Source organism: Shewanella amazonensis SB2B (assembly GCF_000015245.1).
GTDB lineage: Bacteria > Pseudomonadota > Gammaproteobacteria > Enterobacterales > Shewanellaceae > Shewanella > Shewanella amazonensis.
In genome coordinates, this window is sequence record NC_008700.1 from 901,372 (window position 1) to 1,132,057 (window position 230,686).

Here is a 230,686-nt window from a genome sequence, read left to right on the forward strand (position 1 = left end):
CGGATTGCCAAAGAGAAAGGCAGTCTCACTCTGGCCTGGCAGCAGTTTCATCGCCGTAATCTTCAGGCTATCAATGACGTCAACCAGTTGTCCCATTGGAGCTCCCTTTACTTACTTCCTTTGCTGAACAGGTATGATGCCAAAGAACTGGCGTTATTCGCTGAATTTGGTGCTTTTTGTCAGGATTTTTATCCAAGCCTTCCCCAGTGGTCTGACGAAGAACTGCAGGAGTTCGCCAGCCTTTTGCATAATCTTTTTCAATCCGGTAACACCCGGGATATGCCCCATTATATGTACTGGCGGAAACCTCAATTACGCCCCGTATTGGCGCCTACGCTCGATTTGCTGATGGGGCCGAACAATGCCCATCAATGGCTCACCAGACAGCATATGTTAAGCAAAGGTTAGTGATTTGGCATGGCGTTCTGTTTTTAGCTGAACACTGGCTGAACGAAAGTCAGATACTCTTATGAATGCCATTTTTCTGGCAGTAATCCCTCTAATGCTTTGGTAAGCTCTGCGCAACAAATATAACAACGGGGGATACATTTCATGGCGAAACGTTCCAAGGTGCAGACTGAGCAGACCATTAACCAGATCATGGATGAGGCGCTCAAGCAAATCCTGAGTATTGGTTTCGACGCTATGTCATACACAACGCTGTCAGAAGCGACCGGGATCAGCCGGACTGGTATCAGCCACCACTTCCCGAAGAAAACGGATTTTCTGGTACGTCTGGATGCGCGTATTGGACGCCTGTTTATGGCAGCCCTGGACTTTTCCAGCGTTGAAGCGCTGGAGCGCAGCTGGATGCAGGCCATGCGCGAGTCCCACTATCGGGCCGTACTGAAACTCTTCTTCAGTCTTTGTGGTTCAGCTGAGCGTGATGTGACACAGTTTCGTGCCATCAGTGGCGCCCGCGAAAGCGCTATGCTGGAGCTGGGCACTCAGGGCGAACGTACCATCAATCAATTGCTGGGCCGTGCGGCTGTGATGCTGATTGCTGAGTCTGATATGGGTGTGGCAAGCCAGGCGGCTTGAAAGGTCGACGACCGATAGCAGTATAAGAAAAGGAGCCTCAGGGCTCCTTTTCGCTAATGGCGCAGTTGTATGTCCGGGGCGAAGTCGATATCCCCCCAGCTATTTATGGTTGCAAGTCTTTCATCCTGGCGGGTGATGGCCAAAGGCTGGCTCTGTTGCCCTCGAACAAAGAGTAACTGATAGCCAAGTTTCGCCAGCGTATAAAATGCAAACCTCTGTGCGGTGGTGAGTTTGTTCCAGTGATCCAGATTACTGGGACTACCCTGCCGCCGGTCAGCTTTCTCCCTGTGGCCTTCTTGGTGGGTGCTTTCATGGGTCATGTCACGCCTCCAACGTGTGCCGTTACTGCCTGAGCAGTACTTTAGTTATACGCCAACCCCGGATAATCACAATAGCCTGATTTTCCCATTTATGCATTTTGTGTGTCGGTAATGGGTATGGTTTGGCGTTGGATGCACAGGCGGTAAGCCGCCGGACTCTTGAATGGATTTTTTGACGTTGGCACTGGTCTACACTCGCCGCGGCGCGTATCCTTGGATTCTTTGCACCCCTCTTCATTAAATCGTTAATGAAATCCAAGGATTAGGAGTACCTTGATATGGATATTGAAAGTCAGAGCCCAGTGGCTGTTGCACCGGGCGTTCAGACCCACGCCGAAACCTCACGACACTCACTGCGACTGGACAATCAGGAGCTGGTGAAAACCAGTTTTTGGATAAGTCAGGTCTTTATGATTATCGCCACAGTGGCGGGTGTATATCTCGCTGCGAAAGAAGGTTTATCCCAGGCCATCGCTTTTGATTCGCTGATGAGCCAGCAAAATAACTATCACCTGCGCCACGCCCTCTATGATGAGCTGGCCGACAACGTGCAAATTCTGACGGCATATGCGGATAAGATAGAAAAAGAACGCCCCTTCGATATCAAACGGCACCACCCTGCAGTGGCTACCTTTGTGTGGGAAAACATGCGCTTTTCTCAAAGCACGCTGGAAACCCCGTCGGAAATTCTCTCTGCCTCCCGGCGCTTCCATAGCCAGTCGGCCGATATTATCGACAAGCTGGAGGCCAAGTTCTATGGGCCGACCTACGGCGTAAAAGAGCTGCGTCTGGTGATAGCGTCCATGGAACAGCAAACCTTACCGGCACTGAAACGTGATTATGAGGCGCTCGGTGAATCGCTGCGCCGGGCTGGGGTATTGGAGGACTCGAAATGAAAAAGCAATTAACCTGTCCCGGCTGCCAGCATCAGAGTTTCAGGGTGTTTGATTTTCACGGTGAGCAGGTGGATACCTGCGACAAGTGTGCCGGTCTCTGGTTTGAAAATGGTGAACTGGACCGGGCGCTGTCCTCGGCCGACAACGGCGATGATGCCGTAGTGCTTGAGCAGTCCATGGGGGCGCATCTGGGGTGCTCAGAACGTCGCTGTCACGACTGCGGCTCCTCTCTGGAGCGCTATCACCTGATGCAGGAGTTTGAAATCGAAATTGACGTATGCCCCTCTTGCCGCGGTGTCTGGCTCGACAAGCATGAGTGCGACAAGGTGGTGCAGTCTCCCCGGGTTCGTCAGGCATTGGCAGAGCTTGATGGCAAAATCAGTGTCAAAACCTGGCTGTTCCAGTTTTTGTCGCAAATGCCGGTGGAGTTCAATCTCAAACCCAAAACCAAACCCGTGGTGACCTGGTGGCTGCTGGGATTGAATTTGGTGATTTTTGGGATTTATGGTTTCGACTTGTCGATGATAGATCCCATCTTCGAGCAGTTTGCCCTCGTACCGAATCAGGTGATGCACGGCAGCCATGTGTGGACCCTGTTCAGTCATATGTTCCTCCACGGCGACATCATTCACCTCGCGGGCAACATGTACTTCCTCTACGTGGTGGGCGACAACCTGGAAGATGCCCTTGGTCGGGCGCGCTTTTTGGGACTGTATCTGGTGTGTGGTCTCGCGGCTGCGGCCGCACAAATCATCTCCGAGCCCGGCAGCGATATCTACATGGTGGGCGCCAGCGGTGCCATTGCCGGCTTGTTCGGCATGTACCTGCTGTGGTTCCGCTATGCCAGCCTGACCTTTATGTTCATCGTGTTTCAAAAGAAGGTGTCACCTCTGGTGTTCTTCGGCATTTGGCTCGCATTGAACATCTTCGGTTTGTATATGGCGGGTGAGGGCGTGGCTTACTGGGCCCATATAGGCGGTTTTGTGGCGGGGCTTATCATCGGCAAGCTGATGTATACCAGCGTGATGGCAGCCAACCCCATGCTGGCGCTGATGAACTCCCCTGAGGTCAGGGTCAGCCGTTAAGCTTAATGAGAAAGGCGCCACAGGCGCCTTTTTTGATGCTCATTTCGCCCTTTGGCCCTGCTGGAAGTTAAAAACGTCTCGGGTTAAGTTCCCAATATTCCCAGCTTTCGAGCCCCTGTGCTTTCGCCAGCGCCATTGCACGGCTGTGGAGGGCCTCGGCTTCTTTTATGGCGCCCATGGCTTTTTGGGCTTCGCTCATTTGTGCCAGCCAATCGGCGCTTTGCTGGCCTTCCTTTTCAGCGCGCATCAGCACGTTTACCGCATTCTTTGGTTGCTGATTTTTCAAATAGGCTTTGGCCATGGCAACGCACAGTTCTGTGTTGGATTCGGGGAAGCGTTTTTGTGCATCATCGAGGAAGGATTCTATTTTATCTTGCTGTTTGGTAATGAAAAAATATTTGGCAAGGTAGTAGGACTGTAACCACTCGAAGCGAAATCCGGCCCATTGGCTGCCTTTGGCTTCGAAATGGTTTAACACATCCTGGTAGTTGGCCATTGGCAGCAGCACGTCCAGGTCGGTGTAGTAGGCCGGGGCCAGATACGCCAGGGCATCCAAAAGCGCAGGCATGGCGGTGGTGTAGTGGGTTTCATCCGGGTAGTGCTTAAATACCACTCCGGAGTTTGGCATCGACGTTTCAATCAGCTTGAACAGCGGCTGCACGCCCATGCCCTCTTCGTTGGCGACCGATAAAAACAGCGGTGGCATTGTCCTGTGCTTTTTGATGTAAGCCGCCATGCGGTCGTTGATACCGTAATCGTCGTACCAGGCGCTGGGGCTCATGGCCAAAAAAGCGGAAAAGGGCGTGTCATCGGCCATCATGGCCTCGAGGGTAAAGAGGCCGCCCAGAGAATAGCCCGCGATGGCATTTTTGCCGCTGGTGCGAAACTTCCCGTCAATCAGGGGCAAGAGTTCATCTTTCAGGTAGGCCATCAGGGTGTCGGCGCCGCCAAACTCATCACCTTCCCGCTCGGAGGCCCAGGTGGTGGATTTGATATAGTCTGCCTGTCCCTGGGTTGCCACACCCACCACTATCATGGGGGGGATTTTGCCCATGCGACTGAGGTTATTCACTGCGGCTGAGACATGGCGAAACTGAAAGTCGCCATCGATGACATAAAGCACCGGATAGCGGCGTTCACCGGCGTGATAGCGCTCCGGCAGCGCTACCATGAAGCGTCTGTCTTCACCAAAATGACGGGAAGGGGCCTGATACGCAGTGCCGTAGCTCAGCGCAGTGGCGTTGGCGGCGATGGGAAGATTATCGGCGGCGGATGTCTCTGTCTGTGCACACACTATTGGGGCGGCAATCGCCAGCCACAGACCAAGGAGCAGGCTGCGAGGCCGACTTTGCTGAAAGCTTGTCTGAATTCCTGATGTCATCTGAGGTCCCTGTTATTTTTAGCATTGTTTTTCCCGTCTTTAACCCTGACAGAGTTGGCTGCAAAAGTGAAGAATGCAGGCTTTTTCGCCTTGTAATAGAGGCGCTCTGCCCCCATGTTTTGTGTCATCCTGCGTTTATTTTGGAGCCATTGTTATGATCCTTGCCTGCCCCCACTGCCACGGTCTGAACCGGGTGCCCGACACCAGACTCAGCGACGCCCCCAGCTGTGGTCGCTGTAAATCGCCCTTGTTTACCGGCGCGCCGATGGAGCTGACCGCCGAAAACTTCGATGCCCATGCCGTCAAATCCGAGTTGCCTCTGGTGGTGGACTTTTGGGCGGCCTGGTGTGGCCCTTGCCAAAGCTTTGCGCCCGTATTCAGTGCGGCTGCAGAGGAGATTGAACCCGGTTTTCGTTTTGGCAAGTTGGATACCGAAAGCCAGCAGGCTCTGGCGGCCCGCTTCGGCATTCGCTCCATTCCCACGCTGATGGTCATCAAGGGGGGCAAGATATTGGGGCAACAGGCCGGCGCTATGCCCAAACAGGCCTTTATCCAGTGGCTGAAACAGTTTTCCTGATAAATCAGCCGCTTTGACTTGCCATTACGCTCCGATAGCCGGAGGATAAACCCAGGTGGGTCGGGGGAGTTGAACTATGCTGGATGTACGCTGTGAGCAGCCGGGAGAAACCGTTCGGGTCTTTTCTGTTTACGGTTTTGCCAAGCTCGATGAGGCCATGCAGGAGCAGCTCAGGCAATCGCTCTTTTGCCTGGGATGCGGCGCGCGGGCCTATTTTCGCCGCGCCTCAAGCGATGGCAAGGCGGCCTGCTTTGGCTCCCTCTACCACAGTGATGAGTGCCCCGAATATCGCCCATCCAGCGCCAGCAAAGAACATGAGGCCGATATTGCGGCCGTGCGTCAGGCCATTAAACAGGAAGACGGCCTGAGTATTGATTTTGATGCGCCGGTGCGGCTTGGGCGCAGGAGTGCCGGTCAATCCACTGCCTCATCAGTCAGGGAGCCTAAGAGTTCCTATGAGGCTCATCCACAACACACATCCGATACCCGAGCTAAGGCTGCCGAGCAAGCAGAGGATGCGCTGCAGGCCCCAAAACTGGGGCTGAAAAAACTGCTTCTGAGTTTATTGCGGGGCAGTGAGCTTGCTGGCTCGGATCTTTGGGTCTACACCGATGAGATACATCGCTGGCGTGCGAAAAACCTGTTTGTGAATTTTGCCGATGCAATTCCAACGGAGAAAGGCGCGCCGCGCATGTATTGGGGAACCTTATCCCACGCGGATAAAGACATGCATTGGCTCAATCCAACAGACAGCCGTGAGGTGGGCATTGCCATCTCTGATGTCCGTGATGCTCTGCTTAAACGATTTGGGATTAAAGAGCGGGCTGATTTTGAGGGTGCGGGGATTATCCTGTTTGGCAAGTGCTTCTATACCAAGGATAAAAAGCGCAAAATCATCAAACCTTGGAGCCAGGATCCCAAATGGATCTATCTGCTACCTGCGGAAGATTAGCCAGCCCCTCTGTAGCAATCGGCATAAAGGCGAAATAAGTCAATGAGTCAGAGAGTTGCAAAGACCCAGCACAAGCAGGTTCCCATGAGTCATCTCGCCAGCCGGAGTCTGGGTAATGTCTGAAAAAGACCTTGGAGGCGGCAAAAAGGCGGGGTTTATCGCCCGTACATGGCGCGGATTCTGGCGCTGGAGCGCGCGGCTGCTGGTGGCATTTCTGATTCTATCGCTGGTGTTGGTGGCAACAGTGAGCGTAATCAATCCACCCACCTGGGCCTGGCGTATCGACAGGGCGCTGTTTCCTCCGAAAGAAGATATTCAGGTGCGCCACCAGTGGGTGCCATTGGACAAGATTGCGGCACATATGCAGCTTGCGGTTATCGCGGCCGAAGATCAGCGTTTTACCCTGCACAATGGGGTCGACTTCGCGGCCATCAAAACGGCCATTGCAGACAGAGATCCGGGAGAGCCCCTTCGCGGCGCCAGTACGCTCACCCAGCAAACGGCCAAGAATTTGTTTCTCTGGTCCTCACGCAGTTTTGTGCGTAAGGGGCTTGAGGCCTGGTTTGCTCTGCTGCTGGATACCTTAAGCGGCAAGCGTCGCACCCTGGAGCTGTATCTCAATATCGTGGAGTTTGGGCCGGGGATATATGGCGTAGAGGCCGCGTCACGTTATTACTTCAATAAGGGCGCGGGCAAGCTTAGCACCAGAGAAGCGGCATTGCTGGCCGCCTTACTTCCCAATCCCTGGTCATATCGCATCAATCCGCCCACGGCGTATATGAACCGGCGTGCCGACTGGATTGCGCGGCAAATGCGACAGCTGGGGATGGCAACCCTGAAAGACCTCGATTAGGTATGTGCTCTGGCAAAATCCTGGGCTTGGGCACATCCATGAATGTGCCCATAGCCTGATTCAGTGGCACTTATGGCTGCTGGAGCTGATACGGGTGACTTCGGGAGCGCCTGGGCTGCCATCTGGCCCGGGACGACGGTACTCAATTGACGCTTCATCGAAATGCAGAGTGATACTCTCAGTCATGCGCTCATAGCCACTGCCACCGGTTTGATAACTGGTTACCGTGACATTGCGCATGCGCATCTTGAAGTAGTCCTCAGTGCGCACGCTGCCGCTTTGGGTCATTGAAATTTCGGCATCGGGGTACTGGGTGCCCATCATCTGCCCCATCAAAATATCCACGGTGGCACTGTCGGTATATTTGACCAAAGCAACATCCATGATGCAGAGGCTACCCGAGCCATTCATGCTGCTGTTGGTGCCCCAGCTCCAGCTGAGAAGTTCGATTTCCTCCCGGTGAGCATCGTTTTGGCTTTCGCCCTTGATATCGCCAATTTTCAAATAACCAGCCCCCTGAGCCGAACCCACCGTCATTCCCAGTGCCAGGGCCGATAGCATACCAAGTCGCTTCCATTGACTGACTCTCATCAGAATCTCTCCTTATGATTGCAGAACTGTGCCGCCCATGCAGGCACAGGACTAAAGTGTAGGTCCCAGCGCTTATTCCTGCTTGGGTGACTAAATCTCATTCCAAGGATTGATGTGCAGCCAGAGGCGTTTCTTTAAGGTGTGCTGTGGCCCATTTTTGCGGTGCGCCATAACGTTAACGCCAATACAGGCACTGACATTTGCCCGAGTAAAAGGAACTTACCCATGAAACACCCTCTGATATTGATGCTGCTCCTTGGCACTTTGCTCCCCTTGGCTGTGAAAGCCTCGGAAGAACCCGAGCTATCCGCCGAATTATTCGAGCAGGGGCTGCAGCAGACGCTCCAAACCATGCGCGGTAACGGCGTGTTCAAAGCTGTGTCTGCCTGTGCCGGTATGAGTCAGGGTGCGCTGGAGCAGGCGGTGGTGAATAGGCTCAGAGATTGCCACAGCGAATACCGCCGCCAGCATGATTACGAGGCGCTGGATGTGTGCCTGTCCGCCACCATGGAAAAGGCATCAGGCAAGTCAGAGGCCGAATTGGAAGCCTGTATGATGAGTCGGTAACCTGGGTTTCCTCTGGCCGTTTCAGGGTGGCGTTTAAACGGCCAGTTCACTGGACAATGAGCCTGTGGTTGCCAACAATGGCAATATCCTCTGTTGAATCAACCCGGGTGAGTACTGGTATGGACAAAACCCAAATTGCCCGAGGCGCTTGCTTGTGCGGTGCCATTAATGTGGACATCGATTTGCCACCCAAGTGGGTCGCCCATTGCCACTGCACTCAGTGCCAACATGCCCACGGGGCGGCGTTTGTGACCTGGGTAGGGGTGAGTGAACCGGCTGCGCGCATCAGCGACCCTGAGCAGCAGCTGCAATGGTTTGCCTCCTCACAGGCGGCGCGGCGGGGATTTTGCCGCCGCTGCGGCAGCAGTTTGTTTTTTACTTCCAGCCGCTGGCCGGGTGAACTACACATAGTCCGTGCCTGTTTTCATGACCCCATAGCTCAGTTGCCCATGGCCCATGTGTTTTACGATACCCATGTGGATTGGTTTGAGGTGCGCGATAATCTGCCCAAAAAAAAAGCTGCCCAAGAGGTCGGTTGATTCGCTTTTTATGCTGCTTGCTGCAGCCATGAAGGGTTTAGTGCAAAGGCGCTGAAAAAAAGACCGATGGAGTTGCCATCGGTCTTTGGTTTTCACTTCGTTTGGGGGGAAGTGTGACCAGAAAAAGATCCTGGCCACCAAGGGGTTTTAATGGCGACGGCGCAGTGCTCCGGCTGCCATCAGCAGCAAGGCCATCCAACCCAGGCTGCCGCCTGAGCTGTTGTTGGCTGGAGTGGTTTCAGTGACGGGAGCTGCGGCCACCTTCACTATGACCTCTGCCTCGGCTTCATCCATACCGTCAGACACTGTCACGGTGAAACTGTGTTCACCCACTGACAGGCCGGTTACCTTAGTGACAGCAGCGCTGTCGTCACTGAAGGTGCCCGGGCCATCCCAGCTGAATGTCAGAGAGTCACCGTCCATATCTACTGAGCTGCTGGCATCCAGGGTAATGGTTTGACCCTCTGTGATGGCAATCTCAGCCTCGGCGGTTTTGGCAACCGGTGCATCCTGCTCCGGGGTGACTGTCAGCATAAAGCTGGTGCTGGCCTGATCGCTTGCATGCTCGTTGTCCTGAACCGTCACAGTCACCAGGGTTTCACCGAAGAAGTCGGCATCGGGCTTGAGGCTGAAGCTGCTGCCATCGACAGTGGCCGTCACATGGTCGCCACTCACCAGCAGGTGGTTGCCGACCTTGTTGGCGTCAAGATAGAAGACTTCGATGCCGCTCAATTCACCGTCTTCGGCCACTTGCATATCGGGCATGGCAGCGACTTTCAGATCGCTGTTGACCACAATAGTGCGGCTGGTGGTTTTTTCGGCCTGACCTTCTACGCTATGGGTCAGCAGGATTTCCAGCGTCTTACCCACGGCTTCAGGCTGGACAACCGCCTTCACCTTCATGTCGATGGCGCTCTGCTCGGGACCCTGGTAGTCGAAACACATCACCATATTGTCTTCGAGCACCTCATCCAGATTGTCAAAGCCAACCATGGTGTAGAGATAGCCATCTTTCGGACCCACGTTAGTAGAGTAAGGGCTGTCAAAGCCTTCGACAAAAATAGTACCCTTCGCCAGGTTTGCACCCAGGTTGTCGTAGGCAAAGATCATCTCGAAGCGATTATCACGGAAGTCCAGATTGGGGCGCAATATCACTTCATAGTCATATTCATCGCCGGTTTGCTTATCTGTGACGTTATCAAACTCCATAAACAGCAGATCGCCGAGATCAGGACGGTCTGCATCGTACTGAGCCGCAATGGTCAAACCCCAGGGATCTTCCCAGTGACGACGGTTCTTGGCTTCGAAGCTGCCGCGCCAGAAGGGGTTGATTGACTCGAACAGGAAGCCTGGACCACGCACGTAGTTCATCATCCAATAGGCACTGTTGAACTGCATGGCGCCCACGGCGTGCATACGGATAAAGCCACCGTTGTCCTGGTTATAGAGTTTGAATTGCTCCTGATCCATGCCCCAGAACAGCCAGTTCATAGGGACATCGTTATAGGCACGATGGTCTCCCACGTGCCAGACTTGGTCGGGCTGCATCCCGAACTCATGCAAGTCGATATAGCCACCGTCCGAGTACTCATCAATGATGGGAGTACGGCACTGGGCAGACGTCAGGCTGTTGGTCACCACATACTCCCGCTGGATATTGCGGGTGCTTGGCTGGTTACCACTGAGGCTGAAGCCCTTTTCATCCATTTCGAGATTGGTCAGGGCTTTGTCATTAACCGTCTTGAGGGTTTCAGGCGCCAAACGCATACCATCGGGCAGTGTCAGCTTGAAGCTGAAATCTCTGTCCTGAGTTTCCAGGTTGGGCAGCATAGACAGATCGATTTCGATCACATCCATATTGCGGGCCTTGTCCTGGCTGAGGTTAAAGGACACATTGTCCTTACCGCGTCTCAGGGTGAGGGAGGTAAAGCCCAGGGTGCCTTCTTCGCCAGGCATGTTACCCATGTCGAAACCACCGTAGAACACGTCGCCTTCCGCCGCTTCCGGCAGATCCCAATTCAGGGTCAGCTGGTAGTTGCCATTGCCATCGTGGGATGCCGGACCTTCAAGGTGGAAGTTGCCCGCTGCGCTGTCGTTACCTATCACGGCAACGGCGGTATTCACCTTATACTTCTGCTCGCCACTGCCAACGTTGATCAGAGCAATCCAATAGGTGCCGGGAGTCGGGTCCACTATGTCACAGTAGTTCTGCACCGCAGAGGATGATGACTGACACTTCATCTCGGAAAAAAACTCGTTCCTGAGGGCGTAGTAGTCGGCATCGATCTCCTCCTGGGAGGGGGTAAAACCATCGTTGCCATTGGCATCCAGACCCACGGTCAGCACGGGAGCTTGTTTGATATAGCGCGGGTTCTGATTGTTGTCATAGCCAATGACCTCGGCCGACTGTACCTCCACCATCAGGCGCTTTGTGCCTTCTGGCACCACCACCTTGCTGAGGCCCCACTTTTCCACGTTGGCCATATTGATGATAGGACTCACCAGACCCAACTCATGCTGTTCCACTTCGGGTTTAACCAGCCCATAGTATCTTGGGGTAAACTGGCTGTAGTTGTCGGTATTTACGATAAAAGTTTCTGAGCCCTGTTCACGGTTGAACTCGATTTGCTTGGCAAAAGGCAGTTGGTCGTAGTTGGACAGAGCCACCACAGGCATATGCAACTCAGGTGAGTTGCCGGTGCTCTCGGTCAGCATCAGCTTGCCATTAAAGAGGGCGTAGTTGGTATTGCTTTCCCATGGTGAATCACCGTCATCCGGATCGACCGCGTAGCGATTGATGCTCGGTACCGTCATTTTGACCATGATGGTTTGGGTTTCCCCGGCCTTCAGGCTGAATTGGTTCGGCGTAGCAACCAGGGTAGCACCGTCCTCCCGTACTTCAGTGCCGACTGACCAGCTGCCGTCTTTGGTGGCCTTGACTGTGCGCATCCAGGTGCATTCTTTCTCACAGTTCATGTCAACCATGGATGGCAGGTTCAGCCAGTTAACTATGCCACCGTTATTGGGGTTGGCAGCCATATAGCCATCAATGGTTTCATCCATGATAAGCCCAGTGGCGTCGGCCTTTGCCACATCAATGGCACCGGCACCTGCCATGAAGTGGTATGGCAGTTCAGCGGGTGTTGCGCCGGCATAAGGTTGGTATTTGACTTCGTTGGCGGTCAGCATCAATGCCGATTGGATCTCCGCCGGTGTCCAGTCAGGGTGCAACTGGGTCAGCAGCGTCATGGCGCCGGCCACATGGGGCGAGGCCATGGAAGTTCCGCTCATCATGGTCCAGTCGCTGGCCGATGGATAATTGGTAAAGGGTTGGTCATCGGCGTTGGCGGCATAGATATTTACGCCGGGCGCAGTGACATCCGGTACCAGGTTGTCGATATAGCGGCTTGGGCCCATGGAGCTGAAGTAGGCCAACAGATTGCCTTTTTCTTCGTCCAGCAGATAGTCGTTCACATGGGCTGTGATGGTGCCGCGGGCGGTGCCGTTACTGCGGTTTATCCAGTTTTTCAGGCTGTAACCCACGCTGGAAGACACGTTGATCCCGGGGATTACAAAACGGTCGGCCACCAGAGGGTCGTTATAGCTGACGTTTTGCAACACCAAACCACCGGCGCCGCCTGCCTGTACGTTGATTGCCTTATCTACGCGGGGAATATCGCCACGCTCACAGACGACAATTTGGTCAGCGGTGAAGGTGCCGGCCGGGAAAGGTGCATTACAGGTCTTGGCCGCATAGCCATCATTGGGGTTGGGGTCGGGATAGTTTTCAGCCAGCACAAACTGACCGGAAATTTCTTCGGTAAAGCCTTTGCCCACGATGTCATTTTTCGGAATGGTGTAGGCAGGCCCGGTGGATTCAAAGGCCGTGATACTGGTTTTACCCGCATCCAGGGTTCTGTCGTGGGTGGATGCCCCCACAGTGGTTACCCAGGGAGAGGTATGGTCAGCACTGTAGAAGTACGGGCCAGAGTTACCGGCAGCGGCGGCCACTGAGATACCGGCTTCGCGGGCAGACAGGAATGCCAGTTCCATTGGGTCTTCCCAGGGGAAGTTTTCGCCGCCACCAATGGAGAAGTTAATCACGTCCACGCCGTCGCGGATGGCATCTTCAAAGGCGGCGAGAATGGCTTCTTCGGGACAACCTGCGTATGGATCACCACCGCTCCCTGGCCAGCACACCTGGTAAGAAATAATGTGGGCGCGGGGCGCAACACCGGAGGTGTGATCGAAGTTGAATGGCAAGTTTACGCCGTCGCTGACCTTGTCGCCGTTGGCCGCTTGCAGCGGTGTATTTTCAATGCGGTTCCCTGCGGCGGTGCTGGCGGTGTGGGAGCCGTGGCCGTTGTAATCTTCACCGTTGCGGGGACGGATAAGCTTGCTCTGCCAGGAGTAATCCTGAAACTCGGGCGCGTTATAGACTTCAGTAATCACCTCGTAGGAGTAAACGCCAATCAGCTTATCGTTACAGAGGCTGGCATCGGTTTGACAGTCTCCCAGATACTGACCGCCCAATTTTTCATGGCTGGCAGTAAAGTCGGCATCTGAGGCAAACGCTGGATGGTCGGTATTCACACCTGTGTCGATAATCCCCACGACCATGCCTTCACCCTGGGCCTTCAGACCAGAGCTGGTATTGCCGTTCCAGGCTGAATCGGCATGAATAAACTCCGGACCACGGTCGGTACGCAACTTGAACACCCGGGTAGGGGTAATCTTTTTCACGCCGGGAACCTGCGCCATACGCGCGGCGTCTTCCTGGGTCATGCGAACCGTGGCGGCGTTGTTGGCCAGGGTAAACTGGTTCTTCAGTTCGAAGCGGGCGCCGTGGGCACTGGCCTGATTCAGGACACTCTGTTGTTTGCTCCTTAGCATGGACTGGTAGTGCACTACTTCAGCTGCCTGAGCCTGGCCTGGATTCAGTGCACCGGACTTTTGCATCATCAAAGGCTTGGTGGCCGCGTAGCCTGTCACACCACCATCGTAGGTAGCGACGGGCTTGTCATCGAACTGCACGATAAAGGTATGTTCGCCCTTGATGGAGTCGTCGAACTCAAACACTTGGTGCTGACGGCGATTCAGTACGTGATTCACTTTGCCGGGGACGAGGAAGAGGTCGCCGGTTTGATCTTCTTTACGCGACGCATTGAATGCCTTGATATCGTCGCTGGTAAAGGTGGGCACATAGAAGCCGCCCTTGTCGGCTTTCGCCATGCCAATCTCTGCAGCGGCGTAGCCCGACATCCCCAGGTACAGGACACCGAACACAGCAGCTGCGCTGGCTTTGATTGGATGTTTTACTGTCATTAATGACTCCGTTCTTGTCGTTATTATGTTTCCATCCACAATTGTCGGTGCCGCCATTCCCTGCCGGCTATCGAAAAGCACATATTCACTTTTCAATAATTTCAATGACTTATTTTTTTCCTGCTCGGGTCGGCAAAAACCACAAGTTGCGGATCTGATCGCAAATAAAGCGACCTGTTATAGCATTCTGAAGTAACGGAAACTGTACCGATTTGTAGCAGAGTTGTTGCTTTTTGGTGTTAATTGTGGGGTGTTTTAGCTGGGGTAAAGGCAGGGATATTGGCCGGGCTAAACGGGGCTGGTCGCAGAGAATTTATCGATACGATATAAAAAAAGGCACCGCAGATCCCCCGGTTATGTAAATGGGGGCGGTGCCTTGATGAAATTCAGCCAGTGAGTATCCGGGCCTTAGATATCAAATCTGTCCAGGTTCATTACCTTGGTCCAGGCGGCAATAAAGTCTTCCACAAAGCGGTCTTTACCGTCGTTGGCACCATAGACCTCGGCCACGGCGCGCAGCTCGGCGTGAGACCCAAAAATCAGATCCACCGGGGTGGCTGTCCACCTGAGCTTGCCGCTTTGACGGTCAAAGCCCTGGTAGAGGCCTGCCTCCCTGGGGGACTTTTCCCAACGGGTGGACATGTCCAGCAGATTGACGAAGAAATCATTGCTCAGGTTGCCAGGCTTGTCGGTAAAGACACCGTGCTTTGCCTTGTTGCTGTTGGCATCAAGCACCCGTAAGCCGCCCACCAGTGCGGTCATTTCAGGTACTGACAGGGTCAGCTGAGTGGCTTTTTCAACCAGGGCTTCGGCAGGTGGCAGATAGCTTTCTTCACTGAAGAAGTTACGGAAGGCATCGGCCTTGGGCTCAAGTACCGCAAAAGAGCTGACATCTGTCTGGGCGGTGGTGGCATCCATACGGCCCGGAGTGAAGGGCACTGTCACCGAGTAACCGGCAGACCTGGCGGCTTGTTCGATGGCGGTACCACCGGCGAGCACTATCACATCAGCCAGAGAGACTTTTTTGCCACCTTTGAGTGACTTGTTGAAATCCTTCTGGATTTTCTCAAGCTTTGGCAGCACCTTGGCCAGTTCTTCGGGGTTGTTGACCTCCCAGCTGCGCTGCGGTTCGAGGCGCAGACGGGCACCGTTGGCACCACCACGCATATCTGTGCCTCGGAAACTGGCCGCAGAGGCCCAGGCGGTACGTACCAGCTCGGGGACTGCAATGCCGGAAGCCAGAATGGCAGATTTCAGGGCAGCAATGTCATTGGTGTCGATAACAGCGTGGTCAAGTGCCGGAATGGGGTCTTGCCAAATCAGGGCTTCGGCAGGTACATCGCTGCCCAGATAGCGGGTTTTTGGTCCCATGTCTCTGTGGGTCAGCTTAAACCAGGCTTTGGCAAAGGCCAGTTCGAAGGCCTTGGGGTCTTTACGGAAGCGGCTGGTGATCTCCCGGTAGCTGGGATCTTCCTTGAGCGCGATATCCGTGGTGAACATGATGGGCGCATGGCGCTTTCCGGCCACATGGGCATCGGGTACCAGGTTGTCACCTGCACCGTTGGCGGGGATCCACTGGATGTGGCCAGCCGGACTCTTGGACTGCACCCACTCGAAACCGTAGAGGTTATCCAGGTACTGCATGGTCCACTGGGTCGGGCTGACAGACCAGGCACCTTCCAGGCCGCTGGTCACTGTGTCTTCAGAGTGGCCCTTGCCACACTTGTTCTTCCAGCCAAGTCCCTGGGCTTCGACACCGGCAGCGGCCGGGTCTGCGCCAACGCACTTGGCCGGATCGTGCGCACCGTGTGCCTTACCGAAGGTGTGGCCACCGGCAATGAGGGCAACGGTTTCTTCATCGTTCATGGCCATGCGGCCGAAGGTTTCACGGATATCCCGGGCCGCAGCCAGTGGGTCAGGCACGCCGTTGGGGCCTTCGGGATTGACGTAAATCAGGCCCATCTGGGTGGCGCCCAGTGGCTTGGCAAGTTCGCCTTTTTCGTTATGGCGCTTGTTGTCGAGCCATTTTTTCTCATGGCCCCAATCCACGCGCTCGGCTTCCCAGTCGTCAGTGCGGCCGCCGGCGAAGCCGAAGGTTTTAAAGCCCATGGACTCCAGCGACACGTTACCGGCCAGCACCATCAGATCGGCCCAGGAGATTTTGCTGCCATACTTTTGTTTGATGGGCCACAGCAGACGACGGGCCTTGTCGAGGTTGACGTTGTCGGGCCAACTGTTCAGAGGTTCAAAGCGTTGTTGGCCACCACTGGCACCGCCACGGCCATCAAAAATGCGATATACACCGGCGCTGTGCCAGGCCATGCGGATAAAGAAGGGGCCATAGTGACCGTAGTCGGCTGGCCACCAGTCCTGAGAGGTGGTGAGGACGGTTTTGATATCGGCCTTTACCGCCACAAGATCCAAGCTGCCAAACGCTTTTGCATAGTCGTAATCTGCACCGTAGGGGTTGGACTCGCTGCCATGTTGACGAAGTGGAGACAGATCCAGTTGTTCTGGCCACCAGTAGCTGTTTGTGGTGGTTTCGGCTGCCTGGGTTTGGCCAGCGGCCAGGGCCAGCGACATTGACAGCGCAAGGGCTGACAAGGTTGGGAGAGTGCGTTTCATCTGCGTATCCTGTCCTTGGGGCACAGTGTCAGTATTGACTGTGCCGGTTGTTATATGACACGGCATGGGCCATGTCAGGTGATGGGCCGGGGAGCACTATCGGGGGGGAGCTACCCCCCGGATCCTTGGAACGCTTTAGAAGGTAGTGGTAAAGTTTTGATCGTACTAAATGATTAATAGCGATTGTTTTAATCTGTAATTTAGATTTTTCGTTGAACTCACGCTAAATTGGAGCTGTTTCGCTTTTGGTTTACCCCGCTCTGATTGCTGGGGGAGGATGATGTATTCCTCTCCCCGGCATCGGTATTCTGGCGGTGTAGGCGGCGTGAGTTAAGGGCGTCATTTGCAACTGCAACTGAGGCGTGAGGTGTCTTATAATTCATTATTTTATATGGGATTTATTGGCAGGCTTGCTGCGTGCAGACGAGGTGGAAACAAGATGAACAATACCCAACAAAACCTGCCTCACCGCTGGAATAGCCGATTGTGGTTTTTGACCGCATTGACCATGTTGGCCTTTGCCGCCAACTCTTTGCTGTGCCGCGAGGCGCTGGCATCGGGCAGCATAGACGCCGCCAGTTTTACCCTGGTTCGTATGGTCAGTGGCGCTGTGGTGCTGGCGGTGTTGGCCCTGATGCAGGTTAAGGGGCAGGCTCTCGCAGGTAATTGGCGCTCCGCCACTGCCTTGTTGGGATATGCAGTCGCTTTCTCCTTTGCCTATCACAGCCTGAGCACAGCCACCGGCGCCCTGGTGCTCTTTGGTGCGGTGCAGGGTTCCATGATTGGTTTTGGCTTCTGGTCCGGGGAAAGATTGGGCCCGTTGCAAATGTTCGGTGTCGTACTTGCCATGGTGGGGCTGGGATGGTTTTTACTCCCGGGCGTTACCTCTCCGGACCCATTTGGTGCAGCGCTGATGCTGCTTGCCGGTGCTTGTTGGGGGGCCTATTCCCTGTTGGGACGAGGAGTAGCATCGCCTTTGGCAGCCACGGCGGGCAACTTTGTCCGCACCGTGCCACTGGCTCTGGTGCTCTATGGACTCTTCGCATTAACCGGTCTTTCCGATGGGGCTGGGCAGGGAATCAATCTCTCCGGCATGGGAGTGGTCTATGGCCTGGCCTCGGGGGCTTTGGCATCAGGGCTTGGTTACGCACTCTGGTACTCGGTGCTGCCACAGCTTGAAGCCACCACGGCCGCTACTGTGCAGCTCAGTGTGCCCATTATCGCGGCCTTCGGTGGCTGGTTGCTCCTTGGTGAGGCAATGAGTTTACGGCTCATTGTCAGCGCTTTTGCTGTGCTGGGTGGTATAGCTCTGGTGGTTAGGTTGAGGCGCTAACCAACAGAGAAGTAAAGAAAAAGTGAAAAGTAGTATGCAGCAGTACGCCCGAAGGTCTATCATTTAATCCACATGTTTTTTCGGCGCTTTTATTATTGCCTCATTGAACAGAGGAACGCATGCCAGGGACTCATTTATTACCGCCATCGTTATCACGTCAGTCTTTATTTTCACTCTGGGTACCTATTTTAATTCTGGTCTTGGGCTACGTGGTTGGTAGCCAGCTTGCTGAGCAACAGAAGCTTGAAAATAGGTATCGTGTTCAAGAGGTTATGCAGGAAAGGCTGGAGCAGATCACAACCGGTGTAACTGAGAAAGTCTCACTCTACCAATACGGCCTCAGGGGGGTGAGGGGCGCCATGCTCACCTATGGCGTCGATAACTTTGACTATTCCCGCATGCAGCTGTACACCCAAAGCCGCGATTACAGTCATGAGTTTCCGGGGGCGCGGGGGTTTGGTTTTATCCAATATGTGCCGGTTTCGGCATTGGATACCTTTCTTGATTCCAGCGCAATGGAGCGGCCAGATGGGCGCTTCGCACTTCGACAGCTGAATCCCCACGATGACGATCTCTTTGTTATCCGTTTTATAGAGCCCGAAGCCCGTAATAAACAGGCGGTTGGTCTGGACATAGGCTCTGAGAGCAACCGGCGTCAGGCTGCGCTGCGTTCGGCACGGGAAAACAGTGTAACCCTGACCGGCCCCATTACCCTGGTTCAGGCTAGTCAGAAAAGCTTGCAGGGTTTTTTGATTCTGATGCCTGTCTATCGGACTCCTGACTCTGAAACCAGCTCCACCACGGGCATGGCCAATCTGGTTGGTTGGAGTTATGCCCCCATCCTCATTGATGAAGTACTCAACACTATTTCGGGTCTGGAAGAACATTTGGTGTTGACCATTTATGATGTGACCGATGGAAGTGCGCAGCAATTTTTCCAGCGAGGCGCCCATGATGTCGCTCTGACTCAGCATCAGGTAGATGCCGATATTGGGCTGTTCGGGCGTGACTGGCGCTTGAGTTTGTCACCGGATCCCGCCTTCATCCAGCGTATGGCCTTGCCAGAGCCAAGCTCAACCTTGCTCGATGCCTGGCTCATCAGCCTCTTGATCGCCGTGTTGGTATACAGTGGCCAACTTATGTGGATGCGCCGTGCAGTGGTATTGCAACACCGCCGTGAATTGGCCAGCGCGGAAGAAAAAGCGCTGCTCAGCGCCAAGGCCAAGCTTGAGCAACTCGTACATGAGCGCACCTCCCAGCTTGAAAAAATGGGGGTTTTGCAACGCACCATTCTGGATGCGGCCTCCTACGCCATTATCGCGACAGACACCGAGGGCATTATCACAGTGTTTAACCCCTCGGCCGAGCGGCTTCTGGGCTTTACGGCTAAAGAGATGGTCGGGCTGCAGACTCCGGCCATTTTCCACCTTGAAGAAGAGGTGGTCCGCCGGGCGACGCAGCTCAGTGAAGAATTGGGCACCAAAATAGAACCCGGCTTCGATGCCTTTGTCGCCAAATCGAGGCGGGGCAAAGAAGATACCAATAACTGGACTTATGTGAGTAAGAGCGGTGCCCGAATCACGGTAAAACTCAGCGTCACGACCCTCTATGGTGAAGATAAGGACATCATGGGCTATTTGGGCATTGCCTATGACCTGACCGAACAGCTAAAGCGTGAGCAAGAGCTTGCCGATGCCCGCGAGCAGGCGCTGCAGGCAAGCCGTGCCAAGTCTGACTTTTTGGCCAACATGAGCCACGAAATTCGCACTCCCATGAATGCCGTACTCGGGCTTTTGCAAATGACATTGCAGACCGAACTGCCACCCCGCCCGAGGGATTATTTAGAAAAAACCCAGCAGGCCGCCAAATCTCTGCTGGCGCTGCTGAATGACATTCTGGACTTTTCCAAAATTGAAGCGGGCCGGATAGAACTTGAGCGGCAAGGCTTTTCGCTGCAACAACTGCTTGGGGATATGGGCAGCATTCTTTCATCCCAGGTACAGCAAAAAGACATTGAGCTGGTGTATCAAGTCGCACCGTCGGTGCCGGATCAGCTGATTGGCGACAGCCTGAGGCTCAGGCAAATCTTGCTGAATGTCCTGACCAACGCCATCAAGTTTACCGAAAAAGGTGACATTATCACCCGTATCGATGCCGATCTGGGAGACGATGGCACTTGTCATTTGCATATCGAAATCCAGGACTCGGGTATCGGCATGACGAATGAGCAGCAGGCAATTATATTCAAGGGCTTTTCACAGGCTGACTCCTCCATTTCCCGTCGCTATGGCGGCACAGGGCTTGGCCTGGCAATTACCCGCGAGCTGGTGCATCTGATGCAGGGGGAAATCCGCGTCACCAGTAGCCCCGGCGTCGGCAGTACCTTCACTATCGATGTGCAGCTGGGATTTGACGCCACTAAATATCGCCCGGGTGCCCGCTTCAGTGGCGTAAGGGTGTTGCTGGTGGAAGATAATCACACTTCCCGTTTGGTGTTCAGCGAGCTGCTGCGTGATCTGGGATGTGAGGTCACGGCGTTGAATAACGGTTTAACCGCTATGAAGACGATAGAGCGCATGGCACCTGACTCATTTGATGTGCTGCTGGCAGATTGGCAGCTCCCCGGATTGGACGGACTCGAACTCGCCTCATGGATACGTCATCTGGACTCACTGAGCAGACAGCCCGGTATTATTATTGTCACCGCTTTTAGTCAGGCCATGCTCGAAGCGCAGCTCAAGCACAGGGAAGAGGAGTTTGATGCCACCCTGATTAAACCCGTGACCCGAGAGATGGTTAGCCGTTGCCTGCAAAGTGTGTTGGAACGCCACAATAACGATGGCTTGGATATGTTATCTCATCTGCCGTTGGCTCCGAGTCTGGTAGGCAGGCGACTGCTGTTGGTGGAAGACAATGCCACCAATCGCCTGGTTGCCACCAGTTTACTGGGCCAGCTTGGCGCCGAGGTCATCGAGGCTGTTGATGGTTTTCAGGCACTGAAGCTCCTCTCCCGTCAGCAGTTTGATTTAGTGCTGATGGATATCCAGATGCCGGGGATGGATGGTTACCAAACCACCCGTAAAATCCGCAACGAGCTTATGCTCACCGACTTGCCTATCATTGCCATGACCGCCAACGCCATGCCGGAAGACAAGCAGGCATGCAGGGATGCTGGCATGAACTGCCATATTTCAAAGCCATTTGAAATAGACGAGGTGGCGACTAAGTTACTGCAGTACCTCAGTCCTCCCGAGCACCCGATGAGGTCCAGCGAAGCCTTGGCAGAGGACGAGTCCACCAGTGCTGGCTCCTTGACAGCGGCGCCCGAGGCGGCAGTAACCGAGATGCATAATCCCAAGGATGCACTGCCGCAGTCAGTCAGACAGTTTTCACAGGCCAATGGCCTTGATTTGGAGGAAGCCTGCAATCGCTTGGGTGACCGTGAGCTCTTTACCAGGGTCATCGATCAGTTTTTGCTGGATATAAGCCAGGCACAGCGCTGTCTGTCGGTACCTGAGATAGCAATGAAAGACGCACGAATTCAGTACCACAGTCTTAAAAGTGGCGCCGCCAGCTGCGGCTTTACCGCACTCGCCCTGGTTCTGCGAAATGCCGAGGCCAATTGTCGCCCCGAGGCCGAGCTGCGTGTGGCGCCCGATGAAGCGGTCTTGAGGGCATTGCCAGAGGCTATCTCGCAGCTTGAGCAGTTACAGCCATTGTTGTCGCCTCAGGTCCAAAGTGGAGCGGCAGCCTCACAGAATCTGTTGCCTCAGGCTGAACTGTCGGCACAGTTAATTACGCTGCAACAGCTCCTTAGCCAGTCGGATATGGCAGCGCTGGATTTGCTGGCAAACCTGCGGGAACCTTTGGCAGAGCTGGATGCAGCGCTGACCGGGAAGTTAGTGGATGCAGCAAATAACTTGGATTTTAATCAATCACTTGTTCTACTATCGGCTTTTGAGGGATTGGAGAGGATAGGATGATAAATCAGGAGCAGCCATTTAAAGGCTCAGATGATGGACCGCCCAAGGTGCTGATAGTTGACGATAAGCCATCCAACATTCAGATAGTCCATCACATCATCAAAGACCAGTACCAGGTGTTGATGGCCACCTCAGGGAAACGTGCCATTGAAATATGCCTGGAGATGTTGCCTGACTTGGTGTTGATGGATGTCATCATGCCCGAGCTCAGTGGCCTCGATACCTGCAAGCTGATGAAGCAGCATCCCGAACTGGTTAATATCCCGGTTATTTTTATTACTGGCCTGCAAGGTCAACATGATGAAAACGCCTGCTGGGATGCCGGTGGGGTGGATTTTATTTCTAAGCCCTTTAACGCTACCACCCTTAAAAATCGCATCAAGGCCCAGGTGACCCTGAAACGCCAGAGTGACTTATTGCGTCGGCTGGCGTTTTTGGATGGCCTGACCGGGGTGAAAAATCGTCATTTCTTCGATCAATATCTCGAGACTCAGCTGATGTTGGCAAGGCGCCAGTCTCAGGCTATCTGTGTGCTGATGGTGGATATCGACTATTTCAAGCAGTACAACGACAGTTTTGGTCATCAGATGGGGGATGAGGCCTTGCGCTCTGTGGCACAGGCGCTGGGGGAAAGCTGCAGGCGCCCGGCGGATTTGGTGGCACGCTATGGCGGTGAAGAGTTTGTGGTCGTACTGCCCAACACCCCAAAAAACGGGGTAGAGCGGGTTATTGAACGTATTCAGGGGGCAATCGCCGAGCTGGATATCCACCACCCGGCATCGGCAACCGGCATTCTGACGGTGAGCATGGGTGGCATGATTTGGCTTGCCGACTACCAAAGCACAGAGGCCCTGCTCGGTGAGGCCGATAAACTATTGTATCGTGCCAAAAGTCTGGGGCGAAACCGGGCATGTATTGATGCCAATATCCCTTGAACACCAATAAAAACGGCAGAATTGGATTCTGCCGTTTGTTTACCACCAAGACCCGTCATCCGGGGGAGTGGATGAGGTGCTTATTGAGCCTGACTCTCATCAAACCGGGCCTTGGCCGCCTCGACTTTGGCAAAATCCAGCCCCAGCTCTTCCACGGCTTCTTTAATCAGCCCGGGATTTTGCATCACCAGCATCATCATGCCCTGAAGTTTGTCAGGGGCAATACCAAGCTGACCCAGCACACCCATGGCCATCAATGGGTTCTCGGTCAGGGTCTGGAACAGGCTCTTTACCTGCTCATCACTCACATTGTGCTCTTTGAGCAGCGCAATAATGGGGTTCATCGCGTTTCCTTCAACATCAGCCAAACATCAAGATGGGCGGATTCTAGCAGACTTGGCTGCAGAAGTTGATGCCCTCACAGTGTGCTTGCTGCGCAAGCAATATGGGTGGCATGCAGCCCGGTCTTGATACTGACCGGGCATTTCTCGGGGAAGGCTTATCTGCGGCGAATAAAGGACTCTGTGTAGGCCGGTGTGCGGGCATTGAGTATGGGGTCGGCAGAAGGGGTAATGCCCTTTGGCAATAGCACGGGATTAAAAATGCCGTCACCACATTGGCTGACCTCAGGGACACTGTCCCTTTTCCCATCAATTACCAGTTTGCCTGCCAATAACCTGGTTCGGGAATCCGGCCAACTGACGGTGGGGTCATTGATAATATCGCCTTGCTCTGCCAGCTGAATGTAGAGCGCCCATTGGGCCGGTTGTGTCTCAATACGGCTGAGCAACTCGGCTTTGAGGAAGTTGTCATCCATCTTGGCGAGCTCATCTTTACTGAGTGCTGCGGTGCCGGCCAGTGGTTCAAAAATCCACTTCCCGGCAATGGGCTCTGCTGTCTTGTCCGATGATTGCTGACGGAAATAAAAGCTGTTTACACCAAAGTAGCGACTGCTTGCGAAACTGGGGCTCGGTGGCAGCTGCGCCACATAATCAAGAAAGCGTTTGGCATCGGGCTTGTTGTCCAACAGCCATTGCTTGCCTTGGGGGCCCTCTTTGATTTTGGTTTGGAAGCTGTAAAAGTCCTCCAGATTACTGGCAAAGAAGATGGGCACATTGGTGGTGACAAAGTTAAGGCTCTCTTTTTCGCCATCGATTTTGAGCGACATAAAGCGCCCCGGGGTTTTGTCGGATAAGTTCGCATTGGTGCCCCCTAAAGAAAACCGTGCCGTGACCTTAATCGGTCCCTGATTGAGAAACGGAATATCCAGGTGCTGTTGCAACTCAGGTGCGGGGATAAAATTGCCGGAAGTACAAAAACCTTTGGCGTGGTTCCTGAGTTTGACCTGTTTACCCGCCTCACGGCTGGCGTCATCCAGGGTGCCATTAACGGCGTCCACTAATTCGGCGATGCTTTTTTCACTGGCTAAACTGGCGGATGAAATAAGGCTGAGGCTGGTGATAAAGCAGGCCTTGGCGAGGGATGCGTATTTGACCATGTTCACGGCAACTCCATTTGATGGTTAGCGAAAGGGTTTGTGGGTTTATTACTAATGGACACGGCGGTCGGTATAAATCTTTCAGCAAAAGCTAAAAATTAAGTGAGGCGTTCCCGGTGTTCGCCAGCCCCAGTACTCCAGGCAAGGTCAAGTCTAGTCGTCTTTGACGGCGGCAAAGTCCGGCCAATTCATCCGCCTTGGCCCGGCAAAAAAATGGCCATGTCGGTGTCTCCTGTCCGGGAAAAAAATATTTTTTTATCGTGTGCTCCGGTGCTGGATTCTTGGGTGTATCTCTCGTATAAAGTCGGCATCACAGCCAGGATATTGTGCTGTGGAGTCTCCCGCCTGAATCAGGTCTGCCCTCGCTGTGAGCCACTATGCCCCCAATCCAGGAACAAGTTGTAACCCGTGCGCTGCTCATCTCCATCCATACCCCCAACATAGGTGCCAAGGAGGTTGAACGTTCCCTTGCGGAGCTGGCCCGACTGGTGAGCACCCTGGGCTTTGCCGTGTATGCCACCGAGACTCAGAGGCAGCAATCTACCAAGCGCCTGTCGGTGCTTGGCACAGGCAAGCTGGAGCAGCTGGCCCGGATGACAGGCGCCTTGGATGAAGCGGAGGACTCGCTCGTCAACATAGATGAGGCAGGGTTGGAGTCTTTTCTGGCGGGCAACCAGCGCCAGCATGCCAATGTGGTGGTATTCGACTGTGACTTAAGCCCAATGCAGCTTAGAAATCTGGAAGATGCACTTGGGGTTGAGGTGTTCGACCGAAGCGGCATCATCATCGAGATTTTCAGTCGCCATGCCAGCAGTAAAACCGCGCGCTTGCAGGTGGAGCTGGCCCGGCTGAATTATTTAACTCCCCGGGTTCGCCGTGAGCACGCGGGGGACCGTCAGCGCACCGGCGGACGCAGCGTGGGGGAGAGTGCCATCGAGCTTGAGCGCCGCGCCATTCGTGACAAGCAGGCGGAGCTGAGACGCGAGCTCAAAAAGGTACAGGAGGTAATGCAGGAGCAAAAAAGCAGTCGCATGGATACGCCATCGGCTGCGCTGGTGGGGTATACCAACGCCGGTAAGTCCTCCCTGATGCGAGCGCTGACCGGCTCAGAGGTGCTGGTGGAAAACAAACTCTTTGCCACCCTGGATACCACGGTCAGGGCGCTCTCGCCCCAGACCCAGCCGCGGATTTTGATTTCGGACACCGTAGGTTTTATCAATAAGCTGCCCCATGATTTGGTGCCGGCGTTTCACTCTACGCTGGAAGAAGCCAAAGACGCCAGTTTGCTGCTGTATGTGGTGGACGCCAGTGATGCGGATTTTCGCGCACAGCTTGAGGTGGTGCGCAATGTGCTTGGGCAAAGCAAGCTGGCTGGAAAAGATAAGTTACTGCTTTTGAATAAGGTTGACTGCTTAAGCGACGAGGCGCGCTCGGCATTGGCGCAGGAGTTCCCCGATGCGCTTCAAATCAGTGCCTTGAGTCAAGAGGATGTGGCCAGGGTCCATCAGGCTATAGTGGATGCCATCGCCAATCAGCTGCTCAGTGCCTGTTTTAACATTCCCTACGCCGCCAGTGCCCTGATGGGCGAGGTACATGGCAGGATGCAGATCATCGACGAGGCATACCATGAGTCGGGTCTGCGCATCACGGTGCGCGGCCGCAGCGCCGATCTGGACAGGCTGAACAAGCGCTTGCAGACCGGCGGTTGATACCATGCGAAGCGTTGTTTGATGAGCAGGAGTGGTGTCTCTGCCATTAAAGTGCAAGGGACGCATCCCAACGAAAAGGGCAGCCTGAGCTGCCCTTTACATTGCCTGCTTACTTCATCAGCCAGGCTCGGTAAGACTTGCCCTTAATGCGGCCGGAGGTGATTTTACCCAGCGCCTTTTTAGCCACCTTGCGATCAACGGCTACGTAAGCACGGTAGTCTGTCACCAGAATCTTACCCACCTGGGCACCTTCAATACCCTTGTCACCGGTGAGGGCGCCAAGAATATCGCCGGGGCGCAGCTTATCCTTTTTGCCGCCGTCGATTTGCAGGGTGATCATGGCAGGCGCCAAAGGCATGCTGCCAAGGAGGCTTGCTGACGGCAGTGGCTCACTTTGAATGTCGCGCTCCAGGTACTCTTCCAGCAAGGCTATCTTGTAGCCGTCTTTGTCGTTGAAGAAGGTATAGGCGGCCCCTTTGCTGCCCGCACGGCCGGTGCGGCCAATGCGGTGAATGTGTACCTCGGTATCGTGGGCCACGTGGTAGTTGAATACTGCATCGAGGGCGTCGATATCCAAACCTCGGGCGGCCACGTCGGTGGCGACCAGCACGCAGGCGCTCTTGTTGGCAAATTGCAGCAGGGTTTCGTCTCTGTCGCGTTGCTCCAGGTCGCCATGGAGCGCCAGTACGCTGAAACCTGCAGCAGTAAGGTCATCGGCCACCTTCTGGGTTTCGCGCTTGGTGTTACAGAACACCACCGCGCTCTCGGGCTTGTGCTCGAGCAGCAACAATTGCAGCGCCTGCATCCGCGCGCCGTCGTCTTCCAAATGGTAGAAGTGCTGGGCTATGGTGCTCTTTTCGTGGGTTGTGGCTACTTTCACCATCACAGGGTTGTACATCACCTGCTGGGCAATGGTTTGAATCTGCTCGGGGAAGGTGGCGCTGAACAGCAGGGTCTGACGCTCCCTCGGGCTTCTGGCAATAATGGCATCGAGCTGCGGCTGAAAGCCCATTTCCAGCATGCGGTCGGCTTCATCGAGCACCAGCATATTGAGGTTGCTCAAATCGAGGCGGTCACGCTCAAGGTGATCGACAATCCGCCCCGGCGTACCAACGATAATGTGGGCGCCATGCTCCAGCGAGCCCACCTGTGGTCCCATGGGTACGCCGCCGCAGAGGGTCAGTACTTTTACATTGTGGATACCGCGGGCGAGGGTGCGGATTTCCTGCGCCACCTGGTCGGCCAGTTCCCGGGTAGGGCACAGCACCAGGGTTTGAATGCGAAAACGCTTCACATCCAGCTTATTCAGTAACCCCAGACCAAAGGCCGCGGTTTTACCCGAGCCGGTTTTGCCCTGACCAATCACATCCTCACCCGCCAGAATGGCTGGCAAGCTCTGTGCCTGAATGGGCGTCATCTCGTGGTAGCCCATGGAGGACAGGTTCTCAAGCAGTTCGGTTTTAAGCTTAAGGGTGGAAAAAGCCAGTGAAGGCTGGGTATCTGAAGTGCTCAAGGAAGTATCCTGTGGTGGCTAACCGGGCGTTTGCCGGGTCACTGAAATGGCGTTGTGTACTGGTTATAACTATCGGAGTGGGACTGAGTGTGGTTCTTTTGGGCGACATCTTTGTGCCAACCCCTTCCTCATCTAATCTCAAAGCGTGGCTATTGTAGCAACAAAGCGGTGCATTTACCTCAAGACTGAATAGCGGGGTAAAAACTGCAGTGGGCAGAGTGCATAACCAATGCTTTTTCAATGTGGTTCCGATGTGGCTTGCTCTGCCAGTGACTGAAACCTTGTCCATGGGTGAGGGAGCTGAGTGTCAAGCCTGATTGTCTTAACATGTTTAGGGATGTTTTATCGATAAGTCCATTTTTCGGCAAAAATTGAGAAAGCTGCAACTTACGCTTATTGGCTTGATTTGTGCAGGGTTTTAGGAAATTTGCCCCATGGCCAAAGTTTTGGCTATGGGGCCAACGACTGGAATGGCTCAACTCTGACAAGGAGGTTTAGACCATGGCGCTTGCACAACCCTATGATCCTTCCCGCGACGAGATTTTCTGGCGAACCGCTGTTGCCAACATTCGTACGGGGCTTGAAAACTTCAACATGCTCACGCCAAAGTTCAACATTGAACCTCACCATCGGATTTCATCGGCGGGTTCCTGTTTTGCTCAGCATATAGGTAACTGGTTGACGCAAAATGATTACTCTTATAATAGGAGCCAATTAAACTCCGATGAAGTCTCCAGCTTTGCCTTTGGCAATATCTACACCCCTCGTTCGTTACTTCAGTGGTTTGTATGTTCCGATGATGAATTATCGGAGCACAGTGTGTACTTCGAGGCACAGTCCAGCCGTTACTTCGACTTGTTATTACCAAAAGTTGCTGACGCGGGCTATCCGTCACTGGATGAATTACTGGCGTTCAGGACGCTGGTGATGGAGGAAACCCGAGCTCAGTTGGCACAAAGTGAATGTTTTATTTTTACACTTGGACTGATTGAGACCTGGGTCGATCGCAACGGCATTTGTTATCCAAGTTGCCCCGGGGTGAAGTTTGGTGAGTATGATCCGGAGAAATACCAACTTAAGGTGTTTAATTATCAGGAAATATTTTCCGACCTCAGTGAGCTTTTCAAGCAAATCAAGGTTGTAAACCCTGACATACGTTTTGTGCTGACTGTATCTCCCGTCCCTTTGACGGCTACAGCCACAGATGACCACGTATTGGTGGCTAATGGCTATTCAAAATCGGTCCTGCGCGCAGTTGCGGGGGCATTCTGCCAAGGGCGGGATGATGTCAGCTACTTTCCATCATTTGAACTTATCACCACCCCCTTACCGGGGGATTTTCGCTATCTGGAAAATCGGCGCACTGTATCTGAGAAAGGCGTTGGCTATGTGATGCGGCATTGGGCCACGTCGCTAAATGGTAAGCAAACACCAGATGCAAGCCACATCGAAGCTGCCTGCGATGATGAAATGCTGGATGCCATTAAGAAGGACACATCAAGTGAACTGGGCACACCGCTAACCCTCATTGGTGATAGCCATTTTGGCAAGTTGGCCAAGTCTTTTGAGCGGCTTGGACAGTCCTGCTGTGGTGGCATGGTGATGAATGGTTCCGGATTCGCTGAGCATAAATTTACCCTGACCAAGGATGCGGACATCATGGTGCCGCTCGAAAGCGCAGAGTCCCGACGCCTGTGGCAGCCCATAATTAACAACCTCGACAGCTTATGCAGGGCTCAACGACTGTCGGAGTCCTGGGTATTGACCAATATTGGGCTGCAAACCCACAAGACAGTACCTGAGTTTATTCAATGGATGAGAGCTGAGCGTCCAGAGCGGTTGAATCAGATAGATATTGAGGACTATTTGGAGTTCTTTGACGCCAACATGCGGGATCAAATGACCATAGTATTTCGCCTCAAGGAACAGGGGCACAGGGTTATGGTGATTTCAGACACCCCATTCTGGCAGTACTTTGAAGACTCCAAGGGCATGGCCCCCTTCGTGATGGCCTACATGGATGCGATGGAATATGCGTGGCAGCAGATGGGGGTTGAGTTTTTTCATGCAGCGCGCGTTTTTAACGAAGAGGTAAACGACCCAATGCCTTACGCCTCAACTTTCATTTCTGCAGACGGCAGTCGGGATTACTTCCATGGTGGGGATTCTTATTACGATTGGCTCGCCGGGAAATTATTGCCATTACTGAAAGCCTGCCGTATCTGGTGATTTCTCATAATAGGCACTGTCGTCCTTTATTTTTTATCAACCTAAACAGATAGGTAAGAATTTAAGATGTCACAGTATGAGGAACGGATAGAGCGGCGGGCAAGGCCGCTCCTTCGTTTCTGCTTTCCATGGGGAGGTCACAGAGCATCCCATGTGCCAACGACACCGCCGTATCGACGGTTAACATTCCTCGCTTGGCGAATACTGACGTCAAAAATGTGTCAGGCTTCGTTAGTCAGGGGGCTGCATCCGGCAACTGGTGCAGCCAAACTGAAAGGGAATGCCAGTGCCTCAGACTGAGGCACTGCCGGATGTTGTCTTACCCTCTGCCGCGCTGCCTGGCTTGGCAGCCTTGGCGTTTAGCTCGTCCACTTCAATGCCCAGCGAGGCAGCGAGGCTTGACAGTGCGTCGGCGCGGCTGTGGAAGATGGGCAGGTCGCTGTGGTGGTCAACAAAGTTAGCTTCCCAACTGTATTTGCGCGGCACCACCAGATACACATTGCAGCCACAGTCTTTGGCGTCCAGCAGTACGTTTTCGATGGCAAGGCCGGTGGTGGAGTCCATGTAGGGTACCCGGCACAGATCCAGCACCAGGGTCTGGGCAGATTTCACCGCAATGGACTCCCGCTGCAAAGTCTTGGCAACGCCGAAAATCATCGGGCCGCTCAGGCTCAAAAGCAGGGTGTTGGATTTCTCGTTGATAGCATCCAGCAGGCGCTTTTCATTGGGACGCATGTCGGATGCTTCGCCCGAGTCGTTGATGGCGTTGATATTGCGCTCCTGCAGCTGCGACAGGCGGTCGATGGTGATGAGGTTGGCGATGAACATGCCCACGCCCACGGCCACAATTAAATCCACAAACACGGTGAGCACCATGACCACGTACATGGTCATGGCTGCAGAGCGCGACAGCTGGTGGGCGCGCTTCACAAAGGCCCAGTCGAGAATATTCAGACCCACCTTGAAGGCAATGGCGGCCAGCACCGCCATGGGGATGTACTGGACTATGCCGGCAGCGAGGGAAAACACGATAAGCAGTGTCAGTACCCGCACCACGCCTGAAAAGGCGCTGCTGGCACCCGCCTGAATGTTGACCACAGTGCCCATGGTGGAGCCTGCACCCGGCAGACCACCGCACAGACCCGAGGCGATATTGCCAAGGCCCTGACCAATCAGCTCTTTGTTGGAGTCATGCTCGACCCGGGTAAGGCGATCGGCAATGACTGCGGTAATGAGCGAGTCGATACAGCCGAGCGCACCCAGCATCACGGCGCTGACAAGCATGTGGGTCAGCTCGCCGTACGTAAAAGTAGGGATAATCAGCGATGGCAGGCCGATGTTTATCTCACCGATGCGGCGCACATCCTCTATATCCAGCAGCAATACCGAGGCCAGGGTACAACACACCAGCGCCAGTAGCTGGGGTGGCAAGCGCATTTTGATGAGTTTGGGCACAATTTGCATCAGTGCCAGTGCCGAGAGCGCCAGCGCCAGTTCCTGCCATTTGATACTGCTGACCAATGTGGGCAGGGCTTCAATGACTCCTACTGCGCCGCCGGTGATGCCGCCAACCCCCACCAGGTTGGGCAGCTGCAGAATAATCAGCAGCACGCCGATACCCGACATAAAGCCGGAGATCACGCTATAGGGCATCAGCGTTATGTAGCGGCCGAACTTGAGCGCGCCGAGGATAATCTGTACCAGACCCGCCAGCATCACCACGGTAAAGGCCATGGCCAGCCCCTTATCGGGATGGGTAGCGGTGAAGCTGGCAATCACCGCCGTGGTGACCACAGTCATGGGGCCCGTGGGTTCAGAAATCAGGGTACGGGTGCCGCCAAAGAGGGCGGCAAACAGGCCCACCAGGAGAGCACCGTAAATACCGGCCTGTGCACCGGCGCCGGAGGCCACACCAAAGGCCAGTGCCAGTGGCAGCGATACAATGGCGGCGGTCACCCCACCCATGAGGTCGCTGGTGCGGGATTTGCTGTCAAAGGCGTTGAATATCGGCACGCTGGCTGTCCTTCAAAATGCGGCTGTGATCTTGGTCACGGAGTTTATAGGGATAGTGGGGCTTAGCCAACCCGCAATCTTGCTGGTCGTACTAGGTTGAAAGAACAATCAAATCGCTCAGTCGAACACTCGATTGCCCGCTAAAAAAACGGCCCCGCAATGCGGGGCCGTTGGCTGGGATTATCAGCGTGCGCCAGGTTCAGCGAAGCGGGTCATCCAGTCTTTAACCTCGTTGTACCAATAAATGGAGTTATTGGGCTTTAAGATCCAGTGGTTCTCGTCGGGGAAGTAAATCATCCTTGATTCTATCCCCTTGGTTTGCAGGGTGCGGAACAGCTCAAAGCCCTGACCCACAGGCACGCGGTAGTCCAGTTGACCGTGGATCACCAAAGTTGGGGTTTTGAACTTATCGGCGTGATAGTGGGGTGAGATGGTTTTATAGATCTCTGGATTTTCCCAAAAGCCACCGAAGCGAGTGCTGTGCACGGCAAAGTCGGCCGCCATTTGCGAGTACATGTTGTACACGGCTGCATGAATGAGCAGCGCCTTGAACGGATGCTCTGTGCCCAAGAGGACCGAGGTCAGGTAACCGCCGTAGCTCGCACCACCGGCCACCATGCGCTCGGTGTCAATCCAGGGCTGGGCCTCAAAGTATTGGGTTGCGGCCTGAATATCTGCCAGCGGTTTGGTACGCCAGTCGGGGTTAATGGCATCCGCAAACTCCTGTCCAAAACCGCTGGAGCCGTGGAAGTTTGGCCAGGCGGTTACATAACCCCATGAGGAGAAGGTCTGGGCGTTCCAGCGGTAGCTGAAAGAGTCGCCAATGGCATTGTGCGGCCCGCCATGAATAAGCAGGAACAGTGGGTATTTCTTGCTCTTGTCAAAGCCCGGAGGGTAATGAATCCACATCTGGATGTCTTTGCCGTCTGCACCTTTGTAAGTCACGGACTCGTAATGGCCAAGGTCGGTTTGACTCAGCAGGTCGTCGTTAAACTTATCCAGACGGGTGGTTTTGCCGCTCTTTACATCCACAGTCACAAGGCGTGATGGATAAAGGAAGCTGTCGTTGGTGGCAACCAGGGTGCTTTTGTCGGCAACGGCCGGGGCGCCAAAGCTGGTGGCCTTGGTGATGGCCCTTGGCTTGCCGGTTTTGGCATCGATTTGATACAGGCGCTGGGTGGCGGCGTCATCGATATTGCTGAACAGGCTCTTGCCATCCTTGCTCCAGACGAAACTGCCCAGCGAGCGATCCCAGCCATCGGTCAGGGATTGAAGCTTTTTACTGTCCATGTCATACAGCATCAGTCGCGCCGTATCGGCATAAAAGCCCTGAATATGCTGGCGGCTGAAGGCGAGGGTATCGCCATCGGGGCTGAAGCTTGGGCTGTCATCCGGCGCCTTGTTGTCCGGCGTCAGGTTGTCGGCCTGATTACCGCCGATGCGGGCGAGGAAGAGGTCGATGTTGGGGTCAACCTGATTGTCCCAGCCGTTGGAGGTGAATGCGATGTACTGCTCGTTGGCATCGATATCGTAGTCAGCTGAACTTTGGCTGGAGCGCGGCAGCTCGCGGCCAAGGGGTTGGGTGATCGCTTCGACAGCGCCGCCGCTGGCGGCAATGCGGAACACATGGGCCTGACGGTCTTCGTCCAACCAATGATCGAACTGGGAATAGGGCAGAGCATTCCACTGACGGGCAGACAGCTTCTTGTCTTTGTCGGCCTTGATTTGCTCGGCCATCTCATCCCAGCTCTTTTGCGGCCACACATTGGCAATAAAGTAGAGGTGCTTGCCGACCCATTTAATGCCATACACACCTGTGGGTACCTCGGTCAGGCGCTGGGCTTCGCCCGGACCTGTCATCGGCAGCAGGTAAATCTGACCGGCGTCGTCCTTATCGCGCTTACTGACAAAAGCGAGGGTGCTGCTGTCGGGGGAGAATACAGGCTCACTGGCACCCAGACCTTCGGCGGTGATGGGGCGCTGCTTTTTGCCGTCGCGGTCAAACAGCCACAGACGGGTGTAACCCTTGTCTTCTTTGACATCGAAGCGGGTGACAGGCGCTATGATGTACTGGCCATTTGGCGACACCACGGGTGAGCCGACTCGCTCAAGCTGCCACAGGCGCTCGACGCTGAGCAGCCGCTCTGAGGTGCTTGCAGCTGTGTTGGTTGCAGTTGTGCTTGTGTCGTCAGCCGCGTGTGACAGCAGCGGCAACAGACAGAGCGCTGTTATTAAATGGATCTTGTTCATGCAAAGGGCTCCAGGATTGCGCTATCCACAGTCGTTGGGAATTCACTTCTTGCCAAGGTGTTCCTCTCAATGCCCGCTGTGGCGATATTCTTTGGTGGCCACAGAAAGGCATACCTCTTTTATTGGATACCGGTTTAAGCCGGATAAGAATCAAGGCGATATCAGCTTACGACACCAACCTTTAGCTTTCATTAATCTGACTGACGCGAGCCGCCACCGGGGCTTAATGTTTGAGGGGGGGGCGGTCATGTCTTTTCCTGTGGGGCAGAACATAAGTGAACACGCTGCTACTGACGTTCTGCCTGATGTTGAGTGGCCCGCGTTATGACTTAGGGGGTCTTGTTCCATTCTGCGCGGCGACCGCTGGGGGTATTGAGCAGCTGGATGATCTGCTGCTGATTGCTTATTACGGTTTCCAGCATGCCTTTTTGTTCATCGAGCTTTGCGTGGATACGATCTATCTCATTGTTAAGCAATTCAAGCTCATATTTAATGTCACTGTCGTGGTCTGAAAGCTGTGAAAGATGGCCTGAAAGCACGGTATTGACGTGGTTTAACCCATCCCATGTTCCCTCAATTTCGGCAGAGTCCACACCGCTGTCACAGAACTCGAAGTGTTCTACTACCCCTTCGGCAGCACCCACCACCAGCTCGGCTGCAAACAGCACCACGTCAGCAGGAATACATGCAAGGGAGGTGTTGCCACCGGCCCCGGCAACGACAGCGGTTTGATTGCACGCTCTTGAGAGTCCCGACCAGATGACTTTCGCCGATTCCAGAGCAATTCGTGCGGCCTGAATCGCATCGACCGCAATTTGCAACGCCAGTGCATCTGAACGTTCCGGGCTATAGGGACAGTAGTCAGCGTTGGGATAATTGAGATCGTCCGGAAAAGCACCGACTACTGCAGGTTTTGCCTGTGCATCCATCTGGGGCGAGGCTTGAAAGGCAGCCCGGTTATCCATGTACTTTTGAACCGACAGATTGCTGTTCAGGCTATCAACCACATTCACCGCCTGCTGAATATCTTTGAGCGTCGATATCATGTCGTCGAGTGTTTGCTGTTGATAGATACGCTCCAGATCCTGATCAGACAGGGCGCGGATGGATGCACTGATTTGCTCTGCTTCAGTTTGTCTGCCCTGAGCCGCAAGGAGCTCGGAGATGGTTTGCCAACTCTGTCTCAGCTCATAAGCATTTTGTGCCATTGCATTGGATAGAGGAGCCAACGCCAACAGCATAAACAACATTAAGGCACGCGTGAGAATTACAGCTCCGTGTTTCAACATAACAACCTCCTGTTTACTACAACCACTGCCCATGGCTTGTCCATTTACCTGAGAAAAGCCAGGGGCTCACTTAGATGGACGTTGGCCATTCATCTTTATTCAAAGGATTGGTCTCTCGCGACGCGGGTAGTTAACAGCGTTAAATGGCCGTGTTTAAGTGTAGTCCCGCAGCTCATTAGTCACATTTTTTGTGTGGTTAATTGAGGTTTTCCTTGGTGTCCCTGAGTCTTGACAACATGGTTAGATTTGCCCCGCATCCATACCGGCTTTTTGATGGAGTGAACCAGCATTTATTATTTGAATTTGTTGACTATTCATCTTTGGTGACACACATCAGTCAGACCTTGACCGGCATTCGCCCAGCACAAAGCCCCTCCTGCGACGGCGGGAATTAGATGGTAGAAGGGCGAAAAAGAGAGGGTATCTAACAACTGGCGACGGGCAGTGGTCATGGCAAGCCTCAACTGGTTCAAAGGAGATACGTCGAAGCCTGGTCGAGGGTAGGCAGAACCTTAAAAAGATATGGCTGTCCTGTTTTTCGTGTTCAGCCATTTCAGGAAGGCGACCCTTCACAGCTGACGCTGCCTCCCGATAAGAGCGTCAAGTGGAGCGAGACGGTGAAGGGTTTTGAACAGACGATGGCGCTTGTGAAGAAGTATGATCTCAACATTGCCTACGGTACGGATTTCCTGTTCGATCCGGCTTCGAACGGCGCTCAGGCGTCGCAGTTGGTGCGTTTTGGCAAATGGTTGAGCAATGCCAAGATGCTGTAGATGATAACCTCTGAGAGCGCCCGGATGTTGGAAATGAGTGGTGAGCGTCACCCGTATCGCAAAGGTCCACTCGGCGTGATCCGAGAGGGCGCTTATGCTGACATTCTGTTGGTTGAGGGGAACCCCCTTGATGACGTTTCGATACTTGGCGATAACGGTAAGAATTTCCCCCTCATTATGAAGGACGGAGTAATCTACAAGAACACGGTGTGAGGTGATGACTAAATCATCTGACAATAATCATTAGTTGGATTCGATAACGTTTATAAAGATGTTCGGCCCTAAAATAGGTTGCCACTTTTTTTAAGATAAAAACGCCTGATGAATTTCATCCGGCGTTTTGTATTTCAGGGCCATGTTTGGCCACTGTTCGTTGAAGCACTTTCCTGAGTCATCCACCATCGTTCTCGCTTGCCCAGACAAAAGAGTCAGGACATACAGAATACGGTGTCTTAAATTAGCACCAAGCTCTGGCCATTCCCAATCGTGACCGTCGGCCTCAGACCGACCTGACACCGGGTGGGCGTATGGCTTCCCCTGATTACTCAGGATCGTAATCCAAAATCGGTGCCAGCCACTTCTCCGTTTCAGCAACCGTCATCCCCTTACGACGGGCGTAGTCTTCCACCTGATCCCTGCCGATATTAGTCACGCCAAAGTAGCGTGCCTCGGGGTGGGCGAAGTACCAGCCGCTGACGGCCGCTGTGGGGTACATGGCAAAGCTTTCGGTGATATTAAGGTCAATGCACTCGTTGGGCTTGAGCAAATCCCACAAGAGCCCCTTCTCGGTGTGATCCGGGCAGGCGGGGTAGCCGGGGGCGGGGCGGATGCCGCGGTATTTCTCGCGGATAAGCGCCTCGTTGTCGAGGTTTTCATCGCTTGCGTAACCCCAGAACTCTTTACGTACCCGCTCATGCATGCGCTCGGCGAAGGCCTCGGCCAGACGGTCGGCCAGTACCTTGAGCATGATGGCGTTGTAGTCGTCGTGGTTGGCTTCGAAGCGTGCCAGATGCTCATCGATGCCGTGGCCTGCGCACACCGCAAAGCCGCCTGTGTAGTCGACCACACCACTGTCTTTGGGGGCAACAAAGTCCGACAGACAGAAGTTATCGTTGCCCACCCGCTCGATTTGCATCCGCAAATGATGGGTGGTCATCAGTACTTGGGAGCGGCTCTCGTCAGTGTAAAGCTCGATATCGTCATGGTTTACGGTATTGGCCGGGAACAGGCCAATCACGCCTTTGGCGGTGAGCCACTTTTCATCGATGATGGTTTGCAGCATGGCCTTGGCATCGGCAAAGAGTTTACGGGCTTCTTCGCCTACCACTTCGTCTTCGAGAATGCGCGGGAAGTGGCCGTGCAGTTCCCAGGCGCGGAAAAACGGTGTCCAGTCGATGCGATCGACCAAATCATCCAGCGGGTAGTCTTCAAACACCTGAATACCCAGCTTATTCGGCACCTTGGGCTGGTAGTTGGCCCAGTCGAGCTGGCAGCGGTTTTCACGCGCCGCCTCGATGGAGATTATCTCTTTGCGCTTGGCCTGTGACAGGCGTTTTTCGCGCATCACATCGTATTCATCGTAGGTGGCCTTGATGGTAGCGGCGCGGGTCTCTTCGTTGATAAGCTTGCTCACCATGGGCACGGCGCGGGACGCATCGGGAATATAAATCGCGCCGTGGGGGTAGTGGGGCGCAATCTTGACCGCGGTATGGATTTTCGAGCAGGTGGCGCCGCCGATAATGGCGGGCAAGGTCAGGCCTTCACGCTCGAAGGTTTTGACGTTATGCACCATTTCATCGAGGCTTGGGGTAATGAGCCCCGACATGCCGATAATGTCGACCTGCTCTTTTTTGGCGACTTCGACGATTTTCTCCACCGGCACCATAACGCCCAGGTCAATCACCTCATAGCCGTTACAGGCGAGCACCACGCCAACAATGTTTTTGCCGATGTCGTGCACGTCGCCTTTTACCGTGACCATCAGCACCTTGCCGTTGCTCTGGCCGGCGACCTTTTCGGCCTCGATAAAGGGGTTTAAGTAGGCCACGGCCTTTTTCATCACCCGGGCGGATTTAACCACCTGGGGCAGGAACATCTTGCCCTCGCCAAAGAGATCGCCCACCACGTTCATGCCGTCCATCAGCGGGCCTTCAATCACATCCAGCGGACGGGTGGCCTGCTGACGGGCCTCTTCGGTGTCGGCGTCGATAAATTCGGTAATGCCTTTTACCAGCGCATGCTCAAGGCGCTTGTTCACCGGCAGGCTGCGCCACTGCAAATCTTCTTTTTTACCGGCGCCGCTGCCACCTCCGCCGCGATACTTTTCAGCAATCTCAAGCAGTTGCTCTGTGTTGGTAGAGTCTTCCACCGGGCAGGGCAGGTTAAGCACCACGGCCTCGACCCGCTCTTTAAGCTCGGCCGGAATGTCATCGTAAATCGCCAGTTGCCCCGCATTCACAATGCCCATGTCCATGCCTTCTTTGATGGCATGGTAGAGGAACACGGCGTGGATGGCCTCGCGCACCGGGTTGTTGCCACGGAACGAGAAGGACACGTTGGACACGCCGCCGGAAATCATCGCATGGGGCAGGGTGGCCTTGATGTCGCGCACCGCCTCGATAAAGTCCACCGCGTAGTTGTCGTGCTCTTCGATGCCGGTAGCCACGGCAAAAATGTTGGGGTCGAAGATAATGTCTTCCGGCGGGAAGCCGACTTTATCGACCAGAATGCGGTAGGCGCGGGTACAGATTTCAATTTTACGGGCGCGGGTGTCGGCCTGGCCGGTTTCATCGAAGGCCATGATGATGGCGGCGGCGCCGTAGCGCTTCACAAGGGTGGCCTGCTCGATAAACTTGGCTTCACCTTCTTTGAGGGAGATGGAGTTAACGATGCACTTGCCCTGCACGCACTTAAGGCCTGCCTCGATGACTTCCCACTTGGAGGAGTCAATCATGATGGGCACCTTGCTGATTTCAGGCTCGGAGGCGACCAGATTCAAAAAGGTGGTCATCACCTCTTCGCCGTCCAGCATGCCCTCATCCATGTTGATGTCGATGATTTGGGCGCCGTTTTCCACCTGATCCCGGGCCACATCCAGCGCGGTCTCGTATTGGCCTTCTTTAATCAGCTTCAGGAATTTGGCTGAGCCAGTGACGTTGGTGCGCTCACCCACGTTTACAAAGAGACTGTCGGCACTGATGGTGAGCGGTTCAAGCCCAGCCAGACGGCAGGCCACCGGCAGCTCAGGCAGCTTGCGCGGCGCGTGCTTTTCAACGGCTTCGCGGATAACCCGGATATGGTCCGGGGTGGTGCCGCAGCAGCCGCCGACTATGTTGAGCATGCCTTCGATGGCCCACTGCACTATGATGTCGGCCATTTCTTTTGGCGTTTCATCGTAGCCACCGAACTCGTTCGGCAGACCGGCGTTGGGGTGGGCCGACACATAGCATTCGCTGATGCGCGAGAGTTCTTCCACGTAGGGGCGCAGTTCTTTTGGCCCCAGGGCACAGTTAAGGCCCATGCTGATGGGCTTGATATGGCGCAGCGAATTGTAAAAGGCTTCGGTGGTCTGGCCGGTCAGGGTGCGGCCGGAGGCATCGGTAATGGTGCCGGAAATCATCACCGGCAGGCGCAGACCAACCTCATCGAAGATGGATTCGATGGCAAACAGCGCCGCCTTGGCGTTCAGGGTATCGAAAATGGTTTCCACCATGATGATATCGGCGCCGCCTTCAATCAGGGCTGCGGTGGACTCGCGGTAGGCGGTTACCAGATCATCGAAGTGGATATTGCGGTAGCCCGGGTCATTCACATCCGGGCTGATGGAGCAGGTGCGGTTGGTGGGGCCAAGTACCCCGGCCACATAGCGGGGGATGCCGGTTTGGGCCTCCACTTCATCGGCCACTTCACGGGCGATGCGGGCACCAACAAGGTTTATCTCGGCCGAGAGCGACTGCATGTCGTAGTCGGCCATGGCCACAGTGGTGGCGTTAAAGGTGTTGGTTTCGATGATATCGGCACCGGCCAGCAGATACTCGCGGTGGATGCCCTTGATTATCTCTGGCTGGGTGAGTACCAGGAGGTCGTTATTGCCTTTAACGTCGCAGTGCCAGTCGGCAAAGCGGCTGCCGCGGTAGTGTTCTTCCTCCAGTTTGTGGCCCTGGATCATGGTTCCCATGGCGCCGTCGAGGATAAGAATGCGGGTGGAGAGATCCTCGTTCAGTCGCTGTTGACGGCTCTGGGCAAGCGCCTTGGTCGCCTGGGATAACACTGGAGTTGCCATAAAAACACCTGCAAAGTACAAAAAGTGACTGTCCTGTGTAGCCTAAGCCGGGTTGATGCCGCTGGAAAGGTAAAACCGGAACGGCGCCCGCTTAATTTGATTTGGACATTTATACGTATAGACGTCCATAATACGCGAAACTTGGCTTTCGGGGCAAGCGAGCGGTTCAGTGACAAGTGAGTGGCTCAGGTACAAGCGAGGCGCTGATGCCAGTACTCGGTCGGGGTATGGCCAGAAAGAGGCCGCTACAGGACGCAGATGTAAACTCGGGGTGGAGCAAGATGCACAGGCAAGATACGGATGCTGTGGTAGCTGCGGAAAAGGACAACGCCAAAGTTCACGGTGATGCACGTGACGACAACAGCCATGTGGAGATGCCGTCCCGGGACATTATTTTCTGGCGCCATGGTCAGTGTGAAGATGGCGCCGTGCTGCGGGGCCGAAGCGATGCCCTGCCCAGTGAAAGTGCCCTCAGCGCCATTGCCAATAAGGCCCGTGACATGGCGGTACCTGCCAGAATCATCTCATCGCCCTTGCAGCGCTGCGCGCGGCTTGCACAAGCCTTGCGGACAGAAATACAGGCCGCCCATCCCGAGGCTAATCCACCAGACATACTTATCGAGCCGCAACTGACCGAAATGGATTTTGGTGTCTGGGATGGTCAGCCCATAGCACAGCTCTGGCAGACGGCTCCCATGGAAGCCTGGTGGCAAGACCCCTGGGCGATAACGCCCGAGGGCGGCGAACCCATGCTTGCCTTTGAGGCCAGGGTGGCCGATGCCCTGCAAGGGCTGCTGGCACAGGCGCCGCTTAATGATGCCAGTCCGCTGTGGGTGGTGACCCATGGCGGCGTTATCCGCTCCTTGATGGCCGCTATTTTGGGGGCAGAGCGGGCAGCGGGTTTTTATCGGGCGCTGGAGCTGGATTACGGCGCCCGGGTGCACACCCGCTGGTATTGGACCGACAGCGGCTGGCAGGGGCGTTTACTCTGGGGCGGCTGAGGGTATTGCGCTTAACCAAGTCTTTTGGCCCTTTACCAGGTCGGTGAAAGGTTTGATAATCTGCGGGCCGGAGTTATTGCTCCGGTCATTCACGCCAGGGGTGTCGGGGGCCAAGCCAACCCGACATGAAAAGGGAACCGGGGACATACCATAAGGTATCAGCCCGGACTGTGCCCGCAACTGTGAGGGGGAATACCCCGAGTCAGGATACCTGCCCCTGTGCCTCTTTTATTTTCCCTGTCCGGGCGGGTTACCCGGTGGAGTGATATGAGCCACATTGCCATGCCCGTTCCCCAGTGGGAACCCGGGCACTTGTTGTATGGGGTCACACCATGACCCCGGCCATCGAAGTCAGCAACCTCTGCTGGCGGGTAGCTGAGCGGCCGCTGCTGGACGGCGTGAGCTTTGCCCTGTCCGGAAACGGCATGTACGGGGTGATTGGCCCCAATGGTGCCGGAAAGTCATCCTTGCTGCGTTGTCTGTACCGGTTTATTCGCCCGGACAGCGGCACCATACTGCTCAATGGTCAGGATATTCATCTCTATTCCCGGCGCAGCTTTGCCCGCGCTGTTGCCGTGGTGCCTCAGGAATTGCCTGCGCTGTTTGATCTCTCAACCGAGGCCGTGGTTGCCATGGGGCTTATCCCCCACAAGGGCTGGCTTGCTGCCGACAGCGCCGCCGATAAGGTGAATATTGCGGCCGCGCTGGCGGAAGTCGGGCTCGAAGGATACGGCCGCCAACCCTTTGGCAAGCTGTCCGGTGGTGAAAAACAGCGGGCGCTCATTGCCCGGGCGCTGGTGCAAAAACCGCAGTTTCTTATCCTGGATGAACCCACGAGCCACCTGGATGTGCGTTTTCAAATCGAAGTGCTGGAACTTCTCAAGCGCCTGGATATCTGTGTGATTTGCACCATTCACGACCTGAACCTGGCCAGTGCCCTGTGCGATGAACTGCTGCTGATGTCCCGTGGCCGCCTTGAGGCTTCGGGCTCGCCTGCTGAGGTGCTTACCGAGACCATGCTTGCTTCGGTATTTGGGGTGTGCACTACAGTTAAGCCTCATCCCCAGCATGGTCGCCCGCTCATCCATTACTACTATGGCTATAACGGCCGCACCGCCTCCCAAGAAAAAGAAGAGGTGAGCCTGTGACCGCCCTAAAAGCCATGTTAACCCCCCTTGGTCGCCGGGAGCTGATGGTGCTGGCGCTTATTCTGGCCTGTCTGTTATCGCCTGTGCTGGCCAGTATTTTTGGTGCCGTGGATATCAGCTTTCGTGAGGCCATGTCGGTCTACCTGCATAGTCTCATTGGCGAGCGTCCCACCGATGTGGCCTACCTCGACAGCCGTATCCTGCTGGAGCTGAGGTTGCCGCGCATACTCCTGGCCTTTGTGTGCGGCGCCGGATTGGCGCTGTCTGGCTGGGCGCTGCAACTGGTGACCCGAAATCCGCTGGCAGACCCTTATCTTTTTGGGATCAGTGCCGGTGCCAGCCTGGGGGCAATTGTGGTACTCAGCCTTGGAATTACCCATGGGGTACTGCTCGCCATCGGTCTGCCGCTGGGGGCCTTTATCGGTGCTAGTGCCTCGGTATTGGTGGTGCTTACCCTCAGTGGCTTTGGGCTGCAAAGCCAGGTTGAGCGAATGCTGCTTTCCGGGGTCGCCACCTCCTTTTTATTCGGCGCCCTTGGCAGTTTGCTTCTATATTTTTCAAGCCCCCAGGTAACTGCGTCGGTGATATTCTGGAGTCTGGGCAGCTTTGCCCGTGCAGCATGGGATCTGCTCTGGTTACCCTGGTTGGTGTTTGGCGGATTTGTGGCCTTTTTGCTGCTGGTCAGGCGCCAGCTTTTTGCACTCAGCGCCGGTGATGAAACCGCCCACGCCCTGGGCGTTTCAGTGGCTAAGCTTCGCATTATCAGTTTGCTGATGTGCTCATTGATGACCGCCGTGCTGGTAGCCAGCTGTGGCGGCATTGGTTTTGTGGGACTGATGATCCCCCACATCGCCAGATTGCTGTTTCCGGGCAGCCAGTCGCTGCTGATTGTGGCCATGCTGGGTGGGCTTTTTATGGTGTGGGTTGATGTGATGACCCGCAGTTTACTGCCGCCGCAGGAGTTGCCTGTGGGGGTGATTACTGCCGTGGTTGGCAGTGTGTTTTTCCTGATGCTGCTCTTTGGCCGCAGGAGTGAATAAGGATATTGGATGTTTGATATAGCTCCCGTCAGCCGCGAACGGGATGAGCAAATCCAGGCGTGCATCGACGATAAAACCAAGCCAAGAGGTGCACTTGGGGCGCTGGAGCCTCTGGCGGCGCACCTGGCAAGGCTTTTGGGTGAGGCGCCGGAAATTGGCCGGCCTGCCATGTTGGTATTTGCCGCCGACCACGGTATTGCCAGTGCCGGTGTATCCATTGCACCGCCGGAGGTAACCGGCCAGATGGTGGCCAACTTTGCCGCCGGGGGCGCCGCCATCAATGTGTTTTGCCGCCAGCTCGGTTGGCAGCTTGAAATCATCGACGCCGGTATGCTCAGCGCACCGCCAAGGGAAATGGGCGTGACAGATTGTCGCCTCGGCGCAGGCACGGGCCCCATTCACAAGCGCGCCGCCATGACCCTTGGACAGGTTGAGCATGGCTTGGCCTTTGGCCGTGAAAGGGTGCGCTCGCACCACGCCGAAGGCACCAATCTCATCGGACTGGGGGAAATGGGAATAGGCAATACCTCGAGCGCCGCAGCAGTGATGGCAGCCTTGATGGGGCTTGAAGCCAAAGACTGTGTTGGCCGCGGTACCGGCGTGGACGCGGCCACACTTAAGCGCAAGCAGATGCTGGTGGAGCAGGCGCTCTTGTTGCACCTGGATATGCTCACCAGCCCGGAGTCTGTCCTTGCCTGTGTGGGCGGCTTTGAAATAGTCGAGATGACCGGCGCCATCCTCGGAGCGGCTGAGCTGGGGATCCCCGTGTTGGTGGACGGCTTTATTGCCACCACGGCCGCACTCGCAGCGGTGAAGATGTTCCCCCAAAGCCGTGAATATCTTATCTTTGCTCATCGCTCGGCAGAGCGTGCCCATGGGCTGATGCTGGCGCATATGGAGGCTGAGCCGTTACTGAGCCTGGATATGCGTCTCGGTGAAGGTACAGGGGCGGCATTGGCCTTGCCACTGGTGCAGGCAGCGGCCAATTTTTATCGTGAGATGGCGAGCTTCAGCGACGCCGGAATTACAGATGTAACGCCTTAGGGCGGGAGCAGTTATGTCGACCTTTAAGCGTGAACTTGAGTTGTTTTTGTTGGCGCTCACCTTTTTTACCCGCATTCCTGTGCCGGTAAAACTCGATTACAGCGGCGAAGGGTTAAACCGTGCCAGTCGTTACTTTGGCCTGGTGGGCACTCTGGTGGGGTTGATTGCTGCCCTGGTGTTTTACCTGACCCAGTTTATCTTTCCTGCCTCGGTGGCCGTGGTGCTGGCCATGATTGCCACCGTCTTGCTCACCGGCGGTTTCCATGAAGATGGCCTTGCCGATACCGCAGACGGATTTGGCGGTGCCTTCGAGCGGGAACGTAAGCTCGAAATCATGAAAGACAGCCGGGTCGGTTCCTATGGTTCACTGGCGCTGATGTTGGCGTTGCTGCTGAAGTTTCAGCTGTTAAGCGAACTGGCACTCTATTCAGTTTCAAGTGTTGCCGGTGGCCTGGTGTTGGGGCATACCTTAAGCCGTGCCTTCGCCGCCAGTATCATTTTCAACCATACCTATGTGCGAGAAGATGCAGAGAGCAAAGCCAAGCCGCTGGCTCAGTCGATGCACTGGGATGAAGTGCTGTTTTTAGTGCTCAGCGCCGGGGTGATTTGCCTGCTGCTCACCGGTGTGGGCGCAACCCTGGTGATACTCGTTACCCTCTTTGTGGCCCGCAGCCTGCTTGCCCGTTGGCAGTCACGCCATATCGGCGGCTATACGGGCGACACGCTTGGTGCCTGTCAGCAGATTCTCGAACTGGTGGTCTATCTGGTGCTCTTACTGCTCTGGAGCCAGTCATGATCCATCTGGTTCTCGGTGGTGCCCGCAGTGGCAAGAGTCGTTTTGCCGAGACCCAGATTGCCCGGGCTTCACTTCAGGGCATTTATCTTGCCACGGCCACGGCGGGGGATGATGAGATGTCGGCCCGTATCGCCCGTCATCAAAGAGACAGGGCAGAGGCATCATGCCAGTGGCAACTTATCGAAGCCCCGCTGGACTTGGCTTCGCAGCTCAATGCCCTGTCCGGGGAGACGCGCCCGGTATTGATAGACTGCCTGACTTTATGGCTGACCAATCACCTGATGGCAGATCCTCAGAAGATGGCCGAGGCCCGCCATGAGCTGCTGACAGCCGTTGCGGATTTTCGTGGCCAGCTGTGGCTGGTCAGTAACGAAGTGGGCTCAGGCATAGTGCCCCTGGGTGAACTCAGTCGCCAGTTTGTGGACGAATCGGGTTGGCTCAATCAGGCCATTGCCGCTATCGCAGACAGGGTGACTCTGGTGGTGGCCGGGCTGCCACTGGCGCTGAAAGGCATAGCCGTCAACGCTGAAGTGGGAGCATAACCTATGGGCTTTTCTACGCTGATGATCCAGGGCACGGCCTCGGATGCCGGTAAAACCACGCTGGTCGCCGGGTTGTGTCGCCTGCTCGCCAGACAAGGCCTGAAGGTCGCACCGTTCAAACCGCAGAATATGGCCCTCAACAGTGCAGTGACCGAAGACGGTGGCGAGATAGGCCGCGCTCAGGCGTTGCAGGCGGCCGCCTGTGGGCTGAAACCCCATACCGATTTTAATCCCATATTGCTCAAGCCGGGCTCAGACACCCGGGCGCAGGTTATCGTACACGGCAAGGCGCTCACGTCCCTCGAAGCATCGGCTTTTTTCGGTCCCGAGGGTAAGGGATACAAGGCCATTGCCATCGAGGCGGTGCTGGAATCTTACAATCGCCTCAAGCAGTCTTTCGATTATCTTCTTGTGGAGGGCGCCGGCAGCCCTGCCGAAATCAACCTGCGGGAAAACGACATCGCCAACATGGGCTTTGCCGAAGCGGTGGACTGCCCGGTGATTTTGGTGGCCGATATCGACAAGGGCGGTGTATTTGCCCAGCTGGTTGGGACCCTGGCGCTCTTGTCTGAATCTGAGCAGGCGCGTATCAAGGGCTTTGTGATTAACCGTTTTCGCGGTGATATCAACCTGCTGCAACCTGGGCTGGATTGGCTTGAGGCCCATACCGGCAAACCCGTGCTGGGTGTGGTGCCCTATTTACATAATCTGTTGCTGGACGCCGAAGATGCCTTGGTGCCCTACCAGCAGGCCGGTGCCGATTCCGGGGCCCGGTTTCGGGTGAGGGTGTTGGTGTATCCGCGTACCAGCAATCACACCGACTTTGACCCGCTGCGACTGCATCCGGGGGTGGATTTTGATTACCTTGATATTCAGCACGCCAGCCCAGATGCGCTGCAGGGAGCCGACCTTGTGATACTCCCCGGAAGCAAGAATGTGCGTGCCGATCTTGAATGCCTCAAGACAAAAGGCTTTGACTGTGCCCTGCGAAAGCATGTGAGATACGGTGGCAAGCTGGTGGGCATTTGCGGCGGTTATCAGATGTTGGGGATAGAAATTGATGATCCCGACGGTGTAGAAGATACGCCCGGCAGTAGTGACGCGCTGGAATTCTTGCCCCTGATTACCGAGCTTGAAGGCAGCAAGGTGCTGGCCAATGTCTCGGGTGAGCTTAGCCTTGGCGAGGAGGCTGTAGCGGTTAAAGGCTATGAAATTCACTGTGGCCGTACCACAGTGCTTGGCCAGCTTTCCAGGCCCTTATTTTTGGTGGACGACACTGGTAATCCTGCCAGTGACCGGGGCTGCATCAGCGACGACGGCGCCATCTTTGGCTGTTATCTTCACGGCATTTTCGATACCCCAGCGGCGCTGGATGCCGTGCTTGCCTGGGCTGGTTATCGCGGTGCGGCCCGGGGCACTTCGCTGGAAGAGCACAGAGAACAGCAGCTCGAACGGCTGGCCGATACCCTGGCTGAGCATCTGGATATGGCCCGGCTCAATTCTCTCTTTTAATGACGCTATCAGGATATTTTGATGACTGAAATCAAGGCTGAGCGCCACAAGGCAAGGCAGCAAAAGGTCAAGGAAGCTGTGGATGCCAAGGTGGCTGCCGCAACGATTGAGCGGGGCGTGCTCATGGTGATCACAGGCAATGGCAAGGGTAAGAGTACTGCCGGTTTCGGCACTGTCACCCGCGCCGTTGGCCACGGTAAAAAGACCGCCGTGGTACAGTTTATCAAGGGCGGTTGGGACTGCGGTGAGCGCAACCTGCTTGAACGTGTGGGCGTGCCTTTTGAAGTCATGGCCACAGGTTTTACCTGGGAGACCCAAAACCGTGAAACCGATACCGCGGCCGCCGAAAAAGCCTGGGGCGTGGCCGAGACCTGGCTCAGGGATGAAAGTCTGGACCTTATCCTGCTGGATGAACTCACCTATATGCTGAGCTACCACTATCTGGATTTGGAGCGTGTGTTAACTGCCCTGAAAAATCGACCGCGTCATCAACACGTGATTGTTACCGGGCGTAACTGCCACCGGCAGCTGCTGGAGCTTGCCGATACCGTGAGTGAGATTGAGTGTGTGAAGCATGCGTTTGAATCAGGCGTAAAAGCCCAACCTGGCTTTGACTATTGATTTCAGCTGCGTGATTGGCGTTTTGGCGGTATTGCCGTCACAGCGCCATTCCATCACGTAGCGCTGCTACGCTCAGGTCTGTCGCCGCTCGGCGGCTTTGCCATAAACACCAATCACTGTGCTGACGTTTTCCCGTGGACGACGAGTGTGTCGGAATTGTCTGCAAGATTTCACCCCGTCAGGTACTGAACGTACGCTCAGGGGCTGAAATCTTTTGACCGCTTTGCCACAGCCGAGATCACGTTGAAATCAGCTGCCTGCTGTCGGGGCTAACGTCATTGCCATCACTGTGCCATCCCATCCGCAGCGCTACTACAGCTCAGGGCTGTCGCTGTTTGGTAGCTTTACCAAAAACACCAATCACTGAGCCGAATGTTTCCCCATGGCTCCCGGCCATGACGGCGTTGTCCGTCACGCACTCAGCTTACAGAATGCGTTGATTTTCCGTTGAGTCCCCTGAAAGCTGATGCCAGCGTAGTGACTGTCGTTTTGGTGTCATAACCGTCGGCGACTTCATCTCTGTGTGCTACATTTTTCAGAAAGCATCCTTCCCCGCGAAGGCGACGCCTTAGGGGCTTAGCCGGATGCAGGGGGCAGCAAGCAGAGGAAGAAGTGTATGCGTCTCAACGAGTTGACCATCAGAACCAAGTTTTCTATCCCCTTGATAATCATCGTTGTCATGACGGTTGCCATTGCCGTAGTCAGTATTCTAAATGCCAAGCGGTTATCGTCCGATGCGCAGGAGCTGGCAACGACCTTTCTGTCAGCGGTGGACGCGGGGTTGAATGCCGACCGGGATCTCTATCAGGCGCTCACAGCCAGCCAAAGTTATGTGCAGCACCGCTTGCTGGGGCAGTCCGGTGGGGATAAATACCGTCAGGATTTTGATGAAAATGCCCAGCAGGCGCTGGACAGGATGGCGTTGGTGCTGAGCCTGCTGAAGGATTACCCTGAGCTGCAGAGCAACAAAGCCCAGTTTCAGCGCGAATACGACGCCTGGCTGAACGCGGCCACTCAGGTGTTCACCATGGTCGACAGCCAAAGCCCGGTCGCAGCAGCCAGTTATAACGACGAGGTTGTAATGCCACTGTTCAAGGCATTGCGCGGACACTACGACAAAACCGGCGAGTGGGTAAAAAACAAAGCCGATGAAGTCACCAGTGAGGCACTGATTGCCAGCCAGCGCGGCATCAACTTGCTGTTTGGCATAATTATTTTGGTGATACTGGCCAGTATTGTGAGTGTGGTTTATGGCCCAAGGCTGGTAACTTCCCGGGTGGAACAGCTCGATACCATGATAGCCGCCATCAGTGATGGGGAAGGGGATCTGCGTGGCAGACTCGATGACAGTGGTCGTGACGAGTTGTCACTGCTCGCCAGAACATTCAATGGCCTGATGATGAAGCTGCAACAACTGATAGGAACCATCAAAAGCGATGCGGTTTCACTGGATGCCAGGGTGACCGGACTGAATCATTCAGCCAAAGAAAGCGAAAAAATCTCCACCGAACAAAATGCCAATCTGGAGCAAATCGCCACGGCGGTGCATCAATTGAGTCATGCGGTGCATGAAGTGGCGTCAAGCTCGCAAAATGCCCTCAGCGATACCGAGCACGCCAATAATCTTATCAAAGAGTCCAATGCCGTGGTGGGCCAATCCGTTGAGCGGGTACAGCAACTGGCCGGTGTGGTGTCCCATGCCAGCGAGGTGATTCAGAACCTCGCCTCCGAATCCAAGCAAATCGTTACTGTGCTGGATGTGATCCGCGGCATTGCCGAGCAGACCAATCTGCTGGCGCTAAATGCCGCCATCGAAGCGGCCAGGGCCGGTGAGCAGGGCCGTGGCTTTGCCGTGGTGGCAGACGAAGTGCGAACTCTGGCGAGTCGTACCCAGCAATCCACAGAGGATATTCAGCGAATGGTTGCCGGGCTCGAGTCGGGGGTGAGCGAAGCCGTGTCGGCGATAGACTCAGGAACCCGTCAGGTGGATTCAGTGGTTGACGCCTCGGGTAGCATTACCAAAGCCCTGGCAGAGGTGGATGAGGCAGTGTCCCGCACCAAAGATCTGATTTATCTGATTGCCACCGCTACCGAGCAGCAGAGCAAGGTGGTGGATGAGGTCAATCAGAACATCAGCTCACTGAATCTGCTTTCTCAAGAGAGTATCGGTGTTGTCAGGCGTACCCGGGAGGCGGCCGACGAAATTGCCCAGATTGGTACAGGGCTGTCGGGTAATGTGGGGCGCTTTTTGGTGTAACTCTTGCGTAAGGCAGTTGTCAGAAAAGGGCCCTCCTGAGAGGGCCTTTCTTGTTATTGACGTCCAGTGACCGCAGCCGAGGGCGCCACGGGGGCAAGTGCCGTTGGTATCGCTTTAGCGGCGTCCTTTTCTGCGTCACTCAGGCTCTGATTCAGTGATCCTGCGCCTTGTGCAAAGGGTTCCAGGGCGGTCGGCCAAACGGGCATCTGAGAAACCAATGTGCCCTGAACGGCCTGCTGCAGTGGCTCGGCGAAGACCTGGGTCACATCCCCCTTAATCAGCATTACTGCCATCTGGTTGGTATCGCTGTTCCACACAAACCCGGCTTTTTCGGCCATCTCGGGCACAGGCGTGTAGCGGGATACCAGATAAAACAGTGGTCCTTCCTGTTGCAGCTCATCTGCGGTTTGGAGCAGGCTCACGGCAGTGCCGTAATGCTCGCCAAGGAGGGGCTCAAGTCGGCTTTTTATCATGGGCTGCTGCAGCAGGTTGACCTCATTGGGATCGAGCCCCACCAGGGGTTTCATGAGTGCCCACAGCAGTTGGCTTTGGGGGGACAGCAGCAACATGGGGGCAACGCAGGCCTGCAAAAACAGTGTGCACAACAGGGCTGTGGCCCACGGGCGAAACGAGTGAGACAACATGGGATAAGGATTCCGATAGGGGTTGGGGGCTTGGGGCTACGCACCTTGGGTGAACTTTGGGTGGCAAACCGGCGAGCATTCTAGCCTTGCGCGACAGGCCCTGCCATGGGGCCGGGCGGCGAAATTTTTTTGTGCTGAGGGTCAAGGCCACTGACCGAGCCAAGCTCGCCTTTGGGGGGAGGCGAAGGTACAATAGCCGCTGATTTTTCAATTCTTTTGGGTATGGTTTCCGTACCTGAATTGGCAGGAGCCTATGCACGTACACATTCTCGGGATTTGCGGCACCTTTATGGGTGGTCTGGCGCTGCTGGCGCGGGCCATGGGACACAAGGTCACAGGATCGGATGCCAACGTGTATCCGCCCATGAGCACTCAGCTCGAAGAGCAGGGTATTGAACTCATTCAGGGTTTTGACCCTGTGCAGCTTGAAAGCGAACCGGATTTGGTGGTGATTGGCAATGCCATGAGCCGGGGCAATCCCTGCGTGGAAGCCGTGCTCAACAAGGGCATGGCCTACACCTCCGGGCCACAATTTCTGCGCGATCACATACTGCCCGGTCGCTGGGTGCTGGCGGTGGCCGGTACCCACGGTAAAACCTCCACCTCCAGCATGTTGGCGTGGGTATTGGAGCACTGCGGCTATGAGCCGGGGTTCCTGATTGGTGGCGTACCACAAAACTTCGGCGTATCAGCCCGTTTGGGGAATTCCCCCTTCTTTGTGGTTGAGGCCGACGAGTACGATAGCGCCTTTTTCGATAAGCGTTCCAAGTTTGTTCACTATCAACCAAAAACCCTGGTTATCAATAACCTCGAGTTTGACCACGCCGATATTTTCGACTCGCTTGCCGACATTCAACGCCAGTTTAGCCATGTCATCCGCACCGTGCCCGGCTGTGGCAAGGTGATTTGGCCCAAAGGCAGCAAAGCGGTGGCCGAGGTTATCGAAAAGGGGCTGTGGAGCGAGCAGGAAACCTTTAGCCATCAGGCGGACGCCGATTGGTCGGTGCGGCCGCTGGCAGCCGATGGCCATAAATTTGAAGTGTTGTTTGGCGGCGAAGTTCAGGGCGTGCTCGACTGGCAGCTTATCGGCAACCACAACATGGAAAACGCGGTCATGGCCATTGCTGCGGCGCGCCACGTGGGGGTCGCCCCTGCGGCGGCTATTGAGGCCCTCAGCGGTTTTATGCCGCCCAAACGCAGGCTGGAGCTGATTGGTGAGGTAGGCGGTGTCAGCCTGTACGATGACTTTGCTCACCATCCAACGGCCATTGAAACCACTCTCAAGGGGCTCAGGGCCAAGGTGGGCAATGCCCGTATTTTTGTGGTGCTCGAGCCCCGCTCAAACACCATGAAACGCGGTGTTCACAAGGACACCCTGGCCTTGTCTATGGCGCTGGCCGACGAGGCCTTCCTCTATCAGGCCGACAATATCGGCTGGGATATCCGTGATGCCATGGCCCAGGCCCCGCTGCCGGTAGATGTGGACTATGATATCGACAGCATAGTCGCCAAGGTGACCGCCAAAGTTCAGCGCGGTGACCAGCTGGTGGTGATGAGCAACGGCGGCTTCGGGGGGATCCATGGCAAGCTGAAGGCGGCCATTGCCGCCAGATTTGCCGAGTCTGTCTGAGCTGCTAAAGAGACGTGAATCAAGATGAATGAACACCAGCCCCTGATGCCAAAGGTAAACAGCATCAGCCTCGCCTGGACGGGCGCCTCCGGCGCGCCCTACGGTCTTAAGCTGCTAAAGTGCTTGCTTGAAGCCGATTACCGGGTGTTTTTAATGATTTCCAGTGCCGCCCGGGTGGTGTTTGCCACCGAAGAGGGCCTTAAGCTGTCGGCCGATGGCACCAAGGCCGAAGCCCAAATCCGCAGCTTTCTCGGTTGTGACGCCGGTGAGCTGGTGGTGTTGGGTAAAGATGAATGGTTTTCGCCGCCGGCCTCCGGCTCGGCAGCGCCAAAGCAGATGGTCATTTGCCCCTGTTCCACCGGTACCCTGGCAGCGGTGGCCACCGGCATGAGCAACAATCTGCTGGAGCGCGCCGCCGATGTGGTGCTCAAGGAGCGCGGCCAGCTGATTCTGGTGCCAAGGGAAACCCCTTTCAACGCCATTCACCTGGAACATATGCTCAAGGTGACTCAGCTTGGTGCGGTGATTCTGCCTGCTGCGCCGGGCTTTTATCACCATCCCAAATCGGTACAGGATCTGGTAGACTTCCTGGTCGCACGAATTCTTGACCATTTGGGCGTAGCCCACAGCCTGACCAAGCGCTGGGGTTATGGTGGCGAAGGCGCCACACAAGCTTCTGATAATTGAGAGTATTATGAAACACACCATCGAAGAGATGATCTCGGCCGCCGAGATTGACCAGAAACTCAATGAACTGGCCGAGCGTATCAACGCCCACTATGAAAACAGCGAACGACTGCTGATGGTAGGCTTGCTCAAGGGATCCGCGGTCTTTATGGCTGACCTGTGTCGCCGTATCAAAGGCCATGTGGAAATCGACTTTATGTGCGTTTCCAGCTATGGCAATGCCATGTCCAGTTCCCGCGATGTGAAGATCCTCAAAGACGTGCAGTCAGATATCGCCGATCGTGATGTGCTTATCGTTGAAGATCTTATTGATTCGGGCAACACCCTGTCCAAGGTGCGCGAACTGCTGCTGGTGCGTGAGCCAAAGAGCCTGGCCCTGTGCACCCTGCTGGATAAGCCGGAGCGCCGTGAAGTAAATGTGCATGTGGACTTTGTCGGCTTTACCATTCCAGACGAGTTCATCGTTGGCTACGGTATCGACTATGCCGAGAAGTACCGTAACCTGCCTTATATCGCCAAGGTGATCCCGCAGGAATAAGCGGGCCTGGGGTGAAGTCGGGGGCTGTGGCCCCCGCTTTTGTTTAAGGTATCAAATCAATTGAGTTTTAAATTCAGGTTCAGCGAGGGGAAGCAATGACAGTGGCTGCAACTGGGGTGGCACTCAGAATCGAAGGGCTTAAGAAAACCTACAAAGGTGGTGTTGAGGCGGTTAAGGGCATCAGCCTGGAAGTGGCAAAGGGGGACTTTTTTGCCCTGCTGGGCCCCAATGGCGCCGGTAAGTCTACCACCATAGGCATTATCAGTTCGCTGGTGCAAAAGAGTAGCGGTAAGGTAGAAGTCTTTGGCCACGATATCGACAGGCAGCTGGAAGCAGCCAAGTTGTGTATCGGTCTGGTGCCGCAGGAATTCAACTTCAACCAGTTTGAAACCGTATTGCAAATTGTGGTCAACCAGGCAGGCTACTACGGCGTGCCCCGTCCCGAAGCCTTGCTTCGGGCCGAAAAATACCTCAGCGCGCTGGATCTGTGGGACAAACGTAACAGCCCTTCACGTCAGTTGTCCGGCGGCATGAAACGCCGTTTGATGATTGCCCGCGCCCTGATGCACGAACCCAAGCTGCTCATTCTGGATGAGCCCACGGCCGGGGTGGACATTGAGCTGCGCCGCTCCATGTGGAGCTTTTTAACCGAGCTGAACCGCCAGGGCGTCACCATTATTCTCACTACCCACTATCTCGAAGAAGCCGAAATGCTGTGTCGCAATATCGGCATTATCGACAAAGGGGAACTGGTGGAGTGCACCAGCATGAAGAAGCTGCTGGCCAAGCTGAATATGGAAACCTTTATCCTGGATCTGAAGCAGGATGTCGACGCGCTGCCAGCTCTGGATGGGATCCAGTGTCGCCTGATAGACAATCACACCCTCGAGGTGGATATCGCCAAAGAGCACAGCCTCAATCAACTTTTTGCCCAGCTGTCAGAGCAGGGGATAGAGGTGCTGTCGATGCGCAATAAAGCCAACCGGCTGGAAGAGCTGTTTGTGGCGCTGGTGGAAGGGGCCAAACAGGCCAAAGCAACGGGGAGCCACAACTGAAATGAAGGCCTTGTACCTGACTGCATTCAAAAGCATTCTGATTAAAGAAATCACCCGTTTCACCCGTATCTGGGTGCAAACCCTGGTGCCCCCTGCCATCACCATGACCTTGTATTTTATGATTTTTGGTAATCTGGTGGGCGGCCGTATCGGCCAAATGGGCGGCGTTAGCTATATGGAGTTTATTGCCCCCGGTCTCATCATGATGTCGGTCATCACCAACTCCTACTCCAACGTGGCGTCCAGCTTTTTCAGTGCCAAGTTTCAGCGCAATCTCGAAGAGCTTATCGTGGCGCCCGTGCCCCATTACGTGATGATTGCCGGTTACGTGGGCGGCGGCGTTGCCCGTGGTCTCTGTGTGGGCCTGATAGTGACCCTGGTGGCACTGAGCTTTGTGGATCTCAGCATCCATCATCTGGGGCTGGTAGCCGTGACCGTGTTTATCACCTCTGTGCTCTTTTCACTGGGCGGACTTATCAATGCGGTGTTTGCCAAGAGCTTCGATGACATCAGCATTATCCCCACCTTCGTGCTGACGCCACTGACCTATCTGGGCGGGGTATTCTATTCGCTCTCTTTGCTGCCGGACTTCTGGCATGCGGTCTCTACCTTAAACCCCGTGGTTTACATGATAAACCTGTTCCGCTACGGCTTTCTCGGGGTGGCAGATTTGAGCCTGGGCGTGTCCTTTGCGGTGATGCTGAGCCTTTGTGCGGGGCTGTGGTACCTGGCGTATTACCTGATTTCACGGGGTATTGGGCTTCGCAGTTGATAGCGGCGGGCTTAAGTTTTAAGGACTCTTTTACCTTACCGAGCTGACTACTGGGCATCGGCGGTGGCAACTGTGTCCCGCCGTGCCTTGAGGGACGAAATGGAGGCGTCGTTGGCGCCTTTCATTTCGTCGAATCTTTGGTTCATCGCCGCCACTTCTTTTAGATATTCCGGATCCGTTTCCGGGGCACCTCGCCAAAAGCGTTTGCGATCCAGCTTCTTCCTCTCGCTGGCCCGGAGCACCTCTATGTAGCTGTTTTCCTGATTCAGTCGATAGATTTCACTGTCGATAAGCGTCAGCATCTTCTCGCTGGTAATGGTTTTCCCGTTCAGCAGCTCGGTCAGCGGGTCATTGGGATCCTTGGGTTTGTCCGAGTCCACTTCATGGGTCAGGCCAAACTCAAACGCCATCTCGCGCTGTTGGTATTCGTCGGGGCAATTGGTCTGGGAGTACACCACCCTGTCATCCTTGATGCATTTATAAATGGTGTCGGCGCCGCTCGCCATGGGCGGCAACAGACATAGCAGCAAGGGAGCAAGGGCTCGCATGGGTGGCACATCCTTTTGATTCTGTGTGAAAACCTACTTCCCAAAACCTTGTCGGCCTTGGGAGGTTGCTGCCAATAATATGGCGCACGTCAACAAAAAACACCAGTTAAAATATGTACTTGGTGATGAGTTTACCGTCTTGTTGACAATAAAAAAGGGAGCCTTGGCTCCCTTCGTATGTGTGTTTAACCTTAGCGGCTGAACACCAGATTATCAATCAGGCGGGCCTTGCCAAGGTAGGCGGCGGCGAGTACCACCAGTTCCTTGTCGGCATCCGTGGGCAGAGCCAGGGTGGTGGCGCTGCGCACTTCCAGATAGTCCGGGCGGAAACCGGCTGTCACCAGGGCCGCATTGGCTTCAGTGATGGCGGCATCAATAGCAGTGCCAGCGCCGATTTGCATCGCAAGGGCATCCAGAGCGGCCTTGAGGGCGGCGGCGCGGGCCTTTTCATCGGCGGTCAGGTAACCATTGCGGGAGCTCATGGCAAGGCCGCTGGCTTCACGCACGGTTTCAACACCCACGATTTCCAGCGGCAATGACAGGTCTTCCACCATGGTACGAATGACCAAAAGCTGCTGGTAATCCTTGCGGCCAAACAGGGCTACGTCGGGCTGCACTATGTTAAAGAGCTTCAGCACTATGGTGGCCACGCCACGGAAATGGCCCGGACGGCTGGCACCGCAGAGCTCATCTGAAATGCCCGGCACTTCCACAAAGGTCTGGGCATCCAGTCCCTTGGGATAAATGATGTCAGGCGTTGGGGTAAACAGCAGCTCACAACCGGCGGCCGTCAGCGCAGCCTGATCTTCTGCCAGAGTACGAGGATAGGCGTCCAAATCCTCATTTTTACCAAACTGCATGGGGTTGACGAAAATCGAGGCCACCACGTGGTCGGCACGTTGTTTGGCTTCTTTTATCAGGGTGATATGCCCGGCATGGAGGTTACCCATGGTGGGGACAAAGGCCACGGTTTCGCCACTGGCGCGCCACTGACGCACCTGTTGTCTGATTTCATCGATTACAGCGGTTGTGTACATCTGTGTCTCAATTAAAGGTATGTTCTGGGCCAGGGAAGCTGCCATCGGCCACTTCGTCAATAAAGGCGCGTACCGCAGCGCGGATCTCACCGGTCTGCTTGAGGTAATTCTTGGAGAAGCGCGGAATATAGCCGCTGGAGATGCCAAGCACATCGTGCATTACCAAAATCTGGCCATCGGTGTCTTTGCCGGCACCAATACCAATCACAGGAATGCTCAGGGCCTCGGTAATGGCCTTTGCCAGCGACGCCGGAATACATTCAATTACCAGCAGCTGGGCGCCTGCGGCTTCCAGTGCCTTGGCTTCATTCAAGATACGCTGGGCGTTGTCGGCATCGCGGCCCTGTACCTTAAAGCCACCAAACACGTGCACAGACTGAGGCGTCAGGCCGATGTGGGCACACACGGGCACGCCACGCTCGGTGAGCTTTTTCACGCTTTCCAGCAGCCATTCACCGCCTTCCAGTTTCACCATGTTGGCACCGGCCTGCATCAGGGCGGTGGCCGTGGTCATGGTCTGCTCCACGGTGGCGTAACTCATAAAGGGCAGATCGGCTATCAGCAGTGCGCGGGAAATACCGCGACGCACACAGCGGGTGTGATAGGCAATGTCTTGCACAGTAACCGGCAAGGTATCCTCGTGCCCCTGCAGTACCATGCCCAGTGAGTCGCCCACCAGCAGGACATCAACGCCCTCACTGTCAAAAGCGGCGGCAAAACTGGCATCATAAGCGGTCAGCGCGGTGAACTTTTTCCCTTCCTGTTTAAACTTCATCAGGGTTGAGGTGGTGACTTTGGACATAATGCGTTTCTCTACCAGCGAGTGTGAAGTGGAGTTATAAGCCAACTGAGGTCTGACTTCAATCGCAGGGTGTCAGTTGGTGAAGCTCGTCCCGCATTGCCTGGGTGATAAGGCTCTGGACTGGGGTGCCACAGGGCAACATCAGCCCGGGTGCCAGGCTTTCCAGCGGAATAAGTACAAAACTGCGGTCTGTCATGCCGTAGTGGGGCACTGTGAGTCTGTCACTGCAAATCACTTGATTGCCATACAGCAACAAATCCAAATCCAGGGTGCGGGGACCCCAGCGCACCACACGCTCACGGCCCTGGTCAAGTTCAATGGCCTGCAGGGCATCCAGCAGCGTCAGCGGTTCAAGCTCTGTGTCAAAGCAGGCGACGGCATTGACGTAATCGGGCTGTGCTACCTCGCCCATAGGGCGACTGCCATAGTAAGGCGATACCCTGAAACTGCCTGGGGCTGCCAAGGACAACAGGGCCTCGCAGGCCCTGTTCAGTTGGCTGATGGGCTCGGCGAGATTGGCGCCGAGAGCCACATAAACCTGGGTCATATTCAGCTGTCGCTGCCGGTGTTTGCCTTGGCTCCTTCGCCACTGCCACCTTCACTGCGGGGGCGACGGCGAACGCGGCGTTTGCGGTTGCGGGGAGCATCACTCTTGGCACCGCCGCGGGCGATATTGCCACGTTCTTCTTCCGGCGCTTCTACAAACGACTGCCACCAGCTGGCGGTCTTTTGCAGATTGCCACCCTCTATTTCGGCGCGCATCAACAGCAAATCATAACCGGCGCGGAACTTGGGGCTTTCCATCAGTTTAAAGGCGCGGGTACCCTGGCTGCGCTCAAATCTGAGCTGCATCTGCCAGATATCCCGAGCCGGAACACTGAAGCGCTTGGGCAGCGAAATGGTCTGGCATTGCTGCTCGAGCACATCGCCCATGGCGGCAAAATAGGCATCGTACAGACTGAGGCCACTCTCGTTGGCAATTTCTTCGGCGCGGCTTTTCAGCGGATACCACAGCAGGGCCGCATAGAAGAAGGCCGGTGTGACTGGCTTGTCTTCCATGACCCGGATATCGGTATTGCGCATCACCAGGTTCACCATACGGGCACAGTGGCCCTTTGGTGAGTCGGCAATGGTGTCGGCCAGCAGCGGGAAAATCGGCGCAAATAGCTGATATTCCTGCATCATCTGATAGTTTGCCTGACCCTTGCCCGCAAAAAACAGCTTGAGCACTTCTTCGTACATGCGGGCGGCCGGAATATCGCGCAGCAGCGGTGCCAGTTTGCGGATTGGCGCGGCTGTTACCTCTTCGATGCGCATGCCCAGCTTGGTGGCAAAGCGCACGGCGCGGATCATCCGCACCGGGTCTTCGCGGTAGCGGGTCTCAGGATCGCCAATCAGGCGCAATACACCGTCGTTGAGATCTTCCATACCGCCGCCGTAGCTGCGGATAGAGTAATCGCTGATGTCGTAGTAGAGGGCGTTTACGGTAAAGTCGCGGCGTTCGGCGTCTTCATCGATGCTGCCGTACACGTTGTCCCGCAGCAGGCGTCCCTCGGCGTTGGCCTTGGAAATCTTGTCGCCATCCTCATTGCCGTGATGACCACGGAAGGTCGCTACTTCAATCACGTCACGGCCAAATACGATGTGGGCCAAACGGAAACGGCGACCCACCAGGCGGCAGTTGCGGAACAACTTTTTGATGTCTTCGGGGGTGGCGTTGGTCACCACGTCAAAGTCTTTCGGCTCCAGGCCCAGCAGCAGATCGCGTACACCGCCACCCACCAAAAAGGCCTCGTAACCGGCCTTGTTCAGGCGATAAAGCACCTTGAGCGCATTTTCACTGATGTTTTTGCGCGAGATGGTGTGGGCATTTCGGGGCGTGATGCTCAGACTCAGGCCCTGTGCATTGTCGGCACCCTGCTGAATCGATTCTGTCGTTGGATGCTGCTCGCCCTCGGCGAACAGTTGCTTACAGAACTGAGTGATACGGCGAAAAATGGTACACCTCTTGAGCTTAACTAGGGGTTAAAAATCTGGCGGGTATGATAACCCCAAATGGGGTTAATTGACAGTGTGCAGGCGCCTTAGCCACCACCGTCAATGAGGATTTCCCGCCGCCGTGGAATGGAGGCCACAGAAAAGTCCGCCACTGCCTGTGCCAGCAGGCTTTCGACGCTGTGGGCATCGGGTATTGGCTGACCCAAAAATGCCAGCGCAGCCTTGAGAGCCGGCAGGGGATTGGCCTTGTCTACTGGTGTGGCATGGTTTTGTTTCGACAGCTTGAATCCTGCCTCGGCGCACGCCAGCGGCAGGTGCATCCAGGCAGGTGCCTGATAGCCAAATTGGTTGAACAGGCTCAGCTGACGGCAACTGGCTTCAATCAGGTCAGCGCCGCGCACCACCTCGGTAATGCCGGTTTTGGCATCGTCCATCACCACCGCAAGCTGGTAGGCGTAAAGGCCATCGCTGCGCTTGATGATAAAGTCTTCGGCGGCAAAACTGTCTGGCACTGCTACCTCGCCCATCAGGCCATCGTGAAAATGATTCACCCGGGCACGATTAACGATACGTATGGCACCGCTTTGATGGCCAAGTTGGCGGCAGCGACCATCGTAAACCCCACCTATGGCCTGAATTTGCTTGCGAGTGCATTGGCAAAAATAGGCCTCGCCGCTTGCCAGCAGCACATCGATTTTGGCCTGATAGGCCTCGGTGCGCTGACTTTGGTACATCAGTTTGCCATCCCAGTGCAATCCAAAGGCGTCCAGAGTGCGGAGGATGTCGTCGGCGGCGCCGGGCACTTCCCGCGGCGGGTCTATGTCTTCGATGCGCACCAGCCACTGTCCACCCTGACTGCGGGCGCGCAGGAAGCTGCCCAGGGCGGCAATCAGCGAGCCAAAATGCAGTGAGCCAGAGGGGGAGGGGGCAAAACGGCCAATGTAGGGGGAATAAGACATGGCGCTGTTAACAGGTTCCTGAAATGCCAAGCGGGGCCTGAGCCCCGCTTTTGAATTGCAGTGGATGGGGATTAACCAGCCATCTGCCTTTCTTTGATCTCTGCCAGCGTTTTACAGTCGATGCAGAGATCGGCTGTTGGGCGGGCTTCGAGACGGCGAATGCCGATTTCCACGCCGCAAGAGTCGCAGAAACCAAAGTCATCATCTTCGATTCTCTGCAGCGTCTTTTCAATCTTCTTGATCAGTTTACGTTCTCTGTCGCGGGCACGAAGCTCCAGACTGAACTCCTCTTCCTGAGCGGCTCTGTCGACTGGATCGGGGAAATTGGCGGCTTCGTCTTGCATGTGCGAAAGGGTGCGGTCGACTTCTTCACGCAGCTGGTTGCGCCAGGCTTCAAGGATCTTCTTGAAATGGCCCAACTGCTGGTCGTTCATATACTCCTCACCAGGTTGCTCCTGGTAAGGCGCTACACCTGCGATAGCGAGTACGCCAAGTTTTTTAGTGCCTTCAGGCATAACGCATCTCCTGTATTCTTTGCGTTGTTCGGGCGTCACTTAGAACGGCCGCTATCTATATCAAAATAAAACAAGTGAGGCAAACATTTTACATGAGCGGCTGTTAATTCTTTGATGATGTCCGCTAATCGGCCGATTTTCAAATTTTCAGCGCCGATTTACCCCGCATCAGGGTGGAAAGGTATCGGGATGTTTAACTGCAAGCCTTTGTTATTCATCATACATCCATAGGCCAGCACTTCAACACCGGCCGCAATGGCCTCCCTCAGCAGCGCCGCATATTTGGGATCTATAGCCTCGGCAGGCGCTACTCTGTGGATCCCCTGATGTTGCACCACAAACAGCAGCACCGCCCGGTAGCCCTGGCGTTTCATCTCCATCAGCTCCCGCAGGTGCTTTTGTCCACGGGTGGATACTGCGTCGGGAAACAGTCCCCAGTCATGGTCCAACAGAGTGCAACTTTTGACTTCTATATAGCAGTCTGGGGCTTGCCCCTCACTCAGCAGTAAATCGATGCGGCTGTTCTCATTGCCATACTTCACTTCGCGGCGGATTTGGTTGTAGCCCTGAAGCTCGGATATCTGCCCCAGCCCAATGGCTTCTTCGGCAAGTTGATTGGCCCGCGCCGTGTTAATGCCAATCAGGTTGCCCCGGTCATCCTCGGCCAGCTCCCAGGTGTGGGCGTACTTGCGCTTGGGGTTGTCCGAGGTCGAAAACCACACCCGTTTACCGGGATACAGGCAGTTTTTCATCGAGCCGGTATTGGGGCAGTGCAGGGTTGTCTGACTGCCGTCCTCCAGGGTGACATCGGCTAAAAATCGTTTATAGCGGGTAATGAGCACAGCGCTGGACAGGGGGGCTGGGTATTCCATGGCATCTCCTTTGGCCGGGCTGCCCTTCGGCTGCCGTCACAGGTGCCACTGCCTCTGGCGACACTGTCACAGGCACCGATTGGGGCGCAAAAGCTGGCAGTGTACTGTAAATCCGCGGTTCTGTCCCTGTATCAGCGTGTGCGTCCCTGGCAGCGTTTTTACAGCCCGCCATTTCGAAACCGTGGCGCCACTTTAAGCGCCTTGGCCTTCTGGGGTACACTCGTGGCATATCGCCAGCTTCAAGCGCAATGCTTCGGGCACAGTGTTTCGAGCCGGCGCCAATAAACAGAAAAGGAAGCAAGATGACACAAGCCATGCGTGTAACCCTCACCCAGGAAGCCCCGGCAGCCCATTGGGGCAAGGCCGACATCACATTCGAAGGCAATCTGGCCCGTATCCATCTGCAGGGCTCCGATGCCTTGCGTCAAATTCAGATGGCCGCTCGCAAACTGCGCAGTCAGGGCATTGCCAGCGCCGCGCTGGAAGGCGAGGGCTGGGATCTTAATCGCCAGTGGGTGTTTGCCCAGGGCTTTGTCACCGCCAAGGCTGGTTGGGACATCAGCTGGACCGGCGATGAGGCCACCCTGCGCGAACTGGCCTCTCGTATGGAAGCCGCTCGCTTTGTGCGCCAGCTCACTAATGAGACCCCGGAAAACCTGTCACCGGTGAAACTGGCCACTCAGGCCGGTCACTGGATTAAAGAGCTCGGGGGCGACAAGGTGAGCTTTCGTATCATCGAAGGTGAGCAGCTACTGGAGGAGCAGTGGATTGGTATCCACGCCGTTGGCCGTGGCAGCGAGCGTCCACCTGCGATGCTGGAGCTGGACTACAACCCGCTGGGCGCCGATGCCCCTGTGTCAGTGGCGCTGGTAGGTAAGGGTATTACTTTCGATTCGGGCGGCTACAGCCTCAAAGCCAGTGAAGGCATGCTCAATATGAAGTGTGACATGGGCGGCGCCGCTACTATCACGGGTGCCCTGGGACTGGCCATTAAAAACGGTCTTAACAAGCGGGTGAAGCTGTTTTTGTGCTGCGCCGAAAACCTGGTCAGCGGCCGCGCCTATAAGCTTGGCGATATCCTCACTTACAAAAACGGCGTCACCGTGGAAGTGGTCAACACTGACGCCGAAGGCCGTCTGGTGCTGGCCGACGGCCTGCAGGCCGCCTCTGCCACAGGCGCACCGCTGATTATTGACGCCGCGACCCTCACGGGCGCCGCCGTGATGGCGGTGGGCGGTAACTACAACGCTATCTTCTCCCCCGACGAAGCCGTGATTGAGCTGACCCGTGAAAAGGCCCGCAGCGTGGCCGAGCGGGTGTGGCCACTGCCGCTGGACCCCTGGCACAAAGACATGTGCCCATCGGCCTATGCCGATACCGCCAACAGCCGTCCGGTAAAAGGCGGCGGCGCCGGTGGTGCCTCCAATGCCGCGGGTTTCCTGTGGCGCTTTGTACGGGACGATGCCAAGTGGCTGCACATGGACCTTGCTGGCTCCTTTGAAGACAGCGCAGGCGCGCTATGGGCTGCTGGCGCTACCACCCACGGTGTGCTTACCCTGGCCGAGCTGATTAAAGACGCCGACTAACGGCGGATTTGACGGTTAAACGTCCGCAAAAAAGGCCGCATTGCGGCCTTTTTCTTTGGGTGACTCCGTGTGACAGGGGGCTCTCAAGCCGGTTTCAGCGCCGCAGCCGCCACTTATCCTGCTTCCTGTGGCGTTGTCGCCACGGATGGGTTGGCAGAGTAGCACTGCACCTGATTGCGGCCCTGCTTTTTGGCGCTGTACATGGCCTTGTCTGCCTGGGCCATCAGCTTGTCGAGGGAATAGCCCGCCCGAGCGTTGTCGGTTACCCCAAAGCTGGCGGTCAGCTCAAATTTATGCCCCGAGGCCGAGGTATCTGCGCCTCTGAGAGCCTGACACATGGCATTGGCCAGGTCGGTGGCATGCTTAAGTTCGCACTCAGGCAGCAGCAGGCAAAACTCTTCCCCGCCGATTCGGCCAAAAATCTCATATTCCCGCACCTGCTCTTTGCAAATCCGCGCCACTTCTTTCAGTGCCCAGTCGCCGGTGGCATGGCCCAGACGGTCGTTAATCTGTTTGAATTTGTCTACATCCAGCAGGATACAGCTGATGGGGGCATTGAGGGTTTTGGCGTATTCCACCGCGCTTAGGGATACCTGGGTAAAGTGGCCACGGCTGAACAGCCCTGTGAGGCTGTCGAATTCGGCCAGCTGCTTGAGGCGTCTTTGGCTCTGCCAGGAATGCCAGCCCCAAGTACCCAGGCCCAGAGTGATGCAAAAGAGCACCGCAATCAGCAGGCGGCTATTATAGGCCTGTGCCTGATCCAACTGCTGCTGCACTTTCAGGAGTTTATTCTGCTCATCCAGCAGGCTAATTTTGTTTTGCTGCTCCAGACTCTGGTGCTCGGCCAACTGAAACGCCAGAGTCTTGGTTTTCACCTCGTCCAGATAGGCCTTGTCGGCCTCGGCGTACTTGATATAGGCCTCCAGCGCCGCCTCACTGTTGCCGCGGCTGCTGTGATAGTCAAACAGCACCTTGTTGGCACGCATTGCAGCCTCGGCGTTGGTTGCACTTGAAGTGTACTTTAACGCTGTAGTGGCATACTCGGCTGCAACAGCTTTTTTGTTTTGCAACAGGTTGGCTTCAGCTAAAAGAGTATAGAAACTGGCTATGATTGGTGGATAACCAGTGTTGTTTACTCGCTCCAAATATTGGTCTAATAGTTGGCTGGCTTCCGACGCTTGGCTGTCCTTTAGTAATAATTCTGCTTTGTAGGAAACGATAGCGGACGCAACCACCAACTCACCAATTGTTTCGCAATGTTGCAATGCGATTTGGAACAGTTCGTCACCGATACCAATCGTACCTAAACCTGTATCTGCTTGTAATCTAAGCTGGAGTGCAAAACACAGGCTTCTTTGATTCGAGGTTGACTCGGCTAATTGTAAGGCGAATTCTTTTGCTAAAGCATGTTGCTCCAGGTAGTTGTAAAACACTGCTGCAACGGCAAGCCCATGCTCTTTAAGTTGAATGTTCTCGACAGTTGGTAGGATTTCGATAGTCTGTCTTAAATTTTCCAGGCCGAGCGTCCATTCTCTTCGAATGGCATTTGTATTGACCATGGAAGTTAAGGCTCGAAATCTAAATTCATCGAATTGGCTTTTTTGGGCCAATTCTTGATACATGAGATATGCGTCGTTCAGCTGTCCAGAAAATGACAAATTATAGGCGCGTAGGTAAGCCAGGTATTCTGATTCGTAGTTATTCAATGCACCCGCTTGCTTTTCTATCTCTTTTAGTTTGTCCTGAAACTCTATGGGACTACTTGAGCGAAGAGAATCTGCCTCTCTTAAAAGCGCTAAGGTGCCATCAGCGGCGTTAACCGCTGTGGCAATAACCGAGAGTAATGCGAAGACAACTAAAAAATTACGCATTAACGGCTTTCGGAGCTTCATCCTCTTCCTCATTTTCTTGCTGTTCTTTTTCAGGTTCATCCTCAGCAGGAAAGAAAACACAGAATACATCAGGTGTCACATCCAGCTCAGCCTTCAGGGCTTGAATGTCTTTAGCTTCTATCATGGCGGCGATGTGAGCAGGCAGGGCATCGAGGGAAACGGCAGTATTGCTGCCAAGTTTTGCCAGAATTTCAACAGCTTGATTCATCTTATCTTCCTTATGGTGAGTTCGCTTTTTTGCGTGAAAAGGGCAGTACAGTGGCGCCCTGTGGGGTTCCTTGCGTTTGTGTGTCTGCCAGCGCTTGCAGCCGGGCACGCATCTGGCTGTTGGGCGTGAGCGGCTGGCTTGGGGGCAGCACCAGGGTGGTGTGCAGCTCAAGCCTGGCCTGGGGCAGGGCGCTTAATGGCAGGCGCTCGATACGGGTACTGTGCAGCGCCGTGGTGGCGGCCTCATAGAGGATGCACTCGTGATTAAGCGGGTAGTCCTGACTTAAGAGTTCCACCAACAGCTCACGCTCGGCGCTGCCGGTGGGGCGAATGCCCAGGGTCAGATCACCGGCCAGTGCCGGTTGCCACAGCACCAGGAGTGCGCTTGGGTCGATTCGGCGCTGATACAGCATCAACTGGGTGGTTTCAAAGTGTTGGCAGCCGGTTTTACCGGGGTCCAGCCCCAAATCCGCATAGAGGCAATCTTCGGCGGAAATGCCGGGGATCATCCGCGCCTCAAAGCCTTCGGCGCGGGCTGTGGCAATAGCCTCGTGGGGCGCCTTGGCGAAAATGCCGGGATGACCATAAAAGGCGCCCACCACCTTTTTACCCAGACGCACCTCACAGAGCATGGCATCCACCATCTCGTTGTAGGTGAGGTTACGGGATTTGCCGTCGGCGTAGTGCTGTTGCAGGCTGCGGACATCTTTGGCGAGCCCTTCAATCCAGAGTTCGGTAAAACCATCTGACATGCCGCTGAATACCACATCGGCCTGTTCAATCAGGTTTTGGGCGAGGGGACTTAGGTGTCCGCCCAGCAAGATGCCGGTGCCAACACAGACGAGATTTCCAGCCATGCATCATGTGAGTTCGGTGTACTTAGCGGGCTAAGTTAACAGGATGTGTCCGAATTGGAAACACCTGATTTACCGAGTTTTGCGTCTGGTGCACTCAAGATAACCGGGAAAATCAGCCGAGGGTTGTGGTGTGCTGAAGTGGGTTTTGCGGGTAATACGCAAGGATGCCTGATGTTCGGCCTGAAACTTTGCGTATATGCCTTTGATTTCGTCACACTCCAGAGCATCGGCGCAGACGAGCTCCATGGCTTCGGGGATGTATCCCTTGCCGTAAAATGCTGGCAGGCTGAGGGCACCGATTTCCAGCCATCCCAGATATTCCCCTTTCATGCGGGTCAGGGATATCACCCCCACCGTGGTCGCCTGTGCCGCCGTGGTGATTTTCCAGCAGTACATTTTTGGCGGCTGTGCCTGAGTTTGTCGCAGTATGATATCGAATATCCTGTTGGCCGCCTCCACAGACTGGGGCTTGGCGACAAAGGTCATTACCTGTGCATCAGTATTGAGCGCCACCACAAGCGCTCTGTCGCTGGTGTCTATTGGAATGAGAGTTAGTCTTTCACTCATCAGTTGTTTCATGGCATTGCTTTACTTTGGTTAATGGGGTTTTGGTTAAGAGGGCTTTGGCTAACAGGGCCTTGGCTAAGAGGGGGGTGGGGAATAAAACGGACAATGCCCTGCTCACCAAGGTCGCGGCGAAACACCACCCGATAGGGATTAAACAGCGGCAAGCCGAGTATGCTCTGGGCGGGCCAGTGGGGCAGTTGTCCCATGAGTTTAAACACCGCCTTTCCATAGTCTGGCGCATTCACTTGCCAGTAGTGGTGGGCATCCACACCAAGGCAGACGTTTTCACCATTTGCCCCTTCAAATACAAATTCAAGCCTTGGCCAGTCATCGAGGTTGAGCAGGCTGCTGTCGATGCCCTGTTTTTGCGCTGCCATAATCTGGCTGATATCGCCCATAAAAGGCGAAGTCAGCTGCTTGCTGTCTGGTAATCGTGCCCACAGCCGCTGCATCAGTGGCGTAAAGGCCACCGCAGGCAGACAAATCAGCGAAGCCCCCGAGTCGACAATGGCGTTGCTGGAGCCCCGGCAGAGGTGGGCGGCCTGTGCTGTGGGCAGCGCAATGTCCGTATCGTTTTGCCAGCGCACCGCCTTTAAGTTGACGTTGTAATAGCGGTCGTGCACTACCTTGAGATCGACCGCGCAGCCATGGTTGGGCGCGGCATCTGCTGCATGGCTGCCCAAAATCAGCAGTCCCTGATTGAGGGGATCGGCAGCGAGGGTATTGGCGCAGGCATTTGGTGCTGTGACGTGGATACTGGAGCGGCGGGTTATCAGGGTAAAGCGGTTGGCGCACAGGCCGCGCTCTTCCATCAGGGTAAAGCAGGTGGCCACATCTTCTTCGGGCAGTTGAGGGAGCAGTGCCTTAAAGTCATCCAGTTGCTGTTTAACCAATGGATGGGCCTCATCGGGAAAGGGCCAGGGGAAGGTGCTGGCCGGGTCTATGCCGTGGCTTGTGAGGTAGGTGGTCAGATCATAGCCGCGATTGAGGGGATGATAGGCCATGCCCCAGATACCGTCGGCGTCTAAAAAGGTGTGCTCGGCCTCGGCATGCACCAGTGCCAGCGGGGTGTCGGCCATGGCAAGCTCCCCGGCATGTATGCTGGTGTGCACCACGGCGCCAAGCCAGCCGCCGAGACCGTAATTCACTTCCTGCGCCAGGGTGGTGGGTTTGAGTTCTTTATCGTTGCCTGCTTTATAGCCACTCTCGTGTACCACCAGGGTGGAGCTGCCGGTGTCTATGATAAGGTTGACGGACTGGGCCTCGCTACCAAGCCTCAGGCAGGCGGTGTAGCCGCCCTCGGCCAGCAGATTAGTGAGTTTAAGCTCGATTATTCGCTTTGACATTCAAGGCTTTGATTGCAGGTAATTAGCAAAAGTGTGCCCTTTGCACCCTGTCCCGGTCAAGCGGACTGGGCCGTGACATCACCGGGGCTTAAAAGCTGTGGCGGGCGCGAAAGTGCCGCTCGCCCGGCGCCATATCGTTTTGAATGGCCTCCAGAATTCGTGGGCTTATCTGGCCGCTGTCGGGGTCCAGGGTGGTGCAAAGCTTAAGGGTTTTGCGGATATCCACCTGATGCCCAAGATACTCGAACACCACCCGGGTGCAGCTGGGGATACGCTCACCGCTGGCCGACGCGCCAAGGCGCAGACCGCTTAAGCGGCCAACCCGGCTCTTGAAGGTGGGGATAAGGATAGTCTGCGTGAGCTGGTTGCCGGTAAGCGACTCATAATCCATTAAAAAGATACGGTCTGCCAACAAGTGCGCCATACCGAAATACTTACTGTGATACACCTTTTCACCGGGTGCCTGCTGCAGGCGCTCGGTGCGCTGGTAGTACACCTTGCCACCCTGTTTCTCAAGGCACACCAGATTGCGCAAAATTTTGCCCGGGAACGCCATCGACAGGTGGTATTCGAAGTAATAGCCAAGGTACTTATCGAGCCCCTGACTTAAGCTTTGCAGCCTGGCCAGATGCTCCAGCTCAGGGGCCTCACTCACAGGCTCACTGGGGCGTGGCCGCACCTGAATAAGCAGCTGAAACTGGCTGTGGGGCATGAGAATTTCATGCTCTTCCACCCCAAAGAAGTCACACAGGCGCCTCAGGCTATGTGCCGAGGGGCGATACTTGCCGCTTAAATAGCGGTTGAACTGAGGCCGGTTGATATCGAGGCGACGACAGACTTCGGCCACCGAGCGGTAGTAGCTGCAAAGGAGGCGAAGATTTTTGGCAAATTCCTGATGCATGGCAGACCTGTGATTATTCCCGGCGACGATGGGTGTCCTCACCGGGGGAAACTATCCACTCAGTGTACCTAAAAGCAGCAAAGTGCGACAGACTGCGTCAGATGCTGTTTGTAGCTAAAACTGCGCCAGTCAGCGCCAATTTGCATCAATGCGTCAACTCCCTTAATGCAGTGCAGGCTGCTGTAATAGCGCGAGTTTATCGGGCTTGGTCATAGAAAAAGCCCAGCTCACACAGCGTCCGGGAGCGCACCATAAAGATGGATACACGTATTGAACACGACCTGCTGGGGGATGCCCCGGTTCCTGCCCAAGCCTGGTATGGCATTCAAACCCAGAGAGCGCTGGAAAACTTCAGCCTGAGCGGTACCCCAATCAATGCTTTCCCTGAGCTTATCAGGGCGCTGGCCAAGGTTAAGGCCGCTGCCGCCCGCGCCAACCAGAGTCTCGGGCAGCTGTCTGACATCAAAGCCAACGCCATTGCCGCCGCCTGCGACGATATTGTTCAGGGCGCACTGCACGACCAGTTTGTGGTGGATCTCATTCAGGGGGGCGCTGGCACCTCCACCAACATGAACGCCAACGAAGTGATTGCCAACCTGGCGCTTGCCAAGCTTGGCCATGGCAAGGGAGAGTACCGCCATCTGCACCCCAACAATGATGTGAACTGCTCACAGTCCACCAACGATGCCTACCCGACGGCGGCGCGTCTGGCCATGGTGGAGGCGACAGCCCCACTCAAGGTGGCTATCGAGGCCATTTGCTTAAGCCTTGAGGTCAAGGGCCGGGAGTTTAGCCATATCCTCAAGATGGGCCGCACCCAGCTGCAGGATGCGGTGCCCATGACCCTGGGGCAAGAGTTCGATGCTTTTGCCTCCAGCCTTAAATCGGACATAGGCCGCATCGATGATGCCTGCAAGGAGCTTTGCGTGGTGAACCTTGGCGGCACCGCCATTGGCACCGGTATTAACACCCATCCGGCCTATGGCGTGTTGGCAGTAAAGGCCCTTGCCGACATTACTGGACTGCCGGTGACTCAGGCTGACAATCTAATCGATGCCACCACCGATATGGGCGCCTTTGTGACGCTGTCATCTGTGCTTAAGCGCCTGGCGGTGAAGCTGTCCAAGCTCAGTAATGACCTGCGGTTGCTCTCCAGCGGTCCACGCACCGGTCTTGGGGAAATTCGTTTGCCTGCGATGCAGCCGGGATCCTCCATCATGCCGGGCAAGGTGAATCCGGTTATCCCTGAGGCGGTGAATCAGGTGGCGTTTCAGGTGATTGGCACCGACATGACCATCACCATGGCCGCCGAGGCGGCGCAGCTGCAACTGAATGCCATGGAACCGGTGATTGTTTATAACCTTTTGAATAACTGCGCCTTGCTGACCCGTGCCATTGCCATGCTCGACAGCCGCTGTATTCAGGGCATCGAAGCCAACGAAGCCAAATGCGAGCAGCATGTGAGCAGCAGTATCGGCATAGTCACGGCGTTGGTGCCCCACATCGGCTACGAGAACGCCACCCGTATCGCGGGTGAAGCGCTGCTGAGTGGCGCCGGTGTGGCCGAGCTTGTGCGCCGCGATGGGCTGCTTAGCGATGATGCCTTAAGCCAAATCTTAAGTCCGGCCGCCATGGTGACGCCGGTGGAGCTGACTGGTGCCGCCAAGGCGCATTGATTCAGCGTTTTTTAAAATATAACGCGATAAAAAAGCAGCCACCCGGCTGCTTTTTTGTGTGTGCTTGAGTCTCACAAAGTCAGAAACTTAACTTGTATGCCGTCTCAGGCTTCAAGTTTCGCAAGCTCGGCTTTCTGCTCGGTCAGTTTGTCCATGTCGCGCTTGATGTCGGCGGCCTTGGCGCGCTCTTTCTCAATCACTTCAGCCGGGGCCTTGGCCACAAAGCCTTGGTTGGACAGCTTGCCTTCGATGCGGGCCACTTCGCCAGTCAGCTTCTCCAGCTGCTTGTCGATACGGGCCATCTCGGCGGCAACGTCAATCAGGCCTGCCATAGGAATAAGCAGTTCCATTTCACCAATCAGCTGAGTGGTGGCCATGGGGGCGGCTTCGCCTTCGGCGAGAATGGTCATGCTCTCAAGCTTGGCAAGCGTGCCGAAGAAGGCCTGGTTGGCTTCGATGCGGGCCTTGTCTTCATCGCTTACACCGCGCAGCAGGGCTGACAACGGCTTGCTTGGCGCGATGTTGAGCTCGGCGCGAATGTTACGCACGGCCACAATCACCTGCTTGACCCATTCGAGATCGGCCATGGCCTTGGCATCTACCTTGGCGGCATCGAACTCGGGGAAGGACATCAGCATCAGGGTGTCACCCTCAACACCTGCCAAGGGCTTCACGCGATCCCAGATGGTCTCGGTGATGTACGGCATCATGGGGTGCATCAGGCGCAGCAGCTGCTCAAGTACAGTCACCAGGGTATGACGGGTGCCGCGCTGCTCGGCTTCAGAGCCGTTTTGCAGTACTGGCTTGGTCAGCTCCAGATACCAGTCACAGAACTGGTTCCAGGTGAACTCGTACAGGGTGTTGGCGGCCAGGTCAAAACGATAGGCATTGATGTGCTCGTCGAAGGCTTTGACGGTTTCCTGGAACTTGCCGATGACCCAGCGGTCGGCCAGCGACAGCTTCATATCACCACCGCCTTGGCCACAATCCTGCTCTTCGGTGTTCATCAGCACGTAGCGAGAGGCGTTCCACAGCTTGTTACAGAAGCTGCGGTAACCGTCGAGGCGCTTCATGTCCCAGTTGATGTCACGGCCGGTAGAGGCCATGGCCGCCAGGGTAAAGCGCAGCGCGTCTGTGCCGTGTGGCTCGATGCCGTTTTCGAACTCCTTGCGGGTGCTCTTTTCTATCTTGGCGGCAAGCTGTGGTTGCATCATGTTGCCGGTACGCTTCTGAACCAGAGATTCAAGGTCGATACCGTCAATCATATCCAGCGGGTCGAGGACGTTACCCTTGGACTTGGACATCTTGTTGCCAGCTTCGTCGCGGATAAGACCGGTGACGTAAACCGTCTTGAATGGTACCTGCGGCTTGCCGTCTTCGTCTTTGATGAAGTACATGGTCATCATGATCATCCGGGCAACCCAGAAGAAGATGATATCAAAACCTGTCACCAGTACGTCGGTGGGGTGGAAGGTCTTGAGCTCTGGGGTTTGTTCCGGCCAGCCCAGGGTTGAGAAAGTCCACAGGGCAGAGGAGAACCAGGTGTCCAGTACATCGTCATCCTGACGCAGTTTCACATCGCTGCCGAGGTTATGGTTCTGGCGCACTTCATCTTCGCTGCGGCCAACGTACACCTTACCGGCTTCGTCGTACCACGCAGGAATGCGGTGACCCCACCACAGCTGACGGGAGATACACCAGTCCTGAATGTCACGCATCCAGGAGAAGTACATGTTTTCGTATTGCTGAGGCACAAACTTGATGTCGCCGTTTTCCACCGCTTCGATGGCAGGCTGAGCGAGTTTCTGCACCGCAACGTACCACTGATCAGTAAGCAGCGGCTCAATCACGACGCCGGAGCGATCGCCATAAGGCACCTTGAGGGCGTGTGGCTCGATTTTTTCCAAGAGACCCAGAGTCTCAAACTCGGCCACGATGGCGTCACGGGCCTTGAAGCGGTCGAGGCCGGCATAGCGCTCAGGCAGGCTGGCATCCAGCTCGCTGTTGTGGCTGCCGTCGGTGTTCAGTACCTCGGCCAGGGCACGGATGGTGGCATCCTGAGTGAGGATGTTGAACATCGGCAGGCTGTGGCGCTTGCCCACTTCGTAGTCGTTGAAGTCGTGGGCCGGGGTGATTTTCACGCAGCCGGTACCGAAGTCTTTATCCACGTATTCATCGGCGATGATGGGGATGCGGCGGTTCACGATAGGCAGAATGATTTCTTTGCCAATCAGTGACGCATAACGCTCATCTTCGGGGTGTACCGCAACCGCGCTGTCGCCCAGCATGGTTTCAGGGCGGGTAGTGGCTACTACCAGATAGTCTTTGCCATCGGCGGTCAGCTCGGTGCCGGCCAGTGGATAGCGGAAGTGCCACATGTGGCCCGCTTTTTCTTTGTTTTCCACTTCCAGATCGGAAATGGCAGTGTGCAGCTTGGGATCCCAGTTTACGAGGCGCTTGCCGCGGTAAATCAGTTTGTCGTCGTACAGGCGCACGAACACTTCCTGCACGGCGTTGGACAGGCCTTCATCCATGGTGAAGCGCTCACGGTCCCAATCCACGGAGGCGCCCATGCGGCGCAGCTGGCTGGTGATGGTACCGCCGGACTGGGCTTTCCACTCCCAAACCTTTTCCATAAAGGCGTCGCGGCCGAGATCGTGGCGGCTCTTGCCCTGTTCGGCTTCCAGCTTACGCTCAACCAGCATCTGGGTGGCGATACCAGCATGGTCGGTACCTACTTGCCACAGGGTGTTTTTGCCCTTCATGCGCTGATAGCGGATGAGGGTATCCATGATGGTGTCCTGGAAGGCGTGACCCATGTGCAGGCTGCCGGTGACGTTCGGCGGTGGGATCATGATGCAGTAGTTGCCCTGGCTGGCATCACCGTGTGGCTTGAAGTAACCCTTTTCTTCCCAAACGCGGTAGAGGGCCTGTTCGATGGACTGTGGATTGTATGTCTTTTCCATGGGGATCAGATTTTCTCAAACTAGATTAAGGGGTTGTGTCGCCAAATCCTGAGTGGATGGCTCGATGCCAAGGCCGCGAAGCTCGCGAAAGCGCAGCCGTGCCAGTGCCTTGGTGGCCTCGTCACCGGCGACAAAGTCGATAAAGTGGCCAAAGTGTACCGCAAAAGGCGGTACTTTTTCTGCAAGATTTATCAGAATGCCGCGGTTTTTTGACGGCCCGAGGCGATCGTGACCGATTTCCACCGGCGCGCCCCCCAGAGGCCCTTCACCCTTGAGGTTGTGGGGCACAAAATCGTTGGGGTCAAACTGCCAAAGTTGCTCGTCGATGGCAAAGCTTTGGGATTCATCGTTGCAGTGAATATAGACCCAGGCGCCGCGGCGGTAATGAAACGCCGCCAGACGGCAGGCCAGCAGCTCGGCAGCATCCCTCATTTGGGACGGCGGAAGTACGTAAAAGAGTGCCTGGGTCATGGTGGGCCTGTGCGTAAACAACCTGTGCGTAAACAATAAGTCCGGATTCTAACTTAGTTGGGCGCCCGACATAAAGCCGGGCGGACAAATTGGCGCGCTGCGCCGACGTTAATGGCTGCTTGCTGGCTGATTAGTTGCGGCCGCTTAAGTATTTGAACTCAAAAAAGGCGGCGATATCGGCACCAAGGCGCTCAAGCTCACCCTTGGGAAGGGGTTCGCACAGCTGCATCAGCGACGGCCAAAAACACACGCCCTTAATCATGCCGTGCAGCGTACATTCCACTTCATCCACATCCAGATTGGGCAGGGCGCCTGATTTAATGCCTTCAGACAGCCAGCGGCGCAGCGCCGACTCGTGGGTGACCCGGCTTTCCAGCTCACATTTAAGCGCACCGGGATGAAACATAAAGTGGCCAATGGCGACCCGCACCAGTTCGAGATAATCCGGGTTGGTCATGATGGCGATTTCGGCGTTAAGTACCTCAAGGAGCTGAGGATGCACGGGGTGGTCTTTGACAAAACATACCTTGATATCGGCATTGGCCGATTGCCACAGTTCGGCAACCAGCTCCAGTACCAGCGCCTCTTTGCTGGCGAAGTGGTTATACACGGTGCGCTTGGAAACCTCAGCCACCCGCGCCAGCTCATCCATGCTGGTGCCCTGTACGCCCTGGGTCTGAAACAGTTCCTTGGCGGCGAGCATTATGGCTTCACGCTTGATTTCGCTGCGATTTCGTTTTGGTGTTTGCACCTTGTCGTGTCCACTCAAGATATCAGATGGCTGAATTTTACACTGAGCAGTTTACTTTTCCAAATTCATAAGTAAACTGCACAGTGTAGTTTACTTGTTGATGTCCAGTATCGTCTATCCAGTCAGGAGTCTGTAGCATGTCCCAGCAAACCGGTGAAGCCTCGAAAATCAAAGGCCGCTTTCGTAATAGCCACAAGGTCTATGGCGCAGGTCTTGGGGATTTGGTGGGCATCATCAAGGCGTATCTGGGCGCCAAACGCAGTGCTCCCAGCCCGAAAAGCGCCGTGCCATTGCAGCCCATCACCCCCGCTGAGCTTGCCCGGCCTCAGGCGCGGTTATATCGACTGGGCCATTCCACTGTGCTGATGTATCTGGATGGCAAATGGCTGCTGACCGATCCTGTATTCAGTGAGCGAGCCTCACCGTTTCAGTGGGCCGGCCCCAAGCGGTTCCACCAAAGTCCCATCGCCATTGAGGCGCTGCCGGACATCGATGGGCTGATTTTGAGCCACGATCATTACGACCATCTGGACACCGCCGCCATTAAGGCACTCGCAGCGCGGGTAAAACACTTTTATATGCCTTTGGGCGTGGGTAAACGCCTTATCCGCCTCGGCATTGATAAGGCCAGGATAACTGAACTGGATTGGTGGCAGTCGGTACAACTTGGAACCATAGAGCTGACCGCGACCCCGGCGCAGCATTTCTCTGGCCGTGGGCTGTTTGACAGAGACGCCACCCTGTGGGCCGGTTGGGCCATCCACGGTGAGCAGGCGCGGGTATTTTTCAGCGGTGACTCGGGCTATTTTCCGGGTTTTGCCGAAATCGGTGAGCGACTAGGCCCCTTCGATGTGACCCTGATGGAAACCGGCGCCTACAACGAGCTGTGGCGAGATATTCACATGATGCCCGAGGAGAGTTTGCAGGCACATCTGGATGTTAAAGGGCAGCTGATGGTGCCCATTCATAACGGCACCTTTGATTTGGCGCTGCACGACTGGTTTGAACCCCTTGAGCGCATTCGCGCGCTGGCGTGGGACCGGTCGGTGAAGATTGCCACCCCGATTTTTGGTGAAGCCCTGAGTTTAACCCTGCCAGGAAGCGGCAGTGATTGGTGGGCACAGGAGTCGGCTATTTCGACAGGTGTGGATGCCCGTGAGAAGGGAAGAGCCCCGGCTGCTGAAAGCTCGATGGTCGGTATTGCTGAAAGCTAACACAAGTCTTTGAAACTTGGCATTTGGCCGCTTCTGCTCGTTCTGATTTCAGGCTTTTTCCTGGCTATACCGTTTGGTGTTGTAAATAATAAGTTTTCATCTGTTTGACATATTGAACGCCTTTGGGCATGCTGATGCTGTGATTGCCGTCCTGAAAAGGACGTAGCAGGTACGGGTTTTGGGCATGTCCTGAGCCGTTTAAACCAACGCATCATCCTGATAAGCGTATGGTTTTAACCATGCCAGGCTATGCCCAAAGCGCGAACTCAACGCGTTTGAAAATCAGGTGATCTATGCCCTTACAACAAGAATCAGCAAGACAAGAACGAAAACCGGTCATTTTAATGTCCATGGGTCAGCAAGACAGAAATGGCCACGCCTATCAGGTCATGACCCACAAATATATGCAGCCAGTGGTAGACATTTCCGACTGCATTCCGCTACTTATCCCTACCTGCTTCGGTGTGGCAGATATTGAACAATATCTGGACATGGCCGACGGCGTATACCTTTCCGGTGCCGCCTCCAATATCGACCCCAGTCTCTATGGTCAGGAAAACCTCACGCCCGAAAAAAAGCAGGATTTGGCACGGGATCTGGTGGATATTGCGCTTATCAAGGGTGCCGTTAAACGGGGCTTGCCGATACTGGGCATCTGCCGTGGCATGCAGGAGATGAATATCGCCTTTGGCGGCGATCTTTATCAGAAGGTGCATGATGAGGACCATCTGAACGATCACCGTGAAGACCCGGACACACCGCCCGACGTGCAGTATGGCGCCAGTCACAGCATCAGCATGGTGAAAGGCTCCTGGCTGCATAAGCTGCTCGGGGACACCATAGAGGTTAACTCCCTCCACGGTCAGGGCATTAAAACCCTGGGTAAGGGGTTGGAAGCGCTGGCGTTGGCCGAAGATGGTCTGGTGGAGGCGCTGCACGCTCCTTATCTGCCGCAGTTCACCCTTGGGGTACAGTGGCATCCCGAGTGGAAGGCGCTTGAAAACCCTGACTCCATCAAGATTTTCAAGGCCTTTGGTGAGGCTTGCCGTCGCCGTGCTGGCAGCGCCCTGGATCTGAGAATCGACAAGGCGTCCTGAAAATAACGGATTACGGGCAACAAAAAAGCGAACCCGGGGCTTCGCTTTTTTTATGTGCTTAACACAGCTGTTTGGCTTATTCGCCCTGTTCTACACCGGCGCGGTTTATCAGGAACTGAGTCAACAGAGGAACCGGACGACCGGTAGAGCCCTTGTTGGCACCGCTGTTCCAGGCAGTACCTGCTACGTCAAGGTGTGCCCAGTTGTATTTCTTGGCAAAGCGCGACAGGAAACAGGCGGCGGTGATGGAGCCCGCCGGACGGCCACCGAGGTTGGTCATGTCGGCAAACGGACTGTCCAGCATGTCCTGATACTCATCCCACAGTGGCATGCGCCAGGCGCGGTCACCACTTTGCTCACCGGCGCTCAGCAGCTCGTGTGCCAGCGGATTGTGGGAAGAGAAGAGGCCAGAGGCATGCTTACCAAGCGCGATCACACAGGCACCGGTCAGGGTGGCGGTATCGACCACCAGTTCAGGGTCGAAACGCTCAACGTAGGTCAGCACATCGCACAGAACCAGACGGCCTTCGGCGTCAGTGTTCAGCACTTCCACGGTTTGACCGCTCATGGTAGTGAGGATGTCGCCTGGACGGTATGCATTGCCGGAAGGCATGTTTTCACAGCCAGCCAGAATACCCACTACGTTCAGCGGCAGCTTCATTTCGCAGATAGCCTTCATGGTACCGATAACGCCAGCGGCGCCGCCCATGTCGTACTTCATCTCGTCCATGGCTTCGCCTGGCTTGAGAGAGATACCGCCGGAATCGAAAGTCAGGCCTTTACCTACCAGCACGATTGGCTTGGCGGTGCTGTCCACGGCGCCCTTGTACTCCATCACAGTCATGATGGACTCATTGGCACTGCCGCGGCCCACGGCGAGGTAAGAGTTCATGCCCAGTTTGGCCATTTGCTCTTCACCCACAGTAGATACCTGCAGGTTTTCGTGTACTTCGGCCAGCTGACGGGCCTGAGAGGCGAGGTAAGCCGGATTACAGATGTTAGGCGGCATGTTGGCCACGTCGCGGCACAGGTGCATACCCGAGGCTACGGCAACACCGTGCTCGATGGCGCGCTCGCCAACGGTCAGTTCACGGCGTGTAGGCACGTTGAACACCAGTTTGCGAAGTGGACGACGGGTCTCGCCTTTACGGCTTTTCAGGGTATCGAAGCTGTAGAGGCTGTTTTGCGTGGTTTCTACGGCCTGACGCACTTTCCAATAGGTATCGCGACCTTTAACGTGCAGCTCGGTCAGAAAACACACGGCTTCCATGGAACCAGTTTCGTTAAGGGTGTTGATGGTCTTGGCGATGATTTGCTTGTATTGACGCTCGTCCAGCTCGCGCTCTTTACCACAACCAACCAAGAGAACACGCTCACTGAGCACGTTGGGGACGTGGTGCAGAAGCAGCATCTGGCCTGGCTTGCCTTCCAGATCACCACGACGCAACAGATTGCTGATATAACCTTCGCTGATTTTGTCCAGTTGCTCTGCGATGCCGGACAAACGGCGGGGTTCGTATACACCCACAACAATGCACGCTGAGCGTTGTTTTTCCGGGCTGCCGCTCTTTACGCTAAACTCCATGAGCACTCCTAGATTCTTAAAGACAAATTTTTATATTTATTGGATAATGCCTGCTTGTGCCCGAAATCGGGCCTAAGTTTCTGCGCCAAGGCCTGTTACTCAGCGCGTAAAGCCGTGGCGCCTTGTGATGGTGTTGGTCAGAAAACTATCAAAAGTAGACAGTTTACATGAATGTTAGGCTGATACCAGCAAAATGATAAGTTTTGATACCGGATCCTGCCTGTGATTGTATTTAGATATCTTTTCAAAGAAGTTTTCAAGGCACAAATCGCGGTACTTTTGGTGCTGTTGACTGTTTTTATCAGCCAGCATTTTGTCCGTGTACTTGCCGACGCGTCGGACGGTGAGTTTCCCGCCTCTTTAGTCGTTACCCTGCTTGGGTTGAATCTCCCCTATCTGGCTGTGCTTGTGCTGCCCCTGAGCTTGTTTCTTGGCATTTTGATGGCCCATGGGCGTATGTACGCCGAAAACGAGATGGTAGTGTTCCACGGGGTCGGGGTCAGTGAATGGTATGTCACCAGGGTCACCCTCTTGCTCGCTGTGCTTAATATGCTGTTTACCGGCTACTTGTCTCTGTTTGTGACCCCTTGGGCGGAAGAGCGCCAAAATCAGGTACTGGAAAAGGCCCAGTCTGAGGCCGGTCTGGCAGCTCTGGTGCAGGGCCGTTTTCAAACCAGCCCCGATGGCCGCGCCGTACTCTTTGTGGAAAAAATTGGCAAAGACAACGAGCTGGAAAAAGTGTTTGTGGCCCAGTTGCCTGACCCCGACGACGAACATGGCCAGATAAATCTGGTATCTGCCGCCGGAGGCAAGGTGGTGGAAGATGCCAGTGGCGCTCAGCAGCTTAAGTTGAACGACGGCGTGCGCTACCAGGGTTCGCCCAAGAGCCTGGATTATCAGGTGCTTGAATTTGGCGGCTATGGCATGCAAATCAAGGAGCAGGAGGTCGACGAGCGCAGACGCAAGATGTCGGCATTGCCGCTTAACCAGTTGCTGGATCAGAATACCCCCGAAGCAGTGGCGGAACTCCACTGGCGTATCGCTATCCCCCTTGCCATCCCTTTGATGACCCTGATTGCTGTGCCCATGGCAAGGGTCAATGTGCGTCAGGGCAAGTTTGCCAAGATGCTGCCGGCAATCCTCTTGTATCTCGGTTACTTCGGCCTGATGGTAGCCGGGCGCAAGGCGCTGGAAGATGAAGTGGTTCCTGCGTTTATGGGTATGTGGTGGATACACCTGTCGGCCCTCGTCATGGGCATAATGCTGCTGGGTAAAGAGCGGCCGCTGGGGGCGAAACTCAGTGGCAGGTTCAAGCGGAGGGCCGCAGCATGAGTATCCTGGACTGGTATATTGCCCGGGTGCTTATCAGTACCTCGTCCCTGTGTTTGCTGGTGCTGACCGGTTTGTCCGGCATTATCAAATGGGTGGATCAGCTGCGTCTGGTGGGCCGTGGCAGCTACACCATGATGGATGCCGGTGTATATGTGCTGTTTCTTATCCCCCGCGATATCGAGATGTTTTTCCCCATGGCGGTGCTCTTGGGTGCCCTGATTGGCCTTGGCATGATGGCCGCCAATTCCGAGTTGGTGGTGATGCAGGCCTCGGGTCAGTCGCGGCTGCAAATTACCGTATCGGCCATGAAAACTGCGGTACCTTTGATGCTGCTGGTGATGGCCCTTGGTGAATGGGTAGCGCCTGCCGCAGAACAGCGCGCCAACGAGCTCAAGGCCACCATGATTTCCGGTGGCAGCCTGATCAAATCCCATCGGGGTATCTGGGCCAAAGATGGCGACCTCTTTGTGAACATAGGTGAAGTCTCAGATATCAATACTCTTGGCAATATCACCCTGTATGAGTTCGACCAGCAAGAGCGCCTCAATCATGTGGTCAATGCGCGCCGGGCCACCTTCGATGGCAAGGCATGGCAAATGCAGGGTGTGAGTAAAACCCATATCACCGAAGAAGCCATCGTCAGGGAAGATATCGACAGCGAGCTGTGGCAGTCGAGCCTGACACCGGACAAACTCAGTGTGGTGTCGGTGAAACCCGAATCTCTGTCTATCCAGGGGTTGATGGGCTATTTGGATTATTTGCGTATCAACAGCCAGGACCCAAGTCGTTACGAGTTGGCGCTTTGGCGGAAGTTGATGCAGCCGGTGACGGTGGCCGTCATGATGTTGGTTGCTCTGTCTTTTGTGTTCGGCCCGCTTCGTAGCGTGACCATGGGCGCCAGAGTATTGCTGGGTGTTGTGGCTGGTTTCAGCTTTTATATTTGCAACGAAATCTTTGGCCCCATGACCATGGTCTATCAACTGCCGGCCTTTATTGGTGCGGGAGCGCCAGCGCTCTTATTTGCCGGCGCGGCTGTGTTTTATATCCGCCGCTGATAAGTGGCAACGACGCACACACCAATCAGCTAAACAAAAAGGGCACCCCGTGGTGCCCTTTTTGTTTAGCTGCTGTTTTACGCCTTCATGAGGCCTGTGGATGCAGCACATAACACCTGCAATCCATAACACCTGCAATCCATAATAAGCGTAAAAGGGTTACTGCATACCGTGCCAGTTTTTCATCTGGTTGGCTTCCACTGACAATACCACGACCTCGGAGCGGGTCATCTTATCCTGCAGCGCCAGCTTATCGGGGTTGATGAGGATAAACAGATTACCCAGTCCGAACAGCGACCATACCAGACGGGCGGCTGCGGCGATAAAGCTGAGGTTTTGGCCGTTGGGGTGCTGCACCTTCAAACGCCAGGCACGCATGCCGAGGGTTTGGCCGCCGCGGCTCCAAAACACCACATAAAACATCGCCACACACAGCAGTATCCAGGCAAAATTTAAATTGCGATACAGGGGATTGGCATTCATCACATCGATGACATGCTCATGGCCACCGCGGTCAATAAGGCCTGAATTCACCAGCACGGCAAACAGGGCAAAGCTTACCACGCCCGCGAGGATCCACACCGCAGCTGCCAACATAAGGTCGTACACCATGGCCCCGAGACGGCGGAAAAAGCCGGCGCGGGGAAAATTGGCATGTTCTTGATTTATCATAATTCAGACCTGTTCATCGTCCCGCAACATGCGAATGTCTTTAAAACCCATGCGGGCAAACTCGTTCAAACGGTAGCTTTTGAGGGCGCCCTTGCCTTTGGCAGTCATGGCAACCTGTTGTTCCATGGCCAGAAAACGGGTGAGATCCACCCCTTCGGCGGCGGCTGCGGCCTCGTACATATCGTGGTACTTGTCGTAGGCAAAGTTAATCACTTTTGCCTGGCCTTTATAGGTGTATGCAACCTGACGTGCCATGGTAAAACCCTTTCGTTGTTTTTAGCTGAATTCGCTGCGGAAAATAAAGTACACCGCCCCAAGAATACACAGGCCAGCCCAGAGATAGTCGAGTTTCAATGGCTCTTTGAGATAGAAATAGGCAAAGGGCACAAACAGACTCAGAGTGATCACTTCCTGCAAAATTTTAAGCTGGCCCACATTCATTACCGTGTAGCCAATGCGATTGGCAGGTACCTGCAACAGGTACTCGAACAGGGCTATGCCCCAGCTGACCAGCGCCGCAATTATCCATGGTTTATGGTTGAGCGACTTGAGATGTCCATACCAGGCGAATGTCATAAAGATATTCGACAGACAGAGCAGGGCAACAGTGGTCAATGCCGGGTGCATAATTGGCTCACAGGGGCAGTATCATATAGCTGGCATCGTCACTGTAGCTGCCAAGACATTTGAGGCTTTGGCTGTCGGCAAAGCCCTGACGGCGCCAGTAGCTGTCGGCGCCCTGAACTGCCACCAGAGACAGGGAGTTCAGTGACCAGCGTTCGGCCAATTGCTTAAGCTTGGACAGGGCCTTGCCGCCGGCACCCAGGCCCTGCGCACGGGCGGAAATGGCCATGTCATGCAGATAAAGGGTATTGGGTGCGGGCAGTTCAGTCAGGGCGTGATACAGAGGTGGCGGAGTGGTTTCCACCCAGGGATGCGCCAAGCAGTAGCCCAGCACCTGACCATCTTTTTCCATTACAAAACAAGAGTCTGGTGAGACTTCCCACTTGCTTTTAAGCACGTGTAGCGGCTCTGGATCCACTGCGTTGTAGCATTCGTCCTGAATATTGAGAATTGCTTGCCAATCGTTGGCCTGAATCGCCCTGAGTTGCATGGTACGCCCTTTGCTTACTGCCTGTTCAAATCACAAAGGGCGCAATTATACCCGAGACTGGGTTATTCGCCCAGATAGCGTTGACGCAGGTGCTGCTCAAGATAGTGGAAGTTGAGTGATTCACCGGTGGCAGCCTTAATCAGGCTGTCGGTATCCATGAGTGAACCCAGTGACCAGATATGTTGCTCAAGCCAGGCAAAAACCTCGGCGAGGCGCCCCTGGCCAATGGTTTGCTCCAGTGGCCCCAGAGTTTTTTCCATGGCAAAGCGCAGCTGTGCGGCATACATGGCCCCCAGGGTGTAGCTCGGGAAATACCCGAGTTCACCCAGAGTCCAGTGTATGTCCTGCATGCAGCCATTTCGGTAGTCGCCATCGGTATTAATCCCCAGCAGTTCCTGCATGCCCGCTGACCAGAAGTCGGGCAAGTCGGCCACCGTAAGTGAGCCGTCCATCAATGCCTTTTCGGCGTCGAATCGAAGCAGGATATGGCAAGGGTAGGTGACTTCGTCGGCATCAACCCGGATGAGACCCGGCTTAACCCGGGTATAGAGGTTAACCAGAGCATCGGCGCTGAAATCCCGCCCAAGATTACGGTTTATGATGGGGGTGATGAGCTCGATAAAAGGTTTGCTGGCAGCCAGCTGCATTTCAAAAAACAGACTCTGGCTCTCATGGATACCCATGGAGCGAGCAAGCCCGGCCGGTTGGCCCCGAAGCGCCAATGGCAGGCCCTGTTCATAGCGGGCATGGCCGGTTTCGTGGATGATGCCAAGCAGGGCGCCGGTAAAGTCATCTTCCCTGTAGCGGGTGGTGAGTCGCACGTCGCCCGGCACTCCACCGCAGAAGGGGTGGCTGGACACATCCAGACGCCCCTGATTGAAGTCAAACCCCAGCAGTGTCATGAGTTCACGGCCAATCTTCTCCTGGGCGCCTATGTCGAAAGTCCCGTCGAGTTGGATAACCGGTTCGCTGGCCTGTTTGTTGAGGATCTGCTGGATAAGACTGGGAAGCGTGCTGCGAAGACCGGCGAAGGTGGTTTCAAGTGTGGCGGCTCTCATGCCGGGTTCAAATTTATCCAGCAAGGTATCGTAGGGTGAGAGCCCAGTGAGCGCTGCGCGGTGACCGGCTTCTTCCCGTACCAGCGCCATCACGTTTTCGAGATTGGGTTTAAAGCCTGACCAGTCATTGTTTTTACGCTGCTCGCGCCAGGCATTTTCGCACTGATAGGCGGCCTTGGTCTTGGCTTCGACCAACGCCTGGGGTACGGCGATTGACTGCTGGCACTGGTATTTCATCTCCCGCAGGTTGGCGCGCTCCCGAGCTGTGAGGGGCTCAGACTCGGCATTATTGATTTCGTCCAGCAACCAGGGGGCAGTGCGAAGCCCATGGATATGACCTGCCAGTGTTGCCATGGCATCGCTGCGGCCTTCGCTGCCGCCCATGGGCATCATGGTGGCCTGATCCCAGTCGCCCAGAGCGCTGAAATGTTCAAAGTGGGAAATCTGGGCAAAATGGCCCTTGAGCTTTAGGTAACTTGTGGTCATGGGATGGGGAGCTTAGTGGGTTTGCGCCTATCTTAGCGGATAAGCCCCGAAAGCGGGTAAAAATGCTTGGCAAAGACTCACGCTTTGATATGCTCGGATTTCTTGCACCAAAAGTCGCAGCCACGGAATAGCATTCTGTACAAGGAGTTGATAATGCTTGGCTTTTTATTTGCTGATGCAAACTTTCCATTCAGTATCGTATTAACTGTCATTCTGCTGCTGGGGATCATCGAAGCCCTGGCACTGGTCACAGGCTTAAGCCTGATGGGGCTGCTCAAGGACTGGGATCTGGCCGACGTCGATATGGACGCAGATATCGCCGGCGGTGGTCTAACCGGTTTAATTGGCTGGCTGTGTCTGAATCGCTTGCCCCTGCTGATTTGGCTGGTTCTGGCCATGACCTGTTTTGTGATTGCGGGCTACAGCCTCAATTTCCTTTTTATAACCTTACTCGGTCAGCCGCTGGTGCAGTGGATGTCTGTGCCTTTGGCCATTGTGGGCGCGGCGCTGGGTTGTCGTTTCCTCGGCACGCCGCTGGCCGACATGCTGCCCAAAAATGAAAGCAGCGCCCTGTCCATAGATGAACTCAGCGGCTGCGTGGCAACCATTACCCTTGGCCGGGCGGTAAAAGGCAACCCGTCAGAGGCGCTGGTAAAAGACCAGTTTCAACAAAAACACTATGTACTGGTGGAACCCGAAACGGCCGGGGATGAATTCATTCAGGGCACTCAGGTAGTGCTTATTCGCAGGGTGGGCCGGGTATGGTCCGCCAGTCAATTTACTCAATAAACTGTTGTAGATAACAAGGAAGCTAGATGGACAACTCACAGATTTTTACCGACAGCGGCACCTTTATGCTGATGATAGCCGGCGTGGCGGTATTGGGACTTTTGGTAATTGGGCTTATCTTCGCCAAGCTCTATCGCCGTGCCACCAAAGAAACCGCTTTCGTGCGGACCGGTTTTGGCGGTGAAAAGGTGGTAAAGGATGGCGGCGCCATTGTGCTGCCGGTACTGCATGAAACCATTCATGTGAATATGAATACCCTGCGTATTGAGGTGGAAAAGACTCAGAAAGATGCGCTTATCACCAAAGACCGCATGCGGGTGGATGTGAAAGCCGACTTCTACCTGCGGGTTGCGCCCCACGCCGAGGGTATCTCCATGGCGGCGCAGACGTTGGGTACCCGTACCACCCGGGTGGAAGAGCTGAAAAAGCTGATGGAATCCAAGTTTGTTGACGTGCTGCGTGCCGTGGCCGCCGAAATGACCATGACCGAAATGCACGAGCAGCGCGCCGATTTTGTGCAGCGTGTGCAAAACAATGTGGCCAACGACCTTGAGAAAAACGGTTTGGAGCTGGAGTCTGTGTCTCTGACCGGCTTTGACCAGACTGAGCTTGATTTTTTCAATGAAAATAACGCGTTCGATGCTGAAGGTCGTGCTCGTCTCGCCAAAATCATTGAAGAAAAGCGCAAGGAAACCAACGATATTCAGCAGGAAAACCGTATCAAGATCGAGATGCGTAACCTCGAGGCGGAAAAAGAGTCGCTGGAAATCAAGAAGTCGGAAGAAGAAGCCAAGCTGGTGCAGCAGCAGGCGCTGGAATTTAAGCGCGCCGAGCAGAAGGCGGAAATCATCAAACAGCGGGAGCAAAAGGCCCGAGAAGAACGTGAAGCGGAAATCGCCAAAGAGCGTGCGGTAGAAGCGGCCGAGATTGAAAAGACCCGGGAAATCGAAACCCGCGAAATTGAAAAGCGCAAAACCATTGAGCAGGCCCGTATTCAACAGCAGCGCGACATTGAAGTTTCCGAGCAGGAAAAACAAATCGCAGTAGCCGCCAAATCGGAAGAAGAGTCCGCCGCCCGTGCCCGCGCCGCCGAAGCTGAAAAGCTGAAAGTGGAAAAAGAAGAAGCGGTTATCACAGTGCGTCAGGTGGCCGAAGCCAATCGTCGTAAAGAGATTGAAGTGATTGACGCCCGCAAAGAAGCTGAGCGTGAGGCCGTGGGCGTGACAGTGCAGGCCGAAGCAGAAAAGCGTGCAGCAGAAGACCGGTCGTCAGCCATTCTCACTGAAGCCCGCGCTGCCGCCGATGCCAAGAAGCTTAAGGCCGAGGCCGATGAGAAGGTGTACGCGGTGGAAGCGGCCGGTAAGCAGGCGCTGTACGAGGCCGAAAACGTGCTCCGTGACGAACAGATCGAGCTGCAAAAATCCCTCGCCATCCTGCGTGCCCTGCCGGAAATTGTGGCCAATGCGGTTAAACCTCTGGAAAACATTGAAGGCATCAAGATTTTGCAGGGCTATGGTGCAAATGGTGCCACACTGGCGACCGGCGAAGGCGCCGCCAATGGCGGCATTGCCGAGCAAGTGACTCAGGCAGCACTCAACTACCGCGCCAACGCGCCGGTGGTGGATGCCATGCTCCGTGAACTCGGGCTGGTGGACAAAGATAAAGGCGGCCTGAATGATTTGCTCACTGGCAACAATGCCCTTACTACCCAGGCTATGCAGGTGGTGGAGCAGGCGAATGTGAAACTGAATGGTTATAGCCTTGGGGAGCAGAAGGCCGACTGACAGGCTTGCTGAACTCCTGATAAAAAAGCGCCTGCGGGCGCTTTTTTATTAGAGACGTTTTCAGAAAACCCGGAAGCGATGCTGGGCATGCACTTACCGGCACTCACCTTCACGGGGTGGCTTCAAGGGCGTGGGTATATTTGTTTATCAGGGCATCTATGGTGCCGTCGGCTTTTAAGGTGGCAATGGCGCTATTGATAGCTGGCAACAAGGCAGCGCGCTCTTTGCGTAGTCGGAATACCAAATCGCCCGACGAGTGTTTGGCGGCGAGGGCAATGGGCAAGTCCAGCTTGGATGACCAATAAAGGGCTGTGTAATCGCCGCTGATGGCGGCACCTATCCGCTGTCGATGCAGGGCCTTAATCAGCTCCTGTTCTGACTTAAAATCGGCACGGATGAACTCATTGTCGTCATGGTACAGATACCCCATTACGGTTCCGATTTCCTTGCCTTTGATACTGCTGATGTCGGCCCATCTTTCCTGATTTTGTGGCAGGGTGATGATGTGTTCCGTGATTTGCATTATGGGGTCGGATTTCACAAACAGGGGGCCAAAATCGCCGTGCTCAAACCAGCTGGGGCTGACAATGTCAAAATCCAGGGTGCCTTTTTCCAGCGCCTGGTTGGTGCGATTGGGGGGCAAGGGCACGTTCTGCCCTTTTACACCTGCGCGATCCAGCAGCAGTGGCAGCAGCTCAGAGATAAGACCGGGCGCCTGTGGGCTGTCGGGGATGTAATAGGGGTACCAACTGCTGGACCCCGTGATGCAATACTTGAGTGTCGGAGGATTAGGCGTGCTGTCTGCCGCGGCGACCATTGAAAACAACATCAGCGCATAGAGGGCAACACGTAGCATCATCGGGGCTCCATCTGTGGGTTCCCGTTCACTCTACGCTGTTGTTAATGAAATGTCAGCAGCGCCAATGAGGGCAGCTGGTTTTTGGGAAACAATTTATAGCTCTTGTGATGCTTGATAAGTGACGATTTTTTATCGCCTTGTGTGAGCATGAGTCCGTGGCTGAATGCCAGTTTGGCCAGGAACTTTTCGTCAGCACGAACAAACAGGCTGATGGGCTTGATGAGCTCGCCATCCCGAATGTGCTGCTGGTATTCGTCGGCGCACACAATAATGGATGACTGGCCATCGGCATCCAGCTTGAGTTTGGTTTTAACAGGGGTGTCGGTGTAGACAATGACATCCTGCTGCCGGGCGTCTTCCAGCATCTTAGCAAGGGCATTGCCCAGCCCCATAGTGTGCTCTGCAAGCGTGGAATACTGATGACGTATGGTTTGCAGCAATCGCTTGAGCTGTGCCGAGGAGCCCATACTGCGTCCCTGCCTTACCCACAAAGTAAGCTCTCCGGCGATGGCTTTATCGAAGCTTTTGTCTTTTAACGCCTGTGCCATCCAGTTACAGAGGAAGTGGCTTTGCTGTGCTTCGGTGGCGTGGGCAGCGCCTGCATGGGATGAGTCCAGCGCGTTCAGAGCGGCGGTGGCCATGGCCAGCAAGGAAGCGTTGTAATTCGGCGTCGACATAAGCATATCCATCATTGAAAGGCCGCTTATTGTAAAGACGCCGAATTGGCGCTGTAAAGCGGCTTTATCCCTGCTGGCGGGCAAGCTCTGCCGCTGTCAGGATAAGTTTTGGTGCCGGTCTGACCCGAAAGTTGGGGTTCACATATTGGAAGTGAATAAGGCCTTGGGTATCCGTGATGTACACAGCGGGAACCGGCAACACCAAACGCTCATCGCCTTCAGGGGTTTTGAACAATGGGTTTTCAAGCTTCATTCGGCTCAGGTAGGTTTGGGTGGTCTTCTCGCTGGTGAAAAATGCCAGGCCAAATGCCTTGGCCGCTTCCATGTTCGCATCGGACAGGAGCAAATAATCAAGCTTACGTTCACCTGCTGCGGCAGCGAGTTTTTCAGGGCTGTCTGGGCTTATTCCGACCAGCTGATAGCCAAGTTCAATGAGCTTGGGTTCGATTTCTTTAAGTTGCCCCAACTGGTTATTGCAAAAGGGGCACCAGCCGCCACGGTAGAAAAAGAACACTGTGGGTTTTTCAGTGCTAAGCGCCTTGAGGCTGACCGATTTGCCCTTGCTGTCGGTGAGCTGGATATCGGGAATGGTTTCGCCATTCATCAGTGGTGCCACTGATACTTCATCGGTGGCGATGGGATTTGCCATGGCGGGCTGGATAAGCACCGCAGACAGAAGACAGGTCAGCAAACTCAGTGTAAGTCGGGTAGATAACAGGTAACGAAACAATGCGGGTATGGATTTCATAACGATCCCTTGGCAACTAGAGGTATGTCCAAAGACCGGTGACAGGAGCAATGTCTTTCAGGTGAATGTGCAGCAGAAAAAATAAAAGCGGCATAGAGGCCGCTTTTATGTTGAATCAATCGCAGTACGTGCTTATTTGATTTTTTTGGTGTTGCCGGTTGAACCGACTTTCACCTTAACGCGGCGTCCGGCCATGCTCTTTTCGGCGGCAACCTGAGCAATGGCGTCACTTTCGACCCGGGTCTTTTTCGCAAAGCTGCGACGCTTTTGCAACTGCTTGAGCAAGAGGTCACGGTTGGACACTTCATAGCCCGGCATCACGATGCGCTTGAGACGCTGGCCAATGAGTTTTTCAATGTCGGCCAGGGTGCGCTCTTCTTCGCGGCTGACAAAACTGATGGCAACGCCACTCTTTCCAGCACGGCCTGTGCGGCCAACCCTGTGCACATAGTCTTCTGGCAGGAAGGGCAGGTCGAAGTTCACCACATATTCAAGGTCCGGGATATCCAGACCGCGGGCAGCCACTTCAGTGGATACCAGCACCCGAATTTTGCCTTCGGTAAAGTCTTTCAGGGCTCTTCTGCGGGTGCCCTGGGCTTTTTCGCTGTGGATCACCGCGCTTGGGATGCCGTCGAGGTTCAGTTCTTCGGTAAGTTTTTCACAGTCTTCACGGGTCGCCGAGAATACCAGCACCCGTTGCCAGTTTTTACGGCCAATGAGTTCAGACAAGAGTTCGCGTTTGCGGCGCTGCTCCACCGGGTACACTACCTGGCTCACGGTTGTAGCGGCAGTGTTGTGTCTGTCGGCGGTCAGTACTGTGTGCTTTTTCATGATCTCATCGGCAAGCTTGCGCACTCCACCGGAGAAGGTGGCCGAGAACATCAGGGTCTGGCGCTCTTTATTACAGGCCTGGATGAGCTTTTGGATATCGGCGATAAAGCCCATGTCCAGCATACGGTCGGCTTCATCCAACACCAAAAATTCAACGGCTGCCAACGACAGGTTACCCGCCAGCAAGTGTTCGAGTAAGCGCCCCGGCGTGGCCACTATGATATCTGTGCCTTTACGCAGCTTTTGCGCCTGAACATCGGTTTTTCCGCCACCGAATACCGTGGTAACGGCCAGTTCAAGATGTTTGGCATAGGCTTTGATATTGTTGGCAATCTGCTCTGTCAGCTCGCGGGTTGGAGCAAGAATAAGCGCGCGGGCTTTGGTCGCTTCTCTGGCCTTGGGCGTGTCCAGCAGCTTTTGCAGGATTGGCAATGCGAAAGCCGCAGTTTTCCCGGTTCCCGTTTGGGCAGAAGCCAATACGTCCTGGCCGCGACGGACAGGGGGAATGGCCAGCCGTTGAATGGGGGTCATGGTTTCATAACCGCATTCGGCAAGGGCTTGCAGTATTTCGGGGGCAAAACTGTAGGATTCGAATTTCATGATGATTCCTGGCGTAAATAGACGATTCACAAGGGCTTTTTGTAAGTGAGGCACCTTGGTCGGAATATGCCTTTTCACAAAGGGGCGCGAAGTATAGCAGATTTTTTGCCCGTAGCCTCCACTTTTGTCTAACGCCACGGGTTTGACTTGGGTCGACGCTGAACTAGGCTTGGAAAATAACGTGGACATCAGGGACGTTACCTGAAACCGAATGTCCATCATGGGTTTCACGGATGAAACTGATTTTTTCGTGGCCCGGTACCCAGACTGTCCGGAGTCATATTATGCCGTTGAATGTGCTCATCATCGACGATTCACTCAGTTACTGCCAGCTGTTATCCAAATATTTCAGTGAACTGAATGTGACCAGCGTGGACTACTGCCATGATGGTTCAGAGGCGTTGCAGCGCCTTCGGGAGCGCAGGGACAGATACCAGATTTTGGTGGTGGATTTACATATGCCGGGGATGGACGGCATTGAACTTTTATCAAAGCTGTCGGGCCTTGAATACCGGGGCGGCGTCATTATCGCTTCGGGGATGGAGAGCCGCATCATAGAAGCCGCCTCTCAGATTGTGCTTGGGGCCCATTTGCGGCTGCTGGGCGCCTTGATGAAGCCGGTATGTAAAACACAGCTGAACATCTGCATAGAGCGCCTGTTGATGATGGTGCCGGAGCTGAACACGTCCAAACCGGCCATGACCTTACAATCGCTTCGGGAATCCATTAAGCAAAATAAAGTGGTGCCTTACTACCAGCCCCAGGTGGAAGTGGGGACCGGACGCATCGAAGGGTTTGAGGTGCTTTGCCGCATGCAGCTGGGGGCGCAATTGCAGTTGATGACCCCGGATCGTTTTATGGCGCTGGCCGAGCGCTACAACCTGCTCAATGCGGTGTCTGAACAGCTGATAGGGACAGCATTGAAGGAGTGGGCCGAAATTGGCCTTCAGCCCGAATGCCGTCACGCCCGCTTGTCTATCAACCTCACACCCTCCCAGCTTGGCCAGAGTTATTGGCCCCGCCGACTGCTGAGTTTTTGCCACAAATGGCAGGTGGATATCAGCAGGGTGACGGTGGAAATTACAGAAAATCAGGCGCTGGATAAGCAGTCGCAACATTCGGGGATTTCCCGGCTGCGCCTGCACAATTTTGGCGTTGCCATTGATGATTTCGGGACAGGCTACACCAACTTAACTCAGCTGTGCCGTCTGCCAATCAGTGAGCTTAAGCTGGACATAAGTCTGGTGCGCGGAATTCACATGGACCCATTGGCACAGACCATTCTGAAGTCGTTGCTGGACATCGGGCGCCAATTGGGTGTGTCTGTGGTGGCCGAAGGCGTGGAAGACCCAAGAGACTATCGATACCTTGAGTCTGTTCCGGGCCTGATAGTTCAGGGCTTTTTGGTATGCAGGCCCAAGCCCCTGGGTGAATTGGTTCGTTGGTTGAAGGCCCGACAGCGGGTCGCCGTTGACACTAAGGGGCTCGAGGCAGGCTCGAGTGCGACATACCGTCATTGAGGGCAATATAAGGCGCCCAAATGACGTGCACGCCTGTGCCTTCCAGTGTGTCCGCAAAGGCTGAGGTCAAGCAGTTCCTGTCCATGGCAATAATGCTTTTTAAGCGGCTTTTGGGCGGGAGCTGGATAGTGCCGGGGCCATTTAATACATCCTTGCGGCCTGACTCAACCATAAACTGGACCGTCGATGGCGCTAATCGCGTTAATCCCGCGTGTTTCTGTGATCTCTTTTGCCTCCAGTCACGTATCTTGAAACAGTAATTGCAATACCATCAATACATTCGGGAGACGCACCATGCACAAATTCAACCCTGACCGGATACAGATAGGGATCAGCGCTTGCTTGCTGGGAGAACAAGTGCGCTTTGATGGCGGGCACAAGAACTCTGCCTACTGTCAGCAGGAGTTGAAGCCTCATTTCGATTTTGTCCCTGTCTGCCCGGAAATGGCGATTGGCCTGGGCGCCCCTCGCAAAAGTATCCGTCAGGTTCGCATCGAGGGTGAAATCCGGGTGCGAAGTGCCGATGGCAGCATAGATGTGACTGAGCAGCTGCAGTCTTTTTGCAATAACAAAGCCGATGGACTGGGGTTTCTCGGTGGTTATCTCTTCTGCAGTAAGTCTCCTACCTGTGGGATGGAGCGGGTGCCTGTTTACAAGGCTGACGGCAGCGGTGGCTTTAAGGAAGGAGTGGGTGTGTTTGCTGCGGCCCTGATGAAGCGTTTCCCCCATTTGCCTGTTGAAGAGGAAGGTCGACTGCATGACCTTGTCATAAGGGAAAACTTTTTTACCCGGGTTTATGCCTATCACGATTGGCACTGTATGCGTTTAAAGGGGCTGACCCGAAAGGCGCTGACCGACTTCCACGCCCGTTACAAGTATCTGTTGTTATCCCACAGCCCGGCGATTTACCGCACCCTCGGCCCCTTGTTGGCGGGTGATGGGGAGCTTGAGGCCGTGGCCGACTCATACTTCGATGGCTTTATGACGGCCCTGAGGCATAAGGCGAGCCGCCGTAACCACACCAGTGCCCTGCAGCACATTCAGGGCTACTTTAAAAAGTTTCTGTCTGGCAGCCAAAAGGCAGAGCTCAGTGATGCCATTCTTGCCTATCGTCAGGGAGTACAACCGCTGCTGGTGCCCATTACCCTTATTCGCCATTACCTGCGGGAACATCCAAACGACTACATCGCCGCTCAGGTGTATCTGAATCCCCACCCGGATTCGCTGCGTTTGCGATATGCTTACTGACAAGATACTGAAAAGCGGAATAAAAATATGAATACACTTGTCTGGTTCAGGCAGGATCTTCGCACCATAGATAACCAGGCGCTGACCCGGGCGTGTGAAGATGCCAACGCCCGTGGTGGCAAGGTGCATGCGCTCTTTATCGCCAGTCCGGGCCAGTGGCAACGGCATGACATGGGTGTGCGTCAGCAGCGATTTTTACTGGCTAATCTCAATGCGTTGGGTGAAGAGCTTGCCAGTATGGGGATTCCGCTGTCGTTGCTGAAGGTGGATTTTTTTTATCAAACCGCAGCGGCCCTCAAGGCGTTTTGTAAAGAACACGGTATCTCCAGCATCTTCGCCGGGGCGCAAATCGAGATTGATGAGCGCAGGCGCGATCAGGCACTTCTGGATAAAGGCTTCCCGCTGCAACTGACCGATGAGCACTGCATGCTGCCCCCCGGCAGTGTGGTCACTCAGGGACAGCGGGATCAGGGAGGCGCCATGTACCGGGTATTTACCCCATTTGCCCGTCGCTGGCGTGAAATAGCCGCTTCCCGCTCGCTTTGGCCTATTCCTGCGCCCGCGTCTGTGGCAACGCCGGTGGTATTCACCCCCTTCGCGTTTTGGGGAGATATTAACGATGATCCTGCGCTTGATAAATGGCCTGTTGGGCAGGATGCGGCATTGGAAAAACTATCGCGTTTTCGAGAGCTTGGCATGGGCCGCTACGGCGAGAATCGCGACTTCCCGGCCATTGACGGCACCAGCAGTCTGTCGCCCTATCTGGCGCTCGGGGTGATATCTCCCCGACAGTGTCTGGCGGCGCTGCTGGAAGACTTTCCCGACGTCTTTGTGAATGAATCCTCACCGGCCCGTCCTTGGCTGAATGAGTTGGTGTGGCGCGAATTTTACCGGCATCTGCTGGTGGCTTTCCCGGGTCTGAGCATGGCAAAGAACTTTAACCCCCTCGGTGACGGCATTCGCTGGCGCAATGATGAAACAGAATTTGAGGCCTGGAAACACGGCCGTACCGGCTATCCGCTGGTGGATGCTGCAATGCGACAACTTAATCAAACCGGCTGGATGCACAACCGGCTCAGGATGGTGGTTGCCAGCTTTCTAACCAAGCATCTGCTTATCGACTGGCGCTGGGGTGAGCGATATTTTCGCGAGCAGCTCATCGATGGTTGCCTTGCGGCTAACAACGGTGGTTGGCAGTGGGCCGCCGGCACAGGTTGTGATGCCCAGCCTTACTTTCGGATCTTTAACCCTATGAGTCAGTCGGAAAAATTTGATCCCGAAGGACGCTTTATCCGTAAGTACCTACCAGAATTAGCGCAGTGGCCGACCAGGTCATTGCACCAGGCAAGTGGGCCGGGGCTGTTTGATTCCAGCGGCTATCCGTCTCCGATTGTTGAGCACACCCAAGCCCGAGTCAGGGCGCTGGATGTGATGGCCGTGATGAAGAAGGGTTAGGGAATGAATGCAGGTGTGCACAGTCCAGTGGAACATCATCCCCTCGGACAAGGTGAGATGGGACATAACCCATTTATTGTTGCAGCGTCGGCGCCCATTGAAAAATTGATGGCGCTGTATCAGCAGCTGGGTGCCCACAATCTTTCGCTGCTCGATGAGGTATATGCTGACACTGTGGTGTTTTGCGACCCCATGCACCGCATTGAAGGCCTTGGGCCACTTAAGGACTATTTTGCCAATCTGTACCAAAACGTGAGCAGCATAGACTTCGTGTTTCATCGGGTGATGGATGATGGCAAGCAGGCCATGTTGGTATGGACCATGACCTTTGCCCATCCCAAACTTGCCGGTGGAAAGCCCATCAGCGTGGATGGCGTCAGCCAGATTGGCTACGGCGACAAGGTGGATTTCCACAGAGACTACTTCGATGTGGGGGCCATGCTGTATGAGCATATTCCCGGCCTTGGCGCTCTGGTGCGGCTGGTGAAAAACAGGGCGGGCAAGTAATGACCATGCTGAGCGGACGGGTACTTATCACAGGCGCCAGCTCTGGCATAGGGCAGGCGCTGGCACTGGAATACCTAAAATCAGGTTGGCAGGTGGTGGCCTGTGGCCGTGATAGAGCACGCCTCGATGCCTTATTGGACGCCCATCCGCGCTTTGCCTGCCAACTCTCCACGCTAACGTTTAACGTGTGTGACAGGCTGGCCTGCCTCGAGGCTGCGTCGTCACTGGATGGTGAGCTTGACCTTATCATCCTTAACGCAGGCAGCTGCGAGTACATAGATAATCCCAAGGCCTTCGATGGGAAGCTGTTCGCCCGGGTCATTGAAACCAACCTGATTTCTGTGGGTTATTGCCTGGAGGCCTTCTTGCCTGCATTGGCTGCAGGTGGTCGGCTGGCGTTGATGGGCTCCAGCGCAGCGCTCTTGCCGCTGCCCCGAGCCGAAGCGTACGGCGCCTCTAAGGCCGCATTGGCATATCTGGCAAGTACCTTGCGATTGCATCTGGCGCCCGCAGACATTGGCGTATCCCTGATAGAACCGGGTTTTGTGCGCACCCCACTGACGGACAAAAACGATTTCCCCATGCCGGGACGGATAGAAGTTGAAGATGCGGCGCGGCGTATTGTTGATGCTCTTGCCAGGGAAAAAGACCGTATTCAATTCCCTCGCAGGCTGCTGTGGCCCATGCGGCTGCTTGCGCTGCTGCCGGGCGCCGTATGGGGCCTGATAGCCCGAAGCAATGTCAGTCGCCAGTCGGCCTGATATGAAGCTGGCTGAATGATTCAACCTGTGTCCATTTGAGCTTTTTACATATCACCATTGGAAGATGAGATGAAAAAAATCGCCGTTATCGGCTCGGGAATTTCCGGCCTCACCACTGCCCATTTACTCTCAGGTCAGCACGAGGTGAGTCTGTTTGAGGCCAATGACTATCTCGGCGGACACACGGCCACCGTGGACGTGACGGTCGATGGCAAAGACTATGCGATAGATACAGGATTTATCGTATTCAACGACCGTACCTATCCCAATTTTCAGAAACTGCTGTCGCGGCTGTCGGTGACCAGTATTCCCACTGAAATGAGCTTTTCGGTGCACAACCTCGACAGCGGTCTGGAGTACAACGGCCACACTCTGGCGACCCTGTTTGCCCAAAAGCGCAACCTCTTCAGTCCCAAGTTTTGGGGGTTCCTTAACGAAATCATTAGGTTTAATAAGCTTGGCAAGGCCTGTATTGAGTCCGGACATTACCCCTGCAACACCTTGGGTGAATTATTGGCCAAAGAGCAATTTTCAGACTTTTTTGCACGGCATTACATATTGCCCATGGGGGCGGCCATCTGGTCTTCGAGCCTGGATGATATGGCGGCCTTTGAGCTTAAGTTTTTCCTGCGCTTTTTCCACAATCATGGCCTGCTGAATGTCAGCGACCGCCCACAGTGGTACGTGCTCAAAGGTGGCTCACGCAGCTACATTCCGGCGCTGGTGGCACCTTTTGCAGAGCGTATTCATCTTTCGACTCCGGTTAGTGCGGTGAAGCGACATGGCCAGGGGGTGTCTATTCAGACAAATGGTCAGGATTGGCATGAATTTGATGAACTGGTACTGGCCTGTCACAGCGATCAGGCCCTGAAGCTGCTCACCGATGCCTCAGATGCTGAGCGGGACGTTCTTGGCGCCTTGCCTTATCGGCGCAATGACGTGGTGCTGCACACAGACACAGCGCTGCTGCCAAAACGCAAAGCCGCGTGGGCCAGCTGGAACTACCGTCTGGACGAAGACAACCAGCGTCCGGCTGCGGTGACTTACCATATGAACACATTGCAGCGGCTGCCAGCGGGCTCTCCCGACTTTATGGTGACCCTCAATCAGACCGATGCCATCGCCAAAGACAAAATTCTACGTCAGTTCAGTTATGCCCACCCGGTGTTTTCCTCGGCGGCCATGGCGGCACAGGCCCGCAGGATGGAGATTTGCGGCCAGCAGCACACTCACTTTGCTGGCGCCTACTGGTACAACGGCTTCCATGAAGACGGCGTCAGAAGCGCCCTGGATGTGTGCCAGCGCTTTGGTGTCAGTCTGGAGAGCGCATGAACAGCGGCATCTTTTTTGGTCATGTGAGTCATCAGCGGCTGGGGGCGGTGCGCCACAGCTTCAGTTACCCCATGGCCATGCTGGTGATGGATCTGGACGAGCTGCCCAGGCTTGCCCACCTCAGTGCTGTGTTTGGTCTGTCGTGGTTTCGGCCGCTGCGATTTCGTGCAGGTGATTATCTGATTGCAAATAGCCCCGCTGATAAAACATATGGCAAAGGTGACACACCGGAAAATGCTGTGCAGGCGTTAAAAGCACGGGTGCTTGCCAAAGCACGGGACCTTGGCGCCGACGGAGAGTTTAACCGGGTGGTGTTTGCCGGTCAGGTGCGCCATTTTGGCTTTTATTTCAGCCCGGTGAACTTCTTCTTTTTATGTGATGGCGATATGCAGCGTTACCTGCTGGCAGAGGTGAGTAACACGCCCTGGAATGAGCGCCATTGCTATCTGGTTGATATCGCACAGGCCCACGACAGAGGACAGGCTGTGAACGACAAGGTGTTTCACGTTTCGCCCTTTATGACTCTGGATATGCGTTACCGCTGGCAGATTGAGGCGAATAACGAACGTTTCCACCTTCAAATCGATAACGAGCGTGAAGGTGGCGAGCGGCTGTTTCGTGCCGGTTTGCAGCTGCGTGGTCAGGCCTTTGATAAGGCAGGGTTGAATCAATTTTTTAAACGTTTTCCTATGCTTACAGCATATATCCTGTATGGCATTTATCGGCAGGCCCTGAGCCTGTTTCGAAAAGGTGTGACTTTTGTGGCCCACCCCGGGCCGGTGGAGAAATAACCATGGACAATACTGCAATTGCCAATAAGAGCACTTCATCGACGCTGGAATCTTTGGCCCAACGTATTTTGTTGACCGCACTCAAAGGGCTTTCTTACGGTGGCCTGAGGATGATTTGTGATGGCGAGACTTTGGTGTTTGGCAGCCATCAGGGCCCTCAGGCGGTGATCCATGTGAAGTCGCCAAGGTTTTTTCGTGAGGTGCTTCTGGCGGGCTCCGTTGGGGCGGGTGAGTCTTTTATCGACGGTCACTGGGACAGTCCGAACCTGACCGAGGTCGTGCGCCTCTTCGCCGCTAACCTGCCGTTATTGGACAGGTTGGAGAAGCGCTTTGCGTTTCTTTCGGGAGTTACCAACCGTATCAGTCATCTGCTCAGTCGTAACAGCATTGAAGGCTCAAAGCGTAATATTCTGGCCCACTACGATTTGGGTAATGCGCTGTACGAGTGTTTCCTCGACAAATCGATGCTCTATTCCTCTGCAATCTATCCGGATGTCAATGCAACCCTGGAGGTAGCCCAGCAACACAAGCTCGCCACCATCTGCGAGCGCCTGAAGCTGGCGCCTGGCATGGAACTTCTGGAGATAGGTACCGGCTGGGGAGCGCTCGCCATTTATGCGGCAACCCATTACGGGGTCAAGGTGACGACGACCACCATCTCGGATGCGCAGCACGACTATGCCAAGGCACGAATTCGTGAGGCTGGGCTCGAAGGCCAAATCACCCTGCTCAAAAAGGACTATCGTCTGCTTGAAGGTAAGTACGACCGTCTGGTTTCCATTGAAATGATTGAAGCCGTTGGACACGAATACCTGCCCGGATTTTTCAGCAAACTCGAAAGTCTGCTCAAGGACGATGGTTTAATGCTGTTGCAGGCCATCACTATTGCCGACCAGAGATATGAGAGCTACAGAAAAGGTTGTGATTTTATTCAAAAATACATATTCCCCGGTGGCTGTTTGCCGTCAGTGAGCCGGATGGCAAACCTGCTTGCCCAGCGTACCGACATGGTGATGCTGAGCCTGGATGATATTGGGGAAGATTACGCCCGCACCTTGAAGCACTGGCATGAGAACGTCGACCGAGAACAGCCGCAAATTCGCAGTCTGGGATACGACGAGCGCTTTATCCGCCTGTGGAAGTTTTATCTGAGCTACTGCGAGGGTGGCTTCTGGGAGCGCACCACCAGTGCTGTGCATTTGGTTGCCGCAAGACCGGGCTGGCGCCCTTAGACATTCCGGAGCCCCTATGTCCCAGCGATGGTTTTTGCTTGTCAGCGCCGCTGTGTACACTGCCGCCTGGTGGCTTGCAGTGCTTTGGCAAGGCGAGGGACTGATTTGGCTGTGTCTGCTACTGCTGGTGCATTTTGCCTTAAGTCCAACGCGGCTTAAGGATTTCCGGCTGCTGCCACTGGCACTTATCGGCATGACCATGGACACCCTGCTCATGTACGCAGGGGTGTATGAGTTCAGCGCCATGCCAGTGTGGCTTATGTTGCTGTGGCTGCATTTTTTACTCGCCATGGGCCATTGCATCGCCTGGCTTGGCAAGCAACCCATCTGGGTGCAGGTATTTACCGGTGTGTTCGGCGGTGCAGGCAGCTACATTGCCGGGGCAGAGCTTGGTGCCGTGGCGATGCCCCTTGGCAATCTGCTCACCTTCCTGCTTATCGCGCCCCTCTGGGGGACGATTATTCCCGGCTTCTTTTGGCTGCAGCAAAGGCTGCCAGGCAACGGAGACTACCTATCATGGCGATAACATCAGCAAGCAAAGCATTGAAAAGGCTGTCAGGTGCGCTACTGCTGGTTGCACTCGGTTCCTTTACGGGAGCCGCCATCAGTGCGGATAACCCACTCGATGGCATGCACCGTGTGGGCAAAGGCAAAATGAATTGGCTGTGGCTTGAGCTTTACCATGCCAGCCTTTTTACGGTCGATGGTCAATACCAGCACGGGCGCTATCCTCAGGCACTGGAAATTCAGTACTCGCGGGATATCGAAGCCAAAGACTTGCTGGATGCCACTGGCAGCGAATGGCAAAAGCAGGGTTTGAATGAGGCCCAGGTGAAAGCGTTTTTGGCTAAACTCGCCCCCCTGTGGGTGGATGTGCAGCGGGGCGATACCCTGCTGCTGGTGGCAAGCGATGAAAGCCATGGCGAATTTTTCCATAACGGCCAATCCCTTGGCAAAGTGAATGATACAGGTTTGATGCAAGCCTTTTTGGGAATTTGGCTTAGAGACGACACCAGTGAACCCACCCTCAGGGCACAGCTTTTGGGAGAAACCTCATGCGACTGCTAGCGTTACTACTTTGTGCAACACTGCTTTGGGGCTGCGAGAGTGCCGATATTGACGATTATCGCGGCGCAAGTAACGAACTGAAGCTGGATACATTTTTCGTGGGTGAGCTGGATGCCCATGGTATGGTGCAGGACATGAGTGGCAAGGTCACCCGACGCTTTGTGGTGACTATGCAGGGGCGCCTTGAAGGCAATCAGATTATCCTCGAAGAAGACTTTTTATTTGACGATGGCGAAAAGCAGCGCCGGGTCTGGCGGCTCGAACCCCTGGGCGCTGGCCGCTGGCTTGGCCGAGCCGATGATATTCTGGGTGTTGCCGAGGGGCAGCTTGAAGGCTTTGCCCTGCGCTGGCGTTACGATATGCGTCTCACCGTAGATGGCAGTGAGGTTGATGTTGCCTTCGATGACTGGCTCTATCTGATTGATGAAAACACCCTGCTTAACAAGAGCGATATCAATAAGTTTGGCCTCACAGTTGGCCAGGTGACGCTGGTGATCCGCAAGCGCTGAGCAGATTAATAGGTGAGGGTGGGCCGAAACGGCCAAGGCAAGCCCTGGACCGCTTCAGCGCCGGGAAGACGATACTGCAAAAGTGAAGCTTAACGAAGGATCACATCACCTTGAATATTGGCAGTATTTACGCTGCCTGAGCCATCAGAGTGGATAATCAGGCCACCGGCATTTGTCACATTGATATTGCCCGAGCCATCGTTGATTTCGACTTTGCCCTTGGTTTGGTCCACGAAGATATTGCCAGAACCGTCCTGGATTTTGGCATTGCCCATGACCCCCGTTACCCTGATGTCACCGGAACCATCCTGAATGTCGGCATTGCCAAAAATGTCGGACACTGTGATATTGCCAGAACCATCGTTGATATCTACATCACCCGTGCTCTTGGTCAGGGTCATATCCCCTGAACCGTCATTGATGGACACCTGATTGCCACCTTCGATAAGGAGGCTGCCAGAGCCATCGTTAACCCGGATATCACTCGTGAGGCCGCGGATTTCGATGTCGCCCGAACCATCCGCCAGATCCAACATCAGGGATTGCGGCATAGTCACAGTGACATTGATGTAGGGCGACTTGCCTGAAAATGAATAGGACTCGGGGAATTTAGCCACCAAATAGGCATTACTGCCCCGAACTTCCAGCGTGAACTCGGGCTTCTCACCTTTCGGGTGGTAGATATCAGCCTCGACCTGTATCTGGTTGGTATCACTGCCGGTGAGTCTGAAACTGCCGGCGCCCGCTTCGACATTCAGGCCTTGTAATCCATTGGCTGATACCGACAGTTGTTGGCTTTCGTTTGCCATTGCGGTGGCACAGGCGCATACCAAAGACAAAGCAGCGAGAGATGCGGTGATTTTCATGTGAATTCCTTGTTCTTTTATCTAAAGTGGGCTGAGCGTTATTGTGGTATTAGCAGGTAGCGTGCCAGTTTTTAATTTGTTGATATAAAGGAAATTTTATATTTCGCCCTTGGATATTTGTCCGGCCGGACACTATCAGTTGGTCGAATTCACCACTTTCGGACACCTTGGGTGTCCGCTGATGACGAAGTGTCCGTTATTTGCTGTGGTACACTCAGCCTTTATTGATTAATTGCGAAAGACGAGTCTTTATGTCTGAACTCCAAATAGAAGATGTGATTGAGGGCGAGGGTAAGGCGGCGGTAAAGGGCGCCCTTATTACTACGCACTACCGTGGTTGGCTCGCCGATGGCACCCAGTTTGATTCCTCCCATGACAGGGGCCAGGCATTTCAGTGCGTGATAGGCACAGGTCGGGTTATCAAGGGATGGGATCAGGGCATTATCGGCATGAAGGTCGGTGGTAAGCGTCGTTTGCAGGTGCCTGCGCATCTGGCCTATGGTGAGCGCCAGATTGGCAATATGATCCCGCCAAACTCGGATTTGACCTTCGAGATTGAACTGCTGGAAGTCTTAACCCGGGATGACTGAACCATCCCACGCAAAAAAGCCCATGTTCCCATGGGCTTTTTTGTATCTGCGAATGTCGCGGTAAGTCACCGGTCCTTGGCGTACACTGATATAACCGCCGTGATTTGTTATCAGCTTGGCAACACAGTTCGCTGGCCATGTCTGGAGCCTGCCCGCCAGGCAACAGGCACAAACCATACGCAAACAGGACGTTATTATGGATAGCCGGATTGAAACAGACAGCATGGGTGAGGTATTGGTGCCCGCCGAGGCACTCTATGGCGCGCAAACTCAGCGGGCGCTGAACAACTTTGCCATTGGCGGCCAGCCGATGCCAAGGGCATTTATTGAGACGCTGTTGCTGATAAAGGCCGCAGCAGCCCGTGCCAACAGCCAACTGGGCGTGCTGGCAAGTGATTGCGGCCAGGCTATCACCGAGGCGGCTTTATCCTTACGCCAGGATAAGGCACTGATGCAACACTTCCCCGTGGATGTGTTTCAAACCGGCTCTGGCACCAGCAGCAACATGAATGCCAATGAAGTCTTGGCTCGGCTCACCTCAGAGAGTCTTGGTCGGGCTGTCAGTGCCAATGATGAGGTGAATCTTGGACAAAGCAGCAACGATGTTATTCCAAGTTGTATTCAAATAGCTTCGGCAGGCGTGTTGACCAAGACCCTGCTGCCAGCCCTTACGCATCTTAAGTCCTGCATCAGAACCAAGGCGGCGAGCGTGAAGGGAGTCGTAAAAACCGGTCGAACCCATTTGATGGATGCCATGCCGGTGCGCTTGAGTCAGAGTTTGGAAACCTGGGCCAGCCAGTTGGATGCCAGAGAGCTGCAATTACAGTCGCAGCTCATATCCCTGTGGCAGTTACCCCAGGGAGGCACTGCTGTGGGAACCGGCGTTAATGCTGCGCCGGGATTCCCACAGGCGTTTTGCCATGAGCTGAATTTGCTTACGGGCCTCGCATTTCAGCCCGCCCCACATCTGTTTACCGGCATTGCCAGCCAGGATACCGCAGTGGCTTTGTCCGGTGAACTCAAGGCACTGGCCGTTACCTTAATGAAAATTGCCAACGATTTGCGCTGGATGAACTCGGGGCCACTGGCAGGTTTGGGGGAAATCCGCTTGCCTGCGCTGCAGCCTGGTTCCTCGATTATGCCCGGTAAGGTCAATCCGGTAATCCCTGAAGCGGTTGCCATGGCCTGCGCCCAGGTGATAGGCAATGATGCCTGCATCACTGTGGCTGGACAGTCGGGTAATTTTGAGCTGAATGTGATGCTGCCAGTGATAGCAGATAACTTACTCTCATCACTCAGGCTTTTGACCAATGCCATGATGGCGTTGGCTGATAAGGCCATAGACGGGTTTGAGGTATGTGAAGGACGTATGGCCAAAGAGCTTAGCCGCAATCCGATTTTAGTGACAGCACTGAATCCGATTGTGGGTTACGCGAAAGCTGCCGACATTGCCAAGAGAGCGTACGCTGAAGGGCGGCCAGTATTGGAGGTGGCGCTGGAGATGACCGACATAGACGCCGAAGAGTTGGCGAGGCTGCTTGACCCGGTTCGTTTGACGGGGCAGACATAACGTGATGCGCTGAAAACAAAAACGCCTGCAACAGCAGGCGTTTTTGTTTGAATTTGGTGGCCCCTCACGGACTTGAACCGTGGACCTAACGATTATGAGTCGTGTGCTCTAACCAACTGAGCTAAGGGGCCGGATATTGCCGGGTGGAACCCAAGGCGGCTTGCAGTATACGAACTTTGTCTTGCCTTGTCACGGGGCAAATGGCGCAAAATTCCAGCTTCGCGTTCAATTGGTTATTGGGTAATCAAATCGGTTGCCGGGTTAAAAATACCGAGAAAAAACAAAGCCACCCGAGGGTGGCTTTGTGGTGTCAGTCAGGATTAATCATCCAGGAATGACTTGAGGATTTCCGAGCGGCTTGGGTGGCGCAGTTTGCGCAGTGCCTTGGCCTCAATCTGACGGATACGCTCACGGGTAACATCGAACTGCTTGCCCACTTCCTCGAGGGTGTGGTCGGTGTTCATGTCGATACCAAAGCGCATGCGCAGTACCTTGGCCTCACGGGCAGTCAAACCGGCAAGCACTTCGTGGGTAGCCTGCTTGAGGCTCTCGCTGGTGGCGCTGTCCAGTGGCAGCTCGAGGGTGGTGTCCTCGATGAAATCCCCCAGATGCGAATCTTCATCGTCACCGATTGGGGTTTCCATGGAGATAGGCTCTTTGGCAATTTTCAGTACCTTACGGATCTTGTCCTCGGGCATGGCCATGCGCTCAGCCAGTTCTTCAGGTGAGGGTTCGCGACCCATTTCCTGCAGCATCTGGCGGCTGATACGGTTGAGTTTGTTAATGGTCTCAATCATATGCACCGGAATACGGATGGTACGGGCCTGATCCGCGATAGAGCGGGTGATGGCCTGACGGATCCACCAGGTCGCGTAGGTCGAGAACTTGTAACCGCGACGGTATTCAAACTTGTCCACCGCCTTCATCAGGCCGATATTACCTTCCTGGATGAGATCCAGGAATTGCAGGCCGCGGTTGGTGTATTTCTTGGCGATAGAAATTACCAGACGCAAGTTGGCCTCAACCATTTCTTTTTTGGCACGGCGAGCCTTGGCTTCACCGATGCTCATGCGGCGGTTAATATCCTTGATGGATTCAATGGACAAACCGGTTTCCACTTCAATGGCTTCAAGCTTGGCGCGGCAACGCTGAACGTCTTCGTCCACCAACTTGAGATCGGCAGAGTAGGGGCGTCCGGCTTCAATTTCTTTGTTGAACCAGGTCAGATCGGTTTCATTACCGGTGAAAAGCTTGACGAAGTTTTTCTTCGGCATCTTGGCCTGTTCAACGCACAGTTTCATGATCAGACGTTCCTGAACACGAACCTTGTCCATCATCTCGCGCATGCTCTTGACCAGACGGTCAAACTGCTTGGGCACCAGACGGAATTCTTTGAAGATTTCACCGAGTTCAAACAGGGCGCGGGTAGACTCGGGATGAGCACGACCTTTGACTTCAATGACTTTCAGTGCATTGTCATAGGCGGCGCGCAGTGCGGCAAAGCGTTCACGGGCGACTTCCGGATCCGGGCCCTTGGCGCCGTCGTCATCGCTGCTGTCGCCGTCTTCGTCTTCCTCTTCGTCTTCGTCCATATCGTCTTCGTCCTCGAGCTCTTCTTCTGAAAGCTCGGAACCAATATGGGTCGCGGTGGGGCCAACGTCTTCTTCGTTGGGGTCCACAAAGCCGGAAATGATATCAGACAGACGAATGGCGTCTGCTTCGAACTGGTCGAATTGCTCCAGGATCATGGAGATAGCTTGTGGATATTCAGCCACAGAGCTTTGAACAGTGTTGATGCCTTCTTCGATACGCTTGGCGATAACGATTTCGCCTTCACGGGTGAGCAGCTCAACAGTACCCATTTCACGCATGTACATGCGTACCGGGTCAGTGGTGCGGCCAAGTTCGCTTTCTACTGTGGCCAGCGCAGCCGCTGCTTCTTCGGCGGCATCTTCGTCCGTGTTGTCTTCGGACATCATCATTTCATCGGCATCGGGCGCTTCTTCATAAACGCGGATACCCATGTCATTGATCATCTGGATAATATCTTCGATCTGGTCAGAGTCGACCATATCTGCAGGCAAGTGATCGTTCACTTCTGCATAGGTTAAGTAACCTTGCTCTTTACCTTTGGCGAGCAACATCTTTAGTTGCGACTGCGGAGTATGATCCATAGATATCATCCAATTTGGGTAAGTGTTACAACGAGCGCACCCGTGGCCGGACCACAAAGTCGCGCAAATCGTCAATTATAGCCATCTGCCTATGGCTGTGCCAGAGGGAAAGGGCGGTTTTTTGCCCTACTTCATGCCCTTCATCACAACGATAAGCTTTTGGAGTTGCAGCTTTTCTTCCCGGGTTAAGTCGGGTTTAATGCTGAGCTCCTGGTAGCGCTGCTCTATGTATTGATTATTAAGCCATACCAGCGCTTTGCGAAATTCCTGGGCCACATTATCTTCGGCAATCTGGTGTTCCCACTGGGCCAGTTTAGTTAACGGCCCCCAATGCTCGCTGTCACGATAGGACTCGAGCAGTTGGGCTGTGGAGAGCACCTGTTCCCGGGTGAGCTCCAACAGTTGGATGAGCAGCTCAATACCCGTCATGCGAATGTGGCTCAATGCCGGCTGAACCGGCAGTTTGTGTCCCAGTTCGGGGTGTTGCACCAGCAGTGAAATGGCCAGTCGCAGCGGTGTACCCCGTCCTTTGAGTCCTTTTTTCGCCATCGCCTTGGCACCAGTGGACATACTGGTTAGACCGAGTTTTTTCCTGAGATCTTCACTGGAGTTCATCCCAAGTTTATGGGCAAGGTTTTCCAGCAGCAGATTGGCAAGAACCGTGTCTTTAATTTTTTCAATCAGAGCAATGGCCTGCTTAGCCAGGTTGCCTTTATCTGTGCCGTATTTCTGCGACAAGGTGTCGAACAAATAATCGGCCAGTGGCAGCGCATTATCGATGCGCATTTCAAAGGCTTCTTTGCCTTCTTTGCGGACTTGCGAGTCCGGATCTTCTCCCTGAGGGAGGAACAAAAATGTCACTTTGTCGCCGGGTTTGAGCAGCGGCAGGGCGGTTTCCATTGCCCGCCAGGCAGCCTCATAACCGGCTTTGTCACCGTCATAACAACAGATGACTTCTTTGGCACTGCGCAGCAGCAACTGAAATTGCTCTGCGGTTGTCGAGGTGCCCAGAGAGGCCACCGCGTAGTCGATGCCAAATTGTGCCAACGCCACCACGTCCATGTAGCCTTCCACAATCATGACCCGCTCTGGATCGCGATGCTTTTGCTTCAGCTCATAGAGACCGTAGAGTTCCTGTCCCTTATGAAATATGGGCGTTTCCGGCGAATTCAAATATTTTGGTGTGCCATCACCCAGCACCCGGCCACCGAAACCTATGACCCGACCGCGCCTGTCGCGAATAGGAAACATCAAACGATCGCGGAAGCGGTCGTATCGCTTGCCACCATCGTTTTCAATCAACATGCCGCCGGTCAGCAGCTTGTCCTGGGCATCCGGGTTGGTACGATAGCGACCCAACAGACCATCCCAGCCATCGGGGGCAAAACCGATACCAAAGTCTTCAACGACTTCTTTGCTCAGCCCACGCAGTGCCAGATACTCGTCGACTTTTTGTTTGTCGGCGTGCTGACGCAGTTGTGTCTGATAATGCCTCGCGGCCTCTTCCATCAGCTGATACAGATCCCGGGCGAGTCCCTCGTCGCGGCGAGGACCAGTGCCTTGCTCCCGCGGGACTTCCAACCCCAGCTGTCCTGCCAGGTCTTCAATGGCGTCGACAAAGTTAAGCCGGTCGTACTCCATCACGAAGTCGATGGCATTACCATGGGCGCCACAACCGAAACAGTGATAAAACTGCTTGTCTCTGCTGACGGTAAATGAAGGTGATTTTTCGCTGTGGAAGGGACAACAGGCAGAATAGTTCTTACCTGCTTTTTTGAGCGGCACTTTACGGTCGATAAGCTCGACTATGTCCGTTCTGGCTATCAGATCATTGATGAAATCACGAGGTATTGCCACGTTGCTTACTTCAATTTCCTAAAAGCTCAGTTAAACAAACAAGCCGCGCAATTGCACGGCTTGTTCATACACAAAAGTCGATTATTGCAGTTTGGCGCGGATCTGTTGGCCAATGGCACCCAGATCTGCACGGCCCTGAACTTTCGGCTTCAGTGCTCCCATTACTTTACCCATGTCCGCAATGGAGGCAGCACCTACTTCAGCAATGGTGGCCTCAATGAGAGCAGCGATTTCAGCTTCGCTCAGTGGGGCTGGCAGGAAAGTTTCGATAACCGAAATTTCCGCCGCTTCTGCGTCAGCAAGTTCGTTACGACCGGCAGCCTCATATTGGCTAATCGAATCGCGACGTTGCTTCACCATTTTGGTCAGGACAGCAAGCACTTGCTCATCATTCAGCGTTTCGCGTGTGTCCACTTCGATCTGCTTGATGGCGGCCAGAGCCAGACGGATAGTTCCGAGGCGAACCTTGTCTTTAGCGACAAGGGCCTTTTTCATTTCGTCTTTAAGCTGTTCTGTCAGGTTCATAAGGGATTAGTATAAACGTACGCGACGTGCGTTTTCGCGAGAAAGCTTCTTGGCCAGACGCTTAACCGCAGCGGCCTTGGCGCGCTTACGGGCAGTAGTTGGCTTCTCGTAGAATTCACGAGCACGCACATCGGCCAGGATACCTGCTTTTTCGCAAGAGCGCTTGAAACGACGCAGAGCTACGTCGAATGGTTCATTTTCACGTACTTTAACGATTGGCATACGCCATCACCCCTTAGGTGTAGATTGTATTGGTTCAGATATGACCCCGCGGCCACACCCTTACCAAGAAGGATTAAAAATGGTGCGGAATTTTAAACCGAACCCGCAATTAATGTAAAGCCCCAGTCCCGTTAAAAAGGATCGCCTGAGGATCTGAGACGCGGCTTTACTGGAGTAATACTAGCTTAACGGGTAGAATTGGCCGCCCTTTTAAGCGGAGAAACGACACAAAATGCGGGTTTTGGGAATCGAGACGTCCTGTGATGAAACAGGCATCGCCATCTACGACGAAGAGAAAGGCCTGATGGCCCACACTCTGTACAGCCAGGTCAAACTGCACGCCGATTACGGTGGGGTTGTGCCTGAGCTGGCTTCCCGTGACCATGTGCGTAAGATTATTCCGCTTATTCGCGAAGCCCTGAAAAATGCCGATACCCGTATCGAAGATCTGGATGGGATCTGCTACACCAAGGGCCCCGGTCTGATTGGTGCGCTGCTGGTTGGCGCCTGTGTAGGCCGCTCGTTGGCGTTTTCCTGGAATCTGCCCGCCGTGGGTGTGCACCATATGGAAGGCCATTTGCTGGCACCGATGCTCGAAGACGAGGTGCCTGAGTTCCCCTTTGTGGCGCTGCTGGTTTCCGGTGGTCATTCTATGCTGGTGAAAGTAGATGGTATAGGCCAGTACGAGGTGCTTGGTGAGTCCATCGATGATGCCGCCGGAGAGGCCTTCGATAAAACGGCCAAGCTGATGGGGCTTGATTATCCGGGCGGTCCGCGTCTTGCCAAGCTCGCGGCCTCGGGTCAGCCAGCCAACTACAAGTTTCCGCGCCCAATGACCGACAGACCCGGGCTGGACTTCAGTTTCTCCGGGCTTAAAACCTTCGTAGCCAATACTATCGCTGCCGAACCGGATGATGAGCAGACCCGCGCCAATATCGCCCGTGCTTTCGAAGAGGCGGTGGTGGATACCCTGTCTATCAAGTGTCGCCGAGCACTGGAGCAAACCGGTTACAAACGCCTTGTTATTGCCGGTGGTGTGAGTGCCAACGTGCGCCTGCGCGCAGGTCTTGCAGAGCTGATGGAAAAACTGGGTGGCAAGGTGTACTACCCCCGAGGGGAATTCTGTACCGACAATGGTGCCATGATTGCCTATGCCGGTTTGCAGAGGCTGAAAGCGGGACAGCTTGAAGATTTGGCAGTAAAAGGTCAGCCTCGATGGCCACTGGATACCTTGCTACCGGTGTGAACAAGGTGAAGCGTGTTGAGCACCACGCATTACCCATACACTCTTCATCTATTAAAGCTTCACCCATAAACACGTTATCCAAAAAAATGGCGCCCTGGGCGCCATTTTTTATGGGGTTAACGGTATCAGTCCTGAGGCTGCTGGCGCCGTTTACGCGACACCTTGGACTCCTCGCCCTTCAGCAGTCTCTTTATGTTGTCTTTATGCCGAATAAGGATAAGGGTAGAGAGCATGGCGACCGGAATGGTGAATCTGTCATCCAGCCACCAGGTGTAGACTGGGGCTAGCAGGGCAGTGGCCAACGCCGCCACCGATGAATAGCGGGTGATAAGCAGGGTCACAATCCAGGTGACAATCAACAGCAGAGTCAGATAGCCATCGATGGGAGCGATGGCGCCATAGGCAGTGGCGACTCCCTTGCCGCCTTTAAAACCAAAGAATACGGGGAAAATATGGCCAAGACAGGCGGCGATGGCAATCACCCCCAGCCATACGGCGTCGATACCCAGTTTAAAGCCGATATAGGCAGGGATGGCGCCCTTAAGCATATCGAACAGGAGTACCATGGCCGCGGCACTGGCACCACCTATACGCAGCACATTGGTGGCGCCCGGATTACCCGAGCCCTGAGTGCGTGGGTCCGGCAAGCCCCGTAGCTTGCACACAAGCACAGCACTGGACACTGAGCCTGCCAGATAGGCGCAGAGGATCATTACCGCCGTCAGTGCTATTTCGCTGGTCAACTTGGTTTCCTTTCACTTCTTAAGGTATTATCGCCGCCATTCCCGTGACGGCATTTGTCGCCCATCGTGGGACTCGATTCATTTTTGGGCACGCTGGCCGGTAAATATTGATTCTTAAGGTGTTATCCTAACGCCCTTGGCGCCAATGAGAAAGCGCAATCCATCGATTGTCGCTATCGGCGAGCGGATTATACCGACAAAGCGAGCCAAAGCTTGTCAGACCTCAGGAACTGCCATGGATAAAGTACTGATCCGTGCCCTGCGTATCGACACCGTTATCGGTGTGTACGACTGGGAAAAAGCCATTCAGCAATCGCTGTTTCTCGATTTGGACATGGCGTGGGATATTAAACCCGCCGCTGGAACCGATGATTACAGCCATGCCCTGTGCTACGAGACTGTCTCAAATCGTCTGACAGCCCTTATCACTGAAAAACCCATTGAGCTGATTGAAACCGTCGCCGAAATGACTGCCCGCTGCGTGCTGGATGAATTCAGGGTGTCCTGGGTTCGGGTCCGGGTAATGAAACCCGGCGCGGTGAAAACGGCCGAGGCCGTGGGCGTTGAAATTGAGCGCAGTGCCGGGGATTGCTGAGCATGACCCGGATCTATATCAGTGTAGGCAGTAATATTGAGCCGGAAAAATACCTGAGAAACGCCGCAGTTGCCCTGAGAGCGCATCTGGGTGAGCTGCAACTGTCACCCGTGTATCAATCCGAAGCAGTGGGGTTTGAAGGGGAGCACTTCCTCAACATGGTGATAGGCGCCGATACCTCTTTGGGCATCAGTGACCTTGTCGCGTTACTGAAACAGATTGAGCTGGACAATGGCCGCAAACCCGGCGCCAAAAAATTCAGCGCCAGAACCCTGGATTTGGATTTACTGCTCTTTGGCGATGTTGTTTGCCATGAGCCCATCGAACTGCCCAGGGCGGAAATTCGCTATAACGCCTTTGTGCTCTGGCCTCTGGCAGACATAGCCCCGGAATGGGTACATCCGTTGGCGGGACAAACTTATGCAGAGCTTTGGCAGCAATTCGATAAACAAAGCCAGCGCCTTTGGCCGGTGGCATTTTCCTGGAACGACGCTTCCCTCATTTAATAAAGGAATATTATGGATACCTTGCAGGTCATTATCCTTGCCCTTATTCAGGGCCTGACCGAATTTTTGCCCATTTCCAGCTCGGCCCACCTGATTTTACCGGCCCAGCTGTTTGGCTGGGAAGACCAGGGCTTGTCCTTCGACGTGGCCGTGCACATTGGCTCGCTGGCGGCCGTGGTGATTTATTTTCGCAACGAAATCCTGGCCATGTTGAAGGCTTGGCTTGCCAGCATTTTCAGGGGGCAACAGAGCGACGACAGCAAGCTCGCCTGGTGGATTATTCTGGCGACTATTCCCGCCATTGGCGTGGGTTTTACGGCAAAAGATATGGTGGAAACCCACTTGCGTGGCCCTGGCGTAATTGCCATTACCACAGTTATCTTTGGCTTGCTGCTGTGGTTTGCTGACCGTATCGCCAAAGATGAAATGACCGAGTACCAAACCGGCTGGCGCAAGGCGCTGCTGATTGGTGTTGCACAGGCGCTGGCGCTCATTCCCGGAACGTCTCGCAGTGGCATTACTATCACAGCTGCGCTGATGCTGGGGCTGAAACGGGAAGCGGCGGCCCGCTTCTCATTTTTGATGTCCATCCCCGTGATTTTGGGCGCTGCATTGCTGATGACCAAAGACATCATCACAGAAAATCACGTGGTTGACTGGCATGCACTGGCACTGGGGTCGATACTGTCCTTTATTGCGGCTTATGCCTGTATTTATTTCTTCCTCAAGATTATCAGTCGCATGGGAATGACCCCCTTTGTGATTTACCGCATCGCGCTGGGTGTATTCCTCTGCGGCTTTATTTATTTGTAATAGTTGCGTAATTCAGATTGACCAAAGGGGCGGCATTGGCCGCCTCTTTGATTTAAGGAGTTTTCATGGAGTTTCAGTGTCCACTTTGTCGCCAACGGCTGCACTTTCACGAAGAGTCCCGTGGATGGCATTGCGATGGCAAACATCACTTCGACAAGAAAGAAATCGGCTATTGGGATTTCTACAAGGGCAACAAACCCCGTAATGCCGAAAGCCGTCAGGAGCTGCGTGCCAGACAGTTTCTGGTGACCTCTGGCCTGTTTCAGCCAGCAGTAGAGGCCATGGTGAAGGTGCTGCAAACCCAGGACTGCGGAAGCGAGCGCAACTGCGTTAACCTGGGGCCAGGACATGCCTGGATTGGAAAGTTATTGGCGCAAGCGCTGTCTGAACATGAGTTGCCACTTAAGGTATTCAGTCCATTGGAGTCAGAAAACGAAGCTTTTGCTGCAGCCAAATCAGGAATGGAGGCCGTTTGTCTGACACCGCTCAAATCGCTGCCCTTTGCCGATGCATCAGCCGATATGGTGTGGCTTCTGGATATTCCAGCCAAAGGAAAGGAATGGCAGCGAATACTGAAACCGGGCGGATTGTTATTGATGTTGGCAGCCGGACCAAGACACCTTTGGCAAATTAAAGAATTTGTCTATGAAGGATTAACTGAAAAGCCATTTGTGTTGGAGCTTTCCGGCCAATTTGACTTGATAAGTCAAACCCCGGTTTCATGGACTCATGCCCTCAGTGTGGCTGATGCCAAGGTATTAATGGGTATGGCTCCCTGGGCCTGGCGGGTAAAAGAAGCCAGTTTAAAGGCGATGGAAAAGGGAGATTTTTCCGGATTGGAAATGGATTATCGGATCATTCTTGCCAAAAAGCGGGTATAACTGGCAAGAAAGCGAAAATATCGCGAAAAACAGGTAAAAAAATACCGGCAACGCCCGAAAGCATTGCCGGTACCAACACAGCATTACTTCTTGTAAGAAGAAGCTACGTTGTCCAGACGGTCGTTAGCACGCTTGGCTTCAGCTTGAGCGTCCATAGCGGCAGCTTTGGCAGCCTTGGCGTCAGCAGCGATCTGGCCTTGCTCAGACTTCAGAGCACTTACGTCAGCAGACAGTTGGTCTACTTTGTTGCTCAGGTTGGCAACGCTTTCTTCCAGAGCGGTAGTGTTGGCACAGCCACCCAGCAGAGCAGTCATGGCAACACCGGCGATCAGCAGTACTTTTTTCATGAAAACATCCCTTAACATAGGTTGGATTTGACATTTCAGCTGCCAGGCAACTGAAGCCGGCTAATTATGTCATAGCCAAAAAAATTTGCTACGAATATCCATCAATTCGCTTGATAACCATATCTAAAATTCAGTGAATTGCAAGTTTCAAGTAGAGAATCCACAAGTTTTAAGCAGAAATTTCACGCTTCTAGGTCAGATTTTTTCACCGATGAAGCTTTTGATTGATTTTGGACAGAGTTTTTTATCAATCCTATTTCCGAAAGCCGACGTTTCGCCAATTCATGTTTGATTTCACCCCCGGAAAAACCCGCGTCAATTATTTCCCGAACGTCAATTTTTTGGGTCGCTTTATAACAGTCCAATAAATATTTTTTCTGAGGATAGGGGTTATTTTCGAATCCGGTTCGCCCTTTAATGTCGGCCTCGCAGGCATCCAATACCAGAGGCAATCGTTCAGGCTTGCGCCAGAGATCCAATTTATCAAACAGTCTTAGAATAGTGTCGGCCCTGAGCTCAAACGCATTGTGAATATTCTGATGTTCGTCGCTCACCCAAAGCGCCAGCTCTTTATAGTCCGAGGGCACTCTAAATCTGTCACAGAGTGCTTTGATGAGGGGTAATCCCTTTTGACCGTGGCCATGGTGTTTGGGCCAAAGTGCCTTTGGGGTGACGCCCTTGCCAAGATCATGTACCAGGGCAGCAAACCTGACTTGCTTATTGGGTGTGAGTTTGGCTGCCTGCTCCAGCACCATCATGGTGTGCACCCCGGTATCAATTTCAGGATGCCATTGTTCAGGCTGAGGCACACCGAATAAAGCATGGATTTCCGGAAACAGCACCTCAAGCGCACCACATTGGTTTAGCACGTCAAAAAAGACCTGGGGACTGTCACAGCCCAATACCTTCTCCAGCTCCTGCCAGACACGCTCTGCGGTCAGGTACAAAAGCTCACCACTCTCAGTCAGCTGGCGCATTAGTGCCAGGGTGTCAGGGGCGACGGTAAATCCCTGAGGCGCGAAACGGGCGGCAAAGCGGGCAACGCGAAGCACCCTGAGGGGGTCTTCCACAAAAGCCTCGCAGACATGCCGTAACAACCTTGCTTCAAGGTCGGCTACGCCGCCCCAGGGGTCATGCAGACTGCCATCCTCAGCCATGGCGATTGCGTTGATGGTCAGATCCCGGCGCTTGAGGTCTTCTTCGAGGGTGACATCGGGGCTCGCATGACAGACAAAGCCGCCGTAACCTGTGCCGCTCTTTCGCTCGGTGCGGGCAAGGGCATATTCTTCCTGGGTTTTGGGGTGCAAAAATACCGGAAAGTCTTTACCAACCTGGCGGTACCCGGCCGCCAGCATTTCCTCTACGGTTGCGCCAACCACCATATAATCTCTGTCTTTGACGTCAAGACCGAGGAGTGAATCCCGAACTGCGCCGCCTACCAGATAAGTTTTCAATGTGTTATCCATCCAACTGTCATACAGTTAGCTTAACACGAGCACCGGAATAACAGTGACAGCCTGTGGGCGATACTCAGACTTGGTTTTTGGTGGTAATAAGCTGATGGGTAATAAAACACCGGCCCATGCCTCATGGCCGGGGAGACTTTTTGACATTGACCGCCACTGGCATTACCTTGGCTCCACTCGCTGTATTCAGGTAGCCAGGGCTGCTGGCACTGGGCGGTTTCCAAGAAGGATAGATAAGGCATGTACAAGGCGTTTTATGGGTTAAAGGACAACCCATTTTCCATTGCACCCAATCCAACGTATCTGTTCCTCAGTGACAGGCACCGAGAGGCACTTGCACACCTGACCTATGGGCTTGGTGAAACCGGCGGTTTTGTGCTGCTCACCGGCGAAGTTGGCACCGGCAAAACCACGGTCTCCCGCTGCTTATTGCGTCAATTGCCCGATACAACTGATACCGCATTTATCCTGAACCCGGCCCTGACCGAACTTGAGCTGCTGGCAACCCTTTGTGATGAACTCAAGATCCCCTATGGTGAATCCCCCAGTCTTAAGCGGCTGACTGACCTCATCAGTGGCTTTTTACTTAAGAACCACAACGCCGGTCGTAATACAGTACTGATTATTGATGAAGCACAGCACCTCAAAGCGGAGGTGCTCGAGCAGCTCAGGCTGCTGACCAACCTCGAAACCGATACCAAAAAGCTGCTGCAGGTGATCTTGATTGGCCAACCTGAGCTGCAACAACTCCTCAAGCGTCAGGAGCTCAGACAGCTCGCTCAGCGCATTACAGCCCGTTATCATCTATTACCCCTTACCGCAGAAGAAGTCGGCCTGTACGTGCAGCACAGGCTGCAGGTGGCTGGGAGGTTTGAACCCCTGTTCAACGCAGGTGCCATAAAGGCGTTGCACAAGGCCAGTGGCGGTATTCCCCGGATCATTAATCTGCTGTGCGAGAGGGCTCTAATGGCGGGCTTTGCCCAGAGTCGGGTGCCCATCAATAAGCAGATGGTGCGTCAGGCTGCAGTTGAAGTTCTGGGGCTCGAACCCCAAAGACCATCCTGGTACGAGCGCCCACTTCCTATGACGCTGGCCACGGCCCTGACATTTGGCGTGGCGCTGTATGGCTTTAATTACCTTAATCAGCCCGTGACGGCGGCCACATCGCTCGCGTTGCCCATTGCGGACTCACCTGTGCAGGGGGCCCCTGTGCAGGCAGCGCCTGAGTCGCTGCAGCCTGAGTTGCAGCCGACTGCAACAGTTAATCAAAGCACGATCGAGCCCTTGCAACCGGATTCGTCTGGGGTAACCTCAGGCGCACAATCTGAAACGGCGATGGAGAATTTGGCAGATATTGCCACGGATAGCACGCTACAAAACCAGGTCTTGGCACAGAGCTCGCCCATCAGCCGCATCACGGATGCCGGGGCAGAGCTTGCCGAGCTTGAAGCCCGTCAGGCAAAAGTGCGCGAACGGGTGCTGACGGACGCTGTGGCACAAAGCCGCAGTTTGGATACGGCCTATGCTGCTCTCTTCGGCGCCTGGGGCCTGGCGCCGATAAAAGATCTCAGTCCCTGTGAGTCGGCCCGTGAGCAAGGGCTGTCCTGTTTTCAGCAACAGGGGACCTGGTTTAATTTGGTTAAGCTTAACTATCCGGCGGTGGCCTACATGATGGATGACGCCGGTGGCGAGTTCTTCGTCACCGTGATTGAGCGGGATGGAGACGAGCTGCTGGTGCAGCTTGCCGAGCAGCAGCTTTGGGTTAACCGGGACTGGTTCAATCGCCACTTCACCGGCACCTTTGAACTCTTTTGGCAGGCGCCTGTCTACAGCCCTCGGGAAATCGGGATTGCGTCACCACAGCCAGAGGTGCAATGGCTGGAAAATGGTTTGGCCAAGGTCGACAAAATCACCCCAAGATTGGTCAATGAATTTGATACGGAGCTTGAAAATCGCCTCAAGTTGTTCCAGCGTCAGCATGGCCTCAAGGCCGATGGTATCGCCGGCAGTCAAACTCTGCAGCAACTCAACCTGTACCTGAGCAATGAAGGTCCACGCCTGGTGCAGGGAGGGCTGTACTGATGTCTATCCTGCTTGACGCAGTAACGCGAAGTAAACAACAGGAGAACGGCTTCGACCCTGTCTCCAGTCCGCGCCCACAGTATCGACCCGAAAAGGCGCCCATCCGGCCGGGAAAACTGCTGTTGCTGCCTGCGGCGCTGTCGCTGGCTGTAGCCGCGGCCTGGGGAGTTAACTCCTGGATTTTGCAGCCTGCGCCTCAAAGCAGCTTGCCGTTGGTAAGTCAGGCTGGGGAAGCGCGTACCGGTAATGGCCCCTCAGGCTCAGCTAAAGCTGTCACGTCTCATTCTAATCCAGCCTCTACCCAGACCTTGTCGGTGCGCCCCCCTGTAACACAAGCCGCTTCTGAGCCGGTGATTTCCGCCAGCAGTGACACGGGTAACGGTGTGCGTCTTGCGGGCAAGGCGGCGCTGCCAGCTCCGGTAAACCTCAACACCGACTACGGCATGGTCAACCAAGCCCCGCTTGCTGTCGACCCCAATGCAGATCTGAGCTATGAAGTGGCTGAAGAAACCGCTGAGGCAAGGGCTGCACGATTGGAGGCCTTGATGGCAGCGGGAGTCACAGATGACCAGCGCCGGGCCTTCGATGAAGTGATGCAAATTGAGGAGTCGCGCCCAAGACAGGTGTTAACGCAAAGCCAGAATGTCAGGGCTCCCCGTGATCAGGGGATGGCCGCCCTGCAAGCCGAAGTGGACAAAGCGGCTGCGGAATTTGGCCTGCAACGCACTGAACCCAAGCCTGCCTCTCGCGATGACAGCAATACGCTAAGTGGTGATGCGCTGGTGCAGGCCTTTGAAGCCGCGCTCAAAGAGGTGGAGTTTACCGAGTCGGCAAACCGGGAAGTCACGCCAGCGCCCGTATCAACCATACCGCAAACGTCCGATTATCCCAGATACGGTGATTTGCCCGCGGGACTGCAGTTGCAGGTGCCTGAATTCAATATCATGGCCCATGTGTACTCCAATGATCCCAGTCAGCGTTGGCTGAATGTGGATGGCACTGAGCTACAGGAGGGGGATAACATCAAGGGCTCGCTGAGCATTGTGGAAATTCGCCCACGGGATGTGGTGCTCTCCATCGATGGCACGGCGTTTAAAGTGCCGGCTATCTGATGCCAGCGAGCTTGGTGTGAGTCGCATCCAATAAAAAAGGCGCCTTGGGCGCCTTTTTTATATCTGCTTACCGACAGCCATCAGCCATAAAACTGATAGGCAATCAGCAGTGTCAGACCATAGCCGACCACGTAAGACAGCATTAAAGAAGGTACGTACTTGAGGTAGGTGACGAAAGTCAGTTCCTTCACCTTGCTCATGGCGATGATACCGGCCGCAGAGCCAATCACCAGCAGTGAACCACCCACGCCCACGGCGTAGGTCAGACCCAGCCATTCGGGCGTCGACAGCACAGGTTCTGCCTTCAAAAGCGCTGCGGTCAGAGGTACGTTGTCCAGAATCGCCGAGCCCATACCGGTGACGAAGTTGGAGATATTGGGGTCATGCATGGCGTAGACCTGGGTCAGCAGCTCCAGGGTGCCGATTTCTTTAAGCATACCAACCAGCAGCAGGATCCCGAGGAAGAACAGCAGGGTGTCGTATTCAACCTGGCGGATATATTCGAGGATCTTGATTTCTTCCTTGTCGGTGCGAATGGTATGGCCCACGAGGAACATCACCGACAGACCGGTCAGGAAGGTCAGCACTGGAGGAATGCCAAAGAGGACGTTCAGCGCCATGGTCATGATGATGGTGATAAAGAAAATCGCAGCAATGGCGATGTCCACCGGCTGATAAGCCCGCTTGATGGGGGTAGTGCTCACTTCGCCCTTGGCATTCATGGAGAACAGGATGGCCAACAGGAACACGCTCACCGCAGCAGGGATAAAGAGGATAAGCAGTTCAGAGATGTGTACGTGGCCGGAGAGGAAGATCATCAGGGTGGTTACGTCACCGGTGATAAGGGCCACACCGCCTGAGTTCACCGCGAAGATAATGAGCACCGCCATGCGGCGACGCATTTGCTTATCCAGCTTGAAGGTGGTCAACAGACCCAGAGATACCAGGGTCGCCGTTACGTTGTCACAGAAGGCCGACAGGATAAGGGCGAACAGCGCCACCTGAATCATCAGCATCCGCACCGATACCCGCTGTGGGAATATCTTCTGCACCATTATCTGGATCATGCCCTTGGCGTTGAGGTAGGCCACAAAGGTCATGGTCGACATCAAAAACAGCCAGAGGGTGGCAATTTCAAGCAGGTTTTCATTGAGTTCATGGGCGACCAGCTCAGTATGCTCACCACCGCCGGAGGCGATAAACAGGGTTACCCAGGAAATACAGCCAAGAAACAGGGTCGTTTTGGCTTTGTTGAGGTGAGTCACTTCTTCAAAGATGATACTGAGCAAGGCCAGTATCGCCAGAATGATCAGAAAGGTATGGAGCATAAAGGCACGTCCTACTGCTGATTCGGGGTCCGTATCGCCTGTGTAAACAGGCCTGAATAACGAGCTGAATCAAGGATTGATTAAGCCGGTTATGTTATCGCCGCCAGGGGCGTGCGGATCAGACCATAACCGCCATGAGAACGCAACTGTTAACCACTAGACAATTTGTCTAAGAATCGTGGGCTCTGTCACGGGAAATTGGCGGTTAACCAGAGTTTATTCCTGGGTCTTTGTGAGTGACTGGTTGTTTGTGCTGTATCCTGCGACGCCTTGACTCGAAGCATGGACAGATATACTGCTTATTCGCGAGTTTGATTTGCCAAATGTTATTTCGTTGTAACGGATGAGGTTGTGGCAGATACGGAGGAACGTACCTTATAAACCGCAGGCAATTTTTACTTCTGCTGCACTTTCAAGTGATTGCAAATTGATGCTGTCAGATATTTGATTGTTTGATTTTTAAGCTGTACCTTGCGCGCCCATAGAGAGATTGAGGTCATTGATTGGGAGTCGCTGAAAATGCAATTTCTGCTGAAGAGCATATTGCTGCTGGGATCGCTGGCATGGCTGGTGGTCAGCGGCAAGACCTTGCTGGGCCTCGGGGTGATGGAAAATCCTTCGATAATGAAGGAACACCTGTTTGTGGTGGCGCAGGTCGTGTTGGCACTCTTGATACTGCGCAGTGTGGCTGGCAAACGCAGCTAGCCTATTGCTTCGAACACATTGCCCCGCTGTTTGCTTCGAGCCTGTCTGGTTTGCTGTGATTCGAATCTAATGAAAAAGGACGCCGATAGCGTCCTTTCGTTTTGCAGTGCCGCGATAACGGCGAGCATCCGGGCGTTGCAGTTACTTCATGCGGGCCAGTACGCGATCAGCGGCGGCCAGGGTTTCTTCGATTTCCTTGTCACCGTGGGCCATGGACAGGAAGCCAGCCTCATAAGCGCTTGGGGCCAGATACACACCCTCGTCCAGCATGCCGTGGTAGAAGGCGCGGAAGTGGTCCATGTTACAGCGGGTCACCTGGTCGAAACGGGTGATATGCTGCTCATCGGTGAAGAAGAAGCCGAACATGCCGCCAACATAGTTGATGGCCATCGGGATACCATGCTTGTCGGCAGCGGCCTTGAAGCCTTCGGCGATGCGCTTGGTCTTGGCGGCAAGTTCTTCATACAGGCCATCGGCACAAAGGGCGTCGAGCTGCGCCAGACCGGCTGTCATGGCAATGGGATTACCCGAAAGAGTACCTGCCTGATACACAGGGCCGGCAGGAGCCAGATACTGCATCACGTCTTTTTTGCCGCCAAAGGCGCCAACGGGCATGCCGCCGCCAATCACCTTACCCAGGGTGGTGAGGTCCGGGGTCACGCCATAGTGGCCCTGAGCACCGCTTCTGGATACACGGAAGCCCGTCATTACTTCATCGATGATAAAGAGCGCACCGTACTTGTCACAGAGGGCGCGCAGGCCTTCCAGAAATCCGGGAACCGGCGGAATACAGTTCATGTTGCCGGCAACCGGCTCGATGATGATACAGGCGATGTCTTCAGGATACTGGTCGAAGAAAGACTGTACAGACTCAAGGTCGTTATACACGGCAGTGAGAGTGTGCTTGGCGAAATCTTCCGGGATACCGGGTGAGCTTGGCTGACCCAGAGTCAGGGCGCCAGAGCCGGCTTTTACCAGCAGACAGTCGGCGTGGCCATGGTAGCAACCTTCAAACTTAAGGATTTTGTCGCGCTTGGTGTAACCACGGGCCAGACGGATGGCGCTCATGGTGGCTTCGGTGCCTGAACTCACCATACGCACCTGATCCATGGAAGGCACCATTTCGATTACCTTCTCGGCCATGATGACTTCAAGCTCGGTGGGGGCACCGAAAGACAAACCATTGTGAACGGCTTTAAGCACGGCTTCGCGAATGGATGGGTGGTTGTGGCCAAGAATCATTGGGCCCCAGGAGCCCACATAATCGATATAGGCCTTGCCGTCGGCGTCATAGATATATGCGCCATCGGCCTTTTCTATAAAACGAGGGGTACCGCCCACGCCATTGAAGGCGCGCACCGGTGAGTTAACGCCACCGGGAATGGTTTTTTTAGCCTGTTCAAACAAGGTTTCGGAACGGGTCATTTATCAATCCTTTAAGTCAGTAGCCGACCTTAGAAGTCAGCCTTGCGTGAATACCAGTTAACCGGACACTCGTACTTTTCCAGCTGTGAGTCCACGCCCAATGTCAGGGCAAACAGCGCCATGCGAATGAGCAGCCCGTTATCGGCCTGGCGGAATATGGCCAGGTTAGGATGGCTGTTCAAATCATTGTCCAGCTCGTTGGCCTGGGCACGTGAGTCCCGGGGGAGCGGATGCATGATCACCGTATTGGACTTACAGTGCTGGGTGTAAATGCTGCGGTTGAGACGGAACTTGCCGCGATACTTGTTGGCTTCATCCTGTGACGGGAAGCGCTCTTCCTGAATTCGGGTCAGGTACAGGATGTCGGCCTTGTCCAGATTGCCTTCCAGCTGATCGGTTATTGTGACCTTATGGCCGGCATTTTCAATGTCGGCTATCACATAATCGGGCATTGCCAGCTCTTTGGGAGAAATCAGGGTAAAGCTGACGTTTTTGTACAGACACAGCAGGCGTGACAGTGAGTGTACTGTGCGGCCAAATTTAAGGTCGCCCACCATGGCGATGTGCATGCCGTCAATACTCATACCGGCGTGGCTGAGCTCCTTCTGGATGGTGAACAAATCCAGCAGGGCCTGAGTCGGATGTTCGTTGGGGCCGTCGCCACCGTTGATCACCGGCACCCGGCTGCCCTCAGCGAATTCGCGCACCGAGTAGGCATCGGGATGACGCATGGCAATCACATCTGAGTATGTCGACAGCACACGGGCTGTGTCGTACAGCGATTCACCCTTGGACAAGGAAGATGAGGCCATGCCCACGGTTTCCGCCACGCGGCCGCCCAGCAGGTTAAAGGCACAGCCAAAGCTCACCCGGGTACGGGTGCTGGGTTCAAAGAACAGATTCCCCAATATGGCACCATCCAACACCCGGGTACGTTTTTCCCGTAACGCATAGGGCGCCATACGCTCGGCAACATTGAAAATAGTGTGAATGGAGTCCAGATTGAACTGGTTTACGGAGAGGATGTGAGATCCTTTGAACTGAGTCATCAGCCGGCTTTCCAATTGCTGTGGGAGGGAGTGGCGACAAGGCCTTTCCGCCCCTGGTTTATGTAGGGTTTGGCTGAGGCGCAACTATAGCAGAAGGGGCAGCGCTTTGAAATGGCAGCAGCTAAATTACCTGCTGCCCATCACACCTGACCGGAACGAATTTCCTGTTGTAGTTTGGTCCAGCCGATAACGCCCACTAGATTATCTTTATCTCCTTGATAAATATAAACTTCGCCAGTCCGTTTCGGTGAGAGGATCTCATAGGCTTCGTTTAAGGTGGCGGTATCGGGCAAGCCCTGCATCGGTTGGCGAGATAGTGTGGTGTTGTCTTCAAAGGATTGCATTTCCAGGCGCAGCATCTGGATTTCTCCCTCAGCGCTTCGCACCATCACAGGACGACCCTCGGCACGCTTCATCACTTCAAGCAGCAGCTCGTCATCGTTTTTCACCACCACAAAGCGCCGGTCCATCAGGGCACGGACGCCGGTTTTTTGCAGCCCCTGATTCACCGGTGGCACCTTGTAACCCAGGCCCATGATGTCCAACTGGCGGAAAAACACCGACTCGGTTTGAAACCACTGATAAGCCACCAGGAAGGCGGGAATGGTCACGAACATGGCAGGCAAAATAATGGAGGCATCGTTGGTAAGTTCCAGCAGCGCCACCAGGGCCGCCAGCGGCGCGCTCAGGCACACTCCCATCATGGCCGTCATGCCAATTACGGTGTAGAGCCCCACGTAGGGTGCAATGGAAGGGAACAACATGGCGCTGATAAGCGCGAGAATACCGCCCAGCAAAGCACCAATGCCGTACAGCGGGCCGATAAGTCCGCCGGGGATGCCAAGACCAATGGCGGCAATAGTGGCAATCATTTTGCCAATGAGCACGGCGATGAGCAGCAAGAGTCCCGGGTTTTCGGCAATCACTGCATTGATGGCCAAATCCCCGGAACCCAGGGCTTGGGGCAGGGCGATACCGACAACCGTAGTGATACTGCCAGCCAACAGCAGCCGCACTATTAAGGGCCAGTGCTGGCCGGTGGCGGTTACCTTGAGCAGGGTCCAGTTAAAGGCGGCAGCTGCGCATCCCAGTCCCACCCCGCCCAAGGCCAGCAAGGGGTAGTGATCCAGCGGGATATGAAACACCTGAATGGCATCGTATTCGTGCACGTTGCCGAATACCAGTTGGCTTGAGAGCGCGCCGCAGATGGCCGAAATCATGATAGGAAAGAAGTAATGGATTTTGTATTCCCGCACCACCACTTCAAATACAAATACCACCGCCGCCAGCGGGGCGTTAAAGGTGGCCGCAATCCCGGCGGCTATGCCACTGGCACACATGATGCGCACGCTATTATCGGGCAGTTTGAATTTTTCGGCTAGCACACTGGCGCTCACGGCGCCAAGGTGAATGGCCGGACCTTCACGGCCGACAGAGAAGTTAGTGGCAAGTGCAATCAGCGCCTGAAAAAACTGACCGGGAGCCGATTGCAGCGGAATTTTTCCGTAGTGCAGTTTAAAGCGGTGCAGCACATAGGCGATACCCATCCGGCGGTAACGTTTTGAGCCCAGGGTTGCAACCAGCCAAATCAGCAGAGCCCCCAAGAGCGGCAACAGCGCCCGCCAGTCATACACCATGGCCTCCATGTCCATACGTTCGATGCCGGAGTAGTGGTTGGCGCCTTCCAGCAGTAAGCGGAACAAAATAATGACCAGTGAGGCAATGAGCGCGAAACACAATGCCAAACCACAGAGTTGCAGACTGATCCGCGCCTGTGACAGCTTGTCTCTGAGTTCTGTGTGAAAATATCTGAGGGCGAGTCGACGCATCGCCTCGAGCCGGGTCTTTATCTTCATGCCTGCCCTGTGCATAGGCCCCGGGGTGCTGGCCTTTGCCATGCTTATGCTGTTATTCTGCCCCGTCGACGGTCCGGCGGACCGAAAGTTACTAAGAGGCTGTTATTCAATGGCGAATTATCAACGTTGGCTCGATAGGCTGCAAGTGATGGAGCGCAAATTCCGCCCTTCGAGCTGGTATTTGTTTTTGTTGATGCTGGTCGCGTTTTTACTGGGTGCCCTTAGCTACCATTTGACCCTGTCCATGGAGCAACCCGTGTTGAATCTTGGTGGCGGCAGGGCCAAGCAACTGGCCGAGGAGCTGAAAACCCAGAATCAACTGCTGGCGAGTCGCAATCTGGAGCTGGCCGTGGAGAAGGAAGCCAATGTCCAGATGCAGGCCATGTTCACCGAACAGGCCGCCAAACAGCGTGAGCTTGAGCGGGAGCTGGCGTTTTACCGCGCTGTGATGGCGCCCAATGAAAATGCCGAAGGTGTTACCATCCACGGAATGGAGCTCACGGCGTCCCCGGTTGAGGGGCAACAAAGGCTCAAGGTGGTGTTAACCCAACTGCAAAAGCGGCGGCAAAACATCAAGGGAAGCCTGGAGTTAACCCTGGTGGGGTTGGTGGACAACAAGCTGACCAGCCTGCAGCTGAAAGACGTGGGAGCCAAGCTTGATAATTTCGACTTCCGTTACTTCCAGGTGCTTGAAACTCCTGTGACATTCCCGGCAGAGTTTCAACTGACGACCATCAAGGCCAAGATACGTGTCTCCAAGGGGCGTTATAATCAGGCCGCGCTGGCAGAGCAGGAATTCAGCCTGCCGATGCTGACGGGAGAGACAAAAGAGCCCGGTATAATACTTGAACAAAATAGTCAGGTAACGGATAATTCCGGGCAGCAATCTGAAGTTCGAGGTAGTAATGACTGAACAAACTGACGTAGCCATGCCCATCTCTTTCACCGATGCAGCGGCTGCCAAAGTTAAGGCTCTGCTCGATGAAGAGCAGAATGATGCACTCAAGCTGCGCGTCTATGTTACCGGCGGTGGCTGTTCTGGGTTCCAGTACGGTTTCACCTTCGATGAAAAGGTGAACGACGGCGATTTCACCGTGGAAAAGCAGGGTGTTCAGCTGGTGGTCGACCCCATGAGTCTGCAATACCTGATGGGCGGTGAAGTGGATTACACTTCAGGCTTGGAAGGCTCACGCTTCTTTGTGAAGAACCCCAACGCCACCACCACCTGTGGCTGTGGCGCCAGCTTCTCTGTGTAAGCTGTTTTGCCCATAAATAAAAAAGCCGCCCCAGGGCGGCTTTTTTATTTGGCTATTCGGTAGCTTAACCTTTCGCAGGCTGGTACCTCAGCTCATCAGGTTGAAGTTTTGAGCCCGATTGAAAAACTTGCCTACCTTGGGCGTAAATACCAGCCAAACCTGCACCATGCACAACCCAATCAGGACGGCAAAAATGGCATAGTCCGATGCCTCGAAGGGCATTCCGGCAAGGTTCAGGGTGTTGGGGCCTGTGGCCACATCATCCCCTTGGTCCAGAATGAAAGGCAGCAGGCTGACCATGGCAAGTTGCAGCACGGTGTAACCCCTCAGAAACCACAAGCCAGCGCGTTGGCGGGCAAACACCGCCACCACCATCAGCAAGGTCAACAGGCAAAAGATCACGCCCTGTTTGGCAACAATGCCACTCACTGCCGCAGCAGTATAGAGCAACATCAATGCTATCAGTCGCTTGGGCATGGGCGTTGCCTTGGGTATGCTCTGCTCTGTCATGGTTTCCCCTTAATCAGTGGCGGGTCTTGGGCTGCAGGCGGCTCTCAAGCTCCCAGGGGGGCACCACTACGCCCAAATCATCCTGAACCGGGAATACCGCCACCTGAAGATCGTCGTCCTGCATACCCACTACCCAGCGTTCCAGCCACTCATTGAGTGGGATGGACAGGGGTTCGCAGTCCTGCCACTCGTCCACTGCCCACAGTGCTGCAGCCTCTTCTGAGGGCCACATTGGGATGCAGTCATCGTCATCTGTGGTCAGCATTACGCAACCATCCTGATCCTGCAACGTCCAGATTTCCTTATGTTCTTTAACTTCGGTAACCAGATAGTCGTAGCGGGCTTCGGGTGTCATGGCGGTGATTTGCGCCAGTGTTTTCTTGGTCATGGATAGCACTCTCTCGGTGGGGCAAATAGCGTGCAAAAGGCACGGCCCGATTGTGGCCGCATGGTAACATTTGTTCACCCGGGGAAAAAGAGTGCTGTGGTTTGCCATTCCCCGGGAATCATCCTGACCGGGCCCAATCTACAGGGGCTGAGCTGCCGCAGCGGCCGTCGTTTCTTTGGGTGACAGATGGCTTCGAAGCCAGGCTTCCTGTTCCCACAGGACATGCAACTGGGACTCCCGCGCGCGATAGCTGTGGCCCTCAAAGGGCAGGGTCACCAAACGGGCCTGACCGCCAAGGGTGGACACTGCATCAAACAGGCGGCTTGACTGCATGGGGTAGGTGCCGGAGTTGGCATCCGCTTCACCGTGGATAAGCAGCAGCGGCTCGTTTATCTTGTCGGCCACGTTAAAGGGTGACATCTGCTGATACAGCGCCTGGGCCTCCCAGTAATTGCGCCGCTCGTTTTGGAACCCAAAAGGCGTGAGGCTGCGATTATAGGCGCCGCTTCGGGCGATACCGGTTGCAAAAAGGTCGGTGTGTGCCAGCAGGTTGGCCACCATAAAGGCGCCGTAGGAGTGGCCGCCAACGGCGATGCGACCGGGTTCGGCTATGCCTCTGTCAGTCAGCACTTTGACGGCAGCCTCGGCATTGGCCACCAGTTGCGCGAGAAAAGTATCATTGGGCTTGTTTTTACCAACACCGATAATCGGCATCGACACCCTGTCGAACACCGCGAATCCCGCAGCTACCATGGCTGGAGCACTGAGCGGACTCAGTCTGGGGTAAGAGAGTGGATTAAAGTCGACCTGAGCGGCCACCTCGGCATTCTTATACTCCCTCGGATACGCCCAAATCAGCACAGGCAGCGGACCATCGCCGTGGCGGTAATTGGCCGGAAGATAGAGGGTGCCGGACAAGGGTTGGCCGTCGGCGCGGCTGAACTGAATATGCTCCTTCTGTATGCCTTCGAGGGCGGGTTGGCGTTTTGCCAGTGGTATCAAGGGTTCGCGTTTACCACTTTCAGGCCAAACCCGGTAGAGCCGGGGTGGTTGCAATGGTGTTTCCTGGCTCACGAGCAACTGAAGCGGTGAGAGAGACTCCAGTGCCACCACCCGCTCGAACGCCGATGGCGCACTTTGCCACAGAAGGCTGCGGGCTTCTCCTGCCTTACTGGTGGCCAAAAAAGGGCGCATACCGTCATCTGAGTGACCATCGCCATAGTGATACATGGCACCGTTTCGGGTCGCCACCAGATGGGTCACAGGGTCACGTACCAGCGTGCCCGGATCCTGATATTTATCTTTGCTGCTTATCTGGTACCAGTCCTGCCAGGCGGTTGCGGTATTGGCAGTGGCGGGGCTTAGCAGGCTCACTTTGATAAGTTGCTTGCTGCGACGGATTTGGCTTATCAAGGCCTTGCCATCATCGCGCCAATTGATGGCGCTGATGGGCCACTGGGTTTGCCCCAGTACTTTAGCGGACACAGTAAAAGGCGGACTCAGGGTATAGAGGGTATCCCTGAAGCTGGCTTCAGCTTTTTGCGCGTCGCTGCTCTCATGTACTGCTGCGTCGTTTGCCGGTGCGTCAGTTTCTTGCGTCTTTGAACGTTTTGCCTCGCTGCGATGTCCCTCGACCCACACCAGGTTGGCCTCGCCCTGCCAGTGGAACAGCCTTGGCGCAGGGCCGGGCATATCAGCATCATCCCGCTCAGCATCGCTGCCGGGTACCCGGACACGGTAAAGGGCATCACCGCTTGTCAGACTCATAACCTCGAAGCGTTTGGCAAAACCGCGGTAGGGGACTCTGTTTGAGAAGGGTTCGGTCAGCTGCTCAACCAATATAAAGCGGCCGTCGGGCGAAGCGTCGGCATCCAGCAAAAAAACGGGGCTTCCCAGTGGACGAAGTTCACCTTCTGTAGAGAGTAAAGCCAACTGACTTAACACCTGCTGTGCAAAGGCCTGGTGATCGGCTGGGTTTTTCAGCAAATTTCTGTGGGTACGTTTGGCCACCTGATTGGGTTGACTCTCTTTGATGGCGGGCATGCCAGGGATGGCGCTTTGCGAACTGGGCGCCTGACCATGCTCACCGACAACAAGGGGCAGAAGCAAGGCGCTGCTGTCTGGCAGCCAGCGATAATTTACCCCCAAACTGAAATTGAGCCTTAAGTCCTGTTCCTGCACCTTACCCGATGCCAGCTCAATCAGTTGTAATCTCGGCTGGTCGGTGGCGAGGCTTATCAAGGCCAGGGTTTTACCGTCGGGGGAGAATTTGGGCGCCATAACCGGCATTAATGCGCTCAGTCCCGGGATGGATTGACGCTGCATGTCACTGGCGCGCCTCAGACTCAGCTCGTCGTACAAGGTGGGTAATTTGCCCGGCAGATGACCATGGCTGTCGATTTCCGTTCCTCCCAAACGCATCATGGGCTGAGCGAGTTGCTTGACGGTGGGGGCGCCCTGTGGGCTTAAACTTAACAACCAAAAGCCATCCGGTGACAAGAGCACCTTGTTCTGTTTGGCCTGTTCAACCAAGGCTGCGAGAGGCGAGCTCGGTATCTGATAGCCCGCCACTTGTTCACCGGCCAGGGCAAGGTTGGCCAGGCTGAGTGGGAATGAGAGCAGACTGCTTATTATGAGGGCTGGTATCGGGGGGCAGAGTTTCATGGAAGATCCCACAGACGGATTGATTACCGGGTTGTAAAAAATGTTGACGGATGCAGCAATCAAAGGCGCCTCGATTATTGCTTGTTTCTATCTCTATTTTTTATCTATTTAATTTAAATACAATCAGTTGGATAAAATTGTCTGAGGTGTTTTCACTTGTCATGCACTCGGGGCACTTTTAATATGGAGCACACCCCAATAAGACCCTGATGGCCTGTGATGCTTGAGACCAAACAGAGCGTATTTTACCTCGGCAGCTGCCGTATCGATGCGAGCGACAACAGCCTGCAGTTTCCCGCCTCTGCCGACTGTGTGCAGGAGCGCATCACCCTGCAGCCCAAGTTTGTTGAAGTGCTCGCTTATCTTGCTCATCACTATCCCAGGGTGGTGACGAGGGATGCGCTGATCACTGACATCTGGGAAGGGAATACCTACGTGGGCGAGAAGGCGCTCACCAACGCAGTGTGGCACCTGAGGCAGCAACTCGGACCGCTTGGCGCGGGAGAGGTCATAGAAACAGTCCGTAAAACCGGGTACCGGCTTTGTATCGAACCCAGATTCGAGCTACCTGCCGAAGATGGACAATTGCGCCTTGAGCGTAAGAGTCGGCTCCTTGGCCGGGCTCTAATCGGGTGCTCAGTGACGCTTGCATTGGTATTGGCCGTGGCAGGCCACCATTGGTACCGGGACACGCTGCACCGCCCCTTTGGGGTCGACAGGCTCACCAGCGATGGCGGCTCAGAGCGTTTCCCCAGTGTGTCCCCCGATGGGCGCTTTTTGGTGTATGGCGGCCAGCAGCCCGGTAAAAACGGCAGCTTGTTTCAGCTGGATTTGGAGCATCCCGATGCCAGTCCAAGACAGCTCACCCCCGACAGTTCCGATGAGCTGCGCGCCGTCTGGTCTAACGACGGCAAGTCGTTGTATTTCCCCAGTGCTTCTGCCGGGGAGTGCAAAATAACCCGGCTGGATCTGAAAGATGGTCAGCTCACTCCCCTTGCCGACTGCACCAGCGTCACTACGGCCATCGACCTTACCGTTGATGGCACTGGCCTGGCGTTTATCACCACCAATGCCCCACAAAAGAATGCAGGCATATACCTGCTGGATTTGACCGAGAAAGAGGCTGAGCCGGTGCGCCTGTCCTGTGACACAGAGTGCCCCTACCGCGACAGAGATTTTGCCTTCAGTCCCGATGGACAAACTCTGGCCATCGCCAGGCGTTTTGGCGATATATCGGAAGACATTTTTTTACGCCAGCTTGCCGACGGCAGTGAGCGGCGACTGACTCAGGGGATTGAAGATATACGCGGTCTGTCCTGGCACAGAGACGGGCGGCGTCTGGTATACAGCACCGAAGAGGCGGGTAACCGTGGCGGCTATCTTATCGATACCGAAACCGGCGAAATCACGGCACTGGATCAGGATGGTTTAAGCTACCCCCGCTTTGTGCCCGATTCCGACGAGCTGGTGTTCTATCACTACAATAATCATCGCCAGCTGGTGTCGATGCATCCATTTGCCGAGGTGCCCCAGGCTCCGTTTCCGATGATTTACGGCAACTTCAGCCAACGTTATGCGGATTATTCACCCGAGGCCCGGCGCTTGGTGTTTGTGTCCAATGAGTCAGAGCACAATGAAATCTGGACATCGGACGTGGACGGGCAGCGGCGGCAAATGCACACCTCGCTGAAACGTCAGGCCACTTCGCCCGCCTGGTCACACGACGGCAGTCGTATCGCCTTTGTGGCCGCGGATACCAATCACGAGGGTAACAAGCTGCATATTCTGGATATTCGCGACAACAGCATCCGGGTTGTGGCGTCGCCTTATATCAACCATGGCCGTCCCGAGTGGAGTGGTGACGACAGCTTTTTGCTGGCCAGCACTGTGGATGGTTTGACCCGCTTCCATCTGGACAACAAACCTCCAACTCTGGTGTCTCCCATTATGGTGCGGCGTCTTCAGGTGTTGGGGGATTGGCTCTACTTCAGCTACAGCACCGGGCCACGTGGTCTTTGGCGCATGCCATGGCAAGGCGGAAAGCCGGAGCAGGTGCTGGGGGCGAAGTTGATGAGTGATGGCTATAACTGGACAGTAGCGGATGACGGTGTCTTCTTCCGCCAGCGCCATTCGGGCTCGGCATTGCTCAGCTATTTTGACTTCGCCAGGGCAGAGGTCAGGCCGCTGATTGAGTTGCCCCCCAACAGCATCAGCCGTCAGGAGAACATGGTGTGGGTAGAAAAAGAGCAAAAGCTGGTACTGGTGTCGTGGAACTATCCGAGGCGTGACGTGATGCGATTGAGGCATCCTGCGCTGCAATGACGGATATTGCCAGATAAATAAAAAACGGCCGATTGGCCGTTTTTTATTGGGATTATCAAGCCGCCGGGAAGCGGGCGCCGAGTATGGCTTCGCGTCTTGCCCCTGTCACGGCGGGCAGGTTGGCCGGCAGTCCCTGATGGTGGCGCAGGGCAAGCCAGGCAAAGGCGATGGCCTCAACCCATTTCGGGTCAACTCCAAGCACCGAAGTGGTAGTCAGTGTAAACCCGGGTAACAGGGCCTGCAGGCGGTTCATCAGCTCAATATTGAGGGCGCCACCGCCGCATACAAACAACTCGCCACTGTTTGACAGCTTGAGAATATCCGCCGCGATACTGTGGCAGGTTAAGTCCAGCAGGGTTGACTGAATATCGGCCTCGTCGAGGTGGCCAAACTTTTCCAGTTGCTGTTCCAGCCAAGCGTTATTGAAAAGCTCACGACCGGTGCTCTTGGGGTATGGCTGCATAAAATACGGATGCGACAGCAACTGGGCCAAGAGCGTATTGTCGGTTTTACCACTGGCGGCAAAGGCGCCGTCCCGATCGAAAGCCTGTTGTTTTACCTGCTGTATCCAGCCATCTATCAGGGTGTTGCCCGGCCCGGTATCAAATCCAAGTACAGCCTCTGCATTGCCCGGCAACCAGGTGATATTGGCGATACCACCTATGTTGAGGATCACCCGGCGTTTATCTGCTTTAGCAAAAATCTGCTGGTGGAATGCCGGGACCAGCGGTGCTCCCTGGCCGCCAAGTGCAATATCTTTGCGGCGAAAATCAGCAATGACATCGATACCTGTTTCGGCGGCAATGGTGTTGGGATCGCCGATTTGCACAGTGAACCCCACCTCGAGGTTGGGCATGTGCCTAACGGTTTGACCATGGCTGCCAATGGCCACGACCTGGGACTTATCTATGCCACTGCTGGCAAGCAGGTTGTTGACGGCTTTGGCAAAGAGACTGCCAACGCTGCGGTCGAGTCGTCCAAGCCGATTTACTTCATCCTGTCCGGGCTGACATAAACGCTGCAGCCCTTTGAACAGGTGTTCCGGAATGGCTTCTGTGTGGGTGGCAATGAGTTTGGGGGATGGAGTGTCGAAATCCACCAGGACAGCGTCCACACCGTCCATACTGGTGCCGGACATGAGTCCGATAAACAAAGATTGGCTCATGGAGTTTGTTTGCCCTCTGGCGCCAGCGCCAGTTGCTGTTGCTTGTTAAAGGAAATTTTAGCCATCAAATCCTTGCTGATGCGGCTGAATTTCGCCAATTCTTTCTTGCCAATGGACTCTGCCTTGGGCAGGTCAATCGTACGGGGGTTTCTGTGTACGCCATTGACGATAAATTCATAATGCAGGTGAGCCCCGGTCACCCGGCCGGTTTTGCCGAGTGTTCCGATAATTTGGCCTTGTTTAACCGAGTCACCCTTTTTCACCCTGCGTTTGTTCAGGTGCAGATACTTGGTGGTGTAAGTGCCGTTATGGCGAATAAACACGTAGTTGCCATTGTACTGATTGTAACCGGCCTCTATCACCTTGCCCGCGCCTGCGGCTTTAATCGGTGTGCCAATGGCGGCTACATAGTCAACGCCCCTGTGGGCCTTGACCTGGCCTGTTACCGGATGCAGGCGCTTGGGGTTGAAATTGGAACTGACGTAATTGAAGTCAACCGGCGATCGCAAAAAGGCTTTGCGCATGCTCTGGCCACTTTCGGAATAGTAGTTACCGTCTTCGTAGCGCACCGCAGTGTAGCGTTTGCCATCGTTGATAAACTCAGCCGCCAGAATGGCACCATTTCGCACGAACTCGCCGTCGGCATAGTGTTTTTCATAGAGCAGGGCGAAAGTATCGCCTTTTTGCAGATCCTGGGCAAAGTCGATGTCCCAGCCAAACACGGTGGCCAAATCCATGATCTGGCCGCTGTTAAGGCCAGCATCCACGGCGGCTGTCCAAAAATTGCTGAAAATCTTACCCTGGGCAAAATCGGTTCGCGTGGTCAGCTGCTTTACATCGATTCGCTCGCTGTACCCGGATTCGGTGCGCTGTACCGTGAGAGTCGACACGCCGTCGATACGGTAACTGAGCTCGGCAAACTCACCCTTGTCATCTTTCATGATGACAATTTCTTCCCCAGGCATGATTTTCAGCAGGTTGTTTTTGGCCTCCGGCAGCCGGGTGATTTCGTAAACATCGCGGCTGGAGAGTCCGGCACGCTGAAACAGTGCCGCCAATGTGTCGCCCCTGGATACTTCAAAATGCTCTACCTCGCGGTTTGAGGGCGTTGCGCTGGCTTTTGCACTTGGCATGGCTTCCTGCACGCTCTCACCATTGGGGGCGGCTATGTCTATGTCTGCGGCCTGGCCCATCGGCGGCGTGGGGGTGCGCTGCGACAAGGGCAGGGTAAAATCGATATTGTCGTTTGCTGTTGGGGTTTGCCGTGAGGCTTCGGCATCCTCAGAGGGGAAAAACAGGGTGACTGTGGTTAACAATAAAAGAATGCTCAGAATGACCTGATGCTTTTTGGGGAGCAGCTTGAGAAGCGTAATAACCTTTGTCATTTGACCCGGGTACCAAATCCCTATTTCCTGTCGATTGGGCCTAGTGTACACACTTTCATTTGCCCAGGCTAACAAGTAACATAGGTCTCTTTGATTGAAATCGGATAACCACAGAGGTAGCTGCCAACATGGCTGATTTGGACCAGGTATTAGCAGAAATTAAACGGGGCACAGACGAGATCCTGCTCGAAGCAGATCTGATTGAGAAACTGAAAGAGGGCCGTCCACTGCGGGTGAAGCTGGGTGCCGATCCTACCGCTCCCGATATCCATCTGGGCCACACGGTTATTCTGAACAAACTGCGTCTGTTTCAGGAGCTGGGGCACGAAGTTATCTTCCTTATCGGTGACTTCACCGGCATGGTAGGTGACCCAAGTGGTAAAAACAGTACCCGTCCGCCACTGACCCGTGAGCAGGTTCTGGCCAACGCTGAAACCTACAAGGAACAGGTGTACAAAATTCTCGATCCGGCCAAGACGCGCATCGAATTCAACTCCAGCTGGCTTGAGCAGCTTGGTGCTGCCGGCATGATCCGCCTGGCTTCCCATCAAACCGTGGCCCGCATGCTGGAACGTGATGATTTTAAAAAGCGTTATGGCAGCGGTCAGCCCATCGCCATCCATGAGTTTATGTACCCGCTGCTGCAGGGTTGGGACTCGGTTGCGCTGAAGGCAGACATTGAACTGGGTGGTACCGATCAGAAGTTCAACCTGCTGATGGGCCGGGAGCTGCAAAAGGCCGAAGGTCAGAAGCCGCAGACAGTGATTATGATGCCGCTGCTGGAAGGTCTCGATGGCGTCAAGAAGATGTCCAAGTCTGCCCACAACTATATAGGTGTGAGCGAAGCGCCGGATGAAATGTTCGGTAAGCTGATGTCTATTTCAGACGAGCTGATGTGGCGCTACTTCGATCTGTTGTCGTTCCGCCCATTGGCAGAAGTACAGCAGTTCAAGGCCGATGTGGAAGCCGGAGCCAACCCAAGAGACATCAAGATCGCGCTCGCCAAGGAAATCATTGCCCGTTTCCACGACCAGGCCGCCGCCGATGCTGCTCATCAGAACTTTATCGACCGTTTCCAGAAGGGGGCTATCCCCGATGATATCGAAGAAGTAACCCTGAGCGCAGGTGCTGAAGGTATGGCAGTGGCCAACCTGCTCAAAGAAGCTGGTCTCGTGGGTTCGACCTCCGATGCCATGCGAATGATTAAGCAGGGAGCGGTGAAAATGGACGGTGAAAAGCTGGAAGATGCCAAGCAGGTATTCAGTGCCGGTCTGAGCGCCGTATTCCAGGTTGGCAAGCGCAAGTTTGCCAAGGTGACTCTGAGCTAATACTGCTCTTTCACCTCATAAAACAAAACGGGCGCCTGAGGCGCCCGTTTTGTTTTTTAAGATTCTGTTGGCAGACAATCTTTTGAACAGATGGCGTTTATTGCATGGATAACTGGTCGGCCATGGTCTGATAGTCGATAAGGTCGGTGTGTTCGGTCACCCTGTGATTGCGCATATCCAATCTCAGGGTTGTAACTGCTGGAACAGCTACGTCAATGATTTTACCCGGCTTGCCGAATTGCTCTCCCGGCCCCTTGAAACGGTAGTTGCCTATCATGACCACCAGAGAGCCTGAGTTGTACATGTGCTCAATGCTGAAGTTGTATTCCAGTACACCGGCGTGGGCGCGCTCGAAAAATTCGATAATAAAACGCCCACCCTTGTATTTGCGTCCGGCGGTTCTGTCCTGAAAAACACTGTCGCGATTGTAGTATCTGGCGAGGGCGCTGTAGTCATGCTCTGTCAGCGCCTGAATATAGTTTACTGCCATTTGCTGTTCTTCAGGCATCTCACCGCTGCTGGCGGTCGCCCAGGAAGTCAGAAAATAAAGCAGTAACACCAGATATCGCAAAAGTCAGTCTCTCCGGGTTTTCAGGTCGAAGGCCGGCAATGAAAGGTGCCAGCGAATGGCCGCAAGCCTCAAGATCAGCGCACTGAGCATCGACAGCCAAAGAGCGGTTTGGCTGTTCATGCCTAATTGCAGGCTGAGGGTATAGGCAATGCCACCCAGAATGGAGGCGGTTGCGTAGATTTCGGTTCTGAGCACCATGGGAATTTGGCGACAGAGTACATCCCGGATAATGCCGCCACCCACGCCGGTAATCAAGCCCATGATCACAGCAGACATGCCATTAAGGCCGAGGCTGAGCGCTTTTTGGGCGCCTATCACGGTAAATAGTGCCAATCCCAGCGCATCGGCGATGGGCAGGGTGTATTGGGGCACCTTACGGGGGCGCCGGATAAACACCAGGGTAAAACCCACGGTTGCCAGGATGACAATCAGGTAATTGGGGTCGCGCAGCCAAAACACCGGGGTGGCACCGATAATGGCATCCCGAATCGTACCGCCACCCACGGCCGTAACGGCGGCCAGCACTGTCACGCCAAAGGGGTCCATTCTGTGTCTGCCTGCCGCGAGGGCTCCGGTGAGCGCAAACACGGCTGTGCCGCAAAGGTCAAAAAAGTAAAACCAGCTCATTCGCTCATCTCTTTCAGGTGGATATTGAGCGCATCGACCGAGATGCGAATTTCAACAACCGAGAGGATCAGCGAGTACAGCAGGAGCAGCAGGCTGGCACCGAAGATGAGTGAGCCGGTTTTATTCATGCCAATGTAGATAAAAATCATGCACAGCACGCACAGGGCAAAGCTGCTGACGCCCGCTTCCTGCATGCGTCTGATAATCACAATTCGCTTTTTCAGATTGGTGATTTGGTTCTGATGCACGGGTTCTTTGCCACTGGAGAGGCTTCGTATCAGTGCGGCCAGTGAAAAGAACCTATTGGTATAAGCCAGCAGCAGTAATGAAATGGCCGGAAAAAGCAGCGCCGGTGTTGTCAGCGAGATATGCAGTTGTTCTAACACGTTGAGTGCCCGTTATGGAAAGTGGAGAGATTCCCCTGAGGCGAGCCATTATAGTGCGTTGGCTACCAAATTACAGCGTCTGGCTGTATCTGAGCAGGGTCCATGCAAGGGGTAAAAACAGCAGAAAGGCCAACCAGCTGAAACAGGCACGGTTGGACAATTTTATGGCTTCACCGATTTTGGCGGTATCGGGCAAGGGGCCTTTGCCGACCTTATCTACGGCAACCCGGTTGCCTCGGTATTTGTGTGGTCCGCCAAGCTCTGTGTTCAGCACTGTCGCGGCAACATATGCCGCCCGCATGGGATTGGACAGGGGCTGCCAGCGTCTGGGGGTTAGCAGGGCCTTAAAACCGCTGGGGCCGCCAACAATGGCCAGTGTCAGGCTCCATAGCCAGGCAGGAATGTAAAGCAGTGCCGAGACCAGTAGATTAACCGGCGCGACAAAGGCACGGAAATCCGGTGACATGGGGGGCCACACCAACTCCAGCTGTTTGAGCATTCGCACCAGCAGCACCATGGGCGCACCGGCCAGGGCATAGAAAAACACCACCCCTGCTGTGCCGTAGATGGGGGCCGTGACCAGCTTTTCGATGGTGGCCTTGGCAAGCCCTGCCTCGGATAGCTCAGCGGTATCCCGTGACAGGTACTGTCTCAGCAGCTTTCTGGCCCTGTCTTTATCGCCATGGCCCAGTGCCCGCTGCACCTCTTCGGCGACCTGGGCAAAACTGGCATCCGACAGGCAGAGGTAGAGAATTAAAAACTCGAAAAACCAGGGAAAGGCTGCCAAGTCCAGCAAAAAGGCGATGATAAGCCAAAAGGGCAGTACCAGCAGTATTGTCGCCATAATACCGGCAATAAGCTGTTGGCGCGGTCCCCGCGATGGGTGATTCACTTTGCGGGCAAGCTCTCTTGCCAGCACGCCAAACCACACCAGTGGCTGCATTTCCCTCGGCAAAGGAGCCAGTCGTGCCAGTGGCAGCGCGCACAGGATGATAAGGAAGCCTTCAAACAGGGCTCCATCCAGGGCAATCAGCTGGCTGACAAACTGGCTTTCGGTCATTTACAGGCCTTCAATCAGCGCCATGACCATCAGAGCAGAGTGATGACCGGCTTTCACCAGATAAGACTCAAAGTCGACCGGGCTGTCGTTGTTGGCATTATCCGACAGAGAGCGGATCACCACAAATGGGGTGGCGAACTGATGGCACACCTGACCGATGGCGGCACCTTCCATTTCACAGGCGGCCATGGTGGGGAAATCTGCCTGCATTTTTGCAGTACGGACCGGGTCGCAAATAAAGCTGTCACCGGTACAGATAAGGCCTGCTACGGTTTTTACCTCACCCAGTTTCGCCACGGCATTTTTAGCGGCTTCTACCAGGTGGGCATCACACACAAAGGCGGCCGGCTGCTGCGCCATCTGGCCGATTTCATAGCCAAAAGCCGTCACGTCCACATCGTGGTAACGCACCTCACTGCCAATCACCACATCACCAATGGTCAGGCTGTCCACAAAGCCACCGGCTGAGCCGGTATTAATCACGTAATCGGGAGCAAACTTATCGATAAGCAGGGTGGTGGCGAGCGCTGCTGCGACCTTGCCTATACCGGAGCGGGTCACTATGACCTGCTTGCCATTGAGTTCACCCTGGGTGAATTCGATGCCGGCTATTTGGCTTACAACTGGGTTTTCCAGAGAAGCAATAAGGTGAGCAACTTCGGGCTCCATGGCGCCGATAATACCAATTTTCATAAACTTGCCTTTGAACTGCTTTAGAGAATGGCAGCCAATATACCACAGTCGACTGACCGGCACACAGGCAAGCTGCAGAGATAAAAAAGCGCATCCTCAGGCGAACCTTTGGATGCGCAAGACACAAGCAACTTGTTGTTGGGATCAGGCTTTGGCCGATTCCAGATAGTTGAGGATCCCGAGCGCGGCTTCGCGGCCTTCGGCGATGGCAGTGACCACCAGGTCTGAGCCCCGGACCATGTCGCCACCGGCAAACACCTTGGGATTGCTGGTTTGGAATGGATTGTCATCGGCTTTGCTGGCCTTGACCCGGCCCTTGTCATCCAGGGCGATATCGAAATCGGCAAACCAGGGGGCAGGACTTGGCTGGAAGCCAAAGGCGATGATGATGGCATCGGCTTCGAGGAGCTGTTCGCTGCCGGGAACGGGCTCGGCAGAGCGGCGGCCATTGGCATCGGGTTCACCCATGCGGGTCTCGATGCACTCGATACCCACCACGGCGCCGTTTTCGGTCTTGATGGCAACAGGCTGACGGTTGAACAGGAAGTTCACCCCTTCTTCGCGGGCGTTTTGCACCTCGCGGCGGGAGCCGGGCATGTTGGCTTCATCGCGGCGGTAAGCACAGGTCACTTCGCGCGCGCCCTGGCGCACTGCGGTACGCACGCAGTCCATGGCGGTGTCACCGCCACCCAGTACCACGACTTTTTTACCTGCCAGGTCGATATAGGGGTTCTGTTCACTTTGCTGACCGAGCAGCGACATGGTGTTGCCAATCAGATAGGGCAATGCCTGTAGCACACCGTCGGCGTCTTCACCGGGCAGCCCCGCCTTCATGGCGCTGTAGGTGCCCATGCCGAGGAATACGGCGTCATAGTCTTTAAGCAGGTCGGCGAAGGCGATGTCCTTGCCCACGGTAACGCCCAGACGAAACTCGATGCCCATACCCTCCAGCACGGTTCGGCGGGTCTGCATCACCGACTTATCCAGTTTGAATGAAGGAATACCGTAGGTCAGCAGGCCGCCGATTTGTGGATATTTGTCGAACACCACTGCCTTGATGCCGTTGCGGGCCAGGATATCGGCGCAGCCAAGGCCCGCCGGGCCAGCACCGACGATCGCCACCCGCTCTTTGCGGGGCGTGACCTTACTCATATCAGGGCGCCAACCCTGGGCGAGGGCAGTATCTGTGATGTATTTCTCGACGTTACCTATGGTTACGGCGCCAAAATCATCATTCAGGGTACAGGCGCCTTCACAGAGCCTGTCCTGGGGGCAAACCCGGCCGCAGATTTCCGGCAGGGTGTTGGTCTCGTGGACCAGATCTGCCGCTTCCATGATGCGCCCCTGTTTGGCGAGCTTCAGCCAGTTGGGAATGTAATTGTGCAGCGGGCACTTCCATTCACAGTAAGGGTTACCGCAGTCCAGGCAGCGGTCTGCCTGCTCGTTGACCTGTGGTTGAGTAAAAGGCTGATAAATTTCAATAAACTGTGTTGCACGCAGCTTAATGGGCTGCTTGGTCGGATCTTTGCGGCCTACCTGAATAAACTGAAAGTCGTTACTCATCTTGCTGTTACCCCGCCTTTACTGCCAGTTCAGGGCTTGGCTGCTCGAGTTTGAGCAGATCGGCCACCGCTACATTCTTCGGCTTGACCAGCACGAAGCAGTCGAGCCAGTTATCAAAGTCACTCAAAATCGCCCGGGCATGTTCGCTGCCGGTCTCTTTGACGTGGGCCTCTATCAGGCCTTTGAGGTGTTTCTGGTGAATGGCTGACTCCACCTTTTGGGTGTCGACCATTTCGGTGTTTACCCTGCGGCCAAAGCGGCCGAACTGGTCGAACACGTAGGCAAAGCCACCTGTCATACCGGCGCCAAAGTTCACCCCGGTTTTACCCAATACCACCACAATGCCGCCGGTCATATATTCGCAGCCGTTGTCGCCAAGGCCTTCTACCACCGCCACGGCGCCTGAGTTGCGCACACCGAAGCGTTCACCCGCCTGGCCCGCAGCAAAGAACTGGCCGCCGGTTGCGCCATAGAGGCAGGTATTGCCCACGATGGCGGTGCGCTCGCTCTGGAAGGCACTGCCAAGTGGCGGGTAGATGGACAGCTTGCCGCCGGACATCCCCTTGCCCACATAGTCGTTGGCATCACCGCACAGGCTCATTTCCAGTCCGGGGGCGTTCCACACACCAAAACTTTGGCCGGCGGTGCCGTTAAATGACAGGCTGACCGGCGCCTTGGTGCCCTTGAGACCACAGCAGGCAGCGATGTGGCCACTGAGGGCGGCGCCCACTGAGCGATCTGTGTTGTTGATGCTGTAGGCGGCGCTGAAACCTTCGCCGCGGCTGATGGCATCGGCGGCATCTTTCAGCAGACGCTGGTTCAGCTCACCGGTATCCGTCGGTGGGTTTATCTCTTTCCAGGTTCTGGATGACCCAGCGCGTACCTGTGGCTGATACAGGATGGGGGACAGATCCAGACCATGTTGCTTCTCGGTTTGTCCCGCCAGTGCGTACAACCAGTCGCTGCGACCTACCAGATCTTCAAACTTTGCAACACCCAGCCTGGCCATCCACTCACGGACTTCTTCGGCAACAAATTCGAAGTAAGTCATCACCCGCTCAGGCAAGCCGTGGAAGTGTTTATCGCGCAGATTTTTATCCTGGGTTGCCACGCCGGTGGCGCAGTTGTTCAGGTGGCAGATTCTCAGATATTTACAGCCCAGCGCAATCATAGGCACTGTGCCGAAGCCAAAACTCTCGGCGCCAAGCAATGCGGCCTTGATAACGTCGGTACCTGTTTTGAGGCCGCCGTCCACCTGCAGGCGGATTTTGTGGCGCAGGCCGTTGTCCACCAGAGCCTGATGCACCTCTGCCAGACCCAGCTCCCAAGGCGAGCCGGCATACTTGACCGAGGTGAGGGGGCTTGCCCCGGTGCCACCGTCATAGCCGGACACGGTAATCATGTCGGCATAGGCCTTGGCAACACCCGTGGCGATGGTGCCAATGCCCGGCTCTGATACCAGTTTTACGCTGATAAGGGCCTTGGGGTTGATTTGCTTCAAATCGAAAATCAGCTGCGCCAAATCTTCAATGGAATAGATGTCGTGGTGCGGCGGTGGCGAAATCAGGGTCACGCCCGGACGGGCATAACGCAGACCGGCAATTTCCACGCTCACCTTGTGGCCGGGCAGCTGACCGCCTTCGCCGGGTTTAGCCCCCTGAGCCACTTTAATCTGCAGCACTTCGGCATTGATAAGGTAATGGGCGGTGACACCAAAACGGCCAGAGGCAATTTGCTTGATGGCGGAGTTCTTCTCGGTACCGAAACGGCGCGGGTCTTCGCCGCCTTCCCCTGAGTTGGAACGGCCGCCGAGGCGGTTCATGGCAATGGCCAGCGCTTCGTGGGCTTCGGGGCTTAAGGCACCGATACTCATGGCGGCGCTGTCGAAGCGGGGATACAGGTTGGCTGCGGCTTCTACCGTGTCGGCGGGAATGGCATCGAGGGTGCCTTTTACGCCCAACAGATCCCGGAGCATTGCCACCGGACGCTCATCGACGTGCTTGGCAAAGGCCTTGTACTTGCTGTAGTCGCGACTGATGAGTGAAGCCTGCAGCGTATTGACCACATCAGGGTTGAAGGCATGGTACTCACCGCCTTCGACGTACTTGAGCAAACCGCCCTGTTGCAAGGAAACGTGGGGGCGGAAGGCGGCCTGATGCAGCTTATGCTGGTCCTTGGCAAGGTGATCAAAGCTCACCCCTTCGATGCGACTCACCACGCCTTTAAAGCAGAGTTCAATGACATCGCGGGCCAGACCTATGGCCTCGAACTGCTGGCTGCAGCGGTATGAAGCCACTGTGCTGATACCCATCTTGGACATGATCTTGCGCAGTCCTTTCTCGATGCCGTAACGGAAGTTCAGCATCAAGGCCACCATGTCGTCGGCGCTGTCATTGCGCTTGGCCAGGTCGGCAATGGATTCATACACCAGGTAGGGATAGATGGCGGTGGCACCAAAGCCCAGCAACACCGCAAAGTGGTGTGGATCGCGGGCAGAGGCGGTTTCCACGATAATGTTGGTGTCGCAGCGCAGGCTCTTGGATACCAGCATCTGCTGCACGGCGCCCACAGCCATGGCGGCCGGGATCACCTGACGGTTTTTGGCCACGGCGCGGTCAGACAGCACCAGCAGCGTAGTGCCGGTGCGGGCCAGACGCTCGGCATCATCTGTGATGCGGCGAATGGCGCCTTCAAGCCCTTCTGCCGGGTCGTAGTTGAGGTCAACGATATTGGCGCGGTAATAGGCTTTATCGAGGGACATCAACTGATTGAAATCGCTGAACAGCAAAACAGGCGAGTTGAACATCACCCGGTAGGCGTGGCCTGTGGTTTCATTGAAGAGGTTCTGCTCACGGCCCACACAGGTGGCCAGCGACATCACGTGTTTTTCACGCAGTGGGTCGATGGGCGGGTTTGTCACCTGGGCGAATTTCTGGCGGAAGTAGTCGTAAAGTGAGCGCTGTTTGTTGGACAGCACCGCCATGGGGGTATCGTCGCCCATGGAGCCCACGGCCTCTTCACCCTGGCTTGCCAGTACCCAAATAACCTGTTCGAGTTCTTCACGGCTGTAGCCAAACAGCTTTTGGTACTGTAGCAGGGTATCACGACTGAATTCGCTGGCGCCGTGCTGCTCGCTACTCATCTCTTCCGCACTCTTGAGGGTGCGGCTGTTCTTCGCCATCCATTCTTTATAGGGATGACGGCGTTTGAGGTCGTTATCAATCTCGAATGACTGATACAGGCGACCGTTTAGGGTATCGAGCACCAAAAGCTCACCCGGACCAACGCGCCCCTTTTCCACCACCTCGTCGGGCTGGTAATCCCAGATACCCACTTCAGAGGCCAGGGTCAGTATGCGGTCCTTGGTAATCACATAACGGGATGGACGCAGGCCGTTACGGTCCACCGCGCAGGCGGCGTGGCGGCCGTTGGTCATGACTATACCCGCCGGTCCATCCCAGGGTTCCATATGCATGGAGTTAAAGTCGTAGAAGGCTTTGAGCTCTTCGTCCATTTCAGGGTTACTTTGCCATGCGGGCGGAATCAGCAAACGCATGGCACGGTACAGGTCCATTCCGCCGGAGAGCAGCATTTCCAGCATGTTATCCAAAGAGGATGAGTCAGAGCCGGTTTCGTTTACAAAGGGGGCGGCTTGCTGCAAATCGGGCAACAGCGGCGAATTGAACTTGTACGCGCGGGCGCGGGCCCACTGGCGGTTGCCGGTAATGGTGTTGATTTCACCGTTGTGCGCCAGATAGCGGAAAGGCTGAGCCAGTGGCCACTTGGGAGAAGTATTGGTTGAAAAGCGCTGGTGGAACAAACAGATAGCACTTTCCAGACGCAAATCGGCCAGATCGGGATAAAAGGCGGGCAGGTCCGCTGGCATCATCAGGCCTTTATAAACAATCACCTGACCAGAAAGACTGGCCACATAGAAGTCGGGATCGGCAGTCATTTGCTGCTCGAGGCGGCGACGGGCCATATAGAGGCGACGTTCGAGGTCTTTTTCACGCCAGCCAATGGGCGCATTAATCAGTACCTGAACGATACGTGGCAGGCTGGCCTTACCTATTTCACCCAGCACATCGGGATTAACAGGCACCTCACGCCAACCGGCGATGCAGAGGGTTTCTTTTTCAAGCTCGCGCTCAAGCACAAAGCGTGCGGCAGCGACTTTTTCTTCGTCCTGACTTAAAAAGAACATGCCGACGGCAAACTTGCGCGACAGGTGCCAGTCATTTTCGGCGGCAATCGACTCGAAAAACTTGATGGGCAATTGCATCAGGAGGCCGCAACCATCACCCGTGCGACCATCTGCGGCAATGCCGCCGCGGTGCTTCATGCGATCCAGTCCGGTAATGGCGGTACGCACAATACGGTGACTGGCTTCGCCGTCCATCTGGGCAATCAGACCAAATCCACAATTGTCCCGCTCAAAACTGGGATGATACAAGCTCATACTAATTCCCCACCTGAAAACCTGTGACTGATACTGCTCGGGGAATCACGCAAATGACAATGATAGATATGCACCCGAATCTCCCAAATTATCCTGAGAATTTACAAAGGTCAAACTTAAAGATTGCATAAAACATGGGTAAAAAATCATGTTTCATACAGTTTTGATAATTGGGTTACGTTAACGTCAACTGGTGAAAGTGTTGTATAACATTATGAATTATAGCAATTTTAAAATTGTGTTATTTTTTGATTTACGATTGTGTAACAGGGGTGGCGATTGTTTGGCGTTTGCAAATAGTGATTTTTTTTGCAGGCACAGTAGCTTGTTTTTAAATAAATGCCATTGATTAACTATTCAAAAACTGTGACTAACATCCTGTTTTGTTCGCCATAAAGATGACTGGCGCAGCAAAAATGGGAAAAAGGCAGTCCCTTTGACCTGGATCCGGGTGTTACCGAGTCCACGGGTCCATACTGGCGCTTTCTTTCTAATGGAGGGGCCTGTGTCTCAACCGGTTAGCGTAACGCCCACATTGGATGCGCTGGTAAACACCTTCGGCAATGACTGCCGTCTTCGGTTTGGCAAGCGGGTACGCAAGTTGACCCTGGATGCGCATTTTACCTGCCCAAACCGCGATGGCAGTCTCGGCATTGGTGGCTGCACTTTTTGCCATGTGCCTTCTTTCAACGCCGACGATGGCCAGCAGTTTGATATCCCATCGCAGCTTAAGCGGCAGATGGCCGGGCGAACTGATGCGCTGTATTTCATTTATTTTCAGGCTTACACCAGTACCTACGATGAGGTTGCCGTACTTAAGCGCAGATACGATGAGGCGCTGTCGATTGGGAATGTGGCGGGACTCTTTGTGGGAACACGCCCTGACTGTGTTCCTGATGCGGTGCTGCATTTGTTGGCCGACTATCAACAGCAGGGGATCGATGTGTGGCTGGATTTGGGGCTGCAGACCGCCCGGGATGACACCCTGAAAAGAATCAATCGGGGCCATGATTTTGCCATATATGCTGATGCCGTGACCCGGGCCAGAAGGCTGGGCATCAAGGTGTGTACCCATCTTATCCTGGGATTGCCCGGAGAGACGTCAGAGGATTTCGTCGAATCACACCGGCAGGTGCTGGCACTTGGAGTCGATGGCCTCAAGCTGCATCCACTGCATATAGTGGAAGGCAGCATCATGGCGAGGCAGTGGCGGGCAGGAAGGCTCGATACCTTGAGTTTGGATGATTACGTGAACGCCGCGGTGCGTCTTATTCAACGCACTCCGGCAGACATTATTTTACACCGGGTTACGGCCCACGCCAGGCCGCCTTTGTTATTGGCACCCGATTGGTGTGGTCATAAATGGTTGGGGATGGGGGCCATTTGCAGCAGTCTGGCACGAACGGGTGGCCAGGGCTGTTTGACTGAATATCCTTACCTCAATGATAAAAATACGTAAGTTTCTTAAGCCTCTCCAACGGCAACAAGAGGTTAATTATTTGTTGAAATTAGAAAATATCCACATGGCTGAAACGCCATACGGTTGCACCGTGGGGCAGAGAAGGTATTATGTGCGATAGTATTGTCGGCAATTGACTGCCGATGTGGACCATTTTATGACTGTTAAGGGGGCCTTGATGGCAACTGCTGCACTGGACGAGATTTTGGATTTGAACACTCTTGAACAATATTGCAGTGCGATTGGGGCCGGAACCTTGCTCAAGAGTGTGGTGCTGTTTGAGCAGCTGATGCCCGAATATGTGGGCAACCTGGTCAAGGCAAAAGAAGCCGGCGATAAGGACACCCTTTGCTCTGAGGCTCACAAGTTTAAAGGTGCGGCTGGCAGTGTTGGCCTGAAGCGCATCCAGCAATATGCTCAATTGCTGCAGCACGGCAATGACGATGGCTGGGAAGCCGGCCATGTCGAGTGGCTGGATGTGATTGCCACCCATGCCTTTGACGATCTCGCTGCACTGAAAGCCTTCCTGCAGGCAAAAGCCTGATAGGAGCTGCCACCGGCGTCAGGCATACTTGGTCTGCGCCGGTAATCTTTCCTCTATGTTCTCTTTCCTGTCTTGCACTCGTTTTTCCGCGTTCCCCCTTTGGATTATCACTTTATCTATCTGATCCCGCTTTGCTGATTAAGGCCTTTTGTCTTTCGTGAGACTGCGTTCCCCGATGCGGGTGAACCCGCATTTAGTCAACGGAAACTCAGCTTTTACCGTGCTCCCCGCTTCTGCTGCATGGCCTTGGGGTATAGCGACACCCTGTGAGTGCCTCACTTGTGCAGATATTGCTCACATATCCGCGTGTGGACCTTATGAACTCAGGTAAAGCCTGTGTTAAAGTGCAAAGTGTCCTATCAATCCATCCAAGCGGCGGTAATCGGTAAAATGAAACATCTTCCCAGCCTTAAAAATCTCTATTATCTGGTGAATCTCTATCAGGAACAGAATTTTAATCGCGCCGCCAAGGTATGTAATGTCAGTCAGTCGACCCTCTCCAGTGGTATTCAAAATCTTGAGGAGCAACTGGGACATCAATTGATTGAACGCGATCATAAGTCATTTATGTTTACGGCCATCGGTGAAGAAGTGGTTGGCCGCTGCCGCAAAATTCTGACCGATGTGGATGATTTGGTGGAGTTGGTGCGCAATCAGGGCGAACCCATGACCGGGGAAATCCGTTTGGGCTGTATCCCCACCATAGCCCCTTTTCTACTGAGCCGGGTGGTGCGTCACTGTCAGCAGCACTATCCCAACATGGTATTACTGCTGAAAGAAGACACCACCGAGCGCCTGCTCGATGCCCTTGGTAAAGGTGAACTGGATTTACTGTTGTTGGCCTTGCCTGTGGATACTTCAGGATTTCACAGCATGAAAGTTGGTGTGGACCCGTTCAAGATGGTGATGCACAAAGACTTGTCCCATGAAGTGCATCAGCCGGTGGACTATCAGGCGTTACCGGACGAAAGTATTTTTCTGCTGCAGAATGAACACTGTATTACGGGTCATGCCATCAGTGCCTGTCAGTTGGGCGACTCCAACAAGATTAATCCCTTTGCTGCAACCAGTCTGCACACCCTGGTGCAAATGGTAAACAGTAAGCTGGGCACCACCTTCCTGCCACAAATGGCCATTGATGCGGGTATCCTCAAAGACACTGAACTCGCGGTGATGGACCCACCGGGCAGTGCACCCTATCGCGATATAGGGTTGGTGTGGCGTCAAACGACCAGCCGCATCCGAACGTTCAGAACACTGGGGTTGGAAATCGAAAAGTTGCTCGGTGGCGAATCCAGGCAGGGCTGAGCACGCAACCAGAATGAAGGGGCGAGACGTTAGTCGCCCCGCTTTGGTGTTACGCCAAAGACTTCAATGGAGTGTTGTTTACCTTTGAGCTTTACCGGTCCGAGGGAGCTCAGCTGGTAATCACTGTCATCATTATCGAGCCGCGCCGCAAGCGCACCGGAAATCAGCATTCTCTGCCCCAGTGGATTGCACTGATCCTGGAGTCTGGCGAGGGTATTGAGTACATCACTGAAGAAGCTGATTTCCTGCTTTTGCACTCCGACAACGGCCGCTACGACCTGACCACAATGTGCCGCCGCCTTGAACTTGGGCACAAAGCCATAATGCTCTTCAAAATACTGCCGCTGCCAATTCAGTTGCTGACTGAACTCCCAATAGATGTTCATGCAGCGGTCTTTCTGTATCCCTTCATTCAGCGGCCAGTGGATCAGCACAGCATCGCCCATATAGCGGTAAATCTCGGCTTCGTTATTGGCCACTGTGTCTGACAGCAGGCTGAAGCTGTCCTGAATAAGGCGACTGAAGCGATAATCCCCGAGGGATTCTGCGTGGGTGGTGCTGGCGACCATGTCCAGATAGAGGAATAGCCGCTGCTCGTATCTGGGCTTGTGGTATTTGCCAAGGCCGATATTGAACAGCACTCTGGGACCAACCAGCAGTGCCATCTGCTCAATAAAGGCAAGCCCCATCCGCACCACCACCAGATAGACAATCAGTGCCTGAAAGGATGGGCTGTAAAGTACATGAACAGTCAGCATCTGCCTGAGCGTCGTCATGTGGTTTTCGATGGCCCACATATTCAGAAATTGGGTGATATAGGCGAGGGTCGTGGCGCCAAGGAGCAGGAAAAGTCCCTTGAACAGCACAGAAAACAGATACGGCAGGCGATTAATGGCACTGAAATCGGCAATGAGATTAGACATCCAATGCAGACTGCCGAAGATGATCCCCATGTAGATGGCCAGAGTCGCGAGATCGGCGGAGCCAACCGCCCATTGGGGCAGGTCTTGCGTTTGCGCATAACGAAAGAAGACAAAGGCGGCCATGGCGATGCCCCAGGCCAGGATGGCAAACAACAGCTTTTTTGCCTGACGAATCGCTCTCACTGCAGCTTCAAAACCCGAAAAATTAGCCTTTACGAAGAAGGAGCTAGTGTATAGAAAACCTATGCCTCATTACCAGCCCTTAACGTGATCTGAATCAATTCAGGTGTCGATTCGATGACGGCTAGTAGTCAAAAGCCTGGCGCAGTATGGCTTGAGTGAAGGGGATCTTCAGATAAAAGCCTCGGGGATTGGTCAGTCCGACGGTGCCGTCTTCCATAATGCACTCGGTTTTGGCAGCAGCATTGGCCGCTTTGGGACGAAGCTGTAACACCTCACCGTGTCTTGCGCTGAGGCGATGCACCTTACCCAGGGCGATGAACTCCATGATTTCTTCCCAGTCCTGGCGAAGCGATGCACTCTGTTGTGGCGTGGGTTGCCACAAAATAGCGGTGCCTATGCGCCTGTCGGCAACCGGAATGTCTCGTTCGCCTTCCACCGGAACCCAAAGTACCCGCTCGAGTTTGTGCTTTACCAGACTTTGCTCCCAACGCAGCCCATGGGTATCCATTAAGGGAGCAACACACACATAGGTGGTTTCCAACGGCTTACCGCTGCGATCGATGGGAATGGTTTTGAGCTCCACCCCCAGATGCAGAAAGTCCTGTTCGGGTCTTGAGCCTGCGGTGGCGCCCAGCTCTTGCTCTATCAGCTGGCCTATCCAGCCCTTATCCCGCTTCAGGTTTGCGGGGACTGGCCAGCCCAGCCCTGCTGCGAGTTGCCCAAGGGAAAGGCCTGCCATCATTTTGGCCCGGCGCAGCAATTCATCGAGACTTTGAGGGGGGAGGGGAGTGTTCATGGAGCGGATTCTACCCACTTTGGGGATAAGATCAATATTGCTGCATTTTTGACCTCATCTTCGACTTGGATAAGTTTTTTGATAGTTGTATCTACTAACTTGTTGTATTGATTTTATTTTTCAAAAATGAATTTAGACAGCTCGCAATTACTTGAAAGTTACTCGCGTATTTCCCCATTATTCCCCACACATTTATCCACAGATTTATGGGATAACTGTCAAGCAGCACCGCCAATACTGGAGAAAACCCCCTGAGTCAACGGAAAAAATCGTCACATTTCCCGATTATTTTCCATCACCCATGTGCAGGGATGTGCATAAAACTGAGCGTTAAGACCAGACAAAGTCTGTTGTCTGCCACTTGGTTCATTTTTGTGCGATCCTGTGTGCTTAGTCATGCGCTCTTCGGTTTTTGATTTATTAATTTAATAAAAACAAATAGATAAAATAGTTGTGGTGAATGATTGATCTACATCGATCTGAACTAATATTGAACATTTCCAATGATTCCCGTTACTTGCCTACAGACATATCCACAGATTTTGTGGATAGAATCGGATTTGCAATACATGCTCTGTTGATAAGAGTGCTTACTACAGAGAATTATCCAAAGAAGTCCAGCAAATAGGGGTTTGCTGCCAGCTTGGCTTTGTGAAACAATCCTTCTATTACGATTTATGTACTTTGGAGTCCATGTGATTGATAGCGACGGCTTTCGCGCAAATGTGGGCATCATCATCTGTAACGCTTATGGCCAAGTCATGTGGGCCAGACGATTTGGACAACATTCATGGCAATTTCCCCAAGGGGGCCTGGATGACGGCGAAACTGCCGAAGATGCCATGTACCGTGAATTATACGAGGAAGTGGGCCTGAGGCCCGAACATGTACAAATCCTCACTTCAACACGATCCTGGCTCAGGTATCGTTTGCCCAAACGTTTGGTACGGCAAGACAGTAGACCTGTCTGTATCGGGCAAAAACAGAAATGGTTTTTGTTGATGCTCAAGAGTCAGGAAAGCGCCATTAATCTGAATTCTTCCGGTCATCCTGAATTTGATGACTGGCGTTGGGTCAGTTATTGGTATCCTGTTCGGCAAGTCGTGTCGTTCAAGCGTGATGTTTACCGAAAGGTGATGAAAGAGTTTGCCCCTGTGGCACTGGCGCTGCAGGCAAGGGAAATTCCACGGGGTAAGCGAAACAGAGGGCGGTAATCTTAACGGCGTGTCTGAAAATCGGGGGAGATAAAGGCAGTGCTCAATACGCTCAGGGATATCACACAATCGGTGGCGTCGGCCCATACCCTCGAGTTGGCACTCGAGTCCCTGGTGGGCCAGACCAAGGCCGCCATGGAAACAGAGTGTTGTTCCATCTATATCCTCGAACAACAACAATTGGTGTTGTCTGCCACCGATGGGCTTGAAAAATCCGCCGTGGGCCGGGTCAAGATGCCGCTCAGCGAAGGGCTTGTTGGCCTGGTCGCCCAGCGTGAAGAAGCCATTAACCTCGCCGACGCCCATCTGCATCCCAGATTCAAGCTGTTCCCTGAGGCCAACGAAGACGAATACCGCGCTTTTTTGGCCGCCCCCATCATTTATCAAAAACAGTTACTTGGCGTTATTGTGGTGCAGCAGGCAAAGGCACGTCAGTTTAATGAGGGTGAAGAAGCCTTCCTGATGACGCTCGCCGCGCAGCTTGCCATGGCCATTCGGGGCCTGAAACGGCGCGCAGAAGTGCATTCACTGGATCATCAGGTGCTGTTCACTGGCACCAGTGCCTCCACGGGTGTTGCCATTGCCCATGCCCTGGTCATCGGCGGCGAAATCTCCCTGGAACAACCCGAAGCCTGTGCGACCGATGTGGACGCAGAGGTGAATCGGTTACGCCTGGCCATGGGACGCAGTCGTGATGCCTTAACGGCTTTGGCGCAAAAGTTTGAAAATGACCATGATGATGAGCTGAGCTCCATCTTCACGTCGCTGCAGTCCTTACTGGAAGACGCAAGCCTTGGTGGTGAATATCAGCGAGAAGTGCTGGCTGGTTGGAGCGCTGAAACCGCGGTGAGCAGGGTGTCGCTGCGCTACGTGGCTCAGTTTGAAACCATGGAAGATGCTTATCTTCGTGAACGGGCGAGCGATATCCGGGATTTGGGGCAGAGAGTACTGCGCCAACTGATTGAGCCCGGCCGCATGATGCTCGATCCCGATAAGCCCGTTATCCTGGTGACCCGTGAAGCCGACACCAGCATGCTGGCCGAGTTTCCGAGGCAAAAGCTGGCCGGGATAGTGACAGAAGCCGGTGGGGTTAACTCCCATGCGGCCATCCTGGCCAGAGCGTTGGGCGTACCTGCCATCATGGGGGTCGAGCAGGTGTTGCAGGCCAATCTGGATAAGCAACTTCTGGTACTCAACGCCAGTCGCGGTATCTTAATGGTTTCGCCGTCGCCGACCGTGGTGGACGAGTATCGCAATCTTATCAGTGCCCAAAAGGCCCTCGATCGTCAGTACGCCGAGGAGCTGAAAGAGCCCGCCTTGACCCTGGACGGTCATCGTATACATCTGTATCTCAATGCGGGACTCATGAGCGGCGTGTCGAGCGAAATTGCCGATGGCGCAGATGGTGTTGGGCTATACCGCACCGAAATCCCCTTTATGTTGCAGCAGCGTTTCCCCAGTGAGTCCGAGCAGATAAAGGTGTATCGCAGCGTGTTGCAGTCGGCCGCCGGTCGGCCCGTGGTGATGCGAACTCTGGATGTGGGGGGGGATAAGCCGCTGCCCTATTTTCCAATCTCCGAAGAAAATCCTTTCCTGGGCTGGCGGGGTATTCGTCTGTCGCTGGATCATCCCGAACTGTTCCTGGTGCAACTAAGAGCCATGCTGCAGGCGGCTGGCGACACCGACAACCTGAAAATTTTGCTGCCTATGGTGAGCAGTCTCGATGAGATAGATGAGGCGCTGCTGTACCTGGACCAGGCGTTCAGTGAACTTAGGGCAGACGTTAACCCATCACTGGCACGCCCTCCCGTTGGGGTGATGCTGGAAGTCCCGGCGCTGCTGTACCAGCTCAGAGAAGTTGCCCAACGGGTCGAGTTTGTCTCTGTGGGCAGCAACGACCTGACCCAATATTTGTTGGCGGTTGACAGAAACAACCCCCGCGTCAGTAGCCTGTATGATTCATATCACCCTGGCGTTTTGCGGGCGTTGCAGCTGGCGTTGCAGGAATGTCGCCAGCATAAGTTGGATGTGAGTGTGTGCGGTGAGCTTGCCGGTGAGCCCATGGGCGCGCTGCTGCTGGTGGCCATGGGCTATGACGAACTGTCCATGAACCAGGGGAGTCTTGCCAAAATAAATTACCTGCTGCGACGCGTTGAGCGCAGCGAGCTGGAGCAGTTGCTTGCACTGGTGATGCAAATGTCCAATGGGCAGGATGTGCGTGAACTGGTGCGTGAATATCTCGATACGCGGGAACTGAGCTCCATCCTGGGATAATTTAGCATCCCGGACGCGAATGTTTTAAGCTATCGGCCCATCATGGAAATCGGCAAGGTTTAAGTGTGGAACAAATACTTTGGGTGATTGGTTGTTGTGTGGCGCTGGGGGCCTTTGTTGGCTTTATGGCGGGGCTGCTGGGCATAGGCGGTGGACTCATGATAGTGCCGGCACTGCTTTACTTGCTGCCAGGCGTTGGATTTTCTGCCGATTATTTGCCACATGTTGCTATTGCGACTTCCCTGTCGGCCATCATTTTAACTTCCATCTCCTCGGCCCGGGCACACCACGGCCGAGGTAATATTGATTTTCAACTGCTTAAGATATTGGCCCCCGCCGTTTTACTGGGTGCGTTGGTTTCGGGGTTTGTTGCTGAACAAATTCCGGCGGAACAGCTCAGGCAAGCTTTCGCCATCTTCGTGATCCTGATGGCTGTGCAAATGGCTTTTCCCTTCAATGCCGCTGCGGCCAAACCCATGCCAAATGGGGGGCTGATATTTATCGCCGTGTTTTTTGTCGCCTTACTGGCCGGGTTGATGGGCATTGGTGGTGGGGTGCTGCTGGTGCCCCTGATGATGTATTTTGGCGTGGCCATGCGCACTGCAGTGGGCGTGTCGGCGGCAACAGGCCTGCTTATTGCGGTGTCCGGCAGTGTCAGTTATGTGCTGGCCGGTTGGAACACCCAGGGAATGCCTGACTTTACCCTGGGGTACGTGTATCTGCCTGCCTTGCTAGGCATAGTGTCTACCTCGATGCTGACCGCTCCTTTGGGGGCCAAAGCCGCCAGCACCTGGCCAACAGCCGTGCTCAAGAAAATTTTTGCCGTGCTGTTAACCCTGATTGGTCTGCGTCTGGTGATGGGGTGAACTTTTTCAGCCTACTCAACTCGGTTACCCCGGAACTGACATGCCATTGAATTTTCCCGATATAGATCCAGTCATTGCCAAGTTTGGGCCCTTTGAGCTGTTCGGCCAGAGCTTTGAACCGGCTTTGCGCTGGTATGGGCTTATGTACCTCGTTGGCTTTTTGGCGGCCCTGTGGCTGTTAAATCGCAAAGCAGATCAATCGAACGGCGTTTGGAGCCGCGAGCAGGTATCAGACTTACTATTTTATGGCTTTCTCGGTGTAGTGCTGGGGGGGCGTTTGGGTTATGTGCTCTTTTATCATTTCGACCTCTTGCTTGCAGATCCTGTGTACCTGTTTCGGATCTCAGAAGGGGGCATGTCATTCCATGGCGGCCTTATCGGGGTGATAACCGCCATGGTTTATATCGCCTGGCGTCAGGGGCGACAATTTTTCGCAGTAGCCGATATGGTGGCACCTGTGGTGCCCATTGGCCTTGGGGCCGGTCGCATAGGTAATTTTATCAACGGCGAGCTGTGGGGCCGGGTATCTGATGTGCCCTGGGCCATGGTATTTCCCACCGGTGGCCCCGAGCCCAGGCATCCATCACAGCTGTATCAATTCGCGTTGGAAGGGGTCGCCCTGTATATGCTTCTGTGGTGGTTTGCCAAACGAACCAACAAGGTAGGCGCCGTATCAGGCATGTTCCTTTTGGGCTATGGTGTCTTTCGAATAGTCGTTGAAACCGTACGCCAGCCTGACGCACACTTGGGCTTTTACCTCGGTTTTATTACCATGGGCCAAATTCTTTCTCTGCCGATGATCCTCTTCGGTCTTTATTTGATTTTGCGTAAACAGGAAACCCGCTGATGAAGCAGTATCTCGACTTAATGAAGCACATCCTCGATAAGGGGACAGATAAAAGTGACAGAACCGGTACAGGCACCCGTTCGGTTTTCGGTTATCAGATGCGCTTTGACCTCAATGAGGGGTTTCCGCTGGTTACCACCAAGAAGTGCCACCTGCGCTCCATCATTCATGAACTGCTGTGGTTCCTGAAAGGTGAAACCAATGTGGATTATCTGCACGAAAACAAGGTGTCGATTTGGGACGAGTGGGCCGATGAAAAGGGCAATCTGGGACCTGTCTATGGCGCCCAATGGCGCAGCTGGCCAACCCCTGATGGCCGCCATATTGATCAGATTTCTCAAGTTATTGAGCAGATTAAAGCCACGCCGGACTCTCGCCGGTTAATCGTATCAGCCTGGAACGTGGGAGAGCTGGATAAAATGGCGCTGGCACCCTGCCATGCGTTTTTCCAATTTTACGTGGCCGATGGCAAACTGAGCTGCCAGCTCTATCAGCGTTCCTGTGATGTGTTCCTGGGCCTGCCGTTTAATATTGCCAGTTATGCGCTGCTGACCATGATGGTGGCGCAGCAGTGTAATCTTGGCTTGGGCGATTTCGTTTGGACCGGTGGGGATACCCACCTCTACAGCAACCACATGGAGCAGACTCAATTGCAGCTCTCACGGGAGCCTCGTCCTCTGCCCACCATGAAGATCCTCCGCCATCCAGAGTCGATTTTTGATTACCGTTTCGAAGACTTTGAACTCAGTGGTTACGACCCCCATCCCCACATCAAGGCGCCCGTTGCTATCTAAAATGGGTGAACTTTCGCCTGATACCTCGGAAATTTCGAGGTTTCAGGCAGAAACTTACGATTATTTTTGATAGTCTTAATTCGCTACACTCAATGCATTCGCTTTATTTGGGGGTAACGAAATGGAAAAAGCTATTCGTAATTTTTTGAGCCAGGAGTCTGCCGGTGGCATTTTGCTGCTGGTGGCTGTTGCACTGGCCATGTTGCTCGCCAACTCACCGCTTTCCGGCTTGTATCAAGGGTTTCTCAATACCGAAATGCAGGTTCGTTTTGGGGCGCTGGACATCAACAAACCTCTGCTGCTGTGGATTAACGACGGCCTGATGGCTCTGTTCTTCCTGCTGATTGGTTTGGAAGTTAAACGTGAGTTGCTGGAAGGGGCCTTGTCGAGCCCATCCAAAGCATCCCTGCCTACCTTTGCCGCCATCGGCGGTATGTTGGTTCCTGCAGCCATCTACTTGTTTTTCAATTTTGACGATCCTGTTACCAAGGTCGGCTGGGCCATTCCCGCTGCCACGGATATTGCCTTTGCCCTGGGTATTATGGCGCTTCTGGGTAACCGGGTGCCGGTGGCGCTGAAAGTATTCCTGCTGGCGCTCGCCATCATCGATGACCTGGGTGTGATTGTGATTATCGCGCTCTTCTACAGCACCGACTTATCTATGCTGAGCCTGGTGATTGCGGCGATTGCTGTTACTGGGTTGGTGGCACTTAATCGTAAGGGCGTTACGTCCCTCGCGCCTTATGGGGTACTCGGCATCATATTGTGGATAGCCGTGCTCAAGTCCGGCGTGCACGCCACCCTCGCCGGTGTGGTCATTGCCTTCTGTATTCCGCTCAGGGCTAAAGACGGCAGTTCACCTTCTGAGCACCTTGAGCACAGCCTGCACCCCTGGAGTAACTTCCTCATTCTACCGGTGTTTGCCTTTGCCAATGCCGGGGTGCCGCTGGGCAACGTTGGATTTGACAGCATACTGTCGCCCGTACCGGTTGGTATTGCCCTGGGTCTGCTGCTGGGTAAACCCATAGGTGTGCTGCTGTTCAGTTATGCAGCGGTGAAGCTGCGACTGGCCGAGCTGCCCAAGGGGATTGGCTGGCACCAGATAGCGCCGGTGGCCGTCATGTGTGGTATCGGTTTCACCATGTCGATGTTTATTGCTTCTCTGGCCTTTGAGCATGGCGGAGAACTCTATGGCGATTTGGCCCGTATTGGCATCTTGCTGGGTTCACTGTTTGCTGCGGTAATTGGCTATTTTTGGTTGTCCAAAGTGTTGCCTAAAGCAGGAGAAAGAATATGAGACTCACTATTGTATCTGCCCTCGGATTATCCTTGTTGCCGCTATTTTCCTCGGCATCCGCGCTCGACACCTGTTCGGAAGACAGTCGCTCTCCAGGTTGCCTGCTGTATCTCGAAGGCGTGGTCGATGGGGCTCTGATGTACAAAACCAGTGCACTGGGTGCCAGACCAGAATCCGATGGATTTGAGAGCAGGGCGCTCAAATATCGGGGTGGCAGTCGTTTCCAGGATGCCAATCGCCGCTATTGCGTGGACAGAATCCCCGATCGTAACGTGTTGGTGGAAGGGCTGACCGAAGCTGTGAGCTCTGGCGAAGTGAAGGATCAGGAAGGCCTGGCCCAGGCCATGTACAGCCTGCTCGATTGTCAGCGTCTTAAGTAATGCAGCATCTGAATTACAACCATCTTTATTATTTCTGGATGGTACAGAGCAAGGGCTCGGTGGTAAAAGCTGCCGAGGCCCTGTGCCTCACACCACAAACCGTTACCGGGCAGATCCGTGCGCTGGAAGACAGGCTCGGTGGTGCGCTGTTCAAACGGGTTGGGCGACAACTTGAACCCACGGACTTGGGGGAGCTGGTTTTTCGATACGCCGACAAGATGTTCAACTTAAGCTATGAGCTTTTGGACATATTGAACTACCGCAAAGACGCTGCCATGTTGTTTGAGGTGGGCATTGCAGATGCTCTGTCCAAGGCGCTGTCGAGCCGGGTACTCCTGTCTGTGTTGCCTACAGACGGTAGTATGCGTCTGGCCTGTTATGAAGCTACCCACGAGAGCCTGATGGCACGATTGCGGGAGCATAAATTGGACATGATCCTGTCTGATTGTGCCGGTGAGTCCCTCAAATATCCGGAAATCCTGTCCAAAAAGTTGGGAGAGTGCGGCGTCAGTTTCTTCTCTTCTAAAACCTACACCAAGCCTTTCCCCGCCTGCCTTGAGGAAGACAAGCTGCTCATCCCGGGAAAGCGCACCAGCCTTGGGCAGCAGCTGCATCGCTGGTTTGCTGAAAAGAACCTCGAAGTGCGTATTCTCGGGGAATTCGACGATGCGGCCATGATGAAAGCCTTCGGCTTTTTCGGACAAGGGATTTTTGTCGCCCCGTCGATTTACAAGCAGGATATTTTAGGCCACGGCATGCAAGTGATAGGCGAAACTCGGGACGTTCGGGAGGAATATCATGTGATGTTCGCCGAGCGCATGATCCAGCATCCAGCGGTTCAACGATTGCTTGAGACACGTTTTGATGACCTGTTTTCAGGGCTCGACAGTCAGGTTCAGAGCTTTTAATTGCGTGTCAGCTATCTTCCGAGGTCCCAAGGTGCCCCCTTGCCAATTTCCTGCTAAACTTGGCGCCAAATTTTCAGAGGCTTAAGGAAGCAATAAGTGACTGAGTTGATGAGTACTGCCCGCGTTCGCTGGGCCTGCCGCCGTGGCATGCTGGAGCTGGACGTGTTGTTCCAGCCGTTTGTTGAAAACCACTACGAGGCACTTAGCGACGAGCAAAAGGCTGTGTTTGTAAGACTGCTGGCCTGCGAAGATCCCGAGCTCTTTGCCTGGTTTATGGGGCATGAGCAATGCCCGGACTCTGAACTTGCTGACATGGTAGTCACGGTTCGTGGACGTCCGGCGCCATAATTTTTCTGTCTCGTCTTCAAAGGATCAGTACTTTGCCGTGGTGATCCTTTGGACGCTTTTCCTTACTTCCTTTCTTGCCTGGCCCACCAATTTATTCCTCCCGTTTTTTGCACTGCAGTTATTGATGGCAGCGGCGGTGAGCGGTTTTTTTATTCACACTCTGTGGCGGCTCAAGACCTGGTGTTGGCAATTTGGATTGTTCGACAACGGCGATTTGGATGACAGCGAAGGGCGCCACAGGGTGCAGCGGGCATGGGTGTTGCCGCTTGTTTGTATCTTGCTGATAAAAAAAGAAAGCGGCCAGGGCCGCCTTCGATTTGTATTTGCCGATATGCTCGATGACGGGCCTTATCGGGATTTGTGCCGCTTGCTGCTGTTCATTAACGCTCGGGCGTTAAAATCGTAGGGCCCGAGACGTCGAGTTTTTCAGGATGGTCGAGGTTACAGTGCAGGCCGCGGCTTTCTTTACGCGCCATGGCACAGCGAATGATAAGTTCGGCCACCTGCACCAGATTACGCAGCTCCAGCAGGTTATTGCTGACCCGGAAGTTGGAGTAATACTCCTGGATTTCCTGTTGCAGCATGGTTACCCGCCTGAGCGCCCGCTCGAGGCGTTTATCGGTGCGAACTATGCCTACGTAGTCCCACATAAAGAGGCGCAGTTCATGCCAGTTGTGGGCAATGACCACTTCTTCGTCTGAGTTACTCACCCGGCTTTCATCCCAGGCTGGCAGCTGACCCGGCATGGCAATCTTGCCCATCAAACTCTCAATGTCCTGTGCGGCGGCGCGGGCAAACACCAGACATTCCAGCAGAGAGTTGCTGGCCAGACGGTTGGCTCCATGAAGACCCGTATAGGCCACTTCGCCTATGGCATAAAGACCGTTGAGATCCGTCTGACCGTGCAAATCTGTCATCACACCGCCGCAGGTATAGTGGGCGGCGGGAACTATGGGGATGGGCTCTTTGGTAATGTCCAGACCCAATTCCAGGCAACGGCTGTGTATGGTCGGGAAGTGCTTGATAATAAAGTCCGCCGGTTTGTGGCTGATGTCCAGATACATGCAGTCCACACCCAGGCGTTTCATCTCATAGTCGATGGCGCGGGCGACAATATCGCGGGGCGCGAGTTCGGCGCGCTCATCGAAGTCCGGCATAAAGCGGCTGCCATCGGGTCGGCGCAGATACGCGCCTTCGCCGCGCAGGGCTTCGGTCAGCAGGAAGTTACGGGCTTCTGCATGGTACAGGCAGGTTGGGTGGAATTGGTTAAACTCCATGTTGGCCACCCGGCACCCGGCACGCCAGGCCATGGCAATGCCATCGCCGCTGGCCACGTCCGGATTGGATGTGTACTGATACACCTTGGAGCTGCCGCCGGTGGCGAGCGCCACGAAACGTGCCTTCACGGTCTCAACCTGCTCCTGACTGCGATTCCACACATAGGCGCCCAGCACCCGATTGCCGGTGCGGCCCAGTTTGCGGGTGGTAATAAGGTCGATGGCGTTGTAGCGCTCCAGCACCTGAATATTAGGGTGGTTGGCTGCCAGCTCCTGCAGGGTGGTCTGAACCGCTTTGCCGGTGGCGTCTGCGGCATGCAGAATGCGTCTGTGGCTGTGGCCACCTTCCCGGGTCAGGTGGTAAGGCTGGGCTTCGTTGGTGATGTGCTCTTCTTTATCAAAGGGCACGCCGCAGCTGATGAGCCACTGCATGGCTGCCTTGGCGTTGGCGGCGGTATAGGTGACCACAGTCTCATCACAGATACCCGCACCGGCCACCAGAGTGTCCTCGACGTGGGACTCAATGGTGTCGCCCTCGTCGAACACTGAGGCAATGCCTCCCTGGGCGTACAGGGTGGACCCTTCACTGAGCGGCCCTTTGGAAATCAGAATTACCTTTGCTTTTTCAGCAAGATGGAGTGCCAAAGTCAGGCCAGCAGCACCGCTGCCGATGACCAGAATGTCTGACTGGTGTTCAACTGCTTGTTTCATCGGGTATCATGACGGATTCAAATGTCCCGCTATGATAAACCTTGTTGGGAATTTAGGGTACTTGCCCCGGTCGGGGTTTTTTTAATAAAAATCGCAGAACTTTTTCAATATACGCTGGTCTACATAGGTAGTTATGATTCGAGCGACTGAAAAATCAGTGTGTTAGATTTGGGAGAAGTCGGCTCGAATGAGTGGACAAAAAAGCGATCAAGAGCTCGTAGAGCTGGTGCAGCAGGGAGATAAAAACGCATTCAACCTTCTGGTGCTCCGTTACCAGAGCAGGGTGATTAACCTGATTTCCCGTTATGTGCGCAATCAGGCCGATGTGGCCGATGTAGCACAGGAAGCCTTTATCAAGGCTTATCGGGCGCTGGCTAATTTCCGCGGCGAGAGTGCGTTTTACACCTGGCTGTACCGCATCGCGGTCAACACGGCAAAAAATTATCTGGTATCCCAGGGCCGCAGAGCGCCGGCCAACGATGTCGATGCCGATGATGCCGAGTACTATGACGGCAGTGATGCATTAAAAGAGTTTGCCTCGCCGGAGCGACTGATGTTGTCTGACGAAATCAAACGTGTGGTGTTTGAGACGTTGGAAGAGTTGCCCGAAGAGCTAAAGATGGCCATTTCCCTGCGTGAGCTCGATGGTATGAGCTACGAAGATATCGCCAACGTGATGGAATGCCCTGTGGGCACTGTGCGTTCGCGGATTTTCAGAGCACGGGAAGTGATAGACAGGAAGCTGCAGCCGCTGCTGGAGTCCTGAGAAACCTCAGGGTACGTCAGCCATGTTTTTGCACCCTTAAGAGAGACTTGAGTAATGGAAAAGACCGGACAGGAATGGGTATCTGCGAGTGTTGATGGCGAAACCGATCGTCAGACCCTTGCCGAGCTTGCAGCAGATACGGATTCTCATGCCAAGTGGCAGCGTTATCACCTGATGGGTGATGCCATGCGCGATGAATTGCCTCAGGCAATGCCACTCGATTTGTCTGCCCGCATTGCGGCCGCACTCGAGGATGAGCCTACTATTCTGGCACCCAAGGTTGAGCGCGAAGCAACTCAGGCGCCTTCCCGTGCTGTGGTTGTTCCCTTTATGCGCCAGCTCGGTCAGTACGGTATAGCCGCCGCTGTGGCACTGATGGCGGTTGTTGGGGTGCAGAATTATCAGAGCACCCAGGATGATGCGCCGCTGCCAGTACTTAACACCCGTCCTCTGGTCGGCACTGCGACGCCCGTGAGCCTGCAAACCGGACCCGTTGCGAACCAGAATCAGGGCAATGCCAACGATCAGTTGCTCGAACAGCGTCGCCGTATTAACGCCTACCTGCAAGATCATATGTTGCAGCAGAGATTGAACACCGGGGCGGTTGTGGACGACAATAGCGAGGTAACCCCAATTCCAGTCAATCGCTGAAGGAGTTAGCTTGCGATCCATTCTTCTGGCCCTCGTGGCCATGGTCCTGCCGGTATCTGCCCAGGACCTGTCTGCCAAGGCCTGGCTTGAGGAAATGAGCCGGGCCCTCAATCAAGAACAGTTCAAAATGTCGGTCATTCATCTTCAGGCCGATCATATACGTCCTCTGGTGTATCTCCATGGCAAGGTTAATGGTCAGGAAGTGGCCTTCCTTGAGCATCTCAACGGGCCGATAAAAAATGCGGTTCGCATCGATAACCGGGTGACCTTTATCGAGCACGACCAGCCGGCTTTTACAGTAAATGCCGACAGAATTCAGGGGTTGTGGCCAGCGGTATTCGCCAATGACCCTGCTGGTATCGAGGCGGGCTACCAGTTTGTGCTCGGTGGCCGTAGCCGTATTGCCGGGCGACCCGGGCAGTTGGTTCGTTTTATTCCCAATGATCCTCACCGTTATCCGCTACAGGTTTGGGTGGATATGGAAACCTATCTGCCACTGCGCTATGAGTTGCTGACCGACGAAAAAGAGTTGCTGGAGCAGATCATGGTGGTAGAACTATTGGTGCTCGAAGAGCCTGCGCCGCTTTTGGTGGAGGCAGCCAAACAGGACTGGCCTCCTGTGATTAATCAACTGGACAGGCACGATGGTCAAAACTGGACCTTCACCTGGTTGCCGGAAGGTTTCAAGGTGGTGGCGCGGGATCATCACAGATTGATGGGCTCACAGGAGCCTGTGGAGTATGTCGCGATCACTGACGGCATCGCCAATATCTCTGTGTATGTTGGCCGTGCCGGTAATGTGCCCATGCCTGATGAGCTTCTGACCCGCAATGGTCTCGGGCTTGTCAGCGAAAAAGTGGGTAATGCCGAGGTGGTCGCGGTAGGGCGAGTACCCATGGCGACTTTGAGCCGCATTATCCGCAGTTTGGCACTGGACAAGTCATCATGATGGAAGAGCTGGCCCGTGTCGTGCGGGTCGAAACCTCTGGCTGGGTGACGGTCGAAGTGGAAGTCAAAACGGCCTGTGGACACTGCGCTGCCAGTGAAAACTGTGGCACGGGTGCCATCGCCAGCGCGTTTGCCGGTAAAACCCAGCAGTTCTCAATCAAAAGCGCCGAGACTTTTGAGAACGGTGAGCTTATTCGCCTCGGGCTGCCTGAATCAGCGCTGCTCAAAGCGGCGGCGCTGGTGTATCTGCTCCCACTTGTCGGTTTACTGCTGGGGGCCTTGGGCGGCAAGATGGCAGGCTCAGTGTTAAGCTTTGGCAGTGAAACTGCCAGTCTGGTGTTTTCGCTGCTGGGGGCCATAGTGGCCTGGCTCTGGGGTAAGCGGCTTGCCAAAAATCTTGAGCGTCAAACTCAACCTGTCATCCTCGCCCGCCTGGGCAAAGCGCTGGAACCCTCTTGCCTGACTAAAGCAGTCTGACTTTCCTGCGGATCAGATTGGTATTGCCCCCGTAATCGGGTACAATTTCGCACCTTTGATTTTGTCTTCCATTTTTAGTTTGGTCATTACCGAAGAATGAAACACATTAGAAACTTCTCCATCATTGCCCACATCGACCACGGCAAGTCCACTCTGTCTGATCGCCTTATTCAGGTGTGTGGTGGTCTGACGGACCGTGAGATGGCCGAACAGGTCCTGGATTCCATGGATCTTGAGCGTGAGCGTGGCATTACCATTAAAGCCCAGAGTGTGACCCTGGACTACACTGCTAAAAATGGTGAGACCTATCAGCTGAACTTCATTGATACCCCCGGCCACGTGGACTTCTCCTATGAAGTATCCCGTTCTCTTGCTGCCTGTGAAGGCGCGCTCTTGGTGGTGGATGCCGGTCAGGGCGTAGAAGCCCAGACACTGGCCAACTGTTACACGGCACTGGAAATGGATCTGGAAGTGGTGCCGGTATTGAACAAAATCGACCTGCCCCAGGCCGAGCCTGAGCGTGTGGCCGCCGAGATTGAAGACATAGTCGGTATCGAAGCCACAGATGCGGTGCGCTGCTCTGCCAAGACAGGTGTCGGTATCGGTGAAGTACTCGAGACCATAGTGGCGCAGATCCCGTCGCCGGAAGGCGACCCTGAGGCGCCACTGCAGGCGCTTATCATCGACTCCTGGTTCGACAGCTACCTTGGCGTTGTGTCGTTGGTGCGTATCAAGAACGGTGTGCTCAAGAAGGGCGACAAGTTCAAGGTGATGAGTACAGGCCAGGCGTACAACGCGGATCGCGTCGGTATCTTCACACCGAAGATGAAAGACCAGGCTGAACTTAAAACCGGTCAGGTTGGTTATGTTATCGCTGGCATCAAAGAAATTCACGGCGCGCCCGTGGGTGATACCCTGACCCTGGCCAAGCACGGTGCCGACAAACCGCTGCCGGGCTTTAAGAAGGCGAAGCCTCAGGTATACGCCGGTGTGTTTACCATCTCCACCGACGACTACGAAAGCTTCCGTGATGCGCTCAACAAGCTCAGCCTCAACGATGCTTCTTTGCAGTTTGAGCCAGAAACCTCTTCGGCTCTGGGCTTTGGTTTCCGTATCGGTTACCTGGGTCTGCTGCACATGGAAATCATTCAGGAACGTCTGGAGCGTGAATACGATCTGGACCTCATCACCACGGCCCCTACCGTGGAATACGAAGTGCTGCTCACCAACGGCGAAACCCTGTACGTGGATAACCCGTCGGATCTGCCGGCCACCAATTACATCGAAGAGATGCGTGAGCCTATCGTTCAGGCCAACATTCTGGTGCCGAAAGAGTATCTGGGTAACGTGATCACCCTGTGTATCGAGAAGCGCGGCGTACAGAAGAACATGGTTTACCACGGTAACCAGGTGGCCCTGACTTACGATATCCCAGCCGCTGAAGTGGTGATGGACTTCTTCGACCGACTCAAGTCGACCAGCCGTGGTTATGCCTCGCTGGAATATAACTTTATCCGCTTCGAGCCCGCCGACATGGTGCGTCTGGACGTGCTGATCAACGGCGACCGCGTGGACGCGCTGGCGATGATCATTCACCGCTCCAACATCCGCCACAAGGGTATTGCCCTGGTGGACAAGATGAAAGAGCTGATCCCAAGGCAGATGTTTGATATCGCCATTCAGGCGGCCGTTGGTAACCAGGTTGTCGCCCGCTCCACCGTGAAGGCCTTGCGTAAAGACGTAACCGCCAAGTGTTACGGTGGTGACGTGTCCCGTAAGAAGAAACTGTTGCAGAAGCAGAAAGAAGGTAAGAAGCGGATGAAGCAACTGGGTAACGTGGAAGTACCTCAGGAAGCCTTCCTCGCGGTGCTCAAGCTTAACGAATGATCACACTCTTTTACTTGCTTCCCTAAGCCCTGCTTAGGTAAAACAACGATAAAGGCGCCGCAGTATGCGGCGCTTTGGTTAGCAGATCTTTTGGGTGTGCTCACCAAAGCGACTGGCTCTGAGTCAAATTCGTTTGCCGCAGAGTTAAGCCAATCACTTTTAATGCCAAGGAGTTAACCCGTTAATGGCTGCGTATTTTTCACAAATTCTGGTGATAGTCACCCTGGTGTCAGGGTTGATTTGGCTGTTTGATGTGTTGTTTCAGGCCCCTAAGCGCAAGGCCGCATTGGCTGTGGCTCAGTCCGGCGATGCCAACCTGTCAGAAGACGCTGTCGAAGCCATCACCAAGGAACCCTACATAGTCGAAACCGCACACTCTGTGTTCCCGGTCATCGCCTTTGTATTGGTGCTGCGTTCGTTCCTGTATGAACCTTTTCAAATTCCGTCCGGCTCCATGATGCCAACCCTGTTGGTGGGGGACTTTATTCTGGTGGAAAAATTCAGCTACGGCATCAAAGAGCCTATGTGGCGCAAAGAGGTTATCGCCACAGGTAAGCCGGAGCGCGGTGATGTGGTGGTCTTCAAATACCCTGAAGATCCCAGAATTGACTATATTAAGCGTGTGGTAGGCCTGCCGGGAGACCGCGTGTTTTATCAAAACAAAGAGCTCTACATTCAGCGAGCCTGTGTTGAAGGCGAGATCTGCCAGAGCGTCCCAGCCAAGGTTGACCGTATTGCCCTTGGCGACAGCGAGTTTGTGCAGGATGGCGTGCGTCTTAAGCATTACAAAGAGCAGCTTGGCGACGTTGAGCACGAAATTTTGATTAATCCAGCCCGCCCCGACATGCGCGGCATGTTCTACCGCAAAGGCAGTGTGCCAGCGGGTGAATTTGTGGTGCCGGAAGGCCAATACTTTGTGATGGGTGATAACCGCGACAACAGTACCGACAGCCGTTTTTGGGGCTTTGTGCCCGAAGAGAACCTTGTGGGTAAGGCCGTGGCCATTTGGATTAGCTTTGAGTTTGACCGCAAGCCATCTGACACCCTGCCAACCTGGGTGCCCACAGGTGTGCGTTTTGAGCGCGTAGGCGGTATCCAGTGAGCATGATGGAGCCGATTAAAAATCTGCCGCGACTGTGCCGGACTCTGGGCTATGAGTTCAGCGATATCCGTCTGCTTGAGCAGGCACTGACTCACAGAAGTGCCTCAAACCAGCATAACGAACGGCTGGAGTTTTTGGGTGATTCCATTCTCTCCATCGTGATATCCGATGCGCTGTTTCATCAGTTCCCCAAGGCCACGGAAGGTGACCTGAGCCGTATGCGCGCCACCCTAGTGCGGGGCGATACCCTGGCGGTGATTGCCAAGGAATTCAAGCTGGGGGATTACCTCAATCTGGGCCCGGGAGAGCTCAAGAGCGGTGGTTTCCGCCGGGAGTCTATCCTGGCGGATGCGGTGGAAGCCATCATAGGTGCCGTCTATTTGGATGCGGACCTTGAAACCTGCCGCAGTTTATTGCTGGGCTGGTACGAAACCAGGCTTGCCGACATCAAGCCCGGGGTTGGCCAAAAGGATGCCAAGACCCTGCTTCAGGAGTATCTGCAGGGAATGAAAAAGCCCCTGCCTGAATATCAGGTGACCCAGGTAGAAGGTGAGGCGCACGATCAGACCTTTACCGTGGAATGCCGGGTGACCGACCTTGCCGATGCCGTCGTGGGTGTTGGCAGTTCTCGCCGTAAAGCCGAACAAATGGCGGCGGCACAAGTTTTGGAATTATTGAATCAATGAGCAAGAAACCCGCACCAGGCGTACCGGAAAACGAACCAAGCCTGGAAGATTTGCTGGCACAGATGAACAGCCAGAATCAACCCGAAGAGCACTACGATGTGACCTATTGTGGCATGGTAGCCATCGTTGGTCGTCCCAACGTAGGTAAATCCACCTTGCTCAACAAGTTGCTGAAGCAAAAAATCAGTATTACTTCCCGTAAGCCCCAGACCACCCGTCACCGCATTATGGGTATTCATACCGAAGGACCGAATCAAATCGTCTTTATTGATACCCCTGGTCTGCACATTGAAGAAAAGCGTGCCATCAACCGCCTGATGAACCGTGCTGCTGCCAGCTCCCTGGCCGATGTGTCCATGGTCATCTTTGTCGTGGACGGCATGGAATGGACTGCCGACGATGAAATGGTGCTGAACAAGCTGCGCCGCGGCGGTGAGCATCGCAAGACAGTGCTGGCCATCAACAAGGTTGATGGCATCAAGGAAAAAGAAGATCTGTTCCCATACCTTATCGAAGTATCCAAGAAATACCCCTTCGATGACATAGTGCCAGTGTCGGCCAAACAGGGCTCTAATGTAGAGCGGCTGCTGGATTTGGCCCGTGAATCGCTGCCCGAGTCTGTGTTCTTCTTCCCCGAAGACTATGTTACCGACCGCAGCCAGCGCTTTATGGCCTCTGAGATTGTCCGTGAAAAGCTGATGCGCTTCCTCGGCGATGAACTGCCTTACGATGCCACGGTGGAAATCGAACAGTTCAAGATGATGGAAAACGGTGTTTACCAAATCAATGCCCTGGTACTGGTTGAGCGCGATGGCCAGAAACGTATGGTCATTGGTAAAAAAGGCGAGCGTATTCGCACCATTGCCACCGAGGCCCGCAAAGACATGGAGCGCCTGTTCGATAACAAGGTATTCCTTGAGGTTTGGGTGAAGGTGAAATCCGGCTGGGCCGACGACGAGCGGGCCCTTCGCAGTCTGGGTTACGGCGAAGATTAATCCCGGGGCCGCGATGGAAAGGGGTTACCTGCTGCATTCGCGTCCCTATCGGGAAAACAGCGCCATCGTAAACCTCTTGGTGGATGGCGCAGGTCGGGTCGATGCCATTGCGCGGCTCGGCAGCGGCAAGCGCTCCAGTCGGGCGCTGCTGCAACCCTTCCAGCCTTTACTGTTTTCACTGTCGGGCAAGGGAGAACTCAGAACCCTTATTCAGCCCGAAGCCTATGCCCCGGCGATTCCGCTGCAGGGCGACGCTCTCTATGCCGCTATGTACCTCAATGAACTCCTGATGCGCTGCCTCAGCCACAGTCATGCGGGCGAGGGGCTGTTTTTCAGCTACCACCAGACACTGATGTCCATGGCCAAGGGGTTTTGCCAAAGTCAGCTGAGATACTTTGAGCTGTCACTGCTTGAAGAGCTTGGCGCCTGTCCATCGCTCTCGGATGATACCCTTGGCACGGCCATCAGTGCCGAATGTGCCTACAGGCCCTGCCCCGAGGGAGGCCTTGCCCCAAGTACACTGGAAAAAGCCATTTCCGGTCGGGCGATTCTTGCTTTGGCCGAGAAGAATCTCTCCGAGGCCGATTTTGCCGCAGCAAGGCAGTTGCTCAGGTTTCTATTGGCCCCCTTTGTTGGCAATAAGCCCTTGGTCAGCCGGCAGCTCTTCGCCAATCGAAACAAAAGCTGAGTTCACACAAGCGTTTGCTGCCAGAGGCAAATACATAGCTGCCTATATCAAGGCTCGGAGTGATTCAGTACAATGCAGTCAATATTGCCAAGACAATTCTGAAGGAGTACCCGATGAGCCGCATTCTTCTGGGCGTGAACATCGACCACATCGCCACCCTGCGCCAGGCTCGTGGCACCAACTACCCGGACCCAGTACACGCTGCTGCCGTGGCTGAGCATGCCGGCGCCGATGGCATCACCATTCACCTGCGTGAAGACAGGCGCCATATCATTGACCGCGATGTGTACCTGTTGGCCAAAACCCTTAAAACAAGGATGAATTTCGAGTGTGCTGTTACCGAGGAGATGCTCAATATCGCCTGTGAGGTTAAACCCACCTATGTGTGTTTGGTGCCTGAGAAGCGTGAAGAGCTGACTACTGAAGGCGGTCTGGATGTAGCTGGGCAGAAGGATAAAATCCGCGCTGCTGTTGAGCGTTTGACAGCCCAGGGTATTCTGGTGTCGCTCTTTATCGATGCCGACAAGACCCAAATCGATGCGGCGCACGAAGTGGGGGCACCCTATATCGAAATCCACACCGGCCGTTATGCCGATGCCCACACCGAGGCCGAAGCCGAAATAGAGCTTGAGCGCATCGCATCCATGGCCAAATACGCCCATGGTTTGGGGATTACCGTGAATGCCGGTCACGGTTTGCACTACCACAACGTCAAGCCCATCGCCGCCATTCCTGAGCTGTATGAGCTCAATATTGGCCACGCCATTGTCGCCCGCAGTGCAATCGATGGCCTGGAGAAGGCCGTGCGCGACATGAAGCAGCTGATGCTTGAAGGTCGTCGGGGCGAATAATGTCAGTGCTCGGGCTGGGGACAGACATAGTTGAGATTGAACGTATCCGCAGCCAACTTGAGCGCGGTGGCGACAGGCTCGCCAAGCGGATACTGACGGAATCCGAACTGGCGATTTTTGTCGGCAGCGGTCAGCGCGAGTTGTATCTTGCCAAGCGCTTTGCCGCCAAGGAAGCGGTGGCCAAGGCGCTGGGTACAGGCATAGGTCGTGGCGTGTCGTTTCAACATATCGAGACCTACAGCGATGAGTTTGGTGCCCCCTGTGTACGCCTGAGTGACGGCGCCCTTGAGCGGATGCAGCAGCTGGGCGGCAGCCAAATCCGCCTGTCCATCGCCGATGAGCGGCATTATGCGGTGGCAACCGCCATACTCTGTTGAGTGCGTAAGTTTAAGGGAGCCTGGCTCCCTTTTTTTGTGGCTGGTGAAAGGTGGCTTGTTAATGAAGGCTTTCTTTGCTTTACTGGTACATCCGTACCAAATAGTGTGTTTGGTCCGCTATTGGTCAGTAAAACCACAATAAGAATCCATGCCAGTGAGAGCCTTATGAAGACAGCAGCAGAGCAACTGGCACGCTATAAGAGTGTGCACCTGAACCCCAACAACATTAAAACCCACTTTGTTGGTATTCCCCTTATCATCTGGTCGGCCTTTGTCTGGCTTGGGCTGATCCGCTTTGAGCTTGGCGGCTTTGGCGAGGCCAGCGCGGCAATGGTGTTTACTTTGGTCGTGCTGGCTTACTACCTTAAACTGCACCTGCGCCTTGCCGTTGGCATGCTGATGTTTATCCTGCCGGTGCTTTACACCTCAGACATGATGGCGACAGTCCCCCACGCCGCCTGGATTGCCGCTGTCGTGTTTGTGATTGGCTGGGTGTTCCAACTGATTGGTCACAAGTACGAAAAGGCCAAGCCGGCGTTTGTGGATGATATGAATCAGCTGTTGATTGGACCTTTCTTTTTGATGGCTGAGGTGTATTTTGCATTGGGATTTGAAAAAGCGCTCGAGCGTGAGATTACGCCACAGGCCATAGCGCTGCGAAGAGTGCTTGAAGCGAGCCGCAAGACCGCTTGATTGAAAGAGACATGATAAGAAAAAAGACGCTCATGGCGTCTTTTTTGCGTTATCGGGGGCCTGATACAGATCCGGCATCACCCTCACGGTTTTCACCATATTTTCGGCCACTTCCATCACCTCAATGGGGTAGCCTTCGAGGCGTAAACTGGTATTGGGGGAGGGGATGTCTTCCAGGTATTCGAGGATAAGGCCGTTCAGCGTTTTCGGGCCGTCAGTGGGCAGTTCCCACTTCATTTCTTTATTCAGCTCGCGGATGTTGATACTCGCATCGATAAGCAGGCTGCCATCTTCCTGAGGATGGATCTCTTCACTGGCAGTCGGCACCATAGAGGTGGTGAAATCACCCACAATCTCTTCAAGAATGTCTTCCAGTGTGACCAGACCCTGAATATCACCGTATTCATCGACCACCAGACCAATACGTTCCTTGTTATGCTGGAAGTTGGCCAGTTGCACGTTAAGGGGGGTGCCCTCGGGGATAAAGTAGAGTTCTTTTACAGCTCTGAGCAGAGTGGCTTTGCTGAACTCTTCCTTGGACTGCAGGCGTAAGGCGTCTCTCAGGTGAATAAAGCCTACGGCGTCGTCTATGGTGTCGCGGTATACCAGTACCCGGGTATGGGGGCTGGTGACCACCTGACGGTTAATCTGTTTGAAGTCATCGTTGACGTTGATGGCATAAATTTCGGCGCGGGGGATCATGATGTCTTCCACCGTCACCTTCTCGAGGTCGAGTATTGACAGCAGCATGTCCTGGTGACGCTGGGGGATAAGGGCGCCGGCCTCGTGTACCACAGTGCGCAGTTCTTCCTGGCTGAGGGCATCATTGGTCGCCACGTTGCGAATACCAATAAGCCGCAAAATGCCGGAGGTGATGATATTCATCACCTTCACCAGGGGCTGCAATATCACCAGCAGCCATTTAAGCAGCAGGCTCGAGGGGTAAGCGATGCGCTCAGGATGCAGCGCGGCCACTGTCTTTGGGGTGACTTCGGCAAATACCAGCACTACCACGGTCAGCAAACCTGTGGCGATGGCCACACCCACGTCGCCCCATATCCGCATACCAATAATGGTCGCTATGGCGGAGGCGAGGATGTTCACCAGGTTGTTACCAATCAGGATAAGGCCAATCAGGCGGTCGGGGCGGTCCAGCAGCTTGGATGCGCGTTTGGCGCCCTTGTGTCCGTTGCTGGCCAAATGTCTGAGCCGATAGCGGTTCAAAGACATCATGGCCGTTTCAGAGCCAGAGAAATAGGCAGAAATGAGGATTAACACTAAAAGCGACAGCAGGAGTGTTCCGGTCGATATCGCGTCCAAGCAAAGGCTCCACTATGGCCAGGAGATGTAAGTAAATACTGGCATTTTAAAGGGGTGTCAAGTTAGCCAAGGGGCTAAGCCCCCGGACGGGGACTTAACTGAGAATGAGTTCCTTGACGATGCGGGCGCCAAAATAGGCCAGCGACAACAGGGTGGCGCCGGTCAGGGTGTAGGCGATGGCGGTACGGATACGGCAACCCACTGAGTATTGCTGCCACAGCATGGCGATGTACACAAACCAGGCCATGATGGAGAGAATGGCCTTATGACCTTTACCCTCGGCAAACATGTCGTCGAGGAAGATAAAGCCGGTCGCCAGACCCAGGCTGAGCAGGATCACGCCAATGATCACCAAATGGTACAGCTGCTTTTCCACTGTCATCAGTGGCGGCATGGCCGGGCTTAATATCAGCTGCTTTTTCTTGAGCTTGTTTTGGATCATCGCCAGCTGAATGGCGTACAGTGCTGCAATCATCAGTGCACTGTAGGCCATGAGTGACAGCACCACGTGGGCCAGCACCTCGGGATTGTGCTCAAAGTGGGTAATGTATTTGGGAGGCACCAACCATAAGAGAGCCACCGACAATACAGAACAGGCATATACCACGGGCACAACCACTATCACTTTCAGACGGAAAATCAGCACGCTGAAGGTGAAAGCGATAATCCAGTTCACCAGTGAAATCACGTTGGTGAGGCTGAAGTTCTGACCATCGTCGGTAAAGATGGCTTGCTGCAGGGCGGCGGCGTGCAATACCACCGCGATGGATGCGACGGCGGCAACGGCACGGCGGTTTGGGCCTTCGGCGTGAAACAGTCGACTGGTCACCAGTATCAGGGCGATACAGTAGAAGAACATGGCTGACGCAGAGAAAAGAACCATGGATTACAACCTGCTTTTAGTTTCTCTTGGGCTTCGCGATGCGAAAGCGGGATTGCTGATTTGGAAGTTAGAATAACACGACCCTTGCGCAAATGGGCAGTGATGTAAGTTGCAAATTTTAGCCAATTCTGATTGTTAGCCGAAGTATTCTCTGCTCGGCATCCATACAGGCAAGCGGACAGGTAGCATAAACCGCAGGCATCGCTATAATACAAGCCCACATTTGACATTATTAAAGGTTTGCACAGGACGATGTTTGAGAACCTGACCGACAGACTGTCGCGTACGCTGAAGACCATCAGCGGTCGCGGTCGCTTAACGGAAGACAACATTAAAGACACCCTGCGGGAAGTCCGTATGGCGCTCCTTGAGGCCGATGTGGCCTTGCCGGTTGTCCGTGAATTTGTGAACGCCGTTAAAGAGCGCGCAGTGGGCCAGGACGTGGCCAAGAGCCTGACGCCCGGTCAGGTGTTTGTCAAAATCGTTCAAAGCGAGCTTGAAAAGGCGATGGGTGAGGCCAACGAGGCCCTGAATCTTGCCGCCCAGCCCCCGGCTGTGATCATGATGGCAGGTCTACAGGGTGCGGGTAAAACCACCTCTGTGGCCAAGTTGTCCAAATTCCTGCGTACCCGTCAGAAAAAATCTGTACTGGTGGTCAGTGCCGACGTTTACCGCCCTGCGGCAATCAAGCAGCTCGAAACCCTGGCCAAAGAAGTGGAAGTGGAATTCTTCCCCTCCGATGTGAGCCAAAAGCCCATCGACATCGCCAATGCGGCTATTTCGCACGCCAAGCTGAAATTCATTGATGTAGTGATCCTCGATACCGCGGGCCGATTGCACGTCGATGAAGCCATGATGGATGAAATCAAGGCACTGCATGCAGCAGTCAAGCCTATCGAAACGCTGTTCGTGGTAGACGCCATGACGGGTCAGGATGCAGCCAACACCGCCAAGGCCTTTAACGAGGCGCTGCCGTTGACTGGTGTGGTACTGACCAAGGTGGACGGTGATGCCCGCGGTGGTGCGGCGTTGTCTATCCGCCACATTACTGGCAAGCCCATTAAGTTCCTCGGTGTCGGCGAAAAGACAGATGCGCTGGAGCCATTCCACCCTGACCGTGTAGCCTCGCGCATCCTTGGCATGGGTGACGTACTTTCCCTGATTGAGCAGGTAGAGCGCGGCGTTGATAAAGAAAAAGCCATGAAGCTGGCCTCCAAGGTCAAATCGGGTGGCAATTTCGACCTCGAAGACTTCCGCGAGCAGCTGCAGCAGATGAAAAACATGGGCGGCATGATGGGACTGCTGGAAAAATTGCCCGGCGTTGGTCAGCTGCCACCGGAAGCCATGGCACAAATTCAGGATGGTAAAATGACCCGCCAAATGGAGGCTATTATTAACTCCATGACACCGGGCGAACGTCAGAATCCTGATATCATCAAGGGCTCCCGCAAGCGTCGCATTGCAGCGGGTAGTGGCACACAAATTCAAGACGTTAACCGTCTGCTTAAGCAGTTCACCCAGATGCAGAAAATGATGAAGAAGATGTCTTCCAAGGGTGGAATGCAGAAAATGATGCGCGCCATGGGTGGTATGATGCCCGGCGGCATGAAGCTTCCCGGGCGTTAAGCCCGGACTCAATGCAGCCGTAAAATTGGCCACTTTCGGTTGCATTCGCCTGAAACTCAGGTAAAATTCTCCGGCTTTCTTGCTGGGACTCTTCTGCGAACACGGGGTTCCAGTTTTTATTTTTGCTTCTGGCAAATCATTAGAGGAAAAAAAACGCATGGTTACCATTCGTTTAGCTCGCGGCGGCGCTAAAAAGCGTCCTTTCTACAACATCGTAGTAACTGACTCTCGTAACGCCCGTGACGGCCGTTTCATCGAGCGCGTTGGTTTCTTCAACCCACTGGCCAAAGGTCAGGAAGAAACTCTGCGTCTGGATCTGGATCGCGTTGATCACTGGGTTGGCAACGGTGCTTCTACTACCGATCGCGTAGCCAAGCTGATCAAAGACGCCCGTAAAGCTGCTGCTTAATGGCGTGAAGGTATAGATTGATGAGCAGTAATCAACAACCTGTAGTAGTAGGCAAAATCGGCTCTACTTACGGCGTAAAGGGTTGGATGAAGATCACCGCCTATACCGATTCCGTTGAAGGTATTTTCGACTATTCTCCATGGTTCCTTAAAGAACATGGCGAATGGCGTGAGGTGAAGGTGTCCCAGTGGCGCTTCCACGGCAAGGCGGTCGTCGCCGAGCTTGAGGGAGTCAGCAACCGGGAGCAGGCTCAAATGCTCACCAACTGTGAGATTGGGATCCTGGCCGAACAAATGCCTGAGTTGCCCGAAGACGAGTTCTATTGGCGCGATCTCATTGGCTGTGAGGTACTCAATACCAAGGGTTACAACCTGGGTAAAGTTGATCAGATCCTGGAAACAGGCTCCAACGACGTACTCATGGTCAAGGCCAACGCCAAAGATGCTTTCGGCAAAACGGAACGTATGATTCCGTATCTGCCTGACCAGTTTGTCCTTGAGGTCAAACTGTCAGAAAAACAGATTATTGTGGATTGGGATCCTGACTTCTAAATCGAGGTACCAAACATGTGGTTAGGGGTAATCACCCTGTTTCCCGAAATGTTTCGTGCCATCACTGATTTTGGGGTCACGGGTCGGGCCATCAAAAATGGCCTGCTGGAGTTGCACACGTGGAATCCCCGTGATTTCACCCATGACAGACACAGAACCGTGGACGACAGGCCTTATGGCGGCGGACCGGGAATGTTGATGATGGTGCAACCACTGAAAGATGCCATCCAGGCTGCCAGAACGGCGGCGGGTGACGGAGCCAAGGTGATATATCTGTCTCCACAGGGGCGCAAGCTGACACAGCGGGGCGCAACTGAGCTGGCAGAAACACAAAAGTTGATTTTGGTGTGCGGACGTTACGAAGGTATCGATGAGCGCATCATTCAGACTGAAGTGGACGAGGAATGGTCAATCGGCGACTACGTGCTTTCGGGCGGTGAGTTACCGGCAATGACCCTGATTGATGCAGTGTCCCGTCTGGTACCCGGCGTGCTGGGTAAACAGGCTTCGGCGGAGCAGGACTCTTTCTCCGACGGTTTGCTCGATTGTCCTCATTACACCCGGCCCGAATCTTTGGATGGTCTTGAGGTGCCGGCAGTGCTGCTCGGTGGCAACCACGAAGACATTAGACGCTGGCGTCTTAAACAAAGTCTCGGAAGAACTTTTTTAAGAAGGCCGGAATTATTTGAAAATCTAGCTCTGACTGACGAACAAACCCGCCTGCTGGCGCAGTTTGTCGACGAAATGGACAGTCCACAGAAGTCGTAGCTCAGTTAATCCTAGTATGGAGTTTACATGAACAACATCATCAAAATGCTCAACGATGAGCAAATGAAAAAAGACGTTCCTGATTTTGGCCCAGGTGATACCGTAGTGGTTCAGGTACGTGTTAAAGAAGGTGACAAAGAGCGTCTGCAGGCGTTCGAAGGCGTTGTAATCGCCAAGCGTAACCGTGGTCTGCACTCTGCTTTCACCGTTCGTAAGATCTCTAACGGTGAAGGTGTGGAACGTGCTTTCCAAACTCACAGCCCTCTGATTTCCAGCATCGAAGTTAAGCGTCGTGGCCGCGTTCGTCGCGCCAAGCTGTACTATCTGCGTGAGCGTTCAGGTAAGTCTGCACGTATCCGTGAGAAGCTGGCGACCAAGTAATCGCCCAAAAAAAGACGCAAGTGTTCGCACAAAAAACCGCCCTCGTGGCGGTTTTTTGTTTGTGCCGATAACGCAACTTCCTCTAAGCCAAGCCATCCCACTCGCCTTTTGGCGCCATCTTCGCGAATTTTGAATGAATTTTTATCAACTGGCCTTGCGCCCGTTCAGGTAAACGGGCACACTGTGCTTTCGGTTGTAATGGTGTAACATTACAATAATACAAATTTTGGACGTAGAGATGTCAGCTGAGGTTGTCGATGGGGCAGTGTCAGCGTCGTTAAACACAGAAGGTGATCCCATGCAGCAAGATACTATCAACAATGTGCACATCAGCGCCGAAAAGGTGCTTATCACGCCACAGGAGCTAAAACGCGAACTGCCATTGTCTGAGCATGGGTACCAGTATATTTTGCGCTCCCGTCGTACTGTGGCAGATATTGTACACAAGCGCGACCCGCGGCTGCTGGTGGTGGCAGGTCCTTGCTCAATCCACGATATTGCCGCCGCCAAGGAATATGCCCTTAAGCTTAAAAAGCTCCATGACGAGCTCAAAGATGAGTTCTTTATTCTGATGCGGGTTTACTTCGAAAAGCCACGTACTACTGTGGGCTGGAAGGGAATGATTAACGACCCTGATATGGATGAGTCCTTCGATGTGGAAAAGGGACTTCGTCTTGCCCGTGAGTTGATGATTTTTCTGGCGGAGCTTGAACTGCCGGTGGCCACAGAGGCGCTCGACCCCATCAGCCCACAGTACATTTCAGAGCTTGTTACCTGGTCTGCCATTGGCGCCCGCACCACAGAGTCTCAAACCCACAGGGAAATGGCGTCGGGCCTTTCTATGCCGGTGGGCTTTAAAAACGGCACCGATGGCAAGCTGGATGTGGCAATCAATGCCATGAAATCGGCCGCCAGTGGTCACCGCTTTATGGGTATTAACCAGCAAGGTCAGGTAGCGCTTTTGCAAACCAACGGTAACCCGGATGGCCATATCATTCTGCGTGGTGGCAGCAAGCCCAACTATGATGCTGAGAGTGTGGCCGAATGCGAGGCGCAGGTACGCTGGGCCGGGCTCGACCCCAAATTGGTCATAGATTGCAGTCACGGTAATTCTTCCAAAGATCATAATCGTCAGGACCCGGTGTGTCGTGACGTGTTTGCTCAGGTGGCTGCCGGCAGTGACGCCATTATCGGCGTGATGCTGGAAAGTCATCTCAATGCCGGTAACCAGCCCTGTGATAAGCCCCTGTCAGAGCTTAAATACGGCGTCTCTGTCACCGATGCCTGCATAGATTGGCAAACGACCGAAACCTTGCTGCGTGAAGGTGCCGAGAACCTGGCGTCTGTTATTCCCTCAAGATTTGTTATGCTGAAGGCCGCCAATGGCTGACAGGATATTTGATATGACAGAAAAGACCACCGCTGAGCTGGAAAACCTACGGGGCCTGATTGATGGTGTCGACAGCCAGTTACTGTCGCTGCTTCGCAAGCGTCTTGATTTGGTGGCACAGGTTGGCACAGTCAAACATGCGGCGGGACTGCCGATTTACGCGCCTGCACGGGAAGCGGCCATGCTCGGTAAGCGTCGCGCCGAAGCCGAAGCCATGGGAGTAAGTCCACAGCTGATTGAGGATATCTTGAGACGCCTGATGCGCGAATCCTACATGAGTGAAAAAGACGTGGGCTTCAAGCAGGTCAATCCTGAGCTGGGCCATATTGTTATCATAGGTGGGCAAGGGCAGCTGGGACGCTTATTCGCTCAGATGTTTGCGCTTTCCGGCTATGAAGTGCGTCTCTTGGATAAAGATGACTGGGACCATGCAGATGAGCTGTTCGATGGTGCAGGTCTGGTATTGGTGACAGTGCCCATTGCGACTACCTGCTCGCTTATCCGTGAGCGCCTGGATCACCTTCCCGAGCACTGTATCTTGGCGGATCTGACCTCCGTCAAAGGGGCGCCACTCAAGGCCATGCTGGAAACCCATAAGGGCCCAGTGGTGGGGTTGCACCCCATGTTTGGTCCGGACGTGGGCAGTTTGGCCAAACAGGTGGTGGTAGTGTGCCATGGCCGTGCGCCGGAAAAGTACCAATGGCTGATGGAGCAGATTGGCATCTGGGGCGCCAGACTGGTCGAGGCCGATGCGGGTCGCCATGATAAGGCGATGCAGCTGGTGCAGGCTATGCGTCACTTTTCATCGTTTGTGTATGGCTTGAACCTGTGCCGTGAGCAGGCTGATATAGACACGCTGCTTGAATTCAGCTCGCCTATTTATCGGCTGGAGCTGGCCATGGTGGGGCGTCTCTTTGCCCAGAGCGGCGAGCTGTACGCCGACATTATTTTTGCCCAGGAAGAAAGCCTGACGGCGATTTCGGACTTCATCGATAACTACCGCGATGCACTGGAGCTTCTGAAAACAGGCGATAGGGCAGGCTTTATCGCACGCTTTAATGAAGTTTCAAACTGGTTTGGCAATTACTCCCAACAGTTCCTTACCGAGAGTCGCGCCATGCTGCAATCGGTCAATGATATGCGTTCAGTTTAAGATGCTGTTCTTTATACTGAAAAAGCGCCATTAAGGCGCTTTTTTTATTTTAAATCAGCAACTCCTTAAGATGATCTGCTTCAAGGAACCGAGCTTTGCTGCTTTTTAAATGCAGCAATATCCGTATCCTTCGCTCCTAACATGCATAAATAAAGCATGAAAATAAAAGGAGCCATGTCGTGTTTTGTATTCAGTGTGAACAGACCATTCGTACCCCCGCCGGCAACGGTTGCAGCTATGCACAGGGCATGTGCGGCAAGCTGGCAGCAACCTCAGACCTGCAAGATCTGCTGATTTATATGCTCAAGGGCGTTTCCGCCTGGGCGGTGAAAGCCCGTGAGTTGGGACTTCCTCCAACTGAGGCCGATACCTTTGTGCCCAAGGCTTTCTTTGCGACCCTGACCAACGTGAATTTCGATGATGAACGCATCATAGAGTACGCCAGAAAGGCCGAGAGTCTGCGCAACGTGCTTAAAACCCAATGCACTGAGGCTGCCCAAAAGGCGGGTATTCGCCTTGAATCCTTACCGGACAGTGCCTCTGTGCTGCTTGGCACTTCAAAGCCAGAGCTGCTGGAGCAAGCCAAGGCGGCGCTGCCTAATCTGGGTAAGGATGACATCCACGAAGATGTGATGGCGTTAAGGCTTTTGTGCCTTTATGGTCTGAAAGGCGCTGCCGCCTACATGGAACATGCCCGGGTGCTGGAGCAGCAATCCGCTGACATTGCGGCTGAGTTTCATCGCATCATGGCCTTCCTGGGTACCGACAGTGTGGATGCCGATGCACTCTTTACCGTCGCCATGGACATTGGTCAGCTGAATTTCAAGGTGATGGCTATGCTCGATGAAGGCGAAACCGCTGCCTTCGGCCACCCGGAGCCGACCCAAGTAAATACCAAGCCGGTAAAGGGAAAGGCGATTCTGGTGTCGGGCCACGACATGAAAGACCTTGAGCTTATCCTCAAGCAAACCCAGGGCAAGGGAATTAACGTTTACACCCATGGCGAGATGTTGCCAGCGCTGGCATATCCCGAGTTTAAGCAATACCCCCATCTGGTAGGCAACTACGGCAGCGCCTGGCAAAACCAGCAAAAGGAATTTGCCAACTTCCCCGGTGCCGTGGTGATGACGTCAAACTGCATTATCGACCCTAACGTTGGCCAATACGCCGACCGTATCTTTACCCGCAGCATCGTCGGCTGGCCAGGGGTTGTGCACCTTGAAGGTGATGATTTTTCTGCCGTGATTGAGAAAGCGTTGTCGCTGGAGGGGTTTCTCTATGACGAGATCTCCCATCAGATCACCATAGGTTTCGCCCGTAATGCGCTGATGGCAGCAGCTCCGGCCGTGGTCGAAAACGTGAAAAATGGCAGTATCCGCCACTTCTTCCTGGTAGGTGGCTGTGATGGTGACAAAGCCGAGCGGAGTTACTTTACCGATTTTGCCAAGGCAACGCCGAACGATAGCCTGATCCTGACTCTGGGCTGTGGTAAGTACAAGTTCAATAAGTTGGAGTTCGGTGACATCAACGGCATTCCAAGGCTACTGGATATTGGCCAGTGCAACGATGCCTACTCAGCCATTCAGCTGGCGATTGCTCTGTCGGAGGTGTTTGAGTGCGATATCAACGAGCTGCCATTGAGCCTGGTGCTGTCTTGGTTTGAACAAAAGGCGATAGTGATTTTGCTGACCCTGCTGTCTTTGGGGGTGAAGAATATTCGCACCGGTCCGACACCGCCAGCGTTCCTGACGCCAAATCTGCTCAAGGTTCTCGAGGACAAGTTTGGTCTTAAAAATACCACCACGGTGGAGGCCGATCTGAATGCGATTCTGAATGTCGCCTGAGTTGATGCAAGACGGCGCAAAGCGCTGTCTCTTTCATTGTGTTGGGGATAATCAGTTATGAGTCAACACCGGGACGCTGCTTTTCTGACAGCCAAATCCTGGCAGGATTTACCTGCTTCAGTGCCTTTTCGTCTTTGCTGCATCGAACGGATTGATGAAACCCACGATGTGGTGACATTCCGATTTGAAGCCGCAGGGGAGCCTGTGCGTTTTAGTTATAAGCCGGGACAGTTTATCACCCTGTTGCTGGAGATTGGCGGCGAGCCCCACAGCCGGGCCTATACGCTGTCGTCTTCACCGTCCCGGCCCTACAGCATCAGCATCACTGTTAAACGGGTCGAGGGAGGCAAGGTTTCCAATTATCTGATTGATAATTTAAGGCCAGGCCATGCTCTGGATGCCATGGGGCCATCTGGCAGTTTTAATCTGGTGGATATTCCTGCTGACAGGTATTTATTTTTAAGCGCGGGATGCGGCATTACGCCGATGTTCAGTATGAGCCGCTGGCTGACGGATACCCGTGTGGGCGCCGACATCACTTTTGTTCACAGCGCCAGGAGCGTCGATGACCTGATATTTGCTCCCAAGCTTGAGTCCATGGCGAACAACCACAGTGGTTTTCGTCTCGGGTACGTAATTGAACAGGGTAATTGCCCTGACTGGCCCTATGCCCCCGTGCTGCCGGGGCGCTTGACGCTATCTGGATTGGATTCCCTGGTCAGTGATTGGCGTGAGAGAACCTTGTATGTCTGTGGCCCCGAGGCCTATATGGCTGCAGTAGAGGCTATGGTCAGGGATGCAGGATTTGCGATGTCGCGCTTCCACAAGGAAAGCTTTGGCAAGCCGGGAGCGCCCGTCAAAAGTAGCGGACAAGGATTTATGCTGAAGGTGGGAGATAAGCTGCATCCACTCGGTGAGTCGGGTTTGCTGCTTGAGGGTATTGAGGCGCTTAAGCTACCCATCATTGCCGCCTGTCGCAGCGGTGTGTGTGGTGCCTGTAAGTGTCAGGTGCTGGAGGGTGATGTTGAGAGGCTGTCAGAGATGACACTGACCGAAGAAGACAAAGCCAATGGTATGGTGCTGGCGTGCTCTGCCCGGGCGCTTTCGAATATCAGCCTTAAGCTTTAAGTCAGTTATGGTGGCTATACTTGGGCTGTTTTTTGGGGCCATGGTTGCGCTTTTGCCGATGGGAAAGTAAGGTTAAATCAGGGCCGTGATCACAGTTTTGAAATCGGTTCGATTTACCGTTTCTCGTCAGCCTTACCGGAGTGCATTATGGCCCAACTGAGCTTGCCCAACGCCACTGCCCAGGACACCAGCCTTATTCATTTGCAATATGGGATGATGAGTGCATTCCCTCTGGTGCTTCCTGTGCTCTTTGCTCTGGCGCTGAATCTGTCACTGCGCAAGAGCGATAGCTGCAGCATTTGCGACACGCATCTTAAGTGGCAACGCAACTCAATGTTTGGGTTAGTCTTCGCTTCCCTTGCCTGGTATTGGATACCCACAGGCTGGATGACTTCAGCAGCGCTGGTAGTGGTGCTTGCCTGGTTTGTGCTGCGAATCGTTAAAGGGTGGGTCAGCCTGATTGACGGGGTGGCTATTCAACCTGTGCAGCATTCTGACGAAGCGATTGATAGCTTGAAGTAAGGGCATTGCGCTATCCGGTTAATCAAAAGGGGGCCTGTTGGCCCCTTTTGCATTACGACTCTACTATCCTTTACACAAAAAACTGCCGCAAAGTTTCACCCAAATAACTGTCAGCCATCGAGGTGTCCAGCGACACCTCAAGCAACAATCCATCGGCCCCGAGACGTTTAACCGCTTTAGCCTGACGTGGACAGGCTTCAGGGGTTACTGCATAGCTGGGGTTGACCAGCACCGGCAGATGACTTCTGGCTTTCAGCTCCACTAAGCCGGCTAAATCCAGGGTGGCAAGTGTGCTGCTCTTAAAGCTGCTGACTCCTGACTCACACAGCATCAGCTGTTGGTTACCTTCTGCCAGAATGGTATCGGCAGCGGCCAGGAGTTCGTCAATATCGGCCATGGTATTGCGTTCAAGCACCACAGGTAGATGCAGCTTACCAAGGCGTTCCAGCAGGGGCTGATTGAACATTTGCTTGCCCCTTATCAGGATAAGTTCGACCCGGGAGATGGCATGCTCAAGCTCATCTTCCCTGTTCACTGCCGCAGCGGTGATGAGGCCAAACTTTTCAGCGGCCTTGGTGCAGGCATCCAGTGCTTTGGCGGGATCTGGTCGCTCAGACAGATTATCCAGCACAAGGCCAGCAAAACCGGCCGCCTTTAGCTGCTTAAGGAAGGGTTCGAACCCTTCAAGAGTATCAGGTAACGAAAGCATCGCGAGTGCACCCGAATGACCATTGCCGATGAGCAAGGCGCCCGCTTGTACTTCGCTGACGGTTTCTTTGTACCCCAGACTATGGCGGGCAGGTACCGAATCGCCATCCCGGGCCTGTGCGGCGGCTGGCTCTGGCGCATCGGTACGGAAATGCTCGGGCTCGATTAACAGCTGGGCGTTGGATAGCTGCGTGGGTGCTACTGTTTCACAGGGGTAGCAACCCAGCACCTTAATAAAACGGGTAATGCGTTCAAGCTCTTTCAGCGCCAGTTGCATAGGGACACTGGCCAGGTTGGCGTCGATATCGAGATAAAACATTTCCTCCCAGGGCGTACCTGGGATCGGGCGGCTCTCGAGCTTGCTCATATTAAGGTTGTTGGCCTTGAGCACCAGCAAGGCTTCTACTAGGGCTCCTGGCTTTTGGCCTGTTGCCATAATGAGGGTGCATTTGGCGGGCAACTGTTCGGGCACTGCCACGGCTTTACGGGCTACTACAATAAAGCGGCTTTGGTTGACCTTTTGATTGGCGAGTCCCTTTTCGATTGCTTCCAGCTGGTACAGGCCCCCCCCTTCGGCGCTGCCGATGGCGGCGACATCCTTGCTGTCAGCAGCCTGCACCTTTTCCATGGCTTCGGCGCTGGAGGCGCAGTATTCGAGTCTAAGACCGGGGTGGCGTGCCAGATAGCGGCTGCATTGGCTGATTGGCTGCGGATGGGCATACAGGGTCTTGATATCCGATGCCTTGGTACCGGGCTTCGCAAGCAGGCAATGACCCACCTCGATGGTGGTTTCACCCACAATGGCCAGGCTGGTGTGCTGAAGCACATCATAGACTTCGTTAATGGAGCCAGAGGAAGTGTTTTCAATTGGTAGGAAACCGTAATCGGCATGTCCGGATTCCACTGCATGAACTATTTCATCGAAGCTTTGACAGCCCAGATCCACCATGTCTACCTGGCGGCGTTGACAGTATCGATTGGCGGCGAGGTATGAGTAGGAGCCTCTGGCACCCAGATAAGCAATGCAATACTGTTGTTTTTGGGTTTCCGGGTTGGCCCGGCCATGGAGATAGGCCTGCTGGTTGAGTACTGAGTCTTCGATAATGCTTTGATATAGCTGCATAACAAAGTGCGGATCCAGCCCCTGCTCGCGGCCTTTTTGTACCAGTCTCGACAACAGCTCGCGCTCGCGCTGAGTATCGCGCACGGGGCGCACATCCACTTCTTTACTGCGAGCGACTTCGAGGCTGAGCTCCCGACGCCGTGCCAGCAATTGCAGCACTGTGTTGTCGATGTCGGTGATCTGCTCCCGGGTTTCACTCAGGGGCTGTGGTTTCTCCATGCTGACCTCTGTTGGTATTAACTGCATCGCCTAAGAACAAAAAAGCCTCCCGGTGGTGGGAGGCTTTGAATTTTCACTTTCGTTTTTACACAGAAAATCCGCCTCCTCAGGGGAAGTGAATAAAAAAGAAAGTAAAAACTGCATTCACGGTAAATTTCATGGCATTAAAACTAAAGACTGCGCCCTTGAGTGTCAATCAAAAAATCTGCATATGTTGTACAAAATAAAGCGCACCCGGAGGTGCGCTTTGTCGTGTTATTGAACGGGGTCAAGCTGCGTATTCCTCCTCATAGTCGTCTTCGAAGTCAACTTCCTCGGCGGCTACCGCTTGGGTATCGGCACGTTTGGCTTCGGGTTTGTGGGTCAGGCGATTGAGCTGTTTCTCCAGCTTTTGTCCCATGGCCGTAATGGCTGCATACAGGTTTTCACTTTTCGCCTGGGCAAATAAATCTCCTTGTGGTACCCCAACAGAGGCTTCGATTTTAAAGAGGGTTTTCTCCTGGCTGATAATGATATGTGGATTGATCAGCGGAACATCGTGACGAGCGAGCTTTTCAAAGCGGCTTTCAACGCGTTCACGGATAGGAGTAGTTACTTCGAACTGTTTGCTGGTGATTTTCAACATATTGTCGAGCCTCTTTTTTGTTTCCGTGACTCCAGACTACCAAGCTGAATTCTGAAAGTCGTGAGTAAAATCACGTTTTATCAAGGCGGAAATATCGTTCGCTTCTTATTTGAACGCTTGAACCAAAAAGCCCAAAAAAGCCCCGGATTTGCTTGAATGCGCCCCAAAAGAGGCGCATATTCGAATGGATAACTCATCCCTGCTTACACTCATTTCCTTCTCTTTTCCCCTCAATTTGATTACCATCCCCATACTTTTTAAGGCTATTTCCTGTGTATGCGGAGGATGTAATGACGCACGCCAAGGTGTGGGATTTGCCCATCAGGCTGTTTCATTGGTTGATGGTGACCTTGCTCGGATTGCTCTGGTGGAGCGCCGAAACAGGCGAGATGCAATGGCATCAGGTGTTCGCCTATAGCCTGATGGCACTGCTGCTGTTCAGAGTGTTTTGGGGCTTTGTTGGCAGTGATACCGCCCGCTTTGCGCACTTTCTGCATCATCCGCTGACCGTAGTGGAATACGCCAAAAAGACAGTCAGCAAAGGCGTGAAAGGCCACCATGGTCATAATCCTCTCGGCGGCTACATGGTATTGGCGCTGCTCTTGTGTCTTGCTCTTCAGCTGATATCAGGCCTGTTTGCCACTGATGAAGTCTTTACCGAAGGGCCCCTGGTGAGCATGGTGAGCAGTGACACAGCCTCCTGGATGACCTGGCTGCACAAGCGCAATTTCGATTTGTTGTTAATCCTTGCCGCGGTACATGTATTGGCGGTGGTGTGGCATCTACTCAAAGGCGACAAACTACTGGGAGCCATGGTGACGGGCCGCAGGCACCGTGATGACATTGAAGTAAAATTAGATATCCGCTTTGCACCGCTGTGGAAAGCCGCAATTTTGTTGGTGCTCGTTGCCTTACCTATTGGCTATTTATTGCTGTGGCCAGCCATTCAGGCACTGTAACGGGTGATACTGAAATAATAAAAAAGCCTGCAGATGCAGGCTTTTTTATCAGACAACAGAAGCTTAGTCTTTTTTGTAGTTGTCGTGGCAGCCTTTACAGCTCTTGCCGGTATTCATAAATGCCGACTTGATGGCATCTTTGTCGGTGCCTTTGGCAGCCACGGCCAATTTGGCGGCATTTTCCTGGAACTCACTCATACGGCTGTCAAAGTCCGCCTGGTTTTCCCAGATTTTGCCCAGGGCGTCGGTGTTGCCTTTGTCAGAGCCGGCGATAAAACCTTCTGCAGGCAACTTGGAGAGGGCCGCTACGTTTTCGGCGCGCTTGGCAAACACGTCGGCATTGAATTCCTTCTTACCTTTGAGCATGGCGCTCATGTCACCAAACTGATAAGCAATCAAACCGAAGGCTGACTGGCGATAGTGAATGGCGTCATCGGCAGATTCAAAGTTGTTGGCGCTGGCACCAAAAGCCAGCAGGGCGCTCAGGCAAAGCAATGTCTTTTTCATTGTTATTCTTCCTTGTGGAGTGAATGGGTAAGACGCAAAGACAGTCATTGTAACCGGAAGTCGCACAAACTAAATGACGCATTTTGTTAAATTTTGTTTGGCAAACCTTCTTATGGACGTTTGTAGAGCCGACAGGGGCTTGCTACACTGCCGCACATCAATAGATCCCCGGCCGAGAGGATATTATGCGGGCATCCTGGAATTTGGTTCTGGATAAAATACTGACTCATCCCGAACGGGATGAGCTGATTACCCTGTTTCAGTTACTGCTTACAGAAGAAGAGCGCAGCGCCATCGCCGGGCGTTTGAAGGTATTCCAATTGCTGCTCGCTGGTGAATTGAGCCAGCGCCAAATAGCGGCTGAATATCAAATCAGCATTGCAACCATCACCCGTTGCTCTAATTACCTCAAGCACATGAATGAGGCTGAGCGTGCTGTGATAGCCAAATTGATAGTAACGGACCCCGCCGATATCCGCTGATTAGAACCGGCCCTGAGAGGGTAACTGGTGATCTCGATAGCTCGACCGGCTTGCGAGCACATAGAGCCCGTATGCCAGCAGCATTAACGCAGGAAAGATAAGCCAGGCACTGCCGGGTTGAGCGAGCAGGACAAAGCTGAGCGCCAGGCAAGCAAATGGCAACAGCTCATAGAGTCCCTTGGGCAAGCCACCTTTTTTTCGTTTGCGCGCCGGATCGGTGCGGCGATTGTCAGAGCGAAGGATATAGACCCGAGCCCCCACAAAAAACAGCAGTAGTCCTGCAGCCAGGGCGAGGGTGTTTTGTTGCCAAAGCAGGGTTGCAGTTGCACACAACATGCACAGGTAGGGGAGACTTTCGTAGAGTGGCTTTTTGAGCATATAAAGGTCCTTTTTTAATATCGGCAGTCCGTGCCGGGCTTTATATTAGGCCAAAAGAAAACGCCGATTCAAAAGAGATCGGCGTTTTGCATAAATTTAATAAGAAAGCGTTACAGCTTAGCCGCGACAGCCACAGCCGCCGTTACCATCACAGCCGGGTTTGGCTTCTTTCTCTGAGTCATGCTCGCAGTGACCATGGTCATGATCATGGCCGCCACAGCATCCACCTTCGTCATGATGGTGATGATGACCACCACAGCCACCGTGGGCATGGATATGACCATGGGCAACTTCTTCATCGGTCGCCAAACGTACATCTTTTACTTCAACAAAGAAGGTCAGTGACTGGCCAGCAAGTGGGTGGTTACCGTCAACTACAACGGTATTTTCAAGCACTTCAGTAACTTGCACAGGGCGCTGGCCCATTTCAGTTTCTGCAATGAAGCGCATACCGGGCACTATGTCCTGAATATCGCCAAAGGCTTCCAGTGGCACTTCCTGACGCAGGCCATCGTGGTAAGGGCCATAGGCTTGTTCACAGTCTACTGTGACTTCGAGGGTATCACCGGCCAGTTTACCTTCCAGGGCATTTTCAAGACCCGGTATCAGGTTCTCTGCACCGTGCAGGTACACCATGGGATCGGCCTCGAAGGAACTTTCAATCAGCTGGCCCTGGCTGTCGCTCAGGCGATAGTGGATGGTTACCGCACTGTTCTTGGTGATTTTCATACTGCCTCCATATTCGCAATGTGCGCGCATAATACTCTGCTTTTTATGCTCAGGCGATGATTTACATCAGTGATTGTTAACTTAGGCCACTTTTTTCTGGCTGGTCTGGATAACGTTAATCACCCGCTTAGGTGTACGTTTCGACCGAGCGAGACTCAATCAGCAAGGAATTGAAGTTAAGTATTTTTAAATCAGATAATTAGGTAATGCTTGACAAGCTTGGGTTACCTTTACGTTAAGTGGTGAAAATTAGGTGTCCAACGGATTTTCATTGGGGTATTTTCATTAACTGACATCATTGATTGCAGTATCTGAAATATTGTTGCCAATCTGTAAAAAATACTTGATTTCGGGGGTTGACAAGGATTGCCAAAAAAAGCAATTCTGTGGGCTCAGTTAAATCAGGAAGTGGATTTTTCCATGTATAAGTCAGGCGCAGTAGTAACCACTATTATTACTACCACCACCATTACCGGAGTGGGGGCGGGCTGATTTTACCCTGAAAAGAATGAACATTAAGGCCCGCTCCCCCAAAAGGAGCGGGTTTTTTGTTTCTGGGGCGAGCGAGGTAAACGGAGTAGCAAGATGAAAGTCATGAAGTTTGGGGGAACCTCGCTGGCGAACTGGCAGCGATTTGATATGGCGGCCGCTATCGTGGCCGAAGCGGCAAAAGCATCGCAAGTTGCAGCCGTGCTGTCGGCGCCAGCCACAGTGACCAACGGACTGTTGGACATGGTGGATGTTGCCGTCACTGGCGGCGACTATCAGGCAGTGCTTGGGCGGGTTGTCGGTGTGTTTGAGGCGTTGTTTGATGATGCGTGTCAACATCAGGTACCCCAATGCCGTGAACACCTGTTTGCTGCTCTTTCGGCTCAGAAGCACGCATGGCAAACGCGTCTTGAAGGTGTGGCCTTGCTGGGAGAATGCCCCGATGGCGTACGTGCTGAAATTGTGGTGGCGGGCGAGCGTCTGTCCACCGAGCTGATGGTGGCCTTGATGAACGCCCACTGGTTAAGCGCCGATAAACTCGATCCCCGGGCGCTGTTTTTAGCCCACGGCACGCCACTGGAGTCGGTGGTGGACATAGGTGTCAGCAAACCCAGATTCAAACAATTACCGCTGGACAGCAAACGGGTTTGGGTGATGCCGGGCTTCACCGCCGCCGATGACAAGGGGCGTACAGTTACGCTTGGGCGCAACGGTTCTGACTACTCGGCAGCTGTGCTTGCCGCTTGCCTCGATGCAAGCAGCTGTGAAATCTGGACTGATGTGGATGGGGTATATAACACCGATCCTCGGGTTGTAGCGGACGCCAAGTTACTGTCGCAATTGTCTTATCAGGAGGCCATGGAGCTGTCCTACTTCGGTGCCAAGGTGTTGCACCCCAAGACAATAGCGCCCATCGCCCAGTTTCACATTCCCTGCTACATCAAAAACAGCTTTAATCCCGAGGCCCCGGGTACCCTGGTGTCCAATGCGGTCGATGAAACAGGCCTGCAGGTAAAAGCAATTTCCAGCCTCGACAATCAAACTATGTTTGATGTGTCCGGTCCGGGCATGAAAGGCATGGTAGGTATGGCAAGCCGCACCCTGGGTGCCATTGCCCGCGCCGGTGTCTCTGTATCCCTTATCACCCAAAGTTCTTGCGAATACTCAATCAGCTTTTGTGTTGCAGGAAAAGATGCTGCCAAGGTGCAATCGGCGCTGGAGCAAGAGTTTGAGCTGGAGCTCAAAAGTGAGCTGCTGGAACCGCTGGAAATGCAATCCGGGCTGGCGATAGTGTCGCTTATCGGCGATGGCATGCGCACCCATAAGGGCGTAGCGGCCAAGTTTTTCTCTGCACTGGCACAGGCCAGTGTGAATATCCGGGCCATAGCTCAGGGGTCTTCCGAGCGTTCTATCTCCGCCGTGGTGGAGCAGCGCAAGGTACAAAATGCCATCGGCGCCTGTCATCAGCGCTTCTTCGATGTACAGCAGTATTTGGACGTGTTCCTGGTTGGCGCGGGTAATGTGGGGGCAGGGCTCCTTGCACAGGTGAAAAATCAGGCAGAAGCGCTCAAAGAGCAGCACATCAGCATCCGCGTCTGTGGTATCGCCAACTCCCGCAAGATGCTGCTGGATGAACGTGGTATTGACCTGGCTAACTGGCAGGGGCTGCTTAACGACAGTGAAACGGGCTGCGACCTTGGCGCCATGCTTGCCTGGGCGAAAGAAAAGCAGCTGCTCAATCCGGTGCTGGTGGACTGCACCTCGTCGGCAGCCGTGGCCGACCGCTATCTTGAGGTCATGGAAGCGGGGATGCACGTTGTGACCCCCAATAAGAAAGCCAATACCCGCGATCTGGGATACTACCGTGCTCTGCGTGAGGCTGCGCTCAGACACAGACGTCAGTTCCTGTACGAGACCAATGTCGGCGCGGGGCTGCCGGTTATCGATAACCTGAAAAAACTGCTGTGTGCCGGCGATAAACTCCATAAGTTCAATGGCATACTCTCAGGTTCTCTCTCATTTATCTTCGGTAAGCTGGAAGAGGGCATGAGTCTGTCCGAGGCAACCTCCATCGCCCGTGACAAGTGTTTTACCGAGCCGGATCCGAGGGATGATCTCTCCGGCATGGATGTGGCCCGTAAGGTGCTGATTCTTGCCCGCGAGGTGGGGATGCCACTTGAGCTTGAGGATGTGGTGGTGGACTCAGTACTGCCTGCATCTTTCGATGCCAATGGCGATGTGAGTACCTTTATGGCCAATCTTCACAAGGCGGATACAGAGATAGCCACCATGGTGGAAAATGCCCGCAGTGAGGGCAAGGTCCTGCGCTACGTGGGCCAGATTGATGAATCTGGCTGTCGGGTGAGTATTCAGGCCGTGGGTCCGGAAGCTCCACTCTTCAGCGTCAAGGGCGGCGAGAATGCGCTCGCTTTCTACAGCCGTTACTATCAACCCATTCCGTTTGTATTGCGGGGATATGGTGCGGGTACCGATGTGACTGCGGCAGGCGCTTTTGCTGACCTGCTGCGTACCCTGAACTGGACCCGCGAGGTGAGTTTATGAGTTTGACCGTGTATGCCCCGGCCTCTATGGGTAATGTGGGTGTAGGATTCGATTTGCTCGGTGCGGCGCTTGCGCCCATCGAGGGCAGTTTACTGGGTGACAGAGTGATGATTGCCGAGGCGAATGCGGGCCTGACGCTTAATACCACTGGCGCCTGGGCCCACAAGCTGCCTGCCAATCCCAGGGAGAACATCGTTTGGCAGTGTGCCGAGTTTTTCTTACAGCGTTTAGGCAAAGAAGAGCTTGGTATTGCGCTGACCCTTGAGAAGAACCTGCCGGTGGGTAGTGGTTTGGGGTCCAGTGCCAGCTCTGTGGTGGCGGCGCTCTATGCCTTGAACGAATATTTCGACAAGCCGTTCGATGAGCAGGCGCTGTTGGCGCTGATGGGCGAGTTTGAAGGCAAAATCAGCGGCTCTGTGCATTACGACAACGTGGCGCCCTGTTACCTCGGTGGTATGCAGCTGATGCTGGATTTGCCCGGGCGCATCTGCGAGTCCATCCCCAGCTTCGAGCACTGGTATTGGGTGGTGGCGTATCCGGGGATTTCACTGTCAACTGCCAAAATGCGGGCGCTGATGCCGGACAGCTATGATAAGTCCGTGGTCATCGATTTTGGTCGTCACCTGTCTGCTTTTGTGCACGCTTCTTATCGTCAGGATGAAGCCCTGGCGTTGGCGGTGCTTAAGGATGTGCTGGCCGAACCTTATCGCGCACCTGCTATTCCGGGGTATCTCGAGGCCCGAGATGCGTTGGCTGAGCTTGGTATGCTCACCAGTGGAATTTCCGGTAGCGGCCCCACGCTCTTTTCAGTTACTTCCTGCCTCGAGACAGCTGAGGCGGCCAAGGCCTGGCTGGAAGCCCATTATCTTACAGAGGGCGGTTTTGCCCACGTGTGCCGCCTGGATATGCAGGGCACCCGAGTCGTAGCGAGTGAAGGTTAAGGATACGCGATGGAATTATACAATCTTAAGCATCCCGATGAGCGGGTAAGCTTTTCTCAGGCGGTAAAGCTGGGACTGGGTAAAGACCGCGGGCTGTTTTTCCCGACTCATATTCCCAAGCTGGATGATGTTGAAACCCTGCTGACTTTACCGTTTGCGCAGCGCAGTAAAAAAATACTGGGTGCCTGGCTCGCTGATGAGTTGGGGCAAAATGTGGTGGATGCCCTGGTCGATAAAGCATTTACCTTTGAGGTGCCGCTGGTCAAGGTAGACGACACGCGTTATTGCCTGGAGCTTTTCCACGGCCCGACTCTGGCATTCAAAGACTTTGGTGCCCGCTTCATGGCCCAGTGCCTGAACGTGCTTGCCGGTGATGAACGGCTGACCATTCTCACCGCCACCTCAGGTGATACTGGGGCTGCTGTGGCCGACGCCTTCTATGGGCTCGATAAGGTGCAGGTCTGCGTGCTTTATCCAAAAGGCAAAATCAGCCTGCTGCAGGAAAAGATGTTTACTACCCTCGGCAACAACATTCACACGGTGGCGGTTGAATCCGATTTTGACGCCTGTCAGGCGCTGGTGAAACAGGCCTTTGATGATGCCGACGTCCGTGAAGGACTGCACCTTAATTCGGCTAACTCTATTAATATCAGTCGGTTGCTGGCACAGATCTGCTATTACTTCGAGGCCGTGGCTCAGTATCGCAAGAACTTTGTCGATGCACCGGTTATTGCCGTGCCCAGCGGCAACTTCGGTAATCTCACCGCTGGTTTCTTTGCCAAGGCCATGGGCCTGCCGGTGAAGCGTTTTGTGGCCGCCACCAACAGCAACGACACTGTGCCGCGTTATCTCGCCAGCGCAAACTGGCAGGTCAATCCCACAGTGGCCACCATGTCCAATGCCATGGATGTGGCAGACCCCAGCAACTGGCCTCGTGTGGAAGCCATCGCCAAGGTCATGGGGTGGTCCCTTGCTGAGATTGATGGGGTAGCACTGGACGAGCAACAAACCCGTTGTGCTTTGCTGGCATTGCAGGAAGATGGCTACTTGTCCGAACCCCACGCGGCCATTGCTGCACAAGCGCTTAAGGCCACACTAGGCAAGGACGAGCGGGGTATTTTTCTCGGTACGGCTCATCCGGCGAAGTTCAAAGATGTGGTCGACCATGAGCTGTCTCTGGACTTGCCTTTACCCCCAGAGCTTGCGGCGGTTGCTGACAAGCCGGTTCTGTCGGCCAATCTGGCGCCGGATTTTGCCGCACTCAAGACTCATTTGTTTGAAACCTTGCGTCATTGAGCTGTGTAGCATTCACAAAAGGAGGCCCAGAAGCCTCCTTTTTTATGAAAAAGATCCCGCCAGCCATTTATCTTCAGCAATTCGGTAAAGCTTGACTAAGCTTTAGGTAAATAGCTGAAGTTACGGGATTGACTGGAATGGAATCTGGTTCTGCAAACATGCTTTTTGATACCCGCCACGCATTACTTGATCCACTTTTTCTTGCCGAGCTGGGTAAGATCCAGGCTCGCTTTATTCGCGGGGAGGATGTCATATTGCCTCTGTGCCGCATATTGGCCGAACAGAGTGGTGCACAGGCCGTATTGGTGATAGATGCCTCCTCGAGCAATGCGCAAGATATGCCAGAGTCCGCAGCATGCTGGTGCCGCGACCCAGTGCGTTACCTCACCCTCTGGAAAGATGTTCGTGACTGGCCCTTCTCACATCAGGAACCCTTGGTGCATTGCTGGCATAAGTTTGTGGTGTGGCCGGTAAAACACACGGACTTGTTGATATTTTTCCATACACCTAAAGATGCCTGGTTTGGCTTTTTACTGAGTTTCAGTGATCTGCTTGCCGATATTTTGATGGGAATACTGACTCTGCATGTTGAGCATTGGCGTGAGGGTGGGGACAGGGAGACCAGAGGGGATATAGACAACATCATGTTCCGCTCCATTGTCAGAAACAGCGATGATTTCATTATGGTGGTTAAGCAGTTTCACGATGGCAACAGTGAGATTGTCTATGTCAATGCCGCAGTGACCTGCATCAGTCTCTACCCACGCAGCGAACTCAAAGGCATATCGCTGGGTAAACTGTTTCCTAAAGGTGTTCAGGCGTCCGGTAACGAGGTCGACCTTTACGACATCCTCTGCTCCGGAAAGGACTTCAATGGCGAGGTTTACTGTACCAAGGCCAATGGGGAATTGGCGATTTTACACTTACATGTCATTGCACTGGAGCAGGATAGTAAAGGCGGGCTCTATGCACTTATTGGCCGTGATTATACCGACTTCAAGGCGATGGAAAAAACCGTCAGCCGGGCGCAGAAGATGCAGGCTATTGGCCAGCTGGTTGGCGGAATTGCCCATGACTTCAATAATATTCTTGGGGTTCTTAAGGGGAATCTCGAGCTGATACAGCTAAAAAACAAAGACGAACGGTTGGAAAACTACCTGACCACAGCGCTTAAATCCTGTCAAAGGGGCACAGAACTCACCCGGCGGTTATTACAGTTTTCCCGGCAAGAACAGTTTAACGCTCAGCATTGTCAGGTGAATGAGGTGATAGAGGGCTTAAGAGATCTCTTTGCCAAATCCCTGACCAGCCAGGTGGCCTTGAATGTGCAGCTGGCCCCCTTTACCCGGGATGTGATGGTCGATAAGGGCGATTTGGAAGATGCACTGCTGAATCTGGTGATCAATGCCAAGGATGCCATGAATGGAGAGGGAGCCTTAACCATAGCCACCGGGGAATCTGAGCTTGCTGGCTTTCTGCCGGGGATTGGTGAGCGGGTATTGGTTGAGCCTAGCTGCTATGTGTGGATTTCGGTTACCGATGCAGGGCACGGTATCCCGATTCAGCTGCTTGATAAAATCTTTGAGCCTTTTTTTACTACCAAAGATAAGAGCAAGGGCACCGGTCTTGGACTCTCCATGGTCTATGGTTTTGTAAAACGATCCCGAGGCTACATGAATGTGCTGAAAACAGGGCCTCAAGGTACTGAAATTCGGCTCTGGTTTCCGGCTGTAACGATAAAACAGGCTGCCTCTGCCAAGGCTTTGGCTGCCGAAACGAGCATTCCGAGGGTGGATAGTCCTCTAAAAGCCCTGTTGGTAGACGATGAACCAGAGCTGCTTCAGGTAATGCGGGACTATTGTGAACTCATGGGCATGGAGGTTGAAACCTTCAGCGATGGCGTTACTTTTAGAAACAACTTTCAAAGTAAGGTCCTGGATGCCGGGCTACTCATTACCGATGTACTGATGCCGGGTGGCATTAATGGTTATGAATTGGCCAGCGATGTCATAGCAAAGCATCCCATGCCGGTGCTTTTGGTGTCGGGGTTTATTGAAGATATCGGTGTGAACCGATATGAGGAAATGCCGTTCAAAGTGCTTCATAAGCCGTTTGATTTGCACGCATTTGCCAATGCATTGGCCGAAGTGGGTGTCCGTTTCATGGATAGGGAGAGTTAATCAGATGGAACAACTGAAAGTGTGGATTGTGGATGACGACAATGACTACTGCCATTTGATGCGGGAAGTATTGCAGGAAGACTATGACGTGCGCCTGTTTCTGGATGCAGACTCTTATTCAAAAGCTATGGTGGCAGCCAAGCCGGACATCATCCTGATGGACATCAATTTGCCCGATGTGTCGGGAATTGAACTGTGCAAGTCGCTTCAGACCCATGGAATAGACAGCGCAGTTATTTTTGTTTCGGGAATGAATACCCTCGAAGAGCGGCTTAAAGCCTATGAAGCCGGGGGAGTTGACTTCATTGCCAAACCTTTTGAACTCAAAGAGTTGATGGCGAAAACCAATGCGGTGGCCAACTATCAGCACAAAAAAAGGGCGCTCGCTGAGGCTGAAAGCTTTTCGCGCAATATGGCATTCCAATCAATGAATGAGTCGTCCCAATACGGGGCCGTGTTGCAGTTTTTCCGTCAGTGCTTCCTGTGTCAGGACTATCAAGCGCTCGCCGATGCGTTTTTTGCCTTGATGATGCAGCTCGATTTAAAAACCTGTCTTGAGATTCGGGTGGATGAAACCCTGTACTTTGTGCCCGAGCACATGGCCATCAGCCCCATTGAAGCCAATATTTTTGAACTGCTCGATCATCAGGGGCGTTTATTTGATTTCGGCTCCCGAACCATCTGTAACGACAAGCATGTTTCCTTTTTAATCAAAAATATGCCGCTGCAAGATGAAGTGTTGTACGGTCGTTTGAGGGATGTCATCGCCGTTGTCGTTGAAGGGTTGGAAGCCCGTATTATTGATATTCAGCGTCAACAAACGCTGCAACGTGTAGTGACTGACATCAGGCGGCTGTTGGCAGGCTTGTCGGACAGCATCCATGAGAGTGATGAGCAGTTTTGCCATGCGCTGTCCAATATCACCACCGAAATTCGGGCAAGTTTTCATGTATTGGACATGACGGAGGAGCAGGAGAGCTTTTTCACCGGGTTGGTTGAGCGAAATCTGCGGGAAGCCAACTCGGCGAGCAATTCTTTTTTGCGTTTGCAAACCTCATTAAAGTCTGTTGTTGCTGTGTTAGAGCGCAATACTGCATGAGCTAAAAGCTTGATCTCTATCACGTTGGTCTTTTAGGACCCTTTGTTATAGTGGTTAAGCGTCTGACGCTTTACTAGTATTGAATAAGGCAGGCACTGGCGAGGGGAGAGGGTTATGCTCAACCGATTGATGAGGGATCACAAGCATATTGCGATATTGCTGAAGATCCTCAATAAAAAACGCATCCTACTGGAAAGCGGTGAGAGCGTTAATTTTAATCTGGTTCGCGACATTGTGGAGTATATGCAAAGCTATGCCGAGCACAGTCATCATCCTCTGGAGGATGTCATTTACGATTACTGTCTCGATAAATACCCTGATTTGCCGCGCCTGGCCAGATTGAATGAAGAGCATCAGCAGCTGGTGGCGTCGTCAGCCTCTTTAATGTCGACCTTGAACCTTATTCTTAATGACGTGGTGGTTGCGAAAGAGAAGCTGATTGGCGATCTATCCGGTTATGTCAGTGCACAGGAAGCACATATGCTGTTTGAGGAGCGAGAGCTTTTTCCCATTCTGGCAAACGATCTTAAGGATGAAGATTGGCATGAAATCAATGAACGTTGTTTGAACAAATTGATGGATGACCCTCTATTCAGCGATGATGATAACCAACTGTTTGATGAGCTACGAAATTACCTGTCACTGTCAGATTGACAGCGATAGTGGACAATAAAAAAGAGCGCTTGAGCGCTCTTTTTTACAACAGGAGGGTTAGTCCATCAGTGAATCAATGTCGTAAGCGAGATTGGAGTCAATATCCTGCAGTTCCTTCAGCAGGCGATGCTTATCCTTCAGCGCCTCGATTTCCCTCCACTTGCGTTTTTTGTTGGAGCCTTTAGAGCGACCTGGTCTTTCTACGACTTCATCTAGCGCACTACCATAATCTAAACGATCCATGGCAACCTCCTGTTGTTGTATGTTTTCTCAGCAACTAAATACCACACATCACAAACAGGGTGCAAGAATAATGTTTCAATTGTGTTAAGCAAAAATGAAACTTGGATGATCTTCGTAGAAGATTAAATAACCGACTGAATTTAAATAAAAAGGCCGATAAATTATCGGCCTTTGATTATTAAAGAGAAAACATCTGACTAAATTTGTCCTTTGCGGAACAAATTAATGAGCGCGTTACTGGAGGAGTCCAGTGCGCTGGCATCCTCATCGGCGGTCAGGCGCGCCAGCACGTCATTGCCCAGCGTTTTTCCCAGCTCCACGCCCCACTGGTCGAAAGAGTTAATATCCCAAATCACACCCTGAACAAAGGTTCTGTGCTCGTACAGCGCTATCAGTGCACCCAATGTGGAAGGTGTCAGTTTGTCCATCAGCAGGGTGTTGCTCGGCTTGTTACCCTCCATAACCTTATGACGGGCGATAAGACTCTTCTCATCATCACTGAGATTGCTTGCTGCAAGTTCAGCCAAGGCTTCTTCGTAGGTGCGCCCCTGCATCAAAGCCTGGGTTTGTCCGAAGCAATTGGATGCAAGCTGCACATGATGTTCACCCAGCGGATTATGACTTTGTAGCGGCATAATGAAGTCGGCAGGAATGAGTGCAGTGCCCTGATGTAACAACTGGTGATAGGCATGCTGACCATTGGTACCTTCACCGCCCCAGATAACCGGGCCAGTGCTGAAATCCACGGTTTCGCCATCCATCATGGCAGACTTGCCGTTACTTTCCATGTCAAGCTGCTGGAAGTAAGCGGGCAAACCTCGCAGGTAGTGGTCATAGGTGAGCACTACGTGTGACTGGGCATTGAAAAAGTTGCCATACCACACCGACAGCAGACCCATAATCACCGGCATGTTCTCAGCCAGCGGCGCCGAGGTGAAGTGTTCGTCCATACTGCGGGCACCGGCGAGCAGCGCCCGGTAGTTATCCATGCCAACCATCAGTGCAATAGGCAGACCAATGGCAGACCAGAGTGAGTAGCGACCACCAACCCAGTCCCACATTGGGAAGACATTGGCTTCATCGATACCGAAATCAGTCGCCTTGGCCACGTTGGAGGTCACAGCGGCAAAGTGTTTGGCTACATCAGCCTGAGAAGCACCGCTTTGCAGGAACCAGTCGCGGGCACTCAGGGTATTGGTGAGGGTTTCCTGAGTGCCAAACGACTTGGATGACATCAGGAACAGAGTTGTTTCCGGGTCGACCAGCTTGAGCTTTTCAACCAGCGAGGTGGCATCCACGTTGGCAACAAAGTGACAGTTCAGCTTGCCTGTCCAGTATGGACGCAGCGCCTGGGTGACAATTTTGGGCCCGAGGAATGAGCCGCCAATACCTATGCTGACAATATCGGTGATAGCTTTACCCGTGTAACCGCGCCATTCGCCAGAGGTAATTGAGGCAACGAAGGATTCAATTTTATCCAGAGTAGCATGGACTTCCGGCACCACATTGACACCATCCACTTCAACTACAGCATCATTTGGCGCACGCAGTGCGGTGTGCAGTACGGCACGCTTTTCAGTGGTGTTGATAATATCACCGGCGAACATGGCGTTGATGCGGGCTTCTAGCTGAGCTTGCTTTGCCAAATCGAACAAGGCACCCAGCACGACTTCTGTTACGCGGTTTTTGGAGTAATCCAGAAACAGACCACAGGCTTTCAGCGACATTTTGTCGAAACGTGCGCTGTCAGTCGCAAAAAGTTCACGCATATGAGGCAGTTTGTTGGAATATTCTTTCAGTTTCTGCCATTCAGGAGTATTGGTCACTCGACTCATTCGTTGCTTCCCCGCGTTATCAGGCCAGTTTAGCCTTGAGCATCTCTTCCAGTTTGCCTTGATCGATGGCGAAGTTACGGATCCCTTCGGCCAGCTTTTCAACTGCCATGGCATCCTGGTTCATCTCCCAGCGGAATTCGGCTTCGCTCATTACAGGACCCGGTGCAACAGTGTCGGTCGTCGGTGTCAATTTACGTACCACAGGGGTGTTGCTGGCGGCCATTTCTTCGAGCAATGACGGGCCAATGGTCAGGCGGTCACAACCAGCCAGCTCAATGATTTCACCAGTGTTACGGAAGCTTGCGCCCATCACCACAGTCTTGTAACCGTGGCGCTTATAGTAGTTGTAGATATCAGTTACTGATACAACGCCCGGGTCTTCACTGGCGCGGTAATCTTTGCCGGTAGACTTCTTGTACCAGTCGAGAATGCGGCCAACGAAAGGTGAAATCAGAAATACACCGGCTTCGGCGCAGGCGCGAGCCTGGGCAAAGCTGAACAGCAGCGTGAGGTTACAGTTGATGCCTTCGGCCTCAAGCTCTTTAGCGGCACAGATACCTTCCCATGTGGAAGCCAGTTTGATCAGGATGCGGCTCTTATCGATACCGGCTTCCTGATACAGACGGATAAGCTTATGGGCCTTGGCGATAGAAGCTGTTTTATCGAAAGACAGACGGGCATCGACTTCAGTGGAGATGCGGCCGGGAACCAGTTTCAGGATTTCCAGACCTATGTTGACAGCCAGTTTATCGGCAGCGTCTTCAATTTGGGTTTCAAGATTGTCACTCTGGGTTTTGGCCCAGGCAATGGCATTATCGATAAGGCCTGAATATTCAGGGATTTGCGCTGCTTTCAGGATCAATGAAGGGTTGGTGGTGGCATCTTCAGGCTGAGAGCGTTTGATGGCTTCGATATCGCCGGTATCAGCGACTATGGTGGTAAAGGATTTGAGTTGCTCTAAGGTATTGGCCATGGATCTTGTCCTTTTCGAAATGCTGCCGGAGCGCCGGGTTTATAGACTCAATATTAGAAGCGATTTTGCGCTTTTTTCCAACCGCACTATGAAAAAAAATTACAAAATAGACTTAAAATTTCGAAATGAGTCAGGCAAGGTCTTTAAATTGGATTATACAAAGAAAAAAGCCACTGCAGGCAGTGGCTTTATCAGTGACAAATCACAGATTACTTGAGTACTGGTACCTTTTCAGAACCAGTCACAACCGCTTCAACACGGCGGTTAGCCGCATGAGCCTCAGCTGTGTTGCCATCCATTACCGGACGGGTGATACCATAACCCTTGGCGGTCACACGGTTGGCACTGATGCCATACTTCTCAACCAGCAGCTTGGCTGCGGCATTGGCGCGCTTCTCAGACAGGGTCATGTTGTAGTCTGGGTTACCGACGTTGGAAGCGTGGCCACCGATTTCAACGGTTGAACCTGGGTGTTGGTTCATGTAGTTTGCCAACTTCTCAACAGACTCGTAGGAAGATGGATTGATAACAGACGAGTTGTTGGCAAAGCGCAGTGAGCCCAGGTTGTGGGTGGTCACATCGTCTTTGTAAACTGTACAGCCGTATGCATCAACCTTGTGGTCGGCAGGTGTGGCTGGGCACTTGTCCAGATCATCATTTACACCGTCGTTATCTGAATCAACAGGTGCAACAACCACGGGGGCGGCAACGACAGGAGCTGCCTTGCTGCCGAAGCGATAGCTCAGCTCCAGACCCCAATAGTTGCTTTCCATTTCCAGCGTGTTCCACTTCTCTTCGTCGAGATTTTCGTAACGACGATATTTGGCAGACAGCTTCAGGTTATCGGTGAAGTTATAACCGATACCAGCACCTACGAATGGCGCAATACCGCTGTCGCTGTAGTAGTTAGAGCCCCAGCGTTTGTTGTTGTACACCAGGTAGTTCATGGCACCGGCTTCAGCCGACAGGCTCCACTTGCTCGCAAATGGCCAGAACGCGACCAAGCCCAGGGTGGTGCCCTTGGCGCCTACGTCATTCAGGTTGTTGGCGTAGTCAGTCCACTCGGCGCGGCCCAGGTCACGGTAACCCAGCTCGACACCAAAGTAGTCATTAAACAGGTAGCCAGCGAATACGTCCCAAGCATAAGGACTGTCTTCACCACAGGAACGCATGGTTTTTTGGTCACAGGCTGGCTCATAGTTGTTGATACCAACACCGCCACCCACATACCAGGGGCTCATGCCTTCATCAGACGCCATGACGCCGAAAGGCAGGGCCGACGCGAGCAGTGCAATTTTCAATGAGTTTTTCATCATAATTCTCCAAGTCCATTGTTTGATGATGTCCACCATAATGCTCTTTGGGATGTTGGAGCATAGCTTGCACTTCGTGTGGTGTTCCCTTTGTGTTTTAGCAAGCCACACATATTATCGGTGCTAAATAATTGAATTTCTACAGTACAAAGTTCCTTTTAATTAAAAAATAAAAAGACACCCACGAGGGGCGTCTTATAATTCACAGAATTATAACAATTTTAACGGGTCCACACCCAATTTTCGATGTGAATCGGATCTACGCCATTGGCCTTAATATAATTCTTATGGTCAACCAAACGTTGCAGCATATCTGTGGTGATGGCCACATGTTGGGTTTCATCGATAATCCCTTGCTGGAACAATTTATAGGCCATATCGATTACCAGGTGATAGCGTGAAGTGCCATTTCGCACGCCCATATCGAATGGTGTGGTTGTGGAACCTTCCTCTTCATAGCCCTTAATGCGGAATCTGTGGCTACCTTTGTAATCGAATACCAGTTTCTTGATGGTGTTTGGATAACCGTGGTAGTTGAACACCACGCCTTTATCTTTGGTAAAGATTTCGTCCATCATCCAGGGCTTTTGCTGGAACTTACGACTGCCAAGGCCATTGGAGTTGAGTTCAGACACACTTACGAAGCGTAAACGTACCCGTGGCAGCAATTCGCGAATCAGTACCAATGAAGCCATACACTCCTGGGTGGCGTAGTCACCACAGCCCGCCAGTACCACATCCGGGTTGTCATCAGAGGCAAAGTCCCAAATCATCAGACCATCTTTGGCTTGGCGACGGGCTTCATCCAGGGTCAACCATTGAGGCAGCTCTTTCTTACCTGCAACAATGATGTTCAATTTGTCGCGGTCAGCATACGCACGCTCGGTATAAACCAGAGTGCTGTTGGCATCGGCTGGCAGATAGGCAGAAATGATCTCTGGGTGTTTTTCCAGCATGGCACCGAGGAAGCTGGGGTTCTGGTGCGAATAACCGTTGTGATCCTGACGCTCAAGCAGAGAAGAAAGTACGACGTTGCAGGATGGCAGTGGCTTACGGAAATGGACGCCCTGGCTTGCGTAAACGTATTTACAGTATTGGTCCGCCATTGAAGAGACCACCTGCGAGAAGGCCTCATAGGTTGGGAACATACCGTGACGACCCGTTACCGTGTATCCGTGCATCATACCAAACAGCAGGTTTTCAGACAGCAGCTCCAACACGCGGCCGTCGCGGCTCATGTCCTGGTCCCAACTTTCGATAGGCCACTGCCACGCGCGATCGGTTTCTTCAAATACGGCTTGCAGCTGGTTGGAGTATGTTTCATCCGGACTGAAGATGCGCAGATTGCGCTGATCGCGGTTCAGTTTGAAGGCTTCACGCATCCACTCGCCCATTTTATTCATGGAGTAGCCACGATGACCACGTGGTACTTCTGCGCCGTAAGCCAACTTGGTCAGATCGGGGTTGGTCAGTGCACGGACTACTTCGCCACCATAGGACAGGCGTTGACGACCACAGCAGAGTTCTTTGGGCGGGATAAGTGACTTGATATCGGGGTCAAACTGGAGTTCGCCCTGTTCTGTCACGCTGCAAAGCTCTGCAAATCCATAGCTTGCCAGCCAGTTATCCAAGGCTTCGAGGTGGCCTTTATCTGTGGCGCACTTATTGACGATAACCTGGTGCGATTCACAGTTACCTTCAAGTTTCTTACCCTTGTCTTCGGCTACACCAGTCCAACCTTTGGCGGTGCGCATCAGGATCACCGGCCAGCGTGGCTTACAAACGTCTTCACCATTTCGGGCACGGGTTTGGATGTCATTAATCATCTCATAGGAGAGATCCATGGCCTTGACCATTTGCTCATAGACATCTTCTTCCAGCTGATCGTCCACAATGATGGGGTGATAACCCAGACCGCGGAATTCAAGATCCAGTTCTTCGTGGCTCATACGACCCATGCGGGTTGGGCCTGAGATCTTGTACCCGTTAATGTGCACGATTGGCAGTACAGCGCCGCAAGTGGCTGGGTTGACCAGGCGGTTGGCGTACCAGGACGCGGCCAGGGGGCCGGTCTCGGACTCACCGTCCCCAACGAGCACGGTGGCAATCAGATCGGGGTTGTCCAGCACGGCACCAAAACCTACAGACAAGGAATAACCCAGCTCACCACCCTCCAGAATTTGTCCTGGCGCTTCTGGGTTGGCATGTGAAGGATAACCGTAGGCGGCTGAAAATTTCTTACAGATATCTTCGATGCCGGTTTCATTGTACGGAATGGTTTCGGGGTAGAAGTGACTCAGTGAGCCTTCAATAAACAGGTTTGCCTGAACAGCAGGGAAGCCATGGCCTGGGCCAACTAAATAGAGGAAGGGGCGCTTGTGTTTTACGATGAGACGGTTGACGTTGGCATAAACAAAATTGATGCCGGGACAGGTACCCCAGTGACCGAGCAGTCTGGGTTTGATATCTCCGTGAACCAGTGGTCGCTTGTGTAACACATTCTGCTTGAGATAAATCTGTGAGGTGGCTAGAAAGTTAGTGGCCCGCACAAATTTCTTCAGTGCGGTAATCTCGTGCTGTTGAGTCATAATAAGCCTCTCGATGCTTAAAATGGTTAAGTGGAATCTGCTTCTTGGTGAGTACTATATTTGTAAATTTATTACAAAAATGTGCCCCACATCCAAATTCGCAAAGTTGATCTCACTAATGTTCACATCTTGTATAGCTATGTTTTGTTTGTTAATCGACTTTTAACAGTATCTTATACTCGTATTTGCCTCGTGATTCGCATGTCGTATAAATGCGCAACCGTGAGCTTGATCACGAGTTTTTTTTGAAATACTGTGCTACTTTGCCGCGTCCATCGGGCATCCAATTGTTGTAAGTGGCACTGAAATTGAGCCACATTAAGGGAATTTTTTAAAAAAATTACAGCTATTCATGCGCTTAAGGATGATCTTAAGCAATGTTGCGGCAGCGGCGAGAGAAAGGGATGCATCGCCATTGCAGGAAGGAAGACGAACAAGACTATGTTAGAAACTATTGTTAATTTTCTTAATGCCCTGCTATGGGGCAAGCTGCTGGTTTACGGACTGGTGGGTGCGGGGCTTTACTTTACCGTTCGCCTGGCCTTTATCCAACTGACTCACTTTAAACATGGTATCAAGGTTATGACCATCAGCCGTCAGGGTGGTGATGGTGGCTTATCTTCTTTCCAGGTGTTCTGTACCAGCATGGCAGCACGTGTTGGTGCTGGTAATATGGCCGGTGTTGCTGTAGCCATTGGCACTGCAGGACCAGGAGCTGTGTTCTGGATGTGGGCGATTGCAGTACTCGGTATGGCAACTGCCATGATTGAATCGACCCTCGCACAGGTCTACAAGGTGAAAGATGAAGATGGCCAGTTCCGCGGTGGTCCTGCCTATTATATGGAGAAGGGCTTGGGTCAGCGCTGGATGGGAGCACTGTTCTCTGTCTTCCTGATTTTGGCATTTGGTTTGGTATTCAACGCAGTTCAGGCCAATACCATCACCGGTGCGCTGGAAAGGGTATTCGGATTCGAACCCATCTATGTTGGCATTGGAATAGTGGTAGCCAGTGGGTTCGTCATTATGGGCGGCCTTCGTAAAGTGGCGCGTGTATCAGAAATCGTTGTGCCCTTTATGGCTCTGGTCTACCTGTTGATTGCCTCTGTGGTTGTCGTGGTGAACCTAGATAAACTGCCAGAAGTATTCAGCCTGATAATTAAGAGTGCATTTGGTTGGCAAGAAGCCGTAGCCGGCGGTGTTGCATACAGTGTGGCTCAGGCCATGCAAGCAGGTATTGCCCGTGGCCTCTTCTCCAACGAAGCAGGGATGGGCAGTGCCGCGAACGTAGCTGCCAGCGCCACACCCAACCCAAATCATCCAGCTTCTCAGGGATTTGTGCAGATGATGGGAGTGTTTGTCGATACGCTGGTGATTTGTACCGCCACTGCGGCCATTATTTTGCTGGCCGGTGACATGGGTGCAGAAAGTGATGGTATTAAACTCACCATCGACGCCTTGACCAGCCATGTAGGAGATTGGGGCGGCGCATTCATCGCCTTTGCGATTTTCCTGTTCTGCTTTACATCTATTATCGCTAACTATTCCTACGCTGAAACCAATGTCATGTTCCTGTCAGGTAACCGCAAAACTGCGTTGCCGCTGTTCAGGTTACTGGTGCTGGGCATGGTGATGTTTGGTGCTATGGCAAAAATCAGTCTGGTTTGGGATCTCGCGGATGTTTCCATGGGCCTGATGGCAATAGTGAATATTATCGCGCTGGTACTACTTTCAGGTCTCGCTATTCGGGTGATCGATGACTATCGGGAGCAGCTTAAAAAAGGTGACATGCCGGTATTTGACCGAAGTAAGTTTCCAGAGCTGGATGGACAGGTCGAAACTGACATCTGGCCCGAGAATGCCAAAGCTAGGGCCAACGAAGCCTGAGCCGATTAGTGCAATCCACAAAACCACGCCAATGCGGCGTGGTTTTTTTATCTCTCTTGGGTATCATAAGGCTTAACTGAATTGACGAGAGAAACCCATGCTGGTTGTAATTTCCCCCGCCAAAACATTGGATTATGATAATCCTGCGCCAACGAAACAGTACACATTACCTGAGCTGGTGAGCCACAGCGCTGAGCTGATAGAAGTCTGTAAGGGCTTAACACCGGCAGATATCGCTTCTTTGATGTCTGTGAGTGACAAAATTGCTGGGCTGAATGCGGCAAGATTTGCATCTTGGACACCGTCCTTTTCATTGGAAAACGCCAAGCAGGCTCTCTTTGCTTTTCGCGGGGATGTTTACACAGGATTGGACGCCGACACCCTAAGCCCGGAAGAGCTCGAGTATGCCCAGTCCCATCTGCGCATGCTTTCCGGTTTATATGGTGTGTTAAAACCGCTGGATTTGATGCAGGCCTACCGTCTTGAAATGGGTACAGCCCTTGGCAATGGCCGTGGCAAAAACCTGTACGAGTTTTGGGGCAATCTCATTACGGATAAGCTGAACGAGGCGTTGTCGGCTCAAGGGGATGATATTCTGGTCAATCTTGCGTCCAATGAATACTTCAAGGCCGTCAAAATCAAGGGGATTAAAGGGACACTGGTGAACCCCGTGTTTAAGGATGCCAAAAACGGTCAGTATAAAATCATCAGTTTTTACGCCAAGAAAGCCCGTGGCTTGATGGCACGTTTTATCCTGACCACCCGGACAAAGACCATAGAAGATCTGAAAAGGTTTGATTACGATGGCTACTACTATAGCCCTGAACAGTCGACTCCCTGCACGCCTGTGTTTTTACGGGAAGAGCGGTAAAGTCCGCTGAGGGTGATAAAAACGCGGCCAATGGCCGCGTTTTTCATTGTCACTCTAAAACCACCTCCTATGGAGGTGGTGATCGTTCTAGTGGGGCTTTGCCCGTAGAATGCCCATGCTAAATACTCCCTCGGTTTGTTACCAGCAAATCAAGGAGTAAGTAGCATGAGCAGATATGAATCCGCGTCTCACGTGTTCTATCGCTGTCAGTATCACCTCGTTTGGACACCGAAGTACAGGTACAAAATCCTAAAAGGTAATCTTGGCAAAGAGCTTTATCGAAGTATCTATGTTTACTGCAACATGAAGAAATGCAGAGTCGTAGAACTGAATGTGCAGGAAGATCATGTTCATCTAGTAGTCAGAACTCCACCGAGTCTAAGCGTGTCGGACTTAATGGGTTTTGTAAAAGGAAGAACGGCAATCAGAATGTTTGCGAAATTTCCGTATTTGAGAAAGCAAAAGCTCTGGGGGAATCACTTTTGGCAAAGAGGCTATTTTGTTGACTCGGTAGGAGCGAATGAAGAGATAATCCGCAGATATGTACGGCACCAAGAAAAGACAGCCAAAGAAGAAGAGAAACGGCAGATAGCATTGGGGCTAGAAGGTTAGTTTTTAAGCCCCCTTTTAGGGGGCCGTGTCAAAGCCACCTGCTATGCAGGTGGATTTTTACTATGCAAATGACAAGGTGTTATTCCTTGGGGGGCAAGGGGCGCAGTTCGACTTTGCTGTTTGCCATCACCCACGCAAATTGCGCATATACGGCCACGTTTTGTGCCAGCGCCTCGGGGTTAATCTTGTCCAGCGTGTCATTGGGCGTGTGGTGATAGTCAAAGTAATCGCTGCCATCCTGTCGAAGTGAAGCAACTGGTACGCCCAGAGCGGGCAACATAGAGACGTCCGGGCCTCCTGAAGCCTTGTTATTTCCAGCCGCTACGCCCAAAGGTTCAGCTACCTTCATGGCGTTGATTACAGGAGAGTGAGCCGTGTCAGCCACCCGCCAATCAATTTGATAAATAGGGCCTGCGCCGAAGTCTGACTCGGCCGCGATATAGTGCTTCTCCAGCTCGGCTTCGTGTTCTTTGGCATAGGTTTTTCCGCCTAACAATCCGAGTTCCTCTGCGGCATAGAGTACTACGCGAATGGTCCGTTCCGGTTTTTGTGGCAGGTCGAGAATGTGTTTGGCAGCTGCAGTCACAATGGCAACGCCGGCACCATCATCGATGGCGCCGGTTCCCTCGTCCCAGGAGTCAAGGTGTGCGCCAATCAGCACAATCTCATCGGCTTTGGTGCTGCCTTTGACTTCGGCTATCACATTGTAGGACGTGGTTTCGCCACGGCGCTCTGAGCCAAGCTCCAATGAAATCACGACTTCTTTGTCGCGCTTGAGCATGGCATTTATCAGGTCGGCATCCGGGTTGGAGATGGCGGCGGCAGGAATCGCGGTCACGCCTTCCTCATAGCGCATCATGCCGGTATGGGCCATACGGTCATGATCTGTGCCGATGGAGCGGATGATGATACCCACAGCGCCTTTTTCTGCAGCGGCTACGGCGCCGCGACTGCGGCCGGAAGCGGTTTGTCCATAGCCTTTTCCGTCTCGGTGACGCTCCGTTTTGGCATCGATAAAGGCAATTTTGTCATTCAGGCTGCCAGCTTCTGCATTTTGTAAGTCTTGAAGGGTATCAAACCGCACAATGGTGGCGCTGAGTCCCTGAGCTGGTGTGGCTATACTGCCGCCCAGTGCGGTTACCACGAGAGGTTGTGGAAATGGGCTTAGAATGCTGGCTTTGGCAATACCTCGGCGCCAAACGGGAACCGTTACGGGTTCCTTATAAACCCGGTCAAATCCCAGGCTTTGCAACTTGGCAATCGCCCAGTCCACAGCCACCTTATCCTGCTCACTGCCCGCAAGTCTCGGACCCACTTCAACTGTTAAAGACTCTACGATGTCATAGCCGAGGGAAGAAGACTGGGCTTTTTGTGCCAGTTGTTCTGCAACTTTCTGATTTATATCGTCCGATGAAAATGCGCCCAAAGGGGCCGTGAGTGCAATCAGGCCGACTCCGGCCAGAAGCTTAGGTAGGGTTTTCATGTGTTTCCTCTATTTTTATTAGGTACATCTCATTTTTGAAAACAATCTAACAAAAAGTGTGGGCTGTGTCCCGACGAAGTCTGTAAGCCAAGGCTATATTAGGCCCGGGGTTTGTATTAGGAGAAAATGCTCGTAATGAATATTGAATTAATGCAGGAGCGAGCTGATCATGCGGTAGTGCTGTTAAAGGCACTGGCCAATGAGCGTCGGTTGTTCATTTTGTGCCATCTGCTCAACGAAGGGGAGATGTGTGTCGGTGAAATGAACAAAAAACTTGGGTTAAGTCAGTCGGCACTGTCGCAGCACCTGGCTTGGCTCAGGAAGGATAATCTGGTCTCTACCCGTAAGGAAGCTCAAACGGTATTCTACTCGTTGAAAAGTGACGAGGTAAAAGAAATCATCAAGCTGCTCAATAACATTTATTGCTATTGAACAGACATAAAAAAACCGGCCTGAGCCGGTTTTTTTACGTCTTGCTGGCAGCGATTAAGCAGCCAGAGCCTTGATGCGGGCGTTCAGACGAGCCTTTTGACGGGCAGCCTTGTTCTTGTGGATCAGGCCTTTGGTTGCCATGCGGTCAACGATAGGCTGAGCAACGGCGAAGGCTTCAGTAGCAGCTTTGTGATCACCGGTTTTGATGGCGGCGATAACTTTCTTCACGTAGGTACGCAGCATTGAGCGACGGCTGGCGTTGTGCTGACGACGCTTTTCGGATTGAATAGCGCGTTTCTTTGCAGTCTTGCTGTTAGCCAAGGTGCAACTCCTAAAAACTTGGGATTAATACTTTTAAAGGCCGAGGAATATGCCCGTATTTTGCCACTTTGTCAATGGCAATGGTGGAATATCCGCCATTAAGACAAATAAATCCAACCCGACTTGGCTATCTTCAACCCAACTCGTGTAAAATGTGGCGCAATTCTACCAGCAAATACTGGCGTATGACAGAGCCGGAAGCGTTTTTTTCCAAGATATCACCCGCATTTTCCGGTCCTTCCCAGGGGGCAAATTGAGTAAAAAATTACTGAAGTCGGGGTTGGTTGTGAGTGCCATGACCTTCATCTCCCGTGTATTGGGCCTTGTGCGGGATATGGTGGTGGCCAACCTGATGGGGGCCGGGGCCAGTGCCGATGTGTTCTTTTTTGCCAATAAAATCCCAAATTTCCTGCGCAGATTGTTTGCCGAAGGGGCATTTGCTCAGGCTTTTGTGCCTGTGCTGACCGAATATCAGGAAAAGCGCAGCAGCGAAGAAACCCGTGAACTCATATCCAAAGTCGCGGGTACCCTTGGGGGATTGGTTACCATAGTGACTCTGCTCGGTGTGATTGGCTCACCGATACTGGCGGCGCTCTTTGGTGGCGGTTGGTTTTTGGACTGGCTCGAAGGCGGCGAAAACGGGGCCAAGTTTGAACTGGCGGCCCTGATGCTGAAGATCACCTTTCCTTATTTGTGGTTTATCACCTTTACTGCGCTGGCGGGCTCCATTCTCAATACCCGCGGGCGCTTTGCCGTGTCAGCCTTTACCCCGGTATTTTTGAATATTGCCATTATCGCTTTCGCCCTGTGGCTGTCACCGCAGCTTGAGCAGCCGGAAATCGGTTTGGCCTGGGGCGTGTTTGCCGGCGGTCTTATTCAGTTTCTGTTCCAAATTCCCTTTTTGTACCGCGAGCGTGCCCTGGTTAAGCCCTCCTGGGGCTGGCATCACCCGGGCGTCGTTAAAATCCGTACCCTGATGATCCCTGCGCTGTTTGGCGTATCTGTATCGCAGATTAACTTGCTGTTCGATACCTTTATTGCCAGCTTCCTGATGACGGGTTCCATCAGCTGGCTCTATTACTCGGACCGCCTGCTGGAGTTTCCATTGGGGCTCTTTGGCATTGCCATCGCCACAGTAGTGCTTCCTGCTCTGTCGAAAAAGCATGTAAATGATGAAGGTGATGGCTTTGCAAAAACCATGGATTGGGGGGTAAGGGCGATTTTGCTCCTTGGTATGCCTGCGATGGTAGGGTTGATAGTGCTCGCCAAGCCCATGCTGATGGTGCTCTTTATGCGTGGCGCCTTTGATATTTCCGATGTGGAAATGGCGTCTTACAGCTTGATGGCCTACGGTGCTGGCTTGCTTAACTTTATGTTGATTAAGGTGTTGGCCCCCGGTTATTACTCCCGTCAGGACACCAAAACTCCGGTGCGTTATGGCATTGTGGCCATGGTCAGCAATATGGTGTTCAACATCATTTTCGCTGTGCCCTTTGGTTATGTGGGGCTGGCGATTGCCACTTCCTTATCTGCTTTGCTGAACGCAGCACTGCTTTACCGCGGTTTGCATTTGGCCGGGGTATACAGGTTAACCCTGCCCACGCTGGTGTTTTTTGGCAAGGTGGCGGCTTCGACCCTCGCTATGGGCGCGCTTCTGTGGTATCTGTTGCCGGTGGTGGATGTATGGTTGGCCTGGAATATTGTCCATCGGGTCATCGCTCTGGCAGCCTTGATTGTGGGTGGGGCATTTTTGTACGGCACCCTTTTGCTCCTTTTGGGAATTAAACCCTGGCAGATGAAACGCGCCCGCAAGGGCTGATTCTCAGTGTCAGCTGAGATATAATCCGCCAATTTACGTACGCCAGTTGTCAGAACACATGGAATTAATCCGCGGAATTCACAATATCTTGCCCGCCCATCGGGGATGTGTGCTAACCATAGGCAACTTTGATGGTGTCCATCGTGGGCACGCCAAAGTGATTGCCAGTCTGGTTGAGCGGGCCAAGCACTTTGGCCTGCCCGCGACCCTGATGACCTTTGAGCCCCAGCCTCAGGAGTTGTTTCGTGGTGATGATGCCCCGGCGCGATTGAGTTTGCTGCGGGATAAAATAGTGCTGCTGGACGAGCTGGGAATTGACCGCCTGCTTTGCGTCAACTTCAACCGCAAGTTTGCCTCCATGGATCCCGAGCACTTTATCGAAGATCTGCTGGTTAAAAAACTTGGGGTGAAGTATCTGGTGGTCGGTGATGATTTTTGCTTCGGTAAAAGCCGTGCCGGTAACTTCGATATGCTGAAAAAGGCCGGTGAACGTTTCGGCTTTGCCGTGGTCAACACCCACTCTTTTATGGTGGGTGACCTGAGGGTGAGCTCTACCGCGGTGCGTGAGCAGCTCGCCAAAGGTAATTTGGAGCAGGCGAGGCGCTTGCTTGGCCATCCCTTTACTCTTTGTGGCCGGGTGGCCCATGGACAAAAGATTGGCCGGACGATTGGCTTTCCCACCGCCAATATTGCACTTAAACGTAAGGTGGTGCCGGTGCGCGGCGTCTTCGCTGTGAAACTCTGGTGGGATGACAGTGATATATATGAAGGGGTTGCCAATGTGGGGTTCAGGCCCACAGTGAACGGACAGGTGTGCCAACTGGAGGTACATCTGTTTGATTTTGAAGGTGACCTCTATGGCAAGCGGGTGGAGGTGGAGCTGGTGGCGAAAATTCGCGACGAGCAACCCTTTGAATCCCTCGATGCCCTGAAAAAACAGATTTGGAACGACGCCGACAGAGCCCGGGCTCTGCTTGGTGACGATGCAGGTTAAGCAAAACGCTAAAACTATTTGGCAATTAACGGTATAGGATCGATGAGCGACTATAAATCTACTTTGAATTTGCCGGAAACTGAGTTTCCGATGCGTGGGAATCTGGCTAATCGCGAGCCCGCAATGCTTGAGCGCTGGAACAAGGACAAGCTGTATCAGCAGATCCGTGACAGCCGCATTGGCCGCAAGCCATTTATCCTGCACGATGGCCCTCCCTACGCCAACGGCAGCATTCACATTGGTCACTCTGTAAACAAGATCCTCAAAGACATCATTATCAAGTCCAAAACCCTGGCTGGCTTCGATGCCCCTTATGTGCCGGGTTGGGACTGCCATGGTCTGCCTATTGAGCTCAAAGTAGAGCAAAAAGTAGGTAAGCCTGGTCAGAAGATCTCTGCCGCCGAATTTCGTGAAGAGTGCCGTAAGTACGCTGCTGCTCAGGTTGATGGTCAGCGCGAAGACTTTATCCGTCTGGGCGTGCTGGGTGACTGGCACAAGCCATACCTGACCATGGACTTTGCTACCGAAGCCAACATAGTGCGTTCACTGGCTAAAGTTATCTCCAATGGACACCTGCAAAAAGGTGTGAAACCGGTGCACTGGTGTACCGACTGTGGCTCGGCGTTGGCCGAAGCCGAAGTGGAGTACGAAGATAAGACATCTCCTGCCATCGACGTAGGTTTCAACGTGGTTGATAAGCCTGCGCTGCTGGCCAAGTTTGGCGTAGCGCAGTACAACCACGACATCGCCATGGTTATCTGGACTACTACCCCCTGGACCCTGCCTGCCAACCGCGCGCTGGCTATCGCAGCTGATCTTGAGTATGTGCTGGTGTCCTTTACTAAAGAAGATGTGACCCGAGCCATTGTGGTGGCCGATGTGCTGCACGAAGACTGCGTGAAGCGTTTTGGCGCCGAGTCATTCGAAGTGCTGGGCCGCATCAAAGGCAGCGAACTGGAGCTGACGCGCTTTGCTCACCCCTTCCTCGACTTTGACGTGCCGGTAATTTTGGGCGACCACGTGACTACTGATGCCGGTACCGGCGTGGTGCACACCGCCCCTGGTCATGGTCAGGATGACTTTGTGGTAGGGCAGAAGTATGGTCTGGAAGTCGCCAACCCCGTGGGCGACAACGGCGTGTACAAGGCCGATACCCCTTTCTTTGCCGGTCAGCATGTATTTAAAGCCAACGACAACGTGGTTGCGCTTTTGAAAGAAAAAGGTGCGCTGCTGAACCATGTGGCTTACCGTCACAGCTATCCACATTGCTGGCGCCACAAAACCCCAATCATTTTCCGCGCAACCCCGCAATGGTTTATCTCTATGGATAACCAGGGCCTGCGCAGCACTGCTCTGAGTGAAATTCAAAACACCCAGTGGATCCCTGACTGGGGCCAGAGCCGTATTGAGACAATGGTCGCCAACCGTCCAGACTGGTGTATCTCTCGTCAGCGTACCTGGGGCGTACCTATTACCTTGTTTGTGAACAAGGAAAACGAAGAGCTGCACCCAAACTCTGTGTCCTTGATGGAGCGCGTTGCCAATCGCATCGAGCAGCATGGCATTCAGGCCTGGTGGGATCTGGACGCTGCTGAGCTGCTGGGCGATGAAGCCGAACAGTACCGCAAAGTGACCGATACGCTGGACGTTTGGTATGACTCTGGTTCTACTTTTGAGACCGTGGTGGCTGCCCGTCCTGAGTTCCAGGGCCATGGGGTAGACCTGTATCTGGAAGGCTCGGATCAGCACCGCGGCTGGTTTATGTCCTCGCTGATGCTCTCTACTGCTATGCACGCCAAAGCGCCTTACAAGCAGGTGCTGACCCACGGCTTTACCGTGGATGGCAAGGGCCGCAAGATGTCCAAGTCCATTGGCAACGTAATTGCGCCTCAGGAAGTGACCAACAAGCTCGGCGCAGACATCCTGCGTCTGTGGGTAGCTGCCACCGACTATAGCGGTGAGATGAGTGTTTCTGACGAAATTCTTAACCGTGCCGCTGATTCATATCGTCGTATCCGTAACACAGGTCGTTTCCTGTTGGCGAACCTCAATGGTTTCGAGCCTGAAGCCGACATGGTTGCAGTAGCAGATATGGTGGCGCTGGATCGTTGGATGGTGCGTCGCGCGGCCAAGGTGCAGAGTGAAATCATCGCCGCCTATGAGCAGTACAACTTCCACCTGGTGACCCACAAGCTGATGCAGTTCTGCTCGGTAGAGCTCGGCAGCTTCTATCTGGACATCATTAAGGACCGTCAGTACACCGCCAAGCGTGAAAGCCATGCCCGCCGCAGCTGTCAGTCTGCGCTGTTCCACATCGCCGAAGCCATGGTGCGCTGGATTGCGCCTGTACTGAGCTTCACTGCCGATGAAATTTGGCAGCTGTTGCCTGGTAAGCGTGAAGCCTATGTGTTTACTCAGGAATGGTATGAAGGCCTGGAGTCAATCACGCTGGAAAGTGATCTGGCCGACAGCCACTGGGAACTGCTGCTTTCTGTGCGTAACGAAGTGAACAAAGAGCTTGAGCAGGCGCGCCGAGATAAGGTGCTGGGCGGTTCGCTGGAAGCTACCGTGACCCTGTATGCCGATACTGAACTCGCTGCCAAGGTTGCCGTGCTCGGCGATGAGCTGCGCTTTGTGCTGCTGACCTCGGATGCCAAGGTATTGCCTATTGATGCTGCGCCCGAATCGGCTGTTGCCACTGAGCTTGCCGGTCTTAAGGTGCTGGTTGCCAAAACTGAGGCTGCCAAGTGCGAGCGTTGCTGGCATCACCGTGAGGATGTGGGTTCAGTTGAAGCGCACCCAAGCCTGTGTGGCCGCTGTGTGACCAACATTGAGGGTGAGGGCGAAGCCCGCGCCTTCGCATAAGGATGGCCATGCAATTGAACTGGAAAGAAAGTGGCCTGCGCTGGTATTGGGTAGTAGTGGTGGTGTTTCTGGCCGACCAGCTGTCCAAGCAGTGGGTACTGGCCAACTTTGACCTGTACGAGTCGGTCAAGCTGCTGCCGTTTTTTAACTTCACCTATGTGCGCAACTATGGCGCTGCCTTCAGCTTCCTGCATGATGCAGGGGGCTGGCAGCGCTGGCTGTTTACGGCGGTGGCTGTGGGCTTCAGCGTGCTGTTAACCATTTGGCTGCGTAAGCAGCCAGCCAACATGGTGCGGCTGAATCTGGCCTACACCTTGGTGATTGGCGGTGCGCTTGGTAATCTGATTGACCGTCTGCAACATGGCTTTGTGGTGGATTTCCTCGATTTTTATTGGAACACCGCCCATTACCCGGCGTTTAACATAGCAGATGCCGCCATCTTTATTGGTGCCGTGCTGATTATTATCGACAGCTTTAAAGCGTCCAGCTCGGATGACAAGGCCATCAAGGAGTAACACATGAGCCAAAAGTCGTTGCTGTGCCATATGAATATTCTCTTGTCTGACGGTTCTACCGCCGACAGCACCAAGGCGTCGGGTAAGCCCGCTCGCCTCAATATTGGTGATGGCAGCCTGAGCCCGGCGTTTGAAGCTGAGCTTGGCGCACTGAAGGTCGGTGATTCGCACAAGTTCACCCTGCAGCCACAGGATGCCTTTGGTGATGTGAATCCTGATGCGATTCATCATCTCGATCGCAGCCGCTTCCCTGCCGATATGCAGCTGGAGGCCGGTGTGATTGTCAGTTTTGCAGGCCCCGGTGGCAGCGAAATTCCCGGCATTGTCCGTGATGTGGCTGGCGATTCTGTGACGGTCGATCTGAACCATCCTCTGGCCGGTCAGGCCGTGACCTTCGAGCTGGAAGTGCTGGAGGAGCTCTGATGACTGGACAGATGAACATTCTGCTCGCCAATCCACGCGGCTTTTGTGCCGGCGTAGATCGCGCTATCAGCATCGTTGAGCGTGCTCTTGAGCTGTTCTCGCCACCTATATATGTGCGTCACGAAGTGGTGCATAACCGTTATGTGGTGCAAAACCTCAAAGATCGTGGTGCTATCTTTGTTGAAGAGTTGGATCAGGTGCCGGACAACAGCATAGTGATCTTCTCTGCCCACGGGGTGTCGCAGGCGGTGCGGGCCGAGGCCAAAAAGCGTGGTCTGAAGGTATTCGATGCCACCTGCCCATTGGTGACCAAGGTGCACCTGCAGGTAACCCGGGCCAGCCGCAAAGGGGTTGAATGCATCCTGATTGGCCATGAGGGTCATCCGGAAGTTGAAGGTACTATGGGCCAGTACGATAACCCTGAGGGTGGCGTTTATCTGATTGAGTCGGTGGAAGATGTCGAAGCGCTTCAGGTGAAAGACCCGGAAAACCTGTGCTTCGTCACTCAAACTACATTGTCGGTTGACGATACGCTGGACATCATCGCGGCGCTGCAGGCGAAGTTTCCGTCCATTGAGGGGCCACGCAAGGACGATATTTGTTACGCCACTCAAAATCGCCAGGATGCGGTGCGCAGTCTGGCGACTCAGGCCAAGCTCTTTATCGTGGTGGGTTCGAAAAACAGCTCCAACTCCAACCGTTTGCGTGAGCTTGCCGAAAAGTCGGGTGCACAGGCGTACTTGGTCGACAGTGCCGCCGATGTAAAGGCTGAGTGGTTTGCCAATGTAGATAAAGTGGCTGTCACAGCCGGAGCATCAGCACCGGAAGTACTGGTAAAGCAGGTTATCGATGCAATTACCCATCTCGCGCCCAGTGTGGTAACCGAGGTAGAGGGTCGTAAGGAAGACGTAGTTTTCGCCGTTCCGGTTGAACTCAGGTGATTGTTTGCTAAGTTAATGTTAAAAAGAGGCCTAAGCCTCTTTTTTTATTGCCGGAAAGTTCTAGGTATAATGTTGTAGCTTTTTAGATGCTATTGTTACTGGCAGCAAACAATCGACTCAACTATGATTAACCAGTATAGTAAACTTTTGGCTTAAAGCTAAGATTTTAAAGGGTTAATTTTAGGTTTGAAAGTCAATAAAATGTCGAATTTTGGAGATTTGACACCAATGAAAAAGTATGGGAAAGGATTTTCCTTAATCGAAGTGATGGTCGCACTGATAATACTGGTGATCGGCCTTATTGGCATTTTCAATCTGCATATCGTCTCGAAGCGAGGGAGTTTCGAGTCATTTCAGCAGACCCAGGCTTCATACTACGCCAACGATATCATCAATCGAATGAAGCTGAACCCGACCCAAATAGCTAACTATGCAGGAACCTATAGCGGAACGCCAAGTTCCGTTAGTAAACAGTGTCAAGGTGCTTCCATTTGCTCATCTTCGGAGATGGTTGCCTGGGACTTGTATGAATGGCAAACACAATTCAATGGCGCTGCAGAGATAGTTGGAACTCAGAATGTGGGTGGGCTGGATACACCTTCGGCGTGTATTCTGGTAAATGGGAATAACGTTTTGGTTACTATGGCGTGGAAAGGAATTCGAGAAACATCAATTGATTCAAATGCTTCTGATTGTGGTTCAACAACCGCTAATCGACGACTCTATTCAGTCCAAACGGTGATTTGATCGGAATGAAGGTTCTAATTATGCGCAGTCAGTCAGGGATGTCTCTCGTTGAGTTGATGGTAGCACTGGTGATTAGCTTGTTTTTGTCTGCTGGCATTTTCACTATGTTCAGCATGTCAGCTTCGAATGTGACAACCACAAGTCAGTTTAATCAATTGCAAGAAAACGGTCGCATCGCCTTGGCGATTATGGAGAGGGACCTTAGTCAGTTGGCTTTTATGGGTGATATGACCGGAACGGATTTTATTGTAGGAAGTAACACAACCATATCATCTGCCGCAGTGCCCAATGATTGTGTCGGTGGTGGAGTTAATAACGCCACGCTTCCCAATGGAACCACATCACATTTTAGGCGGATTTGGGGCTACGAAGCCGGTGTAAGTGGCGATGTTTTTGCGTGCCTTTCTGGGGTAAAAGCAAAAACGGATGTACTGCAGATCAAGCGTTTGGTTGGGCCTAACACGCTAACGCCCAATGTTGCATCTAGTCACTATGTTGCAACCACATCAAGCGAAGCTATTTTTTTTACGGGTAACCAGCCTACTCCAACACTGACTAACAGTCGATTTTGGGAGTATCAGCACCATATCTATTATGTAAAAGATGATGGCGCTGTTCCCGTTTTAAGGAGAAGAACGCTTACTGTTGCAAATGGAATGAACAACGAAGAGCAGCTCGTAGAAGGTATTGAGAATCTACGAGTTTTATATGGTGTTGATGATGATGGTGATGACATCCCTAATCGATATGTTCCAGTGGGTAGTGTCGATACTGTCATGTGGGATAACCAATCATTTCAGCGGATTGTGGCACTAAAACTGTTTTTGCTTGTCCGTGCGGTTGAGAAAGACGCTAGCTATAAAAATGAGACCCAGTATCAGTTGGGTGATAAAACTATTGCAGCACCACAAGACAACTATAGACGTAAGGTCATGTCAACCACAGTGATGCTTGAAAATCCTGTGTTGATTAGGAGTTAAACGAGTATGCAGATGAATAAGCAAAAAGGAATAGTGCTATTTTTTGCTTTAATCGTTTTGATCATTATGACGGTTATTGGCGTCGCATTAGCTGTAAATTCTACTCAGTCTCTGAGAATGGCAGGGGCTGGTGCCGAGCGCATAGAGGCCAAAGCGTTAGCGGATGGTGGGGTTGCTGCTGTACTTCTAAATAAAACTCCAGCCTTTTTGGCCACGATGACAGCAATTGATAGTGCAAACTCGTATTCAGGTGGGGCACAAGTGCTAACACCACTACCTTTGGTGGATGACGGCACCGGCAACTTGGTGGTTCAACCTAAAAATGTGTCGTGCCAAAGAAGTGCAGCAGCCAGTGGCACTGACTTGTTTAAATGCCGCCGCATTGAAATCTCGAGCCAGGTGAATTTTGGCCGAGATAATTTAGGCCAGGTTATCGTTGTAACAGGTATTGAGCAGGAAGTGCTCAGCGGGAGCGGATCATGAAGTTTAATCAAATTCTATTTGCTGGCCTAGTTACAGCATCGGTTTTGCCAGCGCAATCTTTTGCGGATGATACAGATCTCTATCTCAATCCTGCAGCAAACAATGTGCGTCCCCAAGTGCTTATTATTTTTGATAACTCCGGCAGTATGGATACCATAGTCGATGGTGTTGCGGGTGGTTACGACCCTAATTATACACAAGAAGATGGAACTCTTGGTTACCCTGCCGTAGGAAGTTCAAATTCTTATCAGGGTAGAATGATTTATTTTACCGTTGGAACCGGTATGGATGAATCTTCATTACCCGTGCCCGACAGTCCTTCAGAGTCTAGGCGTTTTAATGATTTTTTGAATGGCTGTAAAGCTGCGAGGGATGCGCTGAATCAGTATGGTCGTTTCACCGGTTACATCAGAGAGTTTATTACGAAAGGCAAGGGTAATGGAACTTGGCAACCTATTAAGGAAAATAGCGGTGCAGAACGAAATAATCCAATTGATTGCTGGGAAGATATAGAATCAGAATACAATAGTAATAATGATGATGGAAGCGATTATAAAACTGGCTATCCGGTCGGATTCCCCCGTGACGGAGATGTGAATAATCCATGGGGTAGTGATCTGGATAGTGCGAAAAATCTAAACTGGAATAATGGTGAGTTAGTAACGCTTTATACCGATAATTATTTGCGTTGGTATACATTGTATAAGAATGGTTCACTGCCAGTCCCCCCTGACGGGGAAGGGCTGACTAGGTTGGAAATAGCTAAGTCTGCAATATCGGGTGTTATAAGCTCTATTCCTTCAGTGGATTTTGGTTTGGCTATTTATAATCTGAATTTCCCTGATGAAGGTGACAGTGATGGTGGACGTATTGTCGCGGGTATCCGACAGAGAACCGCTGCCGAGAAAGATACGATGCTTAGCACTATTAGCAACCTACCTGCGCAAACAAATACACCACTTTGTGAAACCTTATTTGAGGCCTATAGATATTTTTCTGGTGGCCCGATTACATTTGGTCATGCTGATGCTGACTACAACGGCAAGGATATTAAGTATTCCTCTAATAAGCCAATGTATGATGCGAGTATAGAAAATGGTGCTAACTATATTACGCCATTGTCTGAGTGTAATAAGGTGGCTCACATTATTTATATTACAGATGGCGCACCAGTTTTAGATGAAAGTGCAAATGATTATATTAAGGAATTAGGTGGGGAGCCGTATGAATATAAAGCGGCAAGTGGCGATCAGGAAGCGAAGGTAAGTTACCTTCCCGCATTGGCAGAATATATGTTTGCCAACGATTTATTGCCTGATGTAGAGAATAAACAACGCGTGGTAACTCATACGATAGGCTTTAGTTTGGGCGAAGACTCAGAGGCAGAACCATTGCTCGTAGAAACCGCCTCACGTTCTTATTTAATGACGTCTGAAGGAAAGAAGGTTTTTGGAACCTACAGAAGTGCAGATGACGTAGCGGGACTTCAAGAGGCTATCAGTAATATTATCGATTCGATTCCGCAGACTGGGCAACGCTTTTCAGCGCCCGGTGTCGCTTTTAGTAACGCAGATCCTACTAGAACTCTAGATTCAGCTTACTATGCGCTATTTCGTCCTCAGCAAAGTCCCAAATGGGCCGGTAATCTGAAAAAACTTAAAGTTAATTCATCTGGAACTTTAGTTGATTCTACAGGCAAACCTGCAATTGACAGTTCAGGTGGTATTGCCGAAAGTTCTTGCAGTTTATGGAGTAACTGTACAGGGGGCAATGACGGGAATGACGTCGTATTAGGAGGGGCTGCCCGCACGATAGTTCCTGATAGTAGAATCATCTGGAGCGATATCGATAGCAGTGAAGATATGGATAAGCGGAAGCTTACTGTCCAAAACGCTTCAAGTTACGTAGGTGGTGATGACGCACTAGCGACATACCTAGGTTTGCCTAAATTAGATGTTGATTCAGAGTTAAAAGACACCTTCGATTGGATATATGGAAAGAATGTAGATAGAGATTCTGAAGGCGCGTTGACCTCTGAAGATTTCGCCGGTGTAAGGGGCGATATCATGGGTGATCCGCTTCACTCTCAACCTTTGGCTATCGATTACGGCGGTGATGGTTCGAACGTTCGCATTTTTGTTGGTACGAATCATGGCGCATTGCACGCATTCAGAGACTCAGGCTCTTCAGTCAGCGAGAGCTGGGCGTTTATGCCTTTTCAGCTTCTTCCCAACTTGGCAACTATTCGTCGAGATAGCTATTTAGCTGGCCATAGTGTCTATGGGATTGATGGTTCACCTGTCGCTCATATTGAACGTAATGCTTCTGGTTTGATCATGAAAGCTTGGTTGTTTGTCGGATTACGTCGAGGGGGGCAGTCCTATTACGCCATTAATATTACCGAACCAGACTCGCCAAAGCTTATGTGGCATATATCCAACAGCACCAGTGAATTCAGCAACATGGGACAAACTTGGTCTACTCCGGTGGTCACCAAAATACCAGGCTCTGAGAAGCCAGTGGTGATTTTTGGTGGTGGATACAACCAAGGTTATGACTCCGGTGATGGTTCAAATTCTGTTGGCAGAATGGTTTATCTTGTAGATGCCGAGTCAGGTAGCTTACTGTATAGTTTCGGTGCCAATGGAAATACTGTACTTACAGGTATCGAAGACTCTATAGTTGGGTCTATTGCAACCTTGGATAGTAATAGTGACGGCTACACTGACCGGCTTTATGCGGCTGATTTGGGCGGCAATGTGTGGCGAATGGATTTGCCTTCTGCGGATAAGAGCACATGGAGTGGATTTAAGTTTGCAGAGTTAGGAGGAAACCTGCCCTCGACCGATCGTAGGTTCTTCTACGAGCCAAGTGTAGCGCAAACGTATTTTACAAATACCACTGAAGTAACTGTCACTGACGAGTCAGGTACCACAACTACGGTAGCGTATCAAAATGTTCCTTATGATGCGGTTACATTGGGATCAGGAAATCGCGCGGATCCTTTGAGTTTAAACGCAGAGGATATGTTTTTTGTATTACAGGATAGAAACGTAGTTTCTCAACAGTTTGGTGATGGTGCTACTGCCATTCCATCTCCAATAACCTTTGGCAATCTTTATGACGTGACTTCGGCGGCACCTTCAACAGAGGCTGAAAACATTACATTTGGGACAAAGCTGGGCTGGTATTATAATTTTGCGGTTACTGGCGAAAAAAGCCTATCCCCGTCTGTCATTATAAAAGGAAAAGTCTACTTTACATCCTTTATTCCGACCCAGCCTGCGGCAGGTCAGAATGTTTGCAGTGTGTCTTCAGTTGGACGTTTATATACCTTGGATTTACACAAAGGATCACGTTATAACGAGGCGTATATTATAGATGTTTGCGATAACTGTATCCCACAGCCGCCAAAAATCATCACCCCGCCACCTTGTGATACTGGCGAAGAGTGTTCGCCAGATGAGATATTAAATCCACCACCGCCTGTGCTGATAATAGGTAAAGGAAAATGTGATGAGAATGGAGAGAATTGCAGCGGGACTGTGGATTTGGAGTCAGGTTTGACCACGAATAAGATTTATTACCACATTGATGAGTAGCTGTGGGTAGAGTTGAAATGAATAATAGTAGAAAATTGGGTTTTACGTTGATTGAGTTAATGATAACGGTTGCTATTGCTTCTATATTGGCGGCAATAGCGTATCCTTCATATGTTAACTATGTGACTAAAAGTGGTCGCTCTGAAGGTGTGGCAGCTGTTATGCGTGTTGCGAATTTGCAGGAGCAGTATTATTTAGATAATCGTGCTTATGCGACCGATATGACGAAGTTAGGATTAAGTGCAAGTCCATTTGTTACAGAGAATGGTTATTATAGTGTGGCTTCGGCTGGGACGAGCTCTTTCACTATTACGGCAACTGCAGCAGGGACACAGGCGAGTAGAGATTCGACATGCGGTACCATTACACTGACCTCGGCTGGTGTTAAGGGGCCCTCAGCGGAGTGTTGGAAATGAATAAGATTATAGCGTCTGTATTATTGGCGGTATCCTTGTCTTGTATTACAGGTACAACTTATGCTGCCAAACAGGATTATAAGTGTTTTGTTCAGAGTCTGCCGAAAGGCGAACGAGTAATATTTTACCGTTGGAATGAGAAAGATGTGCAACGGAGAGTTGCAAGCTTACCTGGAACTCAGCTGACAGATAGTAAAGGAAAGAAGTATTACATTAAGAGTGTCGAAGAGTGCGTTCCATTAAATAAAGCATTCTCGAGTGTGAAAGCTCAAAATATAGATAAACATACTTTGCGATAGTATCCAGTTTTTAGCTTTTGCAGGAAAAACCCACATTAGTGGGTTTTTTTCATAATAAAATTAACAATCGTTGCCGTTTGCTCCATAAGACACCAGTCCACTAGTGCTTATAAGAACTGTCTGTGAATCGCTGGCTTTGCCATTCGGGCAATATGTTACTGTGCCTCCAGACGCGAGCCCATCAGCGGAAAAGGTCATTGAAACGGCAGATGCCTTAACTTTGTCCAGCCCATTAAAACTGTCTATAGCTCTTAATTCGTGATCGGTGTTGCTGGCATCAGTAATATAAACTCTTATACCTTTGCTCCAATCTGTTGATGTTCCACATGTAGTTGCAGAAGCAAAAGAGCAGATCTTAACTGTAGCGCCATAGCTCACAGCTTGGTTTCGCGCGAAAGCAAACAGGTCATGAATCTTCTTAACATTGTTATCTACTCGCACTTGCTCATAGACTGATGTTAACGATGGTACACCAATAGTTAGCAGTATTGCTGCCACGGCAATGGTGACCATGAGCTCGACTAATGTAAATCCTTGCTTTTTCTTATGCATCTATAACTCCTCATTGATACTGTTTGAAAGTATAAGCGAGAAGTCGCCCAATTTCAGTAGAAAAGAGTTCTACTGGTTCGGTGTCGATTTAACAGTTACCCTAGCTTAGATGTCGCATTATTGAGTGCAATTGATATTTTTATCTGTCGAGAAGCGTACTCTGCCTGCTTGATTAATTATAACGGCTTTGGAATAAGGGCTGTCTGCTGAGCCTGGGCAGTACTTGAACGTTCCGTTGCTGCCCGAAGCAAGACCATCAGGCAGAAAGCGTGCAGCTGAGCGGTTATAGAACATAAAGTCATTGCTATCAAAAGAGCCTGTTTGCATCAGTAATATGTCATTGCCATCTAACTGATTACTAACGCCGGAGTCGGTGAATACTGTCAGACCTTGGTGCCAGTCATTCGTGCATTGGTTATCCTTCAGAGGGCATACTGTCACGCGAAGCCCATAGCTGATGGCTGTATTTCTGGCGTATTGCAAGGTTTGTTGAATGACTTTTATCGCGGAATCTGCCCTGTTAGCTTGATGTAACTCAGTAAGTTGAGGGAGCCCGATAGAAAGCAATATGGTTGCAATCGCGATTGTTATCATTAGCTCTATGAGCGTAAATCCGTGCGGATGTTTCATAGCAAATCCTTGCTGTATGTCGTCAATGCGTCCTGCAATGACCTAAACTCGATTACGACCCAACCAATTGAGTATAGAAGAGTTGGTTCAAACTGACGTGATTCGTATATATTGTTCTGCTCTATGAATATTGAATCATTTTACCTCTTCTTCTAATAATAGTAGTGGTAAGCTAATACCTATTAGACTTTGGGTTATTGGAAATTTAGGGAGCAGTTGATGAAAAAAGTCGAAGCCATAATCAAGCCTTTTAAGCTGGATGATGTGCGTGAAGCGCTGGCTGAAATTGGCATAACCGGTATGACAGTCTCTGAAGTGAAAGGCTTTGGTCGTCAGAAGGGACACACCGAGTTATACCGAGGTGCAGAGTATATGGTCGACTTTCTGCCCAAGGTAAAGATTGAGCTTGTTATTCAGGATGAGCTTTTAGACCAAGCGCTTGATGTGATAGTTGACACAGCTCGCACAGGCAAGATTGGCGACGGTAAGATTTTCGTCACTGACGTCGAGCGGGTCATCCGGATCCGTACTGGCGAAGAAAACGAAGAAGCTGTTTAAAAAAGGGCCGAAAGGCCCTTTTTAGTGTGTTCTGCTGAGGTCATTGATACAGTAGCTTGCCGCTGGTCTATAACGCTGTAATTTTTTAAAAATATGGTTTTATACACTGTCATATTTGGCTTTTTGAACGCACATCTTATTCCATGAAGTTAATGTCAGCTTGTTTCGCTATATCGCTGTGATATAAAAGCAAAACGGAATGTACTACGGAGTATAGCTGTGGGCACAAAGCGAATAGTCATAGTTGGCGGTGGTGCGGGTGGGCTTGCGTTGGCCTCAAAATTGGGGCGAAAGCTGGGCCTGAAAAGCAAAGCCGACATTTTGCTCATAGATAGAAGCCCAATTCATATCTGGAAACCTAAGCTGCACGAAGTAGCAGTCGGGGCCATAGACCAATCGATTGAAGGGTTGCTTTATCGCGATCATGGTTTAAAAAACGGCTACCGCTATCAGCGCGGCTCGTTGGAAGCGCTGGACCCGGATGCAAAAACCATCCAACTGTCAGCGCTTTACAATGAGCGGCAAGAACTGCTGATGGGGCCCCGTACCATAGAGTATGACTATCTGGTGCTCGCGCTTGGCGGTGTGTCCAACAGTTTCAATACCCCTGGCGCCGAATCTCACTGTATTTTTCTCGATAACCTGCAGAATGCTGAGCAATTTCACCGGCAATTGCTTGATGGACTGATGCTGCTGGATGAAACCCAATCACGTTTGAGCATTGGTATCGTTGGGGCTGGAGCGACGGGAGTTGAGCTTGCTGCTGAACTCCATCACGTTGTTGAATCGGTCAGAGAATTTGGCTATCAGAATATTTCCAAGCAGCACCTGGATATACATCTTATCGAAGCCGCACCTAAAATTTTGCCACAGCTACCCGATAGGGTCAGTGGCCGCGCGCAGGCAGTCCTCGATAAAATAGGCATTCACCTACATCTTGGCGTGCAGGTTAAGGAAGTGACGAAAGAAGGTTTTACCACCCAGGATGGTAACCTTATCAGGGCGGATATCAGGGTTTGGGCCGCAGGCGTTAAAGGCCCGAATGTGTTTTCAGACCTCAGCAAGTTACCCATCACCCCCAGAAATCAAGTGGAGGTGGATGCCTGTATGCGGGTCAAAGGGCACACAGATATTTATGCTTTGGGTGACTGCGCCCAGCTGATACTGGCTGATGGGAAGCCCGTGCCTCCCAGAGCACAGGCGGCGTCGCAAATGGCTGAAACTTTATATCACAACATCCTAAACCGCCTGGCAGGGCAGGCTGAAGCGCCATTCGAATATCGCGATTACGGTTCTCTGGTATCACTCAGTCGCTTCTCTGCTGTAGGCAATTTGATGGGGAATTTAAGACGAGGTGATTTTTTTATTGAGGGGCACGTGGCTCGCTTTATGTACCTATCCCTCTATCATCGACATCTTTCCAGTCTATTTGGCTGGTTTTCGGCGCTGGTGTATCGCTTGGCGCAAAAGCTGCTGCGATGGCAGCGCCCCAAGCTTAAGTTGCATTGAGCCCGTTTTTTTAACCTGGGTTGCTGCTGGAATCGCGGACAACAGGCTCGGGGGTGAACACCTTGGCACTGTCCAGGCGCTGCTCTTTACGATTAGCAATCAGCAGCTCGGTAGCGACCTGTGCTATTTTTTGATTCGGTTGATGAACCGTAGTCAGTTTGGGCCAGGTTTGGCGTGAAAACGGGCTGTCTTCGAAGCCGACAATTGAGATATCGCGAGGGATATCAACCCCCTGCAAACGCGCGGCAAACAAGGCACCAGCCGCTATTTCATCGTTACACGCGACGATGGCCGTTGGCCTTGGTGTCATTGAAAGCAGCTGTTTAGCCCCTTCAACACCTGATTCAAACGAATACTGCCCTTCAATTACAAACGCCGGGTTCAAGGTAATGTTGTTGAGTGAGAGAGCGTCGCAAAAACCGGCGAAGCGCTCTTTGGTCGATTCGTGCTGCTCGTCCCCGCTGATAAAAGCGATATGTTTGTGCCCCAAATCAATCAGATGTTGGGTAATAGACACCGCGCCGTGCCTGTCATTAACCAATACCGTCAAACCACAACTTTCTTTGGTTTTGTCTCCGGCAATGATGCGCACGTAATGGGCCTCAATGCTGTCGAGTGCCGCTAAAATTTTGGGATCTTCCGACAGGGGAGGAGTCAGGACCAATCCGGCCAGTCTGGCGTGCTTTACCAAGGCAGTTAACTCTTCGCAAATACTGTCGGCGGTAGCATCGCAAGGGTGGATCAGGAGTTCATAACCCTTATCGCGACATGCCGATAAAATGCCGTTTTGCATATCGATAATATAGTAGGCATTGGGATTGTCGTAGATAAAGCCGATAACATAAGACTTGGTGCCGGCGAGGTTACGCGCAGCCAGGTTGGGCTGGTAATTAAGCGCCTTGATGGCTTCATTTACCTTGTCTATGGTTGCCTGTTTCACCGAGGGTTCGTTGTTGGTAACCCGGGAAACCGTCTTGATAGAAACGCCGGCGTATTTGGCAACGTCATTAATTGTGACTTTCATCTAAACACTCAGTAATTCAATCTATTAGTGGCGCTATTTGGATGGGAACTGACAGATGACTGGCGTTTGGGATACCAAATATTGCACTTGTATCGGTTGAGAATATTTCACGTATAGTGCGGATTTTTGCCCTGATTGGCAA

The 230,686-nt window shown here is 53.7% G+C and carries 208 protein-coding genes, 1 tRNA gene, 1 riboswitch and 1 other annotated feature (1 of these 211 cut by a window edge); of the genes, 124 read left to right on the forward strand and 85 right to left on the reverse strand.

What is annotated here, in order from left to right:
* Together SAMA_RS03850 and SAMA_RS03855 are read left to right on the forward strand one after the other, a co-directional pair.
* Window positions 1-408, forward strand: partial view of a hypothetical protein gene (locus SAMA_RS03850; protein ID WP_011758850.1) — the 3' portion only. 474 nt of this gene lie to the left of the window's left edge; only the last 408 of its 882 coding nucleotides appear in the window; its start codon lies beyond the left edge, outside the window; the stop codon is at window positions 406-408.
* 144 nt (window positions 409-552) lie between these two features.
* Window positions 553-1,041 carry a TetR family transcriptional regulator gene (locus tag SAMA_RS03855; RefSeq protein ID WP_011758851.1) on the forward strand — a complete coding sequence of 163 codons (489 nt, stop codon included), beginning with the start codon at window positions 553-555 and terminating at the stop codon, window positions 1,039-1,041.
* A 53-nt stretch (window positions 1,042-1,094) separates the two neighbouring features.
* Here SAMA_RS03855 and SAMA_RS03860 read toward each other — a convergent pair whose 3' ends face one another.
* Window positions 1,095-1,361, reverse strand: a complete 267-nt coding sequence (locus SAMA_RS03860) for a hypothetical protein (RefSeq protein WP_011758852.1) — start codon at window positions 1,359-1,361, stop codon at window positions 1,095-1,097.
* A 278-nt stretch (window positions 1,362-1,639) separates the two neighbouring features.
* Between SAMA_RS03860 and SAMA_RS03865 the strand changes: the two genes are divergently transcribed.
* Complete coding sequence (locus SAMA_RS03865; protein WP_011758853.1) at window positions 1,640-2,257, forward strand: hypothetical protein; 618 nt, start codon at window positions 1,640-1,642, stop codon at window positions 2,255-2,257.
* A complete protein-coding gene (locus SAMA_RS03870; RefSeq protein ID WP_011758854.1) occupies window positions 2,254-3,342 on the forward strand; it encodes a rhomboid family intramembrane serine protease in 1,089 nt (362 codons plus the stop codon). The genes SAMA_RS03865 and SAMA_RS03870 overlap by 4 nt, the downstream gene beginning before the upstream one ends.
* Window positions 3,343-3,409: 67 nt before the next feature.
* On the opposite strand, the gene SAMA_RS03875 is transcribed toward SAMA_RS03870, so the two are convergent.
* Window positions 3,410-4,723, reverse strand: coding sequence for an alpha/beta hydrolase-fold protein (locus SAMA_RS03875; protein WP_011758855.1), 1,314 nt, complete (start codon window positions 4,721-4,723; stop codon window positions 3,410-3,412).
* Between the two features lie 154 nt (window positions 4,724-4,877).
* On the opposite strand from SAMA_RS03875, the gene trxC reads away from it, so the two are divergent.
* From trxC to mtgA, 3 genes are all read left to right on the forward strand, one after another.
* On the forward strand, window positions 4,878-5,300 hold the full coding sequence (gene trxC, locus SAMA_RS03880) for a thioredoxin TrxC (RefSeq protein ID WP_011758856.1): 423 nt from the start codon (window positions 4,878-4,880) through the stop codon (window positions 5,298-5,300).
* Between the two features lie 76 nt (window positions 5,301-5,376).
* Window positions 5,377-6,252, forward strand: a complete 876-nt coding sequence (locus tag SAMA_RS03885) for a hypothetical protein (protein WP_011758857.1) — start codon at window positions 5,377-5,379, stop codon at window positions 6,250-6,252.
* A gap of 115 nt (window positions 6,253-6,367) precedes the next feature.
* Window positions 6,368-7,105, forward strand: a complete 738-nt coding sequence (gene mtgA, locus SAMA_RS03890; RefSeq protein WP_011758858.1) for a monofunctional biosynthetic peptidoglycan transglycosylase — start codon at window positions 6,368-6,370, stop codon at window positions 7,103-7,105.
* A 60-nt stretch (window positions 7,106-7,165) separates the two neighbouring features.
* Here the strand turns inward: mtgA and SAMA_RS03895 are convergent, their stop codons facing one another.
* On the reverse strand, window positions 7,166-7,696 hold the full coding sequence (locus SAMA_RS03895; protein ID WP_011758859.1) for an Hcp family type VI secretion system effector: 531 nt from the start codon (window positions 7,694-7,696) through the stop codon (window positions 7,166-7,168).
* Between the two features lie 225 nt (window positions 7,697-7,921).
* Between SAMA_RS03895 and SAMA_RS03900 the strand changes: the two genes are divergently transcribed.
* Together SAMA_RS03900 and SAMA_RS03905 are read left to right on the forward strand one after the other, a co-directional pair.
* Window positions 7,922-8,263 carry a hypothetical protein gene (locus tag SAMA_RS03900; protein ID WP_011758860.1) on the forward strand — a complete coding sequence of 114 codons (342 nt, stop codon included), beginning with the start codon at window positions 7,922-7,924 and terminating at the stop codon, window positions 8,261-8,263.
* Between the two features lie 77 nt (window positions 8,264-8,340).
* Entirely contained in the window at window positions 8,341-8,802 is a 462-nt protein-coding gene (locus tag SAMA_RS03905; RefSeq protein ID WP_198134299.1) for a GFA family protein, read from the forward strand.
* Window positions 8,803-8,949: 147 nt separating this feature from the next.
* Here the strand turns inward: SAMA_RS03905 and SAMA_RS03910 are convergent, their stop codons facing one another.
* Window positions 8,950-14,127, reverse strand: coding sequence for a S8 family serine peptidase (locus SAMA_RS03910; protein ID WP_011758862.1), 5,178 nt, complete (start codon window positions 14,125-14,127; stop codon window positions 8,950-8,952).
* Window positions 14,128-14,535: 408 nt separating this feature from the next.
* A complete protein-coding gene (katG, locus tag SAMA_RS03915) occupies window positions 14,536-16,752 on the reverse strand; it encodes a catalase/peroxidase HPI (protein WP_011758863.1) in 2,217 nt (738 codons plus the stop codon).
* Between the two features lie 439 nt (window positions 16,753-17,191).
* Between katG and SAMA_RS03920 the strand changes: the two genes are divergently transcribed.
* The 3 genes from SAMA_RS03920 (at window position 17,192) to SAMA_RS03930 (ending at window position 23,003) form a co-directional block, all read left to right on the forward strand.
* Entirely contained in the window at window positions 17,192-18,085 is an 894-nt protein-coding gene (locus SAMA_RS03920) for a DMT family transporter (RefSeq protein WP_011758864.1), read from the forward strand.
* Between the two features lie 272 nt (window positions 18,086-18,357).
* A complete protein-coding gene (locus tag SAMA_RS03925) occupies window positions 18,358-22,068 on the forward strand; it encodes a response regulator (RefSeq protein ID WP_049757796.1) in 3,711 nt (1,236 codons plus the stop codon).
* Window positions 22,065-23,003: a GGDEF domain-containing response regulator gene (locus SAMA_RS03930; RefSeq protein ID WP_011758866.1), complete on the forward strand. Its 939-nt coding sequence runs from the start codon at window positions 22,065-22,067 to the stop codon at window positions 23,001-23,003. Before SAMA_RS03925 ends, SAMA_RS03930 begins: the two co-directional genes overlap by 4 nt.
* Before the next feature lie 80 nt (window positions 23,004-23,083).
* On the opposite strand, the gene SAMA_RS03935 is transcribed toward SAMA_RS03930, so the two are convergent.
* On the reverse strand, window positions 23,084-23,347 hold the full coding sequence (locus tag SAMA_RS03935) for a DUF2999 family protein (RefSeq protein WP_011758867.1): 264 nt from the start codon (window positions 23,345-23,347) through the stop codon (window positions 23,084-23,086).
* Between the two features lie 155 nt (window positions 23,348-23,502).
* Window positions 23,503-24,501, reverse strand: a complete 999-nt coding sequence (locus tag SAMA_RS03940; protein ID WP_011758868.1) for a catalase family peroxidase — start codon at window positions 24,499-24,501, stop codon at window positions 23,503-23,505.
* Between the two features lie 377 nt (window positions 24,502-24,878).
* Between SAMA_RS03940 and hflX the strand changes: the two genes are divergently transcribed.
* Complete coding sequence (gene hflX / locus SAMA_RS03945; RefSeq protein WP_011758869.1) at window positions 24,879-26,210, forward strand: GTPase HflX; 1,332 nt, start codon at window positions 24,879-24,881, stop codon at window positions 26,208-26,210.
* 109 nt (window positions 26,211-26,319) lie between these two features.
* On the opposite strand, the gene dbpA is transcribed toward hflX, so the two are convergent.
* Window positions 26,320-27,723 carry an ATP-dependent RNA helicase DbpA gene (dbpA, locus tag SAMA_RS03950; protein WP_011758870.1) on the reverse strand — a complete coding sequence of 468 codons (1,404 nt, stop codon included), beginning with the start codon at window positions 27,721-27,723 and terminating at the stop codon, window positions 26,320-26,322.
* A gap of 501 nt (window positions 27,724-28,224) precedes the next feature.
* Here dbpA and SAMA_RS19095 point away from each other — a divergent pair.
* Window positions 28,225-29,952: a GSCFA domain-containing protein gene (locus SAMA_RS19095; protein ID WP_011758871.1), complete on the forward strand. Its 1,728-nt coding sequence runs from the start codon at window positions 28,225-28,227 to the stop codon at window positions 29,950-29,952.
* A 291-nt stretch (window positions 29,953-30,243) separates the two neighbouring features.
* Here SAMA_RS19095 and SAMA_RS03960 read toward each other — a convergent pair whose 3' ends face one another.
* The 3 genes from SAMA_RS03960 to SAMA_RS03975 all read right to left on the reverse strand — a co-directional run bounded on the left by SAMA_RS03960 (window position 30,244) and on the right by SAMA_RS03975 (window position 35,504).
* Window positions 30,244-31,965 (reverse strand): SulP family inorganic anion transporter, encoded by a 1,722-nt coding sequence (locus tag SAMA_RS03960; RefSeq protein ID WP_011758872.1) that lies wholly within the window; start codon window positions 31,963-31,965, stop codon window positions 30,244-30,246.
* A gap of 183 nt (window positions 31,966-32,148) precedes the next feature.
* The gene (locus tag SAMA_RS03965; protein ID WP_011758873.1) at window positions 32,149-34,215 is read right to left on the reverse strand and encodes a S9 family peptidase; all 2,067 of its coding nucleotides are present in this window, start codon (window positions 34,213-34,215) and stop codon (window positions 32,149-32,151) included.
* A gap of 329 nt (window positions 34,216-34,544) precedes the next feature.
* Window positions 34,545-35,504: a hypothetical protein gene (locus SAMA_RS03975; RefSeq protein ID WP_011758874.1), complete on the reverse strand. Its 960-nt coding sequence runs from the start codon at window positions 35,502-35,504 to the stop codon at window positions 34,545-34,547.
* Between the two features lie 617 nt (window positions 35,505-36,121).
* Here SAMA_RS03975 and SAMA_RS19575 point away from each other — a divergent pair.
* Window positions 36,122-36,277 (forward strand): hypothetical protein, encoded by a 156-nt coding sequence (locus SAMA_RS19575; protein WP_157608300.1) that lies wholly within the window; start codon window positions 36,122-36,124, stop codon window positions 36,275-36,277.
* Window positions 36,278-36,818: 541 nt separating this feature from the next.
* Here the strand turns inward: SAMA_RS19575 and metH are convergent.
* A complete protein-coding gene (gene metH / locus SAMA_RS03985; RefSeq protein WP_011758875.1) occupies window positions 36,819-40,559 on the reverse strand; it encodes a methionine synthase in 3,741 nt (1,246 codons plus the stop codon).
* Between the two features lie 281 nt (window positions 40,560-40,840).
* Between metH and SAMA_RS03990 the strand changes: the two genes are divergently transcribed.
* The 9 genes from SAMA_RS03990 to SAMA_RS04030 all read left to right on the forward strand — a co-directional run bounded on the left by SAMA_RS03990 (window position 40,841) and on the right by SAMA_RS04030 (window position 50,520).
* A complete protein-coding gene (locus SAMA_RS03990; RefSeq protein WP_049757801.1) occupies window positions 40,841-41,560 on the forward strand; it encodes a histidine phosphatase family protein in 720 nt (239 codons plus the stop codon).
* Between the two features lie 81 nt (window positions 41,561-41,641).
* A riboswitch (cobalamin riboswitch) is annotated at window positions 41,642-41,793 on the forward strand.
* 99 nt (window positions 41,794-41,892) lie between these two features.
* On the forward strand, window positions 41,893-42,708 hold the full coding sequence (locus tag SAMA_RS03995) for an ABC transporter ATP-binding protein (RefSeq protein WP_011758877.1): 816 nt from the start codon (window positions 41,893-41,895) through the stop codon (window positions 42,706-42,708).
* 14 nt (window positions 42,709-42,722) lie between these two features.
* Complete coding sequence (locus tag SAMA_RS04000) at window positions 42,723-43,748, forward strand: FecCD family ABC transporter permease (RefSeq protein ID WP_041410111.1); 1,026 nt, start codon at window positions 42,723-42,725, stop codon at window positions 43,746-43,748.
* 9 nt (window positions 43,749-43,757) lie between these two features.
* Window positions 43,758-44,792, forward strand: coding sequence for a nicotinate-nucleotide--dimethylbenzimidazole phosphoribosyltransferase (gene cobT, locus SAMA_RS04005; RefSeq protein WP_011758879.1), 1,035 nt, complete (start codon window positions 43,758-43,760; stop codon window positions 44,790-44,792).
* 13 nt (window positions 44,793-44,805) lie between these two features.
* Window positions 44,806-45,588, forward strand: coding sequence for an adenosylcobinamide-GDP ribazoletransferase (locus tag SAMA_RS04010; protein ID WP_011758880.1), 783 nt, complete (start codon window positions 44,806-44,808; stop codon window positions 45,586-45,588).
* Entirely contained in the window at window positions 45,585-46,130 is a 546-nt protein-coding gene (cobU, locus tag SAMA_RS04015) for a bifunctional adenosylcobinamide kinase/adenosylcobinamide-phosphate guanylyltransferase (RefSeq protein ID WP_011758881.1), read from the forward strand. Before SAMA_RS04010 ends, cobU begins: the two co-directional genes overlap by 4 nt.
* Window positions 46,131-46,133: 3 nt before the next feature.
* Entirely contained in the window at window positions 46,134-47,642 is a 1,509-nt protein-coding gene (locus tag SAMA_RS04020) for a cobyric acid synthase (RefSeq protein WP_011758882.1), read from the forward strand.
* 21 nt (window positions 47,643-47,663) lie between these two features.
* Window positions 47,664-48,263, forward strand: coding sequence for a cob(I)yrinic acid a,c-diamide adenosyltransferase (cobO, locus tag SAMA_RS04025; protein WP_011758883.1), 600 nt, complete (start codon window positions 47,664-47,666; stop codon window positions 48,261-48,263).
* Between the two features lie 616 nt (window positions 48,264-48,879).
* Window positions 48,880-50,520: a methyl-accepting chemotaxis protein gene (locus SAMA_RS04030; RefSeq protein WP_011758884.1), complete on the forward strand. Its 1,641-nt coding sequence runs from the start codon at window positions 48,880-48,882 to the stop codon at window positions 50,518-50,520.
* A gap of 53 nt (window positions 50,521-50,573) precedes the next feature.
* Here SAMA_RS04030 and SAMA_RS19740 read toward each other — a convergent pair whose 3' ends face one another.
* Entirely contained in the window at window positions 50,574-51,164 is a 591-nt protein-coding gene (locus SAMA_RS19740) for a hypothetical protein (RefSeq protein ID WP_011758885.1), read from the reverse strand.
* 253 nt (window positions 51,165-51,417) lie between these two features.
* Between SAMA_RS19740 and mpl the strand changes: the two genes are divergently transcribed.
* The 5 genes from mpl (at window position 51,418) to SAMA_RS04060 (ending at window position 55,846) form a co-directional block, all read left to right on the forward strand.
* Window positions 51,418-52,794, forward strand: a complete 1,377-nt coding sequence (mpl, locus tag SAMA_RS04040; protein WP_011758886.1) for a UDP-N-acetylmuramate:L-alanyl-gamma-D-glutamyl-meso-diaminopimelate ligase — start codon at window positions 51,418-51,420, stop codon at window positions 52,792-52,794.
* A gap of 45 nt (window positions 52,795-52,839) precedes the next feature.
* On the forward strand, window positions 52,840-53,481 hold the full coding sequence (locus SAMA_RS04045; protein WP_011758887.1) for a flavin prenyltransferase UbiX: 642 nt from the start codon (window positions 52,840-52,842) through the stop codon (window positions 53,479-53,481).
* A gap of 7 nt (window positions 53,482-53,488) precedes the next feature.
* Window positions 53,489-54,019: a hypoxanthine phosphoribosyltransferase gene (gene hpt / locus SAMA_RS04050; RefSeq protein WP_011758888.1), complete on the forward strand. Its 531-nt coding sequence runs from the start codon at window positions 53,489-53,491 to the stop codon at window positions 54,017-54,019.
* A gap of 95 nt (window positions 54,020-54,114) precedes the next feature.
* Window positions 54,115-55,074 carry an ABC transporter ATP-binding protein gene (locus tag SAMA_RS04055; protein ID WP_011758889.1) on the forward strand — a complete coding sequence of 320 codons (960 nt, stop codon included), beginning with the start codon at window positions 54,115-54,117 and terminating at the stop codon, window positions 55,072-55,074.
* A 1-nt stretch (window position 55,075) separates the two neighbouring features.
* Window positions 55,076-55,846: an ABC transporter permease gene (locus tag SAMA_RS04060; protein WP_011758890.1), complete on the forward strand. Its 771-nt coding sequence runs from the start codon at window positions 55,076-55,078 to the stop codon at window positions 55,844-55,846.
* A gap of 47 nt (window positions 55,847-55,893) precedes the next feature.
* On the opposite strand, the gene SAMA_RS04065 is transcribed toward SAMA_RS04060, so the two are convergent.
* The 8 genes from SAMA_RS04065 to sfsA all read right to left on the reverse strand — a co-directional run bounded on the left by SAMA_RS04065 (window position 55,894) and on the right by sfsA (window position 62,577).
* Window positions 55,894-56,394: a hypothetical protein gene (locus SAMA_RS04065; protein WP_011758891.1), complete on the reverse strand. Its 501-nt coding sequence runs from the start codon at window positions 56,392-56,394 to the stop codon at window positions 55,894-55,896.
* A gap of 191 nt (window positions 56,395-56,585) precedes the next feature.
* Window positions 56,586-57,431 carry a pantoate--beta-alanine ligase gene (gene panC, locus SAMA_RS04070; RefSeq protein ID WP_011758892.1) on the reverse strand — a complete coding sequence of 282 codons (846 nt, stop codon included), beginning with the start codon at window positions 57,429-57,431 and terminating at the stop codon, window positions 56,586-56,588.
* A 7-nt stretch (window positions 57,432-57,438) separates the two neighbouring features.
* Window positions 57,439-58,233 carry a 3-methyl-2-oxobutanoate hydroxymethyltransferase gene (gene panB, locus SAMA_RS04075; RefSeq protein WP_041409678.1) on the reverse strand — a complete coding sequence of 265 codons (795 nt, stop codon included), beginning with the start codon at window positions 58,231-58,233 and terminating at the stop codon, window positions 57,439-57,441.
* A 58-nt stretch (window positions 58,234-58,291) separates the two neighbouring features.
* Entirely contained in the window at window positions 58,292-58,780 is a 489-nt protein-coding gene (gene folK / locus SAMA_RS04080) for a 2-amino-4-hydroxy-6-hydroxymethyldihydropteridine diphosphokinase (RefSeq protein ID WP_011758894.1), read from the reverse strand.
* A 2-nt stretch (window positions 58,781-58,782) separates the two neighbouring features.
* Entirely contained in the window at window positions 58,783-60,231 is a 1,449-nt protein-coding gene (gene pcnB / locus SAMA_RS04085) for a polynucleotide adenylyltransferase PcnB (RefSeq protein WP_049757803.1), read from the reverse strand.
* Between the two features lie 86 nt (window positions 60,232-60,317).
* The gene (gluQRS, locus tag SAMA_RS04090) at window positions 60,318-61,190 is read right to left on the reverse strand and encodes a tRNA glutamyl-Q(34) synthetase GluQRS (RefSeq protein WP_011758896.1); all 873 of its coding nucleotides are present in this window, start codon (window positions 61,188-61,190) and stop codon (window positions 60,318-60,320) included.
* Between the two features lie 71 nt (window positions 61,191-61,261).
* On the reverse strand, window positions 61,262-61,705 hold the full coding sequence (gene dksA / locus SAMA_RS04095; RefSeq protein WP_011758897.1) for an RNA polymerase-binding protein DksA: 444 nt from the start codon (window positions 61,703-61,705) through the stop codon (window positions 61,262-61,264).
* Between the two features lie 158 nt (window positions 61,706-61,863).
* A complete protein-coding gene (gene sfsA, locus SAMA_RS04100) occupies window positions 61,864-62,577 on the reverse strand; it encodes a DNA/RNA nuclease SfsA (protein WP_011758898.1) in 714 nt (237 codons plus the stop codon).
* Between the two features lie 302 nt (window positions 62,578-62,879).
* Here sfsA and pepB point away from each other — a divergent pair, with 302 nt between their 5' ends.
* Window positions 62,880-64,163: an aminopeptidase PepB gene (gene pepB, locus SAMA_RS04105; protein WP_011758899.1), complete on the forward strand. Its 1,284-nt coding sequence runs from the start codon at window positions 62,880-62,882 to the stop codon at window positions 64,161-64,163.
* A gap of 113 nt (window positions 64,164-64,276) precedes the next feature.
* Here the strand turns inward: pepB and SAMA_RS19670 are convergent, their stop codons facing one another.
* From SAMA_RS19670 to SAMA_RS04135, 6 genes are all read right to left on the reverse strand, one after another.
* Window positions 64,277-65,233, reverse strand: coding sequence for a GGDEF domain-containing protein (locus SAMA_RS19670; RefSeq protein WP_198134300.1), 957 nt, complete (start codon window positions 65,231-65,233; stop codon window positions 64,277-64,279).
* A 793-nt stretch (window positions 65,234-66,026) separates the two neighbouring features.
* Window positions 66,027-66,263, reverse strand: coding sequence for a hypothetical protein (locus SAMA_RS04115; RefSeq protein WP_011758901.1), 237 nt, complete (start codon window positions 66,261-66,263; stop codon window positions 66,027-66,029).
* A gap of 10 nt (window positions 66,264-66,273) precedes the next feature.
* Window positions 66,274-67,119 carry an SAM-dependent methyltransferase gene (locus tag SAMA_RS04120; protein WP_011758902.1) on the reverse strand — a complete coding sequence of 282 codons (846 nt, stop codon included), beginning with the start codon at window positions 67,117-67,119 and terminating at the stop codon, window positions 66,274-66,276.
* A 69-nt stretch (window positions 67,120-67,188) separates the two neighbouring features.
* On the reverse strand, window positions 67,189-67,686 hold the full coding sequence (locus SAMA_RS04125) for a GNAT family N-acetyltransferase (RefSeq protein WP_198134301.1): 498 nt from the start codon (window positions 67,684-67,686) through the stop codon (window positions 67,189-67,191).
* Between the two features lie 8 nt (window positions 67,687-67,694).
* A complete protein-coding gene (locus tag SAMA_RS04130; protein ID WP_011758904.1) occupies window positions 67,695-69,032 on the reverse strand; it encodes a pepsin-like aspartic protease in 1,338 nt (445 codons plus the stop codon).
* 88 nt (window positions 69,033-69,120) lie between these two features.
* On the reverse strand, window positions 69,121-69,933 hold the full coding sequence (locus SAMA_RS04135) for a helix-turn-helix domain-containing protein (protein WP_011758905.1): 813 nt from the start codon (window positions 69,931-69,933) through the stop codon (window positions 69,121-69,123).
* Between the two features lie 257 nt (window positions 69,934-70,190).
* Between SAMA_RS04135 and SAMA_RS04140 the strand changes: the two genes are divergently transcribed.
* On the forward strand, window positions 70,191-71,609 hold the full coding sequence (locus SAMA_RS04140) for an aspartate ammonia-lyase (protein WP_011758906.1): 1,419 nt from the start codon (window positions 70,191-70,193) through the stop codon (window positions 71,607-71,609).
* A 104-nt stretch (window positions 71,610-71,713) separates the two neighbouring features.
* Here SAMA_RS04140 and SAMA_RS04145 read toward each other — a convergent pair whose 3' ends face one another.
* The 3 genes from SAMA_RS04145 to SAMA_RS04155 form a co-directional block, all read right to left on the reverse strand.
* Window positions 71,714-74,575, reverse strand: a complete 2,862-nt coding sequence (locus SAMA_RS04145; protein WP_011758907.1) for a valine--tRNA ligase — start codon at window positions 74,573-74,575, stop codon at window positions 71,714-71,716.
* A 15-nt stretch (window positions 74,576-74,590) separates the two neighbouring features.
* Window positions 74,591-75,046, reverse strand: coding sequence for a DNA polymerase III subunit chi (locus SAMA_RS04150; protein ID WP_011758908.1), 456 nt, complete (start codon window positions 75,044-75,046; stop codon window positions 74,591-74,593).
* A gap of 130 nt (window positions 75,047-75,176) precedes the next feature.
* The gene (locus SAMA_RS04155; RefSeq protein WP_041410116.1) at window positions 75,177-75,797 is read right to left on the reverse strand and encodes a TetR/AcrR family transcriptional regulator; all 621 of its coding nucleotides are present in this window, start codon (window positions 75,795-75,797) and stop codon (window positions 75,177-75,179) included.
* Window positions 75,798-75,934: 137 nt separating this feature from the next.
* On the opposite strand from SAMA_RS04155, the gene SAMA_RS04160 reads away from it, so the two are divergent.
* Window positions 75,935-77,011 carry an MBL fold metallo-hydrolase gene (locus tag SAMA_RS04160; RefSeq protein WP_011758910.1) on the forward strand — a complete coding sequence of 359 codons (1,077 nt, stop codon included), beginning with the start codon at window positions 75,935-75,937 and terminating at the stop codon, window positions 77,009-77,011.
* Window positions 77,012-77,355: 344 nt separating this feature from the next.
* On the forward strand, window positions 77,356-78,108 hold the full coding sequence (locus SAMA_RS04165) for a gamma-glutamyl-gamma-aminobutyrate hydrolase family protein (RefSeq protein ID WP_232280519.1): 753 nt from the start codon (window positions 77,356-77,358) through the stop codon (window positions 78,106-78,108).
* 76 nt (window positions 78,109-78,184) lie between these two features.
* Here the strand turns inward: SAMA_RS04165 and pepA are convergent, their stop codons facing one another.
* Window positions 78,185-79,693: a leucyl aminopeptidase gene (gene pepA, locus SAMA_RS04170; protein WP_011758912.1), complete on the reverse strand. Its 1,509-nt coding sequence runs from the start codon at window positions 79,691-79,693 to the stop codon at window positions 78,185-78,187.
* A gap of 222 nt (window positions 79,694-79,915) precedes the next feature.
* On the opposite strand from pepA, the gene lptF reads away from it, so the two are divergent.
* Window positions 79,916-81,025 (forward strand): LPS export ABC transporter permease LptF, encoded by a 1,110-nt coding sequence (lptF, locus tag SAMA_RS04175; RefSeq protein WP_011758913.1) that lies wholly within the window; start codon window positions 79,916-79,918, stop codon window positions 81,023-81,025.
* The gene (gene lptG, locus SAMA_RS04180) at window positions 81,022-82,080 is read left to right on the forward strand and encodes an LPS export ABC transporter permease LptG (protein WP_011758914.1); all 1,059 of its coding nucleotides are present in this window, start codon (window positions 81,022-81,024) and stop codon (window positions 82,078-82,080) included. The genes lptF and lptG overlap by 4 nt, the downstream gene beginning before the upstream one ends.
* A 159-nt stretch (window positions 82,081-82,239) precedes the next feature.
* On the opposite strand, the gene SAMA_RS04185 is transcribed toward lptG, so the two are convergent.
* The 5 genes from SAMA_RS04185 to SAMA_RS04205 form a co-directional block, all read right to left on the reverse strand.
* Window positions 82,240-82,752, reverse strand: coding sequence for an RDD family protein (locus SAMA_RS04185; protein WP_011758915.1), 513 nt, complete (start codon window positions 82,750-82,752; stop codon window positions 82,240-82,242).
* A gap of 3 nt (window positions 82,753-82,755) precedes the next feature.
* Complete coding sequence (locus tag SAMA_RS04190; protein ID WP_011758916.1) at window positions 82,756-83,007, reverse strand: DUF2960 domain-containing protein; 252 nt, start codon at window positions 83,005-83,007, stop codon at window positions 82,756-82,758.
* Window positions 83,008-83,028: 21 nt separating this feature from the next.
* Window positions 83,029-83,379, reverse strand: a complete 351-nt coding sequence (locus tag SAMA_RS04195) for a DMT family protein (protein ID WP_011758917.1) — start codon at window positions 83,377-83,379, stop codon at window positions 83,029-83,031.
* A 7-nt stretch (window positions 83,380-83,386) separates the two neighbouring features.
* Window positions 83,387-83,866, reverse strand: a complete 480-nt coding sequence (locus tag SAMA_RS04200) for a GNAT family N-acetyltransferase (protein ID WP_011758918.1) — start codon at window positions 83,864-83,866, stop codon at window positions 83,387-83,389.
* Window positions 83,867-83,928: 62 nt separating this feature from the next.
* A complete protein-coding gene (locus tag SAMA_RS04205) occupies window positions 83,929-85,410 on the reverse strand; it encodes a carboxypeptidase M32 (protein WP_011758919.1) in 1,482 nt (493 codons plus the stop codon).
* A gap of 153 nt (window positions 85,411-85,563) precedes the next feature.
* Between SAMA_RS04205 and SAMA_RS04210 the strand changes: the two genes are divergently transcribed.
* Complete coding sequence (locus SAMA_RS04210; RefSeq protein WP_011758920.1) at window positions 85,564-86,199, forward strand: YqiJ family protein; 636 nt, start codon at window positions 85,564-85,566, stop codon at window positions 86,197-86,199.
* A gap of 26 nt (window positions 86,200-86,225) precedes the next feature.
* The gene (locus tag SAMA_RS04215; protein WP_011758921.1) at window positions 86,226-87,983 is read left to right on the forward strand and encodes a flotillin family protein; all 1,758 of its coding nucleotides are present in this window, start codon (window positions 86,226-86,228) and stop codon (window positions 87,981-87,983) included.
* Between the two features lie 109 nt (window positions 87,984-88,092).
* Here SAMA_RS04215 and SAMA_RS04220 read toward each other — a convergent pair whose 3' ends face one another.
* The 4 genes from SAMA_RS04220 to SAMA_RS04235 form a co-directional block, all read right to left on the reverse strand.
* Entirely contained in the window at window positions 88,093-88,842 is a 750-nt protein-coding gene (locus SAMA_RS04220; RefSeq protein WP_011758922.1) for a transporter substrate-binding domain-containing protein, read from the reverse strand.
* A 41-nt stretch (window positions 88,843-88,883) separates the two neighbouring features.
* Window positions 88,884-89,519, reverse strand: coding sequence for a DUF2913 family protein (locus SAMA_RS04225; protein WP_041410119.1), 636 nt, complete (start codon window positions 89,517-89,519; stop codon window positions 88,884-88,886).
* Window positions 89,520-89,583: 64 nt separating this feature from the next.
* Window positions 89,584-90,267: a peroxiredoxin-like family protein gene (locus SAMA_RS04230; RefSeq protein ID WP_011758924.1), complete on the reverse strand. Its 684-nt coding sequence runs from the start codon at window positions 90,265-90,267 to the stop codon at window positions 89,584-89,586.
* Window positions 90,268-90,399: 132 nt separating this feature from the next.
* Window positions 90,400-91,698, reverse strand: coding sequence for a DEAD/DEAH box helicase (locus SAMA_RS04235; protein ID WP_011758925.1), 1,299 nt, complete (start codon window positions 91,696-91,698; stop codon window positions 90,400-90,402).
* 284 nt (window positions 91,699-91,982) lie between these two features.
* Here SAMA_RS04235 and SAMA_RS04240 point away from each other — a divergent pair, with 284 nt between their 5' ends.
* The 11 genes from SAMA_RS04240 to SAMA_RS04290 all read left to right on the forward strand — a co-directional run bounded on the left by SAMA_RS04240 (window position 91,983) and on the right by SAMA_RS04290 (window position 102,121).
* Window positions 91,983-93,218: an EAL domain-containing response regulator gene (locus tag SAMA_RS04240; protein WP_011758926.1), complete on the forward strand. Its 1,236-nt coding sequence runs from the start codon at window positions 91,983-91,985 to the stop codon at window positions 93,216-93,218.
* A gap of 294 nt (window positions 93,219-93,512) precedes the next feature.
* Window positions 93,513-94,466, forward strand: coding sequence for a YbgA family protein (locus tag SAMA_RS04245; protein ID WP_011758927.1), 954 nt, complete (start codon window positions 93,513-93,515; stop codon window positions 94,464-94,466).
* A 27-nt stretch (window positions 94,467-94,493) separates the two neighbouring features.
* Window positions 94,494-95,921, forward strand: coding sequence for a deoxyribodipyrimidine photo-lyase (phrB, locus tag SAMA_RS04250; RefSeq protein WP_011758928.1), 1,428 nt, complete (start codon window positions 94,494-94,496; stop codon window positions 95,919-95,921).
* 3 nt (window positions 95,922-95,924) lie between these two features.
* The gene (locus SAMA_RS04255) at window positions 95,925-96,428 is read left to right on the forward strand and encodes a nuclear transport factor 2 family protein (protein ID WP_011758929.1); all 504 of its coding nucleotides are present in this window, start codon (window positions 95,925-95,927) and stop codon (window positions 96,426-96,428) included.
* Window positions 96,428-97,189: an SDR family NAD(P)-dependent oxidoreductase gene (locus SAMA_RS04260; protein WP_011758930.1), complete on the forward strand. Its 762-nt coding sequence runs from the start codon at window positions 96,428-96,430 to the stop codon at window positions 97,187-97,189. Before SAMA_RS04255 ends, SAMA_RS04260 begins: the two co-directional genes overlap by 1 nt.
* A 69-nt stretch (window positions 97,190-97,258) precedes the next feature.
* A complete protein-coding gene (locus SAMA_RS04265) occupies window positions 97,259-98,521 on the forward strand; it encodes an NAD(P)/FAD-dependent oxidoreductase (protein WP_011758931.1) in 1,263 nt (420 codons plus the stop codon).
* Window positions 98,518-99,312 (forward strand): DUF1365 domain-containing protein, encoded by a 795-nt coding sequence (locus SAMA_RS04270; protein ID WP_011758932.1) that lies wholly within the window; start codon window positions 98,518-98,520, stop codon window positions 99,310-99,312. The genes SAMA_RS04265 and SAMA_RS04270 overlap by 4 nt, the downstream gene beginning before the upstream one ends.
* A gap of 2 nt (window positions 99,313-99,314) precedes the next feature.
* Window positions 99,315-100,544, forward strand: coding sequence for an SAM-dependent methyltransferase (locus SAMA_RS04275; protein ID WP_011758933.1), 1,230 nt, complete (start codon window positions 99,315-99,317; stop codon window positions 100,542-100,544).
* Between the two features lie 16 nt (window positions 100,545-100,560).
* A complete protein-coding gene (locus SAMA_RS04280) occupies window positions 100,561-101,070 on the forward strand; it encodes a DUF2878 domain-containing protein (protein WP_011758934.1) in 510 nt (169 codons plus the stop codon).
* A complete protein-coding gene (locus SAMA_RS04285; RefSeq protein WP_011758935.1) occupies window positions 101,061-101,612 on the forward strand; it encodes a chalcone isomerase family protein in 552 nt (183 codons plus the stop codon). Before SAMA_RS04280 ends, SAMA_RS04285 begins: the two co-directional genes overlap by 10 nt.
* Window positions 101,600-102,121 carry a DUF3833 domain-containing protein gene (locus SAMA_RS04290; RefSeq protein ID WP_011758936.1) on the forward strand — a complete coding sequence of 174 codons (522 nt, stop codon included), beginning with the start codon at window positions 101,600-101,602 and terminating at the stop codon, window positions 102,119-102,121. The genes SAMA_RS04285 and SAMA_RS04290 overlap by 13 nt, the downstream gene beginning before the upstream one ends.
* 89 nt (window positions 102,122-102,210) lie before the next feature.
* On the opposite strand, the gene SAMA_RS04295 is transcribed toward SAMA_RS04290, so the two are convergent.
* On the reverse strand, window positions 102,211-102,987 hold the full coding sequence (locus tag SAMA_RS04295; RefSeq protein WP_011758937.1) for a DUF4097 family beta strand repeat-containing protein: 777 nt from the start codon (window positions 102,985-102,987) through the stop codon (window positions 102,211-102,213).
* A gap of 251 nt (window positions 102,988-103,238) precedes the next feature.
* Here SAMA_RS04295 and SAMA_RS04300 point away from each other — a divergent pair, with 251 nt between their 5' ends.
* On the forward strand, window positions 103,239-103,577 hold the full coding sequence (locus SAMA_RS04300; RefSeq protein ID WP_011758938.1) for an FKBP-type peptidyl-prolyl cis-trans isomerase: 339 nt from the start codon (window positions 103,239-103,241) through the stop codon (window positions 103,575-103,577).
* Between the two features lie 196 nt (window positions 103,578-103,773).
* The gene (locus SAMA_RS04305; RefSeq protein ID WP_011758939.1) at window positions 103,774-105,147 is read left to right on the forward strand and encodes a class II fumarate hydratase; all 1,374 of its coding nucleotides are present in this window, start codon (window positions 103,774-103,776) and stop codon (window positions 105,145-105,147) included.
* A gap of 54 nt (window positions 105,148-105,201) precedes the next feature.
* On the opposite strand, the gene SAMA_RS04310 is transcribed toward SAMA_RS04305, so the two are convergent.
* From SAMA_RS04310 to rpsU, 5 genes are all read right to left on the reverse strand, one after another.
* Window positions 105,202-105,278, reverse strand: a tRNA-Ile gene (locus SAMA_RS04310).
* Window positions 105,279-105,467: 189 nt separating this feature from the next.
* The gene (gene rpoD, locus SAMA_RS04315; protein WP_086015240.1) at window positions 105,468-107,321 is read right to left on the reverse strand and encodes an RNA polymerase sigma factor RpoD; all 1,854 of its coding nucleotides are present in this window, start codon (window positions 107,319-107,321) and stop codon (window positions 105,468-105,470) included.
* Window positions 107,322-107,447: 126 nt separating this feature from the next.
* A complete protein-coding gene (gene dnaG, locus SAMA_RS04320; protein WP_011758941.1) occupies window positions 107,448-109,178 on the reverse strand; it encodes a DNA primase in 1,731 nt (576 codons plus the stop codon).
* 81 nt (window positions 109,179-109,259) lie between these two features.
* Window positions 109,260-109,703 carry a GatB/YqeY domain-containing protein gene (locus tag SAMA_RS04325; protein WP_011758942.1) on the reverse strand — a complete coding sequence of 148 codons (444 nt, stop codon included), beginning with the start codon at window positions 109,701-109,703 and terminating at the stop codon, window positions 109,260-109,262.
* A gap of 6 nt (window positions 109,704-109,709) precedes the next feature.
* A complete protein-coding gene (rpsU, locus tag SAMA_RS04330; protein WP_011758943.1) occupies window positions 109,710-109,925 on the reverse strand; it encodes a 30S ribosomal protein S21 in 216 nt (71 codons plus the stop codon).
* A gap of 232 nt (window positions 109,926-110,157) precedes the next feature.
* Here rpsU and tsaD point away from each other — a divergent pair, with 232 nt between their 5' ends.
* Complete coding sequence (tsaD, locus tag SAMA_RS04335; RefSeq protein WP_011758944.1) at window positions 110,158-111,171, forward strand: tRNA (adenosine(37)-N6)-threonylcarbamoyltransferase complex transferase subunit TsaD; 1,014 nt, start codon at window positions 110,158-110,160, stop codon at window positions 111,169-111,171.
* Window positions 111,172-111,296: 125 nt separating this feature from the next.
* Here the strand turns inward: tsaD and plsY are convergent, their stop codons facing one another.
* Entirely contained in the window at window positions 111,297-111,884 is a 588-nt protein-coding gene (gene plsY, locus SAMA_RS04340) for a glycerol-3-phosphate 1-O-acyltransferase PlsY (RefSeq protein WP_011758945.1), read from the reverse strand.
* Between the two features lie 265 nt (window positions 111,885-112,149).
* Here plsY and folB point away from each other — a divergent pair, with 265 nt between their 5' ends.
* The 4 genes from folB to SAMA_RS04360 all read left to right on the forward strand — a co-directional run bounded on the left by folB (window position 112,150) and on the right by SAMA_RS04360 (window position 114,709).
* A complete protein-coding gene (folB, locus tag SAMA_RS04345) occupies window positions 112,150-112,509 on the forward strand; it encodes a dihydroneopterin aldolase (RefSeq protein WP_011758946.1) in 360 nt (119 codons plus the stop codon).
* Window positions 112,510-112,511: 2 nt separating this feature from the next.
* Window positions 112,512-113,015, forward strand: a complete 504-nt coding sequence (gene folK, locus SAMA_RS04350; RefSeq protein WP_011758947.1) for a 2-amino-4-hydroxy-6-hydroxymethyldihydropteridine diphosphokinase — start codon at window positions 112,512-112,514, stop codon at window positions 113,013-113,015.
* Window positions 113,016-113,027: 12 nt separating this feature from the next.
* Window positions 113,028-113,828, forward strand: coding sequence for an undecaprenyl-diphosphate phosphatase (locus tag SAMA_RS04355; protein ID WP_011758948.1), 801 nt, complete (start codon window positions 113,028-113,030; stop codon window positions 113,826-113,828).
* 65 nt (window positions 113,829-113,893) lie between these two features.
* Window positions 113,894-114,709, forward strand: a complete 816-nt coding sequence (locus SAMA_RS04360) for a putative RNA methyltransferase (protein ID WP_011758949.1) — start codon at window positions 113,894-113,896, stop codon at window positions 114,707-114,709.
* Window positions 114,710-114,792: 83 nt separating this feature from the next.
* Here SAMA_RS04360 and SAMA_RS04365 read toward each other — a convergent pair whose 3' ends face one another.
* Together SAMA_RS04365 and SAMA_RS04370 are read right to left on the reverse strand one after the other, a co-directional pair.
* Entirely contained in the window at window positions 114,793-115,056 is a 264-nt protein-coding gene (locus tag SAMA_RS04365; RefSeq protein ID WP_011758950.1) for an Lpp/OprI family alanine-zipper lipoprotein, read from the reverse strand.
* A 182-nt stretch (window positions 115,057-115,238) separates the two neighbouring features.
* Window positions 115,239-116,510 carry a multifunctional CCA addition/repair protein gene (locus SAMA_RS04370; protein ID WP_041409681.1) on the reverse strand — a complete coding sequence of 424 codons (1,272 nt, stop codon included), beginning with the start codon at window positions 116,508-116,510 and terminating at the stop codon, window positions 115,239-115,241.
* A 252-nt stretch (window positions 116,511-116,762) separates the two neighbouring features.
* On the opposite strand from SAMA_RS04370, the gene SAMA_RS19745 reads away from it, so the two are divergent.
* Together SAMA_RS19745 and SAMA_RS04380 are read left to right on the forward strand one after the other, a co-directional pair.
* On the forward strand, window positions 116,763-118,604 hold the full coding sequence (locus SAMA_RS19745; protein ID WP_011758952.1) for an ExeA family protein: 1,842 nt from the start codon (window positions 116,763-116,765) through the stop codon (window positions 118,602-118,604).
* Entirely contained in the window at window positions 118,604-119,716 is a 1,113-nt protein-coding gene (locus SAMA_RS04380; RefSeq protein WP_011758953.1) for a general secretion pathway protein GspB, read from the forward strand. The genes SAMA_RS19745 and SAMA_RS04380 overlap by 1 nt, the downstream gene beginning before the upstream one ends.
* 80 nt (window positions 119,717-119,796) lie before the next feature.
* Here the strand turns inward: SAMA_RS04380 and nhaD are convergent, their stop codons facing one another.
* A complete protein-coding gene (gene nhaD / locus SAMA_RS04385; RefSeq protein WP_011758954.1) occupies window positions 119,797-121,044 on the reverse strand; it encodes a sodium:proton antiporter NhaD in 1,248 nt (415 codons plus the stop codon).
* 519 nt (window positions 121,045-121,563) lie between these two features.
* On the opposite strand from nhaD, the gene SAMA_RS04390 reads away from it, so the two are divergent.
* Window positions 121,564-121,749: a hypothetical protein gene (locus SAMA_RS04390; RefSeq protein WP_011758955.1), complete on the forward strand. Its 186-nt coding sequence runs from the start codon at window positions 121,564-121,566 to the stop codon at window positions 121,747-121,749.
* Window positions 121,750-121,890: 141 nt separating this feature from the next.
* Here the strand turns inward: SAMA_RS04390 and hemL are convergent, their stop codons facing one another.
* The 3 genes from hemL to SAMA_RS04405 form a co-directional block, all read right to left on the reverse strand.
* The gene (hemL, locus tag SAMA_RS04395; RefSeq protein WP_011758956.1) at window positions 121,891-123,174 is read right to left on the reverse strand and encodes a glutamate-1-semialdehyde 2,1-aminomutase; all 1,284 of its coding nucleotides are present in this window, start codon (window positions 123,172-123,174) and stop codon (window positions 121,891-121,893) included.
* A 29-nt stretch (window positions 123,175-123,203) separates the two neighbouring features.
* The gene (locus tag SAMA_RS04400) at window positions 123,204-124,223 is read right to left on the reverse strand and encodes an aspartate carbamoyltransferase (protein WP_011758957.1); all 1,020 of its coding nucleotides are present in this window, start codon (window positions 124,221-124,223) and stop codon (window positions 123,204-123,206) included.
* Between the two features lie 140 nt (window positions 124,224-124,363).
* Window positions 124,364-126,079 (reverse strand): chloride channel protein, encoded by a 1,716-nt coding sequence (locus SAMA_RS04405; protein WP_011758958.1) that lies wholly within the window; start codon window positions 126,077-126,079, stop codon window positions 124,364-124,366.
* A gap of 109 nt (window positions 126,080-126,188) precedes the next feature.
* Between SAMA_RS04405 and SAMA_RS04410 the strand changes: the two genes are divergently transcribed.
* Together SAMA_RS04410 and erpA are read left to right on the forward strand one after the other, a co-directional pair.
* On the forward strand, window positions 126,189-126,992 hold the full coding sequence (locus tag SAMA_RS04410) for a DUF6776 family protein (RefSeq protein ID WP_011758959.1): 804 nt from the start codon (window positions 126,189-126,191) through the stop codon (window positions 126,990-126,992).
* Complete coding sequence (erpA, locus tag SAMA_RS04415; RefSeq protein WP_011758960.1) at window positions 126,985-127,335, forward strand: iron-sulfur cluster insertion protein ErpA; 351 nt, start codon at window positions 126,985-126,987, stop codon at window positions 127,333-127,335. Before SAMA_RS04410 ends, erpA begins: the two co-directional genes overlap by 8 nt.
* 87 nt (window positions 127,336-127,422) lie before the next feature.
* On the opposite strand, the gene SAMA_RS04420 is transcribed toward erpA, so the two are convergent.
* From SAMA_RS04420 to SAMA_RS04430, 3 genes are all read right to left on the reverse strand, one after another.
* Complete coding sequence (locus SAMA_RS04420; RefSeq protein ID WP_011758961.1) at window positions 127,423-127,845, reverse strand: hypothetical protein; 423 nt, start codon at window positions 127,843-127,845, stop codon at window positions 127,423-127,425.
* Window positions 127,846-127,858: 13 nt separating this feature from the next.
* The gene (locus SAMA_RS04425; RefSeq protein ID WP_041409682.1) at window positions 127,859-128,233 is read right to left on the reverse strand and encodes a DUF2750 domain-containing protein; all 375 of its coding nucleotides are present in this window, start codon (window positions 128,231-128,233) and stop codon (window positions 127,859-127,861) included.
* A 138-nt stretch (window positions 128,234-128,371) separates the two neighbouring features.
* Window positions 128,372-130,897: a S9 family peptidase gene (locus tag SAMA_RS04430; protein WP_011758963.1), complete on the reverse strand. Its 2,526-nt coding sequence runs from the start codon at window positions 130,895-130,897 to the stop codon at window positions 128,372-128,374.
* A gap of 219 nt (window positions 130,898-131,116) precedes the next feature.
* Between SAMA_RS04430 and SAMA_RS04435 the strand changes: the two genes are divergently transcribed.
* Window positions 131,117-133,219, forward strand: a complete 2,103-nt coding sequence (locus SAMA_RS04435; protein WP_011758964.1) for a winged helix-turn-helix domain-containing protein — start codon at window positions 131,117-131,119, stop codon at window positions 133,217-133,219.
* A gap of 55 nt (window positions 133,220-133,274) precedes the next feature.
* On the opposite strand, the gene SAMA_RS04440 is transcribed toward SAMA_RS04435, so the two are convergent.
* Together SAMA_RS04440 and SAMA_RS04445 are read right to left on the reverse strand one after the other, a co-directional pair.
* Complete coding sequence (locus tag SAMA_RS04440; protein ID WP_011758965.1) at window positions 133,275-134,384, reverse strand: anhydro-N-acetylmuramic acid kinase; 1,110 nt, start codon at window positions 134,382-134,384, stop codon at window positions 133,275-133,277.
* A complete protein-coding gene (locus tag SAMA_RS04445; protein WP_011758966.1) occupies window positions 134,381-135,769 on the reverse strand; it encodes a peptidoglycan DD-metalloendopeptidase family protein in 1,389 nt (462 codons plus the stop codon). The genes SAMA_RS04440 and SAMA_RS04445 overlap by 4 nt, the downstream gene beginning before the upstream one ends.
* Window positions 135,770-135,897: 128 nt before the next feature.
* Between SAMA_RS04445 and tyrS the strand changes: the two genes are divergently transcribed.
* The gene (gene tyrS / locus SAMA_RS04450; RefSeq protein WP_011758967.1) at window positions 135,898-137,097 is read left to right on the forward strand and encodes a tyrosine--tRNA ligase; all 1,200 of its coding nucleotides are present in this window, start codon (window positions 135,898-135,900) and stop codon (window positions 137,095-137,097) included.
* A gap of 97 nt (window positions 137,098-137,194) precedes the next feature.
* Here the strand turns inward: tyrS and SAMA_RS04455 are convergent, their stop codons facing one another.
* The 7 genes from SAMA_RS04455 to gltB all read right to left on the reverse strand — a co-directional run bounded on the left by SAMA_RS04455 (window position 137,195) and on the right by gltB (window position 146,456).
* Entirely contained in the window at window positions 137,195-137,605 is a 411-nt protein-coding gene (locus SAMA_RS04455; protein ID WP_083766433.1) for a nuclear transport factor 2 family protein, read from the reverse strand.
* 66 nt (window positions 137,606-137,671) lie between these two features.
* Window positions 137,672-138,295 carry a trimeric intracellular cation channel family protein gene (locus SAMA_RS04460; protein ID WP_011758969.1) on the reverse strand — a complete coding sequence of 208 codons (624 nt, stop codon included), beginning with the start codon at window positions 138,293-138,295 and terminating at the stop codon, window positions 137,672-137,674.
* A complete protein-coding gene (locus tag SAMA_RS04465; RefSeq protein ID WP_041410130.1) occupies window positions 138,292-138,669 on the reverse strand; it encodes a DUF2721 domain-containing protein in 378 nt (125 codons plus the stop codon). Before SAMA_RS04465 ends, SAMA_RS04460 begins: the two co-directional genes overlap by 4 nt.
* An 82-nt stretch (window positions 138,670-138,751) precedes the next feature.
* Window positions 138,752-139,741 carry a cobalamin biosynthesis protein CobD/CbiB gene (locus SAMA_RS04470; protein WP_011758971.1) on the reverse strand — a complete coding sequence of 330 codons (990 nt, stop codon included), beginning with the start codon at window positions 139,739-139,741 and terminating at the stop codon, window positions 138,752-138,754.
* Window positions 139,742-140,434 carry a 5'-methylthioadenosine/S-adenosylhomocysteine nucleosidase gene (gene mtnN, locus SAMA_RS04475; protein ID WP_041409683.1) on the reverse strand — a complete coding sequence of 231 codons (693 nt, stop codon included), beginning with the start codon at window positions 140,432-140,434 and terminating at the stop codon, window positions 139,742-139,744. It abuts the gene before it with no gap.
* 144 nt (window positions 140,435-140,578) lie between these two features.
* Window positions 140,579-141,997, reverse strand: coding sequence for an FAD-dependent oxidoreductase (locus tag SAMA_RS04480; protein ID WP_011758973.1), 1,419 nt, complete (start codon window positions 141,995-141,997; stop codon window positions 140,579-140,581).
* A gap of 7 nt (window positions 141,998-142,004) precedes the next feature.
* Entirely contained in the window at window positions 142,005-146,456 is a 4,452-nt protein-coding gene (gene gltB, locus SAMA_RS04485; protein WP_011758974.1) for a glutamate synthase large subunit, read from the reverse strand.
* Window positions 146,457-146,949: 493 nt separating this feature from the next.
* Here gltB and SAMA_RS04490 point away from each other — a divergent pair, with 493 nt between their 5' ends.
* The 3 genes from SAMA_RS04490 to oxyR all read left to right on the forward strand — a co-directional run bounded on the left by SAMA_RS04490 (window position 146,950) and on the right by oxyR (window position 149,767).
* Window positions 146,950-147,915 (forward strand): TIGR01212 family radical SAM protein, encoded by a 966-nt coding sequence (locus SAMA_RS04490; protein ID WP_049757815.1) that lies wholly within the window; start codon window positions 146,950-146,952, stop codon window positions 147,913-147,915.
* A gap of 178 nt (window positions 147,916-148,093) precedes the next feature.
* Window positions 148,094-148,459, forward strand: coding sequence for an Hpt domain-containing protein (locus SAMA_RS04495; RefSeq protein WP_011758976.1), 366 nt, complete (start codon window positions 148,094-148,096; stop codon window positions 148,457-148,459).
* Between the two features lie 390 nt (window positions 148,460-148,849).
* Entirely contained in the window at window positions 148,850-149,767 is a 918-nt protein-coding gene (gene oxyR, locus SAMA_RS04500) for a hydrogen peroxide-inducible genes transcriptional activator OxyR (protein ID WP_041410131.1), read from the forward strand.
* Between the two features lie 29 nt (window positions 149,768-149,796).
* Here the strand turns inward: oxyR and SAMA_RS04505 are convergent, their stop codons facing one another.
* Together SAMA_RS04505 and mutH are read right to left on the reverse strand one after the other, a co-directional pair.
* The gene (locus SAMA_RS04505; RefSeq protein WP_011758978.1) at window positions 149,797-150,873 is read right to left on the reverse strand and encodes an adenylate/guanylate cyclase domain-containing protein; all 1,077 of its coding nucleotides are present in this window, start codon (window positions 150,871-150,873) and stop codon (window positions 149,797-149,799) included.
* A 121-nt stretch (window positions 150,874-150,994) separates the two neighbouring features.
* Window positions 150,995-151,669, reverse strand: coding sequence for a DNA mismatch repair endonuclease MutH (mutH, locus tag SAMA_RS04510; protein WP_011758979.1), 675 nt, complete (start codon window positions 151,667-151,669; stop codon window positions 150,995-150,997).
* Between the two features lie 695 nt (window positions 151,670-152,364).
* Here mutH and rppH point away from each other — a divergent pair.
* The 10 genes from rppH (at window position 152,365) to SAMA_RS04560 (ending at window position 161,003) form a co-directional block, all read left to right on the forward strand.
* Window positions 152,365-152,883 (forward strand): RNA pyrophosphohydrolase, encoded by a 519-nt coding sequence (rppH, locus tag SAMA_RS04515; protein ID WP_041409684.1) that lies wholly within the window; start codon window positions 152,365-152,367, stop codon window positions 152,881-152,883.
* A gap of 39 nt (window positions 152,884-152,922) precedes the next feature.
* A complete protein-coding gene (ptsP, locus tag SAMA_RS04520) occupies window positions 152,923-155,157 on the forward strand; it encodes a phosphoenolpyruvate--protein phosphotransferase (RefSeq protein WP_011758981.1) in 2,235 nt (744 codons plus the stop codon).
* Window positions 155,158-155,222: 65 nt separating this feature from the next.
* Window positions 155,223-156,023: a sulfite exporter TauE/SafE family protein gene (locus tag SAMA_RS04525; protein ID WP_041409685.1), complete on the forward strand. Its 801-nt coding sequence runs from the start codon at window positions 155,223-155,225 to the stop codon at window positions 156,021-156,023.
* A 40-nt stretch (window positions 156,024-156,063) separates the two neighbouring features.
* Window positions 156,064-156,870, forward strand: a complete 807-nt coding sequence (lgt, locus tag SAMA_RS04530) for a prolipoprotein diacylglyceryl transferase (RefSeq protein ID WP_011758983.1) — start codon at window positions 156,064-156,066, stop codon at window positions 156,868-156,870.
* Entirely contained in the window at window positions 156,870-157,664 is a 795-nt protein-coding gene (gene thyA, locus SAMA_RS04535; RefSeq protein ID WP_011758984.1) for a thymidylate synthase, read from the forward strand. The genes lgt and thyA overlap by 1 nt, the downstream gene beginning before the upstream one ends.
* Before the next feature lie 121 nt (window positions 157,665-157,785).
* The gene (gene nhaA, locus SAMA_RS04540) at window positions 157,786-158,961 is read left to right on the forward strand and encodes a Na+/H+ antiporter NhaA (RefSeq protein WP_011758985.1); all 1,176 of its coding nucleotides are present in this window, start codon (window positions 157,786-157,788) and stop codon (window positions 158,959-158,961) included.
* Window positions 158,958-159,341, forward strand: a complete 384-nt coding sequence (locus SAMA_RS04545) for a hypothetical protein (protein ID WP_011758986.1) — start codon at window positions 158,958-158,960, stop codon at window positions 159,339-159,341. The genes nhaA and SAMA_RS04545 overlap by 4 nt, the downstream gene beginning before the upstream one ends.
* Entirely contained in the window at window positions 159,341-160,249 is a 909-nt protein-coding gene (gene nhaR / locus SAMA_RS04550; RefSeq protein ID WP_011758987.1) for a transcriptional activator NhaR, read from the forward strand. Before SAMA_RS04545 ends, nhaR begins: the two co-directional genes overlap by 1 nt.
* Window positions 160,250-160,357: 108 nt before the next feature.
* The gene (locus tag SAMA_RS04555) at window positions 160,358-160,597 is read left to right on the forward strand and encodes an FAD assembly factor SdhE (protein ID WP_011758988.1); all 240 of its coding nucleotides are present in this window, start codon (window positions 160,358-160,360) and stop codon (window positions 160,595-160,597) included.
* On the forward strand, window positions 160,578-161,003 hold the full coding sequence (locus SAMA_RS04560) for a protein YgfX (RefSeq protein WP_011758989.1): 426 nt from the start codon (window positions 160,578-160,580) through the stop codon (window positions 161,001-161,003). The genes SAMA_RS04555 and SAMA_RS04560 overlap by 20 nt, the downstream gene beginning before the upstream one ends.
* Here the strand turns inward: SAMA_RS04560 and nadB are convergent.
* Window positions 160,978-162,585 carry an L-aspartate oxidase gene (gene nadB / locus SAMA_RS04565; RefSeq protein ID WP_011758990.1) on the reverse strand — a complete coding sequence of 536 codons (1,608 nt, stop codon included), beginning with the start codon at window positions 162,583-162,585 and terminating at the stop codon, window positions 160,978-160,980. The genes SAMA_RS04560 and nadB overlap by 26 nt on opposite strands.
* Window positions 162,586-162,772: 187 nt before the next feature.
* Here nadB and rpoE point away from each other — a divergent pair, with 187 nt between their 5' ends.
* From rpoE to SAMA_RS04625, 12 genes are all read left to right on the forward strand, one after another.
* Window positions 162,773-163,351: an RNA polymerase sigma factor RpoE gene (gene rpoE, locus SAMA_RS04570; protein ID WP_011758991.1), complete on the forward strand. Its 579-nt coding sequence runs from the start codon at window positions 162,773-162,775 to the stop codon at window positions 163,349-163,351.
* 54 nt (window positions 163,352-163,405) lie between these two features.
* Window positions 163,406-164,002, forward strand: a complete 597-nt coding sequence (locus SAMA_RS04575; RefSeq protein ID WP_011758992.1) for a sigma-E factor negative regulatory protein — start codon at window positions 163,406-163,408, stop codon at window positions 164,000-164,002.
* Window positions 164,003-164,012: 10 nt separating this feature from the next.
* Complete coding sequence (locus SAMA_RS04580; RefSeq protein WP_011758993.1) at window positions 164,013-164,951, forward strand: MucB/RseB C-terminal domain-containing protein; 939 nt, start codon at window positions 164,013-164,015, stop codon at window positions 164,949-164,951.
* Window positions 164,948-165,427 (forward strand): SoxR reducing system RseC family protein, encoded by a 480-nt coding sequence (locus SAMA_RS04585; RefSeq protein ID WP_011758994.1) that lies wholly within the window; start codon window positions 164,948-164,950, stop codon window positions 165,425-165,427. The genes SAMA_RS04580 and SAMA_RS04585 overlap by 4 nt, the downstream gene beginning before the upstream one ends.
* A 96-nt stretch (window positions 165,428-165,523) precedes the next feature.
* Complete coding sequence (gene lepA / locus SAMA_RS04590; RefSeq protein ID WP_011758995.1) at window positions 165,524-167,314, forward strand: translation elongation factor 4; 1,791 nt, start codon at window positions 165,524-165,526, stop codon at window positions 167,312-167,314.
* 184 nt (window positions 167,315-167,498) lie between these two features.
* Complete coding sequence (gene lepB / locus SAMA_RS04595; RefSeq protein WP_011758996.1) at window positions 167,499-168,416, forward strand: signal peptidase I; 918 nt, start codon at window positions 167,499-167,501, stop codon at window positions 168,414-168,416.
* A 5-nt stretch (window positions 168,417-168,421) separates the two neighbouring features.
* A complete protein-coding gene (gene rnc / locus SAMA_RS04600; RefSeq protein ID WP_011758997.1) occupies window positions 168,422-169,102 on the forward strand; it encodes a ribonuclease III in 681 nt (226 codons plus the stop codon).
* On the forward strand, window positions 169,099-170,097 hold the full coding sequence (gene era / locus SAMA_RS04605; protein ID WP_011758998.1) for a GTPase Era: 999 nt from the start codon (window positions 169,099-169,101) through the stop codon (window positions 170,095-170,097). Before rnc ends, era begins: the two co-directional genes overlap by 4 nt.
* A gap of 13 nt (window positions 170,098-170,110) precedes the next feature.
* A complete protein-coding gene (gene recO, locus SAMA_RS04610) occupies window positions 170,111-170,785 on the forward strand; it encodes a DNA repair protein RecO (protein ID WP_011758999.1) in 675 nt (224 codons plus the stop codon).
* Window positions 170,786-170,898: 113 nt separating this feature from the next.
* Window positions 170,899-171,636, forward strand: coding sequence for a pyridoxine 5'-phosphate synthase (pdxJ, locus tag SAMA_RS04615; RefSeq protein ID WP_011759000.1), 738 nt, complete (start codon window positions 170,899-170,901; stop codon window positions 171,634-171,636).
* A complete protein-coding gene (gene acpS, locus SAMA_RS04620; protein ID WP_011759001.1) occupies window positions 171,636-172,013 on the forward strand; it encodes a holo-ACP synthase in 378 nt (125 codons plus the stop codon). Before pdxJ ends, acpS begins: the two co-directional genes overlap by 1 nt.
* Window positions 172,014-172,178: 165 nt before the next feature.
* Entirely contained in the window at window positions 172,179-172,706 is a 528-nt protein-coding gene (locus SAMA_RS04625) for an Mpo1 family 2-hydroxy fatty acid dioxygenase (RefSeq protein WP_011759002.1), read from the forward strand.
* Between the two features lie 30 nt (window positions 172,707-172,736).
* On the opposite strand, the gene SAMA_RS04630 is transcribed toward SAMA_RS04625, so the two are convergent.
* Complete coding sequence (locus SAMA_RS04630) at window positions 172,737-174,026, reverse strand: HlyC/CorC family transporter (RefSeq protein WP_011759003.1); 1,290 nt, start codon at window positions 174,024-174,026, stop codon at window positions 172,737-172,739.
* Between the two features lie 94 nt (window positions 174,027-174,120).
* Window positions 174,121-174,909: a cytochrome C assembly family protein gene (locus SAMA_RS04635; protein ID WP_011759004.1), complete on the reverse strand. Its 789-nt coding sequence runs from the start codon at window positions 174,907-174,909 to the stop codon at window positions 174,121-174,123.
* Window positions 174,910-175,161: 252 nt separating this feature from the next.
* Here SAMA_RS04635 and ffh point away from each other — a divergent pair, with 252 nt between their 5' ends.
* The 10 genes from ffh (at window position 175,162) to SAMA_RS04685 (ending at window position 184,681) form a co-directional block, all read left to right on the forward strand.
* Complete coding sequence (ffh, locus tag SAMA_RS04640) at window positions 175,162-176,535, forward strand: signal recognition particle protein (protein ID WP_011759005.1); 1,374 nt, start codon at window positions 175,162-175,164, stop codon at window positions 176,533-176,535.
* A 157-nt stretch (window positions 176,536-176,692) separates the two neighbouring features.
* Window positions 176,693-176,944 (forward strand): 30S ribosomal protein S16, encoded by a 252-nt coding sequence (gene rpsP / locus SAMA_RS04645; RefSeq protein WP_011759006.1) that lies wholly within the window; start codon window positions 176,693-176,695, stop codon window positions 176,942-176,944.
* 20 nt (window positions 176,945-176,964) lie between these two features.
* Window positions 176,965-177,495 carry a ribosome maturation factor RimM gene (gene rimM / locus SAMA_RS04650; protein WP_011759007.1) on the forward strand — a complete coding sequence of 177 codons (531 nt, stop codon included), beginning with the start codon at window positions 176,965-176,967 and terminating at the stop codon, window positions 177,493-177,495.
* A 15-nt stretch (window positions 177,496-177,510) separates the two neighbouring features.
* Window positions 177,511-178,263, forward strand: coding sequence for a tRNA (guanosine(37)-N1)-methyltransferase TrmD (gene trmD / locus SAMA_RS04655; protein WP_011759008.1), 753 nt, complete (start codon window positions 177,511-177,513; stop codon window positions 178,261-178,263).
* A gap of 27 nt (window positions 178,264-178,290) precedes the next feature.
* A complete protein-coding gene (rplS, locus tag SAMA_RS04660; protein WP_011759009.1) occupies window positions 178,291-178,644 on the forward strand; it encodes a 50S ribosomal protein L19 in 354 nt (117 codons plus the stop codon).
* 298 nt (window positions 178,645-178,942) lie between these two features.
* Complete coding sequence (locus SAMA_RS04665; protein WP_011759010.1) at window positions 178,943-180,034, forward strand: 3-deoxy-7-phosphoheptulonate synthase; 1,092 nt, start codon at window positions 178,943-178,945, stop codon at window positions 180,032-180,034.
* A 13-nt stretch (window positions 180,035-180,047) separates the two neighbouring features.
* Window positions 180,048-181,187, forward strand: coding sequence for a bifunctional chorismate mutase/prephenate dehydrogenase (tyrA, locus tag SAMA_RS04670; protein ID WP_011759011.1), 1,140 nt, complete (start codon window positions 180,048-180,050; stop codon window positions 181,185-181,187).
* Window positions 181,188-181,366: 179 nt separating this feature from the next.
* Window positions 181,367-183,031, forward strand: coding sequence for a hydroxylamine reductase (gene hcp / locus SAMA_RS04675; RefSeq protein ID WP_011759012.1), 1,665 nt, complete (start codon window positions 181,367-181,369; stop codon window positions 183,029-183,031).
* A 57-nt stretch (window positions 183,032-183,088) separates the two neighbouring features.
* Window positions 183,089-184,159, forward strand: a complete 1,071-nt coding sequence (locus tag SAMA_RS04680) for a hybrid-cluster NAD(P)-dependent oxidoreductase (RefSeq protein WP_011759013.1) — start codon at window positions 183,089-183,091, stop codon at window positions 184,157-184,159.
* Window positions 184,160-184,306: 147 nt separating this feature from the next.
* Window positions 184,307-184,681, forward strand: a complete 375-nt coding sequence (locus tag SAMA_RS04685) for a hypothetical protein (RefSeq protein ID WP_011759014.1) — start codon at window positions 184,307-184,309, stop codon at window positions 184,679-184,681.
* Window positions 184,682-184,751: 70 nt separating this feature from the next.
* Here the strand turns inward: SAMA_RS04685 and SAMA_RS04690 are convergent, their stop codons facing one another.
* Complete coding sequence (locus SAMA_RS04690) at window positions 184,752-186,731, reverse strand: chorismate mutase (protein ID WP_011759015.1); 1,980 nt, start codon at window positions 186,729-186,731, stop codon at window positions 184,752-184,754.
* A 35-nt stretch (window positions 186,732-186,766) separates the two neighbouring features.
* Window positions 186,767-186,892 (reverse strand) — a sequence feature (Phe leader region).
* Between the two features lie 107 nt (window positions 186,893-186,999).
* Window positions 187,000-187,356 (reverse strand): ribosome hibernation-promoting factor, HPF/YfiA family, encoded by a 357-nt coding sequence (gene hpf / locus SAMA_RS04695; protein ID WP_011759016.1) that lies wholly within the window; start codon window positions 187,354-187,356, stop codon window positions 187,000-187,002.
* A gap of 290 nt (window positions 187,357-187,646) precedes the next feature.
* On the opposite strand from hpf, the gene SAMA_RS04700 reads away from it, so the two are divergent.
* Complete coding sequence (locus SAMA_RS04700) at window positions 187,647-188,315, forward strand: cytochrome b/b6 domain-containing protein (protein WP_011759017.1); 669 nt, start codon at window positions 187,647-187,649, stop codon at window positions 188,313-188,315.
* A 63-nt stretch (window positions 188,316-188,378) separates the two neighbouring features.
* On the opposite strand, the gene SAMA_RS04705 is transcribed toward SAMA_RS04700, so the two are convergent.
* A complete protein-coding gene (locus tag SAMA_RS04705; protein ID WP_011759018.1) occupies window positions 188,379-188,822 on the reverse strand; it encodes a c-type cytochrome in 444 nt (147 codons plus the stop codon).
* Window positions 188,823-189,007: 185 nt separating this feature from the next.
* Between SAMA_RS04705 and trpR the strand changes: the two genes are divergently transcribed.
* Complete coding sequence (gene trpR / locus SAMA_RS04710) at window positions 189,008-189,304, forward strand: trp operon repressor (RefSeq protein ID WP_011759019.1); 297 nt, start codon at window positions 189,008-189,010, stop codon at window positions 189,302-189,304.
* On the opposite strand, the gene SAMA_RS04715 is transcribed toward trpR, so the two are convergent.
* Window positions 189,305-189,682, reverse strand: a complete 378-nt coding sequence (locus tag SAMA_RS04715) for a hypothetical protein (RefSeq protein ID WP_011759020.1) — start codon at window positions 189,680-189,682, stop codon at window positions 189,305-189,307. It abuts the gene before it with no gap.
* Window positions 189,683-189,799: 117 nt separating this feature from the next.
* Window positions 189,800-190,411 carry a peptidylprolyl isomerase gene (gene slyD, locus SAMA_RS04720; RefSeq protein WP_011759021.1) on the reverse strand — a complete coding sequence of 204 codons (612 nt, stop codon included), beginning with the start codon at window positions 190,409-190,411 and terminating at the stop codon, window positions 189,800-189,802.
* Window positions 190,412-190,996: 585 nt separating this feature from the next.
* On the opposite strand from slyD, the gene thrA reads away from it, so the two are divergent.
* The 6 genes from thrA to SAMA_RS04750 all read left to right on the forward strand — a co-directional run bounded on the left by thrA (window position 190,997) and on the right by SAMA_RS04750 (window position 199,632).
* The gene (gene thrA, locus SAMA_RS04725) at window positions 190,997-193,462 is read left to right on the forward strand and encodes a bifunctional aspartate kinase/homoserine dehydrogenase I (RefSeq protein WP_011759022.1); all 2,466 of its coding nucleotides are present in this window, start codon (window positions 190,997-190,999) and stop codon (window positions 193,460-193,462) included.
* Window positions 193,459-194,403 (forward strand): homoserine kinase, encoded by a 945-nt coding sequence (gene thrB / locus SAMA_RS04730; protein WP_011759023.1) that lies wholly within the window; start codon window positions 193,459-193,461, stop codon window positions 194,401-194,403. The genes thrA and thrB overlap by 4 nt, the downstream gene beginning before the upstream one ends.
* 9 nt (window positions 194,404-194,412) lie before the next feature.
* Window positions 194,413-195,699, forward strand: coding sequence for a threonine synthase (gene thrC / locus SAMA_RS04735; RefSeq protein ID WP_011759024.1), 1,287 nt, complete (start codon window positions 194,413-194,415; stop codon window positions 195,697-195,699).
* Window positions 195,700-195,836: 137 nt separating this feature from the next.
* Window positions 195,837-197,879, forward strand: a complete 2,043-nt coding sequence (locus SAMA_RS04740; protein ID WP_011759025.1) for a PAS domain-containing hybrid sensor histidine kinase/response regulator — start codon at window positions 195,837-195,839, stop codon at window positions 197,877-197,879.
* A gap of 4 nt (window positions 197,880-197,883) precedes the next feature.
* Window positions 197,884-198,978 carry a response regulator transcription factor gene (locus SAMA_RS04745; protein ID WP_011759026.1) on the forward strand — a complete coding sequence of 365 codons (1,095 nt, stop codon included), beginning with the start codon at window positions 197,884-197,886 and terminating at the stop codon, window positions 198,976-198,978.
* Between the two features lie 114 nt (window positions 198,979-199,092).
* Window positions 199,093-199,632, forward strand: coding sequence for a hemerythrin domain-containing protein (locus tag SAMA_RS04750; RefSeq protein WP_011759027.1), 540 nt, complete (start codon window positions 199,093-199,095; stop codon window positions 199,630-199,632).
* Window positions 199,633-199,689: 57 nt separating this feature from the next.
* Here the strand turns inward: SAMA_RS04750 and SAMA_RS04755 are convergent, their stop codons facing one another.
* From SAMA_RS04755 to tal, 3 genes are all read right to left on the reverse strand, one after another.
* The gene (locus SAMA_RS04755; protein ID WP_011759028.1) at window positions 199,690-199,875 is read right to left on the reverse strand and encodes a DUF3545 family protein; all 186 of its coding nucleotides are present in this window, start codon (window positions 199,873-199,875) and stop codon (window positions 199,690-199,692) included.
* A 197-nt stretch (window positions 199,876-200,072) separates the two neighbouring features.
* A complete protein-coding gene (gene pgi, locus SAMA_RS04760) occupies window positions 200,073-201,710 on the reverse strand; it encodes a glucose-6-phosphate isomerase (protein WP_011759029.1) in 1,638 nt (545 codons plus the stop codon).
* A gap of 19 nt (window positions 201,711-201,729) precedes the next feature.
* Window positions 201,730-202,683: a transaldolase gene (gene tal, locus SAMA_RS04765; RefSeq protein WP_011759030.1), complete on the reverse strand. Its 954-nt coding sequence runs from the start codon at window positions 202,681-202,683 to the stop codon at window positions 201,730-201,732.
* Here tal and SAMA_RS04770 point away from each other — a divergent pair.
* Window positions 202,682-202,900, forward strand: coding sequence for a hypothetical protein (locus SAMA_RS04770; protein WP_041409686.1), 219 nt, complete (start codon window positions 202,682-202,684; stop codon window positions 202,898-202,900). The genes tal and SAMA_RS04770 overlap by 2 nt on opposite strands.
* Here SAMA_RS04770 and SAMA_RS04775 read toward each other — a convergent pair.
* The gene (locus SAMA_RS04775) at window positions 202,893-203,999 is read right to left on the reverse strand and encodes an OmpA family protein (protein WP_011759031.1); all 1,107 of its coding nucleotides are present in this window, start codon (window positions 203,997-203,999) and stop codon (window positions 202,893-202,895) included. The genes SAMA_RS04770 and SAMA_RS04775 overlap by 8 nt on opposite strands.
* A gap of 218 nt (window positions 204,000-204,217) precedes the next feature.
* Entirely contained in the window at window positions 204,218-206,584 is a 2,367-nt protein-coding gene (locus tag SAMA_RS04780) for a phosphoketolase family protein (protein ID WP_011759032.1), read from the reverse strand.
* 441 nt (window positions 206,585-207,025) lie between these two features.
* Between SAMA_RS04780 and SAMA_RS04785 the strand changes: the two genes are divergently transcribed.
* The 3 genes from SAMA_RS04785 (at window position 207,026) to tnpA (ending at window position 209,951) form a co-directional block, all read left to right on the forward strand.
* Window positions 207,026-208,468, forward strand: a complete 1,443-nt coding sequence (locus tag SAMA_RS04785) for an alanine/glycine:cation symporter family protein (protein WP_011759033.1) — start codon at window positions 207,026-207,028, stop codon at window positions 208,466-208,468.
* Window positions 208,469-208,565: 97 nt separating this feature from the next.
* On the forward strand, window positions 208,566-209,339 hold the full coding sequence (yaaA, locus tag SAMA_RS04790; RefSeq protein WP_011759034.1) for a peroxide stress protein YaaA: 774 nt from the start codon (window positions 208,566-208,568) through the stop codon (window positions 209,337-209,339).
* A 165-nt stretch (window positions 209,340-209,504) separates the two neighbouring features.
* Window positions 209,505-209,951 carry an IS200/IS605-like element ISSham1 family transposase gene (tnpA, locus tag SAMA_RS04795; RefSeq protein ID WP_011758714.1) on the forward strand — a complete coding sequence of 149 codons (447 nt, stop codon included), beginning with the start codon at window positions 209,505-209,507 and terminating at the stop codon, window positions 209,949-209,951.
* A 79-nt stretch (window positions 209,952-210,030) separates the two neighbouring features.
* Here the strand turns inward: tnpA and SAMA_RS04800 are convergent, their stop codons facing one another.
* The gene (locus tag SAMA_RS04800; protein WP_011759035.1) at window positions 210,031-211,434 is read right to left on the reverse strand and encodes a M28 family metallopeptidase; all 1,404 of its coding nucleotides are present in this window, start codon (window positions 211,432-211,434) and stop codon (window positions 210,031-210,033) included.
* A gap of 135 nt (window positions 211,435-211,569) precedes the next feature.
* Here SAMA_RS04800 and SAMA_RS04805 point away from each other — a divergent pair, with 135 nt between their 5' ends.
* Window positions 211,570-211,866 (forward strand): ArsR/SmtB family transcription factor, encoded by a 297-nt coding sequence (locus tag SAMA_RS04805; RefSeq protein WP_011759036.1) that lies wholly within the window; start codon window positions 211,570-211,572, stop codon window positions 211,864-211,866.
* 54 nt (window positions 211,867-211,920) lie between these two features.
* On the opposite strand, the gene rpsT is transcribed toward SAMA_RS04805, so the two are convergent.
* Window positions 211,921-212,187: a 30S ribosomal protein S20 gene (gene rpsT, locus SAMA_RS04810; RefSeq protein WP_011759037.1), complete on the reverse strand. Its 267-nt coding sequence runs from the start codon at window positions 212,185-212,187 to the stop codon at window positions 211,921-211,923.
* 253 nt (window positions 212,188-212,440) lie between these two features.
* On the opposite strand from rpsT, the gene murJ reads away from it, so the two are divergent.
* From murJ to SAMA_RS19325, 12 genes are all read left to right on the forward strand, one after another.
* Complete coding sequence (gene murJ / locus SAMA_RS04815) at window positions 212,441-214,006, forward strand: murein biosynthesis integral membrane protein MurJ (protein ID WP_011759038.1); 1,566 nt, start codon at window positions 212,441-212,443, stop codon at window positions 214,004-214,006.
* Between the two features lie 58 nt (window positions 214,007-214,064).
* Window positions 214,065-215,000, forward strand: a complete 936-nt coding sequence (ribF, locus tag SAMA_RS04820; RefSeq protein WP_011759039.1) for a bifunctional riboflavin kinase/FAD synthetase — start codon at window positions 214,065-214,067, stop codon at window positions 214,998-215,000.
* A 42-nt stretch (window positions 215,001-215,042) separates the two neighbouring features.
* Complete coding sequence (gene ileS / locus SAMA_RS04825; protein ID WP_011759040.1) at window positions 215,043-217,865, forward strand: isoleucine--tRNA ligase; 2,823 nt, start codon at window positions 215,043-215,045, stop codon at window positions 217,863-217,865.
* A gap of 8 nt (window positions 217,866-217,873) precedes the next feature.
* On the forward strand, window positions 217,874-218,380 hold the full coding sequence (gene lspA, locus SAMA_RS04830; protein WP_011759041.1) for a signal peptidase II: 507 nt from the start codon (window positions 217,874-217,876) through the stop codon (window positions 218,378-218,380).
* A gap of 3 nt (window positions 218,381-218,383) precedes the next feature.
* Window positions 218,384-218,803: an FKBP-type peptidyl-prolyl cis-trans isomerase gene (gene fkpB, locus SAMA_RS04835; protein WP_011759042.1), complete on the forward strand. Its 420-nt coding sequence runs from the start codon at window positions 218,384-218,386 to the stop codon at window positions 218,801-218,803.
* An 11-nt stretch (window positions 218,804-218,814) separates the two neighbouring features.
* Window positions 218,815-219,744 carry a 4-hydroxy-3-methylbut-2-enyl diphosphate reductase gene (gene ispH / locus SAMA_RS04840; RefSeq protein WP_041410133.1) on the forward strand — a complete coding sequence of 310 codons (930 nt, stop codon included), beginning with the start codon at window positions 218,815-218,817 and terminating at the stop codon, window positions 219,742-219,744.
* A gap of 228 nt (window positions 219,745-219,972) precedes the next feature.
* Entirely contained in the window at window positions 219,973-220,491 is a 519-nt protein-coding gene (gene pilV, locus SAMA_RS04845) for a type IV pilus modification protein PilV (RefSeq protein WP_011759044.1), read from the forward strand.
* A 5-nt stretch (window positions 220,492-220,496) separates the two neighbouring features.
* Entirely contained in the window at window positions 220,497-221,471 is a 975-nt protein-coding gene (locus SAMA_RS04850) for a PilW family protein (RefSeq protein ID WP_011759045.1), read from the forward strand.
* 12 nt (window positions 221,472-221,483) lie between these two features.
* Complete coding sequence (locus SAMA_RS04855; RefSeq protein WP_011759046.1) at window positions 221,484-221,954, forward strand: pilus assembly PilX family protein; 471 nt, start codon at window positions 221,484-221,486, stop codon at window positions 221,952-221,954.
* Entirely contained in the window at window positions 221,951-225,556 is a 3,606-nt protein-coding gene (locus SAMA_RS04860; protein ID WP_011759047.1) for a pilus assembly protein, read from the forward strand. The genes SAMA_RS04855 and SAMA_RS04860 overlap by 4 nt, the downstream gene beginning before the upstream one ends.
* Before the next feature lie 17 nt (window positions 225,557-225,573).
* Window positions 225,574-225,972 carry a type IV pilin protein gene (locus tag SAMA_RS19320; RefSeq protein ID WP_011759048.1) on the forward strand — a complete coding sequence of 133 codons (399 nt, stop codon included), beginning with the start codon at window positions 225,574-225,576 and terminating at the stop codon, window positions 225,970-225,972.
* On the forward strand, window positions 225,969-226,271 hold the full coding sequence (locus SAMA_RS19325) for a TapY2 family type IVa secretion system protein (protein WP_083766395.1): 303 nt from the start codon (window positions 225,969-225,971) through the stop codon (window positions 226,269-226,271). The genes SAMA_RS19320 and SAMA_RS19325 overlap by 4 nt, the downstream gene beginning before the upstream one ends.
* A 60-nt stretch (window positions 226,272-226,331) precedes the next feature.
* On the opposite strand, the gene SAMA_RS04870 is transcribed toward SAMA_RS19325, so the two are convergent.
* Both SAMA_RS04870 and SAMA_RS04875 read right to left on the reverse strand, forming a co-directional pair.
* Complete coding sequence (locus SAMA_RS04870) at window positions 226,332-226,823, reverse strand: GspH/FimT family pseudopilin (RefSeq protein WP_011759049.1); 492 nt, start codon at window positions 226,821-226,823, stop codon at window positions 226,332-226,334.
* Window positions 226,824-226,940: 117 nt separating this feature from the next.
* Window positions 226,941-227,453, reverse strand: coding sequence for a GspH/FimT family pseudopilin (locus tag SAMA_RS04875; RefSeq protein ID WP_011759050.1), 513 nt, complete (start codon window positions 227,451-227,453; stop codon window positions 226,941-226,943).
* A gap of 219 nt (window positions 227,454-227,672) precedes the next feature.
* On the opposite strand from SAMA_RS04875, the gene glnB reads away from it, so the two are divergent.
* Together glnB and SAMA_RS04885 are read left to right on the forward strand one after the other, a co-directional pair.
* The gene (glnB, locus tag SAMA_RS04880; RefSeq protein WP_011759051.1) at window positions 227,673-228,011 is read left to right on the forward strand and encodes a nitrogen regulatory protein P-II; all 339 of its coding nucleotides are present in this window, start codon (window positions 227,673-227,675) and stop codon (window positions 228,009-228,011) included.
* Window positions 228,012-228,230: 219 nt separating this feature from the next.
* Window positions 228,231-229,520 carry an NAD(P)/FAD-dependent oxidoreductase gene (locus tag SAMA_RS04885; RefSeq protein ID WP_011759052.1) on the forward strand — a complete coding sequence of 430 codons (1,290 nt, stop codon included), beginning with the start codon at window positions 228,231-228,233 and terminating at the stop codon, window positions 229,518-229,520.
* Window positions 229,521-229,530: 10 nt separating this feature from the next.
* On the opposite strand, the gene SAMA_RS04890 is transcribed toward SAMA_RS04885, so the two are convergent.
* Complete coding sequence (locus SAMA_RS04890) at window positions 229,531-230,544, reverse strand: LacI family DNA-binding transcriptional regulator (protein ID WP_011759053.1); 1,014 nt, start codon at window positions 230,542-230,544, stop codon at window positions 229,531-229,533.
* Window positions 230,545-230,686: the final 142 nt, after the last annotated feature.

Bases quoted from the DNA above. Each gene is read 5' to 3' on its own strand.
- SAMA_RS03855 (WP_011758851.1), top strand. From the start codon at position 553: ATGGCGAAACGTTCCAAGGTGCAGACTGAGCAGACCATTAACCAGATC.
- SAMA_RS03860 (WP_011758852.1), bottom strand. From the start codon at position 1,361: ATGACCCATGAAAGCACCCACCAAGAAGGCCACAGGGAGAAAGCTGAC.
- SAMA_RS03865 (WP_011758853.1), top strand. From the start codon at position 1,640: ATGGATATTGAAAGTCAGAGCCCAGTGGCTGTTGCACCGGGCGTTCAG.
- SAMA_RS03870 (WP_011758854.1), top strand. From the start codon at position 2,254: ATGAAAAAGCAATTAACCTGTCCCGGCTGCCAGCATCAGAGTTTCAGG.
- SAMA_RS03875 (WP_011758855.1), bottom strand. From the start codon at position 4,723: ATGACATCAGGAATTCAGACAAGCTTTCAGCAAAGTCGGCCTCGCAGC.
- trxC (WP_011758856.1), top strand. From the start codon at position 4,878: ATGATCCTTGCCTGCCCCCACTGCCACGGTCTGAACCGGGTGCCCGAC.
- SAMA_RS03885 (WP_011758857.1), top strand. From the start codon at position 5,377: ATGCTGGATGTACGCTGTGAGCAGCCGGGAGAAACCGTTCGGGTCTTT.
- mtgA (WP_011758858.1), top strand. From the start codon at position 6,368: ATGTCTGAAAAAGACCTTGGAGGCGGCAAAAAGGCGGGGTTTATCGCC.
- SAMA_RS03895 (WP_011758859.1), bottom strand. From the start codon at position 7,696: ATGAGAGTCAGTCAATGGAAGCGACTTGGTATGCTATCGGCCCTGGCA.
- SAMA_RS03900 (WP_011758860.1), top strand. From the start codon at position 7,922: ATGAAACACCCTCTGATATTGATGCTGCTCCTTGGCACTTTGCTCCCC.
- SAMA_RS03905 (WP_198134299.1), top strand. From the start codon at position 8,341: ATGGCAATATCCTCTGTTGAATCAACCCGGGTGAGTACTGGTATGGAC.
- SAMA_RS03910 (WP_011758862.1), bottom strand. From the start codon at position 14,127: ATGACAGTAAAACATCCAATCAAAGCCAGCGCAGCTGCTGTGTTCGGT.
- katG (WP_011758863.1), bottom strand. From the start codon at position 16,752: ATGAAACGCACTCTCCCAACCTTGTCAGCCCTTGCGCTGTCAATGTCG.
- SAMA_RS03920 (WP_011758864.1), top strand. From the start codon at position 17,192: ATGAACAATACCCAACAAAACCTGCCTCACCGCTGGAATAGCCGATTG.
- SAMA_RS03925 (WP_049757796.1), top strand. From the start codon at position 18,358: ATGCAGGAAAGGCTGGAGCAGATCACAACCGGTGTAACTGAGAAAGTC.
- SAMA_RS03930 (WP_011758866.1), top strand. From the start codon at position 22,065: ATGATAAATCAGGAGCAGCCATTTAAAGGCTCAGATGATGGACCGCCC.
- SAMA_RS03935 (WP_011758867.1), bottom strand. From the start codon at position 23,347: ATGAACCCCATTATTGCGCTGCTCAAAGAGCACAATGTGAGTGATGAG.
- SAMA_RS03940 (WP_011758868.1), bottom strand. From the start codon at position 24,501: ATGGTCAAATACGCATCCCTCGCCAAGGCCTGCTTTATCACCAGCCTC.
- hflX (WP_011758869.1), top strand. From the start codon at position 24,879: ATGCCCCCAATCCAGGAACAAGTTGTAACCCGTGCGCTGCTCATCTCC.
- SAMA_RS19095 (WP_011758871.1), top strand. From the start codon at position 28,225: ATGGCGCTTGCACAACCCTATGATCCTTCCCGCGACGAGATTTTCTGG.
- SAMA_RS03965 (WP_011758873.1), bottom strand. From the start codon at position 34,215: ATGAACAAGATCCATTTAATAACAGCGCTCTGTCTGTTGCCGCTGCTG.
- SAMA_RS03975 (WP_011758874.1), bottom strand. From the start codon at position 35,504: ATGTTGAAACACGGAGCTGTAATTCTCACGCGTGCCTTAATGTTGTTT.
- metH (WP_011758875.1), bottom strand. From the start codon at position 40,559: ATGGCAACTCCAGTGTTATCCCAGGCGACCAAGGCGCTTGCCCAGAGC.
- SAMA_RS03990 (WP_049757801.1), top strand. From the start codon at position 40,841: ATGCACAGGCAAGATACGGATGCTGTGGTAGCTGCGGAAAAGGACAAC.
- SAMA_RS03995 (WP_011758877.1), top strand. From the start codon at position 41,893: ATGACCCCGGCCATCGAAGTCAGCAACCTCTGCTGGCGGGTAGCTGAG.
- SAMA_RS04000 (WP_041410111.1), top strand. From the start codon at position 42,723: ATGTTAACCCCCCTTGGTCGCCGGGAGCTGATGGTGCTGGCGCTTATT.
- cobT (WP_011758879.1), top strand. From the start codon at position 43,758: ATGTTTGATATAGCTCCCGTCAGCCGCGAACGGGATGAGCAAATCCAG.
- SAMA_RS04010 (WP_011758880.1), top strand. From the start codon at position 44,806: ATGTCGACCTTTAAGCGTGAACTTGAGTTGTTTTTGTTGGCGCTCACC.
- cobU (WP_011758881.1), top strand. From the start codon at position 45,585: ATGATCCATCTGGTTCTCGGTGGTGCCCGCAGTGGCAAGAGTCGTTTT.
- SAMA_RS04020 (WP_011758882.1), top strand. From the start codon at position 46,134: ATGGGCTTTTCTACGCTGATGATCCAGGGCACGGCCTCGGATGCCGGT.
- cobO (WP_011758883.1), top strand. From the start codon at position 47,664: ATGACTGAAATCAAGGCTGAGCGCCACAAGGCAAGGCAGCAAAAGGTC.
- SAMA_RS04030 (WP_011758884.1), top strand. From the start codon at position 48,880: ATGCGTCTCAACGAGTTGACCATCAGAACCAAGTTTTCTATCCCCTTG.
- SAMA_RS19740 (WP_011758885.1), bottom strand. From the start codon at position 51,164: ATGTTGTCTCACTCGTTTCGCCCGTGGGCCACAGCCCTGTTGTGCACA.
- mpl (WP_011758886.1), top strand. From the start codon at position 51,418: ATGCACGTACACATTCTCGGGATTTGCGGCACCTTTATGGGTGGTCTG.
- SAMA_RS04045 (WP_011758887.1), top strand. From the start codon at position 52,840: ATGCCAAAGGTAAACAGCATCAGCCTCGCCTGGACGGGCGCCTCCGGC.
- hpt (WP_011758888.1), top strand. From the start codon at position 53,489: ATGAAACACACCATCGAAGAGATGATCTCGGCCGCCGAGATTGACCAG.
- SAMA_RS04055 (WP_011758889.1), top strand. From the start codon at position 54,115: ATGACAGTGGCTGCAACTGGGGTGGCACTCAGAATCGAAGGGCTTAAG.
- SAMA_RS04060 (WP_011758890.1), top strand. From the start codon at position 55,076: ATGAAGGCCTTGTACCTGACTGCATTCAAAAGCATTCTGATTAAAGAA.
- SAMA_RS04065 (WP_011758891.1), bottom strand. From the start codon at position 56,394: ATGCGAGCCCTTGCTCCCTTGCTGCTATGTCTGTTGCCGCCCATGGCG.
- panC (WP_011758892.1), bottom strand. From the start codon at position 57,431: ATGTACACAACCGCTGTAATCGATGAAATCAGACAACAGGTGCGTCAG.
- panB (WP_041409678.1), bottom strand. From the start codon at position 58,233: ATGTCCAAAGTCACCACCTCAACCCTGATGAAGTTTAAACAGGAAGGG.
- folK (WP_011758894.1), bottom strand. From the start codon at position 58,780: ATGACCCAGGTTTATGTGGCTCTCGGCGCCAATCTCGCCGAGCCCATC.
- gluQRS (WP_011758896.1), bottom strand. From the start codon at position 61,190: ATGTCTTATTCCCCCTACATTGGCCGTTTTGCCCCCTCCCCCTCTGGC.
- dksA (WP_011758897.1), bottom strand. From the start codon at position 61,705: ATGCCTGAAGGCACTAAAAAACTTGGCGTACTCGCTATCGCAGGTGTA.
- sfsA (WP_011758898.1), bottom strand. From the start codon at position 62,577: ATGGAATACCCAGCCCCCCTGTCCAGCGCTGTGCTCATTACCCGCTAT.
- pepB (WP_011758899.1), top strand. From the start codon at position 62,880: ATGACACAAGCCATGCGTGTAACCCTCACCCAGGAAGCCCCGGCAGCC.
- SAMA_RS04115 (WP_011758901.1), bottom strand. From the start codon at position 66,263: ATGAATCAAGCTGTTGAAATTCTGGCAAAACTTGGCAGCAATACTGCC.
- SAMA_RS04120 (WP_011758902.1), bottom strand. From the start codon at position 67,119: ATGGCTGGAAATCTCGTCTGTGTTGGCACCGGCATCTTGCTGGGCGGA.
- SAMA_RS04125 (WP_198134301.1), bottom strand. From the start codon at position 67,686: ATGAGTGAAAGACTAACTCTCATTCCAATAGACACCAGCGACAGAGCG.
- SAMA_RS04130 (WP_011758904.1), bottom strand. From the start codon at position 69,032: ATGTCAAAGCGAATAATCGAGCTTAAACTCACTAATCTGCTGGCCGAG.
- SAMA_RS04135 (WP_011758905.1), bottom strand. From the start codon at position 69,933: ATGCATCAGGAATTTGCCAAAAATCTTCGCCTCCTTTGCAGCTACTAC.
- SAMA_RS04140 (WP_011758906.1), top strand. From the start codon at position 70,191: ATGGATACACGTATTGAACACGACCTGCTGGGGGATGCCCCGGTTCCT.
- SAMA_RS04145 (WP_011758907.1), bottom strand. From the start codon at position 74,575: ATGGAAAAGACATACAATCCACAGTCCATCGAACAGGCCCTCTACCGC.
- SAMA_RS04150 (WP_011758908.1), bottom strand. From the start codon at position 75,046: ATGACCCAGGCACTCTTTTACGTACTTCCGCCGTCCCAAATGAGGGAT.
- SAMA_RS04160 (WP_011758910.1), top strand. From the start codon at position 75,935: ATGTCCCAGCAAACCGGTGAAGCCTCGAAAATCAAAGGCCGCTTTCGT.
- SAMA_RS04165 (WP_232280519.1), top strand. From the start codon at position 77,356: ATGTCCATGGGTCAGCAAGACAGAAATGGCCACGCCTATCAGGTCATG.
- pepA (WP_011758912.1), bottom strand. From the start codon at position 79,693: ATGGAGTTTAGCGTAAAGAGCGGCAGCCCGGAAAAACAACGCTCAGCG.
- lptG (WP_011758914.1), top strand. From the start codon at position 81,022: ATGAGTATCCTGGACTGGTATATTGCCCGGGTGCTTATCAGTACCTCG.
- SAMA_RS04185 (WP_011758915.1), bottom strand. From the start codon at position 82,752: ATGATAAATCAAGAACATGCCAATTTTCCCCGCGCCGGCTTTTTCCGC.
- SAMA_RS04190 (WP_011758916.1), bottom strand. From the start codon at position 83,007: ATGGCACGTCAGGTTGCATACACCTATAAAGGCCAGGCAAAAGTGATT.
- SAMA_RS04195 (WP_011758917.1), bottom strand. From the start codon at position 83,379: ATGCACCCGGCATTGACCACTGTTGCCCTGCTCTGTCTGTCGAATATC.
- SAMA_RS04200 (WP_011758918.1), bottom strand. From the start codon at position 83,866: ATGCAACTCAGGGCGATTCAGGCCAACGATTGGCAAGCAATTCTCAAT.
- SAMA_RS04205 (WP_011758919.1), bottom strand. From the start codon at position 85,410: ATGACCACAAGTTACCTAAAGCTCAAGGGCCATTTTGCCCAGATTTCC.
- SAMA_RS04210 (WP_011758920.1), top strand. From the start codon at position 85,564: ATGCTTGGCTTTTTATTTGCTGATGCAAACTTTCCATTCAGTATCGTA.
- SAMA_RS04215 (WP_011758921.1), top strand. From the start codon at position 86,226: ATGGACAACTCACAGATTTTTACCGACAGCGGCACCTTTATGCTGATG.
- SAMA_RS04220 (WP_011758922.1), bottom strand. From the start codon at position 88,842: ATGATGCTACGTGTTGCCCTCTATGCGCTGATGTTGTTTTCAATGGTC.
- SAMA_RS04225 (WP_041410119.1), bottom strand. From the start codon at position 89,519: ATGTCGACGCCGAATTACAACGCTTCCTTGCTGGCCATGGCCACCGCC.
- SAMA_RS04230 (WP_011758924.1), bottom strand. From the start codon at position 90,267: ATGAAATCCATACCCGCATTGTTTCGTTACCTGTTATCTACCCGACTT.
- SAMA_RS04235 (WP_011758925.1), bottom strand. From the start codon at position 91,698: ATGAAATTCGAATCCTACAGTTTTGCCCCCGAAATACTGCAAGCCCTT.
- SAMA_RS04240 (WP_011758926.1), top strand. From the start codon at position 91,983: ATGCCGTTGAATGTGCTCATCATCGACGATTCACTCAGTTACTGCCAG.
- SAMA_RS04245 (WP_011758927.1), top strand. From the start codon at position 93,513: ATGCACAAATTCAACCCTGACCGGATACAGATAGGGATCAGCGCTTGC.
- phrB (WP_011758928.1), top strand. From the start codon at position 94,494: ATGAATACACTTGTCTGGTTCAGGCAGGATCTTCGCACCATAGATAAC.
- SAMA_RS04255 (WP_011758929.1), top strand. From the start codon at position 95,925: ATGAATGCAGGTGTGCACAGTCCAGTGGAACATCATCCCCTCGGACAA.
- SAMA_RS04260 (WP_011758930.1), top strand. From the start codon at position 96,428: ATGACCATGCTGAGCGGACGGGTACTTATCACAGGCGCCAGCTCTGGC.
- SAMA_RS04265 (WP_011758931.1), top strand. From the start codon at position 97,259: ATGAAAAAAATCGCCGTTATCGGCTCGGGAATTTCCGGCCTCACCACT.
- SAMA_RS04270 (WP_011758932.1), top strand. From the start codon at position 98,518: ATGAACAGCGGCATCTTTTTTGGTCATGTGAGTCATCAGCGGCTGGGG.
- SAMA_RS04275 (WP_011758933.1), top strand. From the start codon at position 99,315: ATGGACAATACTGCAATTGCCAATAAGAGCACTTCATCGACGCTGGAA.
- SAMA_RS04280 (WP_011758934.1), top strand. From the start codon at position 100,561: ATGTCCCAGCGATGGTTTTTGCTTGTCAGCGCCGCTGTGTACACTGCC.
- SAMA_RS04285 (WP_011758935.1), top strand. From the start codon at position 101,061: ATGGCGATAACATCAGCAAGCAAAGCATTGAAAAGGCTGTCAGGTGCG.
- SAMA_RS04290 (WP_011758936.1), top strand. From the start codon at position 101,600: ATGCGACTGCTAGCGTTACTACTTTGTGCAACACTGCTTTGGGGCTGC.
- SAMA_RS04295 (WP_011758937.1), bottom strand. From the start codon at position 102,987: ATGAAAATCACCGCATCTCTCGCTGCTTTGTCTTTGGTATGCGCCTGT.
- SAMA_RS04300 (WP_011758938.1), top strand. From the start codon at position 103,239: ATGTCTGAACTCCAAATAGAAGATGTGATTGAGGGCGAGGGTAAGGCG.
- SAMA_RS04305 (WP_011758939.1), top strand. From the start codon at position 103,774: ATGGATAGCCGGATTGAAACAGACAGCATGGGTGAGGTATTGGTGCCC.
- rpoD (WP_086015240.1), bottom strand. From the start codon at position 107,321: ATGGATCATACTCCGCAGTCGCAACTAAAGATGTTGCTCGCCAAAGGT.
- SAMA_RS04325 (WP_011758942.1), bottom strand. From the start codon at position 109,703: ATGAACCTGACAGAACAGCTTAAAGACGAAATGAAAAAGGCCCTTGTC.
- rpsU (WP_011758943.1), bottom strand. From the start codon at position 109,925: ATGCCAATCGTTAAAGTACGTGAAAATGAACCATTCGACGTAGCTCTG.
- tsaD (WP_011758944.1), top strand. From the start codon at position 110,158: ATGCGGGTTTTGGGAATCGAGACGTCCTGTGATGAAACAGGCATCGCC.
- plsY (WP_011758945.1), bottom strand. From the start codon at position 111,884: ATGATCCTCTGCGCCTATCTGGCAGGCTCAGTGTCCAGTGCTGTGCTT.
- folB (WP_011758946.1), top strand. From the start codon at position 112,150: ATGGATAAAGTACTGATCCGTGCCCTGCGTATCGACACCGTTATCGGT.
- folK (WP_011758947.1), top strand. From the start codon at position 112,512: ATGACCCGGATCTATATCAGTGTAGGCAGTAATATTGAGCCGGAAAAA.
- SAMA_RS04355 (WP_011758948.1), top strand. From the start codon at position 113,028: ATGGATACCTTGCAGGTCATTATCCTTGCCCTTATTCAGGGCCTGACC.
- SAMA_RS04360 (WP_011758949.1), top strand. From the start codon at position 113,894: ATGGAGTTTCAGTGTCCACTTTGTCGCCAACGGCTGCACTTTCACGAA.
- SAMA_RS04365 (WP_011758950.1), bottom strand. From the start codon at position 115,056: ATGAAAAAAGTACTGCTGATCGCCGGTGTTGCCATGACTGCTCTGCTG.
- SAMA_RS19745 (WP_011758952.1), top strand. From the start codon at position 116,763: ATGTACAAGGCGTTTTATGGGTTAAAGGACAACCCATTTTCCATTGCA.
- SAMA_RS04380 (WP_011758953.1), top strand. From the start codon at position 118,604: ATGTCTATCCTGCTTGACGCAGTAACGCGAAGTAAACAACAGGAGAAC.
- nhaD (WP_011758954.1), bottom strand. From the start codon at position 121,044: ATGCTCCATACCTTTCTGATCATTCTGGCGATACTGGCCTTGCTCAGT.
- SAMA_RS04390 (WP_011758955.1), top strand. From the start codon at position 121,564: ATGCAATTTCTGCTGAAGAGCATATTGCTGCTGGGATCGCTGGCATGG.
- hemL (WP_011758956.1), bottom strand. From the start codon at position 123,174: ATGACCCGTTCCGAAACCTTGTTTGAACAGGCTAAAAAAACCATTCCC.
- SAMA_RS04400 (WP_011758957.1), bottom strand. From the start codon at position 124,223: ATGACTCAGTTCAAAGGATCTCACATCCTCTCCGTAAACCAGTTCAAT.
- SAMA_RS04405 (WP_011758958.1), bottom strand. From the start codon at position 126,079: ATGAAGATAAAGACCCGGCTCGAGGCGATGCGTCGACTCGCCCTCAGA.
- SAMA_RS04410 (WP_011758959.1), top strand. From the start codon at position 126,189: ATGGCGAATTATCAACGTTGGCTCGATAGGCTGCAAGTGATGGAGCGC.
- erpA (WP_011758960.1), top strand. From the start codon at position 126,985: ATGACTGAACAAACTGACGTAGCCATGCCCATCTCTTTCACCGATGCA.
- SAMA_RS04420 (WP_011758961.1), bottom strand. From the start codon at position 127,845: ATGACAGAGCAGAGCATACCCAAGGCAACGCCCATGCCCAAGCGACTG.
- SAMA_RS04425 (WP_041409682.1), bottom strand. From the start codon at position 128,233: ATGACCAAGAAAACACTGGCGCAAATCACCGCCATGACACCCGAAGCC.
- SAMA_RS04430 (WP_011758963.1), bottom strand. From the start codon at position 130,897: ATGAAACTCTGCCCCCCGATACCAGCCCTCATAATAAGCAGTCTGCTC.
- SAMA_RS04435 (WP_011758964.1), top strand. From the start codon at position 131,117: ATGCTTGAGACCAAACAGAGCGTATTTTACCTCGGCAGCTGCCGTATC.
- SAMA_RS04440 (WP_011758965.1), bottom strand. From the start codon at position 134,384: ATGAGCCAATCTTTGTTTATCGGACTCATGTCCGGCACCAGTATGGAC.
- SAMA_RS04445 (WP_011758966.1), bottom strand. From the start codon at position 135,769: ATGACAAAGGTTATTACGCTTCTCAAGCTGCTCCCCAAAAAGCATCAG.
- tyrS (WP_011758967.1), top strand. From the start codon at position 135,898: ATGGCTGATTTGGACCAGGTATTAGCAGAAATTAAACGGGGCACAGAC.
- SAMA_RS04455 (WP_083766433.1), bottom strand. From the start codon at position 137,605: ATGCCTGAAGAACAGCAAATGGCAGTAAACTATATTCAGGCGCTGACA.
- SAMA_RS04460 (WP_011758969.1), bottom strand. From the start codon at position 138,295: ATGAGCTGGTTTTACTTTTTTGACCTTTGCGGCACAGCCGTGTTTGCG.
- SAMA_RS04470 (WP_011758971.1), bottom strand. From the start codon at position 139,741: ATGACCGAAAGCCAGTTTGTCAGCCAGCTGATTGCCCTGGATGGAGCC.
- mtnN (WP_041409683.1), bottom strand. From the start codon at position 140,434: ATGAAAATTGGTATTATCGGCGCCATGGAGCCCGAAGTTGCTCACCTT.
- SAMA_RS04480 (WP_011758973.1), bottom strand. From the start codon at position 141,997: ATGAGTAACGACTTTCAGTTTATTCAGGTAGGCCGCAAAGATCCGACC.
- gltB (WP_011758974.1), bottom strand. From the start codon at position 146,456: ATGAGCTTGTATCATCCCAGTTTTGAGCGGGACAATTGTGGATTTGGT.
- SAMA_RS04490 (WP_049757815.1), top strand. From the start codon at position 146,950: ATGGAGGGGCCTGTGTCTCAACCGGTTAGCGTAACGCCCACATTGGAT.
- SAMA_RS04495 (WP_011758976.1), top strand. From the start codon at position 148,094: ATGGCAACTGCTGCACTGGACGAGATTTTGGATTTGAACACTCTTGAA.
- oxyR (WP_041410131.1), top strand. From the start codon at position 148,850: ATGAAACATCTTCCCAGCCTTAAAAATCTCTATTATCTGGTGAATCTC.
- mutH (WP_011758979.1), bottom strand. From the start codon at position 151,669: ATGAACACTCCCCTCCCCCCTCAAAGTCTCGATGAATTGCTGCGCCGG.
- lgt (WP_011758983.1), top strand. From the start codon at position 156,064: ATGCCATTGAATTTTCCCGATATAGATCCAGTCATTGCCAAGTTTGGG.
- thyA (WP_011758984.1), top strand. From the start codon at position 156,870: ATGAAGCAGTATCTCGACTTAATGAAGCACATCCTCGATAAGGGGACA.
- nhaA (WP_011758985.1), top strand. From the start codon at position 157,786: ATGGAAAAAGCTATTCGTAATTTTTTGAGCCAGGAGTCTGCCGGTGGC.
- SAMA_RS04545 (WP_011758986.1), top strand. From the start codon at position 158,958: ATGAGACTCACTATTGTATCTGCCCTCGGATTATCCTTGTTGCCGCTA.
- nhaR (WP_011758987.1), top strand. From the start codon at position 159,341: ATGCAGCATCTGAATTACAACCATCTTTATTATTTCTGGATGGTACAG.
- SAMA_RS04555 (WP_011758988.1), top strand. From the start codon at position 160,358: ATGAGTACTGCCCGCGTTCGCTGGGCCTGCCGCCGTGGCATGCTGGAG.
- nadB (WP_011758990.1), bottom strand. From the start codon at position 162,585: ATGAAACAAGCAGTTGAACACCAGTCAGACATTCTGGTCATCGGCAGC.
- rpoE (WP_011758991.1), top strand. From the start codon at position 162,773: ATGAGTGGACAAAAAAGCGATCAAGAGCTCGTAGAGCTGGTGCAGCAG.
- SAMA_RS04575 (WP_011758992.1), top strand. From the start codon at position 163,406: ATGGAAAAGACCGGACAGGAATGGGTATCTGCGAGTGTTGATGGCGAA.
- SAMA_RS04585 (WP_011758994.1), top strand. From the start codon at position 164,948: ATGATGGAAGAGCTGGCCCGTGTCGTGCGGGTCGAAACCTCTGGCTGG.
- lepA (WP_011758995.1), top strand. From the start codon at position 165,524: ATGAAACACATTAGAAACTTCTCCATCATTGCCCACATCGACCACGGC.
- lepB (WP_011758996.1), top strand. From the start codon at position 167,499: ATGGCTGCGTATTTTTCACAAATTCTGGTGATAGTCACCCTGGTGTCA.
- rnc (WP_011758997.1), top strand. From the start codon at position 168,422: ATGGAGCCGATTAAAAATCTGCCGCGACTGTGCCGGACTCTGGGCTAT.
- era (WP_011758998.1), top strand. From the start codon at position 169,099: ATGAGCAAGAAACCCGCACCAGGCGTACCGGAAAACGAACCAAGCCTG.
- recO (WP_011758999.1), top strand. From the start codon at position 170,111: ATGGAAAGGGGTTACCTGCTGCATTCGCGTCCCTATCGGGAAAACAGC.
- pdxJ (WP_011759000.1), top strand. From the start codon at position 170,899: ATGAGCCGCATTCTTCTGGGCGTGAACATCGACCACATCGCCACCCTG.
- acpS (WP_011759001.1), top strand. From the start codon at position 171,636: ATGTCAGTGCTCGGGCTGGGGACAGACATAGTTGAGATTGAACGTATC.
- SAMA_RS04625 (WP_011759002.1), top strand. From the start codon at position 172,179: ATGAAGACAGCAGCAGAGCAACTGGCACGCTATAAGAGTGTGCACCTG.
- SAMA_RS04635 (WP_011759004.1), bottom strand. From the start codon at position 174,909: ATGGTTCTTTTCTCTGCGTCAGCCATGTTCTTCTACTGTATCGCCCTG.
- ffh (WP_011759005.1), top strand. From the start codon at position 175,162: ATGTTTGAGAACCTGACCGACAGACTGTCGCGTACGCTGAAGACCATC.
- rpsP (WP_011759006.1), top strand. From the start codon at position 176,693: ATGGTTACCATTCGTTTAGCTCGCGGCGGCGCTAAAAAGCGTCCTTTC.
- rimM (WP_011759007.1), top strand. From the start codon at position 176,965: ATGAGCAGTAATCAACAACCTGTAGTAGTAGGCAAAATCGGCTCTACT.
- trmD (WP_011759008.1), top strand. From the start codon at position 177,511: ATGTGGTTAGGGGTAATCACCCTGTTTCCCGAAATGTTTCGTGCCATC.
- rplS (WP_011759009.1), top strand. From the start codon at position 178,291: ATGAACAACATCATCAAAATGCTCAACGATGAGCAAATGAAAAAAGAC.
- SAMA_RS04665 (WP_011759010.1), top strand. From the start codon at position 178,943: ATGCAGCAAGATACTATCAACAATGTGCACATCAGCGCCGAAAAGGTG.
- tyrA (WP_011759011.1), top strand. From the start codon at position 180,048: ATGACAGAAAAGACCACCGCTGAGCTGGAAAACCTACGGGGCCTGATT.
- SAMA_RS04680 (WP_011759013.1), top strand. From the start codon at position 183,089: ATGAGTCAACACCGGGACGCTGCTTTTCTGACAGCCAAATCCTGGCAG.
- SAMA_RS04685 (WP_011759014.1), top strand. From the start codon at position 184,307: ATGGCCCAACTGAGCTTGCCCAACGCCACTGCCCAGGACACCAGCCTT.
- SAMA_RS04690 (WP_011759015.1), bottom strand. From the start codon at position 186,731: ATGGAGAAACCACAGCCCCTGAGTGAAACCCGGGAGCAGATCACCGAC.
- hpf (WP_011759016.1), bottom strand. From the start codon at position 187,356: ATGTTGAAAATCACCAGCAAACAGTTCGAAGTAACTACTCCTATCCGT.
- SAMA_RS04700 (WP_011759017.1), top strand. From the start codon at position 187,647: ATGACGCACGCCAAGGTGTGGGATTTGCCCATCAGGCTGTTTCATTGG.
- SAMA_RS04705 (WP_011759018.1), bottom strand. From the start codon at position 188,822: ATGAAAAAGACATTGCTTTGCCTGAGCGCCCTGCTGGCTTTTGGTGCC.
- trpR (WP_011759019.1), top strand. From the start codon at position 189,008: ATGCGGGCATCCTGGAATTTGGTTCTGGATAAAATACTGACTCATCCC.
- SAMA_RS04715 (WP_011759020.1), bottom strand. From the start codon at position 189,682: ATGCTCAAAAAGCCACTCTACGAAAGTCTCCCCTACCTGTGCATGTTG.
- slyD (WP_011759021.1), bottom strand. From the start codon at position 190,411: ATGAAAATCACCAAGAACAGTGCGGTAACCATCCACTATCGCCTGAGC.
- thrA (WP_011759022.1), top strand. From the start codon at position 190,997: ATGAAAGTCATGAAGTTTGGGGGAACCTCGCTGGCGAACTGGCAGCGA.
- thrB (WP_011759023.1), top strand. From the start codon at position 193,459: ATGAGTTTGACCGTGTATGCCCCGGCCTCTATGGGTAATGTGGGTGTA.
- thrC (WP_011759024.1), top strand. From the start codon at position 194,413: ATGGAATTATACAATCTTAAGCATCCCGATGAGCGGGTAAGCTTTTCT.
- SAMA_RS04740 (WP_011759025.1), top strand. From the start codon at position 195,837: ATGGAATCTGGTTCTGCAAACATGCTTTTTGATACCCGCCACGCATTA.
- SAMA_RS04745 (WP_011759026.1), top strand. From the start codon at position 197,884: ATGGAACAACTGAAAGTGTGGATTGTGGATGACGACAATGACTACTGC.
- SAMA_RS04750 (WP_011759027.1), top strand. From the start codon at position 199,093: ATGCTCAACCGATTGATGAGGGATCACAAGCATATTGCGATATTGCTG.
- SAMA_RS04755 (WP_011759028.1), bottom strand. From the start codon at position 199,875: ATGGATCGTTTAGATTATGGTAGTGCGCTAGATGAAGTCGTAGAAAGA.
- pgi (WP_011759029.1), bottom strand. From the start codon at position 201,710: ATGAGTCGAGTGACCAATACTCCTGAATGGCAGAAACTGAAAGAATAT.
- SAMA_RS04770 (WP_041409686.1), top strand. From the start codon at position 202,682: ATGGATCTTGTCCTTTTCGAAATGCTGCCGGAGCGCCGGGTTTATAGA.
- tal (WP_011759030.1), bottom strand. From the start codon at position 202,683: ATGGCCAATACCTTAGAGCAACTCAAATCCTTTACCACCATAGTCGCT.
- SAMA_RS04775 (WP_011759031.1), bottom strand. From the start codon at position 203,999: ATGATGAAAAACTCATTGAAAATTGCACTGCTCGCGTCGGCCCTGCCT.
- SAMA_RS04780 (WP_011759032.1), bottom strand. From the start codon at position 206,584: ATGACTCAACAGCACGAGATTACCGCACTGAAGAAATTTGTGCGGGCC.
- SAMA_RS04785 (WP_011759033.1), top strand. From the start codon at position 207,026: ATGTTAGAAACTATTGTTAATTTTCTTAATGCCCTGCTATGGGGCAAG.
- yaaA (WP_011759034.1), top strand. From the start codon at position 208,566: ATGCTGGTTGTAATTTCCCCCGCCAAAACATTGGATTATGATAATCCT.
- tnpA (WP_011758714.1), top strand. From the start codon at position 209,505: ATGAGCAGATATGAATCCGCGTCTCACGTGTTCTATCGCTGTCAGTAT.
- SAMA_RS04800 (WP_011759035.1), bottom strand. From the start codon at position 211,434: ATGAAAACCCTACCTAAGCTTCTGGCCGGAGTCGGCCTGATTGCACTC.
- SAMA_RS04805 (WP_011759036.1), top strand. From the start codon at position 211,570: ATGAATATTGAATTAATGCAGGAGCGAGCTGATCATGCGGTAGTGCTG.
- ribF (WP_011759039.1), top strand. From the start codon at position 214,065: ATGGAATTAATCCGCGGAATTCACAATATCTTGCCCGCCCATCGGGGA.
- ileS (WP_011759040.1), top strand. From the start codon at position 215,043: ATGAGCGACTATAAATCTACTTTGAATTTGCCGGAAACTGAGTTTCCG.
- lspA (WP_011759041.1), top strand. From the start codon at position 217,874: ATGCAATTGAACTGGAAAGAAAGTGGCCTGCGCTGGTATTGGGTAGTA.
- fkpB (WP_011759042.1), top strand. From the start codon at position 218,384: ATGAGCCAAAAGTCGTTGCTGTGCCATATGAATATTCTCTTGTCTGAC.
- ispH (WP_041410133.1), top strand. From the start codon at position 218,815: ATGAACATTCTGCTCGCCAATCCACGCGGCTTTTGTGCCGGCGTAGAT.
- pilV (WP_011759044.1), top strand. From the start codon at position 219,973: ATGAAAAAGTATGGGAAAGGATTTTCCTTAATCGAAGTGATGGTCGCA.
- SAMA_RS04850 (WP_011759045.1), top strand. From the start codon at position 220,497: ATGAAGGTTCTAATTATGCGCAGTCAGTCAGGGATGTCTCTCGTTGAG.
- SAMA_RS04855 (WP_011759046.1), top strand. From the start codon at position 221,484: ATGAATAAGCAAAAAGGAATAGTGCTATTTTTTGCTTTAATCGTTTTG.
- SAMA_RS04860 (WP_011759047.1), top strand. From the start codon at position 221,951: ATGAAGTTTAATCAAATTCTATTTGCTGGCCTAGTTACAGCATCGGTT.
- SAMA_RS19320 (WP_011759048.1), top strand. From the start codon at position 225,574: ATGAATAATAGTAGAAAATTGGGTTTTACGTTGATTGAGTTAATGATA.
- SAMA_RS19325 (WP_083766395.1), top strand. From the start codon at position 225,969: ATGAATAAGATTATAGCGTCTGTATTATTGGCGGTATCCTTGTCTTGT.
- SAMA_RS04870 (WP_011759049.1), bottom strand. From the start codon at position 226,823: ATGCATAAGAAAAAGCAAGGATTTACATTAGTCGAGCTCATGGTCACC.
- SAMA_RS04875 (WP_011759050.1), bottom strand. From the start codon at position 227,453: ATGAAACATCCGCACGGATTTACGCTCATAGAGCTAATGATAACAATC.
- glnB (WP_011759051.1), top strand. From the start codon at position 227,673: ATGAAAAAAGTCGAAGCCATAATCAAGCCTTTTAAGCTGGATGATGTG.
- SAMA_RS04890 (WP_011759053.1), bottom strand. From the start codon at position 230,544: ATGAAAGTCACAATTAATGACGTTGCCAAATACGCCGGCGTTTCTATC.